This window comes from Nitrospira sp. ND1 (genome assembly GCF_900170025.1).
In the GTDB taxonomy this organism is placed as follows: domain Bacteria; phylum Nitrospirota; class Nitrospiria; order Nitrospirales; family Nitrospiraceae; genus Nitrospira_A.
The window spans coordinates 509,146-738,709 of the sequence record NZ_FWEX01000006.1; the positions used below are offsets into that span (position 1 = coordinate 509,146).

Annotated in this window: 241 protein-coding genes, 7 tRNA genes and 1 pseudogene (2 of these 249 running past the window's edge); 90 read left to right on the plus strand and 159 right to left on the minus strand. The window is 57.8% G+C overall.

The features are described from left to right. Positions 1-1,051 carry the 5' portion of an MFS transporter gene (locus NSND_RS06945; protein WP_159450674.1) on the minus strand. Its footprint begins 179 nt before the window's first position, so only the first 1,051 of its 1,230 coding nucleotides appear in the window; it begins with the start codon at positions 1,049-1,051; its stop codon lies beyond the left edge, outside the window. A gap of 215 nt (positions 1,052-1,266) precedes the next feature. Between NSND_RS06945 and NSND_RS06950 the strand changes: the two genes are divergently transcribed. The 4 genes from NSND_RS06950 to groL all read left to right on the plus strand — a co-directional run bounded on the left by NSND_RS06950 (position 1,267) and on the right by groL (position 6,142). Further along, a complete protein-coding gene (locus NSND_RS06950; protein ID WP_080878307.1) occupies positions 1,267-2,289 on the plus strand; it encodes a sigma-70 family RNA polymerase sigma factor in 1,023 nt (340 codons plus the stop codon). Position 2,290: 1 nt separating this feature from the next. Further along, on the plus strand, positions 2,291-3,829 hold the full coding sequence (locus NSND_RS06955; protein WP_235000190.1) for a N,N-dimethylformamidase beta subunit family domain-containing protein: 1,539 nt from the start codon (positions 2,291-2,293) through the stop codon (positions 3,827-3,829). Positions 3,830-4,139: 310 nt separating this feature from the next. Further along, entirely contained in the window at positions 4,140-4,442 is a 303-nt protein-coding gene (locus tag NSND_RS06960; RefSeq protein WP_013247954.1) for a co-chaperone GroES, read from the plus strand. A gap of 59 nt (positions 4,443-4,501) precedes the next feature. Then, positions 4,502-6,142 carry a chaperonin GroEL gene (gene groL / locus NSND_RS06965; RefSeq protein ID WP_080878309.1) on the plus strand — a complete coding sequence of 547 codons (1,641 nt, stop codon included), beginning with the start codon at positions 4,502-4,504 and terminating at the stop codon, positions 6,140-6,142. Here the strand turns inward: groL and NSND_RS06970 are convergent. Continuing rightward, positions 6,139-7,953, minus strand: coding sequence for a [protein-PII] uridylyltransferase family protein (locus tag NSND_RS06970; protein WP_080878310.1), 1,815 nt, complete (start codon positions 7,951-7,953; stop codon positions 6,139-6,141). The two genes, groL and NSND_RS06970, sit on opposite strands and share 4 nt — an antisense overlap. A gap of 306 nt (positions 7,954-8,259) precedes the next feature. Between NSND_RS06970 and NSND_RS06975 the strand changes: the two genes are divergently transcribed. Beyond that, positions 8,260-10,299, plus strand: a complete 2,040-nt coding sequence (locus tag NSND_RS06975) for a [protein-PII] uridylyltransferase family protein (RefSeq protein WP_159450675.1) — start codon at positions 8,260-8,262, stop codon at positions 10,297-10,299. A 252-nt stretch (positions 10,300-10,551) separates the two neighbouring features. On the opposite strand, the gene NSND_RS06980 is transcribed toward NSND_RS06975, so the two are convergent. Then, positions 10,552-11,238: a tetratricopeptide repeat protein gene (locus tag NSND_RS06980; RefSeq protein ID WP_200810510.1), complete on the minus strand. Its 687-nt coding sequence runs from the start codon at positions 11,236-11,238 to the stop codon at positions 10,552-10,554. Positions 11,239-11,502: 264 nt separating this feature from the next. Here NSND_RS06980 and NSND_RS06990 point away from each other — a divergent pair, with 264 nt between their 5' ends. The 3 genes from NSND_RS06990 (at position 11,503) to NSND_RS07000 (ending at position 14,413) form a co-directional block, all read left to right on the plus strand. Then, complete coding sequence (locus tag NSND_RS06990; RefSeq protein WP_080878313.1) at positions 11,503-12,477, plus strand: hypothetical protein; 975 nt, start codon at positions 11,503-11,505, stop codon at positions 12,475-12,477. 268 nt (positions 12,478-12,745) lie between these two features. Further along, a complete protein-coding gene (locus NSND_RS06995; protein WP_080878314.1) occupies positions 12,746-13,819 on the plus strand; it encodes an alkene reductase in 1,074 nt (357 codons plus the stop codon). A gap of 159 nt (positions 13,820-13,978) precedes the next feature. Further along, positions 13,979-14,413: a surface-adhesin E family protein gene (locus tag NSND_RS07000; RefSeq protein WP_143833449.1), complete on the plus strand. Its 435-nt coding sequence runs from the start codon at positions 13,979-13,981 to the stop codon at positions 14,411-14,413. 64 nt (positions 14,414-14,477) lie between these two features. Here the strand turns inward: NSND_RS07000 and NSND_RS07005 are convergent, their stop codons facing one another. The 12 genes from NSND_RS07005 to NSND_RS07060 all read right to left on the minus strand — a co-directional run bounded on the left by NSND_RS07005 (position 14,478) and on the right by NSND_RS07060 (position 29,313). Beyond that, a complete protein-coding gene (locus NSND_RS07005; RefSeq protein WP_080878316.1) occupies positions 14,478-15,662 on the minus strand; it encodes a glycoside hydrolase in 1,185 nt (394 codons plus the stop codon). A gap of 367 nt (positions 15,663-16,029) precedes the next feature. After that, entirely contained in the window at positions 16,030-16,806 is a 777-nt protein-coding gene (locus NSND_RS07010) for a CBS domain-containing protein (protein WP_080878317.1), read from the minus strand. 244 nt (positions 16,807-17,050) lie between these two features. Continuing rightward, a complete protein-coding gene (locus NSND_RS07015; RefSeq protein WP_080878318.1) occupies positions 17,051-18,646 on the minus strand; it encodes a ferredoxin--nitrite reductase in 1,596 nt (531 codons plus the stop codon). Beyond that, positions 18,646-18,840, minus strand: a complete 195-nt coding sequence (locus NSND_RS07020) for a hypothetical protein (protein ID WP_080878319.1) — start codon at positions 18,838-18,840, stop codon at positions 18,646-18,648. The genes NSND_RS07015 and NSND_RS07020 overlap by 1 nt, the downstream gene beginning before the upstream one ends. A 51-nt stretch (positions 18,841-18,891) precedes the next feature. Then, entirely contained in the window at positions 18,892-19,332 is a 441-nt protein-coding gene (gene cynS, locus NSND_RS07025; protein WP_013247940.1) for a cyanase, read from the minus strand. 53 nt (positions 19,333-19,385) lie between these two features. Continuing rightward, positions 19,386-20,216: a formate/nitrite transporter family protein gene (locus NSND_RS07030; protein WP_080878320.1), complete on the minus strand. Its 831-nt coding sequence runs from the start codon at positions 20,214-20,216 to the stop codon at positions 19,386-19,388. A 314-nt stretch (positions 20,217-20,530) separates the two neighbouring features. Continuing rightward, positions 20,531-21,940, minus strand: coding sequence for a type I glutamate--ammonia ligase (gene glnA, locus NSND_RS07035; RefSeq protein ID WP_013247938.1), 1,410 nt, complete (start codon positions 21,938-21,940; stop codon positions 20,531-20,533). A 50-nt stretch (positions 21,941-21,990) separates the two neighbouring features. Next, entirely contained in the window at positions 21,991-24,675 is a 2,685-nt protein-coding gene (gene glnD, locus NSND_RS07040) for a [protein-PII] uridylyltransferase (RefSeq protein WP_080878321.1), read from the minus strand. 2 nt (positions 24,676-24,677) lie between these two features. Continuing rightward, positions 24,678-25,016, minus strand: a complete 339-nt coding sequence (locus tag NSND_RS07045) for a P-II family nitrogen regulator (protein ID WP_013247936.1) — start codon at positions 25,014-25,016, stop codon at positions 24,678-24,680. Positions 25,017-25,123: 107 nt separating this feature from the next. Next, entirely contained in the window at positions 25,124-26,452 is a 1,329-nt protein-coding gene (locus NSND_RS07050) for an ammonium transporter (RefSeq protein WP_080878322.1), read from the minus strand. Positions 26,453-26,528: 76 nt separating this feature from the next. Continuing rightward, on the minus strand, positions 26,529-27,407 hold the full coding sequence (locus NSND_RS07055; RefSeq protein ID WP_080878323.1) for a DUF6733 family protein: 879 nt from the start codon (positions 27,405-27,407) through the stop codon (positions 26,529-26,531). A gap of 136 nt (positions 27,408-27,543) precedes the next feature. Continuing rightward, positions 27,544-29,313 (minus strand): NAD+ synthase, encoded by a 1,770-nt coding sequence (locus NSND_RS07060; protein WP_080878324.1) that lies wholly within the window; start codon positions 29,311-29,313, stop codon positions 27,544-27,546. A gap of 328 nt (positions 29,314-29,641) precedes the next feature. Here NSND_RS07060 and NSND_RS07065 point away from each other — a divergent pair, with 328 nt between their 5' ends. Then, entirely contained in the window at positions 29,642-30,544 is a 903-nt protein-coding gene (locus tag NSND_RS07065) for a hypothetical protein (RefSeq protein ID WP_143833450.1), read from the plus strand. 6 nt (positions 30,545-30,550) lie between these two features. Here the strand turns inward: NSND_RS07065 and NSND_RS07070 are convergent, their stop codons facing one another. The 13 genes from NSND_RS07070 to NSND_RS07130 form a co-directional block, all read right to left on the minus strand. Beyond that, positions 30,551-31,273: an urease accessory protein UreD gene (locus NSND_RS07070; protein ID WP_080878326.1), complete on the minus strand. Its 723-nt coding sequence runs from the start codon at positions 31,271-31,273 to the stop codon at positions 30,551-30,553. A 155-nt stretch (positions 31,274-31,428) separates the two neighbouring features. Next, complete coding sequence (gene ureG / locus NSND_RS07075; protein ID WP_080878328.1) at positions 31,429-32,100, minus strand: urease accessory protein UreG; 672 nt, start codon at positions 32,098-32,100, stop codon at positions 31,429-31,431. Positions 32,101-32,168: 68 nt separating this feature from the next. Further along, entirely contained in the window at positions 32,169-32,855 is a 687-nt protein-coding gene (locus tag NSND_RS07080) for an urease accessory protein UreF (RefSeq protein WP_080878329.1), read from the minus strand. Between the two features lie 155 nt (positions 32,856-33,010). Next, positions 33,011-34,738, minus strand: a complete 1,728-nt coding sequence (locus tag NSND_RS07085; protein WP_080878330.1) for an urease subunit alpha — start codon at positions 34,736-34,738, stop codon at positions 33,011-33,013. Positions 34,739-34,778: 40 nt separating this feature from the next. Beyond that, entirely contained in the window at positions 34,779-35,162 is a 384-nt protein-coding gene (locus tag NSND_RS07090; RefSeq protein ID WP_080878331.1) for an urease subunit beta, read from the minus strand. 86 nt (positions 35,163-35,248) lie between these two features. Further along, complete coding sequence (locus tag NSND_RS07095; RefSeq protein ID WP_080878332.1) at positions 35,249-35,551, minus strand: urease subunit gamma; 303 nt, start codon at positions 35,549-35,551, stop codon at positions 35,249-35,251. Between the two features lie 34 nt (positions 35,552-35,585). Further along, on the minus strand, positions 35,586-35,927 hold the full coding sequence (locus NSND_RS07100; protein ID WP_235000191.1) for a CC0125/CC1285 family lipoprotein: 342 nt from the start codon (positions 35,925-35,927) through the stop codon (positions 35,586-35,588). 267 nt (positions 35,928-36,194) lie between these two features. Continuing rightward, entirely contained in the window at positions 36,195-36,905 is a 711-nt protein-coding gene (gene urtE, locus NSND_RS07105; RefSeq protein ID WP_080878334.1) for an urea ABC transporter ATP-binding subunit UrtE, read from the minus strand. 144 nt (positions 36,906-37,049) lie between these two features. Beyond that, positions 37,050-37,817 carry an urea ABC transporter ATP-binding protein UrtD gene (gene urtD, locus NSND_RS07110; protein WP_080878335.1) on the minus strand — a complete coding sequence of 256 codons (768 nt, stop codon included), beginning with the start codon at positions 37,815-37,817 and terminating at the stop codon, positions 37,050-37,052. After that, the gene (gene urtC, locus NSND_RS07115) at positions 37,814-38,947 is read right to left on the minus strand and encodes an urea ABC transporter permease subunit UrtC (protein ID WP_200810511.1); all 1,134 of its coding nucleotides are present in this window, start codon (positions 38,945-38,947) and stop codon (positions 37,814-37,816) included. The genes urtD and urtC overlap by 4 nt, the downstream gene beginning before the upstream one ends. 26 nt (positions 38,948-38,973) lie before the next feature. Next, entirely contained in the window at positions 38,974-40,515 is a 1,542-nt protein-coding gene (gene urtB, locus NSND_RS07120; protein WP_080878337.1) for an urea ABC transporter permease subunit UrtB, read from the minus strand. A gap of 49 nt (positions 40,516-40,564) precedes the next feature. After that, the gene (gene urtA / locus NSND_RS07125; protein WP_080880828.1) at positions 40,565-41,881 is read right to left on the minus strand and encodes an urea ABC transporter substrate-binding protein; all 1,317 of its coding nucleotides are present in this window, start codon (positions 41,879-41,881) and stop codon (positions 40,565-40,567) included. Between the two features lie 77 nt (positions 41,882-41,958). After that, positions 41,959-43,329 carry a hypothetical protein gene (locus NSND_RS07130; protein ID WP_080878338.1) on the minus strand — a complete coding sequence of 457 codons (1,371 nt, stop codon included), beginning with the start codon at positions 43,327-43,329 and terminating at the stop codon, positions 41,959-41,961. Positions 43,330-43,636: 307 nt separating this feature from the next. On the opposite strand from NSND_RS07130, the gene NSND_RS07135 reads away from it, so the two are divergent. Next, positions 43,637-44,557 (plus strand): hypothetical protein, encoded by a 921-nt coding sequence (locus NSND_RS07135; protein WP_080878339.1) that lies wholly within the window; start codon positions 43,637-43,639, stop codon positions 44,555-44,557. Positions 44,558-44,597: 40 nt separating this feature from the next. Here NSND_RS07135 and NSND_RS07140 read toward each other — a convergent pair whose 3' ends face one another. The 65 genes and pseudogenes from NSND_RS07140 to NSND_RS07450 form a co-directional block, all read right to left on the minus strand. Beyond that, a complete protein-coding gene (locus tag NSND_RS07140; RefSeq protein WP_080878340.1) occupies positions 44,598-45,857 on the minus strand; it encodes a GAF and ANTAR domain-containing protein in 1,260 nt (419 codons plus the stop codon). A gap of 7 nt (positions 45,858-45,864) precedes the next feature. After that, on the minus strand, positions 45,865-47,022 hold the full coding sequence (gene aroB / locus NSND_RS07145; protein ID WP_080878341.1) for a 3-dehydroquinate synthase: 1,158 nt from the start codon (positions 47,020-47,022) through the stop codon (positions 45,865-45,867). A 272-nt stretch (positions 47,023-47,294) separates the two neighbouring features. Next, on the minus strand, positions 47,295-49,289 hold the full coding sequence (gene pilQ, locus NSND_RS07150) for a type IV pilus secretin PilQ (RefSeq protein ID WP_080878343.1): 1,995 nt from the start codon (positions 49,287-49,289) through the stop codon (positions 47,295-47,297). Further along, a complete protein-coding gene (locus tag NSND_RS07155) occupies positions 49,286-49,891 on the minus strand; it encodes a pilus assembly protein PilP (RefSeq protein WP_159450678.1) in 606 nt (201 codons plus the stop codon). Before NSND_RS07155 ends, pilQ begins: the two co-directional genes overlap by 4 nt. Positions 49,892-49,932: 41 nt before the next feature. Beyond that, positions 49,933-50,556 carry a type IV pilus inner membrane component PilO gene (locus NSND_RS07160; protein ID WP_013247925.1) on the minus strand — a complete coding sequence of 208 codons (624 nt, stop codon included), beginning with the start codon at positions 50,554-50,556 and terminating at the stop codon, positions 49,933-49,935. A 1-nt stretch (position 50,557) separates the two neighbouring features. Then, positions 50,558-51,112, minus strand: a complete 555-nt coding sequence (locus NSND_RS07165; RefSeq protein ID WP_080878345.1) for a PilN domain-containing protein — start codon at positions 51,110-51,112, stop codon at positions 50,558-50,560. Further along, entirely contained in the window at positions 51,109-52,206 is a 1,098-nt protein-coding gene (pilM, locus tag NSND_RS07170; RefSeq protein WP_159450679.1) for a type IV pilus assembly protein PilM, read from the minus strand. Before pilM ends, NSND_RS07165 begins: the two co-directional genes overlap by 4 nt. A 13-nt stretch (positions 52,207-52,219) precedes the next feature. After that, positions 52,220-52,435 carry a MerR family transcriptional regulator gene (locus NSND_RS07175; protein ID WP_041186436.1) on the minus strand — a complete coding sequence of 72 codons (216 nt, stop codon included), beginning with the start codon at positions 52,433-52,435 and terminating at the stop codon, positions 52,220-52,222. 135 nt (positions 52,436-52,570) lie between these two features. Next, positions 52,571-53,437 (minus strand): RNase adapter RapZ, encoded by an 867-nt coding sequence (gene rapZ, locus NSND_RS07180; RefSeq protein WP_080880829.1) that lies wholly within the window; start codon positions 53,435-53,437, stop codon positions 52,571-52,573. Then, on the minus strand, positions 53,424-53,975 hold the full coding sequence (gene hpf, locus NSND_RS07185; RefSeq protein ID WP_080878347.1) for a ribosome hibernation-promoting factor, HPF/YfiA family: 552 nt from the start codon (positions 53,973-53,975) through the stop codon (positions 53,424-53,426). Before hpf ends, rapZ begins: the two co-directional genes overlap by 14 nt. Positions 53,976-54,081: 106 nt before the next feature. Then, positions 54,082-55,599, minus strand: coding sequence for an RNA polymerase factor sigma-54 (rpoN, locus tag NSND_RS07190; protein WP_080878348.1), 1,518 nt, complete (start codon positions 55,597-55,599; stop codon positions 54,082-54,084). A gap of 20 nt (positions 55,600-55,619) precedes the next feature. Continuing rightward, entirely contained in the window at positions 55,620-56,345 is a 726-nt protein-coding gene (gene lptB, locus NSND_RS07195) for an LPS export ABC transporter ATP-binding protein (RefSeq protein ID WP_080880830.1), read from the minus strand. A gap of 56 nt (positions 56,346-56,401) precedes the next feature. Next, entirely contained in the window at positions 56,402-56,995 is a 594-nt protein-coding gene (locus NSND_RS07200; protein ID WP_159450680.1) for an LptA/OstA family protein, read from the minus strand. Next, positions 56,976-57,548, minus strand: a complete 573-nt coding sequence (gene lptC / locus NSND_RS07205) for an LPS export ABC transporter periplasmic protein LptC (protein ID WP_080878350.1) — start codon at positions 57,546-57,548, stop codon at positions 56,976-56,978. Before lptC ends, NSND_RS07200 begins: the two co-directional genes overlap by 20 nt. Positions 57,549-57,736: 188 nt before the next feature. After that, positions 57,737-58,183 (minus strand): 50S ribosomal protein L17, encoded by a 447-nt coding sequence (rplQ, locus tag NSND_RS07210; protein ID WP_080878351.1) that lies wholly within the window; start codon positions 58,181-58,183, stop codon positions 57,737-57,739. Between the two features lie 18 nt (positions 58,184-58,201). After that, the gene (locus NSND_RS07215; RefSeq protein WP_013247914.1) at positions 58,202-59,203 is read right to left on the minus strand and encodes a DNA-directed RNA polymerase subunit alpha; all 1,002 of its coding nucleotides are present in this window, start codon (positions 59,201-59,203) and stop codon (positions 58,202-58,204) included. Between the two features lie 83 nt (positions 59,204-59,286). Then, the gene (rpsD, locus tag NSND_RS07220) at positions 59,287-59,913 is read right to left on the minus strand and encodes a 30S ribosomal protein S4 (RefSeq protein WP_080878352.1); all 627 of its coding nucleotides are present in this window, start codon (positions 59,911-59,913) and stop codon (positions 59,287-59,289) included. Positions 59,914-59,994: 81 nt separating this feature from the next. Next, entirely contained in the window at positions 59,995-60,378 is a 384-nt protein-coding gene (rpsK, locus tag NSND_RS07225; RefSeq protein ID WP_013247912.1) for a 30S ribosomal protein S11, read from the minus strand. Positions 60,379-60,419: 41 nt separating this feature from the next. After that, positions 60,420-60,809, minus strand: coding sequence for a 30S ribosomal protein S13 (gene rpsM / locus NSND_RS07230; protein ID WP_080878353.1), 390 nt, complete (start codon positions 60,807-60,809; stop codon positions 60,420-60,422). A 133-nt stretch (positions 60,810-60,942) separates the two neighbouring features. After that, positions 60,943-61,056: a 50S ribosomal protein L36 gene (gene rpmJ, locus NSND_RS07235; protein ID WP_080878354.1), complete on the minus strand. Its 114-nt coding sequence runs from the start codon at positions 61,054-61,056 to the stop codon at positions 60,943-60,945. An 18-nt stretch (positions 61,057-61,074) separates the two neighbouring features. Beyond that, positions 61,075-61,293, minus strand: a complete 219-nt coding sequence (gene infA / locus NSND_RS20910) for a translation initiation factor IF-1 (RefSeq protein ID WP_013247909.1) — start codon at positions 61,291-61,293, stop codon at positions 61,075-61,077. Positions 61,294-61,314: 21 nt separating this feature from the next. Further along, positions 61,315-62,070, minus strand: a complete 756-nt coding sequence (gene map / locus NSND_RS07240; protein WP_143833454.1) for a type I methionyl aminopeptidase — start codon at positions 62,068-62,070, stop codon at positions 61,315-61,317. Continuing rightward, a complete protein-coding gene (locus NSND_RS07245) occupies positions 62,067-62,723 on the minus strand; it encodes an adenylate kinase (protein ID WP_080878355.1) in 657 nt (218 codons plus the stop codon). The genes map and NSND_RS07245 overlap by 4 nt, the downstream gene beginning before the upstream one ends. A 9-nt stretch (positions 62,724-62,732) precedes the next feature. Beyond that, on the minus strand, positions 62,733-64,046 hold the full coding sequence (gene secY / locus NSND_RS07250) for a preprotein translocase subunit SecY (protein ID WP_143833455.1): 1,314 nt from the start codon (positions 64,044-64,046) through the stop codon (positions 62,733-62,735). Continuing rightward, positions 64,039-64,488, minus strand: a complete 450-nt coding sequence (rplO, locus tag NSND_RS07255; RefSeq protein WP_013247905.1) for a 50S ribosomal protein L15 — start codon at positions 64,486-64,488, stop codon at positions 64,039-64,041. Before rplO ends, secY begins: the two co-directional genes overlap by 8 nt. Then, on the minus strand, positions 64,485-64,694 hold the full coding sequence (rpmD, locus tag NSND_RS21900) for a 50S ribosomal protein L30 (RefSeq protein WP_080878356.1): 210 nt from the start codon (positions 64,692-64,694) through the stop codon (positions 64,485-64,487). Before rpmD ends, rplO begins: the two co-directional genes overlap by 4 nt. Further along, a complete protein-coding gene (gene rpsE, locus NSND_RS07265) occupies positions 64,694-65,197 on the minus strand; it encodes a 30S ribosomal protein S5 (protein WP_013247903.1) in 504 nt (167 codons plus the stop codon). Before rpsE ends, rpmD begins: the two co-directional genes overlap by 1 nt. Positions 65,198-65,271: 74 nt before the next feature. After that, positions 65,272-65,637, minus strand: a complete 366-nt coding sequence (gene rplR, locus NSND_RS07270; RefSeq protein ID WP_080878357.1) for a 50S ribosomal protein L18 — start codon at positions 65,635-65,637, stop codon at positions 65,272-65,274. A gap of 9 nt (positions 65,638-65,646) precedes the next feature. Further along, entirely contained in the window at positions 65,647-66,183 is a 537-nt protein-coding gene (rplF, locus tag NSND_RS07275; RefSeq protein ID WP_080878358.1) for a 50S ribosomal protein L6, read from the minus strand. A gap of 56 nt (positions 66,184-66,239) precedes the next feature. Then, positions 66,240-66,635 carry a 30S ribosomal protein S8 gene (rpsH, locus tag NSND_RS07280; RefSeq protein ID WP_080878359.1) on the minus strand — a complete coding sequence of 132 codons (396 nt, stop codon included), beginning with the start codon at positions 66,633-66,635 and terminating at the stop codon, positions 66,240-66,242. A 45-nt stretch (positions 66,636-66,680) separates the two neighbouring features. After that, a complete protein-coding gene (locus NSND_RS07285; RefSeq protein ID WP_080878360.1) occupies positions 66,681-66,866 on the minus strand; it encodes a type Z 30S ribosomal protein S14 in 186 nt (61 codons plus the stop codon). Between the two features lie 57 nt (positions 66,867-66,923). After that, positions 66,924-67,577 carry a 50S ribosomal protein L5 gene (gene rplE, locus NSND_RS07290; RefSeq protein WP_255373852.1) on the minus strand — a complete coding sequence of 218 codons (654 nt, stop codon included), beginning with the start codon at positions 67,575-67,577 and terminating at the stop codon, positions 66,924-66,926. A gap of 20 nt (positions 67,578-67,597) precedes the next feature. Further along, entirely contained in the window at positions 67,598-67,924 is a 327-nt protein-coding gene (rplX, locus tag NSND_RS07295) for a 50S ribosomal protein L24 (RefSeq protein WP_080878361.1), read from the minus strand. Between the two features lie 26 nt (positions 67,925-67,950). Continuing rightward, complete coding sequence (rplN, locus tag NSND_RS07300) at positions 67,951-68,319, minus strand: 50S ribosomal protein L14 (protein ID WP_013247896.1); 369 nt, start codon at positions 68,317-68,319, stop codon at positions 67,951-67,953. A 60-nt stretch (positions 68,320-68,379) separates the two neighbouring features. Beyond that, entirely contained in the window at positions 68,380-68,649 is a 270-nt protein-coding gene (rpsQ, locus tag NSND_RS07305) for a 30S ribosomal protein S17 (protein ID WP_013247895.1), read from the minus strand. Between the two features lie 14 nt (positions 68,650-68,663). Beyond that, a complete protein-coding gene (rpmC, locus tag NSND_RS07310) occupies positions 68,664-68,885 on the minus strand; it encodes a 50S ribosomal protein L29 (RefSeq protein WP_080878362.1) in 222 nt (73 codons plus the stop codon). A gap of 28 nt (positions 68,886-68,913) precedes the next feature. After that, positions 68,914-69,330, minus strand: coding sequence for a 50S ribosomal protein L16 (gene rplP, locus NSND_RS07315; RefSeq protein WP_080878363.1), 417 nt, complete (start codon positions 69,328-69,330; stop codon positions 68,914-68,916). Positions 69,331-69,358: 28 nt separating this feature from the next. Beyond that, positions 69,359-70,027, minus strand: coding sequence for a 30S ribosomal protein S3 (gene rpsC, locus NSND_RS07320; RefSeq protein ID WP_080878364.1), 669 nt, complete (start codon positions 70,025-70,027; stop codon positions 69,359-69,361). Between the two features lie 32 nt (positions 70,028-70,059). Next, positions 70,060-70,413 carry a 50S ribosomal protein L22 gene (gene rplV / locus NSND_RS07325; protein WP_013247891.1) on the minus strand — a complete coding sequence of 118 codons (354 nt, stop codon included), beginning with the start codon at positions 70,411-70,413 and terminating at the stop codon, positions 70,060-70,062. Between the two features lie 44 nt (positions 70,414-70,457). After that, entirely contained in the window at positions 70,458-70,745 is a 288-nt protein-coding gene (gene rpsS / locus NSND_RS07330) for a 30S ribosomal protein S19 (RefSeq protein WP_013247890.1), read from the minus strand. An 11-nt stretch (positions 70,746-70,756) separates the two neighbouring features. Continuing rightward, on the minus strand, positions 70,757-71,584 hold the full coding sequence (gene rplB, locus NSND_RS07335) for a 50S ribosomal protein L2 (RefSeq protein WP_080878365.1): 828 nt from the start codon (positions 71,582-71,584) through the stop codon (positions 70,757-70,759). 33 nt (positions 71,585-71,617) lie between these two features. Further along, positions 71,618-71,911: a 50S ribosomal protein L23 gene (locus NSND_RS07340; RefSeq protein ID WP_080878366.1), complete on the minus strand. Its 294-nt coding sequence runs from the start codon at positions 71,909-71,911 to the stop codon at positions 71,618-71,620. Further along, entirely contained in the window at positions 71,908-72,531 is a 624-nt protein-coding gene (rplD, locus tag NSND_RS07345) for a 50S ribosomal protein L4 (RefSeq protein WP_080878367.1), read from the minus strand. Before rplD ends, NSND_RS07340 begins: the two co-directional genes overlap by 4 nt. Before the next feature lie 3 nt (positions 72,532-72,534). Beyond that, a complete protein-coding gene (gene rplC / locus NSND_RS07350) occupies positions 72,535-73,155 on the minus strand; it encodes a 50S ribosomal protein L3 (RefSeq protein ID WP_080878368.1) in 621 nt (206 codons plus the stop codon). 42 nt (positions 73,156-73,197) lie between these two features. Continuing rightward, positions 73,198-73,509 carry a 30S ribosomal protein S10 gene (gene rpsJ, locus NSND_RS07355; RefSeq protein ID WP_013247885.1) on the minus strand — a complete coding sequence of 104 codons (312 nt, stop codon included), beginning with the start codon at positions 73,507-73,509 and terminating at the stop codon, positions 73,198-73,200. A gap of 40 nt (positions 73,510-73,549) precedes the next feature. Then, positions 73,550-74,755, minus strand: coding sequence for an elongation factor Tu (gene tuf / locus NSND_RS07360; protein WP_080878369.1), 1,206 nt, complete (start codon positions 74,753-74,755; stop codon positions 73,550-73,552). Between the two features lie 35 nt (positions 74,756-74,790). Next, positions 74,791-76,872, minus strand: a complete 2,082-nt coding sequence (fusA, locus tag NSND_RS07365; protein WP_080878370.1) for an elongation factor G — start codon at positions 76,870-76,872, stop codon at positions 74,791-74,793. Between the two features lie 113 nt (positions 76,873-76,985). Next, the gene (rpsG, locus tag NSND_RS07370) at positions 76,986-77,459 is read right to left on the minus strand and encodes a 30S ribosomal protein S7 (protein ID WP_013247883.1); all 474 of its coding nucleotides are present in this window, start codon (positions 77,457-77,459) and stop codon (positions 76,986-76,988) included. Positions 77,460-77,520: 61 nt separating this feature from the next. Further along, entirely contained in the window at positions 77,521-77,892 is a 372-nt protein-coding gene (rpsL, locus tag NSND_RS07375; protein ID WP_013247882.1) for a 30S ribosomal protein S12, read from the minus strand. Between the two features lie 109 nt (positions 77,893-78,001). Continuing rightward, a complete protein-coding gene (rpoC, locus tag NSND_RS07380) occupies positions 78,002-82,192 on the minus strand; it encodes a DNA-directed RNA polymerase subunit beta' (RefSeq protein WP_080878371.1) in 4,191 nt (1,396 codons plus the stop codon). A gap of 84 nt (positions 82,193-82,276) precedes the next feature. Then, on the minus strand, positions 82,277-86,236 hold the full coding sequence (gene rpoB / locus NSND_RS07385) for a DNA-directed RNA polymerase subunit beta (protein ID WP_080878372.1): 3,960 nt from the start codon (positions 86,234-86,236) through the stop codon (positions 82,277-82,279). Between the two features lie 81 nt (positions 86,237-86,317). After that, a complete protein-coding gene (rplL, locus tag NSND_RS21640; RefSeq protein ID WP_235000332.1) occupies positions 86,318-86,716 on the minus strand; it encodes a 50S ribosomal protein L7/L12 in 399 nt (132 codons plus the stop codon). A gap of 27 nt (positions 86,717-86,743) precedes the next feature. Further along, a pseudogene (gene rplJ / locus NSND_RS21645) lies at positions 86,744-87,250 on the minus strand (50S ribosomal protein L10); the annotation flags it as partial. Positions 87,251-87,281: 31 nt separating this feature from the next. Beyond that, positions 87,282-87,974, minus strand: coding sequence for a 50S ribosomal protein L1 (gene rplA / locus NSND_RS07395; RefSeq protein WP_080878374.1), 693 nt, complete (start codon positions 87,972-87,974; stop codon positions 87,282-87,284). A gap of 44 nt (positions 87,975-88,018) precedes the next feature. Beyond that, complete coding sequence (rplK, locus tag NSND_RS07400; RefSeq protein WP_013247876.1) at positions 88,019-88,441, minus strand: 50S ribosomal protein L11; 423 nt, start codon at positions 88,439-88,441, stop codon at positions 88,019-88,021. Positions 88,442-88,519: 78 nt separating this feature from the next. Then, entirely contained in the window at positions 88,520-89,059 is a 540-nt protein-coding gene (gene nusG, locus NSND_RS07405; protein WP_013247875.1) for a transcription termination/antitermination protein NusG, read from the minus strand. A 73-nt stretch (positions 89,060-89,132) separates the two neighbouring features. Continuing rightward, entirely contained in the window at positions 89,133-89,327 is a 195-nt protein-coding gene (secE, locus tag NSND_RS07410) for a preprotein translocase subunit SecE (RefSeq protein ID WP_080878375.1), read from the minus strand. An 89-nt stretch (positions 89,328-89,416) separates the two neighbouring features. Continuing rightward, positions 89,417-89,491 (minus strand) — tRNA-Trp (locus NSND_RS07415). A 58-nt stretch (positions 89,492-89,549) separates the two neighbouring features. Then, complete coding sequence (rpmG, locus tag NSND_RS07420; protein ID WP_013247873.1) at positions 89,550-89,699, minus strand: 50S ribosomal protein L33; 150 nt, start codon at positions 89,697-89,699, stop codon at positions 89,550-89,552. Positions 89,700-89,777: 78 nt separating this feature from the next. After that, positions 89,778-90,983, minus strand: a complete 1,206-nt coding sequence (gene tuf / locus NSND_RS07425) for an elongation factor Tu (RefSeq protein WP_080878369.1) — start codon at positions 90,981-90,983, stop codon at positions 89,778-89,780. A gap of 88 nt (positions 90,984-91,071) precedes the next feature. Further along, positions 91,072-91,147: transfer RNA gene (locus tag NSND_RS07430), tRNA-Thr, on the minus strand. A 67-nt stretch (positions 91,148-91,214) separates the two neighbouring features. After that, positions 91,215-91,289 (minus strand) — tRNA-Gly (locus tag NSND_RS07435). Positions 91,290-91,432: 143 nt separating this feature from the next. After that, positions 91,433-91,518 (minus strand) — tRNA-Tyr (locus tag NSND_RS07440). Positions 91,519-91,755: 237 nt separating this feature from the next. Beyond that, positions 91,756-92,691 (minus strand): hypothetical protein, encoded by a 936-nt coding sequence (locus NSND_RS07445; protein ID WP_080878376.1) that lies wholly within the window; start codon positions 92,689-92,691, stop codon positions 91,756-91,758. 66 nt (positions 92,692-92,757) lie between these two features. Continuing rightward, positions 92,758-94,842: an ATP-dependent helicase gene (locus NSND_RS07450; RefSeq protein ID WP_235000195.1), complete on the minus strand. Its 2,085-nt coding sequence runs from the start codon at positions 94,840-94,842 to the stop codon at positions 92,758-92,760. Between the two features lie 121 nt (positions 94,843-94,963). Between NSND_RS07450 and NSND_RS07455 the strand changes: the two genes are divergently transcribed. From NSND_RS07455 to NSND_RS07470, 4 genes are all read left to right on the plus strand, one after another. After that, on the plus strand, positions 94,964-95,800 hold the full coding sequence (locus NSND_RS07455) for a hypothetical protein (RefSeq protein WP_143833457.1): 837 nt from the start codon (positions 94,964-94,966) through the stop codon (positions 95,798-95,800). Between the two features lie 69 nt (positions 95,801-95,869). Further along, positions 95,870-98,029 carry an alpha-glucan family phosphorylase gene (glgP, locus tag NSND_RS07460; RefSeq protein WP_080878378.1) on the plus strand — a complete coding sequence of 720 codons (2,160 nt, stop codon included), beginning with the start codon at positions 95,870-95,872 and terminating at the stop codon, positions 98,027-98,029. Positions 98,030-98,060: 31 nt separating this feature from the next. Continuing rightward, the gene (locus NSND_RS07465; RefSeq protein WP_159450681.1) at positions 98,061-99,437 is read left to right on the plus strand and encodes a HEAT repeat domain-containing protein; all 1,377 of its coding nucleotides are present in this window, start codon (positions 98,061-98,063) and stop codon (positions 99,435-99,437) included. A gap of 15 nt (positions 99,438-99,452) precedes the next feature. Further along, positions 99,453-99,887, plus strand: a complete 435-nt coding sequence (locus NSND_RS07470; protein WP_080878380.1) for a hypothetical protein — start codon at positions 99,453-99,455, stop codon at positions 99,885-99,887. Positions 99,888-99,895: 8 nt separating this feature from the next. On the opposite strand, the gene NSND_RS07475 is transcribed toward NSND_RS07470, so the two are convergent. The 5 genes from NSND_RS07475 to NSND_RS07490 form a co-directional block, all read right to left on the minus strand. Further along, positions 99,896-100,726 (minus strand): HEAT repeat domain-containing protein, encoded by an 831-nt coding sequence (locus NSND_RS07475; RefSeq protein WP_080878381.1) that lies wholly within the window; start codon positions 100,724-100,726, stop codon positions 99,896-99,898. Positions 100,727-100,790: 64 nt separating this feature from the next. Then, positions 100,791-100,994 carry a hypothetical protein gene (locus NSND_RS20915; protein ID WP_143833458.1) on the minus strand — a complete coding sequence of 68 codons (204 nt, stop codon included), beginning with the start codon at positions 100,992-100,994 and terminating at the stop codon, positions 100,791-100,793. Between the two features lie 127 nt (positions 100,995-101,121). Further along, the gene (locus tag NSND_RS07480; protein WP_200810512.1) at positions 101,122-101,640 is read right to left on the minus strand and encodes a septal ring lytic transglycosylase RlpA family protein; all 519 of its coding nucleotides are present in this window, start codon (positions 101,638-101,640) and stop codon (positions 101,122-101,124) included. 493 nt (positions 101,641-102,133) lie between these two features. Next, the gene (locus tag NSND_RS07485; RefSeq protein WP_080878383.1) at positions 102,134-102,793 is read right to left on the minus strand and encodes a hypothetical protein; all 660 of its coding nucleotides are present in this window, start codon (positions 102,791-102,793) and stop codon (positions 102,134-102,136) included. Positions 102,794-102,849: 56 nt separating this feature from the next. Continuing rightward, positions 102,850-103,227, minus strand: a complete 378-nt coding sequence (locus NSND_RS07490; protein ID WP_080878384.1) for a hypothetical protein — start codon at positions 103,225-103,227, stop codon at positions 102,850-102,852. Positions 103,228-103,475: 248 nt separating this feature from the next. On the opposite strand from NSND_RS07490, the gene NSND_RS07495 reads away from it, so the two are divergent. From NSND_RS07495 to NSND_RS07520, 6 genes are all read left to right on the plus strand, one after another. Continuing rightward, positions 103,476-104,444 (plus strand): ABC transporter ATP-binding protein, encoded by a 969-nt coding sequence (locus NSND_RS07495; RefSeq protein WP_080878385.1) that lies wholly within the window; start codon positions 103,476-103,478, stop codon positions 104,442-104,444. 4 nt (positions 104,445-104,448) lie between these two features. Beyond that, positions 104,449-105,219, plus strand: coding sequence for an ABC transporter permease (locus NSND_RS07500; RefSeq protein ID WP_159450682.1), 771 nt, complete (start codon positions 104,449-104,451; stop codon positions 105,217-105,219). Then, on the plus strand, positions 105,210-106,739 hold the full coding sequence (locus NSND_RS07505; protein WP_080878387.1) for a GldG family protein: 1,530 nt from the start codon (positions 105,210-105,212) through the stop codon (positions 106,737-106,739). Before NSND_RS07500 ends, NSND_RS07505 begins: the two co-directional genes overlap by 10 nt. A gap of 4 nt (positions 106,740-106,743) precedes the next feature. Beyond that, positions 106,744-108,114, plus strand: a complete 1,371-nt coding sequence (locus NSND_RS07510; RefSeq protein WP_080878388.1) for a DUF4340 domain-containing protein — start codon at positions 106,744-106,746, stop codon at positions 108,112-108,114. 81 nt (positions 108,115-108,195) lie between these two features. Then, on the plus strand, positions 108,196-108,606 hold the full coding sequence (locus NSND_RS07515) for a hypothetical protein (RefSeq protein WP_080878389.1): 411 nt from the start codon (positions 108,196-108,198) through the stop codon (positions 108,604-108,606). A gap of 110 nt (positions 108,607-108,716) precedes the next feature. Continuing rightward, positions 108,717-108,793 (plus strand) — tRNA-Arg (locus NSND_RS07520). A gap of 5 nt (positions 108,794-108,798) precedes the next feature. Here NSND_RS07520 and NSND_RS07525 read toward each other — a convergent pair. From NSND_RS07525 to NSND_RS07540, 4 genes are all read right to left on the minus strand, one after another. Next, entirely contained in the window at positions 108,799-109,863 is a 1,065-nt protein-coding gene (locus NSND_RS07525) for a tyrosine-type recombinase/integrase (protein WP_080878390.1), read from the minus strand. Continuing rightward, positions 109,850-110,158 (minus strand): helix-turn-helix domain-containing protein, encoded by a 309-nt coding sequence (locus NSND_RS07530; RefSeq protein ID WP_143833459.1) that lies wholly within the window; start codon positions 110,156-110,158, stop codon positions 109,850-109,852. The genes NSND_RS07525 and NSND_RS07530 overlap by 14 nt, the downstream gene beginning before the upstream one ends. A 42-nt stretch (positions 110,159-110,200) precedes the next feature. Further along, positions 110,201-111,205, minus strand: a complete 1,005-nt coding sequence (locus NSND_RS07535) for a replication initiation factor domain-containing protein (RefSeq protein WP_080878392.1) — start codon at positions 111,203-111,205, stop codon at positions 110,201-110,203. 144 nt (positions 111,206-111,349) lie between these two features. Then, complete coding sequence (locus NSND_RS07540) at positions 111,350-111,598, minus strand: plasmid mobilization protein (RefSeq protein WP_080878393.1); 249 nt, start codon at positions 111,596-111,598, stop codon at positions 111,350-111,352. 345 nt (positions 111,599-111,943) lie between these two features. Here NSND_RS07540 and NSND_RS07545 point away from each other — a divergent pair, with 345 nt between their 5' ends. Further along, positions 111,944-112,315 (plus strand): hypothetical protein, encoded by a 372-nt coding sequence (locus NSND_RS07545; protein ID WP_080878394.1) that lies wholly within the window; start codon positions 111,944-111,946, stop codon positions 112,313-112,315. Positions 112,316-112,337: 22 nt separating this feature from the next. Beyond that, positions 112,338-112,940, plus strand: a complete 603-nt coding sequence (locus NSND_RS07550) for a hypothetical protein (protein ID WP_143833460.1) — start codon at positions 112,338-112,340, stop codon at positions 112,938-112,940. A gap of 191 nt (positions 112,941-113,131) precedes the next feature. Here the strand turns inward: NSND_RS07550 and NSND_RS07555 are convergent, their stop codons facing one another. Both NSND_RS07555 and NSND_RS07560 read right to left on the minus strand, forming a co-directional pair. Next, positions 113,132-113,548: a type II toxin-antitoxin system VapC family toxin gene (locus tag NSND_RS07555; RefSeq protein ID WP_080878396.1), complete on the minus strand. Its 417-nt coding sequence runs from the start codon at positions 113,546-113,548 to the stop codon at positions 113,132-113,134. Next, positions 113,548-113,784: an antitoxin family protein gene (locus NSND_RS07560; protein ID WP_159450683.1), complete on the minus strand. Its 237-nt coding sequence runs from the start codon at positions 113,782-113,784 to the stop codon at positions 113,548-113,550. The genes NSND_RS07555 and NSND_RS07560 overlap by 1 nt, the downstream gene beginning before the upstream one ends. 803 nt (positions 113,785-114,587) lie before the next feature. On the opposite strand from NSND_RS07560, the gene NSND_RS21820 reads away from it, so the two are divergent. The 7 genes from NSND_RS21820 to NSND_RS07595 all read left to right on the plus strand — a co-directional run bounded on the left by NSND_RS21820 (position 114,588) and on the right by NSND_RS07595 (position 119,902). After that, positions 114,588-114,719 (plus strand): hypothetical protein, encoded by a 132-nt coding sequence (locus NSND_RS21820; RefSeq protein WP_255373854.1) that lies wholly within the window; start codon positions 114,588-114,590, stop codon positions 114,717-114,719. Between the two features lie 310 nt (positions 114,720-115,029). Continuing rightward, positions 115,030-115,719, plus strand: coding sequence for a hypothetical protein (locus tag NSND_RS07565; RefSeq protein WP_080878398.1), 690 nt, complete (start codon positions 115,030-115,032; stop codon positions 115,717-115,719). Positions 115,720-115,922: 203 nt separating this feature from the next. After that, the gene (locus tag NSND_RS07570; RefSeq protein ID WP_080878399.1) at positions 115,923-116,726 is read left to right on the plus strand and encodes a hypothetical protein; all 804 of its coding nucleotides are present in this window, start codon (positions 115,923-115,925) and stop codon (positions 116,724-116,726) included. A 37-nt stretch (positions 116,727-116,763) separates the two neighbouring features. After that, complete coding sequence (locus NSND_RS07575; RefSeq protein ID WP_080878400.1) at positions 116,764-117,258, plus strand: response regulator; 495 nt, start codon at positions 116,764-116,766, stop codon at positions 117,256-117,258. Between the two features lie 107 nt (positions 117,259-117,365). Further along, positions 117,366-119,078, plus strand: a complete 1,713-nt coding sequence (locus NSND_RS20920) for a PD-(D/E)XK nuclease domain-containing protein (RefSeq protein WP_143833461.1) — start codon at positions 117,366-117,368, stop codon at positions 119,076-119,078. Between the two features lie 126 nt (positions 119,079-119,204). After that, a complete protein-coding gene (locus tag NSND_RS07590; protein WP_013247840.1) occupies positions 119,205-119,459 on the plus strand; it encodes an Lrp/AsnC ligand binding domain-containing protein in 255 nt (84 codons plus the stop codon). Next, positions 119,456-119,902, plus strand: a complete 447-nt coding sequence (locus tag NSND_RS07595) for a hypothetical protein (protein WP_080878403.1) — start codon at positions 119,456-119,458, stop codon at positions 119,900-119,902. Before NSND_RS07590 ends, NSND_RS07595 begins: the two co-directional genes overlap by 4 nt. 7 nt (positions 119,903-119,909) lie before the next feature. Here NSND_RS07595 and NSND_RS07600 read toward each other — a convergent pair whose 3' ends face one another. The 3 genes from NSND_RS07600 to malQ are packed head-to-tail and all read right to left on the minus strand — an operon-like array spanning position 119,910 to position 124,780. Next, positions 119,910-121,304, minus strand: a complete 1,395-nt coding sequence (locus NSND_RS07600; protein ID WP_080878404.1) for a sigma-54-dependent transcriptional regulator — start codon at positions 121,302-121,304, stop codon at positions 119,910-119,912. A gap of 29 nt (positions 121,305-121,333) precedes the next feature. Further along, positions 121,334-122,485: a sensor histidine kinase gene (locus NSND_RS07605; RefSeq protein ID WP_080878405.1), complete on the minus strand. Its 1,152-nt coding sequence runs from the start codon at positions 122,483-122,485 to the stop codon at positions 121,334-121,336. Positions 122,486-122,515: 30 nt separating this feature from the next. Beyond that, a complete protein-coding gene (gene malQ, locus NSND_RS07610; RefSeq protein WP_080878406.1) occupies positions 122,516-124,780 on the minus strand; it encodes a 4-alpha-glucanotransferase in 2,265 nt (754 codons plus the stop codon). Positions 124,781-125,078: 298 nt separating this feature from the next. On the opposite strand from malQ, the gene NSND_RS07615 reads away from it, so the two are divergent. Next, positions 125,079-125,810 (plus strand): hypothetical protein, encoded by a 732-nt coding sequence (locus NSND_RS07615; protein ID WP_080878407.1) that lies wholly within the window; start codon positions 125,079-125,081, stop codon positions 125,808-125,810. Positions 125,811-125,895: 85 nt separating this feature from the next. Here the strand turns inward: NSND_RS07615 and NSND_RS07620 are convergent, their stop codons facing one another. The 10 genes from NSND_RS07620 to ald form a co-directional block, all read right to left on the minus strand. Next, positions 125,896-126,723, minus strand: a complete 828-nt coding sequence (locus NSND_RS07620; protein WP_080878408.1) for an SPFH domain-containing protein — start codon at positions 126,721-126,723, stop codon at positions 125,896-125,898. Between the two features lie 189 nt (positions 126,724-126,912). Beyond that, positions 126,913-127,305 carry a c-type cytochrome gene (locus tag NSND_RS07625; RefSeq protein WP_080878409.1) on the minus strand — a complete coding sequence of 131 codons (393 nt, stop codon included), beginning with the start codon at positions 127,303-127,305 and terminating at the stop codon, positions 126,913-126,915. A 26-nt stretch (positions 127,306-127,331) separates the two neighbouring features. Further along, positions 127,332-127,508 carry a hypothetical protein gene (locus tag NSND_RS21220; protein ID WP_159450684.1) on the minus strand — a complete coding sequence of 59 codons (177 nt, stop codon included), beginning with the start codon at positions 127,506-127,508 and terminating at the stop codon, positions 127,332-127,334. Positions 127,509-127,604: 96 nt separating this feature from the next. Continuing rightward, positions 127,605-128,303 carry a 7-cyano-7-deazaguanine synthase QueC gene (queC, locus tag NSND_RS07630; protein WP_080878410.1) on the minus strand — a complete coding sequence of 233 codons (699 nt, stop codon included), beginning with the start codon at positions 128,301-128,303 and terminating at the stop codon, positions 127,605-127,607. 120 nt (positions 128,304-128,423) lie between these two features. Continuing rightward, on the minus strand, positions 128,424-128,999 hold the full coding sequence (locus NSND_RS07635; protein ID WP_235000196.1) for a TraR/DksA family transcriptional regulator: 576 nt from the start codon (positions 128,997-128,999) through the stop codon (positions 128,424-128,426). Between the two features lie 105 nt (positions 129,000-129,104). Continuing rightward, positions 129,105-129,620 (minus strand): adenine phosphoribosyltransferase, encoded by a 516-nt coding sequence (locus NSND_RS07640; protein WP_080878411.1) that lies wholly within the window; start codon positions 129,618-129,620, stop codon positions 129,105-129,107. Positions 129,621-129,644: 24 nt separating this feature from the next. Further along, the gene (locus NSND_RS07645; RefSeq protein WP_080878412.1) at positions 129,645-130,643 is read right to left on the minus strand and encodes a sigma-70 family RNA polymerase sigma factor; all 999 of its coding nucleotides are present in this window, start codon (positions 130,641-130,643) and stop codon (positions 129,645-129,647) included. A 14-nt stretch (positions 130,644-130,657) separates the two neighbouring features. Beyond that, a complete protein-coding gene (locus tag NSND_RS07650; RefSeq protein WP_235000197.1) occupies positions 130,658-131,005 on the minus strand; it encodes an acylphosphatase in 348 nt (115 codons plus the stop codon). A gap of 313 nt (positions 131,006-131,318) precedes the next feature. Then, positions 131,319-131,395: transfer RNA gene (locus NSND_RS07655), tRNA-Pro, on the minus strand. A gap of 35 nt (positions 131,396-131,430) precedes the next feature. Continuing rightward, a complete protein-coding gene (gene ald / locus NSND_RS07660) occupies positions 131,431-132,534 on the minus strand; it encodes an alanine dehydrogenase (protein ID WP_080878413.1) in 1,104 nt (367 codons plus the stop codon). A gap of 162 nt (positions 132,535-132,696) precedes the next feature. Here ald and NSND_RS07665 point away from each other — a divergent pair, with 162 nt between their 5' ends. From NSND_RS07665 to NSND_RS07680, 4 genes are all read left to right on the plus strand, one after another. After that, positions 132,697-133,065: a hypothetical protein gene (locus NSND_RS07665; protein ID WP_080878414.1), complete on the plus strand. Its 369-nt coding sequence runs from the start codon at positions 132,697-132,699 to the stop codon at positions 133,063-133,065. Positions 133,066-133,103: 38 nt separating this feature from the next. After that, the gene (locus NSND_RS07670; RefSeq protein WP_080878415.1) at positions 133,104-133,454 is read left to right on the plus strand and encodes a (2Fe-2S) ferredoxin domain-containing protein; all 351 of its coding nucleotides are present in this window, start codon (positions 133,104-133,106) and stop codon (positions 133,452-133,454) included. A gap of 63 nt (positions 133,455-133,517) precedes the next feature. After that, complete coding sequence (locus NSND_RS07675) at positions 133,518-133,901, plus strand: hypothetical protein (RefSeq protein ID WP_143833462.1); 384 nt, start codon at positions 133,518-133,520, stop codon at positions 133,899-133,901. After that, positions 133,898-134,194 (plus strand): ATP-binding protein, encoded by a 297-nt coding sequence (locus NSND_RS07680; RefSeq protein ID WP_080878417.1) that lies wholly within the window; start codon positions 133,898-133,900, stop codon positions 134,192-134,194. Before NSND_RS07675 ends, NSND_RS07680 begins: the two co-directional genes overlap by 4 nt. 132 nt (positions 134,195-134,326) lie before the next feature. Here the strand turns inward: NSND_RS07680 and NSND_RS07685 are convergent, their stop codons facing one another. From NSND_RS07685 to NSND_RS07695, 3 genes are all read right to left on the minus strand, one after another. Continuing rightward, positions 134,327-134,698, minus strand: a complete 372-nt coding sequence (locus tag NSND_RS07685) for a hypothetical protein (protein ID WP_080878418.1) — start codon at positions 134,696-134,698, stop codon at positions 134,327-134,329. Positions 134,699-134,768: 70 nt separating this feature from the next. After that, positions 134,769-135,803, minus strand: coding sequence for a phytoene/squalene synthase family protein (locus NSND_RS07690; RefSeq protein WP_369974242.1), 1,035 nt, complete (start codon positions 135,801-135,803; stop codon positions 134,769-134,771). Positions 135,804-135,821: 18 nt separating this feature from the next. Next, positions 135,822-136,268 carry a cupredoxin domain-containing protein gene (locus tag NSND_RS07695; protein ID WP_080878420.1) on the minus strand — a complete coding sequence of 149 codons (447 nt, stop codon included), beginning with the start codon at positions 136,266-136,268 and terminating at the stop codon, positions 135,822-135,824. Between the two features lie 215 nt (positions 136,269-136,483). On the opposite strand from NSND_RS07695, the gene htpX reads away from it, so the two are divergent. Then, positions 136,484-137,401, plus strand: coding sequence for a protease HtpX (gene htpX, locus NSND_RS07700; RefSeq protein ID WP_080878421.1), 918 nt, complete (start codon positions 136,484-136,486; stop codon positions 137,399-137,401). Positions 137,402-137,416: 15 nt separating this feature from the next. Beyond that, a complete protein-coding gene (locus NSND_RS07705) occupies positions 137,417-138,040 on the plus strand; it encodes a glutathione peroxidase (protein ID WP_235000199.1) in 624 nt (207 codons plus the stop codon). A gap of 4 nt (positions 138,041-138,044) precedes the next feature. Here NSND_RS07705 and NSND_RS07710 read toward each other — a convergent pair whose 3' ends face one another. Then, entirely contained in the window at positions 138,045-138,320 is a 276-nt protein-coding gene (locus tag NSND_RS07710) for a hypothetical protein (protein ID WP_080878422.1), read from the minus strand. A 79-nt stretch (positions 138,321-138,399) separates the two neighbouring features. Beyond that, complete coding sequence (locus tag NSND_RS07715) at positions 138,400-139,047, minus strand: hypothetical protein (protein ID WP_080878423.1); 648 nt, start codon at positions 139,045-139,047, stop codon at positions 138,400-138,402. Positions 139,048-139,238: 191 nt separating this feature from the next. Between NSND_RS07715 and NSND_RS07720 the strand changes: the two genes are divergently transcribed. Then, positions 139,239-140,669 (plus strand): MFS transporter, encoded by a 1,431-nt coding sequence (locus tag NSND_RS07720; protein WP_159450686.1) that lies wholly within the window; start codon positions 139,239-139,241, stop codon positions 140,667-140,669. Positions 140,670-140,696: 27 nt separating this feature from the next. Here the strand turns inward: NSND_RS07720 and NSND_RS07725 are convergent, their stop codons facing one another. Further along, a complete protein-coding gene (locus NSND_RS07725) occupies positions 140,697-140,909 on the minus strand; it encodes a hypothetical protein (RefSeq protein WP_143833463.1) in 213 nt (70 codons plus the stop codon). Between the two features lie 173 nt (positions 140,910-141,082). Here NSND_RS07725 and NSND_RS07730 point away from each other — a divergent pair, with 173 nt between their 5' ends. The 5 genes from NSND_RS07730 to NSND_RS07750 all read left to right on the plus strand — a co-directional run bounded on the left by NSND_RS07730 (position 141,083) and on the right by NSND_RS07750 (position 145,575). Continuing rightward, complete coding sequence (locus tag NSND_RS07730; protein ID WP_080878426.1) at positions 141,083-141,532, plus strand: GatB/YqeY domain-containing protein; 450 nt, start codon at positions 141,083-141,085, stop codon at positions 141,530-141,532. 168 nt (positions 141,533-141,700) lie between these two features. Beyond that, entirely contained in the window at positions 141,701-142,348 is a 648-nt protein-coding gene (locus tag NSND_RS07735) for a response regulator (protein WP_159450687.1), read from the plus strand. Between the two features lie 44 nt (positions 142,349-142,392). Further along, positions 142,393-143,397, plus strand: coding sequence for a GGDEF domain-containing response regulator (locus NSND_RS07740; RefSeq protein ID WP_080878428.1), 1,005 nt, complete (start codon positions 142,393-142,395; stop codon positions 143,395-143,397). Between the two features lie 82 nt (positions 143,398-143,479). After that, on the plus strand, positions 143,480-145,249 hold the full coding sequence (locus NSND_RS07745) for a response regulator (protein WP_080878429.1): 1,770 nt from the start codon (positions 143,480-143,482) through the stop codon (positions 145,247-145,249). Continuing rightward, complete coding sequence (locus tag NSND_RS07750; protein WP_143833464.1) at positions 145,246-145,575, plus strand: Hpt domain-containing protein; 330 nt, start codon at positions 145,246-145,248, stop codon at positions 145,573-145,575. The genes NSND_RS07745 and NSND_RS07750 overlap by 4 nt, the downstream gene beginning before the upstream one ends. A gap of 129 nt (positions 145,576-145,704) precedes the next feature. Here NSND_RS07750 and NSND_RS07760 read toward each other — a convergent pair. The 3 genes from NSND_RS07760 to NSND_RS07765 form a co-directional block, all read right to left on the minus strand. Further along, positions 145,705-146,831, minus strand: a protein-coding gene (locus tag NSND_RS07760; RefSeq protein ID WP_369974229.1) for an IS3 family transposase whose coding sequence is annotated in 2 segments (ribosomal slippage) — positions 145,705-146,573 and positions 146,573-146,831 — 1,128 coding nt in all. Because the reading frame shifts where the segments join, the coding sequence is not laid out codon by codon here. 571 nt (positions 146,832-147,402) lie between these two features. Next, positions 147,403-147,591, minus strand: coding sequence for a hypothetical protein (locus tag NSND_RS22085; RefSeq protein WP_369974238.1), 189 nt, complete (start codon positions 147,589-147,591; stop codon positions 147,403-147,405). Between the two features lie 34 nt (positions 147,592-147,625). Then, complete coding sequence (locus NSND_RS07765) at positions 147,626-148,183, minus strand: ankyrin repeat domain-containing protein (RefSeq protein WP_080878432.1); 558 nt, start codon at positions 148,181-148,183, stop codon at positions 147,626-147,628. A gap of 454 nt (positions 148,184-148,637) precedes the next feature. On the opposite strand from NSND_RS07765, the gene NSND_RS07775 reads away from it, so the two are divergent. Both NSND_RS07775 and NSND_RS07780 read left to right on the plus strand, forming a co-directional pair. Next, positions 148,638-148,919 (plus strand): type II toxin-antitoxin system RelE/ParE family toxin, encoded by a 282-nt coding sequence (locus tag NSND_RS07775; RefSeq protein WP_080878434.1) that lies wholly within the window; start codon positions 148,638-148,640, stop codon positions 148,917-148,919. 13 nt (positions 148,920-148,932) lie between these two features. Then, positions 148,933-149,247, plus strand: coding sequence for a HigA family addiction module antitoxin (locus NSND_RS07780; RefSeq protein WP_080878435.1), 315 nt, complete (start codon positions 148,933-148,935; stop codon positions 149,245-149,247). Between the two features lie 366 nt (positions 149,248-149,613). Here NSND_RS07780 and NSND_RS07785 read toward each other — a convergent pair whose 3' ends face one another. Both NSND_RS07785 and NSND_RS07795 read right to left on the minus strand, forming a co-directional pair. Then, positions 149,614-150,093, minus strand: a complete 480-nt coding sequence (locus tag NSND_RS07785; RefSeq protein WP_080878436.1) for a hypothetical protein — start codon at positions 150,091-150,093, stop codon at positions 149,614-149,616. Positions 150,094-150,742: 649 nt separating this feature from the next. Continuing rightward, the gene (locus NSND_RS07795; protein WP_080878438.1) at positions 150,743-151,240 is read right to left on the minus strand and encodes a thermonuclease family protein; all 498 of its coding nucleotides are present in this window, start codon (positions 151,238-151,240) and stop codon (positions 150,743-150,745) included. A 64-nt stretch (positions 151,241-151,304) separates the two neighbouring features. Between NSND_RS07795 and NSND_RS07800 the strand changes: the two genes are divergently transcribed. Continuing rightward, positions 151,305-151,631 carry a hypothetical protein gene (locus tag NSND_RS07800; protein WP_080878439.1) on the plus strand — a complete coding sequence of 109 codons (327 nt, stop codon included), beginning with the start codon at positions 151,305-151,307 and terminating at the stop codon, positions 151,629-151,631. Next, the gene (locus NSND_RS07805; protein WP_080878440.1) at positions 151,624-152,556 is read left to right on the plus strand and encodes a DUF72 domain-containing protein; all 933 of its coding nucleotides are present in this window, start codon (positions 151,624-151,626) and stop codon (positions 152,554-152,556) included. The genes NSND_RS07800 and NSND_RS07805 overlap by 8 nt, the downstream gene beginning before the upstream one ends. Here the strand turns inward: NSND_RS07805 and NSND_RS07810 are convergent. The 6 genes from NSND_RS07810 to NSND_RS07840 form a co-directional block, all read right to left on the minus strand. Beyond that, a complete protein-coding gene (locus NSND_RS07810) occupies positions 152,553-153,035 on the minus strand; it encodes an AP2/ERF family transcription factor (protein WP_159450689.1) in 483 nt (160 codons plus the stop codon). The two genes, NSND_RS07805 and NSND_RS07810, sit on opposite strands and share 4 nt — an antisense overlap. A 121-nt stretch (positions 153,036-153,156) precedes the next feature. Then, the gene (locus NSND_RS07815; RefSeq protein WP_159450690.1) at positions 153,157-153,735 is read right to left on the minus strand and encodes a TonB family protein; all 579 of its coding nucleotides are present in this window, start codon (positions 153,733-153,735) and stop codon (positions 153,157-153,159) included. A 1,005-nt stretch (positions 153,736-154,740) separates the two neighbouring features. Then, entirely contained in the window at positions 154,741-155,976 is a 1,236-nt protein-coding gene (locus NSND_RS07825) for a hypothetical protein (protein ID WP_080878444.1), read from the minus strand. 96 nt (positions 155,977-156,072) lie between these two features. Beyond that, positions 156,073-156,747: a hypothetical protein gene (locus NSND_RS07830; RefSeq protein WP_080878445.1), complete on the minus strand. Its 675-nt coding sequence runs from the start codon at positions 156,745-156,747 to the stop codon at positions 156,073-156,075. A gap of 363 nt (positions 156,748-157,110) precedes the next feature. Continuing rightward, positions 157,111-158,577 (minus strand): HEAT repeat domain-containing protein, encoded by a 1,467-nt coding sequence (locus NSND_RS07835; protein WP_080878446.1) that lies wholly within the window; start codon positions 158,575-158,577, stop codon positions 157,111-157,113. Then, positions 158,577-158,828, minus strand: a complete 252-nt coding sequence (locus tag NSND_RS07840) for a helix-turn-helix domain-containing protein (protein WP_080878447.1) — start codon at positions 158,826-158,828, stop codon at positions 158,577-158,579. Before NSND_RS07840 ends, NSND_RS07835 begins: the two co-directional genes overlap by 1 nt. Before the next feature lie 70 nt (positions 158,829-158,898). Here NSND_RS07840 and NSND_RS07845 point away from each other — a divergent pair, with 70 nt between their 5' ends. The 12 genes from NSND_RS07845 to NSND_RS21825 all read left to right on the plus strand — a co-directional run bounded on the left by NSND_RS07845 (position 158,899) and on the right by NSND_RS21825 (position 168,394). Next, positions 158,899-160,686, plus strand: coding sequence for a DNA methyltransferase (locus NSND_RS07845; RefSeq protein WP_235000200.1), 1,788 nt, complete (start codon positions 158,899-158,901; stop codon positions 160,684-160,686). 62 nt (positions 160,687-160,748) lie between these two features. Then, a complete protein-coding gene (locus NSND_RS07850; RefSeq protein ID WP_080878450.1) occupies positions 160,749-161,579 on the plus strand; it encodes a ParA family protein in 831 nt (276 codons plus the stop codon). A 32-nt stretch (positions 161,580-161,611) separates the two neighbouring features. Then, positions 161,612-162,031: a hypothetical protein gene (locus NSND_RS07855; protein ID WP_143833465.1), complete on the plus strand. Its 420-nt coding sequence runs from the start codon at positions 161,612-161,614 to the stop codon at positions 162,029-162,031. Positions 162,032-162,037: 6 nt separating this feature from the next. Then, a complete protein-coding gene (locus NSND_RS07860) occupies positions 162,038-162,778 on the plus strand; it encodes a hypothetical protein (protein ID WP_080878452.1) in 741 nt (246 codons plus the stop codon). A gap of 527 nt (positions 162,779-163,305) precedes the next feature. Continuing rightward, positions 163,306-163,617, plus strand: coding sequence for a helix-turn-helix domain-containing protein (locus tag NSND_RS07865; RefSeq protein WP_080878453.1), 312 nt, complete (start codon positions 163,306-163,308; stop codon positions 163,615-163,617). Further along, positions 163,614-164,618: a replication initiation factor domain-containing protein gene (locus NSND_RS07870; RefSeq protein WP_080878455.1), complete on the plus strand. Its 1,005-nt coding sequence runs from the start codon at positions 163,614-163,616 to the stop codon at positions 164,616-164,618. Before NSND_RS07865 ends, NSND_RS07870 begins: the two co-directional genes overlap by 4 nt. Positions 164,619-164,818: 200 nt before the next feature. Continuing rightward, a complete protein-coding gene (locus NSND_RS07875) occupies positions 164,819-165,082 on the plus strand; it encodes a hypothetical protein (RefSeq protein ID WP_080878456.1) in 264 nt (87 codons plus the stop codon). Between the two features lie 90 nt (positions 165,083-165,172). Continuing rightward, positions 165,173-166,441, plus strand: coding sequence for a hypothetical protein (locus tag NSND_RS07880; RefSeq protein WP_080878457.1), 1,269 nt, complete (start codon positions 165,173-165,175; stop codon positions 166,439-166,441). After that, positions 166,438-166,713, plus strand: coding sequence for a DUF2523 family protein (locus tag NSND_RS07885; protein ID WP_080878458.1), 276 nt, complete (start codon positions 166,438-166,440; stop codon positions 166,711-166,713). The genes NSND_RS07880 and NSND_RS07885 overlap by 4 nt, the downstream gene beginning before the upstream one ends. Before the next feature lie 79 nt (positions 166,714-166,792). Further along, positions 166,793-167,800, plus strand: a complete 1,008-nt coding sequence (locus NSND_RS07890; RefSeq protein WP_080878459.1) for a zonular occludens toxin domain-containing protein — start codon at positions 166,793-166,795, stop codon at positions 167,798-167,800. A 160-nt stretch (positions 167,801-167,960) separates the two neighbouring features. Then, positions 167,961-168,173, plus strand: a complete 213-nt coding sequence (locus NSND_RS07895; RefSeq protein WP_080877055.1) for a hypothetical protein — start codon at positions 167,961-167,963, stop codon at positions 168,171-168,173. A gap of 92 nt (positions 168,174-168,265) precedes the next feature. After that, positions 168,266-168,394, plus strand: a complete 129-nt coding sequence (locus NSND_RS21825) for a hypothetical protein (RefSeq protein WP_255373855.1) — start codon at positions 168,266-168,268, stop codon at positions 168,392-168,394. On the opposite strand, the gene NSND_RS07900 is transcribed toward NSND_RS21825, so the two are convergent. Beyond that, positions 168,391-168,894: a JAB domain-containing protein gene (locus tag NSND_RS07900; protein ID WP_080878460.1), complete on the minus strand. Its 504-nt coding sequence runs from the start codon at positions 168,892-168,894 to the stop codon at positions 168,391-168,393. The genes NSND_RS21825 and NSND_RS07900 overlap by 4 nt on opposite strands. A 578-nt stretch (positions 168,895-169,472) precedes the next feature. Between NSND_RS07900 and NSND_RS07905 the strand changes: the two genes are divergently transcribed. Continuing rightward, positions 169,473-171,158: a recombinase family protein gene (locus NSND_RS07905; protein WP_159450692.1), complete on the plus strand. Its 1,686-nt coding sequence runs from the start codon at positions 169,473-169,475 to the stop codon at positions 171,156-171,158. Here the strand turns inward: NSND_RS07905 and NSND_RS07910 are convergent. The 6 genes from NSND_RS07910 to NSND_RS07935 form a co-directional block, all read right to left on the minus strand. Next, positions 171,137-171,212, minus strand: a tRNA-Ala gene (locus tag NSND_RS07910). The genes NSND_RS07905 and NSND_RS07910 overlap by 22 nt on opposite strands. 72 nt (positions 171,213-171,284) lie before the next feature. Further along, positions 171,285-171,959 (minus strand): phosphoribosylglycinamide formyltransferase, encoded by a 675-nt coding sequence (gene purN / locus NSND_RS07915; protein WP_080878462.1) that lies wholly within the window; start codon positions 171,957-171,959, stop codon positions 171,285-171,287. Further along, on the minus strand, positions 171,949-172,986 hold the full coding sequence (gene purM, locus NSND_RS07920; RefSeq protein ID WP_080878463.1) for a phosphoribosylformylglycinamidine cyclo-ligase: 1,038 nt from the start codon (positions 172,984-172,986) through the stop codon (positions 171,949-171,951). The genes purN and purM overlap by 11 nt, the downstream gene beginning before the upstream one ends. Positions 172,987-173,205: 219 nt before the next feature. Next, complete coding sequence (locus tag NSND_RS07925) at positions 173,206-174,606, minus strand: sigma-54-dependent transcriptional regulator (RefSeq protein ID WP_080878464.1); 1,401 nt, start codon at positions 174,604-174,606, stop codon at positions 173,206-173,208. Positions 174,607-174,638: 32 nt separating this feature from the next. Further along, positions 174,639-176,936 carry a sensor histidine kinase gene (locus NSND_RS07930; RefSeq protein WP_080878465.1) on the minus strand — a complete coding sequence of 766 codons (2,298 nt, stop codon included), beginning with the start codon at positions 176,934-176,936 and terminating at the stop codon, positions 174,639-174,641. Between the two features lie 204 nt (positions 176,937-177,140). Next, entirely contained in the window at positions 177,141-177,569 is a 429-nt protein-coding gene (locus NSND_RS07935) for a DUF1844 domain-containing protein (RefSeq protein ID WP_080878467.1), read from the minus strand. Positions 177,570-177,701: 132 nt separating this feature from the next. On the opposite strand from NSND_RS07935, the gene mazG reads away from it, so the two are divergent. Next, entirely contained in the window at positions 177,702-178,607 is a 906-nt protein-coding gene (gene mazG, locus NSND_RS07940; RefSeq protein WP_080878468.1) for a nucleoside triphosphate pyrophosphohydrolase, read from the plus strand. Next, on the plus strand, positions 178,604-179,218 hold the full coding sequence (locus NSND_RS07945; protein WP_080878470.1) for a hypothetical protein: 615 nt from the start codon (positions 178,604-178,606) through the stop codon (positions 179,216-179,218). The genes mazG and NSND_RS07945 overlap by 4 nt, the downstream gene beginning before the upstream one ends. Positions 179,219-179,599: 381 nt before the next feature. Here NSND_RS07945 and NSND_RS07950 read toward each other — a convergent pair whose 3' ends face one another. From NSND_RS07950 to hemE, 4 genes are read right to left on the minus strand one after another with little or no spacing between them, the layout of a single operon-like run. Then, positions 179,600-180,031 (minus strand): hypothetical protein, encoded by a 432-nt coding sequence (locus NSND_RS07950; RefSeq protein WP_080878471.1) that lies wholly within the window; start codon positions 180,029-180,031, stop codon positions 179,600-179,602. A gap of 42 nt (positions 180,032-180,073) precedes the next feature. Continuing rightward, positions 180,074-181,528, minus strand: coding sequence for a protoporphyrinogen oxidase (gene hemG, locus NSND_RS07955; RefSeq protein ID WP_159450693.1), 1,455 nt, complete (start codon positions 181,526-181,528; stop codon positions 180,074-180,076). Between the two features lie 11 nt (positions 181,529-181,539). After that, complete coding sequence (gene hemH / locus NSND_RS07960; protein WP_235000333.1) at positions 181,540-182,484, minus strand: ferrochelatase; 945 nt, start codon at positions 182,482-182,484, stop codon at positions 181,540-181,542. A gap of 2 nt (positions 182,485-182,486) precedes the next feature. Further along, entirely contained in the window at positions 182,487-183,512 is a 1,026-nt protein-coding gene (hemE, locus tag NSND_RS07965; RefSeq protein ID WP_080878475.1) for a uroporphyrinogen decarboxylase, read from the minus strand. A 364-nt stretch (positions 183,513-183,876) separates the two neighbouring features. Between hemE and NSND_RS07975 the strand changes: the two genes are divergently transcribed. Next, on the plus strand, positions 183,877-184,893 hold the full coding sequence (locus NSND_RS07975; protein ID WP_143833466.1) for an acyl-CoA desaturase: 1,017 nt from the start codon (positions 183,877-183,879) through the stop codon (positions 184,891-184,893). 46 nt (positions 184,894-184,939) lie between these two features. Here the strand turns inward: NSND_RS07975 and NSND_RS07980 are convergent, their stop codons facing one another. The 4 genes from NSND_RS07980 to NSND_RS21500 form a co-directional block, all read right to left on the minus strand. Then, on the minus strand, positions 184,940-185,410 hold the full coding sequence (locus NSND_RS07980; RefSeq protein WP_080878478.1) for a hypothetical protein: 471 nt from the start codon (positions 185,408-185,410) through the stop codon (positions 184,940-184,942). A 1-nt stretch (position 185,411) separates the two neighbouring features. After that, on the minus strand, positions 185,412-186,290 hold the full coding sequence (locus NSND_RS07985; protein WP_080878479.1) for a DMT family transporter: 879 nt from the start codon (positions 186,288-186,290) through the stop codon (positions 185,412-185,414). Positions 186,291-186,396: 106 nt separating this feature from the next. Then, the gene (locus NSND_RS07990; protein WP_013247793.1) at positions 186,397-186,600 is read right to left on the minus strand and encodes a hypothetical protein; all 204 of its coding nucleotides are present in this window, start codon (positions 186,598-186,600) and stop codon (positions 186,397-186,399) included. Positions 186,601-186,749: 149 nt separating this feature from the next. Beyond that, entirely contained in the window at positions 186,750-186,926 is a 177-nt protein-coding gene (locus NSND_RS21500) for a hypothetical protein (RefSeq protein ID WP_200810513.1), read from the minus strand. A gap of 158 nt (positions 186,927-187,084) precedes the next feature. Between NSND_RS21500 and NSND_RS07995 the strand changes: the two genes are divergently transcribed. From NSND_RS07995 to NSND_RS08040, 10 genes are all read left to right on the plus strand, one after another. Continuing rightward, positions 187,085-187,402 carry an FmdB family zinc ribbon protein gene (locus tag NSND_RS07995; RefSeq protein ID WP_080878480.1) on the plus strand — a complete coding sequence of 106 codons (318 nt, stop codon included), beginning with the start codon at positions 187,085-187,087 and terminating at the stop codon, positions 187,400-187,402. Between the two features lie 97 nt (positions 187,403-187,499). Further along, positions 187,500-188,324, plus strand: coding sequence for a substrate-binding domain-containing protein (locus NSND_RS08000; protein WP_080878481.1), 825 nt, complete (start codon positions 187,500-187,502; stop codon positions 188,322-188,324). Between the two features lie 12 nt (positions 188,325-188,336). After that, positions 188,337-188,792 carry an IPT/TIG domain-containing protein gene (locus NSND_RS08005; protein ID WP_080878482.1) on the plus strand — a complete coding sequence of 152 codons (456 nt, stop codon included), beginning with the start codon at positions 188,337-188,339 and terminating at the stop codon, positions 188,790-188,792. Between the two features lie 173 nt (positions 188,793-188,965). Next, entirely contained in the window at positions 188,966-190,384 is a 1,419-nt protein-coding gene (accC, locus tag NSND_RS08010) for an acetyl-CoA carboxylase biotin carboxylase subunit (protein WP_080878483.1), read from the plus strand. Positions 190,385-190,617: 233 nt separating this feature from the next. Beyond that, the gene (gene oadA, locus NSND_RS08015) at positions 190,618-192,444 is read left to right on the plus strand and encodes a sodium-extruding oxaloacetate decarboxylase subunit alpha (RefSeq protein WP_080880838.1); all 1,827 of its coding nucleotides are present in this window, start codon (positions 190,618-190,620) and stop codon (positions 192,442-192,444) included. Between the two features lie 83 nt (positions 192,445-192,527). Further along, on the plus strand, positions 192,528-193,412 hold the full coding sequence (locus tag NSND_RS08020; RefSeq protein ID WP_143833467.1) for an alpha/beta fold hydrolase: 885 nt from the start codon (positions 192,528-192,530) through the stop codon (positions 193,410-193,412). 70 nt (positions 193,413-193,482) lie between these two features. Further along, entirely contained in the window at positions 193,483-194,169 is a 687-nt protein-coding gene (gene tpx, locus NSND_RS08025) for a thiol peroxidase (RefSeq protein WP_080878485.1), read from the plus strand. Positions 194,170-194,340: 171 nt separating this feature from the next. Further along, on the plus strand, positions 194,341-195,744 hold the full coding sequence (gene sthA / locus NSND_RS08030) for a Si-specific NAD(P)(+) transhydrogenase (protein ID WP_080878486.1): 1,404 nt from the start codon (positions 194,341-194,343) through the stop codon (positions 195,742-195,744). A 124-nt stretch (positions 195,745-195,868) separates the two neighbouring features. Next, a complete protein-coding gene (tenA, locus tag NSND_RS08035) occupies positions 195,869-196,537 on the plus strand; it encodes a thiaminase II (RefSeq protein ID WP_013247783.1) in 669 nt (222 codons plus the stop codon). 252 nt (positions 196,538-196,789) lie between these two features. Further along, the gene (locus NSND_RS08040; protein WP_080878487.1) at positions 196,790-197,722 is read left to right on the plus strand and encodes a HEPN domain-containing protein; all 933 of its coding nucleotides are present in this window, start codon (positions 196,790-196,792) and stop codon (positions 197,720-197,722) included. A gap of 216 nt (positions 197,723-197,938) precedes the next feature. Here NSND_RS08040 and NSND_RS21225 read toward each other — a convergent pair whose 3' ends face one another. Then, entirely contained in the window at positions 197,939-198,106 is a 168-nt protein-coding gene (locus NSND_RS21225) for a hypothetical protein (protein WP_159450694.1), read from the minus strand. 168 nt (positions 198,107-198,274) lie between these two features. Here NSND_RS21225 and NSND_RS08045 point away from each other — a divergent pair, with 168 nt between their 5' ends. From NSND_RS08045 to NSND_RS22090, 8 genes are all read left to right on the plus strand, one after another. Next, the gene (locus NSND_RS08045) at positions 198,275-199,102 is read left to right on the plus strand and encodes a hypothetical protein (RefSeq protein WP_080878489.1); all 828 of its coding nucleotides are present in this window, start codon (positions 198,275-198,277) and stop codon (positions 199,100-199,102) included. A gap of 142 nt (positions 199,103-199,244) precedes the next feature. Then, positions 199,245-200,291 carry a HEAT repeat domain-containing protein gene (locus NSND_RS08050; protein ID WP_080878492.1) on the plus strand — a complete coding sequence of 349 codons (1,047 nt, stop codon included), beginning with the start codon at positions 199,245-199,247 and terminating at the stop codon, positions 200,289-200,291. Further along, complete coding sequence (locus tag NSND_RS08055; RefSeq protein WP_080878495.1) at positions 200,288-200,788, plus strand: hypothetical protein; 501 nt, start codon at positions 200,288-200,290, stop codon at positions 200,786-200,788. The genes NSND_RS08050 and NSND_RS08055 overlap by 4 nt, the downstream gene beginning before the upstream one ends. A 75-nt stretch (positions 200,789-200,863) precedes the next feature. Further along, complete coding sequence (locus NSND_RS08060; protein ID WP_080878496.1) at positions 200,864-201,841, plus strand: FlgO family outer membrane protein; 978 nt, start codon at positions 200,864-200,866, stop codon at positions 201,839-201,841. A 39-nt stretch (positions 201,842-201,880) separates the two neighbouring features. Further along, entirely contained in the window at positions 201,881-202,672 is a 792-nt protein-coding gene (thiD, locus tag NSND_RS08065; protein ID WP_369974243.1) for a bifunctional hydroxymethylpyrimidine kinase/phosphomethylpyrimidine kinase, read from the plus strand. 4 nt (positions 202,673-202,676) lie between these two features. Next, entirely contained in the window at positions 202,677-203,969 is a 1,293-nt protein-coding gene (locus NSND_RS21230; protein WP_159450695.1) for a hypothetical protein, read from the plus strand. 20 nt (positions 203,970-203,989) lie between these two features. Further along, positions 203,990-204,808 (plus strand): alpha/beta hydrolase, encoded by an 819-nt coding sequence (locus NSND_RS08080; protein WP_159450696.1) that lies wholly within the window; start codon positions 203,990-203,992, stop codon positions 204,806-204,808. A 275-nt stretch (positions 204,809-205,083) separates the two neighbouring features. Continuing rightward, positions 205,084-206,343 (plus strand): fibronectin type III domain-containing protein, encoded by a 1,260-nt coding sequence (locus tag NSND_RS22090; protein ID WP_080878503.1) that lies wholly within the window; start codon positions 205,084-205,086, stop codon positions 206,341-206,343. 59 nt (positions 206,344-206,402) lie between these two features. Here NSND_RS22090 and NSND_RS08090 read toward each other — a convergent pair whose 3' ends face one another. The 4 genes from NSND_RS08090 to NSND_RS08105 form a co-directional block, all read right to left on the minus strand. Beyond that, on the minus strand, positions 206,403-207,239 hold the full coding sequence (locus NSND_RS08090) for a formylglycine-generating enzyme family protein (RefSeq protein WP_080880839.1): 837 nt from the start codon (positions 207,237-207,239) through the stop codon (positions 206,403-206,405). 129 nt (positions 207,240-207,368) lie between these two features. Next, positions 207,369-208,028, minus strand: a complete 660-nt coding sequence (locus tag NSND_RS08095) for a class I SAM-dependent methyltransferase (protein ID WP_080878504.1) — start codon at positions 208,026-208,028, stop codon at positions 207,369-207,371. Beyond that, on the minus strand, positions 208,025-208,528 hold the full coding sequence (locus tag NSND_RS08100) for an MOSC domain-containing protein (RefSeq protein WP_080878506.1): 504 nt from the start codon (positions 208,526-208,528) through the stop codon (positions 208,025-208,027). Before NSND_RS08100 ends, NSND_RS08095 begins: the two co-directional genes overlap by 4 nt. Before the next feature lie 7 nt (positions 208,529-208,535). Beyond that, entirely contained in the window at positions 208,536-209,471 is a 936-nt protein-coding gene (locus NSND_RS08105) for a 50S ribosomal protein L11 methyltransferase (RefSeq protein ID WP_080880840.1), read from the minus strand. 29 nt (positions 209,472-209,500) lie between these two features. On the opposite strand from NSND_RS08105, the gene NSND_RS08110 reads away from it, so the two are divergent. The 5 genes from NSND_RS08110 (at position 209,501) to NSND_RS08130 (ending at position 217,822) form a co-directional block, all read left to right on the plus strand. Beyond that, positions 209,501-211,393 carry a MutS family DNA mismatch repair protein gene (locus NSND_RS08110; protein ID WP_159450697.1) on the plus strand — a complete coding sequence of 631 codons (1,893 nt, stop codon included), beginning with the start codon at positions 209,501-209,503 and terminating at the stop codon, positions 211,391-211,393. 122 nt (positions 211,394-211,515) lie between these two features. Then, a complete protein-coding gene (locus NSND_RS08115; RefSeq protein ID WP_080878509.1) occupies positions 211,516-214,920 on the plus strand; it encodes an acyl-[ACP]--phospholipid O-acyltransferase in 3,405 nt (1,134 codons plus the stop codon). After that, entirely contained in the window at positions 214,920-215,960 is a 1,041-nt protein-coding gene (locus tag NSND_RS08120) for an amidohydrolase family protein (protein ID WP_080878511.1), read from the plus strand. Before NSND_RS08115 ends, NSND_RS08120 begins: the two co-directional genes overlap by 1 nt. An 11-nt stretch (positions 215,961-215,971) precedes the next feature. Then, a complete protein-coding gene (locus NSND_RS08125; RefSeq protein WP_080878513.1) occupies positions 215,972-216,469 on the plus strand; it encodes an RNA polymerase sigma factor in 498 nt (165 codons plus the stop codon). Positions 216,470-216,523: 54 nt separating this feature from the next. Then, the gene (locus NSND_RS08130; RefSeq protein ID WP_080878514.1) at positions 216,524-217,822 is read left to right on the plus strand and encodes a hypothetical protein; all 1,299 of its coding nucleotides are present in this window, start codon (positions 216,524-216,526) and stop codon (positions 217,820-217,822) included. Positions 217,823-217,857: 35 nt separating this feature from the next. Here the strand turns inward: NSND_RS08130 and NSND_RS08135 are convergent, their stop codons facing one another. The 3 genes from NSND_RS08135 to NSND_RS08145 form a co-directional block, all read right to left on the minus strand. Continuing rightward, the gene (locus tag NSND_RS08135) at positions 217,858-218,220 is read right to left on the minus strand and encodes a hypothetical protein (protein ID WP_080878516.1); all 363 of its coding nucleotides are present in this window, start codon (positions 218,218-218,220) and stop codon (positions 217,858-217,860) included. 41 nt (positions 218,221-218,261) lie between these two features. Beyond that, positions 218,262-219,257: an alpha/beta hydrolase gene (locus tag NSND_RS08140; RefSeq protein ID WP_080878517.1), complete on the minus strand. Its 996-nt coding sequence runs from the start codon at positions 219,255-219,257 to the stop codon at positions 218,262-218,264. A gap of 258 nt (positions 219,258-219,515) precedes the next feature. After that, positions 219,516-220,766: an IS256 family transposase gene (locus tag NSND_RS08145; protein WP_080877471.1), complete on the minus strand. Its 1,251-nt coding sequence runs from the start codon at positions 220,764-220,766 to the stop codon at positions 219,516-219,518. Between the two features lie 156 nt (positions 220,767-220,922). On the opposite strand from NSND_RS08145, the gene NSND_RS08150 reads away from it, so the two are divergent. From NSND_RS08150 to NSND_RS08160, 3 genes are all read left to right on the plus strand, one after another. Beyond that, positions 220,923-221,342, plus strand: a complete 420-nt coding sequence (locus NSND_RS08150; RefSeq protein WP_080878519.1) for a type VII toxin-antitoxin system MntA family adenylyltransferase antitoxin — start codon at positions 220,923-220,925, stop codon at positions 221,340-221,342. Beyond that, positions 221,327-221,746, plus strand: coding sequence for a type VII toxin-antitoxin system HepT family RNase toxin (locus NSND_RS08155; protein WP_080878520.1), 420 nt, complete (start codon positions 221,327-221,329; stop codon positions 221,744-221,746). Before NSND_RS08150 ends, NSND_RS08155 begins: the two co-directional genes overlap by 16 nt. A 354-nt stretch (positions 221,747-222,100) precedes the next feature. After that, positions 222,101-224,380, plus strand: a complete 2,280-nt coding sequence (locus NSND_RS08160) for a DUF2330 domain-containing protein (RefSeq protein ID WP_080878522.1) — start codon at positions 222,101-222,103, stop codon at positions 224,378-224,380. An 88-nt stretch (positions 224,381-224,468) separates the two neighbouring features. Here the strand turns inward: NSND_RS08160 and NSND_RS08165 are convergent, their stop codons facing one another. Further along, complete coding sequence (locus NSND_RS08165) at positions 224,469-224,909, minus strand: DUF3617 domain-containing protein (protein ID WP_080878524.1); 441 nt, start codon at positions 224,907-224,909, stop codon at positions 224,469-224,471. 252 nt (positions 224,910-225,161) lie between these two features. Here NSND_RS08165 and NSND_RS08170 point away from each other — a divergent pair, with 252 nt between their 5' ends. After that, positions 225,162-225,557 (plus strand): DUF3015 family protein, encoded by a 396-nt coding sequence (locus NSND_RS08170; protein ID WP_080878525.1) that lies wholly within the window; start codon positions 225,162-225,164, stop codon positions 225,555-225,557. Between the two features lie 68 nt (positions 225,558-225,625). After that, positions 225,626-226,480, plus strand: a complete 855-nt coding sequence (locus NSND_RS08175) for a universal stress protein (RefSeq protein ID WP_080878527.1) — start codon at positions 225,626-225,628, stop codon at positions 226,478-226,480. Between the two features lie 29 nt (positions 226,481-226,509). On the opposite strand, the gene NSND_RS08180 is transcribed toward NSND_RS08175, so the two are convergent. After that, positions 226,510-229,564, minus strand: the 3' portion of a protein-coding gene (locus NSND_RS08180; RefSeq protein WP_080878529.1) for a DEAD/DEAH box helicase. It continues 1,382 nt past the right edge of the window; only the last 3,055 of its 4,437 coding nucleotides appear in the window; the start codon falls outside the window, past its right edge; its stop codon occupies positions 226,510-226,512.

Genomic DNA, 229,564 nt, shown 5'->3' on the forward strand with positions numbered 1-229,564 from the left:
CGATCCCGCCGGCAGCGCCCACCAGGCCGGAGGCCAGACCGATGTCCTTTGGAAACCACTCGGAGACGATTTGAAAAATCACCCCATTCCCGAACCCCATCACGGCAATCGTCACCACCAGCAATCCTACGGCCCAGGGTAAGGCCGGAAGCGACCCCGCCAGCACCGTCATCAAAGCGAGTGCAATAAACACCCCGACCAGCACCGGCAGCCCGCCCCATCGATCCGCCACATATCCGCCGACCGGACGAATCAGACTTCCCGTGAATCCGCAGAGCGCGGCGATGGAACCACCGACGATCGGATCGCTCCCATACTGATCGTGCAACAACACCGGGAGAAAACTCGTCAGCCCGACGAATCCGCCGAACGTGACGCCGTAAATCATACAAAGCCAATACACCGACGGCACCCGCGCCATCGCCCAGGCCGCCTGCCACCAGGCCCCCTCTCCTGCCGTGCGCACAGTCGGCTCGCTCTGCACCACCGTGGTAAAGAGACCGATCGCGATCAGAATGGGGACGGCCATGATTCCGCACGCCCAGTGCCATCCGAGTGCCGTTTCCCATCGCGGAGCGAGCAGCAGCACCAACACGGTTCCGATATTTCCCGAGGCCACCAGGCCCAACACCAGACCTTGATGGGTCGCGGGATAGGCCCGGCTGGCCACCGGCATCGCCACCGCAAAACTCGCCCCTCCGGCACCAAGCAGGAGCGCAATGCCGAGGAGCTCCACATAACTCCGCCCTCCGAGCGCCGCCCAGATGACCGCGAGCAGTTGAAGACCCAGCACCAGCAGACCGGTCCGCTTCCCCCCATACCAGTCACAAGCCCAGCCGGCGGTAATTCGCAATGCCGCGCCGCCCAGCAACGGCAGTGCCACAAGTACACTCTGCTGGGTCGCGGTCAGCCCGAGTTCCTGTCCGATCGCCACGGCCAAGGCCCCGAACAACAGCCACACCATGAAACTCACGGTGAGATGCAACCAGGCGCCGGCCAGGGTCGGCCAATGCCCGCTGCGCAAGGCTACCCCCAACGTGCTGAGGCTCATCAACGACTTCATTCCGCGCCGGCTGTGTCCATGCCATCCGTGTGGTTTTTCAGCATCATCCACGCACTATACGAGGCGCGATTTCAGAGACGCAAGGGACCCGCGGACGAGCCGGCCTATCACGTTGTTGCCTGGTACCCGACATCTGGTATAGTCAGCCCTTGCTCGGAATTCATGATGCGCGTCCTGGCTGGTAGCCCACAGTTTCAACCCCTATGACACAGCGCAAACACACGCACAACTCGGATTCTCACGCAGACCTGGACGAAGACACCGACGCCATCGAACCCGAGGCCCTTGAGCCGACGGACGAAGAGGTCACGGAGGAACATGACGCAGCCGGCCACCAGCCGTCGAAGGAACCGCAGGAGGCCCCGCTCTCAACCTCCCTGGTCCCGGTCACCACGCTCCAGCAATACCTGACAGAAATCCGTCGTTATCCCTACCTGAGCAAAGAAGAAGAACTCCGGCTCTTCGAGGAATATCAGCTCAGGGGCAGTCGCGATGCGGCCATGAAGCTCATCCTGGCCAACCTGCGGGTCTCCGTCTCTATTGCGTCGGAGTACCTCCATACCGGCGCCGACCACATGGATTTGATTCAGGAAGGCAACGTCGGCCTGCTCCAGGCGATCAAAAAATTCGACCCCACGAAGAACGTCCGCTTTTATGCCTACGCGGCCTGGTGGGCAAGGGCCTACATTCTCCGGTACCTGCTGAATACCTACCGATTGATCAAAGTCGGCACGACTCAGGACCAGCGCAAGCTCTTCTACAATCTGAAAAAGGAAAAGGCCAAGCTCGAACGGGAAGGCTTCGCGCCGGACAGCAAACTCCTGGCGGATCGCCTCAACGTGCGCGAACGCGATGTCATCGAAATGGATCAACGGCTGGGCAGCTGGGAACTGTCGCTCGACCAGCCCATCGGCCAGGAAAACGATGGAACGCTCATGGATATCCTGCCGGCGCATGAGCAGCCGGCAGACGAACGACTGGCCGATACCCAACTCAAAGCGCTCTTCCGGCGGAAGCTGGCCGAATTTACGAAGACCCTCGATGAACGGGAAGAAGACATCCTGCGTAACCGCATCCTCTCCGAGACACCGTTGACCCTGGAAGACATGGGCGCCAAATACGGCATCACCAAGGAACGCACCCGGCAGTTGGAGGCGCGAATCATCAAACGCCTCCGCGACTACATCAAGAAGGATGTAAAGGACTTTGACCGCCTTCGGATGTAGGATGGCGACCTTCTTCAGGATCGCCATCGCCGGCTTCCTACTGGCGGTGGTCGGCGAAACCGTTTCACCCGTCCGCTCACTCGCCGACTCTCCCATTACCCGGGAAAATACCCGACCGGGCGGTACCGACTGGATCCTCACCGACCCAGCCGGCCATGAGGTCGAAGGGTATGCCTCAGCCACCAGCATCCAGCGCGGGGACAAGCTCCACTTCTACATCCACAGCACCGACCCACGTATCACCGTCGCCATCTATCGGATGGGTTGGTATGCGGGCGCCGGAGCCCGGTTGGTCCAAGGCGGCATTTCGCTGCCGGGAGTGCGACAGCCGATGCCGTCGGCAGACCCGGTGACCGGACTGATCGAATGCGATTGGCAGGTGTCGTACACGCTGAACACGGCAACGGACGACCCGGGTGAATGGCTGAGCGGCGTCTACCTCGCCAAGTTGACCGGCACGAGCAGCGGCAAACAAAGCTACATTATCTTCGTCGTCAGGGAAGACGACCGGCCGGCCGACTTTCTGTTTCAGTCCAGCGTCACAACATTCCAGGCCTACAACAACTGGGGCGGCAAATCGACTTACCCCTCGAACAGCCGCGATGAACAATGGGCGCGGAAAGTCTCGTTCAACCGTCCCTATGCCGCCAGCCAACACCCGCGGGGCGCCAGCGGAACCGGAGCGGGAGAGTTCCTGACCGCCATGTCGATCCACCCGACCCGCTCCCTCTCGACCGCCGGGTGGGAATACAACATGGTCCGTTGGCTGGAGCGCAATGGCTACGACGTCACCTACAGCACCGATATCGACACCCATAGCCGACCAGATTTCTGGAAGGGCCACAAGGCCTGGCTGTCGGTCGGCCACGATGAATACTGGTCCGATGAAATGCGACGCCATGTGGAGGCGGCCCGCGACCAGGGCCTGGGACTCGGCTTCCTTTCCGCCAATACCTGTTACTGGCAAATCCGGCTCGAACCCAGCCCCCTCACGACTGAACCCAATCGGACCATGGTGTCCTACAAGGAGGTGGCTCTGACGGAGGATCCCTATGCCTTGGATGGCGATCCGTCCAACGACCACCTGATCACCGTTCAATGGCGCGACCAGCCGCTGAACCGACCCGAACACAAGCTACTCGGCGTGATGTTCGAGACCGTCCCGGTGGACGGAGATCTCGTCATCACCCGCCCCTCTCATCCGCTGTTCAGTGGCATCCCTTTGCCCCCGGACCATCGCCTGCCCGGCCTGTTGGGATACGAGATCGACCGGGCATTCCCCGACGGGCCGGCGAAGCTGGAGATCCTTGCCCATTCTCCCCACCAGCGGGATGGACAGGTCGTGTATGGCGATATGACCCTCTACCAAGCCCCGAGCGGGGCCCACGTGTTTGCGACAGGAACCATCCAGTGGAGTTGGGGCCTGGACGATTACAATGCGCCGGCACTGCGAACCGCCCGTACCAGTGAGGCCGCCCAACAGATCACCCGCAATATCCTGGAGCTGCTGGCTCGGAAGACCCTCTCGGCTGCCCAATAATCGGGATTTCGCCTTCCTTCTGACTCCGACTTGAGCCCTTGGCGCAACCTTGCGGCGAGCTTTTCCCAAATATAGTGAGAAGACTCAGAAGCATGCTCTAGAGAATCAACAGCTTAGGGGCCATTATCCCATTGCATCTCACTGTAGAATAATTTTATAGTCCATCCATTGACTTGCCTCTTGCTAGCGCTATCTATGTCTCGGGTTTACTGCAGGTAGCCCTTGCGGTAACACGTCAAAGCTGATTTACCAGCTTTCACACAACTGTACATTAGGGCCTCGACGCTCATCACCAGAAGGAGGATTCGGTATGGCTACGGAAGCGAAAGACAAGAAGTCCACGGCTGCGAAGAATTTTCAGCCGCTCGGTGACCGTTTGTTCGTCACCTACACTGAGGAAATGGAACGGACCTCCGGCGGGATCTATGTCCCTGACTCTGCCAAGGAAAAGCCGCAGCGGGGTATCGTGCAGGCCATCGGGAAGAAGGTCGAGAACATCAAGGTCGGCGACCAGGTATTGTTCGACAAGTATTCCGGCAGCAAGCTTCGGATCGAAGACGAAGAGTGCCTCATCCTCAAGGAAGAAGACATTCTCGGTATCTTCACCAACTAATTCAGTCTGACCCCCAAACACCTGATAAACGACTACTAGACGATTAACGGAGGACGATTATGGCAAAGCAATTACTGTATAGCGAAGCGGCACGGGCGGCCATCCTGCGCGGGGTGAACCAGCTCGCCGATGCCGTCAAGGCGACGCTCGGTCCCAAGGGCCGGAACGCGATTTTGGATAAGAAGTTCGGCGCCCCGACGATCACCAAGGACGGCGTGACCGTGGCGAAGGAAGTCGAACTGAAGAACCCGTACGAGAACATGGGCGCCCAGCTGGTTCGCGAAGTCGCGAGCAAGACGAGCGATACGGCCGGCGACGGAACCACCACCGCCACCGTGTTGGCCCAGGCCATCTACCGGGAAGGCGTCAAGAACATCACCGCTGGTGCCAACCCGATGGAAATCCAGCGCGGCATCAACAAGGCCGTGGAAGTCGTGATCGGCGAGCTGAAGAAGCTCAGCAAGCCTTGCCAGAACAAGACCGAAATCTCCCAAGTCGGTACCATTTCCGCCAACAACGACAAGACCATCGGCGACCTCATCGCGGAAGCGATGGAAAAGGTCGGCAAGGATGGCGTGATCACGGTCGAAGAAGCCAAGTCGATGACCACGTCGCTGGACGTCGTCGAGGGCATGCAGTTCGATCGCGGGTACATCTCCCCCTACTTCGTGACCAACGCCGAGCGGATGGAAGCCGTCATGGACGAGCCGCTCATCCTGATCAACGAAAAGAAAGTCAGCAGCATGAAGGACCTCCTCCCGGTCCTCGAGCAGGTTGCCAAGCTCGGCAAGCCGCTCATCATCATTGCTGAAGAAGTCGAAGGCGAAGCGCTCGCCACCTTGGTGGTCAACAAGCTCCGCGGCACCCTCAATGTGTCGGCGGTGAAGGCCCCGGGCTTCGGCGATCGCCGCAAGGCCATGCTGGAGGACATCGCGATCCTGACCGGCGGCCAGGTTATCTCTGAAGACCTCGGCTTGAAGCTCGAGAACGTCAAGCTGACGGATCTCGGCCGCGCCAAACGCGTCACGATCGACAAGGACAACACCACGATCGTCGAAGGTCATGGCGATCCCAAGAAGATCGACGGCCGCGTGAAGCAGATCAAGGCCCAGATCGAAGAGACCACCTCGGACTACGATCGCGAGAAGCTGCAGGAGCGGCTGGCGAAGATCGTCGGCGGTGTGGCAGTGATCAACGTGGGTGCAGCCACCGAGACCGAAATGAAGGAAAAGAAGGCGCGCGTGGAAGACGCGTTGCACGCCACCAAGGCAGCCGTCGAGGAAGGCATCGTTCCTGGCGGAGGCACGGCCTACCTGCGCTGTCTCAAGGGATTGGATTCCCTCAAGGATCTGCCCTTGGAGCAGAAAGTCGGTGTGGATATCGTCAAGCGGGCGCTCGAAGAGCCGGTCCGTCAGATCGCAGCCAACGCCGGAGCCGAAGGCTCAGTGGTGGTCGGTCGGGTCCGTGAAGACAAGAATCCGAACGGCGGGTACAATGCTGCTGCCGACGAATACGTGGACATGATCAAGCTGGGCATCATCGATCCGACGAAGGTGTCGCGTTGTGCCTTGCAGAACGCCGCCAGCGTCGCGGGCTTGATGCTCACGACCGAAGTCATGATCACGGAATTGCCGGAAGAGAAGAAAGAAGCTGCCGGTGGCCATGCTGGTCACAATCACGGCATGGAAGGTATGTACTAAGGTTTCCGTTTCTTCTTCGCTGTCGAAGACCGGTCCGGCGGTGGCCCCGCCGGGCCGGTCTCTTTTTCGAGCCGAGACGCGCTGCGGCGGGAGTGGCCTTCCGCCGCAGCCACCACGGCGGCAAACAGGGCGGAAGTCTCCGGGTGGTAGAAGAGAGACCGGAACGTCTGATGTACGATTGCCGTGTGCCGCTGCCGGTCCGCTAGAAACTTGGCCAACGCCCCCTCGCGCGACTCCGCGCTATATCCCATCCGAATCGCACAACGTTGCAGTTCCTCATCGCTGTCAGGCAACGCGTGCGTCTGCAAATCATGCATCATCTGCAACTTATGTTCGACATCCCGTAAGAACCAATAGGCCTCGGTCAGTCGACGCTGATCGTCTGCATCCACGAACCGGTGTTGGCAAAACCGGTGCAGGGCACCCACCGTTCTGCGATCCAAAATCTCGGGAACCGCCTTGCCGATGAGCACCTGAATCGTTTGGACGAGGAATTCCAGTTCTCGAATCCCCCCCGTGCCCAACTTCACATTCCGATGCTGATGCCCGCGTCCCGCGATCTTTTCATCGATCATCTCCTTGACTGAACGGACATCGCGGATGATCGCCAACGCCCGCTCCCTGGAGAGAGGCTGCAGATCAGCCTGAAAGACAAATCCTTCGACCATCTGCACGAACGCCTGGCCGACCGCGGGAGACCCGGCGATAGGCCAGGCCTTCAGCAACGCCAGCCGCTCCCACACCTGACCACGCTGGGCATAGTACTTCTCGTAGGCCTCGACCGATCGTGCGAGCTGGCCGACCGACCCCTCTGCACGCAGCCGCAAATCGACGCGAAACACCGCACCTTCCCGGGTTTGCTCGGCCAGGGCCTTCGTTAGTGAACGCGCCAGCAGCTCAAAATATTCTTCGTTGGACAGACCATGATTGTTCGACTGGCGCCCGCCCTTTCCTTTTCTCGTCTCACCTTCCGCAGATGCGTACACATAAATCAGATCCACGTCCGAGCTGTAATTGAGCTCATGCGCGCCGAGTTTGCCCATCCCGATGACGACAAACTCCGTCTCCATCCAGGCACCGTTCGCGTCTCGATGCATCGGCGTTCCATGGACCGCCTTGAGATCCTGATCGACGATTTCATACGCCGCATGAATGAGGACCGAGGCCAGATCGGACAATGAGCCGGTCGTGTCCTCGACCGTGGCCAGATGCAGAAGATCCCGTACTCCGATGCGCAACATTTCCCGTCGACGCACCCGTCGCAGGACATCCAACTTCAATTCGATCACCTTGAGCGAACCCAGGCTTTGACGAAGGGCCGCCACCATTCCGTCCCGGGTCGGAGCGGTCGTCAAGACATCTTCCTCCGCCAACCAGTACACGAGCATGGGGTCGCGAATGAGAGCAAAGGCAAGAGAATCGCTATTTCCGAAAATCGTACAGAGCAGCCCCAACATCTTCGGCGAGGCTTGCAGATACTGCAGGAGCGAGGAGCGATTGACACTCCCTGAAAGCAGTCGTTCCCAATGATTCAGAGCTTGATCAGGATCGGCCGTGCGGGCAATCTCCGTCAGAAGACCGGGCAACACCGTAGCCAGAATCCGGCGTGTATGCGGATCTCCGGCCATACTCTGGATATTCGTATCCGCCTCGGCCGGATGGGTGATCCCGTAGGGACTCAGAATCTTGACTACCTGCTCGGGCTCAAGACGGGACGCCACCAACAAGGAGGATGGATCGGGGAAGACCCGGGAGGAAACGGAATCCCGTCGCTGGGCAGGCGGGTCGTGCTGCGGTGAACGTCTGGTCATGGGGCCGCATTATACTGGCGCAATTCTTCCGGTACAACGAGACCGCCTTCGGGTATACTCCACCGACACATGCTGCACGCGAACGTAGACCGCGACCAGCTCCTTGCCACCCTGACTCCGCTTTGTCAGGGCATCGACCGCGACATCCTGCAAGACTTCGTCACGCGGATGGACCCGGACTATTTTTCTGCGTTTTCCCCGAACACACTCGCCGCGCACATCAAGCAAGCCGCCACCCTCACACCGGACCATCCATGCGATGTGTCCATTGAGGAAACCGCAGGAGGCCACTTCCTCATCACCATCGTGGCCTACGATTACTTCTCGGAGTTCGCCACGATCTGCGGGCTCCTGTCTGCCTTCGGTCTCAACATCGAGGAAGGACGCATCTTTACTTCGGCAGAAAGTGAACAACCCAACCGCAACCGATCGGCCGATCCGTACCCGATCCGGACAAGGCCGCAAGGTCGCCCTGGGCTGACCAGGAAGAAGATCGTGGACGTGTTCACGGTGAGCCCCATCGAGGGGCAGACATTCGCTGCCGCAAATCGCAAACGCCTGACCGACCAACTTACCCGAATGATCATGCTGCTCGACGAAGGACAACTGGACGAGGCCCGGCAGCAGGTCAACCGCCAATTGGTCGAACACCTGGGCAAACGCCGAAGTTCCTTCAGCGGTCTCCTCCACACCGTCCAGATCACTTTCGACAACAGCCAGTCGGCGACCGATACGATCATGGACATCCGGTCCGACGACACGCCGGCGTTTCTCTACGCGTTCGCGAACGCGCTCGCGATGCGCAACGTCTACATCAGCAAGGCGCTGTTCGCGATCGAAGACGGCAAGCTGCACGACCGCTTTTACATCCGCAACCGCTTCGGACAGAAGCTGCTTGATCCGGGCGACCTGGAGCAGTTGCGCCTCACCGCCGTGCTCATCAAACAGTTCACACATGCCCTCACCTGGGCGCCCGATCCGGCGAAGGCACTGGAAGCCTTCGACCAGTTCCTGGACCTCGTGCTCGAAGGCTCGCGCCAGGCCGGACGAAAACAGGCCTGGGCCTTCGTGAAAGACAAGAACACGTTTCCGCTCTTGGCACGGCTGCTCGGGGCGAGCGATTTTCTGTGGGAAGACTTCCTCCGGCGGCAACACGTCAACCTGCTGCCGTTGCTGAAAGATTATCGCGATGCGCCGCTCATCAAATCCCAGGCGACGCTACGCAAGGAATTGAACCGCGCCATCGTCAAGGCGAAGACCGACGAGGCACGGAAGGAAGCCCTCAACCGATTCAAGGATCAGGAACTCTTCCGCATCGATATGAAACATATCGTCGAACCGGGGACGAGCCTGCCCGACTTCTCGCTCGCCATCTCAGAACTGGCTGAAGTGATCGTCGAACGCAGCCTCGTGGACTGCCAGGCCAAACTGACGAAGCTCTATGGCAGCCCCCGTTTGCCCAACAGAAAGCCCTGTCCCTTTGCGATCCTGGGCGCGGGGAAATTCGGCGGCAAGGAAATGGGCTACGCCTCCGACATCGAGGTGCTCTTCGTCTACGGCGGGCCCGGACGCACAAGCGGCAAACAGGGGATTGAGAACAGCGAATACTTCGAACGCCTCGCGCAGGAATTTTTGCAATGGATCGAAGCCAAGCAGGAAGGCATTTTTCACATCGACGTCCGACTGCGGCCCCACGGCGGCAAGGGGTCCCTCGCCAACGCGTTCGATGAGGTCTGCAAGTATTACAGCGCCGAAGGTCAGGCTGCTCCGTTCGAGCGGCAGGCGCTCATCAAGCTGCGCCATATCGCGGGAGACGCCGCGCTCGGCAAGAAGGTCGAGAGTCATCGCGACAGTTTCGTTTACAGCGGCGCGCCCTGGGATCTGACGGTGGCGCTCGACCTGCGGCGGCAACAGGTCAAACAACTCGTCGAGCCGGGCCAGATCAACCTCAAGCACAGCCACGGCGGCATCGTCACGCTGGAATACGCCATCCAGTACCTGCAGGTCATGCACGGCCACCGGCACCCGAGCCTGCGCACGCCGAACACCCTCCGGGCCTTAGCCGCCCTGATCGACGTAGGGCTCATTCCCCGCGCCACTGGCGAGAACCTGCGTAAGTCCTATCTCTTCATCCGCATGCTGATCGACGGCTTGCGCATGGTGCGAGGCAACACCAAAGACCTCGTCATCCCGCCGCCCGACTCCGACGAATTCATCTTCCTCGCCCGCCGCGTCGGCTACCAAACCGAAGATTGGCAGGCCGGGGCAAGACATCTCCAGACAGATATCGAAGAGCACATGAAGCAAAACAGACAGTTCTTCGAGAAGATGTTTGGGAAGGTGTGAGCGAGAGTGGGTGGGTAGTCTGGTGTCTCCCTGCTCGCGGCACGCGCACGCTCAGAAGTAGATGAGCGGGCCGGTTAGATAATCTCCTGTGCTCGTGCAACGCGCGATCCCGGACGCCCCTCGCTGGACACGCGCAGTGGGAGACCATCTACCCCGCCCTCAAGGGAGAAGATAGAAGAGCTTTTCGCTGCGGTGAGAAAAGACTCCCGACCATTTAATTTGTCCTAAGGCGACCTTTTCAAGAATAAGGATCTATTTCACTTTCGCCTTCCACTCTCGCGCAAGTCGCTGAGCCTCGGCAATCTGCGCAGCCGTCATGTGCCTGGCCGCGTACTCGAGGAACTTTGCCGCATCTTTTTCGCCCCCCGCTGCCGCAAGGTTGAACCACATATGAGCCTGAACATAATCTTGCGGAACAGCTTCACCGAGAAAGTACATTGCACCGACTTTGCCTTGAGCTTCGGGTAAACCTTGATCGGCTGCTAACCGACGCCATTTCATCCCTTCGACATAGTCCCTGGGGATGCCCTCGCCATTGCTATACATATTTCCTAAATTTAACTGGGCTGCAGGAAGACCTTGTGTAGCGGCCAAACGATACCACTTCAGCGCCTCGGTATAATCTTGTGGGACACCCTCGCCAGTTGCATACATCGACGCGAGTTTCCCTTGGGCAAGGGAATTGCCTTGGGAAGCAGCAAGAAGAAACCACTTGCGTGCCTCGACATAATCTTGTTTCACCCCTTTACCATGAAAAAAAAGATTGCCATAGTTTACTTGAGCGGCAGACAATCCCTGCTCAGCTAGAGGTCGCCATTGCTGTAGGGCTGAGGCGTAGTCGCCACGCAAATCTGCTTTAAGGCCTTCTTCAAAGCCTGCCTGAACGCAAACTGTCCAAAGCATCACGCTCAAAAATGAGACCACGCAGGCTTTGCTCATGAGGACCTCCTCGTAAAAGATGGCCAGAACGATACCCTGACACTTGTATAATGGCAAGTGATCGAGAAAGTGTCTCGTGATTATCATGTCTCTCTGTCGGAAGGAGAAACGCCGAGATCAGAGCCGAGGGTGCGACAGAGGGCTTTCAGCCGCACAGACCTGTTTCCGATCATCATCAAGCGGGTGTGTCCTTGAACCGACAAGTGCGGGTATCCATCTCCTTCCTCTCTATCCACCGATCGATAATCTTGGTAAAGCACGAACATGAGGCTTGAATACTCCTACCCGATAGATCAGTGCGATATTCACGATAAGTCGAAAGTCGAAGAATTTCGTAAACAGCGGATCAAGTGGATCTCATGGCTGATCGGTTCTGATCCACATGCCATCTCCCGCCAGATCTCTTCTATGCTTTGGGGTTATGCGGTCTTCTCCGTCGTGAACGAATTGAGAAGGATCGGCACCTTAGAGGCAGACAAGGGGGTGGGTTTCAATGGCCCCGTAATGCGTTTGTTCGATGCGGGGTTCGTTTCAACCCAGGCCACAGCCATCAGACGCCTTATTGAAGAGCCTAAAAGCAGCCCTAAGTTGGCCGTGATCTCACTGCGCAGCATTCTCGAAGATATAAAGAAGAACGCTGGCCTGTTTACTCGAGAGAACTATGTATGTCATGACGGATTGCCGTATGACCACGAAACGGTGCACCATCACTGGCTATCGGAATTGCCAATCGATACCGAAGTCTATAGCTGCTCACTTCCCGTAAGTGGTCCAACGGCATGGGCCACATCGGCACGAAACCATAACACGTTTGATGAGCTTTCCGGCGTGTCACCTTCAAATCGAAAAAGACACGACACAATCAATGCTGAAATATTCGAGGATCTGGCAAGCCGAATCGAAAGCTGTGAAGACATTAAGAAGTACGTTGATAAATTTCTTGCTCATGCTGCAGCCCCAGAAACCAGGGAGGAACTAACAGATAAACAACGAGGAGTTACTCTCGAAAGACTGAAGGCTCACCACAAAACTATCTATCAAGTTGCCGAGTTCATTTCGACGAGGATTCTTTATGGAACCAGTCTTGGTGGTGTGCCTGTACCTCAGTTCGATCATCTAGAAAATCTTGATAAGTGCTGGAGCACTAGCGACAATCTTGACCGTGCACGAAAGACATGGGACGAGTATTCCGAGGAGGTTGCCAAATGGAACTTAACACCGATATTGAACCCGGGATGAACGAAACAGCAGAGCGGCCTGCAGTCTTCTCTAATCGCTCAGCGTAAGGAGTTCACCAACCTAAATTCCTAGTATTCAACAGCCTGCCTTCTGCCGTTGAGCTCGTAAACCTCATTCTCTCTCTCGACTCACTGCACGGCGACCACCGGCCCGTGACCGACCGGCTTCGACGCAAAACTCGAGAATAGCACTACGCCGGTTGACTCCGCCGCCATCTCCCTCATAAGTTCTTTCACCGAACATCCACCCACTGCTCAAAGGAACACCTATGCCTACATTATTTACCCCGCTTCAAGTTGGAAATATCCGATTACCCAACCGCATTGTCATGTCACCCCTTACCCGCGCGCGGGCCGGAACCACACACATTCCCAACGACATGATGGTGGATTACTACTCCCAACGCGCCTCGAGCGGGCTCATGATGACGGAATGCACCATGGTCGATGCCCATGCCTGCGCCTTTATCGGTGAAGGCGGCATTTACAGCTCCGCGCATGTGGCAGGCTGGAAACGAGTGACTGATGCCGTGCACACCAAGCGGGGCCGCATCTTTATGCAGATCTGGCACCCCGGCCGTGCCGCACACTCCTCGCTGAACGACGGCGAACAACCGGTCTCCAGCAGTGCCAAGCCTATCCGAAATGACGTAACCAAGACGCCGGAGGGGGCGAAACCCTATGAAGTGCCCCGCCCGCTTCGCACCGAAGAAATGCCGCGGTATGTGGAAATGTTCCGGCTCGCCGCACGGAACGCCAGACAGGCCGGCTTCGACGGGGTACAAATCCATGGCGCCCACGGCTATTTGATCGATAACTTTCTGCGCGACGGCGTCAATGCACGCACGGATGCCTATGGCGGTTCTATCCCTAATCGTACTCGGTTTCTGCTGGAAGTCACCGATGCCGCCATCGGCGTCTGGGGAGCCGGACGTGTGGCGGTGCGGATCTCGCCCCTGGTCCCGTTTAACGACATGGTCGACAGCCAACCCGAGGCGCTGGTGACCTATGTCGCGCAGGAGTTGAGCCGGAGAGCGATTGCGTTCCTGGAAATCCGGCACGAGAACCATGCCTTGCCTGAGGAGCAAGCTATTCTGAAGGTCGCCCGCGGACATTTCCCGGGTGTGCTGATGAGCAACGGGAGCTACACACGCGAAAGCGGTGAATCGATAGTGGCAGGCGGAGCAGCCGATGCAATCGTCTACGGACGTCCCTATATCGCCAATCCGGACCTCGTCGAGCGCTTCGCGAAGCAGGCTCCGCTCAACCAGGTCAATTACGATCGGCTTTATGGCGGGGGGCCGGACGGCTACAGCGACTATCCCGCCTTGGCCGCAGGCTGATCCCAAACAGAACCGATCACTCGATCGGATGACGTTCAGACCCACCTCTCCGGAAGCGGGAACCACACTGGGTTCTCTTTATGTCTACGTAGCGCATTGCCCCGCGTCGAGATTCGGCAAAACCATGTTACAGTGGGAACTGCGGAGTGATTGGAGGGGATGATGCTACGACGACTATCTGTGGTCCTGCTTTGCTGCGCGGGTCTGGCTGCATGCGGAGAAAGCGGTGACAGCACCGGCTCCGTCCTCAAGCCGGTGGGAGAATGGGCGAAGATCGGCGAGACGGACAACTACGTGTATTACGCCGACTACGCCAGCATCAAGAAGGCCGATGAGACCGTCGTGATGCTGGACCTGTTCGATTACAAGAGCGTACAGACCGAAGGTGGAAACGCCCCCGCTCTTTCCAAAGCCACACAACGCGAATACGACTGCCAAAACAAGAAAAGCCAGTCGCTCAAGTCGAGCTGGTTTTCAGGACAAATGGGAGCCGGAAACGTCGTGCGCTCCGCCGGCACGTCGAACCAATGGTCCGTGGCCACGCAGGGCACCGCCACCGGCGGGCTCTTGAAGGCCGCCTGCGGGAGTTCGTAGCCCCCACTATCGGACGCGGCACTCCAACACGATCTCCACCGACGCCTCTAATCGAGTGGCCTTGCTACTGTCCGCCTGCCCCTACTCCACACAGGACGCGTAGACCTTGGGGGCAGGTCGGATTGAGCCCGCGCGCCGGGCCATCCGCCGCAGGCAGCCCATTCATAAATTCCAGCACCTTGGGGGAGTAGTTCTGGGCACGGGTCCAAAAAATATAGTTCGCCCGCAGTCGTTCCCTCGCGAACGAGAACAATTCGGGAATGGTCGGCACTCTTCCCTTCCCGTCGTGTTGCGTATTCTCATAGTTGGACTGCATCACCGACGGCGTCAGCGGCACGACTCCGGACAGCGGCGCATAAAAATGATAGACCCCCTTGGGTTTGTGCGGATGGTCGTAGTTCAATCCAGGATCGTCGATGAACACATCGGGCCCGCCCAATGCCGTCCCGATCGTGCGCATCTGGCCCACGAACGACGGCAAAATCTCGCGCGGATAATTCACAAGCTGATACGTCATCGTGTTCGGAAACGCCCCGCGCATGGCCCGTTGCACGCTGAGTAGATGGTCATACTGTCGCTCGAGGTCACGCGTGGACACCGGGACGAGCGGTTGTCCCATCGCAGTTTCCGGAAGACCGATACCCTCGAAATACACATGGCCATTGAAGCGCTGTCCCAACTCACGAATGAGCGCAACGAGACGATCACGAACCGCCGGGTTCCAGAGTTTGAGATTATTCCCGCGTGGCACGTCCTTGCCGAAACTACTGAACGGGAAAGCCCCTCCCTCATATTTCTCGGTTGCCATGTAGGATGGCACGGGTAACACCTGAGGCTTGAAGGATTTCAGTTCCAACAGCATAATCAGCCGCTTGTTCTGCGGTGCCAATTCAGCTAACACCCGCTCGATTGCCGTGAAGTCATACCGGCCCTCTTCCGGCTCCAATTCAGGCCACTCATAACGAACCTGCAACCCGCGCAAGGCAGGTGTTGCTTTGAGTTCGCGATACACCTGCGCCATGATTCTCGGGTTGGTCCTCATGAAATTCATCAGCGCATAATAGTGGCCGGGGTGCCACTTCACCGCACCCGGAACCGACGATCCAGCAAGGCCACTCGTTTCTGCCCACCCGCCCATACAGACCGCGCCGAACATCACAATCGCGAGGCCCATGGCGATGCCATGCCGCCGAATGGTCACCGGATATCCGAAGCGACATTTCCAGGCTTGCTGTCCGCCATCGTTCATCGCAACTCCTTCTCTCAAACATTGCACAGCCCGCTGACATCGGAAACGACCAACATGTGGGTGGCCTCTGACGAGGACCGATTCTGGCAGGAAGGCCGTGATGCCGCCATACCAGGCAGCACGGCTTTGACGTAGTGGAAATGAGGAGGGTCGTGTAACGGTCCTACAAGGGATCGGAATCAAATTTGACTTCGCGCGTCCACGACGAGGCTATAGATGAACCAGTAGAAGAGATGAGACGTTGCAATATATATACGGTGGCCGCGACGACGAGGTGAGAGCCGACGCGGAGGCGACACGTACCCTGTGAGGTATGGTCAGCCTCCGCGTGAAGAGAGCATGGACTGTGGAGACTTCCTGCGTAGGCCTACAGCTCCAGCACTTTTTGATAGGCCCTGAGCAAATCGCCCACGGACAACACCCCGATGATCGTGCCGTCTTCCGTGACCGGCAGGTGGCGGATGCCCTCTTTCTTCATCAATCTAAGTGCTTCCATCAGCGGTTCACTGTCCTCGATGGTGACCACGGATTTGCTCATGCAGGAGAGCACCACGGTTGTGTTCGGATCCAATCCCTTGGCCACGGCCTTCCGGCTGAGATCCGTATCCGTGATGATACCGATGTAACGTGACCCGTCATCGACCAGCAGTGAGCCGATCCGCCACTTCTGCAGCAACCGTCCCGCCTCTTTGATCGACGCGCTTTTATGCACACTCCGGACTTCCGCGGACATGAACTCCGCCACCGTGCGGCCGTCGATCCGTTCACCGACGGTCCTCCGCCAATCCCGACCGGCCCTGGTAGCCTTTCTCAACTCAAGCTGCGCCAGACAACTTTCCAGCACCTGCTTGCGTTGGTGGAGGCTTTCACGGTCCACGTTGTGCGTCCCGGCCTCTTGAGCCTCCTCCGGCAAGATCGCAGCTTCGCCGAGCTTGGCGTAGTGATAGGCTTCGAGCTCCTCGGAGGCTCCCCCGAAGGTTTCACTCAGCACCTCTTCCGTCTGCTCATCGAATCCGTCCAGCGAGGCGGTAGCCTTACGTCGGGATAAGAATGGCTGGATCGCCACCAACGTCGCTTGAATCTGCTCTATGTGCCGGCTGAGAAGATCCGCCGGTTCCTGACTCGATTTCACTCTCTTGGCCATGCTGCCTCCTTGTTGAGGGCAAGAGAATAACGCAACTATGGCATCGGCTCAAGCCTTCCCGGCAAGATGCTGAAAATGTCCGCCCGCTTTGTTCTCGCGTCGCTCAAAGCCTCAACGTACCTCAAAGGGTACGCCTCGCCTTCTCGCATCGCTGCGGCCGCGCGGGACAGACATTTTGAGCATCCTGCTGGGAGCACTCCCTACTGCCATCTCCGTGCTTACGTTCTGCAGCTTCCAAAACTGTCTAGGCAGGAAGCGGTTGGGGTGTGAGCCCCGTCGTCTCGTTGCCGGATGCCGTCGACTTTGAGGCTCCCGTGCCTTTTGGCACGGCCTTCCCGCGCACACGATGCATTTTTTCGCGCGTGTGGTAGGGCATGATCATTTCCAACACCGCTGGAAGCCGATCGCAGGGCACATCCTCCATGATTTTGGTGGCGAGCTTGGGATCGGGGCCCGAGCGCCCGCCCACGAACACATCCACGGCATCGACGACCTTGCCGCCCACCTTCGCCTTCTTGCCCAAGAGTCCGATATCCGCCACGAGATGGTTTCCACACCCGGCCGGACAACCGGACCAATGCAAGGTGATCGGCTTGAGGGTATCGCCCAGCTTCCGCTCCAGCACCCGCGCCGTTTCGACGGCCCGGCTTTTGGTTTCAATGACGGCCAGATTGCAGTAGTCGCTTCCCACACAACTGACCAGTCCCTTGTAGAGGGCGGACGGGTTGTAGGCGAATTGCTTGACCAGCGGCTCTTCCGCCAGTTCACCCACCAGCCGGTCGCTGATATGAGGGATCACGAAGGCTTGCGCCGGCGAGAGACGTACTTCTCCATTGCCGTACCGAACCGCCAACGCAGCGATGCTCCGGAGATCAGCCGCCTTCACCCGACCGACCAGCACCTTCAGCCCGACATAGTTCATGCCCCGTTGTTTTTGACGGAAGATGCCGATGTGGTCGCGCTCCGCCGCTCCCCTCGCATCCACCCCCGCCGTGGGCAGGGTTCTCCCGACCAGCCGTTCGACTTCGTGCCGCAACCGAGCTTCGCCCCAGGCCTCCACGAGAAATGCGAGGCGCGCTTGGGTGCGATTCTCCCGCGGTCCATGATCGCGATAGATGTGCAGCAGCGTCCGGCAAACCTCGAAGGCTTCCGCCGGATTCACGAACATGTCCAGGGAGCCAGCAATGCGATAGCCGCCGGACCCCAACTTGCCCCCGACCAGCACGTTGTACCCGTAACACTTGTCATGCCCCAGGTCGTGATAGGCCGGGACCAACGCGATGTCTTGCGTCTCCGTGTGGAGGCAATTGTCCGGACAACCGGTGACCGCAATATTGCACTTGCGCGGCAGATTCGTATAGGCCGGATTACCCAGCACTTCGTGATTGATCGCGCGCACGATGTCCGTCCCGTCGAGCAACTCGTTGGGATTCAGACCTGCCACGGGGCAGGTCATGATGTTCCGTACCGTGTCCATTCCGGTTTGCAGTGACGTCAGGCCCGCCTCCTCCAACTTACTAAACACCGACGGCACATGGGCAATCGTCAGATGCCGGAGTTGGACTTGTTGCCTGGTGGTAACATCGACCACCCCGTTGCCGTATTGCAGCGCGATGTCGGCCAACGTCTCGAGTTGAGCCGACGTGGTTTGACCACCCGGCAGGCGTACCCGCAACATGAAGTGGCCCGGAGTCGGATTTCGCAAAAATAACCCGTACCACTTCAACCGTTGAATATCGTCTTCCGGAATAGCCTCCCATCCCGCTTGCGCATAGTGTGCGATCATGTCCCGCACCGTCAGCCCGTCCCGCTCCGACTTGATGACCTCGATCTTATTCATCACCTGCCTCCCAATGCGACGGAATAGTCCGGTCCGGATTTCCTCAATACCACCGCTCCTGCCCGACTCAACTGATCCACGACCAGCAGCACCTGTGACGCGCTCAAACCGGAGAGGGTCATCAGTTGCTCGAATGTCTGAGGAGCCTGATGCTCCAGGACTGTCAGTACGGCAGTTTCTGCATTCGTGCTCATGATGTCCTCCTTTCGGTTGATCGTGATCCACGCATCAGGGACCGATTCCTCTTAAAACGTTTTGTACTCAAGCCACTTGCCGTTCAGCGTGATCTTGCACCGGGCCTCGCCCTGACTGCCGGTGACCTTTTCCATATCCAGCGTAAAGTCGATGGCGCTCATGATCCCGTCGCCGAACATTTCATTCGCCATCTCCCGCATCGAATCGCCGTAGACACCGATGACTTCCAACAGGCGATACTTAAACGGATCCGTCGCATTCGGGAAATCGGCCCGGACGGGAAACGCGCTCAGGGAGCTGATTTGTTCTTTATCCAAATCCAGCAGCTTCCCCACTTTGCCCGCTTCCTCCGGTGACAGGCGGTGATTCCCGTTTAACGCTGCGGCGACGAACGTCGGATTCTTCCCGACCGTCTTCGCCACCTCTGCAATCGTGACCTTCTTGTTCAACCGTTGTGCCTTGATCGCCTTGCGTACTGCTGCTTTTTCCATTGTGATCTCCCTTTAGTGACTCGCCCGTGAATACACTCCCGCACCGCGCTTCATTACGATCCTGCCACCGCCGACACCACCGGTTGAGCTACCGGGGCCGCCGTCGCTTCCGTTACGCGATAGGGGCTCACCATCCAATAGAGCCCCCCGACAAACAACCCGCCGCCCACCAGGTTCCCCAGCACGACGAACAGCTGGTTGTACCAAAAGGCCCCCCAACTCACAGCCGCGTCATGCGGCAGAAACAACGCCATGCCCAACAACGATTGATTGGCGATGCTATGCTCGAACCCGGTGCCGATGAAGGCGAACAGGCACCAGAAGATCAGGAGAATCTTCGCCGTATCGTTGCTCGTTCGCCCCGTCATCCAGACCGCCAGACAGATCAGCCAATTGCAGAGAATGCCCCGCACGAACAGCTCCCAGGCAGGCAGCGACATCTTTACCGAGGCCACTTTCTCGATCAGTTCCGTCGTCGGCCCTTTGGCGAACACGCCCGATTGGACAATGAGCCAGGCCAACCCCAACGAGCCCGCCAGATTGCCGAGCCAGGACCAGGCATTGAGTTGCATGACTTGCGCCCAGGTGAGACTTCTCGTCAGGCCACCGATGGTGCCGATGAGGTTATTGCCGGTGAACAACTCAGACCCCGCGAAAATCACGAGCGTCAATGCAATCCCGAACGACACCCCCATCACGAGTTTGACCACCGGAGACCCGGCCGCGGCCAATGGTCCCCCCACACTGAAGATCAACGCAATCCCAAACCCGAGATAGATCCCGGCCAAGGCCGAGAGGATGAGATATCCGCCCGGTGACCGTTCGAAAAATGACCACTTCTTTGCTGCTACCCCTGCGATCCGCTCGTGATCCGCTGTATGCATGAGGCTCTCCTTTCGGTGGTCACTATGTCCGCACAACTCAAAAAAAAACGTCCTCATCCCGCATTCGGGAAGAGGACGTCGTTGTCCTGCTTGGCAAGGTCGCTACGACCTCGCCCGGTGCTGTGTGCCGACTTCAGCGTCGACAGCAATAAAAAAGGCGCCCGCCACTCTTGGAAGAATGACGGACGCCTTTGTCCGTTTACCGTATTTCATGCGGGTGTGATTTCAGGCGTCGTTGCCTGCTCTCACCCAACCCCTGCATGTATACCATCGCCTCGTGGATTCGTCAAGCGCTCTCGACGAGGAAACCCTCACTACACGTCATAATACAGGAAGAACTCGTACGGATGCGGTCGCAACCGCATAGTATCCACTTCCTTGGTACGCTTGTACCCGATCCAGGCCTCAATGAGGTCCTCGCTGAACACCCCGCCCTTGAGCAGGAATTGATGGTCCTTCTCCAGGTGATTGAGGGCCTCGTCCAGACTCCCCGGCATCGTGCGAATCTTCGCGGCTTCCTTGGCTTCGAGATCGTACAGATCCTTCTCGGCCGGCTCTCCCGGATTGATCTTGTTTTCGATACCGTCCAATCCGGCCATCAACATGGCCGCAAACGCGAGATAGGGGTTGGCTGCGGGGTCCGGAAAGCGCACCTCAATTCGCTTCGCCTTCGGGCTCGGAGAATACATGGGAATGCGAATACCGGCCGACCGGTTCCGGCTCGAATAGGCCAGCAACACCGGCGCTTCAAAGCCAGGGGTCAACCGCTTATAGGAGTTCGTCGAGGGGTTGGTGAAGGCCGCCAGGGCCGGTGCATGCTTCAGAATTCCACCGATGTAGTGCAGGCACATCTGCGACACGCCGGCATATTCCTTCCCTGCGAACAGAGGCTTTCCGTCTTTCCAGATGCTCTGGTGGGTGTGCATGCCCGATCCGTTGTCGCCGAAAATCGGCTTCGGCATGAAGGTGACCGTCTTGCCGTGCCGTCGCGCCACGTTCTTGACGATGTATTTGAACATCATCATCTTGTCCGCAGTTCTCAGCAGGCTGTCGAAGCGGATATCGATTTCAGCCTGGCCTGCCGTGGCCACTTCGTGGTGATGTTTCTCGGTGGCGATGCCCGCCTTCTCCATCTCGAGAATCATTTCCGTGCGGATGTCCTGCTGCGTATCGGTCGGCGGAACCGGGAAGTACCCTTCCTTGTGGCGGATCTTGCCGCCCAGGTTGACGCCCTCCTGCCCCATATTCCACACGCCCTCGTCGGAATCGATGTGGTAGTAGGCGCTGTGGTTCGTCTGGTCGTACCGCGCATGATCGAAAATGAAAAACTCGGCTTCCGGTCCCCAATAGGAGGTGTCGCCGATCTTGGTGCTCTGGAGATATTTCTCCGCCTTCTGGGCGATGAACCGCGGATCGCGATCGTACATTTCACGCGTGATCGGATCGACGACATTGCCGATGAGGCTCAGGGTGGGCACCGAACAAAACGGATCCATGCAAGCGGTTGCCGGGTCCGGCACGAGCAGCATGTCGCTGTTGTTGATCGCCCTCCAGCCTCGAATCGACGATCCGTCGAGCCCGGACCCGTCCTTGAACAGGCCTTCCGTCAGTTCGCTGACTGGAATCGTAAAATGCTGCCAGGTGCCGATCAGATCCACGAACTTCATGTCCACGACCTGGACCTTATTCTTCTTTGCAAAATCTAACACCTCACGAACGTTCATCCCCTCCTCCTTTCAACCGCCGATAAAATAACCGCACCACACGCTGTCGTTTACGCCGCATGAGCCCCGAGAAACAGTTCTATCTCATTGAGAATCGACGCCCGAATCGATTCCAGACGACCGGCCTCCTCCACCTTCTTCCCGTCCATACCCGTTACATAAAACACGTCGGCCACCTGATCGAGCCGGGTGGAGATCCGGGACGCATGCACCGACAACCCCAACTGAAAAATCGCGTTCGTGATAATGTACAACAATCCCTGCCGATCATCCGCAAAAACATCCAGAATGGTAAAGCGGTCGGACGTCTCATTGTCGATCCGCACCTCAGACGGCTGCCGGTGGGCAGGCAACGATCGCCCCATGTTCAGCCTGGTCCCGCGACGCATCAGCGTCTCAATGGCCTGACGCCCCGTCAACACCTCCGTGATCGTGCCGGCAATCGATTCACACCGGTCAGCAGGCGGAGCCCCCTGGTAGTCCGGATCAGCCACCTGGAAGGTATCGACGACCACGCCGTCCTTTCGCGTCACGATCTGGGCATCCAGAATCTGCAATCCGCCGGCCGCCATCACCCCGGCGATCTTCGAGAACAACCCGGGGATCAGATCGTCGTGCGCAATCACGGCATATTCGCAGGTTCCCAATGGGGCATTGAATTCCGTCTCCACCACCACCCCACCGACTTGCAACCGGCGAATGGCGCCAAGATGCGCGGCGATGCGTCGGGGAGAGGTTCCATAGACGTATCGCAGGGGAAACTGTTCCAGCTCCGACCGGATCCATGCCTTGTCGGACAGGAGATCCCGATCGGCTCCCTGCTGTGAAGCCACGTCGTCGGCAATACGCGCGAGGCGCTGCGGTTCATCCGCCGTCTCACGCTCGCCGGACACTTCCTGCATGGCCCGCAGGTATAACTCGATCAGCAGGGACTCTTTCCACTTGGTCAGGACATCCGGCCCGACTGCAGCGATATCTGCAGCCGTCAGGGCCAGCAACTTGCGCAACACTTCCGGCGTGCCCACTTCGCGTGCAAACGGCAGCAACACTTTTTCATCGTAAGGATCACGACGAAAGGCCGTATGGGCCATCAGCAAATGGCGATGCACCAACATGACCAACGTCCGCGAATCCCGCTCATCAAACCCCAATCGCGCGGCCGTTTCTTCCGCCAACCGCTTACCGACTTCGCTGTGGTCTTCTTCGTGGCCCTTTCCCAGATCGTGAAGCAGCAACGCCAGATGCAGCAAATCCTTCCGTTTGATCTCCCGGTAGACTTCACCGAGCACACCGGTATGCTCAGCCAAGGCTTCGGCCTTCGCCACTGCCAACAGACTATGCTCGTCGACCGTGTACTTGTGGTACTGATTGAATTGCATCAACCCGCGCACGCGCGAAAAGGCCGGCACCAGTTTCTCCAGGAGATGCGCTCGATGCATCGCCTCCAGTGTCCGCGCCGTGCCGGGCCCCGCGAGAATCGACAAGAACGTACGGCCGGTCTCCGGGGTATGAAATTGCTCAGCCGACAGCGTCTCCGCCTGACGATGAATGTCTTCGAGGAGTGACGGATCGATATTCAATCGGCGCGATCGCGCCAGATCGAACAGCGTCAGGAGCGATGCCGGCCGATCCAACACCTGAGAACGCAATTCAACCGGCACCGTCAGCGCCTCGCCGTCGACGACAAAGTACTGATCGATCCGGGGAGACGGCAACCATCGCACCACGCGCTGCCACAAGGAACGACGGCGACACCGCTCGACAAATCGCATCAACGCCGCGTGCAGCCCCATCGTGTGTCGATAGTATTGCTGCATGAATTGCTCGACGGCGAGCAGATGCGGCCGGTCGGTGAAGCCCAGATGTGTGGCCAGCCAGACCTGCTCATCGAACGTGAGAATTTCCTGCGCCATGCCGGCCCGAGTGTGGAGGAACGAGCGGACGCGCAGCAAAAATTCTTTCGCCTCCTTGATCGCCCGATAATCGGCTTGCGAGAGAATCCCGCGATCGGACAATTCACGAATCGTCGCGGTATGGAAGCGCGCAGCCCCGATCCACTGCAGGAGATGGAGATCCCGCAACCCGCCTTTGCTTTTTTTGACGTTCGGCTCCAGAAGGTAGACTGTTTCACCGAACTTCTGGTACTCACGCTGCCGCTCGGCCACCTTCTGGTCGAGGTAGGTATCGAATCCGTGCGCCACGACTTTCCGGACATACCGCGCATGAAACTGCTGGAACAGGTCGGCGCTGCCGGCCAGGAAGCGGGCCTCCATCATCGACGTCCGGACCGTCAGATCGGCGAGGCCCAAATCCACACAGTCTTGAATAGTCCGTACGCTATGGCCGACCTGGAATCCGCTGTCCCACAACGGGTGGAGCACCTGCTTGACCAGCTCAGGCATCACCTTCGCGGCATCCGGGTGAAACAGAAACATCAGGTCGATATCGGAGTACGGCGCCAATTCCCGCCGGCCATACCCGCCGATCGCCACCAGGCAACAATGTTGAAAGCCAGCCGTCGTGAGCGCCTCGCCGCCGGTTCTCGCCGCAGTCCGGTAGCGGCCGACGATCAATCCATCGACCATGTCGGTGGTCGCCGTGACCACCTCGTCGCCCGAGGCGCCCGCGAGCAGCCGTTGCCGGATCGCCCGTCGTTGCTCGACCAGCAGCTGGGATACCGACGCGGGGGCCGCGTCCTGGGCTGTATGAGAATCCGCATTCACAGCGTGCGACATACCTAGAGGGCGCTTTCCCCCGTCTCGCCCGTACGAATCCTGACGGCGGAGGTGAGTTCCCGCACAAAGATTTTCCCGTCGCCGATGCTGCCGGTTTTGGCGGCACGCGTAATCGTTTCGAGCACACGCTGCACCTGGCTGTCATTCACGGCGACCTCGATCTTCACCTTCGGCACGAACTCGATGGTGTATTCCTGGCCGCGATACGTTTCTTTATGGCCCTTCTGGCGGCCGAAGCCCTTAACCTCCGTGACCGTCATGCCCTGAATGCCGATTTCCAGCAGGGCGTCCTTCACCTCGTCGAGCTTGAATGGTTTGACGATGGCTTCGATTAATTTCATCCTTGCCTCCAGGGAGTAGCTCTCAGCCGTCAGCAGTCAGCTCTCAGGCGAGGAAAGAGTCCTGACAATCTTGCTGACGACTGATGGCCGATTGCGCTGAGCTGGCTTCACGAATACGCCCGCTCGTTATGTTGGCTCAAGTCCAAACCGGTCGCTTCTTCCTCAGACGACACCCGTAGCCCGGTCATAGAATCCACCAGCTTGAGAATGACAAACGTGCCGATGATCGAGAAAATCGTCGTGACGGCCGCGACCAGGAGTTGGATGCCGAAGAGGCCGGGGTTACCGAAGAACAATCCATCGGCGCCGCCCGGATTGACGACCTTGCTGGCGAACAGTCCCGTCGCCAGAATCCCGATCACCCCCCCGACTCCGTGGATTCCCACGACGTCAAGCGAGTCATCATAGCCGAATCGCCCTTTCCAGACAATCGCGGCGTAGCACGTCATGCCGGCGACCAAACCGATGGCAATGGCCGACATGGGTGCGATATAGCCGGCCGCCGGGGTCACGGTCGCCAATCCTGCCACCGCGCCGCTGGCGACTCCGAGTACCGTGGGTTTGCCGCGATGCGCCCATTCGGCGCCGCACCAGGCAATGGCCCCCATTGCCGCCGCTGCATGAGTCGCGATAATCGCTGAGACGGCGATCCCGTTGGCGCCGAGCGCGCTGCCTCCATTGAACCCAAACCAGCCGAACCAGAGGAATCCGGTTCCGAGCAATGTCATCGGCAGATTGTGGGGTGCCATATAATCCGTCCCGTACCCTCGCCGCTTCCCCAGCACAATGGCGCAGACCAGAGCCGCCGCCCCGGAGCTGATATGGATCACCGCGCCCCCGGCGAAATCCAAGGCACCCAGCTTGGCCAGCCAGCCTCCGCCCCAGATCCAGTGCGCCAGGGGCACATAGACGAACACCGACCACAAGGCCGCAAACAAGACGACCGAGGTAAACCGCTTTCTCTCAGCAAACGCGCCGGTGATCAACGCCGGTGCGATGGCGGCGAACATCAATTGGAACAACATGAAGGCCTGGTGCGGAATCGTCGGTCCATAGACCGGATGGGGCTCACTACCCACCCCGCTGAGCCCGACCCATTCCAAACCACCGATCAACCCGCCCTTATCCGGCCCGAACGCCAGGCTATACCCGAACAGGATCCACAGCAGGCTCACCACGCTCAGGATCATGACACTTTGCATGATCGTGCCGAGTACGTTCTTGGTCCGTACCAGGCCCCCATAAAACAGCGCCAATCCCGGCATGAGCATCGCCAGTACAAAAGCCGAGGACACCAGCACCCATGCCGTATCACCGGTATCGACCTTCAGCGGCGTATTCTGTGCCCAGACCTGAGTCCCCCATGACTCCGCAAGGAGGATCAACACCCCTGCCATGCCCACGACGACCGTTTTCCGCTGTGCCGATCTCTTCACTATGTCCTCCTTCGGCTGCGCCGCTGACCGATCGGCCTCCTCCCTGACTCAGCAGAGGAGGAGGCCAGGCCAGAGACTAAAACGTCTTCGTGAACTTCAATTTATAGAAATCCTGATTGTCTGTCAGGTCCTTACCCGCCGTAAATCGGAAGGCCATGTTCCCCGGCAATTTCATTTCAACGTACGGTCCGATCCAGCGATAGTAGTCCTGAGCCGCCCCGGGGGCGCTGCTGTCTCTCGTCGTCAACAAATGCTCGTAGTGGGCCCCGAGGGACCACATGCTGTTCACGCGCATTCCGGCACTCACCCAATAATGCAAGAAATCCCAGGTCCCTCGGCCACCGGTTTGACTGGTGCCCAAGCAATTCGTGTCGACGAGTCCGGTGCAACCGGTCGCACCGCCTCCTCCGCTGCCCCCTTCACTCCGGATAGCCTTGTAGTAGCCCAGATAGAACTCGCCTTCGAAGCGATCGTCCGTATAATTCGCGATAATATTGGGAACGACGCCTTCAAATGCCGTCGTTCGCTCGTTCACACTCCCACCACCGTTGGGAAAGAAGCCGCCGCGAGAAGAGAGCAATTGCCCGTGCACGAACCCAATCATAGGAGTGACCGATAACCGCTTGTCCAGGAAGGTAAAATTCAAGCCCATATCAGTTTCAAGCCAGGGCGCGTTGTCGTGCACACCCACGCCGTTGATCATAGTCCAATAGGTGAAGTTGAAGGCCAGGGCGATGTTGTCGGTCAGTCCATAGGTCCCGTAGATGGAGGGATTAAACCCGAAGAAACTGTCGGCTTGCATCGCCATGGTCACCGACACGGGGTGTTTGGTCGTATCCATCAGGTCGTCTGTCGTCCCGGCTTGCGCCTCGCCGAGCGCCCCACCTCCGCCCCCCGCAAGTAATGCCAACCCCAACACCCATGTCCGTACCTTTCGGCCAACCAGCATATTCATGACGCCTCCAAAGAGAGAAGAAGTAAAAGTGCCCGCTCAGAAGACCGTCGTACAGAACGGTCTATGAGCCCCGTCTCTCTGGCGCCATTGCCAGTGTTGCCGACCGACGTCGTTGTCGGTCCTGATGCAGCCCGTACTACCGATACCCGTTAGTGATCGGCATCCGCCGATCCTTCCCGAACGCTCGATGCGTAATCTTGATTCCCAGCGGCGCCTGCCGCCGCTTGTACTCACTCCGGTCCACCAGCACGATCACCCGCGCGACCGTCTCCCGATCGAACCCCATCGCTGTAATGTCTTCCAACGCACGGTCTTCTTCGACATAGGCCTTGAGAATCGGATCGAGGATGGCGTAAGGCGGCAAACTGTCTTCGTCTTTTTGATCGGGGCGCAATTCCGCGGTCGGAGCCCGCTCGAGCACTCGCTTTGGAATCGCCGGGGCCGGCCCGACCTGATTGCGCATGTGCGACAACTCATACACCATGGTCTTCGGCACATCCTTGATCACCGCAAACCCTCCGGCCATATCGCCGTACAGCGTCGCGTATCCGACGCTCATTTCACTCTTATTGCCGGTGGTCAGCACCAGATGACCGAACTTATTTGAATAGGCCATCAGCAGATTGCCCCTGATCCGGGCCTGTAGATTCTCTTCGGTCGTGTCCGGGCGCCGTCCCTTGAAGGATCGGCTGAGGGCGCGCAGGTAACTCTTAAACGTCGCCGTAATGGACAGGGTATCGACCTGAATGTGCAGCCGGCTGGCCAGATCGGCGACATCTTCGCGGCTGGCTCTGGACGTATAGGGCGAGGGCATGAACACCCCGAGCACATTCTCAGCGCCCAAGGCGTCTACCGCGATGACCGCTGTGATGGCCGAGTCCACCCCGCCGCTCAATCCGATGACGACGCGCTTGAACCCGTTCTTGCGGACATAGTCCTGCACCCCGAGGACCAAGGCGCGATAGGCCTCGTCGAGGCGACCCAGCGGAGGCTCCAGATCCGGCACCACGACCGATTGCAACTTTCTCGCAGGCAGGCGCACATCGACCCGATCAATGAGGGCCGCCACACGCGGCGGCAGGGGTCTCTTGCGTCCCTGGGTCAGTCGTGCCCGCCCCACGGCCGCGACGTCGAGATCCGCCACGATGAGATCCTGCTCAAACGCCTTCCCCCGCCCCACGATCTCGCCAGCCTGGTCCACAATCATGCTGCAGCCGTCGAACACCAGTTCGTCCTGCCCGCCGACCGTGTTGGTGTACGTCACGATCACGCGATTTTCGCGGGCCCTGGTCGCCAGCACCTGTTCGCGCATCCGTCCCTTCCCGACATGGAACGGGGATGCGTTGATATTGACGATGACCTCGGCCCCCGCTGCAGCCTGCGCACGGGTGGGACCGTCAGAAAACCAGATGTCTTCGCAAATATTGACGCCGATCGTGACGCCGTTCAGGACCAGCAGAGGCAGACGGGAGCCGGGGTGGAAATACCGGCTCTCGTCGAACACGCCGTAGTTCGGCAGATGCCGTTTCCGGTAGGTGGCCAGAATCCGCCGATCGGACAGCACCGCCGCCTCGTTGTACAACTCGTGCCGGCCAGCCAGCGGGAACGAAGGAGCATCCGACGTCAAAACAGCCGTGGCCCCCTGCCCTACATACCCGACGACCACGACCACCCCGCGCGCTTCCGCCGCGACCGCCCTCAATGCACGATGCGTGTCCTCGATGAAACGGGGCTTGAACAACAGATCCTCCGGCGGATAGCCGGTGATGGCCAGTTCCGGGAAGGCCACGAGGTCGGCCTTGGCTTGGCGCGCTTCCTTGATCCACGTCTGGATCAAGCGCGTGTTGCCGACAATATCCCCGACGGTCGGATTGATCTGGGCCATGGCAATTCGGAGCGACCGCATATCTAAAGCCTGTAAGCCCTCAGCGTTCAGCTATCAGCCTGAACACGAGTCATCGGAACTTTAAGATCCTGAGCTGACGGGATTCATCAGCATGCTGATAAAAAAAACGTCCTCAGACCCACCTCGGTGGATCGGAGGACGTCGTTGTCCTGCTTCCAATGTATCGTTCGGAACGAATTACTCGTCGGAGACGCCATTGTCCCCGGAAATTATCCCGTGTGTATACCACCGGCCTAAACAGGCTGTCAACCAATTGAATCGCACTTTTCCAGGGAAAACCAGGCGGTTCCGCGGTCAGCCTGTGGTACAATCGGCCGCCATGCGGTTCATGATTCGCCCTCCCACCCCAACACAATCACGACTCAGCAGTTTCCGGCTCGCCTGGCAGCTGGCGCTTCCCTGCCTCCTCCTCTGCGCCTGCAGCCTCGGGACGAACCTGACTCCTGTCGGACAGGGCCCCCTGGGAGCCGTCGCTCTTGAACGCCAGACCAGCCGTGGTACGACCGCTAAATACGGCACCCCGCAGACTTTTCAGGCGTCGCATCCTGCCCATCTGACGGCCTCGCTGACGGGACGCCTGCTCACCGGCCTGTCCGTTTCAGGACTCGATCGGCCGGGAAGCAGCATGGCGCAGGAGAGTTATCCGCTGTTCTCTCACGAGGAAGTGGAGTTTCTGGCCCCGCTCATCGTCGGCGCACTCGCACAGGCCCAACCTGACCAGCGGGTTCGCTTCACCATGCAGGATGACGGTCTCACGACCCAAGGCACACTCTACATGCACAAGACCACCCTGCGAGTGAACCTGTCTCACTACCGATCGGGGTCCGCGGATGGACAGACCAGACCCGCAACACTCAGGCTCTCCTTCAGGCCCCCACAAGCCCTCGTGCGAGCCGATGTCCCTCAACCCTGGATGATCGTCGAGCCTGAACAGCCGCGTATCGCTGTCTCCCTTGAGGCGCTGAGCCAGCTTCCTGCGCCATCCCCTGTCGAAGCCGACCACAACACAACTGCCGAGGCAGCGCAGACACAAACCTCGCCCCTTGCCGACCAGAGCCGCTTGCAGCAGGAACTGCAATCCACGAAGGATGTGGTGGTCAAACAGGCGGAGGAACTCCAGAAGCTCAAGGCAGAGTTGGAATCGGTACGACGTCAGTTAGCTGAGAAAGACGCCGCTGGCTCAAAGGCGAAGCCGAAAGCGGCGCCCCGCAAGCCGACGACGGCACCATAACTCCGGTTAGTACCGACGCAGGGCCGGCCTCGTGAGACCAAGCAACTCCCGACGTACTACGTCCCACAACAATTCCTGTACCGTAACCAACACCTCCGCCGAGCGGGCCACCAATTTGACGGCCAACCCTGGAACGGTCGGCTCCGTCACCCCGCCCAATACTTCATCACCCATCGAGTCCAGAATATCCGCCACGATTCCACGTAAGGGCGGCCACTTCATCGGATCGATGCCGTCGCTCACCACAAAGAGGGAAGCGACGTAATCATACCGGGACACCAACCCGACCTGTCCCTGTTCAGGCTTCACCTCATACCGTTCCAATAGCTGGGCTCCGGATGCGGCCATGACTCGAATCTCGTTCCGTAACGAAGTGAAGGCCCAGCGTTCCCCGCGAGCAACACGCCCGGAGACCAGGCTATCCCAGATCATCGCAGTGGCGCCCTTCGCGAGTTGCACGTCCATCGTTTGAGTGAAACGCGAACCGGCGAACGGAATCGTCACCTCGGGGAACCATTCGAGAATCGCACCTGCTGCCACAGAAAGATCGACCGTCTGTCTGGCTTCTTCACCCAATGAGCGATACACACGATTCGCCGAGGGAGTCGAGAGTACGGCATGCGCATCACGTTCCAGCGACGCATGAATCGAGAGGTGATCACCTGCCACGAACCCACCCGATGGATTGACGAGGGAGGTGAACGCGCAGCCAGAAGAGTCCAGATACATCGGCGGAAACAGATGCCAGGGGCTGGAACATCGGGACGTGGCCAGGATAGTCCTTTGGCCCTGCCGCTTATACTGCAAGTCAAGCCGGCCGACACGACCGACATCCGATATGGCCGACTGGTGTGAGCGCAGGGTTGACAGGGACACCTGACAGCCTAATGTTGGTGGGTGTGTAACGGCAATGCCTGTTCAATCCACTCGATGACGCGGTCCAAACCTTCGCCCGTATGCAGGTTGGTGAAGATGAATGGCAGCTCGCCACGCATGCGTCGGCTGTCGCGATCCATCACCTCGAGATCCGCTCCGACGTGCGGGGCCAGGTCGATCTTGTTGATTACCAACAGATCCGAACGCGTAATCCCAGGCCCGCCCTTGCGAGGAATCTTATCTCCTGCTGCCACATCGATCACGTAGATGACCTTGTCGACCAACTCGGGACTAAAAGTGGCCGCCAGATTGTCGCCGCCGCTTTCCACGAACATCAGTTCAACCTCGGAATGGCGTTTCAGCAAATCGTCCAGCGCCGCCTGATTGTGAGACGCGTCTTCGCGAATCGCCGTGTGCGGGCACCCGCCCGTTTCCACACCAAGAATGCGGTCCTGCGGCAGCGCCCCTCGTTTCGTCAGAAACTCCGCATCTTCCTTCGTGAAAATATCGTTGGTTACCACCGCCAAACTATACCGATCCCGCAATTTTAAGCAGAGCGCTTCAACAAGGGCCGTCTTGCCCGATCCGACCGGCCCTCCGATGCCGATGACGGGAATACCTTTCGCTCGCGCGTCAGTCGGACGACCGCTCCCACAGAAATGTTCATCCTCACGATGCATGGTCTTCGTCCCTCGTCGTTCGTATGTCCGGAAGCGCCGCGATCAAGGATGCTTCAGGCGTCCCCCTGCTACGACCTGAATAGTTTCGATTCCAAGCGGCCGTGGCGCATGGCGTAAATAGCCTGTACCGGCGACCAGGCGGTCATGGTGGTCAACTGAGCGGCCTCTCGCACGCATTCGCCGATTGTCGGCGTCCATCGTTCAAGCAGATGCTGGCTTTCACGTTGCCCGATCGGTAACAGTTTCAATCCGGCAGATACAAACCCGACGGCAGTCTGATAGCAAAACGCGGCAATGGTCTCCGCTTTCTCCCAGCCGGCATCCGCCAACGCTAGTGCCAGGGTGACCGGGAAATGGCCCGGCGTCCGACCGGCCTCCATGGCCGCATGAAAGCCCAACACAACGGCATGCGCCGCAGGCTGCTCCACCGCAATCTTCACCACCTGTCTCGCCATCTGTTGGCTCGCCAACCGCGATTCCCGGCCGAGCTTCAACGCATGCAACTCGTGATCGATCGATAACGCCGACTGAACGTCGTTGCTGAACAAGGCGTTGTGGGCCACACCGACCGCCACAGCCTCGCGATGCGCGATCTCATGCCGAAACATGTCTTCCACATACAAAAACAAGTCGTCCCCGGAACGCACCGCTAGAGCCTGCACCGCCGCTTCCAACCCCGATGAGTAGGCGTATCCGCCGGAAGGAAAAAAACTATCGATAAACCGGAGGCCATTGATCAGGGACACGGTATTCATATTGGCACTCACCGACTACTGGCTCCGATAGTCAGGCTGCTCAAAGCGCTTCCCAGCAAGACCGCAGACGGCGAACGCACCGGAGGCGCACCCTTGGGGTACGTGGAGGATGCTTTCGAGCTGAGCACGTCGCCCGGCGGCGTGTTCAGCAGCCGTCAGAAGAGGAAGTACCGCTGCGCCATGGGAAGAACCGAAACCGGCTCACATCTGAGCAGTTCCCCATTCGCGCGGACTTCGTACGTTTCCGAATCGACTTCGATCCGCGGCAAAGCATCGTTCAACTTCAAATCGCGTTTGCCGATGTTGCGGCACCCCTTCACCGCCGCCACGCGCTTCTGCAGTCCCAACTGTTTCGGCACCTCTCGTTCCATTGCTGCCTGCGAGAGAAACGTCAGGCTCGTGGAGAAGGGGGTACGACCGAAGCTTCCGAACATAGGCCGCGTCAGCACCGGTTGCGGGGTCGGGATCGAAGCATTGGGATCACCCATGGCCGCCGACATCGGAAAGCCCCCCTTGATCACGATCTCCGGCTTTACACCGAAGAACGCCGGCTTCCACAACACCAAATCCGCCAGCTTGCCGACTTCGACCGACCCCACCTTGTGGGCCACTCCATGCGCAATGGCGGGATTGATCGTGTATTTCGCCACATAGCGTCGCGCGCGCCAGTTATCATGTTGGCCATCCTGCTTCTCAACGCCGTGCTCCGACAAGTGGCCGCGCTGCACTTTCATTTTGTGCGCCGTCTGCCAGGTGCGGATGATGACTTCGCCCACGCGTCCCATCGCTTGTGAGTCGGACGACATGATACTGATCGCGCCCATGTCGTGGAGAATGTCCTCGGCCGCAATGGTCTCACGACGAATACGTGATTCGGCGAAGGCGATATCTTCCGGCACTCGCGGATTCAGATGGTGGCACACCATCAGCATATCGAGATGTTCGTCCATCGTATTGATGGTGAACGGCATGGTGGGATTCGTCGAGGAGGGCAACACGTTCGGCTCGCCACACACCTTGATGATGTCCGGCGCATGGCCGCCGCCGGCGCCTTCAGTATGGAACGAGTGGATCGTCCGGCCCTTGAAGGCTTTGATCGTGTCTTCGACGAACCCGGCCTCATTGATCGTATCAGTGTGGATCGCCACCTGCACGTCATAACGTTCTGCCACACTCAGGCAGGTATCGATCGTAGCCGGTGTCGTCCCCCAGTCTTCATGCAACTTCAGGCCGATCGCACCCGCCTCAACCTGTTCGTTTAATCCTTCAGGCAGCGACGAGTTCCCCTTGCCCAAAAAACCGAGATTGATCGGAAAACCATCCGCCGCCTCCAACATGCGATGAATGTTCCAGGGCCCCGGCGTACAGGTAGTGGCATTCGTGCCTGTCGCCGGCCCGGTGCCGCCGCCGATGAGCGTGGTCAATCCATTGGCCAAGGCTTCGGTGATGATCTGCGGACAAATAAAGTGGATATGCGTATCGATCCCGCCGGCCGTGACGATCTTGCCTTCCGCAGACAACACCTCCGTGCAAGGCCCGATCTCCATGCCCTTCGTGACACCATCCATCAGATCGGGATTGCCGGCTTTGCCGAGGCTCACGATTCGCCCGTCGCGAACACCGATGTCGGCCTTCACCACGCCCCACCAATCGATGATAACGGCATTCGTAATGACGAGATCCAGCCCGCCCTTCGCCCTGGTGGCAGTCGGCGACTGCCCCATGCCGTCGCGAATAACCTTGCCGCCGCCGAACTTCGCCTCTTCGCCGGGCATGGTCAGATCGCGCATGATTTCGACAACCAGATCTGTATCGGCCAGGCGAATGCGATCTCCGGTCGTGGGGCCGTAAAGGTCGGCGTATTGGCGTCGTGGAATTTTCATATGGTCCTCGTGAAGGGTCGTTCGTGAAACGTATCTCGTGTCAGCGCTTAGCGACAAAGCCACGTTCCACGGCTCGTTCCAGCGCAGCCGCCTTCACCTGCGCATCATCCAGCTTGCCGTTCACCAAACCATTGATGCCATAGGCCACACGGTTGCCGCCGAGTGCGACGAGCGTCACTCGCTTAGACTCGCCAGGCTCGAACCGCACCGCCGTTCCGGCCGGCACTTGCAGACGAAACCCATAGCTCTTTTCACGATCAAATGTGAGCGCTCGATTGGCCTCGAAAAAATGGCAATGGGAGCCAACCTGGATCGGCCGATCACCGGTATTGGACACGGTCAGGTCGAGCGTCTGTCGGCCATGCAGGGCGATGATGTCGCCTTCACCGAGAATGACTTCTCCGGGGATGACGGGTGCAGGCATTGCAAGGCTGCGCTGGCTCTTTGCGCGAGACGACATTGATCGTGGCTTCTTCTCGGCTATCTTAGATTTCCTCTTCATTCAATCACCTACCGGATCGGCTCATGCACGGTCACCAGTTTCGTGCCATCAGGGAACGTGCCCTCGACCTGAAGTTCGGGAATCATTTCCGGCACACCGGACATCACATCTTTTCGACTAAGCAGCGTGGCGCCGTAACTCATCAATTCCGACACCGACTTGCCGTCGCGAATTCCCTCAAGGATTTCTGCCGTGATGAAGGCGACGGCTTCCGGGTGGTTGAGCTTCAGCCCGCGCCCCTTGCGCTCTTTCGCCAAATTCGCCGCCACATAGATCAATAACTTTTCCTGCTCACGCGGTGTCAGATGCATTCCAAACCCTCATTCAATTGTCATGCGGAAGCCGTTAATCGTGCGTCAGCGAGATCGCCGGCACAGCCAGGACTTCCTTCGCATCGAAGACATCGTCTGCGCCAACCGGCTTCATCCCCTTATACATCGTCACCGTCATCGAGGTGCGCCGTGAGAGCGCCAACACATCAGCCCGCTGAGCGAGGTGGAAGAAATCGTAGCCCTCGCGCAATGTCAGCTCGGCGCAACGCCGCCTCAAATAAGCATCCAACTGCTCCTGCGAGGTGAACGAACTGACCCGATACTCGACACGGAAGACGTTCTCCTTGAGTTGCTCGACCTCATCCTTATCAGCCCCTGCAAGCGGAGTATAATTACCGGTTGTACAAGCTGCCAAAGTAAGGAGACACGCCACAAACGGCATCTTAAAAGATGTCTTAAGAACCATTCCCCCTCAGGTAGGAAAAAGAACAGCCAACACGGCATGCGGCACACATACTAGCCAGGGAAGCCCATCAGATCAACCGTATCCTTTCGCTATCCTGGCCCGAGGTATAGCTCTCCGCAGAGCGGCACAGGTAGCCCAGATGCGATTGTCGAACCAGGGCCTTCTGAGGCCGCGCGTTGCGCGAGCAGGAGACGACCCCCAGCTCCTCTGTCCTGATCACACCGTCAAGTGCTGTTTCACCATCTCAGCGCTGAGCTCATCTTTTTTCCCCGCGGCCATCACCGTTCCCTTCGCCATCACGACATAACTGTCCGCCAGTCGCGCGGCGAAGTGCAGGCCCTGCTCAACCAGAACAATCGCAAACCGGCGCGCCGTTTTAAACCCGATGATGACGTCTTCGATCTGGTCGACGATCGACGGCTGAATGCCTTCGGTGGGTTCGTCCAATAACAGCACCTTCGGGCTCGACAGGATAGCGCGCCCGATTGCGAGCTGTTGTTGTTCCCCGCCGCTCAAGACCCCGCCCGGCCTCTCCAGAATTTGCGTGAGCTTCGGAAACAGCGTGAACACCTCGTCGAACGCGGCTTTCTCCGACGTGCCATTCGCCGAAGTCCCACGCGCCCAAAATCCCAATTGCAGATTTTCGCGTACGCTGAGATGCGGAATAATCTCTCGCCCCTGAGGCACATAGGCAAGGCCGCGCTTGGCCCGCCGGTCGGTCGACGCCTTGGTGATATCGCTTCCATCGAAAAAAACGCTTCCGCTACGGACGGGCAACAGGCCCATGATGGCCTTGAGGGTCGTGGACTTGCCGACGCCGTTACGCCCCATCACGCAGGCGACCTGCCCCGCCTCGATGTCAAACGAGACGTTCCGCAGGATATGGCTTTCACCGTAATAGACGTTAACCTTTTCAAGTCGTAGCATCGTATTTCTTGATTACCACTTCAGGATGTTCAAAAGAGTGTCCAGCACGGCCGCAGGTGAGACAAAACCGGAGGCGTATCCTTGCGGTACGTTGAGAAGCGTGCCGAGCCGAGAACGCCGCTGGAAGCACGTTTCAACATCCTACTACCCCTGCGCCACCTTCTGGCGCCCCAGATAAATCTCTCTTACCCGGTCATCTGCCTGCACTTTTTCCACCGACCCTTCGCAGATCACGGTTCCCTCATGCAGCACGGTCACGGTCCGCGCGATCTGCCGGACAAACTCCATGTCATGCTCGATGACAACGATGGCATGCCTCTTCGCCAGTGACTGAAGCAGCAGGCCTGTCTGCGCGGTCTCTTCATCCGTCATGCCGGCTACCGGCTCATCCACCAGCAGCAACTCAGGGTCCTGTAAAATGACCATGCCGATTTCGAGCCATTGCTTCTGGCCATGAGAAAGGGACCCGGCGCGCAGCGACGCCTGCCCCGTGAGACCGATCGTCTCCAAGGCCTCGTCGATTTGCTGCCGCTCTGCTTGGGTGGACTGGCCCCTCAACGTCGACAACACGCCCTTGCTGGGACGGCTCAACGACAGATCCAGATTGTCCCACACGGTGAGGTTGCCATAGATGGAGGGGGCCTGGAATTTGCGCCCGATTCCCAGCTGCGTAATCTCATACTCCCGCATGCCGATCAGGTCCATGTCTTTGCCGAAGATCACACGCCCGGCCACCGGTTTGGTCTTGCCCGAAATGACATCGAGCAACGTCGTCTTGCCGGCTCCGTTCGGGCCGATCACCACCCGCAGTTCGCGATGGTTGACGATGAAATTTAGATTGTTCAACGCTTTGAACCCGTCATAATCGACGACAACGCCTTCCAAATAGATAATGGAACCGTGTTCCGTCATGCCTGTTCCTCCTCGACCGCAGGGGGCTTTCGCAATCGGGCGCTCCACTCCAAAGCCTTCTCACGCACCTGCGTGCTGATCCCCATAACCCCGTCGGGAAACAACAGCACCACCACAACAAACAGTCCCCCCAGGAAAAACGGCCACAGTTCCGGAAAGTGATTCGTGAGAATGCTGCGGCCTAGATTGACGCCGACGGCGCCGACAATGGCACCGACAAGCGTCGCGCGGCCTCCCACTGCTACCCAAATAACCATTTCAAGCGAGGGCAATACCCCCATCTGCGCCGGAGTAATGATCCCGACTTGCGGGACATACAGAATTCCGGCTAGGCCCGCCAGCGCTGCGGAGACCACAAAAACAAACAATTTGTAATTGGCCGGCGCGTAACCAGAAAACAGGACGCGTTGCTCGCTGTCGCGAATGGCGATCAGCACCCGGCCGGCCCGCGACGCAATGATCCAGCGGCACAGCACATAGGATCCGCCCAGACACAACACCGTCACAACATAGAGGGCCAGTTGTGTTCCAGGTTCAGATAGGCGAAAGCCTAAAATGGTTTTAAAGTCCGTTAGACCGTTGGTCCCGCCAAGGTTCGTTTCATTCCGATTGAACACGAGCCAGGCCATGAGGGCCAAGGCCTGCGTGATGATCGCGAAATACACGCCACGAATCCGGCTGCGAAAGGCAAGAAAGCCGAATAGCAACGCAAAGCCCGCCGGCACCAGCAGGCCGGCCAGGACGGCAGCCGTGAAGCTGTAGAAGGGCCTCCAGAATAACGGCAACTCCGTCACCTGATTCCAGACCATGAAGTCCGGCAGGGCGCTGCCGTAGACACTCTCGTTCCCGATCGTGAGCATGAGGTGCATCCCGATGCAGTAGGCACCCACACCAAAGAACACCCCCTGCCCCAAACTGAGGATGCCTGCGTACCCCCAGATGAGATCGAGGCCGAGCGCAAGGATGGCAAACGCCAGAAACTTTCCAAAGCGGTTCAAGGCAAAATCGGACACATGCAACCAGGAATCCTCGGCCGGCAACACGTTGAGAATCGGCAGCACAAAGAGAAGTATAAACCCGATGCCCCAAAGGATGGGGCCTTCGTTTCGTGTGTTCGACTGTGACGCCAATGATTCTCCCATTCTTCCGGAAATGCCTATCCTTCTGCGTGACGCCCCTTGACCGCAAACAGTCCGGCCGGCCGTCGCTGGAGGAAGAGAATCACCAGCACAAGGATCAAGACCTTGCCGTAGACCGCTCCAAGACTGGGCTCCATCACTTTGTTCAACCCGCCGATCCCCAACGAGGCAATGATGGTGCCGGCAAGTTTCCCGACACCGCCTGTCACCACCACCATGAATGAATCCACGATGTAGTTTTGCCCGAGTCCCGGCTCCACATTCCCGACCAGCGTTAAGGCCCAGCCCGCGATCCCGGCCAAGCCGGACCCGAAGGCAAACGTGTACGCATCGACCTTCCTGGTGGGGATACCCAGGCAGGCGCTCATGTTGCGGTTCTGCGTCACGGCTCGCACTCGTAACCCTAAGCTCGACCGAAACAGAAATGCGTAAATCCCGGTCACACAGAGGATGGAGAGGCCGATGATGAACAGGCGATTAAACGGCAAAAACACCCCCACCATGGCCTGCGTCCCGCCGTTTAGCCAGGCAGGAGCCGCGACCGCCGTCAAATCCCCGAAATAGATCCGTGCCCCCTGAATCAGAATCAGGCTCACGCCCCAGGTCGCCAGCATCGTCTCTAAAGGACGTCCGTAGAGGAAGCGAATCACCGTCGCTTCCAGGATAAATCCGAGCAAGCCGGCAGCGAGAAACGAGGCCGGCAATGCCGCAAGGTAGTATGAATCAAGCCAGGCTGGAGGGGCATAGAGCTTGAAGCATTCCTGCATCACAAACGTGGCATAGGCGCCGATCATCATCAGTTCGCCGTGCGCCATATTGATGACGCCCATCAACCCAAAGACAATCGCGAGTCCCACGGACATGATGAGAAGGATGGAACTCAGACTGATGCCGCGAAACACCGTTTCGATCACCGTCGACCAGACGTTCCAGGTTTCAATCTGCTCGATGGCAAGAGTCGCCACCGGCGCAAGCGTTTTCTGCTGCTCGGTACTGTTCGGGTCACTGGCGGCGTGCACCAGTTCCTTCAATGCCGGGACTGCGTTCTGACTACGCATCTCCCCCAATTTCGCCGCAGCCTGCGCCTTCACGTTCGGATCGTTAGAAGCGAGCTTCAGCAACTGTGTGGACTCGTCCATCGCATACCGAGCCCACCGGTGGGTCTCACCGCTCGCCGCCGCTTCCAACCAGGGAATGGCCATGACTCGCCCGCCCGTCCCCAGGTCGGTCGCAGCCGAGCGCCGCGTGTCGGCATCCAGGCTGGCCAGGTTGGCGCGGTGTCTCCAGGCATCGGCCACCGGCTTGATCGCCATGCGCAGACTTCTATCCGCGTTGGCCCGCAACTCCTCCAACCGTGGCAACCAGGTGATGTCCCCCTGTTCGATCAACAGACCAATCGCCCGTTCTCGCACCGATTCTTCGTCACTCGACAACTCTTTCAACACCTGCTCAAGTTGATCCGGCGCGGAGGCACCGGGACGTGCCTCCGCCCCAGACCCGTCCGTCACGCCCAATGTCACCGCGCACCAGACCAACAGGATCCCCACGAGGAAATTCATTCGCAGTGTGCTTTCATGCGTGTGTGAGTCACTCCGTGCTCTGCTCACATCAGGCTTTCTTATAGGTGCCTTGATGATTTACCCAATCGCATCCCTTTTCCGGATTCGTATACTCGCTCCACGGTTCCGGTTTGACCAAACCTTTCGATCGCCAGACGACTTTGAACTGGCCGTCCTTGAGAATTTCGCCGATCAGCACGGGTTTGTTCGTATGGTGGTTAGCTTCGTCCATCACGATCTCTCCGCCCGGCGCGAGGAACTTCTGGCCGTACACGGCCTTGCGAACCACGTCCACCTCGATGCTGCCTGCCTTCTCAACCGCTTGTTTCCACACGTGCACACCAAAATAGGCGGCTTCCATCGGATCGTCGGTGACACGTTTGTCACTGTCCGGCAGATTGTTCTTCTTGCAGTAAGCTTTGAAGCTCGCCACGAACTGCTTGTTCTGCGGCGTGTCGACGCTTTGATAGTAATTCCATGCCGCCAAATGCCCAACCAGTGCCGTCTTGTCCATTCCACGCAGCTCGTCTTCCGCCACGCTGAAGGCCATAATCGGCGCGTCTTCGGCACGTAGACCTTGATTGGCAAACTCCTTATAGAAGGGGACATTGCTGTCGCCGTTGATCGTGCTGATGACACAGGCACCGCCCCCGGCCGAGAATTTCTTAATCTTCCCGACGATCGTCTGATAGTCTTGATGATGGAACGGCGTGTACTCCTCCATGATGTTGGCCGCGGGCACTTTCTTGGCCAGCAACATGGCACGAAGAATCTTGTTCGTCGTCCGTGGGTAGACGTAATCCGTTCCCAACAGATAGAACTTTTTAAACCCGCCCCCTTCCTTGCTCATCAGATATTCCACGGCCGGCACCGCCTGCTGGTTGACCGCCGCCCCGGTGTAGAAGACATTCTTGGAACACTCTTCCCCTTCATACTGCACGGGATAGAAGAGCAAGCCATTATTCTTTTCAAACACCGGCAAAACAGACTTCCGACTGACCGACGTCCAGCATCCAAAGACCACCGCAACCTTGTCTTGCACCAATAGTTGTTTGGCCTTCTCCGAGAACAAATCCCAATTCGAAGCCGGATCGACGACGACCAGTTTCAGCTGGCGCCCCAGCAGCCCGCCTTTCGCATTAATTTCTTCGACCGCCATCGAGACGACGTCCTTCAACGACACCTCGCTGATCGCCATCGTGCCGCTGAGCGAGTGCAACACCCCGACCTTGATCGGTTCCTTGTCGGCCCCATAGGAGAGCGCCCAGTTCCCGAGGTTTCCCAACAACGCGGCAATCCCGATCCCGACCGCGGTTCGAGAACTCCGCACCAAAAATTCACGCCGCGAGGAGGACTCCTCAGGCATCGAACCGGATGTCACGTCATCTATCCCCTGTCGTTTCTGAGTGCTCATCGTTCGACTCCTTTCACCGTCATCGCTGGCTAGAAGTTGTACCAAGTTGAGAGCATGAAATTATCGCCGGCAAAATGCTCCCCAGTTGACCATTCGCTCATGAGATGATTCCATTCCAACGACGCATACAAGTCGCCCCAGATATGGCGGACGGCCGTCAGGTACGTCCGATGATTGAGCACATATTGCGTGTCTACTCCCGCGCTGGTCCCGCGCAGATCGGAATTGAGCGGGTTGTCGAATCCATACCCGGCAATGAGGGTGAGCCGCCGGTCATAGGCGTAGTCAAACTCTCCCCAGCCGATCACGGTGCGGATCGGTTTTCCTGTCCCCAGATTTCGCTCTTGGCCGTAACGGAAGAACTCCACTCCCAATGCCTGGCCGTAGGCAATCTCGCCGGTGAATTTCAAGCGGCTGGTCAGGGGCGCGGCAAACTCTGCGCCGACGAGGTACGAATTGATATCGTTGCCGGCCGGAATACCACCGGCCGTGGGCGCAGACCGGTAATGCCGGAAAGCAGCGTTCAGGGCCACCATGTAGCCTGCCTGATCGCCCGTTCCCATGTATGCGAACCGAGTTCCAACATAGGGCATCTGCACCGGGTCGTTGAACGCGTTTTCGGAACAAGCAAATCCGCTGTTCCCGCAACTGCCTGGTGCCGCCGCGGCAGCGCCGGCGCCCTGAAAGGTTCGCCGCTGTGTTTGTGGTTGAATGGCCGACAGACCGCGCTCGAATCGCATGACGGTCAAGAGGCCGTTGACGTTCTCGTTAAATTGATGTTTCACGGTGATCTGCGGAAGACGCTGCCACAGATTCCCGTTGTACCCCATGATAGAGAAATCGATCAGGTTCGGATGGGACGACATGATCGGCGTCCAATCCATACCGGCCGTAATGGTCGTCCGGCTGTTATTCGGCGAGTATTTAACGTTCGCCAACCGCAGGCGGGGCGAGATATTGCCCGCATTGTCGGTCTGGCTGTAGAAATCCGCCTCGACGACGCCGGTGAGCGAATGGGTTCCATCCGTTCGGTCGGCACGTAACCCGAAGACGCTGTATCGAGGGTTTAACGTCGAGGAAGCGTTGCTGCTCTTGCCGGCGGCTGTCGCATAGCCGTTAAACTGACCGGGATCGAGCGGGTTGGTATTTCGGTTACTATAGATCCCATCCAACTCGATGCGACCGTAGGGAACGATGCTCCCCTTGCCTTCACCGGCAAAGGTGGGGGTTACACACCCTCCACAGATCACGGCCGGCGGGGCTTCCACGTCTCGCAATCGTTGACCGGCCCCTGCTGCCTCTCCGGCACTCTGCTCCTCCGCGCCGACCGTCGTCGCAACCACAGCGACCATCATCACGATCGCGCAGAGTGTGTAGACTCCTGTCCTTCGTACCTGCATGCTATGTTGCCCTCCTGGCTCGAAACGATTCGACTCACGCCAGACCGGAGGGCTCACGCGCAAAAAAAAACGCCCTTCCGGTCCAACCATCGGACCAAAAGGACGCCGTTGTCCTCTGCGCACTTGCTGCCTACAACAAGTCAGGACCACGTTGTCCTGACTTTATCCTCGCACAGGTTGGGTGTATACGCCTCTGAGCTCTCGATTGTCAAGCAAGGCTATACGTTGTTCTTCCCACTCTTACGATTTTCCCTGTGGTACACTACCTCGCGCGGAGGCAATTCGATCACGAAACAGGAAGCACTCCATGTACTGGCGTCAAACAGGCTTCGTATTATTGACTCTGCTGATGTCAGGCTGCATGAGCGGCCTGCAAGTGGACGTGATCGTGCAGGAATCCGCGCAGGGCCAGGTCTACCTGGATCGTATTCCCGATCGCCAATTCCAGGCGACCCACCCCATTCGACTCGACCAGGGCCTCATCGCGAGCAGCCTGCAAGGCATCAGGGTGCATGAAGAGACGGGCCTCCTGCGAGCCATGGGCATGACTCAAACATCGACGGTCCCGGCTTTCTCCTGGCAGGACATTGCCTTTCTCGCTCCCGCGATCACAGACGCCTTGCGGCGAGCGGCGGCAGATCAACAGATTGGATTTCGTCTGATACAGCGGGGAGAACGTGGATATGGAGAACGGGCCGGCGCCGCTGTCGGTTCATCCGAGCCTCCGCTCCGGCTCTCGCCGGAAGAAACCACAACCGGCTCCGTCTTCGCGTACGGACATTCTCTCTTCATCACGCTGACTGAGTACCGACAACGCCGCGACAATCCCGATACGGTCAACATGCCGAATCGCCGTCTTCCGCAGCCGAGCGGACAGCTGAATCGCCAGCTAACATTTGCTCCGGCCGAGGCATTGCGTTCGAACCAGTTCGCACCGGCCTTTCTCGACGACCCGACCAACGTCCTCATCATCGATTATGAGGCCTTGGCGAAACTCCCCCTCCCCTCAGCACCGTCGGCACTCTCCCATCGCGCGACGGAGAGTCTCCAGCCGTCACCGACAACACAACCAGCCGGGTCGGGTGCTGCGGACAGCGAACTTCACACCATCAAAGAGGAGATGAAGAAACGAGATTCCGAGGTGGAAGAACTCAAGAAAGAACTTCAGGACATCAAACGGCAACTAGGGAGTCGACAGAACAATCGAGGCGCCACGCCTTTCAAATAACCCCATCCGACACCATCATCGGCTCACAGGCGGTTCGGAACTAGTCTCGACGCTTATCGGCCCGTTCTTCGATTTCTCCGGCCAGGAGAATGGCTTCTGCGATCTCTCGCATGGATTTGCGAAGATCCATGCTCTGGCGTTGAATCAATTTGAATGCGTCTTCTTCCGACAGCCGCTTCGACCGCATGAGATACCCCTTAGCCCGGTCGAGCAACTTCCGGACCTGCAAGGCTTCCTGCATTTCAAACGATTTCTCAAGCAACGTGGTGTGCTCAATGGAAATCGCGGCCTGATTGGCAATCGCCTGCATCAATTTGACATCTTCCGCCGTGAAGGTATGCGGCTTGGACGTATACGTATTGATCACGCCGATGGCCTTCTCACGCACCAGCATCGGCACGCACAGGAGCGAGCAGAGGCCCTCCTTCGCAGCCATGTCCGGATACATGTAGGTGCCTTCTTTAGTGACATCCGGCACGATGATCGGCCGACGATCCTGAACGGCACGCCCGCTGATGCTTTGCCCGATCTTCACGTTGGGCTTGCGCCGATACTGCTCGCTCAGACTTTGCGTGGCGGCGATCCGAAGTTCACCGGTCGGCTGATCCAGAAGAATGATGGAGCAAATCTTCGATCCCATCATTTGAGCCGTCATCGTCACAATCAACTGCAGCACGTCCTCTATCAATCGGTTCGACGACACGGTCTCCGAGACCTGGGACAGCGTATCCAGTTGTAGCGCCTTCCGCGTCATCTGATCGTACAGGCGGGCGTTCTCAATGGCCCCTCCGACCTGCGTGGCAATGGTCGAGAGCAACGCCAGTTCGTCGGGCCGGTATCGGCGCGACCGCTTGTGCTGCACATTGATGACGCCGACGACCTCCTGCTTGGTCGTAATCGGCACGGAGACAAATGCCTGGTAGCGGTCTTCCGGCAGATTGTGAAAGAACTTAAACCGTGTGTCATCGCTAGCGCTGTTGGGAATGACGACACGCGTCCGCTCCCGCGCCACCCATCCGGTGATACCCTCGCCCATGCCGATGGTGATTCGCCCGATCAGCTTCGGATGCGGATTCTTGGAGGCCCTCAGGATCAGCTCGTCCCTTTTATCCGACAACAAATACAGCAAGCAGGCGTCGGCCTTGGTCACTTCCACGACCATATCCACGATATGCCGGAGCACGGCCTCCAAGTCGAGCGTGTTGCTGATCGACTCGCTGATGCGATGGAGGACATCCACCTCACGCGTCTTTTCACGCAAGGCTTGCTCGACTTGAGTCAGCGTTCGTTTAGTCGCCATTCCACTCCTAACGTGCCCGTCCGACGGGCCTTGCACGCTTCAATTCGGCTGCCTCTCTGGTGTGGACATCCTGAAACCAGGCGCGCGTCGTGGCCTTCTCCAATGGAACAATGCGCACGGCCCCGATCTGCTCCGGCACCACACAAAAAATCGTTCCGGCAGACACTTTCTTGTCCTGCTGCATGGCACCCCACAACGCATTGAACGCGACCTTCGGCAACCGGTCCGGCAAACCCGCGGCCTTCACCAGTGCGCGCAATCGAGCAACCACCTCTGCGCCACAATAGCCGAGGTGCCTGGCCAGGTCGGCCTCATAAACCATCCCGACCGCAACGGCCTCCCCATGGATGAAGCCCCGATACCCGCCGAGGGATTCCAACGCATGCCCAATCGTATGGCCGAAGTTCAAAATGCGGCGTCGGTCGGCCTCACGCTCATCTTCCGACACCACCTGTGCCTTGATCTCACAGGACCGCTTCACGATGTGCGCAACGGCGTCATCGGTCAACTTCTGGATCGATGCCATGTTCTGTTCCAGATACTCAAAGAAGGCCGCGTCCGCAATCACACCATATTTGATGACCTCAGCCAGACCAGCCACCCACTCGCGCAGCGGCAGAGTCGCCAGCATCGCAGGATCGATGAACACCGCGCGCGGCTGGTTGAAGGCCCCGATCAAATTCTTCCCCTTGGGGTGATCGACACCCGTCTTCCCGCCGACACTTGAATCGACCTGGGCCACCAGACTCGTCGGCACTTGCACGAACGGGATGCCACGCTGATAGATTGCGGCGGCAAATCCCGTGATGTCGCCGATGACACCCCCACCCAAGGCCAGCAACGTCGAGGAACGCTCAAATCTGGCATTCACGAGGGCATCCATGACCGTCCCGATGGAGCGAAGGGTTTTTGTCCGCTCCCCGGGAGGCAGCACGATGGGAACGACCGTAAACCCGGCGGCCTTCAGCCTGCGAGTCACCTGCGTGAGATAGTGCTTGGCAAGATTGCGATCGGTCACGACCCCTACCTTGCCCACGCATTTGAGACGCTTCAGCTCCTCCCCGATCTCCCGAAGAAGATCGCGGCGAATGACGATGGCGTAACTTCGCGCACCGAGTTCGACATGAATGGAGTGGGACGGCCTATCAATAGAAGAACGTGTCATCAGGTATCACGCAGCGTGTGGACGCAGGGCTGAGTCTCAAGTCCATGATGGCGGCATGGCCCGGGAAGCGAGCCACGCGAACAATCCAGATACCCCGATAGGCCATGAGGCGAAGGAGACTGGATCGTAACCTGCGATATCTAGAGGAAGAAGACACCCGGAAGGAGCGCTATCAGATAGGGGGAGAAGACACGTTCCGCAGGATTCGCCCCCATTGAGATAGCGTACCATCTTCAATGGGGGCGATTATTAACTTGCCGCGCTGGGACCTGTCAAGTTGTCGAGCGCACGATCGTCGGCGTCAGGAAGATCAGCAACTCTTGCTTGGAGACGTTCTCGGTCTTGTTCTTGAACAACCAGCCCAGGACCGGGATACGTGACAGATAGGGAATTCCTGCCACGTTGTTCGACTGAGTATCGACGAAGACACCGCCGATGACCATGGTTTCCCCGTCACGCACCAGCACCTGGGTCGTCGCTTCACGACGATCGATGCTCGGACCGGCCGGGTTGCTCCGGGCGCCGACGGCGTTCCGGGTGGCCCGCACCTTCATGAGAATCTGCTTGCCGATCTCTTTCGGGTCGCGAGAGGTAATTTGCGGCGTCACGTTCAACTCCAGGTTTGCATCCACGAAGGTCGTCTGGGTTCCCTGCAAGGACGTGGTCTGGAACGGGATCGATTCACCCTGGGCAATCTTGGCGTCCCGCTTGTCCAGCGTCGTGATCTTCGGCGCCGCAATCACTTTGGTCAAGCCCAGCAATTCACCGGCCGACAACCGCACATCCAACATCGCCCCGTCGGTTTTCCCGATCGAGAATCCGGCACCCGGCACCGACGGCAATCCGGGGTTAGCCGGCAAGTTGATCAGGAAGTCCGAGACTTGGGCGCCGAATGCCCCGGTAGTTCCGGTCTTGAAGGCAGACGTTCCGCTGGAGCTTCCCAGCTGGTTGACGTTCTGGATACCCCACTGCACACCGAGTGAGCGGGTATAGGTCGTGTCGGCTTGAACGATGCGGGCCTCAATCTGCACTTGCGGTACTTCGAGATCGACGCCGTCCAGCAACTGCCGCAGGACTTCCAGCTTGGACTCCGTGTCGCTGATGATGAGGGCATTGCTCGCAGCGCTGACCGTCATGGTCCCGCGCGGACTCAAGTTCTGGCGTAACGACGTTTGCACTTCCGTGGCGTTGAGATTCCGGATATAGAATACCCGGGTGACGATCGGCTCTGCCTTCGCCTTCGAGTCCTTTGCCCGCGCTTCTTCATCCTGCTGCTTGGCAATATTCTGCAGGGTATCCACCCACACGATGTTGCCCTGGCGAATCATCCCCAACGCATTCATTTTCAGCAGCATCTCGAGGGCCTGATCCCACGGCACATTCGCCAGCTTCATCGTGACTTTGCTTTTGACACCCTCCCCGACCACAATGTTGAAGCCGCTGACCTCCGCAATCAACCGCAACACATTGCTGATATCGGCTTGCTGAAAATCGAGGGAGATACGCCGGCCGACGAATCGGGATGCGCCGTTCACCACCTCATTACTCTCAGGCTTCCGGTCTTCTTTCTGAACCGACTCCGCCGTCAACTGGATCGGCTGGATACGAAACAGGGCTTTCGGTGATTTATGCGTCACTAACGTGGGGTGGGACGTCGGCTGCTTCGGTTCCAGCGAACCCGTCTGTTCCGCCGACGCTTCAACATGGGCCAAGGCGCCACCGTCCACAGTTTTCGTTTCAACGACGGACGCCGCCGCCTTCGGCTCCAGAGTCAGGACCAGGCGGCCGTCGGTTGAATCGATGGTATGTTCGACGGACTGCGTCAAATCCAGCACTAACCGCACCTTGTCCGCGTGATACCCGAATCGGACTCTCGACAACAAGGCATGACCGACCATCAGCTGTGACTGGTGGCCGTCCGACTGAATGTGCGGCATATCGACGACCATCCGGCGATCCCCGATCATCTTCACCGTATGCGTAAAGACGCCGTTCCCGCTGAGAATCAACGCCATCCGGCTCCCATCAGGCTTCACTTCCACCTTTGTCAGCATCGTCGCAGCCGGGGCGGCGGCAACTGCACGCTCGGGGACGGGTGCGGCGCTCTCCACGGACAGGGCCGCACTCTGGTCAGTGGCCTGCGTGAATCCGGTCAGTCCGGTCGTCTCGCCTGGCGCCGCGGCTTGCACATATCCGGCAAGCCCCAACACTCCGGCCATCACAGTGACACTCAGCAGCGGATGTACACCAACCTGTGCATGTTTCATTCTGTACCCTCTTTCGGGTGCAGGAGCTTGACGTATTCCCGCTCCTGTTTATTCCCGTACACGTCCGTGAACCGCTCTTGAACGATGATGCCTCGTTCGGTGATTGAACTGACCACACCATTGTTGGGCCCGATTCGTGTCCCGCGGCGGATGCTGTACCCTTTGCCGTCCGGCGTCTGAACCATGGCCGTGTAACCGTAATTGCCCCAGAGCACCCCGATCAAACTCAGTTCCGTGAGGCCGACGCGCTGCAGCGGGGGAAGAGTCACATCCTGCTCTGTCTGCTGGCCCAGCTGGATCATAGGCAGGAAGGGATCCCGACGACCCGACGGATCGTACGAGGTTCCTGAAAATTCCGTCGACAATGAATCCCCCGATGCTGAGACCGCCGCTTCGGAACGCGAGGCCGGAGCTTCAACAGCCGGCTCAGACCGCTTCCCCTCGGGCAACGGCATGACCTTCAAGGAATCGGCCGGCCGCATGGACGCCACTTGGCGCAAGTGAGGCAGTGTTTTCGCCTCAACAGGCGACACCGCGCCTCCACTCACCAGCAGGACCGCTGCAACGGCCATCGACCCGCGCCACCAGATTCGTCTCTTCACGGTGCGTCCCCTCGCGTTGGGCATAAGCTAGGCTCCAATCCTCACTTTGGCTTCGCCGCAGGAACGGGCGCGGCGGCCTTTTTCTCTCCCGGGGCAGCATAGGCCACCAGATCGAACACCGTCTGCGTGACCACACGTCCTTGATCGACACGAGCCGCGCCAATCCGCACATCCTGAACCGTCACGATACGGGACAGCTTGCTGATACGATCGAAGAAGATGGCGGCTGTATGGTATCCGCCGGCCACTTCCACGTTGATTGGCATCCGAATGAAGAGCTTCGACGGATCCTCAGCTTGCGTCCCCGGCTTCCAGAGACGGACATCCAACCCCAGTCGCATGCCAAGATCGGACACTTGCTTGAGCAGCATCACCGCCTCTTCTTCCGGCGGGAGGCGTTCCTTCTTCGCGGCCAATTCGATTTCCAGCTGCTTGCTCGCCGCCACCAATTCATCCAGATGTTTGACCTTCAAGGTCAGATTCTGAATCTCGGTATCCAACTGGGCGACCTGACCCTGAACCGCTTCCAGCTCCATGGTCTTGGGATCGACCACGTAGAAATAGAACCCTACCAAAATCGCCGCCACCAACAGTCCGAGCAGCGCGACTTTCTGACCTGTCGGAATGCTGCGGAGGCCGTCTAAGCTGATTGCATTCAGACTCATGTTAGCCTTTCATCGACAGGTCGAGTTTGAATTGATAGGTGTTCATCTTGTTGTCCAGTCCCGCCCGGCTCTCCATCAACTTGATGGCGCCGAATTGATCGGTCCGCCGCAGGTTGTTCACGAATTCCACCACATCATCGTTCGTCAGCGCGCGACCTTCGAGCTCGACGTTGTTGCCCTTGAGATTCAGCCGCACGAGCCAGACCTTCAGGGGATTCAGACTCTGACTGACGTGGTCCAACACCTTGACCGGTCCCGTCCGGCTCTTTTCGAGCTGGTCGATGATGCGATTCTTCGCTTCAAGCTGCTTCTTTTTCTCTTCAAAGTCCTGCACGGCCTTGACTTGCTCTTTCAACTGAGCAACCTGCTTGTCCTTGACCTGCTTCTCGCTCTGCTTGGCCTGGATGTCCTCATCAAGGGAAGCGGCGTAATACCAACACCCCGTCAAGGTGACCAGCAACACCCCGATGCCGATCAAGGCCTCAGCACGTACATCCCACTGCGGTTTGGCTTTCCTGGACCGGGGTCCAGTTGCGAGCAAGTTGATTCTAATCATCGGTCCCCCACCGTCCGGAGCGCGAGGCCTACCCCCACCGCCGCAAGCGGCCCCATTTCGGTCAACTGATCGGGATCGACGTCGCACTGCGAAGTGTCGATCTCATTAAAGGGATTCGCGATTTCCACCTCGACGTGCATGCGATCGCGAAGCTGTTGAGCCAGGCCCTTGACCTTAGCTCCCCCGCCGAACAGCAAGACCCGCGCAATTTCGCTCTCCGAAGAGGTCGTCTTGAAGTAATCGATCGTGCGGGCGATCTCCGACGCCACTTCCGCATTCACACTCTCCATGACCGATGCTAGTGTATGATCGTCGTCTCGGTCGCTTTTCTTGAGTTGCTCCGCCTCTTCGAACGAGACGCCCATCTCCCGCTGCACGGCCTCGGAATACCGGTTCCCTCCCAAGGGAATATCGCGAGTAAAGAGGGAGACTCCCCCTCCCACGATATTCACGTTCATCACGCTGGCCCCGATGTTCACCAGAATCGTGGTGTCGTCTTGCGTGGCGGGCGAGGTCACGCCATACATGTTCTCCACCGCAAATGCGTCGACATCCATCACGACCGGACTCAGTCCGGCCGCCTTCACCAGTTCGGTCAATTCGTTGATCTTGTCCTTTTTCGCCGCGACCAGCACAATCGACATTTCGCTCTGCTCGTCCGGATTCTCCGACGGGGGTAAGACATGAAAGTCCAGGTTCACTTCATTGATGTCGAAGGGAATGTACTGTTCGGCAGACAGTTTCACCTGTGCATCGAGCTCCTCATCGGGCATCGGCGGTAGGGAAATTTTCTTCACAATGACCGCATGGCCGGAGATGGAGATGGCGACCTGCTTCAATTTGATATTCTGTTCGGCCAACAATTCCTTGATGGCCGACACGACACGCCCTTCGTCCATGACCGTGCCGTCCACGATCACTTCAGGCTCCAATTCCTTGACGGCAAACTTCTGCAACGTATACCGGCCCCGGTGTTCCTTGATCTGCACCAGTTTGATGCTGCTCGAACCGATGTCGAGCCCCAGCAACTGCCGCTGCGGAGAAAACATCGAGAGAAATTCCATATCCGCCAGATTTTTCAGTGAAGCCAGCATGTTCATGCCCTCTCTACGCGACCTCTTTTCGTCCACCACCCATCACGTGCCTGATTTGTTCGACATTTTCGGCGGTATACAGACGCCAATTTCGCCAGTCGCGGGGTGGTCCGGTGATCAATCCTTCACGCTCCCAGCGAAATAACGTCGCGCGCGAGATGTCGAACATCTCGCAGACCTCGTTGGTCTTATACAATTTCTTTTTTGGGACATCGCTGACTTTCTTCACGAACCGCCTCAAACGCCGCTATTCATCGCATGTTTCGAGCCCACGGAATTAAGTATAGTTGATATAGTCCACCTGTCAAGAAAGTGGGCTCTCCAGGGGCTTCTCGGGAAGAAACGGCGAAACAGCGCTCAGGAACTAGGGTTTTTGCATGTCGCGGTGGGTAACGGACACATCATAACCGAGGGCGGCAAATTGTTCCCGGAGGTGCACCGCCATGGTCACAGACCGATGACGCCCTCCGGTACAACCGATGCCGATGCTGAGGTAGCTGCGCTGATCCCGCTCATAGAGCGGGATCAGAAAGCCGAACAAGCCTTGCAGATGTTCGAGAAATTGACCGGCCGCGGGATCTCCCAATACATACTGCTGTACGCGAGCATCCTCCCCGGTCAATGCTTTGAGCTCAGGCACGAAGAACGGATTGCGAATGAAACGCACGTCGAAGAGCAGGTCGATGTCATAGGGCACGCCGAACTTGTACCCGAATGTGACCAGTGAGATGGTCATGCGGCGAGCGGCCGTTTCCTGGCGGAACTGCCGGATCAGCAACTCGCGCAATTCATGCACCGTAATGTTGGAGGTGTCGATAACCCGGTCGGCATGCTTCCGCAATTCGCTGAGGCGCTCACGCTCGAACCGCACGCCTTCCACGACTGGCATGTGCGGCAACAAGGGATGCGGACGGCGACTCTCGGAAAACCGGCGAACCAGCACTTCCTCTCGGGCTTCCAGAAACACGAGTTGCAGCGCATGTCCCTGCGCTTTTAGCTCGCCCAGGACCTTCGCCAAATCCCCGAAAAAGACTCGCTCGCGAATATCGATGCCCAGGGCGACATTCTTAATCTCCCCGCCCTGCTGATGGCATAACTCGACAAAGGTGGGAAGAAGGGCCGGCGGAAGATTGTCGACGCAGAAATACCCCGCGTCTTCGAAGGCTTTCAAGGCATGGCTCTTTCCAGATCCGGAAAGGCCGCTGATCACGACGAGATTAAGCGCGGCCATGAGCAGTGCGAGCACGGTCGCTCGTGGGATCGATCAGAGACACTCGTCCATTCGGCAAGCGCTGGAGAACCTGAACCGTGCCGGACAGCGCATTCACAAAGACCAGTACCGCGAGCTTCGCAGAATTGAGCGCCTCAACGGCCTCTTCCACCGTCAACACTTCGAGCGTCGGTCGAACCACTTCGACCTCATTGCGCGCAGCCCGTGGAGCCTTCCGTGCGACTGCCCGCACACGTGGTTGATCGCCGAATTTGTGGTTGACCTTGCGCTCTTTCAATTTCCGCAACTGGGCGCCGAGTTTATCGACGACTTCATCGATCGAGGCATACATTTCCTCGGTCGACGTCTTCGCTTGCAAACGCCGGCTCTGCACGACACCCACCACTTCGGCCACATGATGAAACTTTTCCACGCTGAGCAGAATCTGCAAGGTCCCGAGCTTCAGTCCGTAGCGGTCTAACCGTTCCATGCGTGTTTCGATATACTCCCGTAGAGCAGGAGTGACTGCCACATGCCGACCCGTGATCATCAATCGCATTCCATCCTCGTTTCTCAGGCTGCCCGCACCACCGTACGTTCATGCCCGTTGCGACGATTGTTGTACCCCCAGGGGAACTTCCTCCCTGGTGCCAGACCCGACCAGCTTAGAAAAACTTCCTGCGTTGGGTGGCGGAGGGAATGTTGTCCTCCGCACGATACTTCGCAACGGTACGACGGGCGATCAGCACTTGCTGCGTCCGCAGCCGCGCGGCGATCTCCTCATCTTTGAGAGGCTTACGCGCGTCTTCCGCCGCAACCATTTGCCGGATCATTTCGCGTACCGTGAGGGACGACAGCATGTCCGTCGGCTGATCCGCGCGCTGAAGCCCGGCGTTAAAGAAAAATTTCAACTCCAACATCCCCTGCGGACAATACATATATTTATTGGCCGTCACCCGGCTGATCGTCGATTCGTGCATCCCGATATCCTCGGCAACTTGCTTGAGAACCAACGGTTTCAAATGCTGGATCCCGCGCTCGAAAAAGCCTTCTTGAAACTTCACGATACTCGACACGACCTTCACAATGGTCTTGTTGCGCTGTTCGATGCTCCGAATCACCCACTGCGCCGCCCGCAACTTGTCGTCCAGATAGGCCTTGGTCTCCGCCGACCCCGATTGCCCTGACGACATCAACTGCTTGTAGTACGGACTGATCCGCATGCGCGGCAGGCCGTCGTCATTGAGTAATACTTCCCACACCCCTTCGTTCTTGACGACAAAGACATCCGGGACGATGGCGTAATTCTGCGTATTGGAGAAGGGGCGTCCAGGCTTCGGTTCCAACCCTTCGATAATCCGGGTCGCTTCAAAAACGTCGTCCATCGAAATATTCAGCGCCTTCGCGATGCGGTTGTACTGTTTCTTCTCCAGATCCTTCAGATGGTGGAGCACGATGGATTCCAACACCGTCCCCTTCAGCACTCCCGGGCGCGACCCTAAGGAGCCAATCTGGCTCCGGCCCAAAAACTTCAGTTGAAGCAACAGACATTCGGATAAGTCCCGTGCCGCCACACCATTTGGATCGAATCCCTGAACATCTTTCAACACCGACTCAGCGTCCGCCACCGAATAGCTCGTGCCGGCGACCAGCTCATCCAAGCTGATCCGGAGATACCCGTCGTCGTCCAGATTTCCGATGATCAGGCGTCCGATCGCTTTTTCTCGATCCGAAAGGCCCGATAACGACAACTGCCAGACAAGGTGATCTTCCAACGATGTCGACTTCGCCACGGTTTGTTCATAGGAGGGGAACTCTTCCTTCGAAGAAGAGCTGTACTCGGTTTCACCGCGACGCATATCCGTATCGAAGTAATCTTCCCAGCTGGAGGCCGAAAATTCCTCGGCGTTTTCCCCGCTTTCGGCAGGCTTATCGTCGCCCTCTCCTCGCACTTCACTGGATACGGTGGTCGACGTATCGGGCTGTTCTCGCTCCGCCGTCGCCGTCTCCTCACTTTCTTCCGTCTCCGTCGCCAATTCATCCAACAACGGATTTTCCATGAGGTGCTGCTGCAGACTTTGCTGAAGCTCCAAACGAGACAGTTGCAGCAATTTGATCGCCTGCTGCAATTGCGGCGTCATAATCAGTTTTTGACTGAGCCTGAGATCCAGTCGCAGCTTCATCGCACACTCACTCCCTGCCGCTACAGGCGGAATCCTTCGCCCAAATACACGGCCCTGGCCATTTCACTTTTCTCGATTACCCCGGGCGGGCCCGCTTCCAGGATCGTGCCTTCATTGATGATGTAGGCTCGATCGGTAATCGACAACGTCTCCCGGACATTGTGGTCCGTAATCAACACGCCGATATTCCGTTGCTTCAACCGGATAATGATTTGCTGGATATCGGCCACCGCAATGGGATCGATACCGGCAAAAGGCTCATCCAGCAGCATGAATGAGGGGCTGGTCGCTAATGCTCGCGTGATCTCCAGACGTCGACGTTCTCCACCCGACAAGGCATAGGCCTTACTTTTGCGAATATGCACCAGATCCAGTTCCTTGAGCAATGTCTCGACCCGCTCCATGCGCTCACTTCTCGAATAGCCCAGCATCTCCAGAATCGCAAGGATATTGTGTTCCACTGACAGCCGGCGAAACACCGACGACTCCTGCGGCAAATACCCGATGCCCCTCCGGGCCCGTTTATACATGGGCAAATCGGTTATTTCTTGGCCGCTTAAGGCAATCGTGCCTTCATCCGGCTGACACAGTCCCACCATCATGTCGAAAATGGTCGTTTTTCCTGCTCCATTGGGCCCGAGAAGACCGACGACTTCGCCGGCCTGCACATCGAGCGACACACCCTTGACCACTTTTCGTCCGCGAAAACTCTTCACCAGGCCGTTGGCAGCCAGGCGATCCGGCATGCCCGTTGATGTCGCACCCTGGGCGACCGATGTCTGGGCGTCGGAAGACATCGGGATCACCGCTTGCCACCGCTTTCGCCCTCGATGACCACCTGAGAGTCCCCCTCCACCACACTGCGATCCTCGTCCAGGAACATAATGATCCGCTTGCCGGATACGCGCGTCCCCTTCTGCCAAGCCACCGGATCACCTGTCAGAATGATTTTCTTTTCATCTTCGTAGTACACGGCCTTCTGGCAGGTCGCGCGCCCATCTTCTTTCTCAATTCTCACTCGGCCCGTCGCTTCGACCATCCGAATACTGCGCTCCGAGACCGCGGGTGCCGCATCCTGCCCTTGTGGTTCCGGCTTGTTCGCACTCGAATTGTTCTTCGGCTTGGTTGTACCGTTAGCATTCTTGCTGTCGGCCCCATTGCGGTTGGGATGAAACGAGACCACCATATGATCCGAATGCACCACCAGCAGGCCACGAGTCAAGACAACCGCCCCGTCAAAAATCGCGGTATTTGCCTGATTACTGACCGTCATGGTGCGAGACGTAATCGTCGTCGGTGCAGGATGGGAAGTCGACTCTTTCGCAACGCTTGGCTCTGCCCCATGCGCCCAGGGAAGGGTCTGCAGCGCAACGCCGCTAAGAAGCAGGCACCACATCGACGCGCACGTCGTCCAACACCTGAAACTCTTCTGTGTCCATTTTTCCCAGCAATCCCCTGCCGGTGACTTGCAACCCATGTCCGTTAATCGTGACATGGTCTGGAGTTTGAATTTCATGCCGCGCATCAGTCCACACAAGATGATTTGTCTGAATGGTATAGCCACTTTGAGTTTCAACCACAATCGGCGTGGTCCTGTTGGAAAGTTGAAAGTTCTTGGTCTGTGTATCAAGCGTGCCCTCATCCCCGGACAAGGTCAGTTCCTTTCCCTGAGCCCCGTACATGGTAATTTGGACATTATTCAGTATTGCCCGGCTCTCCTTTTCAAACAGACGCGCCTGTTCAGCTTGAACTTTCCACTGAACAAGATCGCCTTTTGTCTGGGTGAAGGTAAAGTCTTGAATTCTGGCGTCGGCCGATTCGGTGTCAACCGGCACGACCGAACGCGACGAAGATCCAGGATTGGAGCGTGTGACGAGCAAATACCCAAGGAAGGCAGCAAGCACCACACTCAGAGCTAGAAGGCCTCGTCGAATCCAACGTTCCCACATGGCAAAAAGCCCCTAATTTAAAGAGCTTCCCAGGTCACAGTCGGTGGCATGATAGTAGCATTCCACCCTGGCCAAGTAAACCTACAGCCGGCGCATGGCCTGAGAAAATGATCGGAGATAACGATGCAGAGTGAGGTAGGGAGAGAACAAGGCCACGACGCCCCTGAGGTCGTCGTGGCTCTCGATGTTTAGCTTTCTGCTTGGGCTGAAGTCTTTTCTGTCGTATCTTTCTTCTCAGCGACCGCGACGTCCGTCGATGGCACGGCCTTCGGCTTCTCCGGCCTGGTCACCAATTCAATGGCCACCATCTCCGCGGCATCACCGATCCGCCGACGGGTACGGATGATACGCGTGTAGCCTCCGGGGCGCTCACGAAAGCGCGATGCAACATCGCTGAACAGCTTCGCCACCACCGCCTTGCTTCGCAAGAAGCTCAGAGCACGGCGACGGGCAGGAAGCCCCCCCTCTTTCCCAAGAGTAATCATGCGATCGGTAAAGCCACGAACTTCCTTGGCCTTGGCTTCCGTCGTTTCGATTCGCTCATGTTCGAGTAACGAAGTCACCAGACTCCGGAACAGAGCCCATCGGTGTTTAGTTTGACGTCCGAGCTGTCGACCCTTCTTTTTGTGGCGCACGGTAGTCCTGTTCCTTTCTTACTCTGAACGTACGCCCGCGTCGCCTGACGGCAAGGCGTCGACTTTCATTCCAAGGCTCAGTCCCATTTCGGTCAGGATTTCCTTGATTTCGTTGAGGGATTTTTTTCCGAAATTCTTGGTCTTCAACATTTCTGCTTCTGTTTTTTGCACCAAGTCGGCAATCGTCTTGATATTGGCATTCTTCAGGCAATTGGCTGCCCGAACGGACAATTCCAACTCATTCACGCTGCGATAAAGATTCTTATTCACTTCATCCGACAAATCTTCACTGCCCGCAGCCGGTTTCGCATCAGAGCGCTCTTCAGGATTAATGAAGATATCCAAATGTTCGCGGAGGATGCCTGCCGCGTTGGACAACGCGTCACGCGGAGAAATCGTGCCGTCCGTCCAAATTTCAAGCGTCAGCTTGTCATAGTCGGTCATACGACCCACACGCGCGTTCTCGACATGGAAATTCACCCGCTTGATCGGGGAGAAAATCGAGTCCACGGCGATCACCCCGATGGGCAATCCTTCTTCTTTATTTCGTTCAGCCGGCACAAATCCACGGCCATGCTTGATCGTCATTTCCAAATCTAGCGAGGCATCTTTATCCAGAGTCGCAATATGCAGATCAGGAGTGAGAATCGTGACATCCCCATCGTGCGTAATATCAGAGCCCTTCGCTTCCCCAGGCCCTTTTTTCTTGAGCCGGATGGTCTTTGGCTTGTCGCCCTGCAACGCCAACCGCAGGCTTTTCACATTCAAAATAATGGATGTGACATCTTCTGTCACGCCAGGAATCGTGGAGAATTCGTGCAACACTCCTTCGATCTTGACGGTGGTTACCGCAGCCCCCGTCAAAGAAGACAGCAACACACGACGCAGGGAGTTCCCCACCGTGGTGCCAAATCCTCGCTCAAATGCCTCGGTCGTAAATCTGCCGAATGTCGGGGAAAGAGTGTCCTTGTCGACTTCCACCCGCATGGGGATCTGAAAGTCTTTCATCGCTTTAATCATGACTCCCCCTTCATTAACTCGTGTGTGCCCATCTATCGTTCAGCCATGACTGGATGAGCAAGCCGCCATCCAGCCACGTATTCTTAGCGCGAGTACAATTCCACGACCATCTGTTCGTTGACCGGGAGCACGATGTGCTCCTTGGTCGGCAACGAACGAATGGTGCCCTTGCAGGCTGCACGGTCCAATTCAAGCCACTCCGGAATACCCCGGCCATCCACGGCCGCCAGTGCTCCTTGAATGGGGAGGAGTTCACGGCTCTTCTGCCGGACTTCCACGGAATCCCCCGCTTTGACAAGGGCACCGGGCGCCTTCACTTTTCGACCGTTGATCATCAAGTGACCATGATTGACCAACTGCCGAGCCTCTTTCCGAGAGGCTCCAAAGCCGAGCCGATACACCACGTTATCCAAGCGGCATTCCAGGAGGCGCAGCAATGTATCGCCAGTGACGCCGGCTTGCCGTTCCGCCCGCTCAAAAATGCCACGGAATTGGCACTCTTGAAGTCCGTAAATCCTCTTGAGCTTCTGCTTTTCACGCAACTGCAGACTATAATCCGACGTCCGCTGACGAGCCTGACCATGCTGCCCAGGGGGATAGCTCCGGCGCTCAATCGCGCACTTCTCGGTCATGCAACGAGACCCTTTTAAAAAGAGCTTCTCGCCCTCTCTCCGACACAAGCGGCAGACAGGTCCACTATATTTTGCCACGCTACTACCCCTCCTCTACCTCAACGACTCAAGTACGACTAAGTCAGCGATTACCTTGTTCTGATGACGTCGGGACCACAACTAGACACGTCGGCGCTTCGGAGGCCGGCATCCGTTGTGGGGGATTGGCGTCACGTCGCGAATCAGATTGATGCGCAACCCGGCGCTTTGCAATGAACGAATGGCGGACTCGCGGCCCGCCCCCGGCCCGTTGACATACACATCAACCTGCCGCATGCCGTTCTCCATGGCCTTTCTCGCCGCCGCCTCTCCCGCTCGCTGCGCCGCAAACGGCGTGCTTTTACGGGAGCCTTTAAACCCTTGATTCCCTGAGCTGGCCCACACCACGGTGTTCCCGCTCATATCCGTAATAGTCACAATCGTGTTATTGAACGACGCTTGAACGTGAGCGACTCCGCTCTGAACAATCTTCCGTTCTTTCTTCTTGCCCTTCTTCACACTCATAGAATCTCCCTCAGCGCATGGCGCCTGCTCGGTCTAATCTCTTATGCTCTTGAACCAGCGGGCTTCTGCGGTTTGCTTCCTACACCGGAGCGGCGCCCCTTGCGGGTACGCGCATTGGTCTTGGTCCGCTGTCCACGAACAGGCAACCCCTTGCGATGCCGGAGCCCACGAAATGTTCCGGTATCCACCAGTCGCTTGATGTTCATCGACACTTCTTTACGCAAATCGCCTTCCACGCGATAGTCACGTTCGATGACTTCTCGAATTTTGACGATTTTGTCTTCACTGACATCCTTCACGCGAATGGATCCGTCGACTCCGGCCTTTTTCAAAATCGCCTGAGCGGCAACACGGCCAATCCCGTACACATAGGTCAGACCGATATCGATCCGTTTGTCTTTTGGCAAATCCACGCCTGCAATACGCGCCATAATTACCCCCTAATTCCTTCCCTTGATTGCACCGTGAGCTGGCTTGAAGGACCTTCGCAACACCGTTCCGATGTCGCCATGACCAGCCTCTTGCAGGCTCGACATACCCCTGCCAAGGCAACCCACATTCCGGTCAACCCTGTCGCTGCTTGTGACGCGGATTAGCGCATAACACCCGAACGACACCACGCCGGCGGACCACTTTACATTTCGCACAAATCGGCTTGACTGACGACTTGACCTTCATAGCAATTCCATTTCTCCACTACTTGAAGCGATAGGTAATCCGGCCCCTGGTTAGATCATAGGGCGACAATTGCACAGTCACCTTATCGCCAGGAAGAATACGGATGAAGTGCATCCGCATTTTTCCAGAGATGTGCGCTAAAATTCTGTGCCCATGTTCCAGTTCTACGCGAAACATCGCATTCGGGAGTGTTTCAGCCACCGTGCCGGTCACTTCTATGACATCTTCTTTTGGCACGTATCGGTACGCCTCCCAGTCTTAATGTGATAACTGTGACAGAATTCTGGCCGGGCCATTCGGCTGAATGGCGATCGTGTGCTCGAAATGAGCGGACCAACGCCCGTCATGAGTCACAGCCGTCCATCGATCTTCCAAAATACGAATCGCACTGCTGCCCATATTCACCATGGGTTCAATCGCCAACACCATCCCAACTTGAAGACGCGGCCCCTGCCCTGGCCGTCCATAATTTGGAACCTGAGGTTCTTCATGGAGCTGCCGTCCTATACCATGACCGACGAATTCAGTCACCACGGTAAAGCCAGCCTCCTCAACATGAGTTTGCACCGCGTGTGACACATCAGAAAGCCGATTACCGACCACGGCTTTCGCGATGCCACGGTACATCGACTCTTCGGTCACCTGAATCAGCCGTAGAGCCTCGCTGCTTGCCACACCAACCGGCACCGTCACAGCGGAGTCACCATAGAAGCCTGAAACGATCGCTCCCAAATCAAGGCCGATAATATCACCTTCCTTGAGGCGACGCTTGGATGGAATTCCGTGAACAACCTGCTCGTTGACCGATGCACACAACGTCTTGGGGTAGTTCCGATATCCTTTGAAGGCGGGAATGGCACCACGAACTCGAATCGCCTCTTCAGCCATACGATCCAAATCATCAGTTGTAATGCCCGGTGCCACCTTCTCCTTTAACAACTCCAACACTTCTGCCACCACATGAGAAGCCTGCGCCATTAACGAGACTTCGTCCGGCGTCTTGAACACGATCATTTAGCGCCAAGCCCAGCGAGCACCCTCGATAACCTATCGTAAACGTGAGTCATATCGCCAGACCCATCAAGGTCACTCAGGACTTTCTTCTTTTCATAGTAGGCAATTAACGGCGCAGTCTGCTCATCATAAACTTTCAAACGGGCTTCAATGGTCTCCGGCTTGTCATCGCTTCGTTGAACCAGCGAAGCGCCACAGCGGTCACATTGACCCTCAATTTTCGGCGCGGCGAAATTTATATGAAACACGCTCTGGCACTTTGGACAACTTCGGCGACCACTCAGGCGTCTAATCACATCTTCACGAGAGACCCGGAAATTAACGACGCGATCAAGGCTTACACCTCGCTCGGCCAGAATTCCACTCAACTCTTCGGCCTGGGGAACAGTCCGTGGGAATCCATCTAAGATGAAACCATTCTGACAAATCGGTTCAGCCACTTTGGCACGAACCATACCGATAACGACATTGTCAGGAACAAGTTTCCCGGCATCCATACTCTTTTTCGCCTCGATCCCTAAAGCGGTCTGGTTCCTCACGGCCTCTCTCAAGAGGTCTCCGGTAGAAATCTTGGGCCAACCAAACTGAGCGGTCACCCGATCAGCCTGAGTTCCTTTTCCCACCCCTGGTGCACCGAGAAACACGAGACGCATTGAATTTCCTTACGTCGTCCGGCCCCGAAGTTTACCCTTCTGAAGAAATCCATCGTAATTGCGATTCAGTAGATGCGACTCGATTTGCTGAGCCGTATCAAGCCCGACCCCGATCACGATCAGTAGAGAGGTACCCCCGAAATAGAAAGGCATATTCAGTTTGTAGATAAGAAACTCCGGAATCACGCAGACGATGGCGAGATAAATCGCGCCGGCAAAAGTAATTTTCGTCAATACCGAATAAATATAGTCGGAGGTACGTTGCCCCGGCCTGATTCCAGGAACGAACCCACCGTATTTTTTCAAATTATCTGCCATATCAACGGGGTTCATCACCACCGCAGTATAAAAGAAGCAGAAGAAGACGATCAGGCCGACATACATCAAGGTATACAGCAGCGATCCTGGGGCTAACTGTGAGCCAATAGCCTTAATCCACGGCGTTTCAAAAAACCCGGCAATGGTGGCGGGAAAGGCAATAATCGACGAAGCGAAAATGGGAGGAATGACTCCTGCCGTGTTGATCTTGAGGGGAATATGTGTACTTTGCCCACCGTAAACCCGTCGACCAATAACTCTTTTTGCATATTGAACCGGCACTTTTCTTCGCCCGCTCTCCAAAAAGACGATGGCAGCTACCACCCCAAACATGATGAGCGTCAATACGACCAAGAGCGGAAAACTCAGTTGGCCGACCTTATACAGATCGAACGTTTGAGCAACGGCGGCAGGGAGCCTGGCCACAATTCCTGCAAAAATAATGAGCGAAATACCGTTCCCGATACCACGCTCTGTAATTTGCTCGCCCAGCCACATCAGAAAGCCGGTTCCGGCGCAGAGCGTAATAACGGTCATGAATCGGAAACCCCAGCCTGGGCTGAGCACGAACGCTCCTTGGTTCATTTGCTCAAGGCCGACGGCAATGCCGAATCCCTGAATCAAAGCGATGACGATCGTACCGAATCGTGTGTATTGAATAATTTTCTTCCGGCCTCGTTCGCCCTCTTTCGCTAATTTTGAGAGGTGAGGAATGACCACCGTCAACAGCTGAAGAATAATCGATGCGCTGATGTAGGGCATGATCCCCAGCGCAAAGATTGTCAGTCGTGAGAGGGAGCCACCGGAAAAAATATCCAGGAAGCCTAGAAGCGCACCACCTTGCTTCTGCAGGAACTCAGAAAGAGCCTCTCCATTGATACCAGGCGTGGGAATGTGAGCGCCGACACGATAGACGATAAGCATCCCCAGCGTAAACAACACGCGGGTACGGAGCTCAGGGATCTTGAAGATGTTTTGAAAACTAGTCAGCAGACGCTCAAACACAGGGAATGACCTCGGCCCTCCCCCCGGCTGCCTGAATCTTTGCCTCTGCTGACTTGCTGAACTTATGAGCCTGAACCACTAGAGGCTTCGTGAGCTCTCCCTGGGCAAGGATCTTAATCAGCTCTCCCTTTCGTCGCACAAGGCCTTCATTCATCAAGAGTTGGGGCGTAATGGCTTCTGTCGTCTCCAGATCAGCCAGACTTTTCAAATTAATGATCGTATACTCAGTTCGAAATTGATTCGTGAAGCCATACTTCGGGACCCGACGAATCAAGGGCATTTGGCCACCCTCAAACCCAGGGCGCTTCCCCCCGCCTGAGCGAGCCTTAAGACCCTTGTGACCCTTAGTCGCGGTCTTTCCATGACCGGACCCTGGACCGCGCCCGATTCGCTTCCGCTTGTGTTTCGCTCCTCGGGAAGGAGCAAGATCATGCAGCTTCATTGGGGACTCACTTCCAGTAAATAGCCTACCTTTGCAATCATGCCCTTAACCTGATCGCTGGCAGGACGCAACACAGTGGCATTGAGTTTCCGAAGCCCCAATCCCCTCAGCACCAATCGATGCTTATGCGGTGTCCCGATAGGGCTCCGCTTCAGGGTGATACGAAGGCTCGCCTGAGCAATTGTTGATTTCTTTTCAGTAGCCATTAGACATGTACCTGCGCTTCGCTTCCAGCACTGCGGCGTAGCCTCATCATTTCTTGAGGATCACACAACTGCTGAAGCCCGTGAAGAGTAGCTCTGACGGCATTGAATGGATTGCCGCGACCCAATGTTTTAGCAATGATGTTATGCGCTCCTGCGAGTTCGACCACAGCCCGCACAGCACCTCCGGCGATGATTCCGGTTCCATCCGCAGCAGGCTTAAGCAGCACATGCTCAGCACCAAAGAGTCCGTGTACTTCGTGCGGGATAGTACCACCCTTGATTGGAACTCGCACCAGATGCTTTTTCGCTTGCTCAACAGCCTTTGAAATTGCGACGGGGACCTCTGCCGCTTTGCCCTTCCCTACACCAACGTACCCCTGCCCATCTCCTACCACAACCAAAGCACAGAAGTTAAAACGCTTTCCGCCCTTGACTACTTTGGCAACGCGGTTGATAAATACCACCTTGTCCTTGAGGCTCAATTCTTCGGGATTGACTCGCACAACGTCATTCTCCTTTAAGTCGTCTCATTTGGCTCGTCACGAGCAGAAGATGGTTAATCTGCACGATTCCTTGCCTAAAACTGTAGGCCGCCTTCGCGCGACGCATCAGCCAAGGCCTTCACTCGACCATGATACTGCCGCCCTCCGCGATCAAAGACCACCATTGAGACCTTGGCAGCCTTAGCACGCTCGGCGATAAGCTTTCCAACCGCCTTCGCACCCTCAATACTTCCGGTTGACTTCACGGATTTCCGCAACGACTCGTCCAACGTGGAAGCTGCCGCAACCGTATGCCCGCGAAGGTCATCGATAATTTGGGCGTAAATGTGAGCACGACTGCGAAACACATTTAAGCGTGGCCGCTCACTCGTTCCGATGACTGACTTCCGAACACGTTGTTTACGGCGCGCTAATTTTCTGTTTTTTTCTTGGGTATTCATCAGATGCCTCTACTTGCCGGTCTTGCCCGCCTTCTTCCTCAAGACTTCCCCGGCGTATCGAATTCCTTTTTGCTTATACACATCAGGTGGCTTAATCGAGCGAATGTTCGCTGCGACCTGACCGACTAGCCGCTTATCAACGCCCTTAATGGAGATGAGAGTTTGCTTGTCCACCTTGACATCAATGCCCGCGGGAACAGTATACGTCACGGGATTAATGTACCCGACATTGAAACTCATCTCGCGTCCCTGAAGCTGTGCCTTGTAACCGACGCCAGTAATCTCAAGCGCTTTCTCATAACCCTTCGTGACGCCCTGGATGATATTACTGAGCTCCGCACGAACCAACCCGTGCATTGCGCGTATCTGGCGCGCATCACCAGAACGGTTGACAACTAGCTGCCCGTCATTTACAGCAACGCTCAATCCATCGGTCAGCTTCCAATCAAGTTTCCCAATCGGGCCCTTGACTGAAACAACACGACCGGCAACCTTAATGTCCACACCAGCTGGAACTGAAATTGGTTTCCGCCCTATCCGCGACATACGAACCCCGTTACGTTACAGCGACCCCAGTTATTACCGCGCCTCAGCCGACACTTTTACCAGACGGAACAAAGAACTTCACCACCTAATCCGGACCGCCTGGAATCACTGTCGGTCATAAGACCTTTCGAGGTAGAGATGACCGCCACACCAATCCCATTCCTTACCTTAGGCACGTCATCCCGACCGACATACACCCGACGCCCAGGCTTGCTGATTCGACGCATACCCGTGATCATCGGTCGCGCCTCCTCAACATAGCGAAGCTGGACGGAGAAGTAGGGATGACCATCTTCTTGAAATTCGCCGTAACCAAGAATGAATCCCTCCTTGCCAAGGATGTTCAGAATCTGCCGCTTTACCTTGGAAACTGGGACCTTCACCACATCTTGACGCCGACGAGCAGCGTTCCCTAATCTCACTAACAGATCAGCAATTGGATCAGTAATCATGCATTCCTCTTCTACGCTTGCAGCGGCAAGCTTCCAGCAGGCCGACTACCAGCTTGACTTTCGCACTCCGGGAATTTCACCCTTGAGGCTCAGAAATCGAAAACAAATACGGCACATCCGAAAACGTCGCAAAAATCCACGGACGCGACCACAGAGCCCGCATCGGTGATAGTCACGACAGGCGAACTTTGACTTTGCGGCGGCCTTATTCTTGAGCGCTAATCTAGACACTGAATCCCCCTTACTCGTACTTGCCTACAACGCCACACCTACCGAACTAAATGTGCACTAGGCCCGAAACGGCATTCCCAAGTGCTTGAGCAACGCCTTGCCCTCGTCATTCGTTCTCGCGGTAGTGACAATGGTGATATCCATACCGTGGATGGAGGCGACACTATCGTACTCAATCTCTGGGAAAATCAATTGCTCTTTTAAGCCGAGCGTATAGTTGCCACGGCCATCAAATGCCTTGGGGGATATGCCACGAAAGTCACGGATTCGTGGGAGCGCGAGAGAAATTAAACGGTCGAGGAACTCCCACATGCGTCGGCTTCTGAGCGTAACCTTCGCACCGATGGGCATGCCTTGCCTCAACTTAAAACCGGCGATCGCCTTTTTCGCTCTTGTAGTGACAGGCTTTTGACCGGTGATGATCCCGAGCTCATTCGACGCACTCTCAAGTAACTTGACGTTCTGAATCGCCTCACCCATACCCACGTTCAAGACAATTCTTTCAAGCCTTGGAACCTGCATCAAATTTCCGTAGCTGAACTCTTTCATGAGAGCCGGAACCACCTGTTCCCGATAAGTCTCCCTGAGTCGCGGCGCGAACTGATGCTCATTGCCGGAGTCCTGAGAGATCTCAGGAACGGCCGCTTCCTTCTTTGCTGGCGACTTTGGAGTAGCTCCTTTGCCGCTTTTACCCTTCTCTACTTTTGCCATGAACGTCTTTCCTGTTCCGACTATTCGACGATTTCTTTTGATTTCTTACTCAGCCGGGCCCGCCGACCATCTTCCTGGCGCTTGACCCCCAACCGAGTTGGCTTCTTCGCAACTGGACACAAAAACATCACATTGGAAATGGCAAGCGGGGCCTCGCGCTCAAGAATCCCACCTTGACGAAGTTTTTGATTCGGCTTGGTGTGACGCTTGATCATGTTCAATTTTTCAACCAAGACCTTGCCGTTTATAGTGTCCACAGACAAGACCTTGCCTGACTTGCCACGCTCACGCCCGGTCACCACCACGACGGTGTCGCCCTTGCGAATTTTCGTTTTGATTCGTGCCATCCCTACCAGAACCTTTCTTCCTTCAACTACAAGACTTCCGGCGCAAGCGAGATAATTTTCATAAACTTCTTCCAGCGAAGCTCACGAGCGACTGGGCCGAAAATACGGGTACCAACAGGCTCCCCTTGCGCGTTGATCAACACACAGGCATTGCGGTCAAACTTGATGTAAGACCCGTCGTCACGGCGCACTTCCTTCGTAGTACGGACGATGACTGCGCGACTCACATCACCCTTCTTCACACCGGCCTGAGGAATCGCTTCCTTGACGGCCACGACAACAATGTCGCCTAACGATCCGTACCGACGCCTGGTCCCACCAAGCACATGAAAACACATGACTTGCTTCGCGCCTGAATTATCGGCCACATCCATGTATGTGTAATTCTGAATCATGCCCTGCCCTACTCACTGCCAAGGATCAAATCACCTCAGCGGTTCAAGTGTGTTCCGTAGTTACTTTTCAGGTTGCCCCTTGACCATGACGCGTACCACACGCCAATGCTTATCTTTGCTGATGGGACGTGTCTCACTGAGCTGTACCCGATCCCCTACTTTGCACACGTTACCTTCATCGTGCGCCTTAAGCTTTGTCACCCGGCGAAGAACCTTCTTGTAGATGGGATGAATTACCGAGCGCTCCACGGCAACGACCACCGTCTTATTCATCTTGTTGCTGACGACGTTGCCATACCATTCACGTCGATGTTGTTGGCCTTCCTTCATACGACCCTTCTCTCCTACTTACCAACCGGTTGGTCGGCTTGTGTCTGCAGCAATTCCAGTTGGCGCCTGACCGTTTTGAGCCGAGCAATATCTCGCTTCGTACTCCGCACTTGCATCGGGTTCTCCAACCGCCCGATCCCAAGCTGGAATCGGAAATTAAACAGTTCATGACGCAACTGCTTTTCTTTTTCGGCCAACTCATCAATTGAGAGACCGCTCAGATCTTTCACATCCATCACATCACCACTCAACACGCGCTACAGGTTACTGAAACTCACCGCGGACAACGAATTTGGTTGCGATAGGAAGCTTGTAAGCAGCCAACTTCAGTGCCTGCTTAGCGACATCGGGAGCCACGCCACCCATTTCATACATGATCCGACCTGGCTTGACTACGGCCACCCAATACTCAGGGTTCCCCTTACCTTTACCCATGCGAGTCTCTGCTGGCTTCTTGGTAATTGGTTTATCAGGGAAAATCCTTGTCCACACCTGACCACCACGCTTGACGAAACGAGTGATAGCAATACGCGCTGCCTCAATTTGGCGGCTAGTGACCCAACCGGGCTCCAATGCCTTCAAGCCAAACTCACCAAGCGTGATAGCTCCTCCGCGGTAGGCCTTCCCCCGCATCCGTCCCTTTTGCATTTTTCTGAACTTAACTTTCTTTGGCGCTAACACAAACCCACCTTTTCCTTATCGAGGCTTCTCAGCCAAGCCGGCCTAGCGCCGAGTCTGGTTTCAGTTGAAGGGCAGGCAACAGTTCACCCTTGTAGATCCAGGTCTTCACACCAATCTGCCCCATCGTGGTATGCGCCTCGGCGAAACCATAGTCCACCTCGGCACGCAAGGTATGAAGGGGTACACGCCCTTCTCGATACCACTCGGTTCGAGCGATTTCTGCACCGCCCAAACGTCCCGCTACCATGATCTTGATTCCTTGGGCCCCCAGACGAAGAGCAGACTGCACACTGCGCTTCATCGCGCGACGAAATGCAACGCGCTTCTCCAATTGGGTCGCCACATTCTCGCTAACCAATTGCGCATCCAATTCAGGCTTCTTAATTTCTTTGACCGTGATGTACGCCTGACCAGAGTATTCCCTCTCCAGAGCGGCCTTGAGCTTGTCAACCTCGGCGCCTTTGCGCCCAATGATAATGCCTGGACGAGCCGTATGGATGATCACCCTCGTCTGGTCGCCTGAGCGCTCAATTTCCACTTTGGCGACTCCAGCATGGTACAACTTGGCTTTCACCATCTTTCGGATCTTAATGTCTTGATGCAAAAGCCTGGCATAGTCCTTATCCGCGTACCAGCGGGAGCTCCACGTGTAGTTATACCCGATGCGATACCCAATTGGATGTGTCTTCTGACCCATGAAGAATAACCCTCAGTCTAAGTGTAAAAGCTCTAGCTATTCACCGCGGCGCCAGGAGCAGCAACCGCAATTGTGATATGGCTGGTGCGCTTCTGAATTGAATTGGCCCGGCCCATCGATCGCGCACGAAAACGCTTATAAATTGGGCCGCAGTTCACCACGGCTTGAGACACCCACATTTCGTCACTATCCCCCAATTCCTTCTGCTCCGCATTGGCGACGGCGGAACGAAGGAGCTTCTCAATGACACGTGCGGCATGCTTCGGAGTGTGCCGGAGCATAGCCAACGCCATCGGGACCTGCTGCCCGCGAATCATGTCGATGACAATGCGCGCCTTCCTAGGCGTCACTCTCACAAAACGTAATATTGCTTTTGCTTCTGCCATAGCTGACCCCACCCAAACCTTCCGATCCTTCAGCAAACCAGCGATTACTTAAGAGCCACTGCTTTTTCGGTCTTTGCCTGCCCATGCCCTTTAAAAAACCGGGTAGGAGCAAATTCACCGAGCTTATGGCCAACCATGTTTTCTGTGACGAAGACGGGAATAAACTTCTTCCCATTGTGCACGGCAAACGTGTGCCCAATCATATCCGGCACAACCGTAGAACGACGCGACCAGGTTTTAATCAGCTTCCGATCCTTCGTCTGATTCATCTGCTCAACTTTTTTCATCAGATGATCGTCAACGAATGGACCCTTGGTAATTGAACGAGGCATTCTCGGCTCTCCTACTTCTTCCTACGCGAGATGATGAACTTATCGGTCGCCTTGTTCTTGCGGGTCTTATAGCCCTTAGCTGGCGTACCCCAGGGAGACACAGGGTGAGGATTGCCCTGCCCTGACTTTCCTTCTCCACCACCATGCGGGTGGTCGACAGGGTTCATAACCACACCTCGAACGTGGGGACGCTTACCCTTCCACCGTGCACGACCAGCCTTACCGACAACAACGTTTTCATGATCAACGTTACCGACCTGACCAACCGTAGCCATGCAAGTCGACAGGACCTTGCGCATCTCGCCGGACTTCAGACGAATCTGAACGTAGGCCCCATCACGCCCCATAACTTGAGCAGATCCCCCGGCGCTGCGGATCAACTGACCACCCTTGCCAGGCTTCAGTTCAATGTTGTGAATCGTAGTACCAAGGGGAATATTCACGAGCGGCAACGCATTCCCCGGCCGAACCTCGGCGCCGACACCGGACTGCACCTCATCATTGACGGACAATCCTACGGGAGCAAGAATGTAACGCTTCTCACCATCCGCATAGTGCAGCAAGGCAATTCTTGATGATCGATTGGGATCGTATTCAATAGACGCGACCTTAGCTGGAATACCTGCCTTATCCCGACGAAAATCGATCTGACGATAAAGTCGCTTATGCCCACCCCCACGAAATCGAATGGTTTGGCGTCCGTCATTGTTACGCCCGCCCGTCCGGAGATGGAAGCCGGTCAATGACTTCTCAGGCTTCTTCTTAGTCAGCTTCTCTCCCTGGATAGCGGTCATGCCACGCCGACCAGGTGTCGTCGGTTTATAAACTTTTAATGCCATAGCTGATTCTCACTCTATCGAGAGGCCCACCGGCTAAACGCTTTCGAATAGCTCCAGCTTCTCGCCTTCTTTCAACGTGACAAATGCTTTCTTCCAATCAGAGCGCTTTCCAACAAATCGACCGAGTCGCTTCACCTTGCCGCGAATATTGACCACGTTCACGCGGGAGACCTTGACCTTTAAAAGCGATTCAACGGCCTGCCTGATCTGAATCTTATTCGCATCAGGATGCACCAGAAACCCAACCGTATTACCTTGCTCACGCAAGGCCGTAATCTTTTCAGTCAACAACGGCTGTATTAATACTTGATGGAGGTCGCCCTTCATGACCACACCTCCTTAACCCGATTTACTTCACTTTGCGGTATGACCAGGGAGTGGCATCGGAGGACGTCGTACACATTCAGCTCTTCAGGCCTTAAGACCGTGACATTCGAAAGGTTCTTTCCTGCCTGGACGAGATGCGAATTGGCGTCACCAACAACAAGCAATGCCGTGCCTGAAATGCCGAGTTGCGACAGCGCGTTGGCGAGCAACTTCGTCTTGGCTTGATTGATGGCTAAATCAGACACTACAAGAACATTCCCTTCCAGCACTTTTGCCGACAAGGCGCTCTGCAGCGCTGCACGGTATTTCTTTCTTGGCATGCCAAACGCGTAGCTTCTCGGCTTCGGACCGAAAACGGTCCCTCCATGCCTCCAGACAGGGGAGCGCAAAGACCCAGCACGAGCCCGTCCGGTATGCTTTTGCTTCCACGGCTTCTTACCAGAACCACTCACCTCGCCCCTGCGCAAAGTTGAAGCGGTTCCCTGACGATCACAAGCACGCTGCATCACAACGGCTTCATGCACCAACGGGACATGCGGCTTGCAGCCGAATACTTCGCTTGGCAAGTCAACTGTACCGACTTTTTTCTTCTTCGAGTCAACAACATCAACGATCGGCATGGCTCAACTCTTTTTCGATTTCCGCACAATAAGCAATCCATTCACACCACCAGGGACTGCTCCGCGGACGAACAACAGGTTTTCATCTGGACGGGCGTCGACCACCTTTAGTCGCTGAACCGTGACGCGCTCATCCCCCATATGCCCAGGCAGGGCCTTATTTTTCCAAACACGGGACGGATACGAACTGGCGCCGATGGATCCTGGCGCGCGGTGGAACATAGAACCGTGCGTTTCAGGGCCACCCGCATAGTTGTGGCGCCGAACCACCCCCTGGAATCCCTTACCTTTAGAGACACCGACCACATCAACCCAATCACCTTTTTTAAACATATCGACCTTAATCGTCTGGCCGACAGTCGCATCCCCGACTTTCGGAAACTCGCGCAACCAACGACTCGGAGGAGCTTGATGCTTTTTCAGATGACCGAGCTCGCCCTGCGACAACCTCTGCTCCTTGACTTCGCCGAAAGACAGCTGCACAGCCTCGTAGCCGTCACGCTCTTTCGTCTTAACTGAAACGACGCGGCAAGGGCCTGCCTCGATCACCGTGACCGGAGCCAACACACTCTCGTCATAAACTTGGGTCATCCCCAACTTTTTTCCCAATAATCCGTTTGTCATCGTCTTCCTGTCAGCTCAAATGAGATTGGCTGAACCCAATCGTCAGAGCTTAATCTCCACGTCAACACCGGCCGCCAAATTCAACTTCATGAGCGAGTCCATCGTTTCCGGCGTCGGCTCCATAATATCTAACAGCCGCTTGTGAGTGCGGATCTCAAATTGCTCACGAGACTTCTTATCAACGTGAGTCGAGCGCTGCACTGTAAACTTTTCAATTCGAGTCGGCAAGGGAATGGGCCCGACTACCCGAGCACCACTACGCCTCACAGTCTCAACGATCTCGACTACCGATTGATCAAGCACGCGATAATCAAAACCGCGCAACCTGATTCGAATTCTTTGATCGACTTTCACGCTCAACTCCTCACATGCCGGCCAATGGACCGGGACAACACTATGCTAAAATTTCCGTGACGACGCCCGAGCCGACGGTCTTGCCGCCCTCTCGAACCGCAAACCGCAATCCCTGATCCATGGCGATCGGGCTGATCAACTCGCCCGTGACCGTCACATTGTCTCCCGGCATCACCATCTCCACGCCCGGCGTTAACGTCACGATCCCCGTCACGTCGGTCGTCCGGAAGTAGAACTGCGGCCGGTAGCCGTTGAAGAACGGCGTATGACGTCCGCCCTCTTCCTTGGTCAACACATAGATCTCGGCCTTGAATTTCGTGTGCGGCGTGATGCTCTTCGGCTTGGCCAACACCATGCCCCGCTCCACATCCTCTTTCTTCGTGCCGCGCAACAAGACGCCGATGTTATCGCCCGCTTGCCCCTCATCGAGCACCTTGCGGAACATTTCCACGCCCGTCACGATGGTCGTCTGCGTGGGCCGCAAGCCGACGATTTCGATTTCGTCGCCGACCTTCACGATCCCCTTCTCGCACCGGCCCGTCACCACCGTGCCGCGCCCACTGATCGTAAACACGTCCTCGATCGGCATCAGGAACGGCTTATCAATGGCCCGGGTCGGCGTCGGAATGTAGGTATCGACGGCTTCGAGCAACTTCAGAATGGACGGCACGCCCAACGGCCCCTGATCCCCCTCGACCGCCTTCAGCGCCGACCCCTGCACGATCGGAATCTTATCGCCCGGGAAGTCGTACTTCGTCAGCAGCTCCCGCACTTCGAGCTCGACCAATTCCAACAATTCCTTGTCGTCGACCTTGTCCGCCTTGTTCAGAAACACCACGATGTAGGGGACGCCGACTTGGCGCGCCAACAAAATGTGCTCCCGCGTCTGCGGCATGGGACCGTCGGCGGCACTCACCACCAGGATCGCCCCGTCCATCTGCGCGGCGCCGGTGATCATGTTCTTCACATAATCCGCGTGGCCCGGGCAGTCAACGTGCGCATAGTGCCGGTTGTCCGTCTCGTACTCGACGTGGCTGATCGCGATCGTCATGATCTTGCTGGCATCCCGACGCCCCTGACTCTCGCTCGCCTTCGCCACTTCGTCATAGCTGATGAATTTCGCCATCCCGCGATCCGCGCAGATCTTGGTCAGCGCACTCGTCAGCGTCGTCTTGCCATGGTCCACGTGCCCGATCGTCCCGATGTTCACGTGGGGCTTTCGTCGCTCAAACTTCGCCTTCGCCATCCCCTATCCTCCCCTAATTCACAAAACGAAACACTTTACTCACCCCGATGCTTTGCGGTAATTGCTTCCGCAATTTGACGCGGCACCTGGTCGTAGCGGTCGAATTCCATGCTGTATGTTGCGCGCCCCTGCGTTCTGGAACGCAAATCGGTCGCATAGCCGAACATTTCCATGAGCGGCACGGTTGCCTCGATAGCCTGAGCACCGGCGCGCACTTTCATGCCCTGAACCTTCCCTCTGCGACCGTTCAAGTTACCAATGACATCACCCATGAAATCTTGAGGCACGAGCACCTCAACTTTCATGATCGGCTCAAGCAAGACTGGATCAGCCTTTTTGCAGGCGTCAGCAAATCCCATCGAGGCGGCGATCTTAAACGCCATTTCATTCGAGTCGACATCGTGATAGGAGCCATCAATGACGGTGACCTTGACATCGCGCAACGGGAACCCAGCCACGACGCCGGTCTCCATGCGCTCCTTGACACCTTTTTCAATGGCGGGAATATATTCCTTCGGAATGGACCCACCAACAGTCTTATTAATAAACTCCAGCCCCTTACCGGACTCCGAAGGCTCTACGGTCATAACCACGTGACCGTACTGGCCACGACCACCAGTCTGCTTGATGTACTTTGACTCCGCCTCAGCCTTTCGACGGATGGTTTCCCGAAACGCGACTTCAGGCTTGCCGACATTGGCCTCAACCTTAAATTCACGCATCAGCCGATCAACAATGATCTCGAGATGCAACTCACCCATACCGGCGATAATCGTCTGGGCAGTCTCCTCATCGGTCCGCACCCGGAACGAAGGATCTTCCTGCGCCAACTTCTGCAAGGCGAACCCCATCTTTTCCTGGTCCGGCTTGGTTTTTGGCTCAATCGCCATAGCAATAACCGGCTCAGGGAACTTCATAATTTCGAGCAGCACAGGCTGCTTCTCATCGGCCAGCGTATCACCGGTAGTAGCATTCTTAAGACCAACCGCAGCGGCAATATCACCGGCGTAGACGATATCGATCTCTTCACGCTTGTTGGCGTGCATCTTCAACAGACGACCAACACGATCCTTTGTTCCTTTGGTCACATTCAGGACCGGCGTACCGGTCTTCAACGTGCCCGAGTAGACACGGAAAAATGTGAGCTGACCAGCGAACGGATCCGTCATGATCTTGAAGGCCAAAGCCGAAAACGGCTCGGAATCAGAGGGACGCCTTTCGACTTCCTTCGAAGTATTGGGATCGACGCCAATCACAGGAGGAATATCCACCGGAGAGGGAAGGAAATCAACGACGCCATCCAGAAGTTGCTGAACGCCCTTATTCTTAAATGCGGATCCGCACAAGACAGGCACCACCTTCATGGCGATAGTCCCGGCGCGAACGACCCGCCGCACCTCCTCCTCGCTCAAGGGCTGACCGTTGATATACTTCTCCATCACTTGATCGTCGAACTCAGCCACTGCATCGAGCATCTTCTGACGATACTCATTGGCCTGATCGACCATATCAGCAGGAATCTCACCGATCTTATACTTGGCGCCCAGCGTCTCGTCGTCGTAAAAATAGCCCTTCATCGAAATGAGATCGACAGACCCGCGAAACTCAGCTTCCCGCCCAATCGGAATCTGAATGGGCACGGGATTGGCACCCAGCCGATCGATAATCGACTGAACACTGGCATAAAAGTCCGCGCCAATTCGATCCATCTTATTCATGAAAGCGATACGCGGGACTTCGTACTTATCAGCTTGACGCCAGACGGTTTCAGACTGAGGCTCGACACCCTGAACGGAGTCAAAAGCGGCGACCGCACCATCCAGTACACGCAGGGACCGCTCGACCTCGATCGTAAAGTCTACGTGACCAGGCGTATCGATAATATTGATACGGTGTTCACGCCAGAAACACGTCGTAGCAGCAGCCGTGATCGTAATACCACGCTCACGCTCCTGCTCCATCCAATCCATGGTGGCGGCGCCCTCATGAACCTCGCCCATCTTATGCGTCATTCCCGTATAGTAGAGAATTCGCTCTGTAGTCGTAGTCTTGCCGGCATCAATGTGCGCCATGATGCCGATATTTCTTGTTCGCTCTAACGGTGTCTGCCTAGCCACAACTCCCCCAGAAAAAACGAACGTGCTGCCTTCCGAGCCGCAAACCTTCCACCGCAATGCCGAATCTTATCCGGCCACATTGCAGCCCGGCTCATCAGCAGCACGACACAACACTACCAACGATAATGAGCAAAAGCCTTATTGGCTTCGGCCATCCGATGAACATCCTCGCGCTTCTTCACTGACGCACCGGTATTATTGGAGGCATCCAACAATTCAGCGGCAAGCCGATCCTGCATACTTTTCCCGCCACGCGAACGGGAGTATTCGGTAATCCATCGCAGAGCCAGCGAAACACGACGAGACGGGCGTATCTCAACAGGAACCTGATAAGAAGCACCACCAACCCGACGCGACTTCACCTCAACTACCGGCTTCACGTTATCAATGGCAGACTTGAAAATCTTCATCGGATCACCACCATTGGTTTTCTCCTGAATCAAATCAAACGCCCCATAACAGATCCGCTCAGCAGTGCTCTTCTTTCCACCGCCCATCAGGACATTCAAAAACTTCCCGACAAGCTTATCGCGATACTTAGAGTCCGGCTGCGCCTCTCGATGACCAAAAAATTGTCCGCGTGGCATCGTTATCCTATTAAATAAAATCGGTTTTCACTGCGCAATCACGCAATGACACAATCAATTACTACTTGGGCCGCTTCGCCCCATACTTCGAACGCGCCTGCTTCCGATCGGCAACACCGACGGCATCCAAGGAGCCACGAACGATGTGATAACGCACACCTGGCAAGTCCTTTACGCGACCACCACGAACCAGCACAATCGAGTGCTCCTGGAGGTTGTGTCCGACACCAGGAATATAAGTCGTAACTTCCATCCCGTTCGTCAGACGGACGCGAGCCACTTTCCGAAGCGCGGAGTTAGGCTTCTTCGGAGTGGTAGTATAGACACGGAGACAGACGCCGCGCTTTTGCGGGCAGCGCTTGAGCGCCGGACTTTTCGTCTTTGACTTTACGAGCGTCCGACCTTTTCGCACCAGCTGATTAATCGTTGGCATGCACTATACTCTTTCTTGAAAAACAGACAGTTGCTCAAAAATGCTCGTGAGCGAAGCCGTCGGATTATAGAGATGTGTACTACTTATGTCAAGAACGTTCTTTTTCTTTTCATCCATTATTTTCTGGATCAGCGCCGGCGGAACCGGCTGCATGCTGACCCACGGCAACCGGCTGCGGTTGACCACCGGACAACTCCCCAGGGGCCTTGGCACTGGCCACGAACGTTTCCCGATACTCCTCAAATCCGCTTCCGGCAGGTATGAGGCGGCCCACGATCACGTTTTCCTTCAAGCCGAGGAGATTATCCTCGCGGCCATTGATCGCGGCCTCGGTCAGCACGCGAGTCGTCTCTTGGAACGACGCCGCAGAAATGAAGCTATCCGTGGTCAGGGCTGCCTTGGTGATGCCCAGCAAGACCGGCTTACCGAGAGCCGGCTTCCCGTCTTTCTCCAAGACTCGCTGATTTTCTACATCGAAGAGCCCCTTGCTCACCTGACTGCCTGGCAAGAACGAGGTATCCCCTGGGTCCTCAATCCTGACCTTGCGCAGCATCTGCCGCACGATGATCTCAATATGCTTGTCGTTGATCGACACACCTTGCAAGCGATAGACATCTTGCACTTCATCCACCAGGTATTTCTGCAGCTCCTTTGGCCCGAGCACGTCAAGGATGTCGTGGGGATTGGCTGAACCGTCCATCAACGGCTCACCGGCCCGAACCCAATCGCCCTCATGGACGTTGACGTGCTTACCCTTGGGAATGAAATACTCCTTGACGTCGCCCATTTTATTGTCGACCAGCACCTTCCGCATACCCTTCACAAAGCCGCCATACGACACTTCGCCGTCGATCTCACTGATCACCGCCTGCTCCTTAGGCTTGCGTGCCTCAAAGAGTTCGGCAACGCGCGGGAGACCTCCGGTGATGTCCTTGGTCTTGGTCGTTTCACGCGGAATCTTGGCCAGAACGTCGCCGGGATGCACCATCGCACCCTTCTCGACGAAAATGTGAGCGCCGACCGGTAAGAGATAGCGTGCAACCGGCGCTCCTCCAGAGCCGGACACTTTGGCCGTCTTTCCGCTATCATCCTTGATCGAGACGCGCGGTCGAAGCGTGGCCCCGCTCTGCTCGATGATGACCTTGCGTGACAGTCCGGTCACTTCGTCGAATTCTTCCTTCATGGTGACGCCTTCGAGAATGTCGCCATAGGCGACCTTTCCGCCAGTCTCGGTCAGGATGGTCAACGAATAAGGATCCCATTCGACCAATTTCTGACCAACGTCAACCCGATCGCCATCCTTCACCTTGATCTTGGCGCCATAGACAACCGGATATTTTTCGCGTTCGCGACCGCTGTCGTCAACGATCGCGATTTTGGCGTTGCGGTTCATGACAACCCATTCGCCCTCTTTGTTCCGAACCGCAATGCCCGCATTGTGCACATCGGCATTTTTCTTCGCATCCAGGCTCATGTATTTCAAATGACCCGCGTGCTTGGCCTCCAACACCGTCTGTTCGACCACTTTACTGGCCGTACCACCGATATGGAATGTACGCATCGTCAACTGAGTACCAGGCTCGCCGATGGATTGCGCCGCAATGACTCCAACAGGCTCGCCTTTTTCAACAAGACGTCCGCGGGAGAGATCACGTCCGTAGCAGAGTCGGCAGACGCCACGAGCAGATTGGCAGGTCAGCACTGATCGGATTTTGACCCGATCGACGCCGGCTTCCACCACCGCCTTCGCCTGCTCTTCGTCGATTTCTTCGTTGAAGGAAACGATGATCTCACCCGTCACCGGATCGCGAATGTCCTCGCCGGCAAGCCGGCCAAGGAGGCGCTCTTCCAAGGGCTGAATGATTTCTCCGCCTTCGAGGAGGGCACTCACCAAGATACCATCCGTCGTGCCGCAATCCTCCTCGGTCACGATGACGTCCTGGGCGATGTCGACCAATCGACGCGTCAGATAACCTGAATTGGCCGTCTTGAGCGCCGTGTCCGCCAAACCTTTTCGGGCACCGTGCGTGGAGATAAAGTATTGCAACACCGTCAACCCTTCACGGAAGTTCGCCGTGATCGGGGTTTCGATGATTTCACCGGATGGTTTGGCCATCAGTCCGCGCATACCGCCGAGCTGACGAATCTGCTGCGAACTACCCCTCGCACCAGAATCGGCCATCATGAAGATCGGATTGAAGGACTCGATCTTCGCCGGATCGCCTCCGGCGCCCAATTCCTTCATCATCTCATTGGCCACCTGCTCGGTGACGTGCGCCCAAATGTCGATGACTTTGTTGTATCGCTCACCGTTGGTGATCAAACCTTCGGAATACTGTTTTTCGATTTCGTTGACTTCATGCTGGGCCTTCCCGATCAGGTCTTCCTTACGGGATGGAATATGCATGTTATCGATACAGATGGACATCCCCGCCCGGGTTGCATAGTGGAACCCGAGATCCTTGATCTTATCCAGGAATGTCACCGTCTCGCGATGCCCCGCCTGCCGATAGACCGCGTCGATCAGCTTCGACATTTCCTTCTTAGTCATCAGCTTATTGGCGTCCGCGAACGGCATCATCGGAGGCAGAATTTCGGCCAGGATGACGCGGCCGGCGGTCGTCTGCACCATCGTTCCGTTGACGCGGACCTTAATCCGCGCATGCTCGTCCAGCGCTCCGGCATCGTACGCAATCCGCGCTTCTTCAGGTGAGCCGAACAACTTACCTTCACCCTTCGCGCCGACCCGCTCCTTGGTCAACCAGTAACAACCAAGCACCATGTCTTGCGAGGGAACGGCAATCGGTTTCCCGTTGGCCGGAGAGAGAATGTTGTTGATCGACATCATCAGCACGCGAGCTTCGACCTGCGCCTCCACGGACAACGGCACGTGGACCGCCATTTGGTCTCCGTCGAAGTCGGCGTTGAATGCCGCGCAAACCAACGGGTGAAGCCGGATCGCCTTGCCCTCAACCAGGACCGGATCAAAGGCCTGAATACCCAATCGGTGCAGGGTTGGAGCGCGATTGAGTAACACCGGGTGCTCCCGGATGACTTCATCCAACACATCCCACACTTCAGGTCGCTCTTTTTCAACCAGCCGCTTGGCACTCTTAATGGTCGTGGCCGCGCCACGCTCTTCCAGCTTGTGGAAGATAAACGGCTTGAACAATTCCAGGGCCATTTTTTTAGGTAATCCACACTGGTGCAGACGCAACTCCGGCCCAACGACGATAACGGTTCGGCCCGAGTAGTCCACTCGCTTTCCTAGCAAATTCTGCCGGAAACGCCCTTGCTTGCCCTTGAGCATGTCGCTCAACGACTTCAATGGACGCTTGTTTGGCCCGCGAATCGCCCGACCGCGCCGGCCGTTATCGAACAGCGCGTCCACTGCCTCTTGTAACATCCGCATTTCATTGCGGATGATGACACCTGGCGCCTTCAATTCGATCAAACGCTTCAAGCGATTATTCCGGTTAATCACTCGACGATAGAGGTCATTGAGGTCTGACGTCGCAAAACGGCCCCCGTCCAACGGGACGAGCGGGCGCAATTCCGGCGGCAGCACCGGGATGACATCCATAATCATCCACTCCGGCTTATTGCCGGAACGGCGGAACGCCTCCAAAACCTTCAAACGCTTGGCATACTTTTTCTTGAGCGCAGCGGAGGCAGAGGCCTTCGCCTTCACATGCAATTCATCCCACTGCGTGTTGATGTCGACTTTCCTGAGGAGTTCGCGAATAGCCTCAGCGCCGATGCCGACCTTGAACGCACCGCTCCCGTACTCCGACTGCAAGGACCGCAACTGCTCTTCCGAGACCAACTCCTGCTCGCTCATACTGGTAGAGCCGGGATCGACCATGACGTAGCTCTCGAAATAGAGAATCTTTTCGAGCTGCTTGAGGCTCATATCGAGCAACGTTCCGATTCGGCTCGGCACACCCTTCAGGAACCAGATATGCGCAACCGGAGCGGCGAGTTCGATGTGCCCCATCCGTTCACGGCGCACCTTCGATTGAATGACTTCGACACCGCACTTGTCGCAGACGATGCCGCGGTGTTTCATCCGCTTGTACTTGCCGCAATTGCACTCCCAATCCTTGATCGGACCGAAAATCTTGGCGCAGAACAACCCGTCCTTCTCAGGCTTGAACGATCGATAATTGATCGTTTCTGGCTTCTTGACTTCGCCATATGACCACGACCGGATTTTTTCCGGCGACGCAATGCGAATCCGCATCGAGTCGAACGACACCGAGTCGCGCGGCTTTTCGAATAATGTGTATACACCTTCCAAGGTTGATCCCTCCTTAACGGCCGCCTGAGCGCAGTTCTGAGTGGTGAGCTATCCGGCTTCCGATCTCAAGACTCAGCACTAGAATCAGTCCTTTGATTTAACCAGCTCGACATCGAGCCCAAGACTTTGCAGCTCTTTGACTAACACGTTGAACGATTCCGGCAATCCAGGCTCCAGGAACGGTTCGCCCTTCACAATTGCCTCATACATGCGGGACCGGCCTGGCACGTCGTCGGATTTCACAGTCAGGAATTCCTGGAGAATGGACGCGGCCCCGTAGGCCTGAAGTGCCCAGACTTCCATCTCTCCCAAACGCTGACCACCGAACTGCGCCTTTCCTCCGAGTGGCTGTTGCGTCACGAGGGAGTATGGGCCGATCGACCGGGCGTGAATTTTATCGTCCACCAGGTGGTGGAGCTTCAAGACATACATATATCCGACCGTGACGGGACTGCTGAAGGATTCACCGGTACGCCCGTCCATCAACATCGTTTGTCCGCTTGGAGACAACTTCGCCTTCTTGAGCAGTTCTTTGATCTCTTTCTCGGAAGCCCCGTCGAACACCGGGCTCGCCACCTTGATCCCCAACGCTCGGGCGGCCCATCCCAAGTGCGTCTCCAGGATTTGCCCAACGTTCATACGGGACGGTACGCCCAACGGATTCAGAACGATTTCCACTGGAGTTCCGTCCGGCAAATAGGGCATATCCTCTTCCGGCAGCACGCGTGAGACGACGCCCTTGTTCCCGTGTCGTCCCGCCATCTTGTCGCCAACCTGGATCTTCCGCTTCATCGCGATGTAGACCTTGACCAGCTTGATCACACCGGGCGGAAGTTCATCGCCTCGTCTCAATCGACCGACTTTTTCGTCGTACAGGGTCTGCAGGATTTCAATCTGCTCCTTGGCACGGCGCTCGACATCCTCCAGCTCCTTCTGCTCGTCTGGATCGCTCAGAATGATGTGTCGCACCATGTCGTCCGGCAACCGCTTCAAAATTTCCGCAGTGAGCTTGCCCTTCTTCTTCAGAATGACATCGCCCGTCTCAGGATCCATCAGATCCCGTCCGACCACCTTACCGAGTAACAGCTTGCGGACCTTCTTGGTCTTTTCATCTTCAATGATCCGCAGCTCTTCCTGGTGGTCGCGCTGCAACTTCATGTGATCTTCGCTCTCGATACTCTTGGAGCGTTCATCCTTATCCAAGCCTTTGCGGGAGAAGATCTTCACATCGACGACGATGCCTTCCACGCCGGGCGGCACCGTGAGGGACGTATCCTTGACGTCCCCGGCCTTCTCACCGAAAATTGCGCGCAACAGTTTCTCTTCCGGCGTTAGTTGAGTCTCACCCTTCGGAGTCACCTTCCCGACGAGGATGTCGCCAGGCTTCACTTCCGCGCCGATCCGGATAATTCCGCTCTCATCGAGATCCCGAAGCGCTTCTTCACCGACATTCGGAATGTCGCGGGTAATATCTTCCTTGCCCAACTTGGTGTCGCGGGCTTCGACTTCGAACTCCTCAATATGGATGGAGGTGAAGGCATCTTCCCGCACCAGCTTTTCGCTCAACAGAATCGCGTCTTCGAAGTTATACCCGCCCCACGGCATGAACGCGACGAGCACATTCTTTCCGAGCGCGAGCTCCCCATGATCGATAGCGGGACCATCGGCCAGCACCTGCCCTCTCTTGACCGGCTCACCGATCCGGACCACCGGGGTCTGGGTGATACAGGTGTTCTGGTTGGAGCGTTGGAACTTGATCATTTCATACACATCAAGGCCGGAATCGTTGCGCTTGCGGCCCTCTTTGGCATCAGCCCGCACCACAATTCTGGTAGCATCGACACTTTCCACGACGCCTTCGCGCTTGGCCTGAACAACATAGCCTGAGTCACGCGCAACTACGGCTTCCATGCCGGTGCCGACCAGCGGCGATTCAGCCTTCAACAGAGGCACCGCCTGGCGCTGCATGTTCGATCCCATCAAGGCGCGGTTCGCGTCGTCGTGCTCAAGAAACGGCACCAACGCCGTAGCGACGCTGACGACCTGCTTCGGAGACACGTCCATGTATTCGATCTTGTCAGGGGTCGCAGTAATGAAGTCCCCGGCTGAACGTGCCGACACCGTCTCGGACACCAGTCGACCTGAGGTGTCAACCTTCGAATTGGCTTGGGCGATAATGTATTTGTCTCCCTCGATCGCCGAGAGATACTCCAACTCGTCACTGACCCGACCTTTCACAACCTTCCGATAGGGCGCCTCGATAAATCCGAATTCATTGATGCGCGCGTAGGTAGCCAGGGACGTAATCAAGCCGATGTTCGGACCTTCCGGCGTCTCAATCGGACAAATGCGGCTGTAGTGAGAAGGATGGACGTCACGCACTTCGAAGCCCGCGCGCTCACGAGTCAATCCGCCCGGCCCGAGGGCCGAGAGTCGACGCTTGTGCGTAATCTCGGCGAGGGGATTCGTTTGGTCCATGAACTGGGAGAGCTGACTGCTGCTGAAAAACTCCTTCACGGCTGCCACGACCGGCTTGGCGTTGATCAAGTCGTGCGGCAACACGGTCTCCATATCCAGGAGATTCATGCGCTCTTTGATGCTCCGCTCCATACGCACAAGTCCGAGCCGGAACTGGTTCTCCAACAGCTCGCCGACAGACCGCACACGGCGGTTCCCCAAGTGGTCGATGTCGTCGATCTCACCGCGACCGATCTTGAGATTCACCAGATAGCGCACCACCTCGACAATGTCCTGCGCCGTAAGGGTCCGCTGCTCAAGGGCGAAATCAAGGCCCAGCTTCTTATTGAGCTTGAGCCGTCCGACCGGCGACAGATCGTACCGTTTCGGACTTAAGAACAAATTATCGAATAGGGCTCGAGCAGTTTCGACAGAGGGGGTCTCACCCGGCCTGAGACGGCGATAGATCTCGACCATCGCCTCTTCCTTCGACCCGGTGCGCTCCATGTCGAGCGTATCGAGGATGACCAGCGTGGCATTGGTCGTATCCAGATAAATGACCTTGAATTCCTCGATATCGCTATCAAGGATCTTCTCCAGAATCTCTTCGGTCAGACGCTGATTTTTCTCCGCCAGCGACTGCTTCTTGCCGCTGTCGACCAACTCCGTCAGCACCGCGCGCCCCACCAACTCGGCGGGGGTGACAGGAATCTCCTTGATGCCCGCCGCCTTCAGCTTGGCGATCAGAACCTTCGTCAGCTTCGCTCCTTCGCGAACGAGCGGGTCCTTACCGCCTTTCTCCATCACTTCCGTCGAACACTTCAAGCCGTGATGGATTTCAGGATCGAGCTTCCGGTAGAGCTTCCCCTTGGAGACACGAATCTCCTCCACGGGGTAATACATCCGCAACAGGTCGTCGGTGCTATACCCGAACGCCTTCAACAGGATCGTGGCGGGCATTTTCCGACGGCGATCGATGCGAACGTAAAGAATGTCCCGTGCGTCGAATTCGAAATCGAGCCAGGAACCGCGATAGGGAATAATCCGGGCAGAGTACAATACCTTGCCGCTGGCATGGGTCCGCCCCTTATCGTGCGTGAACGACGCGCCGGGCGAGCGGTGCAACTGGCTGACCACCACTCGCTCGGTCCCGTTGATGAGGAACGTACCACGCTCGGTCATGAGCGGAAGTTCGCCGACATAGACTTCCTGCTCCCGAACGTCGAGCACCTTCTTCTTCGGCCCCTTGTCCTCTTTATCGAAGACAATCAAGCGCACACGCAGCTTCAAAGGAACGGCAAACGTCATGCCCTGCTCAAGACATTCCCGTTCGTCGTACTTCGGGGTCCCCAACGAATAATTGGAGAACTCCAAGGCCGCCGTGTTGTTGTAGTCGGTAATGGGAAAGACGCTAGCTAACGCCGCCTGCAAACCCTGATCCTTGCGACGGTCCGGCTCGACTTCCATCTGGAGGAACTCTTCGTAGGACCGCTTCTGGATTTCGATGAGATCGGGAATATCGATGCTCGTGCGAATCCGAGAAAAATCCTTACGTTCGACAAACTCCGAAAGAGTCGATTCCGACATTCGTTAGCCCTCCAAGCTCATAAGGAGATGAACGCCCTGCGCCATCCCAACGGACAACTCACACTGCCGCCCAACAAATCGTTACTTAACTTCGACCTTGGCTCCGCTCTCCTCGAGCTTCTTCTTCATCGTGTCGGCTTCTTCCTTCGTGGCACCGGCCTTGATGGGCTTCGGAGCGCCCTCGACCAGGTCCTTCGCTTCCTTGAGTCCGAGGCTGGTGAGCTCACGCACCACCTTGATGACCTGGATCTTCTTGTCTGCCGGAGCACTGACCAGGATCACGTCAAAGGAGGTCTTCTCTTCCGCCGGCGCGGCTGCCGCCCCGCCACCACCCACAGCCGCCACGGCCACAGGCGCCGCCGCCGTCACGCCAAAGCGCGTTTCCAGTCCCTTGACCAGATCGGCCAATTCCAACACGCTCATGCCCTCGATTGCCTTGATCAATTCATCTTGTGACAACTTGGTTCCTGCTGCTGACATGTCGCCCTCCCCTTTCTTTTTATCCTGAATGGCTGCAATGACTCGCACAAACTTGCTTAACACTCCGCTCAACGCGTACACCACACCGCGAATCGGCCCCTGCATGGCCGATAGCAGCATCGCAATCAACACTTCTTTTTTCGGCAGCTGCGCAATGGCGTTCAGATCCGCAGCCTGCACTAGCCGGCCTTCCAGCACTCCGACTGTGACCTTGATTTTTTCGGAGCGCTTTTCAGCCTGAATGAAATCACGCAAGATTTTCGCCGGAAGAACCGGATCGTCATATCCGATCACCAGGCCGGTCGGCCCCTTGAAATGGTCTTTCGCGTCCGCGAGAATCGTGCCGGTCGAGGCGCGCACGGCCAGGGTATTCTTGATGACGCAATACTCCGCCTTCGCGCCGCGCAACTGTCTGCGCAACTCGGTCATCTGATTGACGGGCATCCCGGCGCACTCCGTCAGAATCGCCAAGCGGGCGCGACCGAATTTTTCCGTCAACTCTGCGATCGCTGTTGCCTTCTCTTCTTTCTTCATGCCTCTCCCCTTACTGAGAACCTGCCTGTTCTCAACTCCACAACTTCGACAGCGCCACAGGATCCAGCTTCACGCCGGGCCCCATGGTGCTCGACATCGTCACACTCTTGATGTATCGGCCCTTGCAGGAGGAGGGCTTCGCTTTTACCACAGACTCCAGCACGGCCTGCGCATTGTCATACAGCTTCTGAACGTCAAACGAGACCTTACCGACAGGCACTTGCACGATTCCGGCTTTCTCGACCTTGAACTCGACACGGCCCTTGCGAATTTCACTGACGGCCTTGCCGACCTCAAACGTGACCGTGCCGGTCTTCGGATTGGGCATCAGCCCGCGGGGACCGAGCACCTTTCCAAGCTTACCGACAGAGGCCATCAGATCAGGCGTGGAGATCGCGCAATCAAACTCCATCCACCCGCCCTTGATCTTTTCCATCAGGTCATCCGAGCCCACGTGATCAGCGCCCGCCTGGCGAGCCTCCTGCTCTTTTTCGCCCTTGGCAAATACGAGCACACGGAGCTTCTTACCCGTCCCATGCGGCAACGCCGTGGTCCCGCGCACCATCTGATCCGACCGCTTGGGATCAATCCCCAGACGAATCGCCAGATCGACGGACTCATCGTACTTGGCAAAGGCCGCCTGCTTGACAGCCTCGACTGCCTCTTTCAATCCATAAAACCTGGGCTCGATCTTTTCTTGAGCCGCGGTCAATTTCTTTCCCATACTACTGCTCCTTCACATCCGCCGGAGGTTCACTCTGCAGAAACTTACTGGACGGTGATACCCATGCTACGCGCAGTCCCCTGGATAATCTTGATGGCGCCCTCAAGATCGGCCGCATTCAGGTCGGACAACTTCTTCTGCGCGATTTCACGGACCTGGGCCTGACTCACTTTCCCCACCTTGTCCTTATGCGGCACGCCCGATCCCTTAATGATCCCGGCGGCCTTCTTCAGTAGGTCCGATGCCGGAGGCGTCTTCATGATGAAGGTAAAGCTCCGGTCCTTATAGACCGTAATGATCACCGGGATGATGCTATCCCCGTCCTTCTGCGTTTTGGCGTTAAACTGCTTGCAGAACTCCATAATGTTCACGCCGTGCTGACCCAATGACGGACCAACGGGCGGAGCAGGATTGGCCTTGCCGGCCGGAATCTGCAATTTAATCTGCGCTGATACTTCCTTGGCCATGAGTTACTCCCTGAGAACTGCGGACTGAGCACGAGGGCTGAGAACGGCTCTCAGTCCACCATCTCGAATCCAGTGACCTCAAATACGTTCGACCTGCAAGAAACCAAGCTCGACCGGCGTAGACCGGCCAAAAATACTCACAAAAACTTTTACCCGGCTATGATCGGCATCCACGTCATCGACCGCGCCATTAAAGCCGAGGAACGGACCATCCACAATGCGAACATTGTCGCCCTTGATAAACCGGACCTGCTCGCGCGGTCCCGCCGCACCGGCATCCACCTGCTTCAGCAAGGAATCGACCTCTTCGGAAGACAGCGGAGTGGGCTGAGCCCCCCCACCGACGAACCCAGTCACCTTGGGAGTCTCCTTGATCATCTGCAAGGTTTCGTCAGCGAGCGGCGCTTCCAGCTCGATCAAGACATACCCCGGGAAAAATTTTCTCCGGGACGTACGTCGCTTTCCATCCTTGATCTCGATCACATCTTCCGTGGGAACCAAGACCTGCCCAAGTCGCTCGGTGAGCCCCATTTGACTTGCGCGCTCAAGGAGACTGGTCTTCACGCGACCCTCAAACCCCGCATAGGTATGGATGACGTACCAGTTCTTATTGCTCATCATCTCCTCTCAGCTGAACATCCAGCATCGTATCGTCCGGGCAACGCCGGACCTGTCCAGCCGCACCACGCAACTAAATGACCTTGCGCATCAGCCAGCCCAGCACGGAATCCATCATCGACAGATAAAGGGACATGAGGATACAGAACACGATCACGACCGTGGTGGCGCCGACCGTTTCCGCTCTCGTCGGGAAAGAGACCTTCTTGAGCTCACCGCGCACACCGTCGATGAATTCTCGAATAGAGGCGATCAATCGCTGAAACACGGTTACAATCCTCTCTTAGAACTTCACGGGCACTTGATTGACCAGAACCAGCCGGCACCGGTCTACGCACTCATTCACTTACAAGGGCTTGGCAGGGGCACTAGGATTTGAACCTAGACTCTCGGTTTTGGAGACCGATGTGCTGCCGTTGACACCATGCCCCTCCACCCGGAACATGAGCGCTGCCGAGCCAAGGGCCATGCCCAACCCAGCAGAAAAAGCCTACTTCACTTCCTTATGAGCGATGTGCTTCCGGCAGAACTTACAGAACTTGTTCCGCTCCAATCGATCCGGATCGTTCTTCTTGTTCTTGCGGGTCGTATAATTTCGCTGCTTACAGACCGTACAGGCCAAATCGATAATATCTCGCATTTGCCATCCCCTGAGCCGTCAACTCTCAGCCATCAGCCCTAACTCGCGAGCTGACCACTGATCGCCGATCGCGCATTCTTACGCTAAAATTTCCGTGACGACGCCCGAGCCGACGGTCTTGCCGCCCTCTCGAACCGCAAACCGCAATCCCTGATCCATGGCGATCGGGCTGATCAACTCGCCCGTGACCGTCACATTGTCTCCCGGCATCACCATCTCCACGCCCGGCGTTAACGTCACGATCCCCGTCACGTCGGTCGTCCGGAAGTAGAACTGCGGCCGGTAGCCGTTGAAGAACGGCGTATGACGTCCGCCCTCTTCCTTGGTCAACACATAGATCTCGGCCTTGAATTTCGTGTGCGGCGTGATGCTCTTCGGCTTGGCCAACACCATGCCCCGCTCCACATCCTCTTTCTTCGTGCCGCGCAACAAGACGCCGATGTTATCGCCCGCTTGCCCCTCATCGAGCACCTTGCGGAACATTTCCACGCCCGTCACGATGGTCGTCTGCGTGGGCCGCAAGCCGACGATTTCGATTTCGTCGCCGACCTTCACGATCCCCTTCTCGCACCGGCCCGTCACCACCGTGCCGCGCCCACTGATCGTAAACACGTCCTCGATCGGCATCAGGAACGGCTTATCAATGGCCCGGGTCGGCGTCGGAATGTAGGTATCGACGGCTTCGAGCAACTTCAGAATGGACGGCACGCCCAACGGCCCCTGATCCCCCTCGACCGCCTTCAGCGCCGACCCCTGCACGATCGGAATCTTATCGCCCGGGAAGTCGTACTTCGTCAGCAGCTCCCGCACTTCGAGCTCGACCAATTCCAACAATTCCTTGTCGTCGACCTTGTCCGCCTTGTTCAGAAACACCACGATGTAGGGGACGCCGACTTGGCGCGCCAACAAAATGTGCTCCCGCGTCTGCGGCATGGGACCGTCGGCGGCACTCACCACCAGGATCGCCCCGTCCATCTGCGCGGCGCCGGTGATCATGTTCTTCACATAATCCGCGTGGCCCGGGCAGTCAACGTGCGCATAGTGCCGGTTGTCCGTCTCGTACTCGACGTGGCTGATCGCGATCGTCATGATCTTGCTGGCATCCCGACGCCCCTGACTCTCGCTCGCCTTCGCCACTTCGTCATAGCTGATGAATTTCGCCATCCCGCGATCCGCGCAGATCTTGGTCAGCGCACTCGTCAGCGTCGTCTTGCCATGGTCCACGTGCCCGATCGTCCCGATGTTCACGTGGGGCTTTCGTCGCTCAAACTTCGCCTTCGCCATGATTCACTCCTTTTCTCAGAAAACACTCAAGGTTTTATCCGGTCGCCTCGAACCACCCTCAGGGCTCCCGGTCGGGTCAAGCATGGTATGGAGCCCACGACGCGAATCGAACGCGTGACCTCGTCCTTACCAAGGACGTGCTCTGCCAACTGAGCTACGTGGGCCCTGAACTCACAGTCTTAGTCCGCCCTCACACGCTCTGTCCGCACCCGCGGTCGAGCACGCTGGATTTGGAGCGGGCGATGGGATTTGAACCCACGACAGCCAGCTTGGAAGGCTGGAACTCTACCACTGAGCTACGCCCGCCCACAGTGACCCGACCAACACTCCAACGATCCGACGGCGACACGCTCGGCCACACAATGCTGCGCACCGCCAGATCGCGCTCATTATCATTGTCCAACCGGACGCACACGTTTCACGTGAGATTCGGTCGAATACGCTCAGTTTGGTGGGCAGGCAAGGATTCGAACCTTGGAAGCCATAAGGCAGCAGATTTACAGTCTGCCCCCTTTGTCCACTTGGGTACCTGCCCGCTAGGCACACGTTCCCAAACTCAAGCGAATATTATTTATTTCAAATAAATCCCGAACCAGAGCCACTTCATTCCCTGAAGAGAAGAATGAAAGTAAGCCCCACCATGCACAGCTCCCCAGCAAAACAACAGGGCTGGAGCGCTGATGAAATGAGGATTGACCTGGCTTCGAAAGCAGCCGATTTTATTTGCGACGCGTTCCATTGTCAAGGGGGTATGTTCTATGCAGGAACAAATCTACGATGCGGCAGGAGCCTCACAGGCTCCACGGGAGGCAGGAACAACCCTCCCGCGCGTCAATACCTGATCAGCCTGGCGAGTCATGTCCGCTGGACTACCCAAAACTTCCTTCATGAGTAACAAGAGTTCCGGAGCAGACAGGCGAAAGTCCGGCGCCAGAAATCGCTTGCGTGCCATCGCCTTTTCACTTGGATCCTCCGGCTCGTAATATCCTCTCAGGCTTGCGTCCTGCTCCGCCTGACTGAGCCGGGCAATCCAAGCCGGCACGTTCAGCGACCGACCGGATGATCGAAGCTCACGCGCTCCCTTCCTCTCCACTTCCAGTTGGGTCCAGATCGCCCATCCCACAAACACCGCCCAGGTTTCATTCAACGCTTCCCACGACTCCGCCTCGCTGAGAAAGCGCTCCTCTTTCAAATCTTTCTTTTGGAGCACCGGCGTGATGAGGACCTGCTGATAGCGACACCGTTGCTGCTCGCGGGCGAACGCCATAAACGACGCGTGGGCGGCTGACGGCGCACGCTCCTGCTCGAGAAAATCCATGTAGGCATGAAACAGTTCGTGATAGAGCGTTTCCAACTCCTTGTGCGTCAACCGCGCCAATGGACGCAGAGCCCTCCCCGCCGCATTCAGGGAGAGCGATCGATCCAACACCATTCGATGCTCGACCGGGTGATACTCCGCGGCAAACGCGTGCAGATCCTCAAACTCAAACGCCACAAACTGCGCTGGAATTTGTTCCAGGAACCGAGTAGGAAGATGGAGGGCTTTCGCTTCCGCCATCAATGCGCCCCAGAGGCGCGAAGAGTCCGAAGATGGCGCGGCCGTCTCTGCGCTGGCCTGGCCGAAGATCAGAAGTCCCAGCACCAGCCCCGCGGCCATCGTGGGCAGCACAGCTCGGAACCAACCGTTATAGACGAGCACCGGACGCATGATGATCTTGAATCGTAGAATGGAGTACGGCAACCCAACCAGAGTTATACGGTGGGAACGATCGACCTAGACGTACCGGTCATGCTCGTGCCCCCACTCGTGCCCATGGCCCTCTTCGACCAGAGCCAACGTTTCAAACAGACGGGGCGACACGTGATCCAGGAATCGCGATGGCTTGGATAACAACATGCCGGAACTCCGGTCATACACATTGATCGGATAGGTCAAAAACAGGTAGCGCTTCGCCCGAGTCACCGCGACATACAATAACCGCCGCTCCTCGTCCAACTCTTCATCCGTATTGAATGCGAAGACCGAGGGGAACTTCCCATCCACCACCCATAACAAAAATACGCACTGCCACTCCAGCCCCTTCGCCGAATGAATCGTCGACAGCACCACCTGCTCGTCGTCGCGCCCCGCAGGTTCCACACCCACCGCACTGCCATCCGGCGGGGCCAGCGCTAAATCAGAGAGGAACTCTGTCAGGCTGGGGTAACTCTCCGCGATGGTATGCAAATGGTCCAGATCCCGGATCCGCTTGGGATAGTCATCATGATGATCTTTCAGGATCGGCAGATAATACTCATAGACCCGGTTGACCTGCTCGGTCGGGCTCAGATCATCACTCTTCGACAGGTTGTCGAGCACCAGCGCCAGCTCCTTCAACCCCTTGCCCGAGCGGCCGCTACTGTCCCACAGCACCTGATACGGATCGTTCACCCTCACCATGGCCGCCACCAGATCCTGCGCCTTCTTGGGACCGACCCCTTCGACCAGCATGAGCACGCGATGCCAACTGACCGCATCCTGAGGATTCACGACCACCCGCAAATGGGCCAGGAGATCCTTCACATGTGCCGCCTCAATGAACTTGATTCCTCCCCGCTTCACGAACGGCAAGCCGCAGCGCGACAGCTCAATTTCCAGATCGAAGGAGTGAAAGCTGGAGCGAAAGAGCACGGCAATCTCACTGAGCGGCACGCCTTCTTCGCGCAGTTCCAGGATTTTTTGCGCCACAAATCGAGACTGCGCATTCTCCCCGGCCGCCTCCACCAGCGCCGGCAGAGGCCCGTCCAACTTACGCGTGAACAGATGTTTCGTATATTTCTCAGGGGCTTCCTGAATGATCTCGTTGGCCAGGCTGAGAATCGGTTGCGTGCTGCGGTAATTTTCCTCCAGTTTATAGATCTTGGCGCCGGGGAACCAGGAGGGAAACTCCATGATGTTGCGGAACGTCGCACCGCGGAACGCATAGATGGACTGTGAATCGTCACCCACGACCATGACGTTGTCGTGAGTAGCCGCCAGCTTTCGAATGAGTTCCGCCTGCAGCCGATTCGTGTCCTGATACTCATCCACTAGGATGTAGCGGAATTGTTGCGAGACGGTCCGCCGGATGGGTTCGTCCTTGGTCAACAAGTCCCGCAACAGCACCAGGAGATCGTCATAATCAAGCAACTGGCGCTGGCGCTTCGCAGCCTGATAGGCACGCTGGAGCTTCCCCAGCGCCTCCAGATGGTCCGCAAAGTGGGAAAACTCGTCGAGGACAATCTCTTCCAATCCTCGCAACGTGTTCTCACACTTGCTGTAAATCTCCGCAATGGTTCCCTTGCGAGGGAATCGCTTATCTTTTTCGTTCAGGCCCAATTGGGCGCGCAAGAGGGCGATCAGATCTTCGGCATCGCCGCGATCCATAATCGTAAAGCCCGGTTCGATCCCGAGGACTCGCCCATGGCGCCGCAGCAGCATGTTGGCGACCGAGTGAAAGGTACCGCCACAGACTCGCTGGCTACGCGATCCGATCAAAGCGCCGACTCGCTCCAGCATCTCCTCAGAAGACTTCCTAGTGAAGGTCAGCAGCAAAATGTGCGAGGGATCCACCCCGGAATCGATCAGATAGGCGACGCGATGCACGAGCGTCCGCGTTTTGCCGCTTCCGGCACCGGCAATGACCAGCGCAGGGCCATCGGCCGCCGTCACGGCCGCATACTGCTGCGCGTTCAACTCCTTGGCATAATCCAACGAGAACTTCCGGACGTGGTCTTGATCCGGAGTCCGTTTCAGAATGTAGGGCTTACTCTCTCGGTCCATGTTGGCATCCGACTGGGCAGTGAGGCTCATGACGGGAGCGGTCGCGCTGTATAACATACCACCGGAGACCTTGCAACGACACAGTTCGTGAGTCGCTTGCTCCGATCGCGTCCATCGAGATCAACACTTGGACCTTCAAATTGAGTTGTATATAATGCCGGACCAGCAGGGGACTTTTATGACGACCAGACCGCATTCGTTCGCTCAACAGATCCAAACCGTGGCGGAGCTCATGCTCGCGGTCGCGGGAGAGTCCGTCTCCGTGATCAAACGGGCGGCTCCGGAACAGGCCTTAAAGCTCAAACACCAGGATGAGTGGACCATTTACCTTGAATTCCTGCGCGTCATGTTTAACCTGACCGACCGCGTGTCAGCGCTCCACATCCCGCTCAAGGAGCAACCGCAATTCATGGACGAGTTGACCGACACGGTCATCGACCAACTCAAGAAAGCCCTGGAACCGGCCTTCGGTGCCGGCAGCGACCAGACGGAAATCGTACTGACCATCGGAACGGCCGTGGCCGAAAGCCGACAGACCTATGAGCGCTACCGGTTTCTCGTGACGGAAGACAGCCCGGCGAAGAACGACATGTACCGGGATTTCAGTGATCGCGTCGCCCGTGCGGTCGGAGTTCCACGCAGTCCGGGTGTGACCGCCGCGGCCACGCTCTGTGTCAGCGCCGTCATTCCGGCCCTCATCGGGATTTTCGAAGGGCAAGCGCCGCCCGTCGCCGCCGATGCGGCAGCCAACCCGGCCACGGCTGGGGGAAGCAGCGCGCCTCGGGGAGCCACCGGCGCCGATATTAAGCTGGTGAGTGTCATGTCGAGCATCAAAGGCGAGGAGGTCGAGACGCGATGGGGGCTCCATCCGCGTTTCCGCCAGGACCTGACGCAAGAGGAGGCGAAACAACTGACGACGACCATGAATCGAGTCGCCAAAATTCTCGGAGAGCGCTACGCCACCGTCGCCTTTTCTGACCAATGGGCATCCTGGCACAAAGCCGGACACGCCTGACGCAGCATTCAGGAAACGGGACAACACAGTCCCCTTCCTCACCCATCGATCACATTCCACGGAGGCGTCGTGCAAGCACCCGACCACATACAACCCCCTCAAGATACGGTTCCCCAAAGCCTGCATCGACTCGGTGAACTGGCCCGCAATCTCTGGTGGAGTTGGAATCAACCGGCACGTCAGCTGTTTGAGTCCATCGACCCTACACTCTGGTTCCTCACCCATCACAACCCGGTCCAGCTGCTCTCCGGCGTGAAACCTGAACGCTTTGTAACCTTGGCCGGCGATCCGAATTTCGTCCGGCAATACTCCGCGGTGTTACGCGCCTTCGACGAATATCTGAGTAATAAGAACACCTGGGCGGCGACGGAGTTCTCCGCACTCCAGAATTCTCCCATCGCCTACTTTTCGGCCGAGTTCGGACTCCACATTTCTATTCCAATCTATAGCGGCGGACTCGGCATTCTTGCCGGAGACCATTGCAAAGAAGCCAGCGACTTGGGCATTCCTCTCGTCGGCATCGGCTTCATGTACCCGCAAGGATATTTCAAGCAGCGTATCAACCCGGAAGGATGGCAGGAAGCCACCTACGCCCCCTTCAATCGATACGATTCGCCGATTCACCAGGCGATGACGCCGACGGGGATCCCCTGCTCCATCAAGGTCGAGATCGGCCACCGCCAGGTTACGGTGCTGGTGTGGCAAGTACGTAACGGACGAATGTCCCTCTATCTCATCGATACCGATGTGCCGGAAAACACGCCCGAAGATCGCGCCCTCTCCGCGAGGCTCTACGGTGGAGACCAGGAAATCAGGCTCTGTCAGGAGTTTCTGCTCGGGATCGGCGGCGTGCGGATCTTGCGCGCCCTGGGCATCAATCCCGCGGTCTGGCATTGCAATGAAGGCCATTCGGCCTTCCTGACCGTAGAACGCATCCGGGAATTCGTCACCACCGGACACAGTCATGCTGAAGCGAGTGACCTGGTTCGACAGAGCACCGTCTTCACCACCCACACCCCCGTTCCGGCCGGGCACGATATTTTTCCGTTTCACCTGATGGATCGCTACTTCAGCAATTATTGGGGCCAACTCGGACTCTCCAGAGAAGAGTTCCTACGCCTGGGCGAAACGCCGGAAAACGCAGGACACGGCTTCAACATGACCGCCCTTGCGATGCGGCTGTCGGCCCACGTCAACGGCGTGAGCCGCGAGCACGGGCGAGTCTCTCGACAAATGTGGCAACACTTGTGGCCTGGCCTGGCGCAGGACCTCGTCCCTATCCGCAGCCTCACCAACGGCATCCACGCGCCCACCTGGATCTCCCCGGAGTCGAACTCCCTCTATGCCAAATATCTCAGCCCTGACTGGGCGGAACGGGTCGATGACCCCACCATTTGGCAACGGGTCACGGACCTGCCGGATGACGCTCTTTGGGCCGTTCGACAAACAACGCGACGCAAACTGATGCGGTTTATTCGCGAGCGCGCGCGGGACGGCTGGATTCGCGGCCATCTCCAGCCCATGCAAGCGATCGCCAGGGGAACGCTGCTGGACCCGGAAGCCCTCACGATCGGATTTGCCAGACGGTTCGCGACCTACAAACGTGCGACACTCCTCTTCCGCGATCTCGACCGACTCAAACAGTTGCTCCACAATCGGTGGCGGCCCGTCCAGATCGTGTTTGCAGGCAAAGCGCACCCGGCCGACGAACCTGGGCGCTACTTCATTCACGAGGTGCTGAGTTTCTGCAACGATCACAAACTCGGTGGTCACGTCGCTTTCCTCGAAGACTATGACATGCATATGGCAAAGTACCTGGTGCAAGGCGTCGATATCTGGCTGAACACTCCGAGAGCCCCACTCGAGGCGAGCGGGACCAGCGGCCAAAAGGCCGCGCTCAACGGCGTGATTAACCTCAGTGTCCTCGATGGTTGGTGGCAGGAGGGGTACAACGGCGCCAACGGATGGGGCATTCAACCCCTGCCTGAGGGATCGGACACCCAGGCGCAGGACGCTCACGATGCGGAGCAATTGTTCCGGTTGTTGGAACAGGAGGTCGTACCGCTGTTCTACCAACGCGACTTGGATGGCATTCCACGCGGATGGCTCCAGATTGTTAAGGAGAGCATCAAAACCGTCGCCCCCCGCTTCTGCACCAAACGGATGGTCAAGGAATACATGAGGCAGCTGTATGCACCGGCCACCGCGCGCACCCCGAACAAGTGGTAGCATGACCGGGCCTGGGCCGGAGCTCGCTCGAGTGCGCCGACACACGACCTGGGTACTGCCAGTTGGGCTTGCGCTGCTTGCCTGGGCCATCCCGCATTCCGCAACGGCAGTCCCATCAGCGACCAAGCCCGCCGTCACCCCCGTCGAACGACAAGCCATGACGCTCTACCAGGCGGCTGAATACAGCCGCGTGCTGGAGCTACTCCAGCAGATACCCGCTGGCCAGCAACCAGCGTTGGAACTCCTGCGTTATGGCATTCTGAGTCATCTCAAACTTGGTAAGCCTGAGGAAGCGTGGAAGCTCTACACCAAACTCGTTGCGGACAATCGTCCAGACGAACCAGCCGTATTGCGGGACATTGCACGAAGCTTTATTGTGACTCGTGTCCGTGATACTCAGGAACATATCCGCATTGCTGCCTATACGGCGCTGGCGGAAATGGGCGAAAGCGACACGTTACCGATACTCGAAGACGGCCTGTTGGATTCATCGGCGCTCGTCCGCGCTCGCGCAGCCGAAGCCATTGGACGAGCCGGCCTGGCCGGACGCTCCTCTGCGCTCAAACGAGCGCTGCGCGACGAGGCGCCCGGAGTTCGCATTGCGGCAATCAATGCCCTCAGTGATGCCAAAGTCGCCGGCATAACGGATCAACTGACTGAAATCGCCCGCGTCGATGAGGGTCCGGAATCCATCTTTGCCTTCGCAGGATTGTACAAGCTTGGACGAACGGACGTCCTGACCGACATCTCCAATGCCGTCACGCTCCCCGACCCTGAGGTGCGCATGGCAGCACTGGGTGTGCTCGGACGATTGCGTCGACCTGCCAGCCTGTCGATCTTGAGCCAAGCCGTCTACGATCCCCATCCTGCCGTCCGTGCCTTCGCAGCGGGGGCTCTAGGAGAATTCGGTAGCACCGACGGGATCGCTCCACTGACACACGCTCTGAGTGATGAGAATCCGCGCGTCCGCAGTGTCGCCGCTTCCAGTATCGGTCGACTTGGCGCCACTGAAACTCGTAGCGTTGTCCAACCGCTATTGCGAGACCCCGATGAGCATGTTCGTATCAGCGCCGTCGAAGCTCTCCTCCGACTCGGTGATGCCAGTGCAGTTCTGAATGCCGCAGACCTCGCCCGACATCCCGATCCCTCCGTACGTGGGGGTGCTGCGCATGCCCTGGCGGCCGCCACCACCCCCAATGCCCTGACCGTGCTCGAAAGCTTACTTCGAGACCAGCAGCCGCTCCCACGACTCATGGCCGCACGGGCGCTGGGCAAACTGCAACAGAAATCCCTCATCTCTCCACTTAAAACCGGCCTCCAAGATTCGGATCCCACGGTTCGGATAGCTTCAGCAGGAAGCCTTATCCACATATTGTCTCGAAAAGACAAACAAGGGAGCGCCCGCTAGGGGCTGAGAATCAGTATGCTCAGATTCATAGGGCTATTGATGCTACTAGCCCTCTCGTTCGGATTCGGATACCTCTGGGGCAAACAGCCGGCGAACAATCTTGAGCAAACGGTGCGGGATTTCTCGCGGAATGTCGTGGATACCACCCTGGGAGTAGAACGGGATCTGCATCGCCGCCAAAGCCTCATCGACGCAAAATCCAAAGTAGTGCAAGCGAAGGCTGAACTTTACGACAAAAATACAACCAATGCTGCAAAGGAACTGGCAGCGGCTATCGACTCACTCGAGCTAGCCACCCGTGGGGGGAAACAAGTAGATCCTAATGCTCAGGTCAAAGAGCTGGCAGGAAAAATCAGAGAACTTCGCTTGGAACTATCCCTCGGAAAGAAGGTTTCTGCTACGAAGCTCGACGACGTCCAAAAAGAACTAGACCTCCTGCTCCGCAAGTGAAGCTGTCGTTAAACAGCGGCCGGTTGCTTCTTCCACTTTGCAAGAATACGCTCAACTCGCATCTTAACCACCATATCACTGTCTTTCAGCAATGGCTTGATCGCTTCGCGACCACGCTCATCGCCGATAGCTTCAAGTGCCGCGGCAGCTGTCAGCCGAGTGAACCAGTCCTTATTCTGCAACATTTCAATCAGCGGATCGATGGCTTCGGGAGACTTAATCCGCCCCAACGCAATCACCGCTTGCTTCCGCACTAACTCTTCTTTGTCTTTCAACGCCTTGATCAAACCAGGCAGAGCCGGCTCACCAAGATTAACCAAGGCATCGGTGGCATCCTCCATGAACTCATCATTTCGGAGCTGTTGCATCAGAGGCTCAAGCACCCGTTCATCACGAATTTTCCCCAGAGCCATGATTGCGGACTTCCGCACATCCCAATCTCTGAGCAACTTAAGCAACACCTCGACGGCAGGAGAACCGATCTGCCCGATCCCCTCAATCGCAACTTCCCGCACCTGCCAGTCACCATCGCGAAGAGCCGCAGCAAGCGGTTCGACGCAACGCTCATCGCCCATTTCTCCCAGCGTGATTGCAGCTTCTCGCCTGACCACCCAATCAGGATCCTTGAGAAGATCGATTTGAATATCGATCTCGTCCTTGACCTGCTCCTCCTCAAGAACCACTTCCTGCAATGGATCAGTGAGGTCCTGGGCGCCTGCCGAAGAATCCAAGGAAGCAGCCAGTTGATCTGAGACCTGATCTGTCAAAGTCTCATCCTCAACCTGACTAATGGGGGAAACAGCCTGGGCCTGTTCTTCTTTTTCACCAGTGTGTTCCATATCAATGTTCCTTGTTCCGCAGAGGGGTGGGCGTGGCGATCAAATCCGTCAATCCCGCAACCGCTTAGGACTTCGCTTCAGTCTGATTTCCAGCAGCATGCTTTTTTCTCAACGCAAGCGCACGCCGTTTGCGCTGCACTCGCTTGAGCCGTTTGTGTAAAGAGCGGGCAGCCGGATCACCTGAAAGTTTTGCTTCTTTTGTTACTCGTACCGCAATTTTTTTCTTGAGTCGGACCTCGTCTGATTCACCAACTGGTTTCTTTGCCATTCAGCTTTCAACCTCCAACAATTAAGATCAACAAACATAAGAAATGACGGCGCAATCAGGCATCACTCCAGAGGAGGCAGTCTAATCAAGTACGGGCGGAAGTGTCAACTAACGGAGTACCGCCCACTTAGGATAGGATGAGGACGGGGACGGTATTGTGAGCTGTGTGGTCGGCTGCCAACATACTGCCGATACGGCGCTCACGCCTCACATAGAGCGCTTCTTGTGGCATCATTCTTACAGGAACGGCAGGTCTTTCAACTCCCTCCTCCGGGCGACGATGTTGCCTCACTGCTCGCATATCCGTATTCAATACCATACCGGACACAGCAGGAATCTTCGTCGAGGGAATCTGCGCGACCGGACGATGATCTCCAATCACCTCAATCTGCACCGCCGTGGTACCGGCTTCAACCATGCCTAACTCTCGAGCCGCCGCATGCGAAAGATCCAGCATACGCCCTGCAACGTAAGGCCCCCGATCGTTGATTCGAACTTGAACGGTTTTCCCATTGGTCAAATTGACCACACGAACCACACTACCTAACGGCAGTTTGCGATGAGCAGCAGTGTAGGCCGTCATATCGAAGGCCTCCCCATTCGCTGCGAGCTTTCCATGAAACTCCTTGCCATACCATGAGGCCACTCCCCGATCTTTAATACCGAGGTCCAATGTAAGCTCGCCTTTCGGCAACGCAGAACAAGCACTCAAGAGAAGCCAGCCAGCCAGAGGAATCACAGCGTAACCGGCCTTACGACGGAAAGGGTTCCGGGAGTTCATGTCCATAGAAGCACCTCGTGTGAAAGCCTACACCTCACCGCCTGTCAGACAACTCTCCTACTCAGTGAGGTCAGGCTACGCAAGATTGCCCTTGGCGACAATACCGTCTGGGTAGCAGACGCCCCCTACAAATAGGCAGACAATTCAACGCTCAACGAAGAAGAAGTCTATGATTTTGCTGAACAGAGCCGAACAACGACACAAATGAATTTCTTCCGCTCACTGATACGCAGGATGCCTCAACGCTTGGAACTGCTGATAGTTCCAGAGTGAACACAAGCCCAAATTGTCGGGCTCTCGGATCAACCGTATGAAATCAGGCCAGCCCGACAGTTCGATTTCCCACTGGCAACACGATCTAACGAAATCGAATACCCCGGTCTTCAAATTTGGTGTTTACTACGAACCGCTCGAAATTCTTCTCCAACACTTCTGACAGGATACTTTCCCCATCCTGCGGCTCGAACCACAACACATTGTCATGGCTACCTGAATGAGCGTCGGTTCGTACGAGTGCGCTGTTATCTTCTCGGTTGCTCGCCTGAATGACCAGTTTGGTTCGGGCTTCAATATCGGTGAGAAATACCCCGCGCCGGGCATCGACCGCCAGTTCGAGAATCTTCCCGGAAAGCACAACATCGGGACCGGCTTCTGATGCTGCCGGGGCAGTCTTGGCGTACTGCGCTTGCCATCCTTTGCGCTTGAGATAATCGGCAAAAGCCTGGGCGGTTTCCTCGCCAGCACTACCGCTCGACACGTTAAAGTATGTGTCGCCTCCCCACATCGAACTCCGACTCCCAACCTTGGTTCGATCGGGCCGCCCATCTTCAAACGGAATGACCATCACTCGAGGCCCCGCCATAGGCTTCACCACCTGAACCGCACTAGTGGTATCCGTTTGCATTTTGGGGGTCAGGTTCATCGGAATAATGTCGCCTTTTCCGGAGCAGCCCAACAGGAGCAGCAACCCGACGGCCACCGGCGCAGATGTCCCCCGCACCACATGCTGTCGAATCATAAAATCTCTCTACCTCCTTGTGAGTAACAAATCCATAACTGGTGACTAATCATTGCCTAATTGCGGTGGAGCACAATTGATCGAACGGCGAGGCCGTCACGAGTTTTGACATACTTCAGCGTCACTTTGTCTCCCGCATGAATTTGATCGAGTCCGATCCGCTTTTTCCCGCGCACGATGGTGGCACCCTGCTTGAGCACCGCACCGACCACCGTGGCTTCATTTGCTCCGTGCTGCCCCCTGACCACGATGACCGGAGGGTCATCTGCTAGGTTGACGGCTTCAACCGTTCCTTTGATCTCGTGCACCGTGTTACTGGCAGCATAGACCGAGGTCAGAAAACTTCCGAGGCCGGCAAGGGCGACACAGAGTGCGGCGCCGATCACTAACACACCGAGCAAGCTCGGTCTCGGCTGATTGATATCACTCCTCATCCCAGACGAACCTCTTTTCATTCATTGTGCGGAGCAACTTGATGGATAAAGTCGCGGAACTTTAGCAGTTACACATCACGCTGTAAAGACGGACGAGGGCTTTTCCTGCCGTCCCGGAAAGCCAGGAGCCACATCCGTCTCTTGACTGCACCGAAGGCGGTCGGTAATATCCAGATCGATTTGCCACACCACGTGCCGTATCAACGAACAGCAGGAATCACACCCATCCAGCCGTCTCTCTCGACTGCATGATCGAAGTTCGCAACATCACAAAACGGTATGGCAACCTGACGGCGATCGACCGCGTCACCTTTCGTGTGGACAAAGGTGAGGTGCTGGCATTCCTCGGCCCGAATGGCGCTGGAAAAACCACGACCATGCGAATCCTAACCTCTTTCATTCCGGCAACGGAAGGGACAGCGCAGGTCGCAGGGTTCGATTGTGCAGAGCAACCGGATGAGGTGAAAAAGCGAATCGGCTATTTACCCGAGACGCCGCCGGTGTATCAAGAACTCACTGTCTCCGAATACCTCGCCTTCGTTGGACAACTCCGCGGACTCAGTGGCGCAGAGCTGACGGCCGGCATGGACCGTGTCATGGAACGGCTTTCCTTAGGATCTGTCCGCCAGCGACTCATCGCCAATCTGTCACGCGGGTACCGCCAGCGAGTCGGCCTGGCCCAAGCGCTGATTCACGATCCCCCGGTTCTGATCCTGGACGAACCCACGGTAGGTCTCGACCCAAAACAAATCATCGAAATTAGAGAATTGATCAAGAGCCTGGCCGGCTCTCACTCAGTGATTTTGAGCACCCACATTCTCCCTGAAGCCACGGCCGTCTGTCAGCGTGTCGTGATCATCAACGGCGGCCGGATCGTCGCCGAAGACACGCCCGACCAACTGTCCGCCAGGCTCCGACGATCGGAAAAAATAAGCGTGACCCTCAAAGCTCCACCGGCAGATGTCCTCGAGCGATTTCGCGAGGTCGCCGGGGTCGAGCATGCGCTGACGACATCTGAGCCCCACACCGTTCTCATCGAGTGCGCCCTCGGCAGAGATATACGAGAAGAAGTCGCACGGTTTGCAGTGGGCCAGCATTGGGGATTGCTTGAGATGAAATCGGTCTCTATGACCTTGGAAGACGTCTTCCTGAAACTGACTCAGCGGGAAGACGGTCTGCCGAAAGCGGACGATGCAAGCGAAAGCGAACTACACTAGCCCGATGCCACCAGTTCAAGCCATTATCGCGAAAGAACTGCGATCCTATTTCGTCTCCCCGATCGTCTATGTCGTCGGCGCCGTCTTCCTGCTCACCTTTGGCTTCCTCGCTTACCTCTATATTGTGTTTACCGGAGCTCAAGCCATTCAGTTGATGCAGATGCAGGGCGGCACCGCGCAGATCAATCTGAACGATCTGGTCTTCCGCAATCTCTTTGCCAGCATGCGCTTCGTGTTGCTGTTGATCCTCCCTATTCTCACCATGCGACTCCTGGCCGAGGAACGAAAACTGCGGACCTTCGAATTTTTGATGACCGCCCCCGTGCGGGTCAGTGAGATTATTGTCGGGAAATTCATCAGCGTGTACCTTGTGTTCCTCGGAATGCTGCTCCTGACCACCCTGGTTCCGCTCACACTGGCCCTCTTCAGCGATTTCGATTGGTATCCCGTCCTGACCGGCTACCTGGGCATGACACTCCTCGGAGGGTTCTTTCTGGCCGTCGGCCTCTTTGCCTCATCCATCACAGAGAATCAAATCGTGGCCGCCTTTACCAGCTTCGGCCTGCTCTTGATGTGTTGGCTGTTGGCGGGCCTCGGCTCGCTGCTAGGTGACACGCCGGCCGGCCACGTGGTCTCCTATCTCTCGTTCATGGAACACTTCGATCATTTGGTTCGTGGCTTGGTCGACACAAAAGATCTGGTTTATTACGTCAGTGGTACCGTTTTAATGCTATTCCTCGCGCACCGAGTGGTGGATTCGTCACGATGGAAATAACTCGTCGCCCCCTTCCTATCGGCGCCATCGGAACCGGGCTGGCCATTGCCGGAGTGATCACCTACACCCTGGTACCGGACAAACTGTGGCTCGTGACGCTACTGGAAGGGCTGGCCCTGGTCTCGCTCATTTGGGCCTTTGCCATCCACTTCGAACGGCTCAAGACCTTTACCTCCCAACGATCGACCCGCATGGGCGCCAACAGTGTGCTCATGGTGGCGCTGTTTCTCGGCATCCTCGCCATCGTCAACTTCCTCGCGGCGCGACATTCGATCCGCTGGGACTTCTCCGAGAATCAGAACTATACGCTCGCGCCGGAAACCTATCGTGTCCTTCGCAACCTCACGCGGGATATCAGCATCACAGTGTTCACGCGGGAGAAGGACCCAGGGTACCAGGCGTACAAGGAACGCTTCGACAGTTATCGGCAGGCCAGTTCCAAGCTGACCGTCCAATTCATCGACCCCGAGCGTCAGCCGAAAGTCGCACAAAACTATGGCATCACCAGAACCGATATCGCGATCTTTGAAAGCGGCCCGCAATCGGTTCGCATTACGTCCCCGGCCGAGGTAGAAATTACCGGCGCGCTCGTTCGGGTGTCCAAAGATACCAAGAAGCGGGTTGTGTTTCTGGAAGGGCATGGCGAGCGGAGCCTGGACGATACCGATCGCGGCGGGCTGACGCTGACCAAAGAAGTGCTGCAAAAGCAGGGATATGACATCGGCACCCTCACCTTGCTGCAGGAATCCGCAGTGCCTGAGAACACCGATGTCCTGATCATTGCCGGCCCACGGCGAGCGCTGACCAAAGAGGAGAAGGAACGCATCCAGGCCTACGTGGTGAAGGGGGGACACGTCCTGGTGATGGTCGATCCCGATACCCAGTCGAATATGGACGACCTGCTCAAAACCTGGGGACTTGAACTAGGGCCGGGGGTCCTGGTCGATCTACAGGACCGACTGGCGCAGGGAGACCTGACCGCCCTCTTGGTCCGCACGTTTACCGACCACGAAATCACCCATGAATTGACGGCGGCCGTGCTGTTTCCCCTGGCTCGCCATCTCACGTTCCAGGAGGAATCAGGCAAAGAGTGGGACTATGTTCCTCTCGCGCGCACCTCGCCGCGCAGCTGGGCCGAAACCGATATGAAAGGACGCGTCGTCAGCTACACCGAAAAGGAAGACGTCCAAGGCCCCCTCGCGCTGGCTGCAGCCTTGACCCCCAAGCAAGCGCCCGAAGAAGGCAAACCGCGCCCCGCCGTAGTCGTCGTCGGCAACTCCGCATTTGCCAGCAACGGGTTTATCAACTTCGTCGGCAACAGCGATTTCTTTCAACGCACGGTGGGATGGCTCTCGGAAGAACGGGATCTCATCTCCCTCACGCCCAAAGACCCTGCTGTGCGTCCCTTTACCCCCAACCCGCTCCAGGAACGCATTCTGCTCTACGTTCAGGTTATTCTGCTCCCGGCGATGACTATCCTGTGCGGCCTCCTAGTGTGGCGGAAGCGGCGTCGTTTGTAAGACCATGGCGCGCTACTGGTCGACGCTCATACTGGCAGGCGTGTTGGCAGGGCTTGGACTGTACCTCTACCTCGTCGAACTCCCCGACCAACGTACCGAAGTGGCAACCGCCACCCAAGCCAAACAAATTCTGCCGTTCACCGAGGCACAGATCACATCGCTGACGGTTCGCAGCCAATCCGGCGAGGTGGTATTGACTCACTCACCTGGCCAACCCTGGACCATTACCGCACCCCTTCAAACCGACGCCGACCAGCGGCAGGTGCAGGCCTTGATCCGCGCGTTGATCATGGGCAAGGTCTCGCGCCTTGTCGAAACACATCCAGCCTCATTGGCTCCGTTCGGCCTCGACCACCCTTCAACAGTCGTCACCCTGACCGCAGGAGACAAGCAGGAAACGCTCTCGATCGGCGATGCCGGCCCCCTGTTCTCCACCCTCTATGTGCTGAGAACGTCCGACGAGGCCGTACTTTTGACGGACCTGGCCCCCAAAGACTTTCTGAACCGAACCCTGCTCTCATTCCGCCGCAAGGAATTGTTGCAGTTCAATCAGCAGGAGACGGAGCGACTGCGCCTCACCTATCCCACAACAGAAATCGTGCTCTACGCGTTGGACGAAAAGCCGAAAAAGAAATGGAAAATCCGCTATCCCATTGAAGCTGAGGGGGACCGCACCGAGATCCTAGCCCTCCTCTTCCGATTGGAAGATCTTAAAGCGCTCTCGATCGTCGATCAGGGGCCTGAGCGGGAAAAGCTCGCACCCATGCTGACCAAACCCAAAATAAAAGTCACCTTGAGTGCGGCCGGGGTGGACCACGTGGTCCGCCTCTATCAGCCCGACCCGGCAAGTGGAGAAGCCTATGCCCAAACCACCCCGGACGGCCCGATATACAAAATCAGCCCCTCGGCGATCAAGGACCTGACCAAAGACCTCTTTACCCTCCAGGATAAGCGACTGCTCGGAGTGGATACCGGCGACATCGCCATGCTCTCGATCAAGACACGCGAAGAGCAGTACGTGCTCATTCATGACCGGAACGAATGGATCCTCGAGGATCAGCCGACAGAGAAGCTTCGTCAGGACGTCGCGGACCTGCTCGTCAGCCGTATCGTCAATCTGCCGGCGGAAGAACGTGTCCTGAAACAAGCCGGCCCGCTGGCGCCCTATGGCCTCGTGGCTCCCGTGGTTGAATTCGTCGCTACCGGGAAGGACGGGCGCGTCGCCGGACGCCTCGCAATGGGCAATCAAGTCGGCGGACTCGTGTATGCCATCGGCCATCGAATTCCAGGGATATTCCAGGTACGCCCCGACCTGCTGAAACAAATTCCCTCCCGACTCGCACTCCTGGGCCAGGGTCCGGGGCCACCCCCCTAAACGACCTTCCGGAGGTGTTTCCAGATAGAGAAGGTTTATGCTACTGTGCGCCCATCGCTCTTGATCAAGGAGGATCCTTCAATGACGAACTCGCGTTCTCACGGTGCTGTAGTTCTGTCCTTATCTCTGTTGTTACTCAGTGCCTGTGCTACGGAAGAAACCATGACCGGCGGCGGATCGACACCATCTTCGAGCGCTGCCATGAAAGCCTCCGCGCAGGCCTATGACTCACTGCAATCCTGCCTGGCACGCATCCAATCCGGCGGCACGGCGGGCACGCGTCAGCTCGCCGAAGAAGGCTGTCAGAGGGATGAGGCGCTTCGTCAGTCGATCGCCGGGAATGCCACTGCAAAGAGTGGAAACAGGGCGGCGGCCGGTGCTGCAGGTGATAGCCTTGAAGCCTGCATGGCACGCATTCCCAAAGACGGCTCAGTCGGGCAACGGATGTTGGCCGAAGAGAGCTGCCAGCGCGACCAAGCCAATCGACGCTAGCACCCTCTCGCTTCTCGAGACCGACTCACCTCCGAAGGTGGCAGCCGCCCCTTCGGAGGCGCGTCACTTAAGGTAGACAATCCTCCTCGCTTTCAGTATCGTATCCCCACGCCCCCGTAGCTCAGTTGGATAGAGCAGCGGTTTCCTAAACCGCGGGTCGCACGTTCAATTCGTGTCGGGGGCACCAATTTTTCAACAAGTTAGCGAAACCTGCTCTGGCCGAATCGCCGCTTGTGCTAAATTTGTGCTAAACGCCCTTCCCGCATCGAAAATCGCCACTCCATCCCGCAAACTTTCCGGATAATGATGCGCATACCGCTGCGTCATCATCGGCGATTTATGCCCGAGAATCCGCTGAACCTTGTACAAGTCCACACCAGCCTGCACCATGCGTGTCGCACAGGTATGGCGCAGGTCATGGAACCGGAAATCAGACACCTGTCCGTGCTTGAGCGCTAATCGGAAACTCCGTCGTAGATTGGGAGCGTCCAAGGGTGTGCCTGCCGCGCTCGTAAACACTAACTCCGAATCAACACGCCGGCCACGAGCTTGAAGAGCCTGCACCAGCGTATGACTGAGCGGAATTGTCCGCCGCTCCCCGTTCTTCGATTTAAACACCGTGGCGGTTCGTCGATTGAGGTCCACACCGGCCCATGTGAGGTTGAGAATTTCCCCACATCGCATCCCCGTATGAATCGCGAAGACGATCACGTCCTGTAACCACGGTGCTGCAGCCGCAAGGAGTCGTCGCTCTTCCTCACACGTCAGCCATCGATCCCTCGTATTGTTCTCTCGTTCCATGGACACCCGGCACACCGGATTCTCCTTGGTCCATTCCCATTCGCGACAAGCCAAATTGAAGGCCTTCTTCATGAGCGCCAATTCGCGATTGATCGTGGCCGGTCTTACCCCATCCGCATACCGCTTATTCTTAAAGGCCACGATCGTTTTCGGCATCACTTGCTCCAACTTGGGATTCCCAAAATGCGCATTAAGATTCGTCACCATGTTCACATATCGACGGTAGTGCGACCGTCGGCTGGCATGCTCGCGCAAATAACGATCCATCAACTCTCGGAATGTCCTGGCTTCCTCTTTCGGCTTGTCGAAGTACTTTCCTTCCACAATCTGCACTCTGACTTTACTGAGAATGGCTTCGGCCAACTTTTTGTCCGAGGTTTCCGTCGATCGCCGCACTTGCCGCCCTTGAAACGTAAATGACATCCACCAGATATTGTTCCGTTTAACGAGCCCCATGCTGCTCCTCCTTCGTGCGTGGGCTCGGTGTGATAGTTTCCCCGTGGCGAGTATAGACCTCGGATTTGGCCGCTTCAATGAGTCGGTCGAGGTCGCTGGTCTCGTCGTGAGTCGGCAGTGGGAGCGGCTTGTCGAGACTGGTTTCAAAGCTTTTCAGCCAGGCCTGGATCGCCTCAGGTTCAAAGCGGACAAGACCATGAATACGACGGCAAGGAATCTTGCTCTTGGAAACCCAGAGATAGAGTGTGGATTCTTTGATATTGAGCCAAGCCGAGAGCTCTTTGACGGTAAGCATGTGCAGATACACCGGGGGAGTCTGCCGACACCCCCAGTCCCCCTAACATGGGCTGCCCGCGTGGCCGCCGGCAGTCCGGTGAAACCGAGTGGGTTGCTTGAGCAAGCTCCGGTGTCGGTCCTTCCACCTGGAGATGCCCCTGACAATTTCGTTCAGTAGCCATTCTTCCCCTCCAGGGGTGGCACAAATGACCGCCAACATCGGCGTCAGGGTGTCACTCACCCATCGTTTCACGTTTTGCAGGGTCTGCACCTGCTTCTCCTGGGCCAATCGCCCCTTCTGAAATCCCTCCGTCAGGAGGGCGTACCACTCCAACACTGGAGCCCGGTACCGTTCTTCATCCTCGGCATCCTTCGGAATCTGCCGGAAATCCACATACGATCTCAGTAAGCCAACTACCAACTCCTTCCAATCGGCTTCATCTAAACTGGCTAATGCTCTCGCGCATTGTTCGGCGCGATCCTTCTTGAGTTCTAATTCCCACCGTGTCCCGTAGTCCTGCCAGTTCTCATGTCCTTTGCTCTGAAGTTCGAGCCGCTTGTCATAAATCCGCAAGAGGGTCTGACTCTGCGGACTTCCAAAGTACATCGTCTCACCGGTCGTCGCCCCGGTGCCGTGGGTCAGGTTCGAGACGATATGCCGGACCTGAGCTGCCCTTGTGACGCATTGGCCTGCCGAGACCGCTTCTCGGATGGTTGCCACTGGCACCGTTCCCCCTCGGTCATCCAGCGCACAATCAATCCGTGTCACGTGCCCTTGCTGCTTGTGCACCCACTTGAGGAGGGTTCGGATCTGATCCAGTGTCAGGGCGGACGCCAGGCCGCCCGACAAATCCACATGGATTTCATTCGGACGACGAGGCGCATTCGTGCCCAGTTTTCCGACGCCGCGTAGCCCGTCTGCCCGCATCCAGGACAAGGGATAGCCTCGAAATCCACCTTTGGCCTTGCTCCAATCGCCACCGAGGACCTTCATGGTTTCTTGGGGATTGGTGGCCAGGACCGTAAAGGCGAGCCAATCAATGGTGAGGGTGAAGCTCGAATCCATAGAATCTATCGAACTCCTGTACGGAGCGCTGTGGGTAGCGCCCCCGTGTTACCAAGACGGGGGCCATTCCGCTCCGCCCCGCAGCCTTCCGGCATGCGGCGCGGACCGGCATCACCTCTTGATGGTAGGCCGGATAGCACGTTCCTAGCGTCCCTCCGTGGTCGGTCGGACAAGCTTCTGTCTGACTACGCCAAAGGCTTTTTCTCCGACCTCTCGCGCCACGATTTTGATCGCCTCGGCCTTGCCATCCATCACCATGCTCATGAGGACCGCACCACGGACGTACTTGGACACGGTCGTGCCTTCGTCCTGAGCACACCGCTCGATCAGTTTGCGTTCTTGGTCGGTGACCTTGAACTGTAGTGTTTCGGTCTTTGCGTCATCGGTCCGCATAGCTTCTCCCTATTAAATATATTATATCGTATATTATATCCACGGCAATATCAAGTTGCCTATTTTGACATGGACTCACCATACACGGCGTTTCGGTCTTTTGTCGTATGCGGCAACCACATACACCTAAGATTGCTGGACGTCATAACATCGGTAGGAATTCACCCTACCCCATATGATACGAGCCTTCCCCCCTGAAGCTCAGTAGCTGGCTCACAACCCGCCCTGTAGATTCACACGCAGCATTCGATATTTCGTGAGATAACGCACATTCAGTCGTTCGAATAATAAGACGAATGAGCCAATTAACTCTCAGCTCATCGGTAATTACAAAGGAGAAACAGAATGAATAAGCTGTCTCGTTGGTCCACTCTGGCTCTAATGAGCTGTGTAATCCTGACCGGGTGTAGTTCCACCGGAAATCTCGGAATTGTGACAAAACCTTCTGCCGATAACGCCGAGCGTCTCCGCTCAGGCGTGAAGTTCGAAGAACTCGGTCCAGTAGAAGGTTCATCCTGCCGGCATTTTGTGCTCGCCGTGATCCCTTTCGGAGATGGCAGCTTCTCTAAAGCAGTGGAGGATGCGCTGTCCGCTCGAGGCGGAGATGCATTAATCAATGTCACGGTGACGAACAGCCTCTATGGCTTCATTCCGATCTATAACGTCTACACCTTCACCTGTACGTCAGTCAGCGGCATTGCGGTTAAATATAAATGACCTTGAAGCGCGGGAGTGGCCGATGAGATTGATAAAAATAGGTCTTCAGGTAACTGTGTTGTCGTTGTCGTGCCTGGCCACAGGCTGCATGATGGTACGAGGTGACCAACTTCAACCACCCACGCAATGGCCACCTGACAAGCCTCTACAAATGAAATCGATAGCCCTTGCGGTGAAAAGTCAGTTTGAATCCAGCGGCCAATCGAAGCAAAACGAAGCAGCCATGCATCTCATTGAAGGGCAGGCGCAGAAGGCATATGCGGATTCGGCGCTTTTCTCTCATGTCTCGGTGGCGAAGGAACGCGCGGATCTGTTTGCCGAGATTCAAATTACGGAAGATGGAAATAAGGGTCTAGCAGGGATCTCCGGCTTTATAAGCGGGTTTACCATGGGAATCATTCCAGGTTACGCCCATGCGACACTGACAAGTCAGACGGTCTTCCGAAACAACGCCGGTGAGGAAATTGGGACAATCAAGAAATCAGAATCCATATCATTTTGGATTCAACTCTTTCTGGTGGCTGCCATGCCGTTCCGAGATGAACCGAAGGTGGTCGTGCGGGACGTGTATTATGATCTGAACCGCGCAACTTTAGCCGAGGCTCGATCCAAGGGATACTTCTGATCAGACAATGGAGGCCTTCCCAGGAGCACTCTCCATCATCGCTCCGCCTATGCGTGAGCAGACCGACTCCTTCCGGAGGAGGTGTTGGTGCCTCCACTAGGAACCGGATACTCAGGAGATGCCGGGAAATCAACGCTGCATGGTGGCTTGTGTGATCGTTGTGAAGAGACAGTCTCGATGTGGGGATGCGGTTAGGCTGACCGTTTCCAGTTTTCGACGCTGAGGCCAGCGATGCGCTGGAAGTGAGCGAGATTGTTCGTGATCAAGGGTCGCTGCGTTTCCAAGGCGGTGGCAGCAATGAGGAGGTCCGCATCGGGCAGCAAGGCTCCCTGTCGATGGAGGTCACCGTATAATGTCGCCGCACGTTCCACGACTTGGTCGGTGATCGGGAGAATGAGACTCGCCTGGCATAGCAACGTGAAGGCCGCCTCTTGAGTCCGCGCCTGTTTCGCCTTCAGTCCCCGCAGGAGTTCATAACGCGTGATGATCGAGAAGGCAAGCCGCTGGTGCTCCGCCAGACAATTCCGCACCCGCTGCACGACGAGAGGATGTTGCTTGAGGAGTTCTGAGAGAATATCGGTATCGAGCAGAACGGCGGGTTGCGGCATTAGGCAGCCGGTTCACGGAAGAAGTGCTGTCGATCTAATGCGATGGACTCAACCTGCGTGATCTCGTCAGCACTCAGCCCTTGATAAACCTGTGCGGCACGCCGCAGAATTTCGTCCGTACCGAGCGCAAGGTCGGTATCGACCGTCACTTGTACTTCCGCGTCATCGTTCAGCGCGAGAGGTTCCAACGGCTGTAACACTCCGTCATGATAACGAGCTTTGATCGTTTGTCGCATCGGAAAACCCTCCCATGCATTCACCTGTATGCGGCACTGCATTGGTAGACCCCATTCTACTCAAACCGCGCCCAAATCTCACCACTTGCCGCAAGATTGCACATCATTCTGTCAAGAGAGTTCGGGCTATCGCTGTCTCTAACTAACCGTCTCAGTGAAGGGGGTCGCCCCAAAACACTGTGCTAAATTTGTGCTAAAAATTTCCAAAATCGACCAATACCCTTCGAATCTATCGAACCAGTGGAACGCGCACAAGTATCTATTTTGGCGACAAAAAATGGGGAAACCATTGATACACCGAGCGTTTCAAATTCTGTCCTGGCCTGTTTCCTAAACCGCGGGTCGCACGTTCAATTCGTGTCGGGGGCACCATTCCATCCCACTTCAACTTGCACTGCTCGGTCACCCGCTCGCCCACGCGGTCGCCCATTCTTTCGCGATTGCTCCAAGTCATGGAGCTATCACCCTCCTGTCCTACCTGTACCTCACGCCTGGCGCGCAGGGACTTCCGGCAGGGCCCGCTTTCGCCCCCCATTTCGTTATGAACCCTGCTCGTTGTTTTCTATCCGAATTGGGAGCGCTTGCCCGACCGGCGTCTACCTTTTGGACGGCTACCCTTAGGCCTTCCGGCTCAGCGCAAAATGTTCTCATTGCACAGTTCTCTACATCGATTCTTGCGTTGCATCAGCTTAGCTTATTAGGAAGGCGCTTCTGAGCGCTATAGGAATCAACGTGTTAGGGCCAGAGCAGAGCACGGTATCGAGATTGCACTGGATGCTCCACATAACAAAGGAGTTTCCACCATGATTGAGTTCCCGTTGATCCTGATCGGTTATGCACTTCTCCCGCTGATTGCCATCCAACTCATGATCATGGCTGACCGGCCCCAGAAGACAGGCGAGCAAAACGCCTTTCCGCAGGTCGAGATCCTGTGAGACTGCGGCGGTTCTGTCAGCCATGAGCAGAACCGCCGCTTTTCCAGGCACGTTCCGCATCCCTGCCGCCTGCCTCGGCACTCGTTCCAGCCGCTCTAGCCCCTCGACCGGTGCGCCGAACGATCTTTCGCAATTCGCGTAAGTAGGTGAGGGTAGAGGACCTCGCCCTGCTTCGAGAGCGGAGTCCGCTCGACGAATAGAGCAGACGTAGGTAGAATTGTTCATGTATAATACCGTCGTCCGAACGGTCTCTTGATTACAATCCTGGGCTCCCGACGTGCTCGCAGCACATGCTCTTCCGAAGAGACCCATGAAACCGGCGAATCTGTTCATCTGCCTATCGCTCCTCTTCTTGGCAACAGCGGGTTGCCATGGATACGCGTTCATCGAAACCCCGACGACGGATGGCTTCCACTCCAAACTCCCCTCCCCATACACCAGGGCGGTCGTCTGGGGCGGACGTCCGGACACGGTTCAGAGTGCGAGTACATGGTTGCTCAAAAAAGGCGTTCTCGTCGTGGACCAGACGAAGGTGTTGCAGGCGGCGGCCGACCAGAAGGTAAGCCTCACCGGCTACCAGTATCTGGAAACGGATGTGCTGCGAATGGCCAAACTCGTCGGCGCTCGGCTGGTGGTCTTCAGCAATGCCGAGGTGGGTTCCTGGGAAGCACTGGATTGGAGTAGCGGCTTTCCTCACAGCCAGCGCGTCTATTCAGCCACCGTTGCCCTCAGGGCCGTGGATGTAAATACCGGCGAAATCGAATGGAGCGGCAAGGCTCAATCGACCGAACGCTTCAGCAATATCGAGGAAGGGGTCAGCCTCCTCACCTGTCATGCCCTCGCAACGGCCTGGGGTCTGCGCAATCCTGGCGCTGTCGCGCCGGAGAGCATTTGCCCGCCTGGGTCCGGCCTCATGAGCACCGAAATGAGCCCGCCGAAGGCCCACGCCGCCCCCGCCTCGTCGGGCAGGGAGAATTTGACTCCCTCCATGAATTACTAGCTATTGCCCCGCTGCCTGGCTCTACAGTCCAGCCCCCGGACCCGACTCACAATCTCTGTCCGACAATCCCTGGACGTGCATAATCGCTCTTTTGTCGTATTTTTTGCCTCACGCGATATACTGCAAGGGTGCCGTTCCGCAACGTCCTTGCTCCGGCCGCGCATATGGCTCACTACCTTCTCCTCACATTATTGAGTCTTGCGGTGACCTCCACGACACATGCTGCGGAGAATCGTCCGTTTTGGACCGAGCAAGCGCTCTTTCATTTCGGGGATGACGTGTTCTTCACAGGGCGAGCTTCATGCGCTCCTAACATAGAAGACGGGCGCCAACGCGCATACGTCGCCGCCGTCCAAGAGGTCAAAAATTTCACTCGTACTCAGGAAGTCGGCGGCTTTCCTATCGATACGCAAATGATTTTCGAAGACCTGCATCCGGCTGACTGCGCGCCGGGGCTTATCACGGTGTGGCGATTGCTGCGCGTGCCGCGCACCGCGCTGGAATCACTCTCGAGACACAGCAGCCCCGGGAAGCAGAAAGACATTTCTCCGATACAGGCGCAGATCACGGCGATCCGGAATCTCACTCCACGGGTGGGCATGCTGCGTGACGAGATCTGGAATCGATACGGTCTGCCTCGCTCCATCTGGGCGCGCCCGGAGCAGGGAGAACTGATCTGGGACTACTCCCAGTTCGGCTTGATCATTGTGTTCAATCAGGACGATGTGTTGACACGCTGGCGGTTGAACGGACCCCACCCTAGATCCAGTGAAGATGAACCGATTCTATCACGCCAGGACAATCCGACGGGCAAAGATCTTCCAGCCATCGACCTCACCGTTCGACTTCAGCAACTCGAAGAACAACAAGACCTCGACCGGAGACGCCAGGCCCAACGCTATTGCACCATCCGTTTCGCGGATGTCCCTGAATCCCTGCGCCCCAAGCATGGCAGTTGCGAACAACGCGAATACGAACGATTGAAGGAGCAACACCCTCCATTCTGAGGCCTCGGGATACAGACACCGAACAGAGGAGTCCAGCATGGCCCCCGGTCAAAAACAGCCCTCGACGATCTTAATAGTCGACGACGACCCCAGCGCCCTTCTTGTCAGTACCAAACCCTTGCGGGATGCCGGCTACACGGTGCTTCAGGCACCGGGCAGTGCCGAAGCGCTCAAACTCTATGCAGAACACCCCAGCCCGATCCACCTCGTGATCGCCGATGTCTTTCTGCCTCCACCGGGCTTTCAACTTTCCGTCGACAGGAACCCCTATCCCCGCGTGAACGGTCTCGACATGGTTGAGCGGCTCCTGCAAGACAAGCGCGAGATCCGCGTCCTGCTCGTGTCCAGCAGCCCGAGTTCTGAGTTGCAGAATCGCGGCCTCGTGCGAGCGGGATTACCCTTTCTCAAGAAACCCTTTACAAGCGAAACGCTGTTGTCGCTGGTCCGAGAGGTCTTAGCCGGTCCTCCCGCCGCTCCCGATCAGAAAAATGCGACACGGCCCGGCAACGGCGATGTCGAGTGGGTTGACTAACCGCCTGCCCCGCCCGTTCCCGCCTCCGGACTCACGGATGGAAACAGGGATTTCTTGCCAGATATCACCTGCTTGGATAGACTTTTCTCAATAGAGGGACAGGACACATGGCACGAGCGAGAGCTAGCGAACCGCAACGCAGCCGATCGAAACAGAACGCCGTCGAAGAACTCAACCGTGGCATCACCACGTTGCGTGAACTGAGCTCACAGATCGATGACCTGAGCAGAGATGGATTCCCGTATCGTGACGCAGTCCGCGCCAGAACCGAACTTTCCCTCCGGGAATCGATCCGGCGACTATTCGGTGAAAAGTCGCCGGAATACCAGGCCCACAAGAATCACAAGCTCCGAATCGGCAATCGCACGGAGTCGGCACAGAGCACCACTCTGCTCAAAGAATTGATCGTCCAGCTGGAGAATCAGAAGGCAGAGCTTTTGGGCCTCACACCGGCAGAAACCGCGCCACCTCCACCGACAGCCCCTGAACGCCCCACACTGACGGCAGTTCCTGCGACTCAACCCGCTATTCCAGTCGTGCCACCCCAGGCTCCGAGCACCGCCCCCCTCGCGACCGTCAGTATGATCAACGCTCCGGCAACCGTCTCAGTAGCGACGACAAGCATCAGCCAACCCGCTCAGCCCATCGCTCCGATCGTTATGACAACACCCGTCTCGTCTACTTCCGCCTCCCCGCCGGTCACCCAGGGGACCGCATCACAACCGATTCGCGATACATCGATACAACGCCTGCCCCCGCAACCACCATCACCCCCGCTGCACTCCGCCACATCTGAAGCCTCCGGGATCCCGGCTGAGAAAACTGCGCCGGCATCCCTGCCCGCTTCACCATCACTGCCCGCAGAACCTGTTGTCGCTGCGCCATCAACGAATAGCGCAACGCCCTCGGAGCAGACAGTGCGCGGCGAGGCCGCCCCGACACCACTACCGCCAATGGCGCCGGCGCGGTCCACGATTCCATCGGGAACCATTCCCCCCATTCCACGAATGAACTCCGTCCCGGCACCTGTGCCGACTGCTCCTATCGAGCCCCCTCCGACACCGCAGCAGGCCTCCAAGCCAACGGACATCCCGGCACAAAAACCGGCTCCAGCCCCCGTCGCGGTGATTCCGGCAAGCCAAGCCACAACCGAGATAGCCGCCGAAAAACAAGCGCGCGATCCTCGACCGCCCGTTCCCCAAGTTCGAACCGAGATATCGCTCCCACCAGCCATGCCCGCGCTCGCATCAGTTCTCGAGTCCAAACCGGAACCGCCGGTCATATCTCCCGTCAAACCGCCAGAGACACCAACGGTACTCACAACGCCGCTGGATACGAATAGGAACAATCATCAATCGGAGGGCGCAACGCTCGATACACTCCGCCGAATGTGTGCGCGCTTCCACCTGGTCGCTCGACAACTGCGGCTGCGAAAAGAATACCGGCCTACACTGGAGATCACGGACGAGTACGATCTGCAGGACCTGTTTTACGCACTTCTCCGGTTACAATTCGATGAGGTGGGCACGGAAGAATGGACCCCGCCTTATGCCGACGGTGCTCGCCGGACGAGCTATCTCCTCGACTGGGAAAAAACGGTGGTGGTGGTCAAACAGACTCGCTCAGGATTGACGAGCAGAGACATCGCCGAGCAGATCGCCACAGACAAAGCCCATTACTCCGGGCGTCCGAACGGAGCCACGTTGTTGTGCTTCATCTACGATCCTGACGGGCGAGTGGGCAACCCCCGAGGGTTGGAGGCAGATCTTTCGACAGTCGGCGACACGTACAGAGTAGAAGTCATCGTGGCTCCCAAGTAACGCCGCGCGACGCCGGCTATCCTGCCCGAGCCGAGGGCGTTCTGTTGACTTCATCCGGAGCAATCCGCTAGGTTTCGATTCGTTGGCAGGCGTTGACGCCCCACCACCTCACGGGAGATTTACTCCATGCCGGACCGAGCCTACGTATTGATCAACGTGCATCCCGGCCAAACCGCTGATGTCGTCAAAGCCCTTGGGGATATTAAGGAAATCAAACAAATCGACCCCTGTTGGGGAAAGCCCGACATCTTCACCATCGTTGAAATTCCCCACCAGGACGCACTGACCCAACTCGTGCTCGCGAAAATTCACGCCATCCCCGGTGTCGATCAGACAGATACGCACATGGTCTATCGCCTTCAGGAGGGCAAGCCAAAGTGAGAACTCGTGTCTCTGGCATTGCGGCGTTCGTGCTCGTCTCGGCGCTCGCCGGATGTGCGGGTGGCCCACCCGCCCCGGAGCCCGATGTGATGGAGGTAATACTTCCGGTTCCTGCCGAGCAGGTGAAAACGGCACTGTCCGATGTCCTGACCCAAGGGGGCTATACGGTCGACCAAGATGACACCGGCAACATCACGACCGGAATGCGGCAGGAGATCAGAAGCCCTTGGAACGGACTATTGCGCTGGAGATTCGGCGTAGGAAAGACTCGGGTCGAGGCGCGGGTCGTCCCGCAGGACGACAGCACCACACGATTACGACTGCAAGTGTTCCATCGCGGAAAAGACGGGATATTCGATTCGTGGGAGGATGCAGAAACACCGCTGCCGCAAAGTGCCGCGAACGAAATTCGCCTGCTCAAGAACGCGCTTCGACTATTGTAGGGTCATCCTACTTCTCCTCGGCCTCATCGCCGAAATCCAATCCAAATCGCTCCGCCATTCGATATAACGTCCGCCGATCAATCCCCAGAATCTTCGCCGCCTTGACCTTGTTACCCCGCGTTTCTTTGAGTACACGCGCCAGATGCCGCTTCTCAACCTCATCTAAGGTCAACAGCGCGTCTTGATCCCCCTCGGCGGGTTGCCCCTTGAGCAGCTCACCCGAATCCGGCTCAGCCCTGATCGATTCGGGAAGATCTTCGGGCAACAGCAGCGGACCATGACTGAGCGAGACCGCCCGTTCCACCGCATTCTCCAGTTCGCGCACATTCCCCGGCCAGTGATAGCGCTTCAAGAGCGCCATCGTTTCCGGCAAAAATCCCCTCACATGTAACGACTGCTTGGCGTATTTTTGCAGAAAGTGATGCGCGAGCATCGTGATATCCTCGCGCCGCTCGGCCAGCGACGGCAGGACAATCCGCACCACATTGAGACGATAGTATAAGTCGTCGCGAAACTTGCCTTCCTTCACGAGCGTGGCCAAGTCCCGATTGGTCGCGGCAATGATACGCACGTCGACTTTCACCGATGCCGTACTGCCCACACGCCGCACCTCCTGCTCCTGCATCACCCGCAGGAGCTTGACCTGAAGCGCCTGGCCGAGATCGCCGATCTCATCGAGAAACAGCGTGCCGCTATCGGCGGCCTCGAACAGCCCGGCTTTGGCTCCGACGGCTCCCGTAAACGCCCCCTTCTCATAGCCGAACATTTCCGACTCCAGGAGATGATCGGGCAAGGCGCCGCAATTGACTGGAATGAACGGTTTGTCGCGACGCGGACTGTTCAAATGGACAGCCCGCGCAATCAGTTCTTTCCCGGTTCCACTTTCTCCTTCGATGAGCACCGTGCTCCGCCCCTCGGAAACACGGGCCACCAGCTTGTACACCTCCAGCATCGCCGGGCTGCTGCCGACCAACTGCGACCAGGGTTCGCGTGCGCGCGCATCTTCACGAAAACGGGCGTTTTCCCGCACCAGGCGGCAATGCTCCAGACTGCGCTGGACGACGAGACGGATCTCGTCCCTCTTAAACGGCTTTGCCAAGTAGTCGTAGGCCCCTTGCTTGATCGCTTCGATCGCGCCCTCCAGAGATCCGAACGCGGTCAGCAATACGATCGAGGTGTCCGGGCTGAACTTCTTGAACTCCTTCAACACGAGAAATCCGTCGCCTTGTTCCATCCGGATATCGGTCAGGACGACATCGGCCCGCGATTGTTTGCCGCGCTCCACCGCAGCCTGGCCGCTGGAGAAGGCCTCAACCTCGTAGCCCTCCTTCACCAGCGCTTCCGCCAACAAGGTTCGGGCGGCCTCGTCGTCATCCACTACGAATAACTTCGCCTGACTCATGACTCTCCCTCTCCTATACCGCTAAACCGCTAAACCGCAGCCGAGTCGGACGGCAAACCAGGCAGCACCACAGTCACCGTCGTGCCCTTGTCGATCTCACTCTCGAGTGTCAACCGGCCGCCGTGAGCAGACACAGCCTCCCGGCTCAGAAATAAGCCTAACCCGGTGCCCTTACCCACCGCCTTCGTCGTGAAGAATGGTTGGAAGGCTCGCTCGACATCCTCCCGAGGCATTCCACAGCCTGAATCACTCACCACCAGTGTGACCACCGTACTGAGATTGGACCGGCCTGTGCAAGACGCGCTCTCCATCTCCTCCGAGGAAGCCTGACGAATGGTCACGGCGACCGTGACCTGGCCCCCCGCCCCGGTGGCCGCGAGTGCATTGCTCAGGAGATTGACCAACACTTGGTGGATCTTTTCGGCATCGGCCCACACCACCAGAGCCGGCGCCACTTCTGTGTGAAGCGTCACACCCTTGGCATGGTATCCCGGTTCCATCAGCGCTACGACCGGCTCGATCAGGCGTTCCGCCGGATACCATGTCGGCTCAGGCTTGCGTTGCCGGGTGGACGATAAGAGATCTTGAATAATCCGCACCACGCGATTCAACTGCTCATCGATAATACCAATTCGTTTCTGCATCGCAGGGGTGACACCGGGCTCCTCCGCCAACGCTTCCACATGCCAGGCAATCGAATGTAACGGTGTGCCGACCTCATGCGCCACCGACGCCACCAACTGGCCCACGGCAGCCAGCCGTTCGGATCGCGCCAACTTGTCTTTAATCTCGACCAGCTGCGTATTCGCCAGCAACAGGTGCTCGGTTTGCGTCGCCAGCGCGGCCTTGGCGGCTTCTTCGCGGGCTTTCCGCTCCTCCCATGTCACGCCGATATAGGCCACCCCGGTCAACACACAGGCCACCATAATGCGATTAAACACGACGGCGGTGAACCGTTCCCGCTTCTTGCCCGGCTGGAAGAGTCCCACAAATGTCACCAGGATGCACAGCGCCAGCGTCACGATCATGAGCCGCCGGTTTCTGACGGTGGCCACCAGTAAGATCGGGAGCACGAAACCGAATGCGCCGACGACATTCAGCGGGAACATCCATTCCATCACCATGACGATGAGGAAGAGGATTGCGGCGATGACCAGGACCACGTGATTCCGGCTCTTCATCACGATGTCCTGCCGCGCAGGAAGGACAGTTTAGGCAGTTGCGGCCGGAGGGCGGAGAGTACACACGGCTGCGGCGAGTGCTTGTACGCGTTCATCCCGTTGGAGCTCCTCCAGAGACAGCGACAGTTTGCGCGACCAGTTCGGATAGGCGTCCACGGTGCCCGGGAGATTCATTTGTGTCACTTCACCGATCACATCGTCAAGGTTGGCCATGACGACCCAGGCCGGCGACGTCGCAAGATAGACATGAATCGCACGGCACAGAGCGGACGTCATCACCGGAACGGAATCAGGCTGATCGCTCACCCCGGAGGGCAACAACCCCGCCCCGTTTAAGACGCGAAGGATGTGCCCCCGGTCGCGCGTGCGCTCCTCGAATGCTTGCTGTACGGCCTGTTCGTTCGCATACATGCCGAGCCTGGCCCGCAATCGGATATCTTCTCCCGTCCAATAACCGGTCAGCGTCGGAAGGTCGTGTGTCGTGACGACCGCGAGCGATTGCTCGGGATAGGCCGACGGAGACTTGCAGGACCCATCCCAGTTCCGTTCGAAATAAAAGACTCGGTAGGAGAGAATCTTATACCGCGCCAGTTGTTCCCGCACATAGTCCGGCACCGTCCCCAGATCCTCTCCGATCACCAGGGTCTGCGCTCGCAGGCTTTCCAGCGCGAGAATCCGCAGCAGGTCTTCGGCCGGATACTGCACATAGGCTCCCGCCTCTGCGCTCATCCCGCGCGGCACCCAGAACAGCCGGAACAGCGTCATGACATGGTCGATGCGGATCGCCCCGCCTTGCCGGAGCGTTTTCCTGAGCAACTCGATGAACGAGCGATAGCCCGTGGACTTGAGGCGCAGCGGATGAAACGGAGCGAATCCCCAATTTTGCCCTTGCGGCGCAAACGCGTCCGGGGGCGCGCCGCAGTCCGCACCGAGCGCAAGCACGTCCTGCAGCATCCACGCCTCCGCCCCGTTGCGATCGCTCCCCAGTGCAAGATCGGGATACAAGCCGACCGTCATGTGCACCTGAGCTGCCCGGGTGTTAGCCGCTCGCAACTGATCCGCCGCCACCCACTGCATATATTGAAAAAACCGGACCCGTTTACGATGCCGTCTGGAAAATTCACGCAGCGCCGGCGAACCGGGAGCCCGGTACTGTGCCGGCCACTCGGGCCAAAGCTTGGGCGACTGTTCGATCAGACACCGTTCCTCTTCCAGCACCTGAAATAACGCAAACCGCTCCAGCGACTCCCCTTCGTCCCGGATAAATCGATGCAACAACCAACCACGCGCGGTGGTCGGCTCCAGCGACGGTTCGATCCCCGTATAGTTATCCTTCAGAAACTGACGGTAGGCGAGATCCAGCATCATGCGCTTCGCCTTGATTACGGATTCGGAATCCACCAGATCGGCGGCGCGTGCCTGGTCCAGCTCCTTTTGAAACTCTGCACTGTTCCGCAGCCGTTGCGCATCCGGCGACGCGTGATACTCCGGGAGCCGATCGAGGTCGATATAGAGCTCGTTCAAAAATAGCCGGCTGGTCGGGGAATAAGGGCTGAGATGGTGGGGACGCGAATTTTTCAGCGCATGCAATGGATTCAGCCCGATGATGCCGGCGCCCAGCTCCTTGCCTGCCCATTCGACCAACCGAGACAAATCCGTAAAATCGCCCACGCCCCAATTGGTCTGCGACCGTAGCGAATAGAGCTGCGTCGCCAAGCCCCACACTCTTCCACCCCGGGCCAGCCCCTCCGGCACAAAACAATGCGGCGGGGCCACGACCACGCGGAGCGTACCCCTGGTCACCACCTTGCTGCTGCCCATGGTGCCGACCGACAAATCGTAATAGCCGAGTCCCAGGTTCTGAACCAACGGCAGTTCAACGCGCACCATGCGCCGCCCGGCCAGCGAACGGACCTCGCATGGATTCAGGCCGGGGCTGGTTTCTTCGCGATGAACGATGGTCCCTTTTTCATCCGTGAGACTCCAGGCTACCGCGACGTGTTGCTCCTCCCCTTCCTCCAGCGCGGGGCGGAATGTCCACTGCGTGGGGCCATACCCTTGCTGGAGAATGAGAATCGTATCGCAGGGTTGTTGCCAGGGCGCCTCGTCCAAGGCGGTCAGTTCCTGTGACAGTACCGCGCCCGACCCGACTTGAAAACCCATGGCGGACAGAATGGCTCGACGCGTTTCGTCACTGGTCACGTGGAGCGTACCGGCGATGTCGTGATATTCGGGTGAAATACCGGCCCGTGAGGCGAGGAGACGAAGCAGGTCTTGCTCGGTGCCATCATACATAGTGTCGTGCACGAGTGTGAGTGAAGACCTCCATCAAGTCAAGGCATCCTATGCTTTTCCGCAGAGTTGCGACATGACTCATGCCGGTCGAGTTCGCGACTGAGCATCGATCCGCCGCATTACCCTTCACGCGACGAGGCTCATGACCGATTGATAGCGGTTCCGTTCCGGGCACGAGTGCCGCGCGGCGTCGCATTGCTGCGCCCCCTCACGCGTGGTAGCATAACCTTAGCGTCGAGAGGCGACGACTGTCTTTGCTCATCAGGTGGAACCGGGCACGGAAAGGGAGGTGGCTCGTATGACCCCGCAGCTGTCGCGTTCAGGAAGCGGTACCTTGCTCGCAATCGCCGCTCAATGTCTCGTGTTTGCCGCAACGGCCCAGGCCTTGCCCGAACACTCGCGGGTCGATGTCACCGGGGATTATCGGTACGCCTATCGCGAGCCTGAAACCGCATCAGAAGCGAGGCAACATGCCTGCACCGAAGCGCTCTATCAGGCAATCAGCACCTCAGCGGCGGTGCGAGAGCAGACCGCCTCGATTGTCGACTCGAAATTATTCCGCAATCTGGTGCATACCCTCGCCTCGAAGCATGTGACCGATCAACAGATCATTCAGCAGAGCGAAACGGGACGCACGGTGTACTGTAAGGTGAAGGCCGTCTTCCACGCAGATGCGGTGGAACGGGTGCTGATCGCACAGACAACGGGCGGAACCGAACCCGGCTTGGATCAGAATCGGGCGCTGAAGATCGTCAGCGCGCGCGAAGAGGCTGATGGCACACTCGTCATCGTGTACCAGGCGCTCAAGCGTCTCGATTGGCTGGGAACCGCCTACCAAGGCAGCTTGCGCGAATCAGCGGATGTGATGGTGGACTTCTATGACGATCAAGGCGTCCTGGTACGGAGCAGTCGTCATCCGGCCAGGAAGACCGCGACCGGTGACGATGTCATGAATCCAGGCGAGGTGGGCACTCTGCGAATCGCGAAACCGATCAATGCGAAAACCTACCGTGTCTGGGTGGTGAAGTAATCCACCAAGGCTCCGGGGACAGGACCGGATGTCTTCCGCTCCTGTCCCCGTCCCGATACTCCCAACACATTTGCATCCGTGAGTCTTACCGATCGCTCGCCAGGGGCGGCATGTTAATGCCGACACGTTCCAATCCCATGATGACCGTCAAGGCCGACGGCGAGTGCTGCACGATTTCCTTCTGCACTTCGATACGGCGCAGATCGACGAATTCCGGCGCCGTCAGTCCCAACGATTCCCGATAGGCGCGATCGGCGATCCCGCGCTGCTTTTCGGCTTTTTCACGCGCCTCTTCCGCCTTTTGGAACTCGACCATCGTGATCTTGCGCTGCTCCTGAACAATGGTTTGAGTCGTCTGCTCGACGACGCCCTTCGGCGGCAGAATGCTACCGACGACGACTCGATTGAGCCGGATCGGCAGGTTTTGCTTGTCGATGAGTTTGGTCTGCACTTCACGCGCAATGGCATCCTGCAGTTTCGTCCTAGTCGTCGGATCGGTCGTCAACTGAAACAGCGGGTACTTTTGCACTTCTTCCCGAACGAACGTGCGGAAAGCTTCCTTCACGTTGTTTTGGTACCAGTTGGTGCCGTAGCGACCGACGATCTCCGGCGAGCGCCCTTCGACCACATTGGCGATCATAAACGCATCGAAGGAGACCGGAGCGTTTTCAGCCGAAATAATGTCGAAATGTTCCGAATACTGTAATGGCCGGACATCCACTTCGATCACCTTCGTCGTCGGCGCAACCCAGACCCGGCCCGTCTTGGAGGGAGCCGGATCAACGCCTCCGTGGCCGAAGAAGAACGGTTGTTCGACCATCACCCCCTCATGGCCGGCCTCGATGGCCACGCAACCCGACGTCAGCAGCAATACCCCCACAGCCCCCAGCATGAAGCAGGCTCCGTGTCTCATAGGTTCCTCCTGTGAAAAGGTCTGACCAACGAGGCCCACCTGGCGACGTACTGCGGGCTTCGACGGCCTCGTGATGGCATGCAAATACCTTACGAACCGCACGCGGACATTGTCAAACGAAGGGGTGTTGAGGGAAAGTGGTCGACGGTAAACACACAGCCTGACGGGGAATACGAACCGGCAGTGACGTTAATAAATCCCGGCCTCCCGCTGCAACCATCGCACATATCGAATGATATGCTCCACGTCTCCGGACGTCACGCCTTCGATCTTCGGCATGTTGCCGAACTCCCAGTGGTGAGCGCGGACGCCGTTCTCTGCGGCCCGCTGAAACGCCATGTCGGCGTGATGATTCGGTTCATAAATCTTATGCACGAGCGGCGGACCTTGCTTGGTCCCGACACCGCGCACACCATGACAGGCGGCACAAGTGGCAGTGAATTTCGCCTCGCCGACCTGCATCTCCGCCGGGGTCGTACCTCCAGCCGGCTTTGCGGCGTCTTGGTTGGTCGCATTGGATTCACAAGCCGCCAGAGCTGCAACCATCACCGCAAGCCCGACTCCTATCACCCAGACCTTCATCTGAATACTCCTGACTCTGATTCGTTTCATCGCGGGGGCTCAGAAGGCGGGGTTGTCGTCCGGGGTCCCTGTGATTGCTTCAACTGATCCCGAAGCATTTGCGTCGTGCGATTCAAGGTCAACCGGCGGTAGAGCCGCGCACCGATCGGCGCAATGATCACGAGGGCGATGATCAAGTACATAAAGAATTCTTCAGGCGTCATAGGCACAGCTCTCCAGATTCTTGTGTGATCGCAGGCGGAAATACGAACCGGGCTCACGTCACCGCGCGACCGTCACCTCAGTCGCCTCGATGGCCGTTAGAGTATCGCATAGGGGACAGGATCCACAACTCCCGCCAGGCGGAAGCCTTCACGCCGAATCCGGCAACTGTCGCACCGGCCGCAGGCCACGCCATCAGCGCCGGGGTCATAGCAACTATGCGTGAGTTCCAAGGGAGCCCGGAGTTCCTGCCCGCGTTGCACGATTTCGGCTTTTGACAGCATCAGGAGGGGCGCACGCACTTCGATAGACCGCCCCTCAATCCCCATCTTGGTTCCAAGCCTGGCGACCGCTTCAAACGCGCGGATAAAATCCGGTCGGCAGTCCGGATAACCGGAATAGTCCAGCACATTGGCCCCGAAGTAAATTCTCTGTGCCTCAAGCGTTTCGGCGTACGCCAGAGCCAAAGACAAAAAAATGGTGTTGCGAGCCGGCACGTACGTGACGGGAACCCCGCCCGCCCGTTCCTCTTGGGTGCGGTCCTTGGGCACGCTCACATCGTCCGTGAGAGCGGATCCTCCGAACGCCCGCAGATCCACGTCCACCACCACATGAGCGGCGGCACTCAAGGCCTGGGCAACGGCCCTCGCCCGCTCGACTTCGACACGATGGCGCTGGCCGTAGGAGATAGTCAGACAATAGAGCCGGTAGCCATCCTGCTTGGCAATGGCAGCCGTGACGGTAGAGTCCAACCCACCACTGAGCAGGATCACCGCCTTCGAATCGACGTGAGTCATAGGGAACAGGAGAGGGCCGGGCAGACTACCGAGGTTTGGAAACTCGACCGCCAGTCACGGGCTGAGGCGCGTCACAAGTTGAAGAGGGACGGTGAAATGGATGCGGCTAGCTCCTGCGAGCTAGTCGCGATCCTCTTCCTTCTCGATTTTCTCGAGCAATTCCTGTCGAGACTGGCATTGGACACAGAGCTTGGCGAACGGCACCGCCTCCAACCGCTTTTCGCTGACCTCGATGCCGCATTCCGCGCAAATCCCGTATGTGCCCTCGCTGAGTCGAGTCAACGCCTCATCGATGGCCTGGCGCTTCCGGTTCCGCATTTCCATCAACGAAATGCCGAGTTCGCGATCCAAGTCCATGAGGGCCTGATCCCCCACGTCCCTGGCCGATTCCAAGCGGCGCTGCTGATCTTCGGTCAACGACTGGCCGAGGTTCCCCTCGATCTCGCGCATGATTTCCTGGCGTTTACTCAGGAGCATTCGCTGCAGGACTTCACGCCGGCGCTGACGCTCTTCTCGTTCCTTGGGTGTTTCTTTCAGCGTAAGCGCTGCCACAACACGCGCGGCAACACTGTCTTCGTCTTTTTCAGTCATAGCAGTAACCGGAGCCGGCCGCTCTTTTTTCACAGGCTTCTCAGGAGCGGGGGCTTTTGCTTTCGTCGTTGGTGTTTTTTTCTTCGCGTGGACTTTCGTCGCCATAGAGTCTCATGCCCTTTCGTGATGAGTGCAAGGCGAAAAAGTTTGGCAGGTATATCACGCTATAGATCGTTTGACAAGTACCTAGCTCCCCAAGATCTTGGGGATTTACGGATAGATGATCATCGAATGCACGTCGTAACCCGCCAGCCGATCACGTCCGTTGAGGCCTTTCAGCTCGATCAGGAAGTCCAACCCAGCAATCTCCCCGCCGAGTTGCCGCACCAAGTCGATCGTGGCCGCTGCCGTGCCGCCTGTGGCCAGCAGGTCATCCACGATCAACACTCGCTCCCCGGGTGACACGGCGTCCCGATGAATCGCCAACACGCTGGATCCGTACTCCAGGTTGTATTCGACCTCATAAATATCGGCGGGCAGCTTCCCCGGCTTGCGCACCGGAACGAACCCGGCACCGAGACGGGCAGCCAACGTCCCACCCATGATGAAGCCTCGCGACTCGATCCCGATGATCTTTGCGATACGCTGTCCTTCGTAACGAGCGGCAAGCTCATCTGCGATGGAGCGGAAGGCCTGCGCATTCTTGAGAAGGGTCGTAATGTCGTAGAAGAGGATACCGGGCTTAGGAAAGTCTGGAACTTCTCGAATGAGGGCTTTGTAATTCATACGTGCAAGCGAATCGGGACGTTCTCATAAGAGATCCGCCCGCTTCATGGTTTTCCGTTCAATAATGCCGCGGAGCCTGGCCAGTGCAGCCGTCTCAATCTGGCGAACCCGCTCACGGGTCAGCCCCATCTCTTGGCCGATCTCTTCTAACGTCCGCGACTCGGCCCCGTCAAGTCCAAACCGCGCCAAGATCACGGTGCGTTCCTTTTCAGGCAGCTCTTTCACCCAGGCCATGAGTTCAGCCCGCCGCATCACGCCTTCGGTCGTCTCCGCCGGCGTCAGGCAGAGCGGATCTTCGATCACATCGCGCAGAAACGTATCCTGCCGGTCACTGATCGGGCTGTCGAGGGAGCAAGTGGTGCGGACCAGCTGCTTCAAGTCATCGACTTCCGCAACGCTGGTTTTCAGCTTGGCGGCGACTTCGTCGGCCCTTGGTTCCCGTCCCAGCTCATGCACCAGCTGCTCAACCTTGCCCAGATACCGGTTCAACCGTTCGACGACATGGACCGGCAACCGGACGAGCTTTCCCTGATTGATGATGGCCCGTTCGATAAACTGACGAATCCACCAGGAGGCGTAGGTGCTGAAGCGGAACCCCCGCTTGTAATTGAACTTCTCTACCGCTTTGATCAGGCCAAGATTGCCCTCTTCGACGATATCCGCAAAGGGAAACCCTCGATTCATGTACCGCTTGCCGATACTGATCACCAGGCGGAGATTCGCCTCGATCATCTCCAGGCGCGCCGCTTCGTCTCCCTCCATGACCCGCTTGCCCAATGCCTGTTCCTGTTTAAAATTGAGCAGGGTCGACTTGCGTACCTCGCGCAGATAACTCTTAATCGTGTCGAGGCCCTCGGCCCGCCCGGATTCCGCCGGACGATTGTCCGCTCCGGACTCTTCGGCCTCGGCGTGACTCCCCGACTCCGCATCCTCGTCCTCATCCCCCCGCGCCACGCGTGGGCGGCGAGCCGAGACGGGTGAATTCACCGCGTTGTCCTGTCGCACTGCTGCACGTCGAGCCATAATTCCGTTACCTACTACTTAATCGTAAAGTCCTGAGATCGGCCCGTGGCGCGACTCCACTCCACCTGCACCTGCGTCACGCGCGACCCGACGGGGCCCTTCTTGAGATCCGACAGGAACTCCTCAAGGACGCCCCGGTTTCCTTCAGCATCTACCGCCACCTGCCCGCTATCGAGATTCTCGACGTGACCCGTCAATCCACGCGCAACCGCCATCCGACAGGTAAAGGCCCGGTACCCAACCCCCTGCACACGCCCGCTGACAAGCATTCTCGCGCGCACTGATTCGCCGGTGTCGGTCATCGCCGCGCAGCCCTCCCACTGGTCGAACACCAAGCGCAGAGCGAGTACCACGCCTGGCATTGGATACTCTCACAGCTCCCAGAGAGCGTCACGCGATTTGCAAGTTTACGCGGCATCACCAGACTCATACGCCTACCTTATCGGCAGGTACCTGGCGAAGCATGAGCGGGGGCGCAAGAGGCCAATCCGATACGTGGCAGGAGCAGGAGAGTCACAGTGAAGAAAGACACCTAGAGACGAGCGCTGACGTAGGATGCCCACCCTTGCCGGTAAAGGAGAACCAGCTCCGAATCAAGCAGGCTGTGTCTGGATGGTGCCGGGAGGACAGATATCCCGCACATATTCAAGGTGCGGGGTCGCACGAAGTGCGGTTTGGTCGGGGCGAGAGGATTTGAACCTCCGACCCCTGCGTCCCGAACGCAGTGCGCTACCGGGCTGCGCTACGCCCCGACCGGGCAGAACCGAAAACGGGAAGCCGGATTGTCTTACATCACGGGGGTAAAACGCAAGCCGTATGCATCGGCCACACCTTGGCAGGTAATTCTGCCGTTCATCACGTTCACACCCTTGGCAAGACCGGGGTCTGATCGAATCGCTTTCTCGACTCCCTCCGATGCGAGCCGGACTATATAAGGGAGCGTCGTGTTGGTCAAGGCTAGAGTTGAGGTATGGGGCACGATGCCGGGCATGTTCGTGACGCAGTAATGCAAGACGCCATCCACCACATAGACCGGATCCGAGTGCGTGGTCGGCCTGGTGGTTTCACAACAGCCCCCCTGATCGACCGCCACATCCACAATCACGGAACCCGGCTTCATTTTCTTTACTAGTGCTCTCGAAACGACCTTCGGCGCGCGTGCCCCGGGGACTAACACCGCACCAATGACCAGATCGGCGTCGACGACCGCGCGTTCAATGGCTGATTCCGTCGCTGCGCATGTCGCGATTCGTCCGCCGTACAGATCGTCGAGAAACCGGAGCCGATCAAGATCCAGATTGATAACGGTCACCCGCGCTCCCATGCCCACGGCGATTCTGACGGCCGACGTTCCCACCACGCCGGCGCCCAACACCACGACATGAGCAGGCGGTACCCCAGGCACGCCGGCCAGCAGGAGACCGCGCCCTCCCTGTACCGTCCCGAGATAATGGGCCCCGATCTGCACAGCCAGACGCCCGGCAATCTCACTCATCGGCCGCAACATCGGCAAGCTGTGATCTCTGGCCTCGACGGTCTCGTAGGCAATGGCCGTGATATCGGCCGCGACCAACGCCTTGGTCAAATCCGGCAACGACGCCAGATGCAAATAGGTAAACAGCACCTGCCCGGGTCGAAAGAGTACGCACTCGGACAGCTGCGGCTCCTTCACCTTCACGATCAGGTCCGCCTGCTGAAACACCTCGGCTTTGGAGCCGGCCACCTGAACGCCGGCCTGTCGATACGCGTCGTCCGAAAATCCGCTCCCCTGTCCCGCCGACGGCTCTACCACAACCCGATGCCCCGCCTGCAGCAGCACACGAGCGCCGTCAGGCGTCAGACTCACACGATACTCGTAGTCCTTAATTTCCTTCGGAACCCCGATGATCATAGCCGCCTCCCTGCACGCCACACCGCTTCGCCCTGATACCCCGCATTATACATGGCCGAGCGTGGCTACCGTCAGGAACCTGCGCACCTTGCTACGCGAAAGATCAGTGCGGTAAGATTCGCAGACTATCGACCATTTCCGCTTAAGAGGAGCACCTCACGCATGGACGCCGGATCCTGTAATGCCTGCAGCGCCGCGGGCGCACCATTGATGAAGTTTTCGCTGGGAAAAGATTTCTTCGGGCGGACCTATGACCGGCTGTCGCCCGCTTCGGATCAAAGTCCGAAATGGTATTGTGAACCCTGCTCCATGATGAAGAATCTGCAACGTGATTTCCGAGATATCCGCGCTGAATTCGACAAACTCGCCAAGGGGCAGGCCTCCGCCCTGTCGGAACCTGAAGCCAAACAACGGGCGCAGTTGCGCCTCAATGAAATTGCCGCCATCGCAGGCACCCAGGCCGCCGGCTCATCGCTCCTCAGCTTGACGGACGTGAAGCAGTTGATCGAGCAATTTCATGCCCGCGTCTAATCCCTCACATCGCACCCTGGAACCTCGGACTTGCTGACATGACCGGCTATCAGCGACACATTTTTGTCTGCACCAACAAGCGCGAACCGGATGACGCGCGCGGCAGCTGCTCCAAGCTCGGCTCCGATGCACTCCACGCCTGCTTCAAGCAGGAGGCAAAACGACTCAACCTGAAAGGCGTCGTCCGTGCCAACAAAGCCGGCTGTCTCGATTATTGCGCACAGGGTCCGACCGTGGTGGTCTATCCCGAAGGAATCTGGTATCGCGTGACGTCCGAGGCGGACGTGAAGGAAATCATGGAGCGGCACATCGTTAAGGGAGAAGTGGTCGAACGACTCTTGATGGCCGACCAGGCCCCGCTCCCGCTTCTCTCTCCGTTGAAAGCCTAAACTCATCACCCTGCTGACTCACGCGAGATCTCAATGCCAGCCGACGAGAAATGGAAGGCCAACATGGAAAAGGTGGCCTTTATGAAAGCCTTCCCCGGACTGCTCCGTCACTGGGAAGCACTCGCCGGGAAAACTGTCGAAGCGGTCACCCCGCTCAAGAGCAAAGCCGGCGCAGCCGCACTGATCTGCACAGACGGTTCGTTTGTGGTGCTTCCGCCGCTGACGACGGAGCCTTATGAGTTGGGTGAAGCCCTGCAAGCAGCCCGTAGCTACCTCGAACCAAAACACCCCGAAGCCTATCTCGGATACGATCAGCTTCTGAAGAAAGACAAGGATGCACAACGCACCGCCCGCCTGGAAAATATACTCGGGGCGATTCGCAACAATATGGAACAGATTCCAGAGTTGAAAGACCGGCTCAAAGACCTGGTCAAGGAGTGGAAGTGAGCAGTCTCCCGCAGAAAAACATGTTCGAGATCTTCTCCCAAGGTCTCTTCGAAGGAGTGAAACCCATGCTGGTTATTCGCGATCACCTGGTTCGCCATCCCGACCGGTGCACCCATCAAGCCATTTGCGTCCCCATCTGCCCGACCAGCGCCTGGCTCTCCACACCGCCCTACAAATTCGATCCTTCCCGCTGCCTGGAAAGCTGCCGGCTCTGCCTGGACGCCTGCCCGTCACAAGCGATCTATGCGGTATTCAAGAAAGGCGAAAAATTGCTGGAGCCGCAGAAGAAGTAGAGGACGTCTGCATGACGGACGGCGCACCACGAACTGGACGACATGAGCGCCGATCCCGATGGGGTGGAACCGCAACCGCATGATCCATGGCTTGTGCCGAGCATCTGTCCGATTCAGCCCTGCCTCCGCCCCCTAGAATGTCGCACTTCTAACCGCGGGCAGCAGCAGGAGTACAGCCAGCAGCACCAACGCAAGCGGTACCGTGGCCTGGAACGAAAGACTGCCTCCGCTCTCAAGGGCGTGCCTGCTGAGCACTCCTGCCCAAACCAGATTGTAGGCGCAAGCCACCCCAAGACCCCACCTCCGTAGACGCCATAACCCCACAGACGCAAGCGTAGCGCATCCGAATTGAAACGACACGGTTGCGACCTCAACGAGCAGGTGTCTTAGTCCTATCACGCGAGGATTCAACAGAAGGCCGAGCAGCGCAAGGACCGCCAGAACCATGGCCGGAGCGAACCATGTGGCAACCACTCCATACATCACCCCGAGCAGTCGGATCATCCAGGGCTCCGCAATACATTTCACGGCAACGGCTGACCTCCAGAATGTCGGCAGGTAGACGGTTCCCCGATCAGACGATCTGCTTCCGCAAGCGCCCCCAGTAGGCCGTCCCTACGTATCCGCAACCGCCCGTGAAGGTGGTCAACGCCATGACGCGATAGACGACGGAGCGCGGCGCTTTGACGTTGACCGACGGGTCGAGGAGATCCGGCGCAGCGGCCACACGTTTCAGCGTTTCACCCGCCAACAGAATCGGCCACATACATGCCAATCGCTGGCGAATTTCAAGGCGTGGCAGGGCCATGGTGTACATCCAGCCCTGATCCAAGTGTTCGATGGCCATTTTGATCAGCCGCATCAACACCGGCCTGAACTTCGGCAGGTTCTCTCGATTCAGCAAATCAACCGGCGTCAGGCCCGCCTCACGGAGAAGCGGTTCCGGCACATAACAGCGGCCACGGTGGAGATCCCGGGCAAGATCCTTCACGATATTCGTCAGCTGCAACCCCTTGCCGAATCGCACCCCGAGGGCCGACATTTTCTTCACATCCCAGCCTGATATCGACGGACAGTGCGCGCAGACCATCCTGGTCCAGAATTCGCCGACACAACCGGCGACGTAGTACGTGTACTGATCCAATTCGTCCAGGGTCTGAAACGCCGTCAGGTCCTGAGCCGAATCGCCCTGAAAATGCGTAAGATCCATCGTCATCCCGTCCGGCAACACCCCCATCAACCATCGAATCCGCTCTTGGTCGGCTGGATCGAATTGATCATACAGCGTCAAACAGTCTTCCAGCCGCTGGAGCAACACCCGTTCTGCGGAGTCGGCTTGATGAGGAATCAGTGCGGCTAGGATCGCATGCACGTCCCTCCGCGCTATAGGGCCGGAACTGAACTGCGTTCGAAACTGGGTGAGGTAGCGGAGTCGCTGCTCGCGGCCGATCAGGTCGGTATCGGCAATCGTGTCGGCGGCACGCGCGAAGAGATAGGCCAGCCCCATCTGGTCGCGTACCGTCGCCGGCAGCACGTTGAGGGTCAGATAAAACGACCGGGAAACCTGCTTGAGGATACCGTGGAGCAGTTCGTGTCTTGCGGAATCGATAGCCGTGGGGCAACCTTCTTATCTAACTTCCAGCACACCTTCCATGCCCTTCTCCCGATGACTCGGAAAGAACAGGAGCTTCTTGTCGCAATAGAAGGGATAGAGACCGGGCTTCCTCACGGTAAACTGCACCGTGACCGTCCGGCCCGAGGACACATCTCGTTCAATCGATAGTCCCGCCGCTTCGTTCTTGAGGAGAAAATTGTGCGGAGTAATGCTGGTGATGCTGGTCAGGAGCAATTCGACCGGTTTCCCTGCCTGGACGATCAAATGACTGGGCGTATAGGAGTAACTGTCGAGGATGACCGTGGCTCGCTGAATGCCGTCGAGTTGATCGACCGGCACCTGAAGCGGCGGAACCTGAGGTGCTTGCTCGGCAGCATGCACAAGCGCAGGGGCGATGACCGTGCCGCACATCAGCACACAGACAAACCCGAGCTGCGGAAAACCAGAGACCCTGCTCATGATGATCGGTTCTAGCAGAAGGCCGCGGAGTCGGTCAACCGAGCCGGCGACTTGACTGACCGGAAACCTGGTATTATCTCTTCACATCGAGACGCAAGAAATCCCCTTGCCCAGGGGCCAATAATCAACTCAGGATCCGGTATAATAACATCCAAGGTTCGTTCCTCTCCGTAGAACAAGGGAGCGAGGAGAACGGGCCTCCAAGGAGGAGAGATATGAAGTCGATGAAGGGGATCGGGCTGCTTCTCATTTCGAACATTCTCATTTATCTCACCCTGTCGATTACGGTCAGGGTGCTGGTTAACGTCGTCCTGCCGGCCTTCGGCATCGATGTCCGAGGAGCCTTCAGCCAGGAACTGCTGGTCTGGTCGCTGGTGATCGGTTTCGGCGGCGCGTTCATCAGCTTGCTCTTTTCCAAACAAATGGCCCGCGCCATGCTGGATTGCGTTCAAATTACCCAGCCACGCACAACCGCGGAACAGGTGATTTACGGGTCCGTGCGGGAGATTGCCGAACGGCTCCATATCACCATGCCCGAAGTCTGGGTATATGAATCGCCTGACCCCAATGCCTTTGCCACGGGACCGAGCAAGAATAACGCCATGGTCGCGGTCTCGACCGGGTTGCTGGCCAACCTGCGGGAAGACGAAGTCAAGGCTGTGCTCGCCCACGAGATGGGGCATGTCTTCAACGGCGATATGTTTTCCACGACGGTGCTCGCCGGCTTGATGAACACCTTCGTCCATTACATCAGCAACTTTGTGTATCAAATGGTCGCCCAGCCACAGGGCGGTGATCGAGAAGAGGGCCAGAGCGGCAGCCCGATCCTGGGCTTCGTGGTCTACATCTTCTTGCAGGTGGTCCTGTCCGTGCTGGCCATGATGGTCGTCAGCTGGCATTCCCGCCACCGGGAATATGCCGCCGATGCCTTCTCGGCAAAGGTCTATGGGAAAGAGTCGATGATCAAGGCCTTGCAGGCCATCGATCGCTGGGTGAACCGAGCCCAGTTCGAATATTCGACGCAAGATACCTTGGCCACGATGAAGATTTCAGGCAACACCTCCGGATTTCTGCACTTGCTGGCGACTCATCCTCCAATCGAGGAACGTGTCGCGGCGCTGGAACGTCTCTAACCAAGGAGTCTTCATATGCCGATCTCTCGACCGACTTGTTCATGGAAGGTACTGGTCCTCGGGCTCGCAGTGGGTCTCGGGCTCGGCGCCCTTGAAATGGGCCTTGGTTCGGTCGATGCGGCGGAACAAGGAGCGACACGCATGGCAGCTAAAGCGTCTACGGTCTATGACTTCACGTTGAACGATATCGACGGGAAACCTGTCTCGTTAGGTCAATACAAGGGAAAGGTCATCATGCTGGTCAACACCGCCAGCTTCTGCGGCAACACGCCGCAATACTCCGACCTTGAAAAGATGTACGAGACTTACAAGGACAAGGGCTTTGAGATTCTGGCCTTCCCTGCGAATAACTTCGGCCAGCAAGAACCGGGGACGAACGAGGAGATCAAGGGATTTTGCCTGACCAAGTACAGTGTCGGCTTCCCGCTCTTCAGCAAGATCAGCGTGAAGGGGAGCGACAAACATCCCCTCTACCGCTATCTCACCGAGCAGAGCCCATTCCCCGGTGAAGTGGAATGGAACTTCCAGAAATATCTCGTCGATCGCTCAGGCAACGTCGTCGCGCGCTACCACCATCGAACCAAACCGGTGGCTGACGAAGTGGTGAAAGACGTGGAGCGGTTTCTCGCGAAGAACTAACCGGTTACGCCTTCTTCACAAAAGTGACATGGGTTCGATACTCTTGGATGGCCGCACTCAGTGCGGCCTTCCCAAGAGGAATATTGGCCTCCAAGGCATCTTCCACCGCCTGATCGTCAATGATCACGTCATACTTGTCTTGCAGATTGGTTCGAACCGCGGTCCCGTCCTTGAACGTCCGCGGCATATAGATTTCAGTCCACACTTCCTTCTCAACCAGGCAGACATCACAGAACCGCTCGTGCAACAGCGCCAGTTTCTCCGCATCGGTCTCTTTCATGCACCTACTCCCGGGTAAAACAATCGCACCGCGCCCTCAAGAGGCGGTGAGTGAAGGTAGACCAAGCGACGGGGGATATTCAACGGGTGGTGGAATCGGACGGCGCAGGCGCGGGCGGCTGGTCGGTCACGGTAAAACGCATGGTCCCGACCTGATTGACGGCATGAAAGGGCTGCTGCCCCAACGATGTAATGTAAATCTTGACCAGATACTTTCCTTGCGGCCATTGTTCAGACGGTTTCTTCAACTCCAGAAAACCATACCGTTCGTGGCCCGGCACCTCGAGACTATCGGTCACGATTGCACGAGCACCGGTCTTCCCGTCTGCGCCCACGGGAAACACCTGGGCGGCAAACTGCGCCGGGTCCTCAAGCGGAGCCACCTCAAAGACGATGTAGACGGCCGGAGTATCCGGAGAGAACAGCGTGGTTCCTGGAGCGATGGGCTTCAAGCGGGGATCCTGGGTGTACCATCCCTTTCTCCCAAACGTGTCCCACTCCACCTCGTAACCGCGTGCCATCTTGATCCACGTGAACAGCGATTGGGGAACGCCTTTCTCTTGGATATCCATCGAAGGGGTTTCCGTCGGCTCAAACTCCGTGGTGGCCTGCTCCTTCGGAACCATCAAGTCCCGTCCCTCCACGACCGCAACGGAGAATCCCACTCCAGCCATCACACCTACCATGACGGCCAAGCGGCAGATGACCCACCTTCCGTTCATTTTCATGGCTGGTTCGCTGCAGGCGGCTGATGATATTGGGAGATCCATAGGATCATCGTACTCACTGCAGAGAAGGGGGTCAACCGGCCTGCAGGGATTCATTCCAAACCCCGGCCATGTCGACTGGCTCTGATATAATGCGAAAAGCCATCACGTATCATAGTGCTCATCATACTTCTGTTTCCATCCACAGCCTCATGAACCAACCCGCCCCCCAGCAACAGACATCTCTCCCCCTTCACCCCCTTGAGCCTTCAGGCGATCTTACGCATTCGTCCGATCAAAATGCCAAGGCTGAGAGCCGCCGGTATGGTGTCCGCGATGCGGCCTTTCAAGCGGCCGCGCAGGGTGGCGGGGAAAACTATTTCTCGGCCTTTGCCCTGTTTCTGCATGCCTCTCCATTCCACATCGGCATCTTGTCCGCGCTGCCCCAATTGGTCGGTGTGGTGGCACAGCTCCTGTCCGTGAAACTGCTCCAATATCTCCGCATGCCTGCGCAACTCCTGATCGGCGGCGGCTGGGCCCAGGCCCTCTGCTGGCTGCCGATCCTCTCGCTCCCGCTGCTCCTGCCCGAGCATGGTCCCTGGCTCCTGATCGGCTGCGCCATGCTGTACTTTGCCTTCGGACATGCCACGGCCCCGGTGTGGAATAGCCTGTTGGTCGATGTCGTGGAGACGAGCAGCCGGGGCGCCTACTTTGCCCAGCGAGCCCGCGTGACGGCGTTGACGAGTTTTGTGGCCTTGGGCATTGCCGGAACGGTCCTGACGTTGGGACAGAAATGGGAACTCAGCTGGATCGGGTTCCTCTTCATTTTTCTGGGTGCGGCCGCCGCGCGAGTGGGAGCGACCCGCTGCCAAACCAGGATCTCCAAACTGGTGCCGGTCCACCATATCGACGCTCCGCATGGATTCAGGCATTTCCTTGCTCAGCGCGCCACGCCGGATTTCCGGCACTTCCTGCTGTTCTCCGGACTCATGCATTTCTCGGTATTGATCTCCGGCCCGTTCTTTGTCGTCTATCTGTTGCGAGATTTACACTGGTCTTACCTGCAATATGCAGGCTGGATGGCCAGCAGTATCTCGGCGCAATTCTTCACCCTCGCGCCATGGGGACAGATCGGCGATCGGTACGGGAACAAGACCCTGCTCATGGTCACAGGCTTGGCGGTCCCGCTCCTACCGATGGGTTACCTGTTGAGCGAACACTATCTGTTTCTGCTGAGCCTGAATTTTTTCGGCGGGGTGATTTGGGCGGGACTGTCGCTCGGACTCCAAAACTATGTGTTTGACTCGCTCCGTCCGCAGGAGCGCACACGAGGCGTAGCCTTGGCCAATGCCACGAACGCGATCGGCTGGGGCATCGGAGCGTTGACCGGCAGCTGGCTGGCCACCATCCTCCCGGCTCAGGTCTCGCTCGGCTCCTGGGCACTGACCCCGGCATCCAACCTGCCGTTCCTGTTCTGCCTCTCCGGAGCGCTACGATTGCTGATTGCCCTCAGCCTGCTGAGAACCTTCGGCGAGCCACGAGAGATCGGGACGCCGCCGCAACGGCACCTGATGTGGGAGTTGCCGTTGGTGAAACCGCTCGTGGCGCTGCTCCCCTGGCGAAATTCCCGCGTCGCCCCCTAACCGGCTCTCACGCCTTGCGCCAGCCGATTACATGCCCGCCGGCTTATGTTCCCGCTCCTCCTGCTTGAGCTTGTCGAACCCCCGATCCGCATTGCCCTTCACCTGCTCCAACGAGGGTTGGGCCATCGGTTTCGGCTTCTCACTCGCACAGCCGGCCACGAGCACCCCAGCCGCCATCAATCCTCCCAACAGGCCGATCACGCGCATTCCCGCACCGACTCTGCCGCTCCTGTACTCCATGCCGCGCCCCCTTTCGATGAATCTATCCGCTGACGCACAGCCCCGACAAAGCATTATGGGATAGTGCTGCGCTGCGCTCAACATGAAAACGCGTCCGGCCCACGCACGTTGACTGCCTCGGGCAAAGACGCTATCCTCCGCGATAAGCACCGACGCCTCCTGAAAGGAACCCGATGTCGTTACATGACCGTTTGACCGAAGATCTCAAATCAGCGATGAAGTCGCGAGACCAACTACGCATGGACGTCATCCGCATGATCAAAGCCGCCGTGCAATACAAGGAAGTCGAGCTGAAACAAGATCTGGACGATGCCGCGATGAGCCGGATCATGACCACGCTCATCAAGCAACGCAAGGAAGCCGCCGAGCAATTCGAAAAGGGCAACCGGCAGGACCTGGCGACGAAAGAACGGCAGGAGATCAGCATCATCGAGGGGTATCTCCCCGCCGCGCTCTCCTCCGATGAACTGGCCCGGATCGTCGACGCCGCGGTGAAGGAATCCGGCGCTACGGCCCTCAAAGACATGGGCCAGGTGATGAAAGCCGTCATGGCCCGCTTGGCCGGCCAATCCGTAGACGGCAAAGTCGTCAGCGATCTGGTCAAAGCCGCTCTTCAACGTTAAATGTGCCGGCTCCGGCACCACCACTCTTAATCTCTTCCTCGATTCTGCCGATACGGCTCCTGACGGATGGCATTACGCCGATGCCATCCCGGGTATGTCTCACATTCAACATGCCCGATCGGCAGGCATCGCACCTGCTCACACGCCACCAAGCGAACGAGGCTGCTCATGGGCATCCTGATCGTTGACGATTCTCCCGACCAACAGCTGCTGCTGAAAGCCGTGCTGAACAAAGCCGGTCATCAGGACCTGCTCATCGCGGACTCGGCCGCTTCAGCCTACGACCACCTTGGCATCAATCAGCCCCAGCCGAACGGGCAGGCACCCGCCATTGATTTGATCCTGATGGACTTTCTTATGCCGGGCATCGACGGGGTGGCCGCCACACAGCGTATCAAGAGCCTGGAAAACCTGCGGGATATCCCTGTGATCGTCGTCACGGCGAAGACCGCCCTGGGGGATCTTCAGGCGGCTTTCGCGGCCGGCGCGATGGACTTCATCACGAAGCCGGTCAATAGTGTGGAACTGCTCGCCCGGGTGAATTCCGCGCTGATGCTCAAGAAAGAAATGGACTGTCGCAAAACCCGTGAAATGGAGCTTCGCCGCAGCAATGCCGAACTCCAACAGGCGTTGCGCGAAGTAAAAGTGCTGAAAGGCCTGGTGCCGATCTGTGCCTCCTGCAAGAAAATCCGGAACGATCAGGGGTTCTGGCAACAATTGGAAGAGTATATCCAGCAACATTCGGAAGCCGAATTCAGTCACGGCCTCTGCACCCCCTGCATTAAAAAGCATTACCCTGGCGTTTACCCCGACTAGCTGCTAGCATCGTCCTACGACACACTTTCAGGGAGACACTGACCATGGGTATCCTGATCGTCGACGACTCGACGGACGATCGTCTGTTGATTCAATCCATCCTCGCCAATGCCGGTTACGAAGAAACCTTTGGGGCGGAGTCCGCCGCCGCGGCATTCCGGTTGCTCGGGCTCGACGGCCCGCGGCAAATGACGGGCCGAGTGGATCTGATCCTGATGGATATCGTCATGCCTGCCACCAACGGGATCGAGGCCTGCCGGCAGATCAAAGCCGTCGAACGCTATCGCGACATCCCGATCATCATGGTCACCGTAAAAACGGATCCGGTCGATCTGCAGTTGGCCTTTGCGGCCGGCGCCATCGACTATGTCGCCAAGCCCATCAGCAAGATCGAGCTCCTGACCCGCGTCCGGTGCGTGCTCCGCCTCGTGCATGAAATCGAACGGCGCCGCGCGCGCGAGCAGGAACTCCTGGAGGTGATGCGCCAGTTGCAGGAAGCCAACCAGATGCTGTTGCGTCTCTCGTGCCTCGACGGGCTCACCGGGATCACCAATCGACGCCAATTCGACGACTTTCTGGACCAGGAATGGCGCCGGGCCGCGCGCGAATCGACCCCGCTGTCGCTGATCATGCTCGATATCGACTACTTCAAGACATACAACGACAGCCATGGGCACCAGGCCGGGGATGAATGTCTTCGCCAGGTGGCCCAGCTCATCTCCAGCCACGTCAATCGCCCCGGTGACTTGGTCGCCCGTTACGGAGGCGACGAGTTCGTCATCGTGCTGCCCGGCACCACGGTAGACGGCGCGGCGCAGGTCGCCGATACGCTCCGGCGCAAAGTCTGTGAAGCGGAGATGAAACATCCGAACGGCGATCCCGTCACCATCAGTCTCGGCTTCGCCTGCACCGTGCCAAGCCGTGTGGCCGCGCCGACCGATCTCATCAGGGCGGCCGACCAGGCCCTGTACCAGGCCAAGCAGGACGGGCGCAATCGGGCCAAGCAAGCCGGAGTCCTGACGCTCGTGCACCACACGCATAAAGATTGATGACCTCCCGCCGTCGCGACCATCGTGTCACCCACTCGCGAGACGGAGCGGTCATGCTGGACTGAGACGACCGGACCACGCCATGGCGAAACGCATCACGCAGACCAGACGAACCACCTCAACCTCTGCCGCACGCCTTCCCCGCACCGCTTCCCGACCGTCCACCGCGCTGCAACGCGAGCAGGCCGCACGCCTGCGTGCCGAGCGGGCGCTCCAACGCGTCTCCAAAGAGTTGCAACGCCGCGTCGAAGAACTGCAACGGGCCAAAGATGCCGCCGATGTGGCCAACCGTGCCAAGAGCGAGTTCCTGGCCAGCATGAGCCACGAGATCCGCACCCCGATGAATGCCATCATCGGCATGGCCGACCTCTTATGGGAAACCACCCTCACTCCGGAACAACGGAAATATTTGCGCATCTTTCGCCGCGCCGGAGCCAGTCTGCTGAGCCTGATCAACGACATCCTCGATCTCTCGAAAGTCGAATCAGGCCGCCTGGACCTGGACTCGATCGACTTCGACCTGTCCGAGCTGATCGACAAAACCAGTGAGATGCTGGCCTTGCGTGCCAACGAGAAAGGCCTCGAACTCGTCTGCCACCTCGCCAACGATGTCCCCTGCCATCTCATCGGCGATCCCAACCGCCTCTACCAGATCCTGCTCAATCTGCTGGGAAACGCGATCAAATTCACGGAGAAGGGCTCGGTGGTCATGAGTATCACCAACGATCCCGAGCTTCGAACGCCGGGCGCGATTCGATTCTCGATCAGCGATACGGGCATCGGCGTCCCGCACGACAAAATTAAAGCCATCTTCGACACATTCACGCAAGCGCATAGCACGATTGCGCGCCAGTACGGCGGCACGGGGTTGGGCCTGTCGATCTCGCAACAGCTGGCAGCCCTCATGGGCGGCCGGATCTGGGTGGAAAGCACCCTCGGCGAAGGCAGCACGTTCCACTGCGTGGTCCAGCTTGGCGTGCAAACAGCCCCGCCGCCATCGAAAGTGTCGGGCACTATGAACCTGGCCGGACTCCGCTGCCTGGTCGTGGACGATTACCCGACCAATCGGCTGATCCTGCGCGAAACCCTGTTCGGGTGGGGTGCTACCGTGGTGGAAGCCGACAGCGGCGAACAGGCCATGGAGGCCCTGGAAGTCTCGCTGAACTCCGACGCCCCGTTCACCCTGCTCCTGCTCGATTGCCGAATGCCCGGAATGGACGGGTTTGAGGTCATCGAACGCATCCATGCCGATCCGAGGCTGAGCAACCTCACGATCATCATGCTTGCCTCCGACCGGTGGGCCGACGACATCGCCAAGACCTACGACCTCGGCCTGGGCGGCTACCTGGTCAAACCGATCCGGCGCTCCGATCTTCAACAAACCATCAGCATCGCATTGGGCCGTAGCAAAAGTGGCTTCTCGCCTTCGCCTCAAGGCACCGCTCTCCCGGCCACACCCCAAGGACGATCCCTGCGGATCTTGCTGGTGGAGGATTCACCGGACAATCAGGTGTTGATCCAGTCCTATCTGAAGCACACCATCCATCGAGTGGATCTGGCCGATAACGGGCAGATCGGCGTCGCGAAATTCCAAAACGGACACTATGACCTCATCCTCATGGATATGCAGATGCCGGTCATGGACGGCATCACCGCGACACGAACCATTCGACGTTGGGAGCAGGAACAGGGCCTTCCCGCAGTTCAAATCATTGCCCTCACAGCCTTGGCTCTGAAAGAAGAATCGGCGAGGATCTTCGAAGCCGGGTGCAATGCCCATATGACAAAGCCGCTGAAACGAACCACGCTGCTGGAATTACTCCTGGCCTATGAAAAGACGCGAGCGCAATGATGCACCATCATGCTGAACCAGGCCCCGACAAGATCCCCGTCCGTATCGATTCCAGCCTTGAAGCCATCATCCCCGGGTTCCTCGCCAACCGGCAGCGGGATCTCACCACGATCGAGTCCTGCCTGAAGCAGGGCGATCTCAACACGATTCGCATGCTTGGCCATCGCATGAAAGGCGACGGCGGCGGGTACGGTTTCGATCAGATCAGCGTGATCGGCGACCAGCTTGAGCGGGCCGCCATGGCACACAATCTCTCGGCGCTACACCATCAGCTCAACGGTTTGAAGGACTTCCTGGCTCGCGTCGAGATTGTGTACGTCCACTGAGTTCAGTGCCCTCACCCGTCGCTCCCCTTTCCTCCATTTGCGCGACCTGCTCTCGTCCGGACTGAGAGGTGGCTCCGGTTGGTTGGACAGTGTCGGCCCATTCTTAAGTGGCGCCTGGCGGATTGTTGACTACGCGGCGGTCTGCCGTGTCGTCAGATGGTCATAGTACACCTGGTCTGGTGTCTGACCGTCAAGGGCCTGATGCGGCCGGGTCTGATTATAGAACGTCAGATAGCGCGCCACCCCCTGATGCGCGGCCTCGACGGTGTCGTACGCGTGTAGATAGACCTCTTCGTATTTAATGCTCTTCCAGAGTCGTTCCACGAACACGTTGTCCCGCCAGCACCCTTTCCCGTCCATGCTGATCTGAATGCCGTGGTGGGTCAGCAGCCCCGTGAACTCCTGGCTCGTGAATTGGCACCCTTGATCGGTGTTGAAGATCTCGGGGCAGCCATACTGCGTAATCGCCTCCTGTACGGCCTCGAGACAGAAGTCCGTCGTCAACGTATTGGACAGCCGCCACGCCAAGACCCGACGACTCGCCCAGTCCAGCACCGCAAAGAGATACAGGAAGCCACGACGCATGGGAATATAGGTGATATCCGCCGCCCAGGCCTGATTCGGACGCGAGATGGTGAGATCCCGCAAGAGATAGGGGTAAATCTGATGGGCTGGATGCCGCCGGCTGAGCGACGGTTTGCGATACAGGGCCTCAATGCCCATGCGGCGCATCAGAGTGGCCACCTGGCGTCGGCCAATGGCGCGGCCCTCGCGTCGCAAGAGATCGCGCAGCATGCGCGCACCGGCAAAGGGATACTGGAGATGCAGCTCGTCAATCCGACGCATCAGCGCCAGCGTCGTCTCTGAAACCGGCATCGGCTGGTAGTACGCGGTCGAGCGGGCCAGCTTCAGCAGCTGGCATTGCCGCACAACCGGGAGGGGATGGGTTCGATCGATCATGGCTTTGCGCTCCGCAAGCCCGCCTTGGTGAGCGCCCCGGCTAAAAAATCATTCTCCAGGGCCAGCTGGCCGATCTTGGCGTGCAGGGTCTTGAGATCGGGCGTCTCTGCTGGCGGGTTCGCTCCGCCAAACACGTCCGCCGCCCGCGCCAGCAATTGCTGCTTCCATTCGGTGATCTGGGTGGGGTGAACCTGAAACTGCTCCGCTAAGTCGGCCAGGGTTTTGTCGCCTTTGACCGCCGCCAAGGCCACCTGCGCCTTAAACGTGGCCCCGTGATTCCGTCTCGTTCTCTTCATCGCCTCGCTCCTTTGTGTCGCCACCTCGCGGGGGCCTCGGTGAAGCCAGGCTACCACTTAGCACACTGTCCGAATTTCCGGAGCCCCTTCTCTGCTCGACCCGCTAAATTGTAGACGACACAAGCCAAACATATCCGGCGACAATGCAGGCTCACTGGGGCAGTTTCGAGGAATGAGCGCTGTGGAAGATATGTGCGGAAACCCACGAGAGACGGAGACCGAAGGTTGCAGCCGAGCACGAGCAGGAGGATTGGTTACGAGAACTGGGGCGAGAAAGAAGGCGATGCGGGGTCACCCACAAAGATCTGCTGGGTTTGATCAGGACGGGAGGAACTACCCTACTAGCTTCGGGTTGCACAGATGAGGTTTGGTGGAGGGCAACCGCTACGCCCATCGTTGGCAAAAGCTATTTCGTTTAAAATTGCGGGCGTTGCATTTGCTGCTTAGCTCTATGGGCTGTATTTGAGCGCCAAGTCCATGAGCCACTGTGACTACAACTGTGAAGACTTCGCAGCCTCGGGACGGTCTGAATCGTTGGAAAGGAAACCTCTTTCGCTACCTAGCCGTATTTCTATTCCACAGCACCTGCTGCTATGAGAATTTGCTCAATATCCGAATGGTAATTCCGCCGAGCAACTTTCAGCGAAGTGTCACCGGTTTTAAAAGCCTTGTCCTGTCCAGCAATGACTCGTGAGTTTACTGCGGCTCCATAATTGAGTAACACTTGCACCATTTCACGATTCCCGAGGCTTGATGCCACGATGAGGGAGTAATGCCTTTGCTCCCCTTATAATTCACATCCGCACTCCAGCAAGGAGTGTCCGCACAATGGCAGTGTGACCTTTAGCAAGAGCGACGATCAAAGGAGGATATCCTTCCGCAACCTCTTTGTTGGGATCGGAACCAGCTGCAAGTAGGGGCTGGATGCTGTCATTGCAGCCTTGCACGACTGCCGTCGCCAGAGCTGTCCAGCCATGCTGATACAGCATGTTGCAGTCAGCTCCATGAGCCAGAAGTATCTCGGCACTCTTCGCATGGCATCCATACGATGCTGCGATCAATGGAGTCTCACCGTCTTGGGCTTGCTGGTTGACATCAGCCCCCTTGCTAAGTAGATACTCTATCGCCTCTCCTTCTCCGTAACGAGCTGCATAGATCAATGCGGTATTCCCGCTCTCGTCGACTCCATTCACATCGGCGCCCTGACTCAAGACAGCCTGCATATGCACCACTGATCCGCCTCTAGCGTAGTGATGGAGGGGCGGTGCTCGATGACAGGAATACAGCGTCAATAGAAGAAAAGGAACCAGGCAATACCCCCAGGTAACTCTTTGAGACATGGTGGGGGTCATCGGTCATTACTCCGTATTGGTTGATTCCGCTGCACCCGTGCCAGAAATTACTCCTGGCACATCACACATGCTTGATCTTCTTACCCGGAATAAGCACAACAGGCAATACACATGATCGACCCGCGTCCAGAGTCTGCAGGATGGAGAGGTAGAGAGAGCAGCACGAACGGTCTATATGGCAAAAAGAATGACGAGGCTCGGGCCGAACCGCCGCGGTACCCGCGGTGTCATATGCTGACTTGCTTCAGGCAGTGAAGATCCCCGTGCGCTCGAAAGCGCCCAGATGCGCGACCACGTACAAGAACAGAAGGAGACAAATGCCTCGGGCCTTTTTCTTGACGACCGTATGATACCTTCGGAGTGGGCCAAGGCGTTGGGTGAAATAGGGCGCTTTCCTTTCCGGCCCCTGTGATTTGCCGTTGACAGGTGTCACGCACCACATTACACTTCTCTCGTGATCAAAACCTTTGCTGACAAGCATACGAGGGAGCTGTTCGAGGAAGGTAGATCGAAGCGGTTTCCGCCTGGAGTCTGGGAGCGAGCGTTGAGGAAGCTGGAATATCTGGATCTCGCGACGAGCGTGACGGACTTGAAAGTTCCCCCGAGCAACCGGCTTCATAGGCTCGAGCGAGAGAGGGCTGGTCAATATTCGATTTCCGTCAACGATCAGTGGCGGATCTGCTTTCGGTTCGACGGCGGTGATGCGTACGACGTTGAGATGACGGATTATCACTGATGCGAGGTGTGCAATGAGTATCCCCAATAAGCGAGCGCGCACAGTCCGGCCTACTCATCCAGGCGTGATGCTGCGCGAGGATTTCTTGCCTGAGTATGGCTTGACGGTCTCCGGGTTTGCAAAAGCGTTGAAGGTATCGCGCCAGACGGTGAACGAGTTGCTGCAGGAGCGCCGAGCCCTCAGTCCGGAGATGGCACTACGACTCTCTCGGTTATTCGGAAACAGCCCGGAGTTCTGGTTGAATGCTCAGCGAGCCGTCGATCTCTGGGAGGCGGCGAAAAATATCAAGGGCAAGATCAACCACATTTCCCCCCTGACCGCTGCCTAACCCGGACTATTCATGACCGCCCGCTCCGTCGTCCGATCCTCTCACCCGGCGGGGCTGTTCTCGCTCGGCTGCCCGGCCGCCTCACCGGCTCGGCGGCGCGCACAGACGTGGCGCTCTTTCGTCATCGCGCCGCGCGCCCTCCACGGACTGCCCGTACGCCTGCGTCGGCCTCACGTGCGAGCAACCTCGGCGGGCTTCGGTCGCACACGCCTCACGAGGGCCTGTACTTCGCGTCGCCCCATGGATGAGGAACATTACTCTGTTGGCATCTAAATATGTGCCAACACTGATCAGAACCGCATTGAGTGGGCCGGGCAGGCCGGGATGTATGGTATCGATACCATTTGGTCTACATCGCGGAGCGAGTCACTTGGGTTCCTGCATAAGCCGACACTTGCTGATTTCCTCCAACGCGACTGCTTCCGGCACTTCTTCCAGAGTTAATGTCCCACTTGGAGTTAGCATCCAAGCAAGAGGAACGTAATCCACTTTTAGGAAATACGCTCGGTTCGGTTCCAATTTCACGTCAATGCGGCGTTTCAATTCGTCATGCTGCATGGTGAAGCTCTTCCTGCCTGGAGCGGTGACATAAGGATAGTATTCTGTTCCGTGGAGTGTGGTGAGGCTGACTCCATCGACAAATACTTCCCGCGGAAAAACATTCCATCCAAACCATGGATAGTACAGATAGACGATCGATTGCTCGGGGGCCACTTCTATTGAACGCTGAAAGAGTGGGCCTGTTGCCTTGGGAAAGCAACCTACAAGCACCGTAAGGTGAAGTAGGATGATCAAGATTCCTAGCCTCAGGTTCTGTACTCTTCTGAGTGGCCAATTTAATGCCATAAAACACAGTGCTCCCGTAATTCGCATACCATTTCCGTCTTCTCTATACTTACCCTACAGAATTCTAGGTTCACTGCTTTCTTAACTGTTGCCGAAGTCTATCATTCCCGAGTTCGCCCCATTGTGGAGCATTCCCTCCGAACACCCTGACAAAATTGCCAGCGCTGACCGCCATAGACTTTGTGACCGTGAATTGAAGGAACTGAACAGAGTTAGGTCTTGCAATCGTAGATCCGTCCTGAGCCTCCGTCCTCAGTGTGGAGCGACTGCATCCGCTCCGGGTTAGGCACGTGATGGACACGAAAATGGATGCCCCAGTTCGAGGGCACCGGCCAATGACCAGCGCTCCTCCAGACTCGGAAGAGCGGCGTGGCCTCATGAGACGCGCCGGCGCGGATGCGTAAGAAAATGAAACCACGGGAGATATGATCCGGCGCCGCAAGGAAGAAGGCTAGCGCCGATGAGGCACCGGTAAGAGGAAGTGAGGTTTGGTGGAGGGCAAGCGATCCACCCATCGTTGGTAGCCGGGTTTTCCTTCAAAATTGAGGGAGTCGCAGTAGCTGCGTGATGTTCACACTCCAAACCGGCTCTGAGCAGAGAATGCCAGTGGAAACAGGTGATGTTAGTGTGGCCTTCAATGAGACGGAAGTTAATGAGCTTTCATGCGAGTTCGCCACTCCCAAGGAGGCACAGGATGCGGCTCTGCCCATAACCCCAGCTTCGCATTCCGTGCCTGACGCTCCAACTCGCCCAACCGCAGATCCTTCGAGTACTTCCGAAACCACCACGCCAAACCAGCTCTGAGAAGTGCTTGATTCAGGCTGCGACCATCCGGCAAGAGGACTTCTGCCAGTGTCCGGCCATAGCGATCACGGCTGTCCCCATAGACGGTGACCTCTTGCCCAAAGGCCAGCTCTGATGTGTATTCTTTGGCCCGTGTGCCGAAGGGCTGACGCTTCTCCGGGCAGTCCACTCCAATCAACCGAATCTGTTCGGCCTTGCCCTCATGCATGACGCGAATGGAATCGCCATCGATCACGCCAACCACCTTCCCGACGAACTCGGCATGCGCTACGATAGGGAGCAGCAGGCAAACGAGCAGCAAGGCAGTCGTGCGGAATCTGGCCTTATCGACGAGAGGTCCCATTGGGACGGGAGTCTACACCCGAACGGGATTCCACGATAGACCAATACACCGGGATGCTGAACTGATGACGCGGGAACAGGTTACAGTCGGTGTAAGGCTTCGGGTCATTGCGCCGCGATGGGACGAACCGATCGGCGCCGTCGGTAGGGTCTCGGCGATGGGGTTCCTGTTCAATGACGACACATGGTGGTTCACCGTCGAGTGGTTAATGTGTCACCCGAAGCGATCTCCTCACAGCCTGAGGATGTGGGAGGAGGACCTTCCGACATTCGAGCTCTTCACCGGCCCCATCGTGGTAGTGGCGCCCACGACGCAGACGACACGCGGCCAGGCGCGTTCGCCCTTCCCTACACAAACCATCTTGCCCTTTATGGAATCTGACGATGACTGAGACGGCCGTGCCCCCGCTCGTCCGTTTCGGCACGTCCACGTGGACTTACGAAGGTTGGCAGGGTCAAGTCTATCAGCGGCAATACACCAAGACGAGCTTTACCCGCGAATGCCTCGGGGAATTCTGTCAGTATCTCTACAATGGTCAGCCGCTCTTCCGCACAGTGGGGAATGACTCAACCTTCTACCGGCCACCATCCGCAAACCAGCTCACTCGCTACTTGACGCAGATCCCCGAAGACTTTGAAATGTGTTTCAAGGTGTGGGAGGAGCTCACCATCCCAACCTATGCGAAGCATGCACGCTATGGCGTTCGGGCCGGACAAGCGAATCCGAACTTTCTGAACGCTTCGGCCTTCAACAAGCTCGTGCTGCAGCCCTATCGGGATGCCCAGTTCGGTCCGCACACCGGTCCATTTCTGTTTGAGTTCCAGCGCCATGGCATGGCAGCAGAGGAATTCTACGCGCGGTTGGACGCATTCTTCGCTCTGCTCCCACGAGACTTCCGCTATGCCGTGGAGATTCGAAACGCGGGTCTACTGGGCCCCGCCTACCATGAACTGCTGTGTCGGCATGGTGTCGCCCACGTCTACAACCACTGGTCCTACATGCCCTCCCTGGCCGAGCAGCACCAACGCATGGAAACCTTTACCGCCCCGTTCGCCGTATTGCGGCTCTTGACCCCGCTCAAGATGACCTATGAGGCGGCGAAGAAGCGAGCCGAACCCTATAACAAGATTGTTGGGGAGTTGCCAGAGATGCGCCGGGACACCGTGCGACTCGTCCAGCAAGCCAGCGGCCAGAACCGAACCACCTATGTCTTGGTCAACAATCGGGCAGAAGGAAATGCGCCACTGACGATTCAGGCGCTGGTGGAAGGACTGCAAACCGATCCGATGGACGGAGCTGGCAGACTCCGGGATTAGGCAGCCTGATCATCCCGAGAGACCCGTGACTCGAAGGGTGAAAATGTCTGGGACGCGAGAGCCTGAAGCGCGGTTTCCCTGGCTGCAAGCGCCATCTGATACGCCCCCTCCTCTCCATACTTGGGGATCGAAAACTTCCGATGCTTGGCTTTACAGTTTTCAATGGGCCACTGGACTTCCCAGTAGAGCCGTCGTGCCCGTTTCCCTTTGGACATCTCGCACCGATCCACTCTCGTCAGACCGGAGATGCCCGACCGGTTGGTCTTCTTCAGAATCGCACAATAGGCCGGCTTACTCAGAGGGGGATGCGCCTGGATAAGCGTGTTCCGATACACTTGGGCGGCCTGGAGGGCTTGTTCCCGGCCTCCGTAGGGCCCGTCGCTGAAGTCGCGCAGGAAGACCTGCTTCCGGCGCTGCACCCTCACCCGCCAGCAGTGCGTAGACGATGCCTTGTGATCAACCCGTCGGATATTCAGCATACGCATCTCCGCAACGTAATTTCGAAGAAGTACCAGGACTGGGGTCTCAGATGCCAACAGGTTCACCGGCTTGTGATGGAACTCACGGCCACAACCCCAGGCTCTTCTCGCCACTAGAAGCTCACGGACTTGTATGGTCAAAACGATAGGCCACGGGGATCAACAAAAGCACAGGACTATCGAACTCCCAGGCAAGCATGGAGAAGGGAGCAGATCGTTCCAAGAGGGTCTTTCCGGCATCGTCGAGAATCCCCGATCCAGAGGATTGATAAACCTCAATATGCTGCAATGAACCATCTGGGCCCACCGTTGCACCAGCAACAATATTGCCCTCCAGCTTCGACGCTATCGCCTCGACGGGATACTCCCGGTGCTTAAGAACCTCCTCCTTCACGGCTTGGATGAGGGCACGTTGGCGAGGGGATAAGGGCATCAGGTCGTATGTAATGGGGATTTGAGCCGTGAGTTGCGTCCAGGTCTCACTGGAAGGAATATCAGTGATCTGTACGGAACGCACCAAGCGGACGGCCTCGTTGTCCAAGAAGGCATTTCCAGAACTCGTCTCAACCGTCACCCTTGAGAACGTTCCGTCGCGTTCCAAGACTAAACACAGTTGCACCGTTCCCTGCCATCCATACTGGCGAGCCAGCATCGGATACGTACTATTCTTGACAATTTCCTGGTGAACCCGTTCTGCCATATTTCTCGCCACAGTTGGGCTGAAGATCGGGAATAGTGGAGGGCTGCCGTTGCCCATGAAACAGCGTGAGGGGGTGTGGGGAAAAACCGCCGAATGTGGACCATTCACCGTGATGAGACTCACTGGAAGAACGGGCGGAGAGCTCGTACATCCGTTTGAGAGACAGGCCACTACTAACAGGAAACTGGACCACCACTGGCGCGAGCGCATAAGAGATGCCTTTCCCGAAAAAAGGAGTCTGAAGTGCGTTTGCCCACGTCAATGCGCGTGGTTGTTGAACAATTCAAACAGACGCTGAGACTCAGCCGGTTGTACGCGCTCAATCGCTATGCCAAACTCATTCCGCCCGGCCCACGTTACGAGCGCTTCCTCTATGCGAATGGCTTGATCTGTTCCAGGGCAGATGACGAAGAGGGAAATTGTCATGCCGGGGGAAACCGACACCGGGCATTCAATGTGAAAGTGCCTCGGCGAGCACCCCCAAATTGTGGCCGCAACGTGCCAGTCCTGTTCGGGAAAGCTAACCATGCACGGTATCGAGAAGGATGGAGACCCGACATGCGAGGAAGCCAAGTGCATGGACCAGAGTCTACGGGAGGACTGTGGATTCGCCCATTCCCCGTTGGTCGGGAATTGTGCCCCCTCTCTAGCGGGAGTTTTGTCTAGCGATACCACAACTCGGCCGATGCGATCAGCCAAGCAGGTCAAGAAGTGGTGGCATGAATTCTGATCATGCCTTTGTCGTATGGGCCCTTGGTTGATAGACAAGGAGGATCGCGGTATGTGTCATGTGCTTCCTTCGCCTTAAAAGAGCCCCAGGGGACCAATAAAATCAATATCTTACATAATGAAACTTTCCAATCTGATACATGGTTTTACAATGGCTTACAAATAGGCTGTCCGATATAGGACGCGGACTGCACAGCCGCTGTGAGGGCAGCTAATGACCGTGTCTGCAACTGGTGCCCGGAGTGATGTACCAAGAACACATCGAGGCACAACATATTAAGATGATCGAAATCTGAGTGCCTTGAGTATTAAGCGTTTCCTTGCGACCAACGATTCACGATCCAGCGGCAGGTCTAGAAAAGCTTTGATCTGTTCAATACTGGGGAATTTATAACCTTCGAAAATTAGAAATTCTAGAAGAGCTTCAACGTACCTCTTGAGTTGATAGACTAGTGTTTCCCCTCTTCCACCAAACTCGTCTTGATGCACCGATGAGTTTCTGGATTCCTTTAAATGGTAGAGGACCTGACGGTGAAATGTATTGTCCTTCCAAAGAAAGACCGCTCGCCTTATGGTCACATCGGAATTTTCCTTACTAGTCTGAGTCAGATGCTCAAGCACACTCCAGAGCTTAAGAAAAATTGATTCATAATCACGCCCATCCAGCGCTCGCACATAACGCAGAAGTCCTCTCACTATAAACGCCTCGCAAGAACTGGACTTCATTTTGGCCATGGCCTTTTTCTCGTATTTCCTAAGTTTATCCCAATTCTCGGTAACGTCATAAGCTCTGATGGGCTCTTGGTAATTAGGATCATGCCACCATTTATGATCAATGATATCCAGGTCCGCCTTAAATAAAGTCTGTAGTGACCCAAGTACTATCTGATTAACGGGAGATATTGTACCGGAAGACATGCGCAGCATCTTTTTCGAGTTAAGACTTAGGTTCCATAGCGCTCTAGAGCAATCTAGAGCGTCTAAAGCCGACCATCCAGCTTCGGTTTCTGATTTCCCCGCAGTGGATACGATACATCGCAAGTAGTCGCGTGGGAATTCCCGCGTTATAGCCTGCATAAATATAGTTTTATATTGGAGCTCCTTTTCTAAAACCTTCATTGGGACGTCTTGACCAAATCGAATCACATGACCGGACACTTTTATTTGCGGTAATCTCTTTCTTGATCTGATCGAAATGCTACCGGCCATAAAAAATTTTTCGGCTGGTTTTTGCGTGTATTCGTGCTCCCTAGCGGAGATATGACTAATTAACCACTTGGAATTAAGCTTGTTTGCCTTTGCAGCAGCCATTACACCTTGTTGCGTGATTCCATGCGCGATCTCCTCCGGCAGCTCGGAAGAGAATTCAACTGATGAGATCAGCAATTGCATGTAGTCCTCAAACCAATGTCCTGGAAATTCTACATGGCCTGCGGCATTTGTTCGTTTCTCTTTCTCAAACCAGGCTAGAGGAACAGCGGGGTCATAGCCTTTTTTCCATTGCGCGCACATAGTGTCCTTCTTGGTTCGGCAGGGATTACATCTTGCACCGTTTCTCCAGGTCGATAGTGTCTGCTCCGAGCCGGACATTACCAAGGAACCTACAATTCACGACGTTGAAACTTCCTCGGAGAACAATCCTCCTAGCCCGCGATCTGCTATATATGCTGATAACAAAAGCTCAAGGAACTCATCTAGCTGAGCCTGCAACTTGATTACTCGATTCAGGAAGATTCCAACCTTCTTTGTAGTATTGCTGATGTCGTCTGGAGTCTTTAGGTCGAATACGATTAGCTCTCTTAGGACATCGGCGAGCAGGTAGGTCGTCTTTCCTTCACAAAAAATAAACTTCGATATCGCTTCGTCGCGTTCTTTGAAAACGGATACATGTCTCGCCAGCGCCTCGGCAAATTGATCGTAATCATAATGGAAAATCGCAGTATTTCTACTATCAGCCAACTGTGTCCTTAGATCATCACCGGTTGTATTTATATCTCTCAAAGTGGTCACTGCTTCTGGTGGGAGGCTTTCCCGTAGTACTTTGAACTCACTAGAACTCTGTAACGAGCCGAGGACCACCATGGCTTCATGAAGAGTTCCGAGATAAAGCCGGTAGGCGAATCCCAGACTAGCGCGCCGCATATCCCCGAATCCTGTGAGAGATGTCATAAAGGCGACGATCTGTTGCAGGTCGTTATACGCAGCCATCATACGCAGTATATTGACGCTGAGCGGGTCTGACGGCGGAAATACTTTGGCAATAGGAAAGTTTATGACACGCATTTATGACTTTCTCAGGGCCAAATGGAGCACACCGCTGGACTGGTAAACGAGCTCATTCTGTCGCACTGATCTGGGCAAGCCCCAGGGTCAGTCTCAATACCGAACTTTTTGGGCGAGTTGATGCTTCATCCCTCCATCTGCTTGCCAATTGAAGACTTCCTTTGCTTCTTTAATACAGTTTCCTAATACCCTCAGCATCCTGCCCCCTGACATCCGGCTTGCCTGTTAATAGCCACCGGAGTAATTCGTGAAGCGGGTGCCAGTGCTGCCGCTGTTTGGCTTCACGAATCTCCTGAACACTCGGAATGTTCTGAAGTGGCAAATTTTCTCTATGCAGCTACCGTGTAAGAGCGAGAATGGAAGTTAGGACAGATTCTGCTTAATGAGAAATGCGAGATCTATAACGTGTTCCTCACGAGCCAGCCAGTTTTCACACTCGTTGAGTAGGAGTAAAGGGGCCAATTGTGCCATGAGTTCGGAGCTGCTCACGATATTCGTCACCAACTGAGGCGGCATACGGCCCAGGGTTGCTAATACCCAATCCCCGCCTGCGGAAGTAGCTTCAACAAGTACCCTCACTGTCGTCTCATTTCCTATTAGCCGTAGAGCCTCTGATGCTGCAGCAGCCACTCGCGGATCGCCAGACGTGAGCTTCTGAACCAGCTTTCTGATTACAGGCTCCTGGGTGTCCGGACCAAATGCTGCTATTGCATGAAGTGCAACGTTTTCATCAGCATCTGCTATGAACGGTAATATTGCTTCGTAGTCCTTCAGACCCGCCTTGCCGAGACCCCAGACAGCCGCCTGGCGTATCTCGTCCCCTTCAAGCTGCCGACTCTGAGCAATACGTACCAGTTCGTTTTTGGAAAATTGACTACCGAGTTCCGTGAGTATCAGTACAGCCTCCATCCGAAGATCCTTGCGTCCGTCACCCCACAACACGGCTTCAATCCTCTCCTGCCCAAGGGAGGACCCTAGGGATGCTGATGAACCAGCCGCCTCCAGAGAAACGCGCTCGTCTTGTTCTGATCTAAGAAGACTTTCCAATGCAGGGATTGCCTGAGGTCGTAAATCTTCCCGATGCGCAATAGCTTTTACTGCCGCATAACGATCGAGTGGATTTTGCTTTAGAAGGTCGTCCAGAGGATTGTATTCTCGACTTAGAAGAGATGTAACCTCCGCCATCTCAGATGGAGCTCCAGCAAGGATTGAGAGGCCCTTTTTAAATCTATCACCCGGACGAACATAAACGTGTTTCCCATTTAATGTATATGTCTGCCTACGCTGCCTCCCGCCGTCACCTGTCATCGTTACGACAAGCTTCGTTCTGGTGACTGACTCTACAATCCCGTTATCGGAAGGAACAATTGCTGGCCAGGTCCTGTCACGTTCCGCCCCCTCAGAAGCAGACTTAGGAGGTCCAAGAGTAGATTTGTCAATGGAACCGCGTAGTGATTCGGTTGAAAAAAACATGGCCTCATCAGCCGGTCCTGGATCGCCTTGCTCTTGACGAATACCAATGAAAGCAATTATGTCCTCATTGCGTAGGCCGAAGTCCCAAGTACGGTCCGGATTTCTTGGCGCGTCACTCACTTTGATTTTCAGGTCCGACTTGGCGCGAACTTCGAATCGAATCCCAGTGCGAACACAAAGCAGATCTGGCAGCCTAAGGCGCTTCACCTTCGTCATCCATATTTTGTTGCAAGTGCAATATCTCTCCAGCTCTATAGGTCTAAAGCCTATAGCATGAAGCTGGCTCATAGTCTGGCGCACACCCATCGCGCCCAAGCTAAGGAAGTGCAGGAAACTGGTATCTGTTTTAAATCCCATTAGGCAGTACCTTTGCGGACAATGGGATTCAAGAGATCGCGAGGTGAGATTTCTAGAGCTGCAGCAATAGCAAAAATGTTTTCAAGAGAAACATTCCGCTTTCCTCGTTCAACTGAACTGATATAGGTTCTATGAAGTTTGGCCCGATAACCGAGTTCTTCTTGCGAGAGGCCAGCTTGACGCCGAATTTCTCTTACGTTGTAGCCGAAGAGTTCCTTCGCATTATTTTTTGAGCTTCCGCGCGCCTTCATGTTCTGCGCGCAAGCTAAAAAAATGTTAACAATAAGTCTACAGACTTTACGTCACGCATCTGGTATATTCTTGACCGGACTAAAGTCTGAGGTAATCGTGTTGAAACCTAATTTCGAGCGGCTGGCGGAGACTGTAACGGTCCCGCGGACTGATCCGATATATAACTGCCATGGCTACCTTACGAAGGTCCCAATAGCGGCAATAGAGCCCTTTATTGAGACATTTACCCAGGTGGGAGATATTGTCGCTGATTTCTTCGCTGGCTCGGGCATGACAGGCCTGGCAGCACTGAGGCTCGGGCGGAAACCTTGGCTCAGTGATATTTCGGTGCTGGGCCATCACATAGCCGAAGGGTACTCCACCCGCATTAAGGCCGAATCTTTCAAGGCAGCGGCCCAAAAAGTCATCGGCGATGCACGCACAGCAATTGGAGATCTCTACGCTACCCGCCGTTCGACTGATAATGTGACTGTCGAGATGGTTCGCACCGTTTGGTCGTTCACCTATAAGTGCCCCTCCTGCGAGTATCGTCTTGTTTACTTTGAGCATCTCTCACCGAAAGGTAAGGCTCCCAAGAAATGTCCTGCGTGTCTCGCCCCCTTCGTTCGCCGCAGATGGTCACGAGATCTCGACGTGCCAGTTGAGGTCGTGGTTCGAACTCCGCAAGGCCGTTTGATTCAGCAGCAGATCTCTGACTTCGATTACGCCATGATCAAAAAAGCAGCCAGCAATCCACGCCAGGCAGAGATCCCCTCACTGAAAATCACCGAGGACCGGGAAATGTTCAGCCGTTCTGGACTCGGTAAAGCAGGCCTGGTTAACACCAGGGATTTTTTTTCTCCTCGCAATGCAATCGCCTTGCTTGAATTGTGGCGAGCGATAAATGGGGTGAAGGACTATCACGCGCGTCAAAAACTCCTTTTTGCCTTCACGGCAATCCTGCCCCGCGCATCTCGCCGCTACCAATGGAGCGCACAGCGACCGCTGAACGCGCAGAATCAAACCTACTACATCTCCCCTATATACTATGAATGGAATGTATTCGAATTATTCGGGCGGAAAGTTAACGCAGCAATTCGGTCAGACTTGGAGCTTTTCTACCGTGAGCCGCTGCTCAGAAGCCAGGAGCATGCTTTACACTACATTGTTGCCTCGGCAGACCGGCTTAATCATCTTGAGACCGCATCTGTCGATTATGTATTCACAGATCCCCCTTTTGGCAGCAACATTTTTTATAGCGATATGAGCCTGTTTCACGAAGCCTGGCTCGGTAAGGTTACAGATCCCACTTCAGAAGCTGTTGTTCATACGACAGGGAAACGAAAGAATGGATCATCAGAACGCTACGAATGCCTACTGCGTTCTGCGTTCGCTGAGGCATACCGCATCCTAAAGCCAGGGCGGTACATGTCTGTCGTTTTTGGAAACAGCAGTGGTCGTATCTGGGGGTTAGTTCAGAGGGCGATGCGGGATGCAGGCTTCAAAGCGCCCGCTCATGTATCTATTCTCGACAAAGGCCAGAGATCAGTGAAAGGCTTAAATTCTGGATCAGAGAGTGTAGTTACCGTTGATCTCATCCTGACGGTGCAAAAGCCGATTCAGGTTGATAAACAGGAGAGCAGCCATGAACTGCGCAAGGGAGACACGGAAGCCATGATCGCCCAAACAATTAATGAACTCTCTGGCACTGTCACCAACGCTAGTCATGTATACGCTAGGATTCTACGGAAAGCGATTCAGAACCACTACGCCCTTGATCAGTTACATCTAACAGATGTGCTTCTCGCTTTACGTAAAAACGGCTATACGATTCATCCTAAAACCGGTATACTTTCGGTTTCAAAATCATTAGATTGACTAACTATAACCTCTGATTAAACAAATCAAGTTCCTAATCACTATCGTCCCTATAAAAAACTATGACCACGACACCAAAATTCAAGCCCAAAGTTATTTCATTCGTCAATCTAAAAGGTGGCGTGGGCAAAACTACTCTCGCGGTGAGTTATGCCTCCTACCTTGGAAATGTCCACAAAAAACGGGTTCTATTGGTCGACCTAGATCCCCAAACGAATGCTTCCTTCTGGGTTATGGGCTTCAAGGACTGGAAGAGACATGAAAAAAATAAAGGGACAGTCGCGGACCTAATGGGAGCAACCGCGCACAGTCGCCTTGGGAGCAATCTCAGAACAGTAGACAACATCGTGTACAAATCACCTGTGTTCGGCTTTGACCTTATTCCTTCGAACCTGTCCCTTTATACAATGGATTTGGACCTGGCGTCGGTGCCTATGAAAGAGGTTAAACTTAAGCGAGCAATCGAGGCATGTAAGAACCCCTATGATTATATTATTTGCGATTGTCCTCCCAATCTCACGATTCCAACCCAGAACGCGCTTGCATTGAGTACACATTACGTAGTGCCGATTGCTCTGGATTACTTTTCGTCGATTGGCATAAGTCTCCTCAAAAGCAGGATTGCCAAGCTAGGGAACGATTTGGACAATCACCCTAAGCTTGCTGGTATTGTCATTACGCGTGCAGGAAGCCGCCCGGGGTGGCACAAGGCGGAAACTGAGGGAGGTCTTCGCAAGACATTCGGCGCCGAACTCTTAAACTCCAAGATCAAAGATCGTCAAGATGTCGTAGTTTCAACTCAAGACAAAACTCCGGTATTTAATTCCGGCAACCAGTCTGTCATACAAGAATTCACTGGAGTGTGCCAGGAATTGTACGGTCGTATCCAATGAGGAGAGACAAAATTAAGGCCTGGTTGACTGAAGTGGCAAAACAGGCCAAACAGGCTCCTACTTCTCTGCCCGAAGGCACAGAACTGGTTGTGCGATCTCTGATCAACATGCTCGGGGTAGCGTCTGGGGACGAGCTGACGAATCTTAAGCTTAGTACCCCCAAGGAGAATATCGGCTCCCTAGTGATTAAACTGGCCGAGGTTTCGAAATTCCCTAAACGAGAGTGGATCGACCTTATTAATTTCTACGGTCTGTCATTAGATTTGAACCCGCGAGATTCAGCTCGCGACGTAATGGGCAAGCTAGCGCGCCATCTACGTGAGAATCCTGCAGCACTTGCGCTGGTAGCCTCCAAAAAGCCGGGGGTTCATGCCAAGAGGCGTACTCTCAAGAAAAGGCGGCCGCTCGCAGAGAATCTGCAAGACACTTTAACGCGACTACTCAACGAATAATCTTATATGAGTTATTTGCGAGACCTATCCAGATCGCAAAAGAATTCATTCTTAAATGCATTTGAATTCTTTTCCGATCGGGCCCACCAGAAAACATATGAAGATTTAATTGCCTCGATTTCCTCTCTCCAAAGCTGGTTGGAGTACTATGTCACAACTGCTAATTTCGAATCCAAAGTGAGCGATTTTTTTTCCGAAGCGGTGAATGACGCCATTTTGGCATATTCTTTTGCACGCGTGGGAACGTGGCGGCCAGCACTTCAAAGCCTCCGGAGCACTTTGGAGAACTCTCTTTATTTCTTATACTATAAAGATCATCCAATTGAGCTACTGCTCTGGGAAAAACAAAAGCATCGTCTCGGCTTCACCGACTTGAACTTATATTTTAAGGGGCATCCCCTCCTTTGCGGACACAACCATCAGATTGAAACTGGAATAGATGCGATTGAAAAATCGTACGCTGAGTTATCTAAAGCCGTTCACGGATCAGTCGCTTACTTTCGCATGGTGGGAAAATCGTCATTCGAATACCTGCCATCAATTCATGTGAAGGATGCGGTTGAACTCTCGCGGTTTAGGTCAATTGTAAGGAGACTTATCGAAGGTATTAATCAACTCCTTGTTGCAATGTTCAGGGAGTCTTTACAAGGTGCTGCTTTGCCGTCATTGCGCCAGGGGATTGCAGGCGCAGTCTCAGCAGCTAAACGTGCGGCAATAAAGAAATCGTTCAATATCATGCTTCACTGAAGTCTAACTTAACTTTTACAGTATCTCTGAAAGACTATTGTTTCCTCCCATCAATATTGAAGCCTCGTTAACCTACTCACGCAGTTGATGCCTCTCCAAATGTCGTTTTCTGAATGTCCTTGGCCGATGAATAGGGCCATCTGGCCCTAGTGGCTGTTTTATGGCCCTAGAGCAACTTTTTGTATTATTTCGCCATATTTTTGATTCCGGCGGCATGCCCATTCGACTCACCGCGGTTCCATTCGCCCTATCTCATCTTCGTCGCTGATTTTAACTAACGTGTGAATAACCGCTCCCAGAGCTACGTTTGATCACGTCCCCTTTGCAACTTTCAGTTTAGACAACGTTTTTGCATACCCGTCTCTCTCTTCTCTTCGTTTGCTCAGGAACGCTCTGTTTGGGATGCCGTAGTGTCCCTTAGTGTCCCCTATTGTCCCCTAGTGTCCCCGAATCGGCATCTTTCACCACCGCACGCCGATGCGTATGGTTCGTCCATACATCGTGCGCCGCAACGCAAAGGAGATCTGATGGAACAAACATGGTTGACCGTCGATGAGTTGGCCGCCGTCCTCAAAGTCAGCCCGAAGTCAATCCGCCGGGCCTACCGCAAGGGTGAGATTCCTGTCGATCGATTCTGCCGTTTTGTCCGCTTCGACCTGGAACGAGTGAAAGAGGCCCTTAAGGCCAAGGGGCATAGACCGTCCTTTGTGGAATCCAAGAGCAAGGGGGGACGGCGCAGCGCGACCGGCGGCGCCAGCCGGCGGCGCGCGCAGCCGACCAGCCCCCGACTTGGTAAGACGGGGGCGTCTATCGCACAGACCCCAAGGAGGAAGAAATGACGGGTTCCGGAGGGTTCACCCAGACCATCGATTGGCTGGCCTTCACCCTGCCGAAGGCTGAGGTGGCGGACGTGATCAAGCTGATTGGTGGCGACTGGTTCCAGAGTGAGACCGGCTTTCGCGGCTATCCCGTGGCGCAGCTTATGACGGAAGGCAAAACGGGCGTCGGGAAACTGGGGACTGGTGCTCCTCGCAACCCGAAGGAGGTGCATGTGGATCTCTCGGCAGGCATCATCTCCCAGTGGGACGAACTCAAGCTGAAGACGGTTCTCGCCTGGATCTTCGCTCAAAAAGGCCATGTCACCCGCATTGATGTGGCCCTGGATGACCGGGAGGCCACTGTCGCAGTCGAAACCGTCCGCCAAGCCGTGGAGGCCGGACAGCTCGTGAGTCGGTCCAAGCAGTTCAAAGTCATTCAAGCCTCGAATCATCGTGAGGGCGTTCGGACCGGAGAGACGCTCTACTTTGGGAGTCGAGAAAGCCAGACCATGCTGCGGGTCTATGACAAGCGCTTGGAACTGAAAAGTCGTGGCCGGGAAGACGCGGAATCCTACGGAGTCCGGTGGGAAATGGAATTCAAACAGGACCGGGCGCAAGCCTGCGCCAAAGCGCTGCTTACCCTCGATGCCGAAGATTGGCGGGCCTTCTTGGTGGGTGTGCTGCGCTCCTATGTGGATTTTCGAGAGACCACGCGAGAGGCCGAATCCTATGAGAAGTACCGGGCGCCATTGCTGAGCTGGTGGGAGGGCTTAACTGAAGGCTTTAGGCGCTGTCGGCTCGTGGTCGAACGCATTCAACAGCGGCTGGATGATGTCGTCGCGTGGTTCGCCAACGCCCTCAGCCCCATGCTCGCCGTGGTCGTGGCCTGTCGCGGTGATCAGTTTCTGACGGAGATGATTTATGCGGGCACGAAACGATGGAACCAGAAGCACTATGCCCTGCTGAAGCAACGCAAGAAGGTGGTGACGCCCTATGTGCTTCATCTCAAACCTCGTCCATGACTACGTGTATATCCGCGCCTGTCCGGAGTGTAAGGCCGCCGGAGCCTGGGGTGAGTTTCGGAAGGGAAAGTTGTTTGTGATCTGCAGCAGCTGTCGGTGCGAATTCCAATGTCTGCCAAAAGTCCGGCTTGCGGGCCGGGGCGTGTGGGTCAGGCGCAGAGCTGATCCGAGAATCTTTTCACAACAAGGAGGGTTGAACGATGCAAGTCAAAGCGGAGGGGGCAGTGCAGGGGTATGTGGAGCGGAGGAGTCGGGAGGGCAAGGTGTTTCGATCGGTGGATCTCTATGTGAAGGGCAAAGATCCGGGAGTGTTGCGATTGGGGATTCCGGAGGATCAGATGCCGTTGATTGAGGCGTGCAAGCAGGCCGAGGGGAAACAGGCTCGCGCCTCCATCGAAGTGCGGAAATTCGAACAGACGGGTCGCGTGTTCTTCGATTTGTCTGCCTTGGAAGTGCTGAAGTAACGGCAAGGGAGGAAGGCCGGTGGATCTTACGATTATTTTGGTCGCGATCTTATTACTGGCCTTCCTCACCGGCCTCGGAGTCGGACGATTGTGAAACTCTTCACGTTAACCAGTTATCTCTCGCTCATCTGGGGCCTTCTGGTCTCGTTCTGTGTTGCGCCGGGCGAATCCCTTGCGCAAACCGCCACGCAGTATTCGAGGGTGGTGGCTCAGGCCGAACGCATCGCGTACCTGGCCGCTCAACGGTCCGCTTTGGCGAACCAAGTGGCGACTGCCGCGCTCGCACCTTCGGCCACCTCGATGGCCGTTCGCATGGTGGCGGGCCCGGTCGGCTGGGCGGCGCTTGGAGTGAGTGCAGGTCTGGTTTTGGCCCAGATGTATTACTCGCAAGCTGATCTCTCGGCGGTCAAAACCGCCGCCTCGACGCCAGGCGGCTGGCAGATCGCCAGCACGAATGCGGGCGTGCAGACGTTCCCCGGTTTTGGCACGAACACGCCAGGCAATCCAGCCTATCCGAATGCGACGATTCAGTTCAGCGCGACCAATGTCCCGCTCTGCGCGGTCGATACCGAGTATCAGCATGATTGGGTGGTCGGGCCGTTTCAGAGCCTGAGCACAGCCGTCTTCTTTACCGGCAATTTCTTCGTCAATGGTCCTGCGGTCGGCGGCTACAGCCTGTATGTCTGCCATCGAACAGGCATTCCCGGTTCACCAACACCGTTGCAAGATGGCCTCATCGCACCGACTCCGCAGCAAGTGACGAATTATGTGACCAGTTTGCCACCAAGTGACCCGAAGTCCGTCGAAGCCCATACCAATCCAGTGGGGACTACTGGCACCACGCAGCCGGCCGATACCACCATCTCCCAAGCGGTGACGCCGACTGAGATGCCCACGACGGTGAAACCCAAGCCGGTGCCAGCCGGAGATATCGTTGTGGTAGACAACGTGCCTCCTCCGGCCAGTACGCCACAGCAGAATACCCAGCAGCAGACGACGACCACGACGACGACCACGACGCAGAACCCGGACGGCTCGACCACCCAACAGGAAGAGACCCAAGCGACGACCTCCTGTGCCGTGGGATCTCATGAGGCCCAGACCTTCGGGACGGTCCTGCAAGCGCATCAGACCATCTGGGCCAGTAGTGGCCTGCTCGGCACGCTGAATCTCTTGAAGTCGCTCACGTGGCCCTCGACCTTACCGGTGATTGCGCTGCCTTCGGCCTTCTTCGGCAGCCAGCAGGTCGATTTCAATCAATGGGCCTGGTTCTTCACCGTGCTCCGGACCCTCGTCATTGCGACGGCCTCCATTGCCGCCTACCGCATTATCTTTGTGGGAGGAGGCCAGACAACATGACGGCCATTCTGACCCTCATCTATTGCTGGCTGCAGGAGTTCTTTTTCTCCCTCACCGATTGGGGTCTTGGGATTTGGGATTCCTTGCTCTCGGTGGCGGACAGCACGCTCGCCACCATTGGGACGGCCGGGCTCACCCTGCCGGTGATTCCCGATCAGTACGCGTGGGTGCTGGGCGCGACGGGTATGAGTCAGGCGCTGGCCATCGTGGCGAGCGCCATGGGGACGCGGTTCATCCTGCAAACGATTCCATTTGTGCGGTGGGGCTCATGAATCAGATGGTGATGGGCTGGGCCTACGCGTGGACCGTCGTCTTAGCCCTGTGGATCTGGGTGTACATCAGGAGTCTGCGATGATCGAACTGTATGAAGGCGTCCCAGGATCGGGCAAGTCCTATCATGCGATCTGCGAGAAGTTCCTGCCCTGGGTGAAGCAAGGCCGACGGCTCTATATCGCCGTGGATGGCATCTATCTGGACCGGTTGTCGCTCTTCACCGGCATCGACCTCGACACCCTCGAACAGCAGATCACGCTCTGGAAGGACTCCGTCGAAGTCCTCCAGGCCTTTCCCCATGTTGAGCCCGGCTCAGCGGTGATTATCGACGAAGCCCAGACCGTCTTTCGGTCCATGCAGAAGGTCGAACCGGGGCTCCTCCGCTGGCTCGAAACCCATCGGCACTATGGCGTGGATATTCTGCTCATGAGCCAGGATTTTCGCCAGATGTCCCAAGGCGTCACACGACTCATCGAAGCGACGGTGAAGTTTCGGAAGCTGGCCTTTGTCGGTCTATCCAAGAAGTATCAGGGCAAGGTGCGCGGGAACCCCGAAGACAATGAGGTCATCCGGGCCTTTGTCGGGACCTACTCGCCCGCCATCTATGCCTACTACTCCAGTTATGCCTCGGCGGCGATTCGAGAAGAGAAACGCAGCCATACGGTCTTCAAATCGGCACGGGTGGCCATTGGCATCGCTGCGGGCTTGTTTGCCATTGGCCTCATGTTCTGGCGTCCGTGGTCGTCGCTGAGCAGCACCAAAGGAATGCCGGCAGCTGTCGTGAGTGGCGCTCCGAGCTTGCCTCCGCTTCCATCTCCATCGGCGCCGGGCAGTCTGCTGAATCCGTTTGGTGCGTCTGTCTCATCGACAGCGAGCCCACAACCTCCTAAGCGCACCGTGCGCATCCTCGGAGGGGCCGGAATGAGTCAGAACCGTCAAGGCTGGCGCTATCTCTTGGACAGCGGCGAGATCCTGACGGCCGCGCAGATTACTGGACGGTATGGGGTCTCGGTCTCGGAAGTCTATGAGGACGGCTCGATGCGGCTCATCGGTGAAGGAGTGTTCTATGGACCTGCCGGCGATTGAGGCGATGACCTACTTCACGGCCATTTTCTGGCTCGGCGGCTTTGCCGTTGGGCTGATCATCAAACTGATTCTGCCTCAGAGCCACTGAGGCGCTCGACCGTCGGCGAGTGTTCCGGCGGCGTAGGTGGACGGAACCACCACCAGCACAAGGAGGTGCCGTATGAAGGGATGGGGTTGGGTGAAAGGGCTCGGAGGGCTGCTCATGGCGTTTGTCTTCGCCTTGGGCGTCCCGGCGCTGTCGCAGGCGCAGCTGTTTCCGGTCTCGGCGGATGTGGCCACGGTGCGGGCCGATCTGCTCTTGTGGGCCACGGCCTTGATTGGCGTGGCGTTGGCGATCTACGCTTTTAAGCGCGTTCGCGCAATTGTGGGCTAAGAGAGAGCCCATCGAGGCAGGCTGGCAGCAGCCTGCCTCCTTTTTCGCATCATATGACAGCATGAACAGGGTGACGACAAAGGAATGCAAGGATGACGGCGCAACAAATTCAAACGATCGGCAATGCGCTGGCTGCCGACCTGGTCGCCTGGGGAACGGCGGCGATTGGCCTCGCCCTGGTGGCGGCCGGAGCCGCCTGGGTGTTGCGGCTACTGCGCTAAGCGCCGAGCCACCCCTGGTCGGCGAAGCTGTAGTAGCGTTCTTCGGCGAGGATGAGATGGTCCAGCAGCGGAATGCCGAACAACTCGGCAGCCTCCCGCAGCCGTTTGGTCAGGACACGATCTTCCGGGCTGGGCGAGCTATCGCCAGAGGGGTGATTATGCGCGCATATCCAGGCCCCGGCATTCATGAGGATCAGCGGCTTGAAGACTTCACGGGGATGGACAATGGTCAGGTTCAGCGAACCGGTGGAGACCACATTAATTCCGATGAGCCGATGCTTCGCATCGAGACCGCAGATCAAGAACTGCTCCCGGTCCAGATGCGCAAACAACGGCCGGAGGATCGCGGCGGCGCCTTCCGACGTATGGACCAATTCCGCTGCCGGAATGGCACGGCCCTCGCGCACGAGGGTCACGCGGTACCGAGGGACCCCGTATTTCCGAACTGGGCTCAGTGGCCGTCCACCGTTCGAGGAACCGAGAGTACTGTCAACGGACATGTCCGCCTCCTTCTGAAATTATGTTCTAGCCCCACCCTTCACAAACCAAGGGTGGGGCGTAACAGAGGAGGCGGCACGGGGCTCTCGCAGCGGGCAGGCCTGGAGGGGCGGAGACCGGCACGGAGGGGACCGGGAAGGCCTGCTCCGCTGCTCCCCGGCCCCGAGTCGTATCCATTGGGGGCTCAATCTTCGTCCTAAGCCGGCGGAACGGCGGGCGCTTCAGTCGGGGGGATGGGGGTGTCGTGAGACTCCCCCTGGTGCGACAAGATCAGGAGTAACAGTTCAGTTGGAACCCACAAGCCCAAAACTGCTCATCAATACAAGGGAAAGCGTAGGCCAGTCAGATTCTGGCAATTCCCCCCTCTCCCCTCGCCTACGCAACGAAATATCTGCAATTCTTGCGGAGGCACTTCTCGCTGATCTTCAATCACTTAGCCGATTTACGGTTAGTTCCCCTCCCCAAACCAACCGTAAATTGAAGTTGACTTCATCAGACAGAAACGAATAATCCCTGAGCTCTGGAATAGTCACCTAGTCGGTATGAACCTCAAGGTGAGCGGGTGATGAAGGAGGCTGAGATGATTGCGGCAATCTACGCCAGGAAATCCACGGAACAGGTCGGATTTAACGATGAGGAGAAATCGGTTACTCGGCAGATTGAGCACGCAACGGAGTTTGCCGTCCGAAAGGGTTGGACGGTTGCGCAGGAACATATCTATTCTGATGACGGCATATCCGGCGCAGAATTCCTCAAGCGGCAGGGCTTCCTACGATTGATGAATGCGCTTAAGCCTCGTCCAGCGTTCCAAGTGCTGATCATGAGCGAAGAGTCTCGATTGGGCCGTGAGGCTATCCAATCGAGCTATGCCTTCAAGCAAATCATCGATAGCGGCGTGCGGATATTCTTCTATCTTACTGACCAGGAGCGAAAGCTTGATAATGCCCTCGACAAGGTGATGCTTAGCCTGACGAACTTCTCGGCAGAAATGGAGCGAGAAAAAGCGAGCCAGCGTACCTATGATGCCATGCTCCGAAAAGCCAAAGCTCTCCACGTCACGGGCAACAAGGTTTTCGGCTACGATAACGTCCCCGTCTACAGCAGCCAAGCGAACAACGATGGTACCCCGCACCGACAGCACGTTGTTAGAAGGATCAATACCGAACAAGCTAAAACAGTCGTGCGAATATTCGAAATGTACGCATCAGGCTTTGGTCTGGCAAGCATCGCTAAGGCGTTAAACGAGGATCGCGTCCCGCCTCCTCACGGTGGGAATCTGGGCTGGTGCCCAACAGCTCTTCGGGACATCCTCCAACGTGACCTTTATCGAGGTATGGTCCTTTGGAATAGGACCCAAGCAATTCAACTCGGCGGAACGCGGAAGCAACGAAAGCGTCCTCAATCGGAATGGCTTCGTATCGACGCACCAGAATTGAGGATCATCTCCTCCATGCTGTGGGAGCAGGTTGAACAGCGTAGAACACAAAATAGGAATGCCTATCTGCGCGGGGAAGGTGGTCGCCTCATTTCACGACCTACGGGCGAAGATCACCGGTCTTCCTATCTACTCAGCAGCATTGCAAAATGCGTCGTATGTGGTGGTTCGATCGTGGCAATAAAGCGAACTGCGAAACAACGTTATGACCGCACCGTGTATCGTTGTGCCTACCACCACAAACGAGGTCATACCGTCTGCAGTAACAACGTGGAAGTCCGCCAAGATATTCTCGACTCAGCCATCCTGCACGCTATAAACAACATGCTAGACGATCAGGTCCTGGAAGCCTCTGTTGCGGAGGCCTTGGAGCGGATTAGAAAAGAACAAAAAAACCTACCTGACGAGCGCATCATTGTTGAACGGGAACTTTCTTTGATTGAAACACGGCTGCATCACCTAGTCGAACATATAGCGAATGGCAAGGCAACAGATGCCATTGACGCATCACTCCGCCAGGAGGAGGCTAGGAAGAAGACGTTGTTAGGGGAATTGACGAGGCTGGACCAGCTTGCTCAAATGGCGTATGTGAACGAGAAACAGCTCGTCAAGGAATTGAGAACCCGCTTAGGAGATATCCCTGGTTTGCTCACCCGACAGGTTCCGCTCGCCCGCCAGATGCTCAGGAAACTGCTTGACGGTCACATTTCATGCGAGCCCGTCGAGGAGGGTGGGAAGCGAGGCTATCGATTCACTGCCACGGGAACATTCGACCGTTTACTGACTGGCGTGAAGGTTATCAATCAAAGTGGTGGAGGGCAGGGGAGTTGAACCCCCGACCCCTACGTTGCGAACGTAGTGCTCTCCCAACTGAGCTAGCCCCCCACAACTCTCACGCGGCATTATACACAACCGGAGCCCGGGTCTCTATACGAAGTTACAGATCTGCGCAAGACTTTATCCGGGGTTGTAAAATCCCGTCACCACTGGTCCTGCGTCCGCCACCGATACCCGCCGTCCCTCCACCCGCAGCTTATCTTCCGCGTAGAGTTGAATCGCGCGAGGATAGATCCGGTGTTCCTGCTCCAGTATGCGGGCAGCCAGGGTATCCGGCGTATCTCCTTCCAGGATCGGCACGGCCGCCTGGATGATGATCGGACCTTCGTCGACCCCTTCGGTCACAAAGTGCACGGTGCAACCGGCGATTTTGCACCCGTGGTCGATGGCTTTTTTCTGCACATCCAGACCAGGGAACGACGGAAGCAGGGACGGATGAATGTTCATCATCCGATTCTCATAGGCCGAGACCAGCACCGCCGTCACGATTTTCATGTACCCGGCCAGGAGCACGAGATCCACTTCGTGCTTCTGCAGCACCTCAAGGACCGCCTTATCGAAAGCCTCGCGACTGTCCGGACGGCCTGCATACGGCTTCGGATCCAGCCACACGGCGGGCGCGCCATGCTTTCGCGCCCGCTCCAGCCCGCCGGCATTCTGCTTATTGCTGAGCACGACCGCGACCTCGGCCGACAACGTCCCCGCCTCAATCGCGTCGATGATCGCTTGAAGATTCGAACCTCGGCCGGAAACCAATACGCCGAGGCGCACCAGGCGCGGTGATTTACCCGACATACTCGACCACACCTTCGTCTGTGGACTGCGCCACCATTTCGCCGATGTGATAGGCCCGGTCGCCCGCTTCTACCGCTTTGGCCATCACGCGATCGACATGTTCCGGCGCCACGACCAGAATCAAACCGATGCCCATATTGAAGACGCGGTACATCTCGCTCAGTTCCACTCCCCCGCGGTCCTGAATCGTCTGAAAAATCGGCAGCACCGGCCAGGACCCGCGACGAATGCGCGCCCCGCAGCGGGCCGGAAAGACCCGTGGCAGATTCTCGGTGATTCCACCGCCGGTGATGTGCGCGATCCCCTTGATCGGGCAAGCCTCGGCCAACGAAAGCACCTGCTTGGCATAAATCCGCGTCGGCGTCAGCAGGGTCTCACCCAGCGCACCACCGAGTTCCGGCATCACACTCTCGACCGTCAGTCGGCTTTTCTCAAACAACACCTTGCGCACCAGCGAAAAGCCGTTGCTGTGGACACCAGTCGAGGCCAACCCGATCACGGCATCCCCGGGAACAATCTGCCGGCCGTCGATCATCTTCGGGCGATCGACCACGCCCACAGCAAAACCGGCCAGGTCGTACTCGCCCTCCGCATAGAACGAGGGCATCTCGGCGGTTTCTCCACCGATGAGAGCGCAACCGGCCTGACGACACCCGTCGGAAATCCCGCGGACCACGGCCTCGGCCGTCTTTAAGGAGAGTTTCCCGGTCGCAAAGTAATCGAGGAAGAAGAGCGGCTCTGCGCCGCTGACGGCAATATCGTTGACACACATCGCCACCAGGTCGATCCCGACCGTGTCGTGTTTGTCCATGAGGAACGCGATTTTGAGTTTGGTTCCGACGCCGTCGGTCCCCGACACGAGCACCGGATCCTGGTAGCGATTCGCCTGGAATCGGAACAGGCCTCCGAATCCGCCCAGATCGGTCATCACTTCCGGGCGAAAGGTCGCCCGCACATGCGGCTTGATCCGCTCGACGAATTCATCGCCGGCATCGATATCGACTCCGGCATCACGATAGGTAGTCATTGGGGCCGCATCTTAACGAGCTGACTGATAGCGGGTCAACAATTAGTCTCACGCGTTCACACCCTTCGTGTGACTCTCAACGGTCAAACTACAGGGGCTGCTCAAACAGGTCATCCAACAAGGCCGCAGGCGAGAAAGAGCCGGAGGCGTACCCTCTCGGGTACGTTGAGGATCGATTCGAGCCGAGAACGATGTTGGGGACCTGTTTCAGCAGCCCGGCTACATCTCGGGGCGCATTTCGACATCCAACAACTTAATCTTGCGATGCAAGTGGCTGCGCTCGATTTGCAGGTCTTCGGCCGTGCGAGAAATGTTCCAATGATGTTCACGCAGCTTGCGGGCGATAAATTCCTTTTCGAACGCATTGCGGGCATCGCGGAGCGAGTCGTAATGCCTCGTCAAAAGGGAATTGGGCGTCTGCGCCCCGGCGGCCTGTTGCGTAGCGGACAGCTGAGGACGCACCTGCAACGCCACCGACGCATGCGAAGCTTCGATCACAGGCCCCGGCACCATGATCATGAGCCGCTCGATCAGGTTACGCAGTTCGCGAATGTTGCCCGGCCATTCATACTGGATGAACACGTCCATGGCCTCCGGCGAGACTTGCTTGATCTTCAAGCCTTGCTCCTCGGCATGTACATGGAGGAAATGTTTCACCAGCAGCGGGATATCCTCACGGCGATCCCGCAACGTCGGCACCACGATCGGTACCACGTTGAGCCGGTAAAACAGGTCCTCCCGGAACGTGCCCTTCTCGATTTCCTTCAGCAAATCCTTGTTGGAGGCCGCCAGGACCCGCACATCGACCTTGATCAGTTTGGTCCCGCCGACCCGCGTAAATTGCTGCTCTTGAAGGGCGCGCAAGACCTTGGCCTGGGTGCTCAGACTCATATCCGCAATTTCATCCAGGAACAGGGTCCCGCCGTCGGCCTGTTCGAACTGGCCCCGCTTCATCGTTGTGGCGCCGCTGAAGGACCCGCGCTCGTGCCCGAACAATTCGCTCTCGATCAAGGTTTCAGGGATGGCGGCGCAGTTCACCGCCACAAACGGACGGTTCGCCCTGGGGCTCTGTTGATGGATGGCCCTGGCGACGAGTTCTTTGCCGGTACCGTTCTCGCCGCCGATCAAGACCCGGCTGTTCGTAGGCCCCGCCGTTTCAATAATCTGCTTGAGCTGCCGCATCGCCAGCGACTGCCCGATCAACTCGAACTTCCGCTCTACCTTCGTGCGCAGCGTCCGATTCTCCTGCTCAAGCCGGTGCTGATCCAAGGCATGTTTGACCCGTAGCGTCACGTTTTCGAGCGAGAGCGGTTTCTCAATGTAATCGTAGGCCCCGAGCTTGATGGCCTTCACCGCCGTCTCGATCGATCCATGCCCGGACATCATCATGACTTGCGTCTGAGGCACCAGCTCACGCAAGCGCCGGAGCGTCTCCAACCCATCCATGTCGGGCATCCAGATATCCAGCATCATCAGTTCGGGAGGACTCACGGCACATAACTTGAGCGCCTCGATGCCGCTCTTGGCCACGCTGACCTCATATCCCTCATCCTCCAAGATGCTGCTCAAGGAGTTCAGGATGGAGACTTCATCATCGACAATCAGAATCGAAGCAGACATGTCTTCTCCACACTACGCGTCGCGGGAACCGTTCACACCGGCAACTCGAACGTGAACAAGGCCCCTTTGGGCTGATGGTTTCCGGCGTGAATCTGGCCGTCGTGATCGGTCACAATCCGCCGCACGATCGCCAGCCCCAGCCCGGTACCCGTTTTCTTCCGTGAAAAATAGGGCACGAACAATTTCTCTTGATCCTCCGGCGCAATACCCGTCCCTTCATCCGCCACCGTGACGACTGCGCGACGCTGTTTCGTGTCGTACCGGGTCGTGATCCACAGATGTCCCTTGTGGTTCATCGCGTGGATCCCGTTATCGCACAGATTGACCAGGACACGCTTGACCTGTTCCCGGTCGAAATTGAACGGAGGCAGATCCGCATCGAGCGTCACCACGCATTCCACTTCGCGATGCGCGCTGTCATACAGCGCCACCACTTCCTTCACTACATCATCCAGCGAGTTCATGGTCATGTGCGGAGCCGGCATCCGCGCGAACTTCGAGAACTCGTCCAGCATTTGCTTGAGGCTGCCGACCTCATTAATGATCACTTGCGTGGACTCGTCGCAAATCCGGTCGAAATCCGGAGCCTTATCCTGAAACTTTTTTCGCAGCCGTTGCGCCGAGAGCTGAATGGGCGTCAGCGGATTTTTGATCTCATGAGCGATCCGCTGCGCGACCTCCCGCCAGGCCGCCGCCTTCTGCGCCTTGATCAATTCCGAGAGGTCTTCGAAAATCAGCACGAACCCGAGGTCCTTGTTCGACTCATCCTTCATGCGGGAGCAATGCACGCCGATGGTCAGAAACCGACCCTGCAAATCCAGTTGTCCTTCGAGCGCAATATTGTCTCGCTGATCGACCAGCATCCGATCGTAGACGGACTGAAACAAATCCAGCTTGTACTCCTTGAACACCTCGTTGGCAGACCGGCCCCGAAACCGATCGGCCCACAATCCCAGCATACGCTCCGCAGAGGGATTGAAGGTGGTAATGATCCCCTGCCGGTCGATGGAGAGCAGTCCCGCGGCGATCGTATCCACCACTGTTTCAATGTAAGCGCGCCGACGATCCAGCTCGAGGTTGGATTGCCGAAGCGAGACGTTCGCTTCCTCCACTTTCGTTTTGCTGCTCTGCAGATCGGCGGTCATGCGATTGAAGGATTCGACCAGGGTGCCGATCTCATCCGTCGCCTTGGCTTCGATGCGCACGGACAGATCCCCTTGAGCGATCGCCTCCGTCGCCTCGGCCAACCGTTGAATCGGCACGGTAATGCCGCGCGCCACATAAAACCCGAACCAGGTCGCACTGAACAGAATCATGACCGTGATGACCGCCACCAGCAGATACGCTCCCGCTTTGATGGGATTCTTCATCGCCTTCATCTGTTTGTATTCGGTATATTGACGCCCGATGCTCTCCATCTTGCCGAGCAACGATTCCGGCACATAGGCATCGACCACCACCACCCCGTCGATTTCTCCACGGCGGATGCTGGAGGCGATCGGTACACCGGCCCTCACGAGCCGTCCCGTCTGTGCTTCCTGGACGGACGTGAGTTCCTGCTTGCCGTTGATCACCTGTAGCACCAGTTGGCCGATCGGCAGATCGAGCACCGCCACCGGCACCTCTGGATCCAGCGACTTGGTCAACGTTTCCATCTTCGAGGAAAACACCTCGATCCCGGCCGTGGCATATTCCGCGCGTTTCCGGGCGATCGCCGCAACCAGCAAATCCCGCTGCTCGGGCAAGAGCAACTCCTCGCGAAAAATCTCGTGGCTGATGGCGCGTGCACTGTTGATCGCCAGGGACACATGACCGGCATGGTGCATGCGCGCGACCTCGTAAGAATCCTTCATCACGTGCTCGATCTGGTCGTTGAACCAGACATCGACCGCCTTGTTGACCAGGCCGCTGGCCACCAGGGCCAGGAGCACGGTGGGAATCAGGGAAAAGCCGATAAAGGCGGCGACCAACTTCGCGCGGAACCCCGACCCAACGAGCCGATGTCGCCGTTCGAAATAGGCTTTGATGAGATTGCGCGAGAGGAGTAGCGTAAGGACGACAAAGCCGATCAAATCGAGATTGACCAGCAGCAGCACGAAGGCATACCCGGTGCTGGGAAGAAAGGAGTCCGACTCCTCCCCGACCGGCACCGCCATTTGAGCGTAGTAAAAAGTGAGGGCGAGGCAGGGCAGGAGCAGGACCAGCACGATCCACACTGGCCGGACATGACGCTTCCGCCGCTCGCTCTCGATGGAAGCAGGCGTCGACGGCTTTTTCTCGCGCAGCCCCCCCGGGGGGATGAGCTTCGTCATATCCGTCGATTCAGGCATTCTCGATACTCCGACTCACGCCCGGCCCATTCGATCCTGCCTCACTATAACCAATTCCAGGTGGAGTCTCAAAAGAGGGCGCGCAGAACCCACCCCTTGCTTCATCGAGAAACGACCGGAAGCAGGGCATTGAAGAACACAGTGTCACCCGAAGGAAGGACCGACACCGCAAAGCAGGACGGCGCACTGAAGCAACTCACGAGATTACGGGGTATGAAGCGTCGATTTCCCGGAGGTCAAACTGACGAATTTCATCCTCAAGGCGTAGAGCATGTCCTTCATCACGACTTGCTCGTCCGGGGTGAGGTTGCCCTTCGTTTTTTCTTCCAGCATGGAGAGTAGATCGATGATTTCTTTGGCTTGAGGAAGGTTCAGTGGCATGGATGGCTGCTGAGGATCGAGTTGCTCCCCCATCAGCATCAGAGCTGAACTCCCCATGGAGATCACAAAGGAGGAAAAGTTGACCGGCAAATGCCCTGAGTGCGTATGCGAATCGGCATCATGGTCGTGGTGAGGCGCGGCGGCAGAGGGCTCTGCTGCGGGAGGCGTCGCCGCCTGGGCCGGTGGGGGGGCATCTTCACCCCGTCCTCGACGATCGCGGATGACGAATCCTTGGTCCTTGTCATCACCCATAAAAAAGCCTCCGATCAACCAATGGAAAATGCAGGGCCGTACCCTACCACAGGGCTTGAAGAGGCGCAAGACGAGAGGCCCCGTTGAAGGTGCTGAAGAACTCAGTTAGAGTGGCGCGACGGAGGGGTTCGCATGTCAGCACGTTTCGATAACGTCGTGGCCATCATGGCCCGGCTTCGGGCACCGGGCGGATGCCCCTGGGATCGCAAGCAGACCCACGAATCCCTCAAGCCCTATTTGATCGAAGAAACCTATGAAGCCCTCGATACGATCGACCGGCAGGATTTCGCCAAGCTAAAGGAAGAATTGGGCGACGTGCTTCTGCAGGTGTTGTTTCACAGCCAGATCGGCACTGAAGCAGGCACGTTCACCATCGACGACGTCTTGGAACAGTTGAGCGACAAGCTCGTACGCCGCCATCCTCACGTGTTCGGTGACGGGGCGACCAGCCAGTCCTCACTTAATTCCGACCAGGTCGTCCATCGGTGGGAGGATATCAAACGGGCCGAACGCAAGAACGCCGGCAAACCGGATTCGGTCCTGCATGACATTCCCCAGGCCCTTCCGGCCCTGCTCCGCGCCTATCAGACGCAGGTCCGCGCGGCGCGGGTTGGGTTCGACTGGCCGGACAGCCCGCAGGGCCTGGCGGCCGTGCTGGCTAAAGTCGAGGAAGAAATCGGGGAACTCAAGCACGCTCTCACCGACGCGGCTACGCGTCGCTCCGTGGCCGAACCCAAGCCGGATCCGACCCCGGAAATGGCCGCGGAGATGGGCGACCTGCTGTTTTCCCTGGTCAACGTCGCCCGGCACATCAAGGTGAATCCGGAAGAGTCGCTCCGTCTTGCCACGAACCGATTCACTGCACGATTCCAATTCATTGAGCGCGAGGCGGCTCGAAGCGGACGGAGCGTCAACGACCTCTCCACGGTGGAAATGGATCACTACTGGGAAGCCGCGAAGCTGGTGGAATCGACAGCACCCGCGGGCACCGTCTCTCCCCTCGGCCCTTCGACGGAGCCGACCAGGACTCATCCATGAGCACAGAGCAGGATCCATACGAAGAAGGCAAGCGAGCCGGGCTTCATCCGCTCATCGTCTTGTTCGGGGCCATTCTGGTGATGTGGCTGCTGATCAACCTGGCCGTTCCCAGCGGCAAACAAAAGCAGGCCGCCGGTCCGGAGATTTCGCAGGTGACGACCGAAGATCCGGATGCGGCCCCGGTCATGTATAAAGTCCAGTCGACGTTGACGGAGTTTAATGCCGTCAGTATCGTGGTGCCGGCGCAGGCGACGACCAGTCAGGTGGTGGGCCTCCTCAAACAATTCAAGCAGGCCCGGCTGGCTCAGAGTCTCCCCTCCATGTTGCCGGCCACCAGCCCAGGGCACAAACTCGGGGACCAGGCCGTGGCCGATCTGTACATTTTTTCAGACCCCAAATATGCAACTCCGGAAGCGGTCGGCACCCTGGCTCGCGGCGCCCACGCCCCGGGCAACCTCTACCCGCAGGCCATCCCCTTCGAAGAAGCGATGGAACACGTCCTTGGGCACTATCGCATCGACCTGAACGATACCAGCAATCCCGACACCGGATCGCTGGGATTTGCCGACGATTCCGGAGTCCATAGCAAACAATATCGACGCATTTTTTGAACCGCTGCCGCGAAACTCCAGGCCCAGACTGCCTTCGCTATCCCCAGGTCCGCATGCAGCAAGCATAATCTTCCTAAGGGTTTTCATCCCATACAGCATCTAGTGGTCCGGATAGAGACCACCCCAATGCCTAAAACTTGTGCAGGCCGCTCAAGGGCCGCTCTACTGAGGGGCTTGGGCGAGGAGGCGGCTGATATTCACACGCTTATCCACAGATTCTGTGCGTTGGGGAAATCGCGACAGAACGATCAACTGACAAGTACCGGAACGCTCATCGGCTAGGCGCAGAAATGGCTTGCGGCACGTCACAGGAGGCTGGCTTCGGAGTAACAGATGAAATCTGGACGAGCAGTGGACCGAAGGTCACAGAGGGCGCAATCGTCAGACGGCCGGAGGACTGGCCACCAGGCCGACCAGGTTCTTGATCTCCACCCGCAATGTATCCTGCTCCGCTTGGACCCAGGCCTCAAGTTGCGGGAAGTAATGAGCGAGCGAACCGGTGAAGGGGGCCACCAACACATCACCGCGTTCTTTCAACCACCCTTCGGCCTCGGCAATACGAACCTTCTGGTCACCGATCTTGCGGGACAGAAATTTGTTCAGCATCAACTGTTGGCCGGGGCTTCCAGTGACAGTGCCCAGCAACTTCTCCTTCACATAGTCCAACTCCTCCGCCTGGGCAATCTTCACTCGAACGGCATGGGTTGCCGCCCAGGTCGCCCGTTGAATCGAGTAGTCGTAGGACAACACCGGCTCCCGCGGCTCGCGAAAGGGACCGGTCACATCGGAGATCACCAATTGGTCGTTCAGCATCTGGGTATTCCTTCTCTTCCCGCTCCCATCGTCATTGAAACCTTAGACCGGCGCCGCCTGTAAATACCGGAGCAGCTTCGCCGCCGTCTCAGCGCCGTCTCGAATACAATCGGGAAGGCCCACACCGCGATAGCCTGCGCCGGTGACAGCCAGGCCACCGAATCGCGAGAGCGCCGCCTCCAGCTGCGCGAGCCGATCGAGGTGTCCGAGGGTATATTGAGGCATGGCCCGATTCCACCGATTCACCTCGACATAGTGCGGTGTCGCCAGCAGCCCCACAATGGAGGCCAATTCCTCGCGCACACACTGGACCAAGGCCTCATCGTCCCGCTGCAAGATGGCTTCTCGCCCGACCCCGCCGAGATAACATCGCACCGACACATCCTCCGGCGGTGCTCGATGGGGCCACTTGAGGGAGGTCCAGGTCGCGGCAATCAGATCACGGCCCTCGATTCGTGGAACCACGAAGCCGAAGCCTTGGAGCCGGTTCCCCACTGCTTCGGCAGGATAGATGAGAGAGATCGTGGCTGTCGAGGCATAGGGAATCATGTCCATCAAGCCGGCCGCCATCGGCGTTAACGGCCGAACGAGTTCAGCGCTGACATAGGCCGGTGTCGCCAAGACCAGCGCTTCGGCCGAAAGCGCCGTCCCGTCGGTGCAAATCACATCGTACATCCAGCGACCGGCCTGGTGCGAACGCACCCGCAACGCCTCCGCTTGAACGCCGGCTTTCAGCCCCCCGCCGGCCTGCTGGATCTGCGCCGTCAGCCCAGCCACCAAATCGGCCAGGCCGTTTTTCAGCGTCACAAACATCGTGTGTCGGGGGCCTCCGCCGGGAGCTTTTTGCGCCCGTGCACGGCGGGCCGCCATCATGCCGCGAATCACACTGCCGTGCGCCTGCTCCAACTCGTAGAAACGCGGAAACGTCGCCCGAAGACTCATCTGCTCCGCATCGCCCGCATAGATACCGGCCATCAGCGGCTCCATGACCCGTTCGCAGGCATGCGGTCCGAACCGGCGACGAAAAAACGACGCCAGCGATTCGTCGTCGGTGGACCGACGCGGCGGAATCAGCACATCGCAGCCCATACGGGCAAGATCGACCCAGGATAACAACCCGCTGCGAAAAAACGGCCCCAGCTGAGTCGGCGTGAATGTCACGAGCCCTTCCGGCAACTCGTGCAACCGCCCGCCTCTTAAGACACTCGCTTTCTTCTCAACCGGGTTGGTGTTGATGAGTTGATCGGCTAGCCCAAGACGTCGACACAGCTCCATGCCCCAGGGCTTTTGCGAGAGGAACGAGTCGGGCCCCGCTTCCATGACCAACTGCCCGACCCGATGCGTGAGAATTTTTCCGCCCCAGACCGGCGCCGCATCGAGGATGGTGCAGGTGAGGGGCATATCAGCCGCGGCCGCCTGCTCCTGGAGAGCAAACGCCGTGGAGAGGCCTGAGATACCTCCGCCGATAATGACAACTGACCGTGGAGTGCGCGCCACAGGTGGTGCCGCTAATGAACGAGCGAGGACTCGTGTGCCTCCACCACCGACATCAGAATGTCGATCAATGGAGCCGAGGCGTTCAACATGGGAATACGTTCCAGCTGGAGCCCCTTCGTCAGAGCCAGCTGCTTGAGCTCAATATCGATATCGAACAGAGTTTCCACATGGTCGCAGATGAAGCCGATCGGCGCCACCAGGACATGACGATGACCTTCCTGCGCCAATTCACCCAACGTCTCTTCAACCGATGGACCGAGCCACTTCTCCCCGGAGCGTCCCTGGCTTTGATAGGCAAAACGCGTCGGCTGAGTCCCGAGTTGCACGCAGACCGCCTGGGCGGTTCCCTGTACTTCCTCAGGATACGGATCCTTCATGGCCACCACGCGCTCGGGCAAACTGTGGGCGGTAAACAAGACCGGCACCTGTGCACGCACCTCGGCCGGGAATCGCTCCAACGTCCGACGAATATTCTCGACGATGGCGGCGATCAGCAGTGGATGGCGATGCCAACTCGTCACGAAGCTGATCGGAGTCTCACTGGCGAGTTCAGCCCGCGCCTCCTCGACCTTTTTCATGTAGGCGCCGATGCTGAGCGAAGAATACTGCGGGGCCATGCACAACCCGATGATGCGTTCCGGTAAGGCGTCGAGCAATTCCGCGTAAGTTTCCTTGATAAACGGATGCCAGTGCCGCAACCCCACATAACAGCGGTACCGCGCGTCGCCCGACCGATTCAGCCGCTGTTCCAATGCCCGCGCCACTTCGCGCGCGATATCGAGCACCGGAGATTTCCCGCCGGTCACACGATAGCGCTCGCGGATTTCCTCAACCAGTTCAGGAGAAGTCGGCCGTCCGCCTCGAACGTCCTGAAGATACGGCTCCACATTCTCCAGACAATCGGGGCCGCCCATAGCCATCAGCAAGACGGCAACCGGTTGTGGCGTCACAGACATGCTCACCGCGTACTCAGTTTATGCACCAGATCGATCGTGGCGGCGACATTCTCCACGGGAGTATTCGGAAGAATCCCATGGCCCAGATTGAAAATGTGACCCGGACGCCCTGCGGCCCGGCGGAGAATGTCTGTCACGCGCCGCTCGATCTCGGAGATCGGCCCGAACAACGTCACCGGATCGAGGTTCCCCTGCACGGCACGATCGTAGCCCACCATGGCCCAGGCCTCGTCGATCGGGATGCGCCAATCGATACCGATCACGTCGCCACCTGCCTGGCGCATGGCCTTGAGAATGGCCGTGGTGCCGGTGCCGAAATGGATCAGCGGGACGCCTTCGTGCTTGAGTCCCTCAAAAATCAGCTGCACATGCGGCATGACGTATTCGGCATAGTCTCCGGCCGACAGACACCCAACCCAGCTATCGAACAGTTGCACAGCCTGAGCACCGGCCTTGATCTGACGACGAAGATAGCCGGTAATCACGCGCGCGAATTTATCCATCAAGCGATGCCAGGTTTCCGGCTCGCGATACATCATCTGCTTCGTATGGATATAGTTTCTGGAACTTCCGCCCTCAATCGCGTAACTGGCCAGCGTAAAGGGCGCCCCGGCAAAGCCGATCAGGGGCACGCGGCCCGCCAGCATCTTGCGGGTCAGACTGATGGCATCCATCACGTACTGTAGTTCGGTGTCATCGATGACCTTGAGCCGGTCTACCGCAGCCCGATCCCGCACAGGATTGTGAATGATCGGCCCCTCGCCCTCCGCGAACTCCAAGCTGAGCCCCATCGGCTCGAGCGGAAGCAGAATATCGGCAAAAATAATCGCGGCGTCCAGCGCAAACCGGTCGATCGGCTGCAACGTGACCTGGGCCGCCAATTCCGGCGTCTTGCACAGCTCGAGAATGGAATGCTTTTCCCGTAACCGGCGATATTCGACCATGTAACGGCCCGCCTGGCGCATGAACCAGACCGGCGTGCAATCAACCGGTTCGCGCCGGCACGCTTTCAAAAATCGATCATTCATAATGGGGCGCATTTTAGAGGGGCGGTCCGAACAGAGTCAAACAATCTTGCGCCGAACCGGCTTGCCGGATGAGATCATCCTGACACCGGAAGGACGGCGGCTCCGGTTCTGCCGCTCGTTCGACAAAAAAACATGGCGGTCATGCGGAAAAATTCTCAGGACATTTCCCCAGGAATCTGTGTATAATGGCAGCACGTGTCTTTGAGCCTGAGTATCCTCACTCACTGATCGACACAATTCAGAGCATTCAGCGGCCTGCCTATTCGTATCACTCGCAAGCGCCGCGACGTTTTAGTCACGCTAGTGGAACCGCGGCGCGACCCCTCGGTACCGTATCCTTGATTCGCCCAACTGTGGAGGTGGCATGAGTAGTGATCTGCAACCACTCACCTTACCCGAAAATGGTGAGCTCTCTAAAACCAGTGACCAACCACGTGAACAACCCGCGAGCGATGGACCGTGGATCACCATCATACGCTGGTTTGACTCATGGGCGGGCATTGAAAAAATGCAAACGGATACCGCCCCGCCTACCGTCGACTGGCTGCGGGCCATCCCGCTCATCATCGTGCACCTGCTCTGCCTGGGCGTGTTCATCGTTGGATGGAGTTGGGTCGCCGTAGGGGTCGCAGCGGGGTTCTACTTTATACGCATGTTCGCCATCACGGGATGGTACCATCGCTATTTTTCGCACCGCACCTTCAAGACCTCCCGGGCCTGTCAGTTCGCCTTTGCCCTGCTCGGGGCGTCCTGCGCGCAACGCGGCCCACTTTGGTGGGGCGGACACCATCGACACCACCACATTTACTCCGACAAGCCGGAAGACACGCATTCGGTGCGCCAGGGCGGATTCCTCTGGGCCCACATCGGCTGGATCAGTTCCAAGAAGTTTTTCCCGCCGCGTCTGAAGAGCATCGGCGATTTCGCCAAGTTTCCGGAACTGGTCTTCCTGGATCGATTCGATACCCTCGTCCCGACCATCTGCGGCTTCGGGATGTTCGGCCTAGGCAAGCTCCTGGAAGCCTATGCCCCGAGCCTCGGCACGAATGGCCCGCAAATGCTCATTTGGGGCTTCTTCGTGTCCACCGTCGCGCTGCTCCACGGCACCTGCACGATCAACTCGCTGTCCCACGTGTATGGTTCCCAGCGCTACAAGACGGGGGATGACAGCAAGAACAATTTCATCCTCGCCATGATTACCCTCGGCGAAGGCTGGCACAATAACCACCACTACTATGCCGCCTCAACCCGCCAAGGATTCTATTGGTGGGAAATCGACATCACCTACTACATGCTGAGGGGCCTGCAAGCGCTGGGACTGATCTGGGATATTCGGGAAGTGCCCGCACACGTGCGGGAAGGTAAGAATAAACTCGCCTGACTGAGACCGGGGGCGGCCGTTCACGGCCCGCCCCCTTCACTCCGATCTACACCCATTCCGATTCATCTGCCGATGCCGTCTTACGCCCGTACTGCGGCGCCAGGCGATCTCGAATCTCCAGGCTGACAGGGTCGATCGCCGCCAGTTCTTCTTCCGTCGCAATCCAGGCATCCTCCGGCACCAATTCGATACGGTAGTGATTCTTCCGCATGGAAAACCACTCGATATACGGGTGCGGGACCAAATGCGGATGCGGATCGAAGGAGATAAGACTCGCGTCGCCGATTTGCGGAATCTCCACGTCCCCCAGCACCTGTCCCGCGAGGTCCTCATCCACGAAGCGGCTGTTCTTGAACCGGATCACCTTCCCGGCGATTTCTCCCCGACAATCGCCGACCAGATAAAAATCGACCGCGCCCAACACCGCAAACGTCATGCGCCCGACGACGGTACCCGGCCGACGGTTGTCGAGAAACCCCTCTTGCACCCACCGATTGTTGCCGAATTTCTGAGCCACCTCACCCTCCTTCTGAACGCGCAGTCACAGATTCCTGCTGCGCCGGCGACGACTCACCTGTCACCCAAGACCCGAGCAGGACGCCACCGAGAATCATCGCACTACCGAACCACCCTTGCGCGTCCAGATGTTCGCCCAGGAAATACCACGCCAGCCAGGCCGCCACGGCCGGTTCCGCGGCAAACAACAAGGCGACTTGCTGCGCAGGCAGGAGCCGCTGCGCCCACATCTGGACCGCAAACGCCCCGGTCGCCAGAATACCGGTGACCACAAGCCCGACGGCCAGGACGCGGCTGGGCTCAAACATCGCGAGCGTCGGCTGTTCCCACCACATGACTCCCGACATGGCCACGGTCATCAGTACCAATTGCCACGCGAACAACGAAACCGGATCCGCCACGCGGGTATATCGTTCCAGGCATACCATATGGGCGGCAAACGCCGCAGCGCTCCCCAGAGTCAGCAGATCCCCAAGGTTGGCGGAGGCCGTCGGCCTGACCAGCAGCCAGAGACCGGCCAATGCAATCCCATTGGAGACCCAGGTGTGGAGGCCCAAACGGAGCAGGTACAACGGCACAAACACCACATACAGCACCGTGATAAAGGCCGAATTCGATGCCGTCGTGAAGCGAAGTCCCACGGTCTGCAACACATAGCCGATGAACAGCCAGGCGGTCGCAATCAGACTGGCCCGCATCATGGAGGTGTCGCGAATCAAAGGGCGGCGGAAGAACAGCAACACCGCAAAGACGACGGTCATGCCGAGAAGGAATCGCAGGAAAAGAAACGAGAGCGGGGAGATTTGCTCGAGCGCGGCCTTCGTGGCTGGAAACGTCGCCCCCCACACAAAGGTCGTGAGAAGCAGGGCGAATTGAGGCATGGCAAACAGAAATCACGAACGGTGAATGCTGTACGTGGGATCGGAGGAACCGCCTCCGGAAATCACGCCGTCATCATTCAACATTCATGGTTCATCATTCCTGGCGTTATGGTTTGCACAACGCGCATTTACGCTCTTCGCTGGTGCCCGCCTGTTCCATCGCGGCGAGCGCCCGCTCCTTATCGGGGTAGTCGAACCATCCCCCTTGCCAGTAGTCGCTGCTCGACACGCCGGAAGGGACTTCGGAGCACCGGTCCCGATGGAGCGTCACGCGATCGATCGCCCGTGCAATATGAAGCCAATACACCATAATACCCCGTCCAATTAATACGTCATGACCGTCACGGCTCAACCTACCACGTGCCCCGATAGGAGAGCAATGCGCAGCAGGCACCGAGCCGAGCCGAGTCTCGTGACGGCGTGGAACATTCGATTATGGGATGAAACCGGGAGGTCGCGCTAGGGCAGGAGCTGCCACTCGTCCTTCTCGATCACGGTCTTGACGCCGGTTCCCAGCTTCTTGACGTCTTTCTCTTCGAAGAGACGCATGTAGCGTTCAATCCGGTCCGGATCGTCGATACGCTCTTCCTGCATCACACCACCGCTGCCTTTGTACTTCCGAATTAACAGGGGCATTTCAACCAATCCTCCAATTGTGTCTCGCGTTTCGGCACAAAGTTTCGGTACAATAGTGCAAAGCTACGCACAGGGTCAAGCGTTTCCAACGGGAGAATCGCTTTATCCAGCCTTGCCCCTCAGGGCGAGGCCAGGAGGCGCCATCCAAGGAGTCGGCTATGCCGGTCTACGAATATCGCTGCGAACAATGTACCCATCAGTTCGAGGCAACCCAGTCCGTCCACGCACGACCGGAAGACACCGTCTGTCCCCAGTGCAACAAAATCGGCGCCACCAGAATGCTCTCGGCGTTTGCTTCGAAGGTCAAAGGCTCCCACAAGCCGGGCTTCGAGGAAATAAAAGCCTATGACATGTTGAACGAGCGTATGGATCGGTTTTCCAAGCTCCCGCCCGCCATGGGCAAACGGATCGAGGCCTCACCGGACTTCATGGCCGGCGCCGGGGGCCCTGCTCCAACTGAAGGGCACGACTCGTAGGCGAAGCCGTGTTACCGGGCGGGCGCAACAGGCCCGCGTAGAACACCGCCGGAGAGAGCCGATCAGCGGCTCAAGACTGACAGGAGACTCGTTCAGCATGCACACCCGTATCAGCGGATTTGTCTGTGCCGCTCTTCTCTGTCTCACGGGCCTCCCGGCTTCAGCCGAGGTGGCCGGATCGATGGCCATCGCCGGCCACGGGCCCGAACAGCGGGTCATCGAATCGCTGGCCCATGCGTTTGAAAAAGCCAATCCCCGCGCCTACATCGACGTCGTCTGGGACGACAATTCGAAGCCGCTCGATCTGGTGAAGACCAAACAGGCCAAAATTGCGGTGACCGGAACCGCGGAGGACGGCCTGCGCTCGTTCCAGATCGCCTGGGACGGCATCGCCATCATGGTGCACCGGTCGAACTTCACCAAAGAGGTCACAAAACAGGAAGTCGCGGAGCTGTTTTCCGGAAAGTACAAAGTATGGGCCGATCTCGGCGGACCGGATACGAAGGTCCTGCTGATCGACCGGCCGCGCAATGAAAATAATCGCGACGCGTTCGAGCAACAGCTCGGCATCGCCGGCAAAATTCCCGAGGGCGCAAAGGTCATCGCCAAAGACGAAAAAGTGATCAAGACGATAGCCGGCACCCTCCCGCCCCACTCGGCCGTCGCCTTTGTATCTCTCGGCCAGGCCCTGGAGGCAGTGGCATCCGGTGTGCCCGTCAAGCTGCTGCCGGTCGATAAGATCGAACCGGAAACGCCTACCGTCAAGGATGGCCGGTACACCCTGCGCCGCCCGGTCCTATTGCTGTCGCACAATGAGCCCGATCCGCTCGTTGAGGCCTTCGAACAATTTGCCCTGTCGGAGGACGGACAAAAAATCATCAGCGAATCTTATACACCGCTCCCGAAGACATCATCTCCATAAGAGGAGGCTTATATGCGCACTATTGTCACCTGCATGCTCGGCTGCACCCTTCTGCTCGGAACCACGTTCGTTACCGTCCCCGCTGGGCATGCCCAGGAAGGAGCGATGGTCGAGGGCGCCGGGTATACGATGTTCAATACCGAGTCGATCAAGGGATCGGACACCTCCAAACTGGAGAGCGACCCGGTCTGTGACCGTTCCAAACGTCCTTCCATTGCGAAAGTTGAACCGGATGAAGCGAAACCCGGTGAAAAAATCACCATCAAGGGTGAAAATTTCGGGAGCAAGGAATGCTTCCATGGCGTGACCTTCAGCGCCGCCTCCAAGGAAAAGATCGACTACCGTTTCGTGAACGAGACTACGATCGAGGCCGTAGTGCCTGAGGCGAAAGCCGGCATGTCCTTTATCATCGTGGTGGCCGGCGGAGGCAGCGCCCAATCGAAGCCCCTCCTCATTCAACCCAAGTAAGAGACTCATCAGGCAGGAGGTGCCTCACCTCCTGCCCGTTTCCGCCCCTCCCACGGTCCATCCTTTCGTCCCGGTTCGTCTCGACAACTCTCTTGACCCTATGCTAGGTTACGCGATCTTTTTGGAGGCGGATCAGAGGTGAGCTACGGCTCCAAGCCTCTCGCAATCCCATCATGTTTCGGAAGATCCTTATTGCCAACCGTGGCGAAATCGCCATGCGCATCATCCGTGGCTGTCGTGAGCTCAATATCGCGACAGCGGCGATCTATTCTGAAGCCGATTCCTCCGGGATTTACGTCAAAAAAGCCGACGAGTCCTACCTCGTAGGCCCGGGCCCCGTCAAAGGTTTCCTGGACGGAAAGCAGATCGTGGAAATCGCCAAGCGCATCGGCGCCGACGCAATCCATCCCGGATACGGATTCCTCTCTGAAAACACCAAATTCGCCCGGCTCTGCCAAACCTCCGGCATCACCTTTATCGGTCCGTCTCCCGAGACGATCGACCTCATGGGCAGCAAAGTAAAGGCGCGACAGATCGCCCAACAGGCAGGCGTCCCGATCGTCCCCGGCACCGAAGGCGGAGTCACCAGCGTCGACGAAGCCCTGGCCTTCGCCCATCAGATCAACTACCCGGTCATGATCAAGGCCAGCGCCGGCGGCGGGGGACGAGGCCTGCGTGTGGTTCGCTCCGATCAGGAATTGCGGGAAAACATTGACGTCGCGTCGCGAGAAGCGCAAGCCGCGTTCGGCGACGGCAGCATCTTCATCGAGAAATACATCGAGCGTCCGCACCATATCGAATTTCAAATCCTGGGCGACAAACACGGCAACATCATCCACCTGGGCGAGCGGGATTGTTCCATTCAGCGTCGGCACCAGAAACTGATCGAAATCGCCCCGTCATTGATCCTGACACCCAAACTGCGCGCCCAAATGGGCGAGGCCGCCATTGCCATCGCGAAAGCGGTGCACTACGACAATGCCGGCACCGTCGAGTTTCTCCTCGACCATGAGGGTCATTTCTATTTCATGGAAATGAATCCCCGCCTCCAGGTGGAACATACCGTCACGGAACAGATCACGGCCATCGACATCGTCCGGAATCAAATTTCCATTGCGGCGGGGAAGCCGTTGGAGATCCGGCAAAAGGATGTGACCCTGCAGGGCCATGCGATTCAGTGCCGCATCAATGCCGAAGACCCCCGCAACAACTTCATGCCCTGTACGGGCACCATCACCGCCTACTTGTCACCCGGCGGGATCGGGGTCCGCATCGACGGCGCGGTTTATCGGGATTATACGATTCCTCCCTACTACGATGCGCTGCTGGCGAAACTCACCGTCCGCGGGCGCACATGGGAAGAGGCCGTCAGCCGCATGCGGCGCTCGCTGGAAGAATATGTCCTGCGCGGGGTGAAGACGACCATTCCGTTCATGAAGAACGTGATGATGGAACAGGATTTTCAAGCCGGACGATTCGATACGTCCTACCTGGAAACCCATCCGGACCTGTATCAATACGAAGAATCCGAGGAGCCTGAAGACCTGGTGCTGGCGATCTCCGCAGCGATCGCCGCGTACGAAGGACTCTGACCTCCCCAGCCACTCGGCACCAACACCTCAACCCTGTTACGCGAGCGGATTCGCCGCCGAAGGCCGCCAGTATGGCAACGAAAAAGACCAAGAAAACCGCCCCGAAGAAAAGCCCCGCGAAGAAGAACGTGCCTGCAAAACCCAGCCGGCCCGCGGCCTCACGCGCCGTCCAGGTTACGCAGCCGGCGAGCCCTGAGTTCCGCGTGACCCCGGCGCCGGGGAAGAAGCTGTTGATGACCGAGGTCGCGTTGCGCGACGGGCATCAATGCCTGCTCGCGACCAGGATGCGCACCGAGGACATGTTGCCCATCGCCCAAAAGCTGGACGCCGTGGGATTCTGGTCGTTGGAGGTCTGGGGCGGCGCGACCTTCGATACCTGCCTCCGGTTCCTCAAAGAAGATCCGTGGGAACGTCTGCGCGCCCTCCGCGCGGCGATGCCGAAGACGAAACTGCAAATGTTGTTGCGCGGCCAGAACCTGGTCGGGTATCGCCACTACGCCGACGACGTGCTGGAGAAGTTTATCGAGCGCTCGGCATTTAACGGCATCGATGTCTTCCGCATCTTCGACGCCCTCAACGACGTCCGCAATCTGGAGCGGGCCATCCGTGAAGTCAAAGCCTGCGAAAAGCATGTGGAAGCGGCCATCTCCTACACCACCAGCCCGGTCCACCGGCTGGATGGGTTCGTCACGATGGGCAAACGGTTGGAAGACCTGGGCGCGGATACCATCTGCATCAAAGACATGGCCGGGCTACTGGCGCCTGCCGATGCCTACCGTCTGGTCAAGAGCCTCAAAGCGGCGGTTCGCGTGCCCATCCACCTACACTCCCACTACACGTCGGGCATGGGAACCATGTCGGCCCTGATGGCGGTCATGGCCGGACTCGATCTCCTGGACACCTCGATTTCTCCGCTTGCCGGAGGCGCCTCGCATCCCCCCACCGAGTCCATGGTGGCTGCGTTACGGGGCACGCCCTATGACAGCGGATTGGACCTGGAAGATCTGCAGCCCATTGCAGAGCATTTCCGAAACGTGCGCCGGAAGTACCGGCAGTTTGAAAGCGACTTCACCGGTGTGGACGCTGAAATTCTGACGTCCCAGATTCCCGGCGGCATGCTCTCCAATCTCGCTGCGCAATTGGCCGAACAAAACGCCTTGGACCGAATGAAAGAAGTGATGGACGAAATCCCCCGTGTCCGCAAAGACATGGGGTATCCGCCGCTCGTCACGCCGACCAGCCAGATCGTCGGCACGCAGGCCACCCTCAACGTGCTCACGGGTGAACAGGGCGAGCGGTACAAGGTCATCACCACGGAAACCAAGAATTATTTCCTCGGTCTCTACGGTCGGGCTCCCGGTCCCCTCGATAAAGAAATCATGGCACGGGCCATCGGGGACGAAGAGCCCGTGAAGGGCCGACCGGCCGACCGGCTTGAATCGGAATTTGAAAAACTCAAGAAGGACATGCCCGAGTCCGCCACGACGCTGGAAGACCAACTGTCGTTCGCCCTCTTCCCCGCGATTGCCAGGGATTTCTTCGAAGCACGCGAACGGGGCGACCTGCGGGCAGAGCCGCTGGAACCGACGGAAACGAAGGGTCCTGCCGTGGCCCACGATCTCCACCTCGCGCCGGCTGAATTCAACATCACCGTGCACGGCGAGAATTATCATGTCGTGGTCTCGGGCTCAGGCCGCACCACCGACGGCCGCAAGCCTTACTACATTCGGGTCAACGACCGGCTGCAGGAAGTCTCACTGGAACCGCTGCAGGAAGTGCTGGCCGGTGTGCCAGAATCCCCCGGAGCCGGCAGCACGAGCAAGCCGAAACGTCCCCGGCCGACCAAACCCGGCGATGTCGCCCCGCCCATGCCGGGTCGTGTCGTGAAAGTTCTGGTGACGGACGGCGCCCAGGTGAAGACCGGTGATCCGCTCCTGATCATTGAGGCCATGAAAATGGAAAGCCAAGTCCCGGCGCCGATGGACGGGCGAGTCACGGCCATTCTGGTCGTCGAGGGAGACAGCGTCAAAATCGACGAAACCGTCATTCAACTGGAGTAGCCGTGAGGCTCCCGGCGTGGCAGGTGCGGTGTACCGCCGTCGCGTCGTCACACGTCCTAACCTTGTGTCTCGCGGCGGTCCTCATGAGTGGTTGTGCGGCGCCTCCAGAGATTCCCCGCTGGTTCGACGGCTTCCAACGATTTCCCATCCGCACCGCCTCGGTCAACGGTCACCGCATCGCCTATCTCGACGAAGGCCAGGGCCCGCCGCTCATCCTGCTCCACGGGTATGGCGGTTCGATGTGGCAGTGGGAATATCAGCAGCTTCCCCTCTCCCGACAGTTCCGCGTCATCACGCCCGACCTGATCGGGTCAGGCCTCTCGGACAAACCCCCTCTCGACTATCGGCCTGAAGAGTTGATCGAATCGATCCGCGGCCTCATGGATGCGCTCGGACTTCCGACCGCCACCTTAATCGGCAACTCCATGGGAGGCGGCGTGGCCATCGGCATGGCCCTGACCCATCCTGATCGGGTGTCCCGCCTGGTGTTGATCGACAGTTTGCCCGATCATGTTCGCGAACGACTGGTCAGTCCGCTGATGCAACGCGCCCTGAACACCAGCGTCCCCGCATGGCTGGCCCGCTTCGGAGCCCTGTTCGTGGGCAACCGCACCATGGAGGCCGTGCTGAAAGAAATCATTTACGACCATACGTTGGTGACACCGGCGGTATTGGACCGCTCCAATCGGAACCGGCAACGGGAGGATATGATTACGCCCCTCATGTCGCTCCGGGACAGCCTGCCCCTCTGGGAGCAGCACTTTGCGCCCAAGCTCAAGGAGATCCGGCATCCCACCCTGATCCTCTGGGGCGAACAGGATCGCCTTTTCCCCCCGCAGGTCGGCCGCGACCTCCAGACCACGATTCCGCAGGCCCGGCTCATCATGATCCCCGAAGCCGGCCATATCCCGCAGTGGGAACAACCGCAGGTGGTAAACCGGCACATTACGGAATTCCTGCAACCTTGACAGCCCAACGAACCGGCCATACAGTGACAGAGCACACTGAGACGACAGTCCTCTTCGATGGAGATATTCTATGGCATTGCCCTGTACCCGCATGATCCCCGGCGCTTCGACGTCTCACTTTCTAGCGGCCCTGCTGTGCCTGGGCCTCAGCGGCTGCGGAACCTTGCCCAGCTCCGGCCACTCTGAATTTTCATACAAGAATATGCCGGTCGCCGACGGCAGTGCAGTCGCCGGAGAAGGCAACAACGTCCTGTTTCAGGGCAAGCCATTGATGCTCTCGGGGATGGGAATCAAAGTCGGCGACAAGCTGCGCGACGTGAAGCTCACCCAGACCGATTTATCGATGGTGCCGATCAACGACACGAAAGGGAAGGGCAAGGTCCGTATTATCAGTATCGTGCCGTCCCTCGACACCAAGGTCTGCGAACAACAGACCCACTACCTGAGCGAGAAGAACATGGGCCTCGATCGAATGGTCGAACTGATCACCATCAGCATCGATACGCCCTTTGCGCAAAAACGTTTCGCCGAGGAAGCGAAGATCGCCAATGTGACCTTCCTCTCTGATTTCCGCGCCGCCGATTTCGGCAAGGCGCACGGACTTCTGCTCAAAGACCCTCATCTGCTGAGTCGCGCCCTGCTCGTCGTGGACAAGGACAACAAGGTTCGGTATCTCCAAATCACCCCCGAACTCGCGCAGCTGCCGGACCTTGAGGAAGCATTCCGGTTCGCGCGTAAACTGGTCACGGCCAGCTGAGGACAGCGTCCACCGTGAAGCGTCGCCCCTCTCTCGCGAATGCAGAGAAGAGCGTATGGCGAATGGCTGATAGCGCGGAAGGACAGGGAATCTTCTCTATGAGTGCGAGATTTCGTTTACCGGCGAGTTGCACTTCACGCTTCCCGAAGCACGGATACTAATCAAGACACCATGGCTCACTACGATCTGCTGGTCATCGGAACCGGCCCGGCAGGGCAGAAAGCTGCCATCCAGGCTGCCAAGCTGGGGAAAAAAGTCGGCATCGTCGAACGCAAACGGGTCGTCGGCGGCGTCTGCACCAACACCGGCACCATCCCCAGCAAATCTCTCCGCGAGGCCGCACTCTATCTGTCGGGTTTCCATCAGCGCAGCCTGTATGGCGCCAGTTATCGCGTCAAACAGGACATCACGATGGAAGATCTCACCTTCCGCGCCAACCACGTCATCAACCGGGAAATCGAGATCATCCAGAACCAGATGACGCGCAACAATGTCGACCTCTGGTTCGGCACCGCCAGTTTCATCGATCCGCACCGCCTGCGCATCGAACGCGCCGACGACCTCGTGGAGCACACGGCCGACTTCGTGGTCGTCGCCTGCGGGACGGTTCCGGCCCGGCCCTCACATATTCCCTTCGACGATCACAGCATCATCGACACCGACGGCTTGCTGACCCTGAAAACACTCCCCAAGTCGATTACTATCATCGGCGGCGGGGTGATCGGCGCGGAATATGCCTCGATCCTGGCGACCATGGGCATTCACGTCACCCTCATCGAACGCCGTCCGCGCCTGCTGGAGTTTGTCGATCAGGAAACGATCGAGGCCCTCCAGTACCACATGCGCAGCATCGGCGTGACCCTCCGGTTCAACGAAGAAGTCGTGTCCGTCGAGCGGCAGCCGCAGGAGCAGGTCATCGTCCGCCTGAAAAGCGGCAAAGAAATCGCCGCCACCACGGTGCTCTATTCGGTCGGCCGCACCGGCGCCAGCGCCACCCTCAACCTGGAGGCGATCGGACTCACAGCGGACGACCGTGGACGACTGAAGGTCAACGAGCACTATCAGACGACGGTGCCGCACATCTATGCCGCGGGCGACATCATCGGCTTTCCCGCGCTCGCCTCGACATCCATGCAGCAAGGACGCCATGCCGCCTGCCATGCCTTCGGCATTCCCTGCCAGACCCAGTCCGAGCTGATGCCATACGGCATTTATTCGATCCCGGAAATTTCCATGGTCGGCCGCAACGAGGATGACTTGACCAAAAACGGCGTCCCCTATGCCGTCGGCATCGCCCACTACAGAGAGATCGCCCGTGGACAGATCATCGGCGACGAACTCGGTATGCTGAAACTGCTCTTTCACAACAAAACCCGACAACTGCTCGGCGTGCATGCGATCGGCGACGGCGCCACGGAACTCATCCACATCGGCCAGACCGTCATGGCCTATCAGGGCCAAATCGATTATTTCATCGAGGCGGTGTTCAACTACCCGACACTCGCGGAGTGTTACCGCGTCGCGGCCCTCGACGGCATCAATCAGCTACCCAGACCCTGGCCACCGAGAGTCTGACGCGTCGTTCGTGAAACGTGAAGCAGACAATGAATGAACCGGCAGGAGTCTGTATCGGGAATAGCCCGCGAGATACGCTTCACGATCGACGAGGTACGCGTGACGGCGACAAAGGAGGAACCGGATGTCGTTTTCGAATCATCTTCGTAAATTGGCCCAGCCCGTCTGGGATGCCCAGCTGACACACCCGTTCGTCGTGGCCCTTGGAAAGGGCACGCTGGCGGAGCGGAAGTTCCGCTACTATATCCTGCAGGATGCCCGCTTTCTCGCGGATCTGGCCCGCGTATTTGCCGCCGGATCTTTGCGGGCACCCGACTCGGAGTCGGCCCTGCGCTTCGCCAAGCTGGCGGAAGAAACCATCACCGTGGAACGCAGCCTCCACGAGAACTACGGCAAGCGCTGGAAACTCTCCCCCCACGATATGCTGAACGAACCGATGGCTCCCACCAACTATGCCTATACCCGCCACATGCTCGCCGTCGCTCAAGGTGGGACGGCCACCGAGATCGCTGTCGTGGCGCTGCCCTGCGCCTGGATCTACTGCGTGGTCGGCAAACATTTCCTCAAGAACGGACCGCCGCCTGCCAAACATCCCTACCGGGACTGGCTGATGCTCTATGCCTCACCGGAATTCGAGGCCGTCCAGGAATGGATGCGGGCCCGGGTGGATACCTGGGCGCGCACGGCGGGCCACGAGGAAAAGAAACGCATGGAGCAGGCGTTTCTGATCAGCTCGAAGTACGAGTGGATGTTTTGGGAGATGGCCTGGAACGAGGAGAAGTGGCCGGTGTGAGGGGGCGAGGGAGGAGCCTAGCTCTTGCGCTCATTAGCGTACCACCGGCGGGCGCTCCCAGAGTCGACCTTGGCGTCTGAACTTGCTGCGTCTCGCAGCTTCGAACAGCAGACGCCACCTGCGATGCAGGCCGGCTAGCCTCCGGCAGCGCAAAGACTTCGCCGATGCAGTGAACACGCTCAGAACCTGCCCATCTCCCTCGCCAGTCACATGTCCACGTAGGAGAAGATGGCGGGAATATGACGGGTAGCGATGGCAGATCTCTTCGCGCCTGAGACCAAAGCTTCGGCCGCGGTGAATACTGCGCGGGCTTTGGTGCCTCAACTTGTTCGTTCCGCACTTCAGAAACGCGACACTAGCCGTTCTGGACAAATTACCTTGAGCCCACAAACTAGAAGCAACACCGATCCTTTGCTCGATAGTTTTGCGATACGCACATTTCGAGATATGGCCGACGGTGATTACATCATGGCCAGATCCGCGTATAAAAACAGACTTGTGCCTCAATTCTTGACGGCCAGCCATCAAGCCATCGAGAAATACATCAAATGCATTCTCCTCATAAATAGAATTAAATCTCGGAACATAGGTCACAGCCTGGCCCGCGGCCTACAAAAAATGAGCGAGATTAAATCGTTTGAGGTGAACCTGTCCAAACGCTCCCGAGACTTTATCGGATATTTGGATCGACACGAAAAAATCCGGTACTTTGAATATTCATACTATGTTTTCGGTCCAGCCCTAATTGACCTAGACCGAACAGTCTGGGAAGTACGACAATACTGCCATAGGTTAGATTATAGTCTTCGAACTTTAGACGGGAGAGAAATTCCGATGCTCCAGAAAGAACTTGCACGTATAGCGCAGTTCCAACGAAACCCTCATAAATATCGTTTGCAGGGTGGCTCATTGGAAAAGATTATTGACGATTCGGCGAACCCCGCCCGAAAGACTCTGATTTGGAAGAATGCTTTCTTCGGTGATCGGACAAAAAGAAACCTCAAGTTGTTATGCCTCTCTTACTCAGGAAATTCTCCCCTCTATCTTCATCCTGAGATTCTGCCGGAGATTAGCGAGTACGTTTTCATTCCGCCGGAGGTCAAGAAAAGTTACGAAGAGTACCTAATCCTGTCAAAGAAAAAAGAGCCGTCGGAAGGCAGAGAACTACCAGGAGTAAAAAGATAGCACCTCCCAGATACTACTTTTGAGAATCATTTCGCCGACAGGCTGAGCACTACTCGTTCATACTACATTTCCTTCGACGAGGAATCTTCCGCCACAACGCCCCAGCTTTTTCTCGCCCGAGCGGTGCCGGTAGAAGTGGTCATCCGCTCGTGGGCTGTCACGCAGCTCTAATGATCGCCTGACGCCAGCGGCTTCACCGCGCTTCTCTTGCCCTGCTCAACTTGCTTTGCGATATTCCTGCTGCTGTTCGTGCGTCTGCGCGTCCCAATCTGATGGCGGAATTGAGTCCACCGGCGTGGATTCGTCCTCTTCTTCTGCAACCGTCGCGTAGACTGCAATCACGAGGATGAGGATTGTGAGGCCGATGAGGAAGTAGATGGGCATGGTGACCTCCTGTGTTGCTGGTGGTCCTACTGTCATGCTAGCCCTGCTGTCGGCCGTGGACTACGAGGGAAATCCCCAGGTCGTGCGTGGAATATCCCCGTAGTAGGAACATGGACCGCCGGCCACCGCAGCTAATCTCCAGCGCCCCCGTGCTAGACTTCCTTCAGCATGCAATCGTTCCCCGCCAGGCTTCACGTGCTGCTCGCCAGGGAAGCGCCGGTTGGAGTGGTCATCCGCCGGGGGCCGTCGCGGCAGGTGTGTACCCTGCTGTGGGATCGCCGGACTGATCGTTTCACGCTTGGGCAATGGTTCAAGGGCCGGATCTATGAGCGGCGGTGCGATCTCTCACCGGATGGTACCCACTTCATCTACTTTGCAATGGACGGCAAGTGGAGTGGCTTGTCGAAGGGATCCTGGTCGGCTATTTCACGGGCACCGTACCTGAAAGCCTCAGCCTTCTTTCCTAAAGGCGATTGTTGGAACGGCGGCGGGCTCTTCATTGATAATGATCGATATTGGCTGAACGGCGACGGTTGCCATCTGCCAGGGCGCGACTCGACAAGACTGCATCGTGATCAGGTCTATCGCCATCCAGGTGGCCGGGGCGGGGAATGTCTAGGCGTATACTACCCCCGCCTGCTGCGGGATGGCTGGATGCTGATCAATCACCTCTCGGCCGGCAGCACGGATCAATGCGACATCTTTGAGAAACCGCTCGTGAACGGATGGATCTTGCGGAAATATGCCCATGCGCAAATCGGCAGTTCTCCAGGCAAAGGCTGCTACTGGGATGAGCATGAGTTGATTCAAGCCCAATCCAACTTCTGTCTAAAACAGCCGGGATGGGAGTGGGCAGATCTGGATGGTACCAGATTGGTCTGGGCAGAGTCCGGGTGCCTCTGGACCGCCTCGCTCACCGACTCCGGCCTGGCCGAACCCCGCCTGCTGCACGACTTCAACCACATGACCTTCGAACGCCGCACGGCCCCCTACTGATCCCGCGTCCCCTTCCGCAACCATCCGTTCTCCACCTTCCTGTGCAGCGCTGAATGCCGGCGCTCACTTGCCCCCTCAGCTTCACCCTCCATTGTGATAGGCTGATCTCGGCACCTTGCACTTCACGATATTGGCCGTCCGCATGACCGGCAACGCTTCGTCGCCCACCGTCCTGACCCCGCGCGAGATTACGCTGCACCTGCTTGGGCTCGTTCTCTTCCTCGGCCTGCTGGGTCTGTGGTATTGGCTTTCCACCGGCGCACGAGCGGTGCCGACATGGATCGAGATGCTCCAGGACGACGATCCATCCACACGCATCGTCGCGGCGGAACAGCTTGGACAGGTCGGGCCCGCCGCGCAGGCGGCAATTCCTCGATTGCTGGCCCAAGCCACGCGGGATGGCAGTCAGCACGCGAACACCACCGCTGCCGCGGCGCTGAAATCGATCGATCTGACGGCGGCCCGGCAGGTCATGACCCACTTTATTCCGCGCCTGCTGGACCAGGATGCACAACAGCGCCGCACCGCCTGCGCAGTACTCGGGAGCCTGGGCCCGGTGGCCAAGCCGGCAGTGCCGGCCCTTCTGGCGGTGGGGCACGATCCCGATGAACTCGTGCGGCGCAATGCGCTGATGGCCCTGGCGAGCATCGGCATTCCATCCCCACCGATCGTGGCTGCCTTGCTGGAGGGACTGCGCGATTCCTCCTCACTGGTTCGCCAGACAGCCGTCACCCAATTTGCCTTTACGGTTCCCCTGACACAGCCCGTGATCGCTGCGCTGACACCGCTGCTGTCCGATTCGGACAGATCGATGGCCACGCTGGCCCGCAGTGCGCTGGATAAGGCAAAGCCGGACGATGCAGCACAGCTCGAATCATTGGGCATGATGGTCCAACATTCAGCCGCGCGCGACTATGCCTTGCATCAGTTGGCCCAGCTGGGTCCGGCGGCAGGCGATGCCCTATTCCCGATCCTGCCGCTGCTCCAGGATGACCGGCCGCTCGTTCGGTACCTCGCGGCAGAAGCAATCGGCCCGATGGGAGTTTCCGCCAAGCAAGCGCTCCAGCCTCTTCAACAGCGGCAGCAGGACCTCGATCCGGTGGTACGGGAAGCCGTCGCCGAGGCCATCGCCGGGATTGAGGCCGCAATGGCACCGGCGGCATCCTCCGAAAAGGCGACTCGTCCATGATCGCGACGACACACGAAACCTCCTCGAGACTTCGCCTCCTGACTCGCCTGGGTTTCTGGGGAAGTGTGATCGGCGGGCTGCTGTTCCCCTGGGCCATCATGCTGGCGGTGGAGGTCGTAGTGCACCAGGTCCCCGTTGCACGGGCCTGGCGATCGTTTACCCTGCACCTCTTCGCTCCCGGCTATAATTTCTTCCTTATCGGCCTGTTGACGGCCGTTCCCTTCGTGATCCTCGCGGTGCTGATGCTGCTGCACCTGGGAGCCGCTCCTGCTCAGGAGCCGCTGATTGCGCGTCGACGGACATTGGGGCTCGCCGGCGCAGGACTCGGCATGCTGGTCCTTGCGGGTTGGACCCATCTTGAGGTGTTGATCCATCCGGATGCGCAGGGGGCGCTTGCCTATCTCTATCTGCCGGTCATCCTGCTGGCCAGTATGCCGATCGGGTACGGGTTGGGACGCGTCATCGCCAGAATGCTCCTGCCGAGGCCTTCCTCTTGAATGACACGGGCTGGACAGTCTCGACGACGTGAGTATAATGTGGGCCATGCGTGATTATGCCGTGAGTGCCTCCCGATGATCCGTCTCCTCTGGTCCCTCGTTCTGCTCATCCTCTGGCACTCCGCCGTCTTGGCTGCGTCGAAGTATGAAGACAGCGTGAAGGAATTGGCCGAAGGGGTGGCGGCAGAAGCCATTAAAATGAAAAAGTCCCGGCTTGCGCTGTTGGATTTCGTGGACAGCACGGGCGAGGTGACGCCCATCGGTCAATTCCTCGCCGAAGAACTGGCGACCCATCTGCTGGTGGCCGGAGAGCTGAAAGTCGTCGATCGCAAGCTCCTGGTCGCCACCATGGAGAAACACCAGCTCACCCATCTCGACACGTCGCAGGCCAAAGCCGCCAAGAAGGTCGCGAAGGCATTACGCGCCGATCTCTACGTCACCGGCGCCTATCTTGAAATTCCCGAAGGCGTGCAAGTCACCGCCAAATTGATCGGCCCCTACACCGTGTTTCCGGTGGGCGCCGCCCGGGCGATCATACCCAAAGCCGGCCCGCTCGCCGCGCTGCTCAAGCAGGCGAATGCCCCTAAACCGCCCGCACCGGCGACCCCACCGGAACCGACCACCCCGGTCTTGAACGCCCATGAGAATGAGTTGTACAAAGTCAGTGTGATGACCATCTCCAGGCAGGATGACCAGATCGAGATCGACCTGCTGTTCGTCAATCGCAGTACCCATCCGGTCAAGATCGGGTGCCAACTTCTGGACACGTACCTGGTGGATGAGCAGGGCGAACAGTGGCGGCAGGATGTCGCCCAGAATCGCGAAGGCCTCTGTACGCGCGGCATGGAACTGAACCCCAGACGGCAGCAGCATGCGAGCCTCTCCTTCATCGCGACGAACAAACCGCCCACGGGACCCGTGACGCTGCATTACCACGAGACCTCGCCGAGGCCCGACCGTGTCGTCACCCTGGATGGACTGAAACTCGAAGCCGCGCCGGCCGCCGAGGCAGAAGCGCCGGCCCCGCAGGCAGCAGACACCCCCACACCATAAGTGATTATCTCCGGAATATAGGCACAGGAAACCTTCATGATTAAACAAGTCTTGACGATAGCGGGTTCGGACTCGGGCGGCGGAGCAGGGATTCAGGCGGACCTGAAGGCCATGTCGGCCAACGGGGTGTATGCGATGTCGGTCATCACCGCCATCACGGCCCAGAACACGGAAGAGGTGGCCGACGTGTTTGAGTTGCCCACCTCGATCATTGCCGCCCAACTCGACGCGATCTTCGACGATTTCGACGTCGCGGCGGTCAAAACCGGCATGCTCTCCTCCACCGACATCGTCAAGACCGTCGTGAAACTCCTCAAACCGCAGCAGGTGAAGAACCTGGTGGTAGACCCCGTGATGATCGCCAAGGGCGGTCAGGCCCTCCTGAAGCCCGACGCCATCGACACGATCAAGAAGGAACTGTTTCCACTCGCCCTGCTGGTGACGCCGAACGTGCACGAAGCCCAACAGCTCTCAGGCATCGAAATCACCTCGCTCGCCGATGCCCGCCGGGCCGCCAAGATCATTCACCAGTTCGGCTGCGCCAACGTCCTCATCAAAGGAGGACACTTAGCCAGCGACCGCGCCACCGACCTGCTGTATGACGGCCGCTTCTTCAATATCTACAAGGGTGAGTTCATCGATACGCCGCATACCCACGGCACCGGCTGCACCTTTGCGTCAGCCATCGCGGCGCATATCGCCCGGGGGAAAACCGTCCCCGATGCCGTTCAAACCGCCAAGACCTATCTCACCGAGGCCATCCGCCACAGCCTGGCCATCGGACACGGCAAGGGTCCCACCAACCATTTCTATTTCTTGAATCAGGGTTAGCGCTATGAGTCGAGGGCCCGGATCCCCATCGTCCTTTCTGCTGACCGGATGGAGCTGGCTGCTGCTGACGTCACTGCTCGGACTCGCGACCTTTCTCGGCATCGTGCGCGGCTCCCCGCTCCCTCCCGGGCTGCGCCTATTGCACGTCCACGGGGCGCTTATCGGCGGCCTCCTCCAGATCATGACCGGCCTGGCGCTCACCGCAGTCGCCCTCGCCGGCCACGATACCAAAGGGCAGAGACACCGCCTGCTGTTCGTCAGTATGAATCTCTCGGCCCTCGGGCTAGCCGCCGGGGCCTGGTTGCGTGACTCCACCCTGACCATAGGGGCCGGGCTGTTGCTGGCCGCGCTGTTTGTTCCCATGGTACGCCACCTGATGCTGGGACTTCGGACCAGTTCCGGCTGGACTCCCTTGTCGACCTTCTACTTTGGAATCAGCCTCACCGGACTGTTCGGCACCCTGGCCCTGGGCGAGTTCCTGGCCGGCGCCTGGTTCCCCACCTGGCATGGCATCCTGCGTCTGGGCCATCTGCACGCGGGGCTTTTGCTCTTCCTCACACTGGGGGTCGTCGGAGCGATACAAACGACGATGCCCGGACTGATGAATCGCCCGCTGCGCAGCGTCGCCCTCGGACAGCTGGTCCTGCTCCTTCTGCCGGCTTGCGCCGCGGGACTGATCACAGGATTTTTATTGTCCTCCGTTCACATTCAACTGGTCGCCGGCGGTGGCTTCCTGGTGACGCTGGCGCTCGGCAGCGTCAATCTCCTCCGCACCTGGAACCAGGCCGGCCAGCCGGGATCCGCCGCCACCGACCACCTTATGATCGCCCTGTGTCTGCTGCTCATCATGACCTGTATCGGCATGGCGGTCGGGATCAATGTCCTGTGGACCCCGCCGGTGATGCCTTACGGGACGCTTCACCTGGTCGCCTATACCCACACGGCGTTCCTGGGATTTTTCCTACAAGCGACCGTCGCCGGACTGTCTTATGCGTTGCCTGCGCTGCTGGCAGCGCAACGGGTCACCAGTCACAAAAAGCGGGTCGCCTATCAGGACACCCTTGCGCAAATCGCGAACCGATGGCGGGCGCTGCAGGTGTCCACGCTCAGCTTTGGAACCTTGGGGCTTGTCCTCGTCGCCTCGCTGACCTGGAATCTCCCGCTTTCTTCGATCTGGATCCAGGCAGGAACCTGGGGAAGTCTGGGACTTCTCTTGCTCCACCTGACGATGGTGACGATGAAGATCACGCAGATGGTAGGAACGATGCCGACCGGCGACCGCGCCGCAACACATTAACCAGACTCGAATCACCGGTTATGCCAACGATTCAGCCCAGGGAAGAAACAGTCTTTTTCCACGACAGGCTCGGCCACCGTATCGCAGCCGTCCTGGCCAGGCCTGAACAAACGACGGATCAGGTCGCGGTCCTTTGTCACGGGTTTCTCTCCCATAAAAACAGTTCGAGCAACCAGGCTCTGACCGAGCTCTTAATCGGCCGGGGGATTGCCACGTTCCGGTTCGATTGCTTCGGGCATGGCGACAGCGATGGACCCTTCGCCAAATTGACGACCACCATCGGAGTCGGCCAGGCGCTCGCAGCCTTGCACTACCTCCTGACCCGGGGGTACCACCGACTCGGACTCGTGGGCTCCAGCTTCGGTGGTCTCCTGTCGATTCTCGCCGCCGCTGACTGGACAAGAATGCACACCTCGAAACCGGCATCCATTCCGCCACTGGCATGCCTCGCGCTGAAATGTCCTGTGGTCGACTTCGGAGAAGAGCTTCGACTCGAGTTGGGAGAAGACGGCATTCAAGAATGGAAACAAACCGACACGATACCCGATCTTCACGGAGGAGTCACTCGCCTTCCCCTCGACTATGCCTTCTACCAGGACTGCCTCAACCGGATTGCGTATGAACCAGCCCGAACCATCGCCGTTCCCACGTTGATCGTCCAGGGCGATCATGATGAGTACGTGCCCCTCCACCAGAGTCAGCGACTCTTCGAGGCCCTACCGGGGCCGAAACGATTGGACATTCTTCCGGGTGCCGATCACCGCTTCACGAAACCACCGGATTTCCAACGGATGTTAACGCTCCTCACCGAGTGGGTCTCCCGACATCCCAAGGCCTGACACCGGCCGGTTCACACTTCGCCCACTGAACGACGACGACTCCTGAGACTCGTTCACAATCCCGGTTGCTCATCGATGTTGCCACACCGCGTCCCGCCGGAGGCTTTCTCCTGCAGCCACTGCTCCATCTTGCACAGCAAAAAATAACGACTAGAAACCCGCAGCTCGATTGCCCGCAAAATGGCTCGTGACGGGGCTTTCTGGCGATCGCACCACTTCGACGCCTGGCACACTGGTTGCTCATCCAGCGTCTCGATTTTCCCGGAGGAACTACGATGAAGACGTCAACGAGCGTGCTTGTGATGGGTGCTGTCGGTTGTTTGTCTTCCGCCCTGCTCCAGGCAGGGGGGTCTTCATATGCGGTGGCCGCGGACAGCTCCACCACGATGAGCCTGCTGCAACAACCATCCCTTGCGGCGGCTGTCACGAAAGCCCAGGGCAGCGGAACCGCACCCATCCTGCCCAACCCGACCGCGCTGGTCCTGACGGCTCAGAAAGGCAACACTGCCGTCGGGAGGCTCACGCTCAAGAAGTCCAGCACGGATCAACACACCTACTATCTCAGCACGAATCAATCGTGGATCTGGATGAACCCGCCCTACGGCAGCACCCAGTCCATTACCTCCGAAACCGATCAATTGGTCATCACGGCGCAAACCGCCAACCTGCCGGCCGGAACACATTCGGCCGTGGTCTATGTCGTCGACTCGGGCCCCAATAACTTCACCAATATGCTGCGGATCCCGGTCACGCTCACGGTGACGGCTTCGCCGGTTGCGACACCGCCGCCCCCGCCGCCCGCAGCGCCACCGGCCGTGACCCCTCCGACGCCTAAACCCNNCTCCCCGGTTGCCACCGGGCCGATCCAGGCCAATCCCGCTTCGCTGGCACTCACCAGCGCCAGCGCAGCCGGCACCTTGAGCCTGCGCAAAACAGGAACGGACCAGCATATCTATTCGCTCAGCACCAGCCAGCCCTGGGTGTGGCTCAACCCACCGTATGGAAGCACTCAGACGATCTCCAGTGAAACAGATCAGATTGTCGTGACAGCCAAGTCCACCGGCCTTGCAGCAGGAACCTACTCAGCGGTGGTGTATATCGTCGAGTCCGGCCCGAACAACTTCTCCAACACACTGCGCATCCCGGTGACGTTTACGGTTGCCGCAGGCCAGACGGCCGCTGCAGCACCGTCGGCGCCGACTCAATCGGCGGTCACCGCACCGCCTCCTCCGCCCCCCACTCCGCCGTCGCCGCTCCCGGTGGCGACCACGCCTTCGTCGACGGCACCCAAGACTGCGAGTGCCACGGTCAGCTGGAATGCGAATACCGAGTCGGATCTGGCAGGGTATCGGATCTACGTCGGGACGCGATCGGGCAGTTATGGATTTGCGGGGCCCTTCGAAGTCACCAACCGCACCAACTTCACGATCCAGAATCTACCGGTCGGTGCGACCTATTTCTTTGCCGTATCGGCCTTCGACAAGTCTGGGAACGAAAGTGCCAAGTCTGCGGAGGTCAGCAAGAGCCTGTTCTAAGCGAACGCGAAATAGAGAAGAGCGAGAGACCGTGAGCTGGCGCGCAGCAGGCGCCCAGCTTACGGGGAAGTGATCGGAAGGACCGCCCTGGCGCAGCGAAATCCCGTATAGCTATTGCGAGTCTCCGGCGGCAACTTCGACCGACCGTAGGTCAGCAAGTACTTCGGCAAGTCCGACCAGGACCCGCCACGCACGACACGAAACGCTCCCCGTTCCGGTCCGGCTGGATTCTTCGAAGCGCTGGTTTCGTAGTAATTGGCCCCGTACCAATCGGCAACCCATTCCCCGACATTCCCCGCCATCTGATGCAGCCCATAGGGGCTGCGACCGGTATCGTACCGTTGAACTGGCGCAAGCACCTGGCTGTAGCTGAATCGGGCGCCAAGCCCGAAGTTCGCCACCTCATCAGTCGGAGTCCGATTGCCCCAGGGAAACAATCGCCCATCACTCCCCCTTGCGGCCTTCTCCCACTCGGCTTCAGTCGGGAGCCGTGCACCCCGCCAGCGACAATAGGCCTCCGCATCGAACCAACTAACGCCGATGACCGGGCGATCATGATGCCGGGCCGGATCCACCGCCTCCCATTGCCAGGGCTCAGCCCGGCTCGTCACCGAGAGAAATTCGGCATACCTCCGGGTCGTGACTTCGTACCGGTCGATCTCGAACCGGTCGACCCATACCCGGTGTTGCGGCCGCTCATCCTCCAGCGCATCCGTTCCGTCGGCCCCCATGAGAAAGTCTCCTTCAGGAATCGAGACCATGGGCGGGTCGGGAAGCGGCGCAGCTTCAACCTCTTTGTTTTTCCGCAGCCGCTCAAGCTGTGCGTACGCTGAATCGCCGGTTGCCAAACCGGTAATCGAGAGAGACAGGATGAGGAGACTCACAAGCAATCGCATGCCGGGAAGCATACACAAACAGCCCCCCAGGCGCGAGCGCTCTGCGAGAACCCTGAACGAGTCATGAGAAGAGCAGGGTGGTCAAAACGAGGTGAGAACGCCGTTGGAGCTCGTTTTCACCATGGCTGATTAAAGAAGGATTCCACCGACGACCCAATGCCGGTCATCCGGCACGTCGATGAGGAGCCGGGAGAGGTTCATCTCGGCCAATTGCGCCGCGACATCATCCTCGGTGAATGCGGCCAACAGCGAGTTGTAAAAATCGCGCTTCAAGATCGGATCTTCTTTGCCTGCATATTGATCCACTAGGGCCTGAGCCGCCTCAGGAGAGTCCGGCCGCAAAAGATCCATCACCAGAACACAAGCGCCGGGCTTAGCCAATTGCTTCAGGCGAAACCAGAACTGCAGCGGATTCGGGACATGGTGCAGGAGACTGTTCGACAACAGAGCATCGGCCTGTTCCGGCAGGTTGAGCGATTGAAACCGCTCACAACAGAGGGTGATGCGATTCGCCAGTCCCGAACGGGCGATCGCCTCCGCCGCCAAATCCAGCATGGGACGGCTGGCATCCACGGCCGTCACTCGGGCGTCCGGGAAAGAGCGGAGAAAACGAATGGGAATATCTCCCGGTCCGCATCCCAGATCGACGACATGACCGCCGGCCCAATCGGGAAAGTATTCGCGAAAACGATCGACGAAACCCTGATTCTCCTCAGCGAAATCCGCCTTCGCATAGGCACGGGCCTGCGCCGCATCGTCCATCAGCTCCGGTTCCAGCACGCGCTTCATCGATCACCCCACCCGCTTAGGTCGTCCGATTCCAGCACAACAGGATCTCCCGGCCGCACCGTCCCTTCGTGAAGAACCCGCGCATAGAGCCGGCTCCATCCGGGATGCGTCTCCTGGGCAATTCGTTCATAGTCCCCGTCCTTGAACCACTGCGCATTGTATCGACAGGGCGTCGTATAACTCGTCATCTCCAGCCGCACCTGCTCACCGATTCGAAGTCGATCACCGGGCCGGATGAGTGACCAGTCGAGCCCCGCCAGAGTGAGATTCTCCCCGGACGAACCAGGACCGATCGAATGACCTTCAGCCCGAAGGGCGTCGATCACCTCCAGGGAAAAGAGGCAGACCGCCCGATCCGGACCGCCGTGATATTTCCGGTTGCGCTGACGATCCCCGACCAATCCGTCACGCGTCACCTGCGCAGACAGTACCGCCGACTTCGGCACCCCGCCGTCAGACAGGCTCACCTGATGCACCTGTGGAATGACCGGTTGTGCCATCTCGGTATCAGGAGCAGAGCCCGCCGTCACAGGATTCCATGCCGGTGGCCTCCAGGGCGACCCATCCGTCACGTTCTCTCGATGCCCTCACGTAGACTCCATGCCCGGCATAGGCGGCTTCGACCTCCGCCCGCTGATCGACCAGCAGACCGGACAGCAGCAGGCGCGCGCCGCCCGCCGCATATCCACAGAGCGTCTTCGCAGCGTTCAACAGGGTCTGCCGATCCAAATTCGCGAGGACCAGAGTGGGCTCGAATCCGTGGTGAGATTGCTGCGTCTGAGCATATTCCACCGCCAATGTCAGCCGCGCATCGAACTTGTTGACCTGAGCGTAGTCCCGCGCGCACTCAATCGCCACCGGATCGAAATCCTCCCCGACTGCCTCCGAGGCCCCGAGCCGCAACGCCACCATCGCCAACACACCGCTCCCGGTTCCTACATCCAGCACGCGATCGGTGGGCGTCACCACCTCTTGCAGCCATTCGATCAACAGCTGGGTGGTCGCATGGTGGCCGGTGCCGAACGCCTGCTTGGGATCGATGAGCAATTCGATGTCATCGGGATTCAGCGCCACCGCTTTCCAACTTGGCCTGATGACCACCCGCCCCACCCTGATCGGCTCCACCAGACGCGACCACTGGGCGTTCCAGTCACGGTCCGCCAGGCGGTTGATGGTAATCGCGCCGGCCGGGTCAGGATGATCAAGTCGGCTCAACGCAGACCTCAGGCCCTGCCACGTATCCGGTCCGCAACGGGCCGCGGGCCAGTAGAGATGGATACAGTCCTGTTCCTGCCAGGCTCCCGTCACATCCGGCTCGTTCAGCACCCCCAGGAGTTCACCGGCATCGAGCGATGTCTGCACATCGACTTGAATCCAGTCGCCCGGACCGGGCGTGTCGGACACATCAGCGGTACAATCATCTGTCTTCGAGGTTGACGCCATCTCAGACTCCCAGTATCGTCAGCGGTACGATGAAACCTGATACAGAATTGACACCATCACGAAGGTCGCCCGCGCGGGAACACAGTCTGGTGCGAATGCTGCGCCGCGTGGCACAGCTGGAGACGAATGCCCGCCGGGCCAGCGCAAGGTTTACAACCTGGCGGCTCGCAATCTTTGCCGTCGGACTTTTCGGCTCTATCATTCCGCATAAACTGGGATGGACCCTGCTCGGCAACGCCACCCTCGCGTTCAGCTTCATGCTGTTCCTCATTGTGGCCTGGCATCATAACAGGCTCGAAGATCGCTTGCACCGGCTCCGCCGCTGGCAGGGCATCAAGCAGGTGCACCTCGCGCGCATGCGTCTGGGCTGGGCCGACATTCCGTTTCGCCCGGTACCCGTGCCTGAACGACACGGGTACGCGACCGACCTCGACCTCGCCGGGCCCCATTCACTCCTGCACCTCATCAACAACACCGTCTCGTCGCAGGGCCAGGAACGGCTCGCTTCGTGGCTGTTCGATCAACCGCCCGAACCCGCGCAGTGGGCCGTCCGGCAGGCTCTCATCAGGGAATTGACGCCGCTTTCCCTGCTCAGGGACCGATTATCATTGGAAGCGCAGGCGGTTGAAGACGCCGATATCGACGGCCGGCGGCTCCTCGCAGTGCTGCAGAAGCGGGTCGACAGTCCCAGCTTCATGCCCATGCTACTGACCGAAACCTTCCTCGCCCTTGCCACGGCTGGGCTCATGCTGACGGATCTCGTGTACGGAATCGGCAACTATTGGATGTTGTCGTTCGGTCTCTATGCATTCCTGTTTCTCTCCGTCCGCAGCCGCTCGGAAGAAATCTTCGACCATGCCCAATCACTGCACCGGCAACTGGAGCGGCTCAGCGCCGTCATAGGTTATCTGGAACGACGATCGTACCGTGCCGCCCCCCGGTTGGCGGAACTCTGTCGGCCGCTCCTGCAACAGGACACCAGCCCCTCCACCTCACTGAAACAGGCCGCCTCCGTGATGAACCGGCTCAGCGTTCGGGCCCATCCGCTGGTGCATTACCTCATCAACGCCTTCGGTCCCTGGGACCTCTACCACACCTATCGCCTCCAGCACCTACAAGATAGGATTGCCGCCGTCGCGCCGCAATGGTTCGAGCTGCTGGCCGAATTGGACGCCGCCGCCTCTCTGGCGACGTTCGCCTACCTGCACCCGGACTACCCCTGGCCCTCGCTGCAGCAGCCGGATGACGCCGCCCATCTCAACGGTGCCGGACCGATCCTCGATGCGCAGGGACTGGCGCACCCGCTCATCCCCGCGAAGGCCCGCGTGGCCAATCACATTGTGTTTCAGGAACGCGGGCGCATGTTCCTGGTGACCGGCTCCAACATGTCCGGCAAGAGCACCTTTCTCCGCACCATCGGCATCAACACCTGCCTTGCGCAGGCCGGGGGCCCGGTCTGTGCCGCCTCGTTCCGCTGGTCGCTGGTGCGCATCGGCAGCTGTATTCGGGTGGACGATTCCCTCGACGGCGGCCTCTCCTTTTTTTATGCCGAGGTGAAACGGCTCAAGAAAATTCTCGACAGCACCAGGGACATGAACAGACCACCTGTGCTCTGGTTGATCGATGAAGTCTTCAAAGGCACCAACAACCGGGAGCGGCTCATCGGAGGACGCGCCATCATTGCGGCCCTAGCAGGAGGAAACGGATTTGGCCTCGTCACCACCCATGACCTAGAACTGGCTGATTTGGAGCGCCAACTCCCTACCGTCACCAACGTGCATTTTCAGGAAACCGTGGCGGAAGGCGCACTGCACTTCGATTATCGATTGAAACCTGGTCCCTGCCCCACCACCAATGCGCTGCGGATCATGGCACTCGAAGGGCTGCCGGTGGAAAGTCCACCCTCGACGACATCACGATAGCGCATTGCATCAGTTCAATAATTTCGGCAGACTGATCCTCGATTCCGGACACGAACGGCGGCACATAGACACAGGAGGCACCCATCGACCCCCAGCCCGACTCCTCATCGACCCGACTTCCCTTGCGCGGACTCCTGATCGCACAGTTCTGCGGCGCCTTCAACGACAACGCCTGGAAATTCATGGTCGCGCTTCTGGGCATCCGGGCAGCCACAGCCGCACTCGCGCCGGGCCAGGATCTGGAAACCGCATCTCAGACCCAGACGACCCTCGCCATGGTCGTGTTCACCCTGCCGCTGGTCCTAACGTCATTCGTGGCCGGATTTTTTGCCGACCGTATCAGCAAACGCACCGTCATCATCACGATGAAGGCGGTGGAGGTGCTGCTGATGGCCGCCGCAACCCTCGCGCTGCTGTCGAACCCGACCGGAGGGCTCTGGGCACTCGTCGTGCTCGCCTGTATGGGCGTCCACAGCGCGATCTTCAGTCCGGCTAAATACGGCATTCTTCCCGAACTGCTCCCGCACGAACAACTCGCGCGAGGCAACAGTATCCTGGAGCTGTTCACCTTCCTGGCGATCCTCACCGGCACCACCGCCGGAGGTTTCTTACTGGCCGGGGCAGGAACACAACCCTGGCTGGCCCCCCTCGCGTTGACCCTGCTGGCCTTGGGCGGATTCGCGGCAGCCTGGGCCGTACCGCCGGTGGCGCCGGCACGCGATGCGGGCGGATTGTTCGACACCTTGCGCGGAGCCTTGTCGGCATTGCAGGCGGACCGGCTGCTGCGTCTCGCCATTACCGGCGCGGTCTTCTTCTGGACCATCGCCAGCCTCGTCGTCCAGAACGTATTGGTGTATGCGAAAGCGGTGCTGGGCCTCTCGGATGCCTTGGCGACCGTCCCCTCCGCCTTGATCTCGGTGGGTATCGGACTGGGCGCGCTCGTGGTCGGCCGCCTCTCCCGTTCCCGCGTGGAATACGGACTGGTGCCCCTGGGAGCGGCCGGCGTCGCCACTTTCCTCCTGATCCTCGGATGGTGGACGCCCCCGTTCGGCGGCACGCTGGCGCTCATGATCGCGCTGGGTATGTCGAGTGCGCTCATCTTCATCCCCATCAATGCCCTGGTACAGTGGCGCGCACCCCACGACCGGCGGGGATCGGTCATCGCCCTCGAAAACATTTGTGTCTTCACCGGTATCCTGCTGGGGTCGTTGAGTGGCGGTATCCTGGCCAACGTAGGCCTTTCGACCGTCGGCATTTTCCTCGCGGCAGCCCTCGTCACGACCATTGGAACAGCCTGGGCCATGTGGCTCATGCCGGAAACCTTTCTGCGATTGGTTCTCGTGCTGCTGACCAATACCATCTACCGGTTGCGCATCGTCGGACAGCAGCAGGTGCCGGTGACGGGCGGCGCCCTTCTGGTCCCCAATCACATCTCCTTCATCGACGGCTTTCTGCTGATCGCGAGCCTGGATCGTCCCATCCGGTTCGTTGTGGATGCCCAGTACGTCAATCACCGGCTCTTCAAGCCGTTCATGCGGGCGTTGCAGGTCATCCCGATTTCATCGGCTGGCGGTCCCCGCGTGATTCTCCGCGCCCTGCGCGAGGCGGGTCATGCGCTTGATGCCGGTGACCTTGTCTGCATTTTCCCTGAAGGCCAAATTACCCGCACCGGAAACCTCCTCCCGTTTCGCCGCGGATTCGAACGGATCGTCAAAGGACGGGCGGTTCCGGTCCTACCGGTTCACCTGGATCGCGTCTGGGGCAGCATTTTCAGTTTTGTCGGGGGGCGATTCGTCACCAAATGGCCGGAGCGTGTTCCTTATCCGGTCACCGTTTCGTTCGGGACTCCGGTTCCCGCCGAGACGCCGGCGCACGAACTCCGTCGCCTCGTCCGCGAACTCGGTGAAGCTGCCTGGCAGTTACGGAAACCGACCCGGCGCCCCTTGCACCAGGCCTTCATCAGCACCATGCGGCGGCATCCCTTCCGCCTCGCAATGGCCGATGCGACGAAACCCCACGTGTCTTCGCTCCAGGCCTTGATCGGGGCGATCGCCCTGGCACGCGCCCTGAAAACCCACTGGCAGGGCCAACAGAATGTGGGCCTGCTGCTGCCGTCGACCGTGGCAGGAGCGCTGACGACAGTCGCCGCCACCCTCGCGGGCCGCACCTGCGTCAACCTCAACTACACCGTGGGCAAAGCCGGGCTGGAATCGGCCGTCCGCCAGGCGCACCTGCGCACTATCGTCACCAGCCGAAAGTTTATCGAGAAGGCCAAGCTCGAACTCCCGGAAGGCCCCACCATTCTCTGGCTGGAGGACATCGGCGCCACCATCGGCACGAGGGACAAACTCACCGCCGCAGCCCTCGCTGCACTGGCTCCGCTCCGTCTTCTGGAATCGGCCTGCGGACAGACCGGACGCGTCACCATGGATCACCTCGCCACCATCATCTTCAGCAGCGGCAGCACCGGCGAGCCGAAAGGCGTGATGTTGTCTCACTTCAGCATCGACGCGAATGTGCAGGCCGTCTCGCAGGTGCTCCCCCTTGCCGAGGATGATCGAATCCTGGGCATTCTTCCCCTCTTCCACTCGTTCGGCTACCTCGTGTTCTGGTACGTCACGCTCAACGGCGCTGCGACCGTGTTTCATCCTTCACCGCTCGATGTGACGGCGATCGGTGAACTCTGTGCCAAACACCGCCTCACATTTCTGGTCTGCACCCCCACCTTTCTGCAGCTCTATCAACGGCGCTGCACCCCGGAACAGTTCAGCACGCTACGTGTCGTTCTCACGGGGGCGGAAAAATTGCCGCTTCGCCTTTGCGAATCGTTCCAAGACCGCTTCGGTATCGGCCCGATCGAGGGCTATGGCGTGACCGAATGTGCGCCGGTCATCGCCGTGAACTGCCCGGATTTTCGCGCCGCAGGATTTTTCCAACCGGCCTCGCGGCGTGGCACCGTCGGCCAACCGCTGCCCGGTGTCTCCACCCGCATCGTTGATCCGGAGACCTTTGCGATCCTTCCCCCCGGCACGGCAGGCATGCTGCTCGTCAAAGGGCCGAACGTGATGAACGGGTACCTGGGCCGCGAGGATTTGACGGCTCAGGCCATGCGCGACGGATGGTATATTACCGGTGACATTGCGACGCTCGACGACGATGGGTTTTTGACCATCACCGATCGGCTCTCACGCTTTTCGAAGATCGGCGGTGAAATGGTGCCGCATCGACAGGTGGAAGAGGCGCTCCAACTGGCATCCGGCGAGGAACTGCAAATCTGCGCCGTCACCGGCGTACCGGATGAGCGTAAAGGTGAGCAGTTAGCTGTATTGCATACGCTTCCTGAAGAGAGGATCCCCCAGATCCTTGCCAAGGCCGCAGCCGGTGGCCTCCCAAATCTATTTCTGCCCTCCCGCACCCACTGCATTAAAGTCGAGGCACTCCCGATCCTGGGAACGGGCAAACTGGATCTCAGAGCCCTCAAGCGGATCGCGATGGAACGGCTGGGGGAGCGTGAAGGCTCATCGTGATGCACGAAGAACGAGAGACGAACGACGAACCACGAGATCCGCCCTCGAAGGCCACGCCGCAGGGAAAGACGCTGATCGACTGCCATGTCCATCTGGCCGCGCTGCCGGACAGCGACAACGGGTGCTATATTTCACCCAAGACGCTGAAGAGCCCGCTGTTCCGGTTTCTGCTGTGGAAACACGGTCTCTCACCGGATAAGCCACGCGAGGCGAATCAGAAATATCTTGCCGACCTCCTGACGGAGCTGAAGGCCTCACGCCACGTCCACAAGGCCGTGCTGCTCGGCATGGACGGCACCTATGACCACAACGGGCGCTACAATCAGGCACACACCGACTTTCTCATCGGCAACGACTATGTCCTCAAGACCGCGCAAGCCCATCCCACTGAATTCCTGGCGGGCGCCTCTATCAATCCGCAACGGCGGGATGCCATCGACGAAGTTCATCGTTGCGCCGACGCGGGCGCAATTCTGGTCAAAGTCCTGCCCAACGCGCAACAGTTCGACCCGGCCGATCGGAAATACACCCCCTTCTACCGCGCCCTGGCGGAGCGAAAGCTGCCGTTTCTCAGTCATGTCGGCTACGAATTCAGCCTCATCGGCAAGGACCAGTCCGTGGGCGAACCGGACCGGTTGCGCCTGGCGCTGGAGGAAGGCGCCACCGTCATCGCGGCCCACGCCTGCAGCTATGGCTTGATTCTCTACGAGAAATTTCTTCCGACCTTGCGCGACCTCGTGACGCGTTATCCGCATTTCTATGCGGATATTTCCGCCCTCACCTTGCCGAACCGAATGCGGATGCTTCTGCACTTGCGGCAGTATCCGGAGCTACATGAACGCCTGCTCTTCGGCACCGACTATCCGTTGTCGGTATTTCATATGGCAGCCTGGGGCCGGGTTGCACTCGGGACATTGCGCAAGATGATCGGAACCAAGAACCGCTTCGACCGGCAGGTCGAAGTCTGCAATGGCCTACAGCTCGGATTCCGCTCCCTCGGAGACCTACTTCCTCATTCATCAGGAATGGCGGGCCACTGAGTATTCTTGCCATGACGCGAGACGAGATACTCACCAGCCTGCGCGAAAGGATTCTGGCCTTCGCGACATCACGTGTATCGAAGGATCTCGCCGAAGATCTCACGCAGGAGGTGTTGGTCCTGTTGCATGAAAAGTATGCCCGCGTCACCGAACTGACCGAACTGGTCCCCCTGGCCTTTCAGGTGCTCCGGTTCAAAATGCTGGATGCCCATCGCAAGTCACTGCGCCGGGGCGAATACAATCAGGAATCGGTCGATGAGCTGCCGTTGGCTAATCCCGGTGACGATCCGGCGACACTATTGGATCAGAAGCAGCGTGTCGATCGACTGTTAGCCGCCGTGGCTCAGCTCGGGGATCGCTGCCGCGACCTCCTCACATTGAAATTGGAAGGACACAGTTTCCCGGAGATTCAAACGCGCATGGGACAGCATTCGATCAACACCATTTACACCTGGGATCTCCGCTGCCGAAAACAGTTGTTGAGTTTGATGGGCGGCACGTGGGAATGATGATGTCGGCCCTCATTTCACGTCTTACGTTTCACGTATTACGCAGTAACAGACATGCCTGAACACGATCTCGAAAAATTGCTCGGTGGATTCGCAGCGAATACGCTGACGCCGGAGGAGCGCTCGCAACTCTACACAGCCTCCCTGCAGGATCAGCAATTATTCAACGCCCTGGCGGATGAACAGGCGCTGAAAGAATTGCTGTCCGATCCCGCCGTGCGTCGGAAGCTGCTGGAGGCTCTGAAGCGGCCCAACACAGCCGAAGCCGGTGGATCGCTTCCCTGGTGGGCATGGTTCAAGCGACCGGCCGGGCTCGCCTTCGCGGGTGGTCTCGCCGCAGTGATCTTCGCGCTCGCATTCGGGACCAGAATCTATCAGGAGAGTCTCGATCGAGCCGCCCAATCGGTCACGACCGAAGACGCGAAGCAGGCCAGGCCGTCAGTCCAGGCTCCTCAATCGGCCGACTCACCCCAATCGCCCGATGCGAAATCACGGTTCAAAGCGAAAGCACCGGTCGAACCGACCAAGCGAGAACGATCCACGCCGACGACGGAGGAACAATACCCTGCCGCCAAAGCTGCACGCGACAATGCCGTGCCGCTACGCGAGCGAGATGAATCTCGGAAACAGGCCCACGCTCCCCTCACGGCAGCGGGCAAGATAGCGGAACCAGCGACCGCATTGGCGGACAAGAAACTCTCGACCGGAGTTCAGGCCCCGCCTGCTACTCCAGCCCCAGCGGTAGCGCCGGCTGCAAGTGTCGCCGCCCCGAAGAAAAGTGCCCGCGCCCTCTTCTATGGCGAACCGTCCCCCCGTGCCGATACAGGCAGTCTCGCGCAAGAGAGCAAACAGGCCAAACAGCTCGGCCAAGTGAAGCCGCTGGGGTTGCGCTACAGCTTTGTGACAAGGGGGCCCGACGGGCAAAGCCAGGAAGTGAATGCAGCAACCGCCGGCGCAAGCAAAGAGCCGATGCGCATCACGGTGGAGACCAGTCAGGATGCGTATCTGCAAATCCTTCAAAATCTCGGCTCTGCCGGTACCAGACTGTGGTGGCCACCACAGGAGACGGGCAAGATCTCTCTCAAGCTGCTGGCGGGGAAACGAAGCGAGATTCCATTGCCTCCCCCGGCGGAGAATGGCTTACTGGCGCTGACGATCCGTCTGTCACCGAAACCGTTCGGACCACTGACCATGCAGGAAGTCGGCATGCTGGACCGGTTCTCGGCGAACCTCATTATTGAATCGGTTTCTCCAGCCGACACGTCCGGTGCACAGGAGCAGGCGACCTACGTCGTGAACCCGGAAGCGTCACCCATGGCCCAGCTCGCCGTCGACATTCCGATTAGTCAGTAACCCGAAAGAGCCCTCACCTCGGCGAGCCACCGCTATCAGGGATAAAACCGGAGCACCAACAATCCTGAGATCGCCGCCACCCCTCCGGCAAGGCACAGAAAAAACCCTAGCGCACCCGCGATAAACCAGGGACGTACGCTCTGATATTCGTCAGGCGCCAGCAATGGATGCAACTCCACCGGCCTTCCCCACCAGCGACGCGGAAGCGCCATGCGTGCGGTCAATGTCCGGTAGAGCACGACGTGATACCACCAGCCGGTCGGGATACCGATGAAGAGCCCGGCAGCCAGCCCCCACAATCCCAGTTCGACCATGAGCGGTGGTGTCATCGCGACCGTCACCAGGCCGATCAGTGCGATGCCGATGACAGTCGCGAGGACAAGGAGCAACTCAAGCATGGGATGGATTATACGGCCGTCTCCCGGCCCAGGGATCCAGATCAGGCCTTGGACCTCGATCGGGGTAATTCCAAAATACTCGACTTCCTGGACTCATCGTTCGGAAACACTCGGCCGGTCAGGACCGTTTCAAAGATATGGTCGAACACCACGCCGGGCTGACCTTTTCTCCTTCCGGATCTGAAATACGAATGGCCTTTCGGGGGATCGTACACCGTGTTGACGTCATCGCAGTCGATGGCATAGACGTTCTTGGGTGTCAGATCCATGTCTTCCGGGCCGGTGTGCCCGAGACGGCGAGAGGCTTCGGCGTTCTTGAGATTCGAGACCTTGCTTGCCCGAAGCGCCAGGTCGTCCGAGGCGTAATAGACCACCACGTTGCGCGAGGCATGACTGATCGGCTCGCCAGCCTCGCCCTTGTGCAGAGACTCGTTCAAGATATCCGCGGCGATCAGAAAGGTATTTCGAAACAGGAGCGGCAATCCCCCCGGTTGATCGTACTTCTGCCAGAGGCTTAACGTCTGACGAAGTACGCGATTGCCCATGGAGTGCGCCAGGACATTGATCCGCTTGAGGCAGGGATCCTCGTCGGGATTCGCGTCGGATGAATTCCTCCACTCCATGAATTTCTGAAACATGCGGGCGAAGGCAAAGGCGCTTTGATCCGCCGCCTTCTGATCGTCCCAATAGTCTTTGACGAGGCCCAGATCGTTATCGCAAGGCCAGATGATGGGGACCACGAGCAACTCCCCGTTCTTCTCCTTGTTGCAAAGGGATTGAAACTCCTCTGCGTCGTTGAAGACATCCTCGGGAAGATTCGAGAAGCCGTGGATATAGATGATCACCTGACGATATTGGGACTCTTTGATGGCCGTCAAAAAATTCTTGCTGCCGATTTCTTCAATCGCGCCGTTCTTGTTCCTGTTGCAGCAGAAGAATCCACGACTCGACGAATTGTTTCGAAGATCGAAGACGAAGTTCGGATTCAGTTCAGGCTCGGTGTTGACCGTCGGCATTCGACTAGTGATGAAGAGCATGGTGAGGTCTCCTTGGTGAACGGTGATCGGCATAGCCTGATGCGCAAGCTACCGTCGGGCAGCCGCCGCTGATGTCGGCCTGCAGCATTCTGAGTAGTACAGTTCTATCGCCGGCAGCGCACGTTACAGATTGCGCCGCACATGGGAATCAAACCTGTCATCGGCGCGGGGATTCTAGCAGGACGGATGAAATAGGCAAGGCAGGGAAAACTCGGTAGATGGGCCTGTCAGATTTTCTGTGTGTGAGGCGGGTTAGTTTCACGCCACACTCGGATTGAACCGCTCTGCATACAGGATGGCGAATTGATTCATCGCCGCCTTCCAGTCCCGCGTCGCCCGGCTCCAGCCGGCCGTAATATTGCGCAGCGCCAGCCACAGCAATTTGGTCGCCGCTTCGTCGGTCGGGAAGTGACCGCGCGTCTTGATGATCTTGCGCAGCCGCATGTGCACCGACTCAATGGCATTGGTCGTGTAGAGGATCCGCCGCACCTCCGGGGGGAACGCAAAGAAGGGCGTCACGTGGTTCCAGGCCCGTCGCCACAGGCCGCGAATGGGCGCATACTTGGTCCCCCACGGACCGGCCTCGAACGCGTCCAGCGCGGCGTGAGCCGCCGCCTCGGTCGGCGCGGTGTAGATCGGCCGGATTGCGGCGGCCACCGCCTGGCGGTCCTTCCAGCTCACGTAGTCCAGTGAATTGCGGATCAGGTGCACGATGCAGGTTTGCACGGTGGTCTGTGGAAACACCGTGCCAATCGCCTCGGCGAGCCCCTTTAAACCATCCACCACCGCGATGAGCACGTCCATGACCCCACGGGTGCGCAGCTCGTTGAACACCTTCAGCCAGAACTTTGCCCCTTCGGTCTGCTCGATCCACAGCCCCAGGATCTCCCGCGTCCCATCGGCGCGCACGCCCAGCGCGAGATACACCGCCTTGTTCCGCACCACCGCGTCTTCACGGATCTTCACCCGCAACGCATCGAAGAACACGACGGGGTACAGCGGCTCCAGGGGCCGACTCTGCCAGGCCGTCACCTCGGCCAGCACGGCCTCGCTCACGGTGCTGATGAAGTCGGGCGAGACCTCCACCGCATACATCTCGGACAGGTAGCCCTGGATCTCCCGGACGGTCATCCCCCGAGCATACAAGGCGATGATCTTGTCATCAAAGCCCGTGAAGCGCCGCTCGTGTTTGCCGATTAACTGCGGCTCGAAGGTCCCGCTCCGATCCCGCGGCACCTCGAGCCGCACTGCCCCCTCGTCGGTGAGTACGGTCTTCGGCGTCGTGCCGTTGCGGTGGTTGCCACGGGGCGCGCCGGGGGCCTGCTCCGTCCCCAGGTGATGCGTCAGCTCCGCCCCCAGGGCACGCTCCAGCACCGCCTTCTTCAGGCCCCGGAACAGAGTCTCAAATTGTGCCGGCGTCAGCGGCCCAGGCACCAACTGGTCCAACAATTCCTGGCTTACCGGCAGCGCCGGGGCGAGGTCCTTCGTCGTGTTCGTCTTGCGAGGCATCGAGGCTCCTTTCAGCCACACTATGCCTCACACACAAAATTTCGGACAAGTCCCCCGCTATTCGTCAACCGTGGCCGCTGTGGCAGTGCCCAGGCCCGCCCTGTTCTTGCCACTTTGTCCCATTCGTGATACTCAAAGATGAGGAACGAACCAACCATGAAGTCTACTGAGCCACAACCATTGGGCGATATCGACCTGAAGCTGAAGGACATCTTGTCCAGGCATCCCTCCGTTGAAATGGCCTTCCTGTTTGGTTCGCTCGCAGCCGGGCAGGGACGAATGGGGAGCGACCTCGATCTCGCAGTAGCAACCGTCACTCCGCTCACCCCACAAACCAAAATTGAACTCATCGAAGATCTCGCCGTCGCAATCGGTCGTCCGGTCGATCTCATCGACCTCGCTCAGGCACACGGACCCTTGTTGCAACAGATTGTGACGAGGGGGCGCATGGTTCTGTGTAAGAACCGGACGCTCTATGCCGAACTGTTGCGGCGCGTGGCCTATGACGAGGCCGACGTCATGCCCTACTATCGCCGAATCCTCTCGGAGAGAAGGCAGGCATGGATCGGAATATAGTCGAGGCCAAACTCGAATCGCTGCGGCGTTGCGTTGACCGAATCGCCGAGAAAACGCCGGCGTCCGCCGACCAGTTGATCCACGATCCAGACTTGCAGGACATCATCGCGCTCAATCTTCAGCGCGCGGTTCAAACCTCTGTCGACCTAGCGGCCCACCTGATCGCCGAGTCCGACGCCCCTGCTCCCTCCACAATGGCGGAGCACTTTGAGATTCTCGACCATCTACAGATCATCAGCCCTGCCCTGGCCCAACGCCTCAAGAAAGCCGTTGGATTCAGAAACATCGCTGTGCATAGCTATCAGGCGATCGACTGGAGCATCGTGTTCCAAATTTCCCGACATCACCTCGACGACTTCAAGCAATTCGCTCAAGCAGTCGCCAAGCGCCTTTCTGCGTCATAGCCTCTCGATCTTTCCTCACTGAATCTCCGATCAACGCCCGCCCTCCCCAGCTTGCCTGGAAGAGATGGGCACGCAGCCAAACGGTCCCTGAAAAGGCTATTCGAGGTAGTGGCCAGGTGGCCCTGCACTGCGCGTTCTGCGAGCAAGAAAGACAGCAGACTGCTCCAATCCTTACGACCTTCCCCCAGCTCCCAGCTCCCGCGAGGTGGCGGGCCTAGGTCTACTGCGCGCGTCGAGCGAGGTCCTTCCTAGGGCGCGCGTTCCGCGAGCACAGAGCCTGGGTCCGCCGCCTCGCCCCTCCCCTCTGAAAGGATTCCTCCCTTCGCCCCATATCCTCCTGTGAAGGGAGGACACATGGAGCACACCGAAAGCAGATTCCAATCGAACCCATCGGCGAACCGGCGCGATCCCCGCCTCTATCACATCGCCAGTCTGGGAACGTTGCTGGCGTACGGTCTCTTCTGGCTCCACTTCGACCTGAGCCTCTGGCAGATCGCCGTCACGATCGGAACAGCGTTGCTCACTCAATATGCCGGGACGCGTTACGCCAAGCTTCCATGCTTTGATCCTAAGAGCGCCCTCATCTCTTCCCTGTCGCTCTGCATCCTCCTCCGCACCGATCACCTCGCGATCGCAGCATTGGCCTCAGTCGTAGCCATCGGCAGCAAGTTCGTGTTCCGCTGGAACGACAAACATCTGGTCAATCCGACCAACCTGGCGTTGGCCATCGCGCTCGCGAGCGGGATGGGCTGGATCTCACCTGGACAATGGGGCCAGGTCGCCTGGTTCGGTTTTCTCATCGCCTGCCTCGGCAGTCTCGTCGTGACCCGGGCGGCGCGGGCGGATGTGACCTTCGCCTTTCTCGCCGTCTACGTCAGTCTCCTCTTTGCACGGGCCCTGTGGCTCGGCGATCCACTCACGATTCCGTTTCACCAAATCGAAAGCGGCGCGCTGCTGATCTTTGCCTTCTTCATGATCTCCGATCCCAAAACCACACCCGACTCCCGCGCCGGGCGAATCGTCTATGCCCTCTGCGTTGCCCTCGCCACGCTTTACGTCCAGTTCGGATTGTTCCGCCCGAATGGGCCGCTGTGGGGGCTGATCGCCTGCACACCACTCGTCCCACTACTCGACCATCTGTTTCCCGGTGCTCGTTACGTTTGGACCAGGCCATCGACTGGTAGCGCGTCACCAAACTCGTCGTTACACATTAATGCCCAACCGCCAGCCGCTACTCGTCACCAGTCTGTTCCCGTGCCTCTCGTGTCACCAACCAAGGAGGTTCTTATGAGACGTACCATCGTGCCTTCATTGTTATTCGCCCTCGGCCTGCTCGCATGGAGCGGCGAGGCCTCGGCCTTTTGCGGTTTCTACGTCGGCAAGGCCGACACCAGCCTGTTCAACAAGGCCTCTGAAGTGGCCATCGCCCGCCACGACAACAAAACCGTGATCACCATGGCGAACGATTTCAAAGGAGATGTGAAGGAGTTTGCGCTGGTGGTTCCGGTGCCGACCATCCTGGAGAAGGAGCAGATCCATGTCGGCGATCCGGCGGTACTGAAACATCTGGCCGACTACTCGGCGCCGAGACTGGTCGAATACTTCGACGAGAACCCCTGCCTGCGTTATGAACTCATGGAGCGTAGGAGCATGGATGCGATGAAGAGCATGGCCCCGGCTGCAGCACCGGCCCGTGAGCGTGACAAGGCCTTAGGGGTCACGGTCGAAGCTCAATACACGGTCGGGGAGTACGACATCCTGATTCTCTCGGCCAAGGAGAGCAACGGGCTCGAAAGCTGGCTGACCGAGAACGGCTATCGCATCCCGAACGGAGCGTCGGCCGTCCTCAATAGCTATCTCAAACAGGGCATGAAATTTTTCGTCGCCAAGGTGAATCTGGGCGAGCAGACGAAGCTCGGCTTGACGCACCTCCGACCGCTTCAGATTGCATTCGAATCGCGGAAGTTCATGTTGCCGATCCGGCTCGGCACGGTGAACGCCGATGGCGCACAAGAGCTGTTTATCTATTTCCTGACGAAGCAGGGCCGGGTAGAGACGACGAACTACCGAACCGTGCGACTCCCTGAGGCACAGGAAATTCCGCTCTACGTGAAAGACAAGTTCGGCGACTTCTATCGCGACCTGTTCACGCAACAGGTCAAACGGGAAAACGAGCGCGGCCTGTTCATGGAGTATGCCTGGGATATGAACTGGTGCGACCCCTGCGCGGCCAATCCGCTCAGCGCCGATGAACTCCGCAGTGTGGGCGTCTTCTGGCAGGATGGACACGGGCGGATGGGCAAGGGCATACCGATGGCCCAGAACGTGTTCCTCACCCGGCTGCACGTGCGCTACGATGCCGCGCATTTCCCTGAAGACCTGATGTTCCAGGAGACCTCGGGTCACAGTAATTTTCAAGCGCGTTATATCCTGCGCCATCCCTGGACTGGAACCGATGAATGCGCCGCCGCCACGGCGTACCGGCATCAACTGCGGGAGCGATATGAGCGGGAGGCGCAAACGCTGGCGTCACTGACGGGTTGGAACATCGGTGACATTCGCAAAACGATGAACATCGCCTCGGTGCCTGCCGGCGAGGAGAAGAAATGGTATCAGCGCTTGTGGACGAACTAGCGGGAAGAGGCGAAACGCAGGAGGCCGGGACAACCCGGCCTCCGCATCGACAGGCATATCGTAGCTTCTACGCGCAACCTGAACGGCATCACTTGCCGGGACAATCCCCGGTTCGTTTCGCGTCGACTTTCATGGTCACCGACAGCGCATGATCGCCCTTGGGCGTCGCTTTGCGGACCACGGAAAACCCGGTGGGAGACACCGTCCCCTCCACGCGAGTGACCGCGTAGACGCCTTCGATATCGTAACTGACCTTCCCGCCGTGCATCGACACATTCACCACCTTGCTGGACGGGTTGGGCTGAAACCCGTTCAAGGCATAGTAATTAAAGACGGCATCCGGATTGGCGAGATGCTCCTCCCTCACACAGCGAGTGCGGGTGTCCGGTTTCCCTGCCTCGCCGTTGCTGGCATCCGTCACCGCCGTCACTTGATATTCGCCTGGCTTCATCGGAACCGACTCCGCCCGCACCGGCGCAACACCGAGGGTGACGCCGACAAGCCCATACAGCAACACGCGTGTCTTCATCTTCAAGCCTCCTCATCTTCCCGGGGTGCGCCGGCCCCTGAGTCCGCTGTTCCCCCCAGACCGCCTCGCCCGAAGTTCTGCCCCATCAAGGCCTTGACGATTGTGCTCATGCTCCGCGTTATTGTCAACGGTGACGGCCCGCGAACGATCCGGACTTGCACGAGCATACCCGATCTCTCACCTGCTCAATTTGGCCTCCACTATGATATAGTCGCGACACGATTCTGTTCGCCTCCCGAAAGGAGTCTACGCATGATTGCCAATCATCGCCCGATCGTCGCCGCATTCGGAGGGCTCGCTCTCGTCTTGCTGCTCTCGGCCTGCTCCTTCAAAGCCACCTTCAAGGAAACGACGGACACGACCTCGAACATTACCGGGACCACATCCGGACGCATCTGGTGGAACGAAGACGGCCTGCTGAAACCCGAACACAAGGTTGCGGCTTTCACCGCCTACAATGCGGACAATCTTCAATCCGACGCGGCCCGCGGACAGGGCGAGTACCTGGCCTCGCTGGACCGCCTCATGGGCGCCTCCGACGCCTCGGTATTTCAACCGTTCGCGCAAGACTCATTCAGCCGCTGGAGCCGAACCGGAAGCACCTCGACCACCGACTTGGTGAACGATCTGCAATCCGCGCTGCGCTAGCCGTTCCCGCCGGGCGGCGAGCCGGCAGCAGTGACGATCACAGCACCTCACTGGAGTTCGACATCGACATGAATGCGTTGCACCCCCCGTTCACGATTCATCGGATCTTCCACCCCACAGATTTTTCGCAGGACAGCCAGGTGGCCTTCGCCCATGCACTCAAGCTGGCGCTGGTGTTTCGTGCCGAGCTGACGATCATGCATGTGGACCCGGCCGTCTCTCCGGAGGGATTCGAAGACTTCCCCCGTATTCGCCCGACCCTGGCTCAGTGGGGACTGCTGCCGGAATCCAGCTCCAAGGGCGATGTGACCAAACTGGGCATCCGGATCAGGAAAGTGCGCGCCTTGGCCTCCGATGCCAAACAGGCTATCATTCATCATCTGACGGCATCGCCGACGGATCTGATGGTGCTGGCCACGCATCAGCACGAGGGATTCGCCCGGTGGGTGCATCACGCGCTCGCGGAACCGGTCTCCCGTGAAATGCAGGTGAAGACGCTGTTTGTCCCGTCACACGTGGAAGGATTTGTTTCCAGGGAGACAGGCCAGACCTCGCTCCAGCGCCTGCTCCTGCCCATTTCCATCCAGCCGCCTTCCCAGCCCGCCATCGATGCCGCAAGCGCGCTGATCTCGGAACTGAGCGCCCCACCCGTCACGCTGACCCTGGTTCATGCGGGGAAAGAACCGGACGTCAACGCGCTGGAACTGCCTCAAAAAGCAGACTGGTCCTGGAATCAGTTATTCGGCAAAGGCGATCCGGTGGAATGGATTCTGGCGGCAGGCGCGGAGTTCGACGTGGACTTGATTGTCATGGCGACAAAGGCACAGGACAGCCTCCTGGACATGCTGCGCGGCAGCACCACGGAACGCGTGCTCCGCGGCGCGCGCTGCCCGCTCCTGGCGATTCCGGCCAAGCTCATCTGATCCGGACCGCACGAAACAGGGTCTGCGTCCTATCCACCGACTCGACCGACCTCGACGACCGGCGACACCTGCCGGTCGTTCGTCTCGCGGCCCGTCACCGTACGAACGACCATCCCGTCTCGAAAGACCACGAAGTTCGACGGCACCGCGGCAATGCGGGGCCCCGGCAGAATGAGCCCCGCGAGGTTCAACGGATCGGCGGCGGAAATTTTGATGTCCTGCTGGGTCGCAGCACCAGGCCGCTTCTTGAGCGCCCGCAGCGCTTCCAATGCACCGGGCAACGCAAACTGTTCGCCTGTAAAGCCACTCACGAATCGCCCCCCGCGAATTTCCCCCATCAATTCGAGCCGCCGGTAACAGACCAACAGATCGCGCCAGGATGAAACCATCGACTCCCGCCCCAACAGATCCCGAAACACCACGCCATACCGCTGTAACAATTGCCGCGCCAGGTGCTCCGTAGCCGGTGCGGAGTTCGACTGCTGAGAGCTGTCGGATGATGGCTGATGGTTTTCCATCGGTCGCAGCAACGACCATCGTCCACCCACATGGCGCGGCCGGCGACTTCGATCCGACGCCTCCGCGCACCGCCGCTTCGGATCGATCAGCGAACGCAGATTGTCGAACCCGTCGGCGGTCACCAGGCCGGCCGCGACCAGTTCCCACAACCCGTTTTCCACTTCGGAGGCCAGCAACCGCGTCCCATGCAACAGCTCGCTGAAAAAACTCGCGCCCCGCGCCTGCAGGCAACCTCGAATGGCCTGTGCCGAGCCACTCAAACGGGCGGAAAGATCCAGACGCGCCAACTCCTCACCGGCGGCCGCCAGCAAGACCGGCCCATCTTCGCGCGCAAAGATGCCGACGGGTGCGACCCGGGTCGGAATCACGCGACGTCCCTGGACAGGATTCAGTTCCTGCATCAGGCGGGGATGCGGCGTCAGACGACCCCACATCAGCGCCCCACTCAAACAGAGCCGATCGAGCCACTCGGGCTGATACTTGGCCATGCGAACGCGCAGGATCTGTGATTCCCAGGCCGAGGCGGCTGCCTCGAATCCACCGAGTTGTTTGACGACTTCAAGAAGCCCGGCTTCTCCGTGCAGGCGCGCGCCGGGCGCCGCATGTTGCCACTGAAACAGGAAACGCATGAACTCGGCGGCCGTGACAGGCTCGATTTCTTTGCGCAACCGCCCGATCGTCAAGCGATGAATCCGGGCGAGCAGGCGGCGATGACAAAACTCGTGAGAAGTGAAGGGTGAAAGGTGAAACGATGGATCTTTCGTTTCAGATCTCGCACTCAGTGCCTGACGGAATTGGCCACGGAGCAGATGGCCCTGGGACTCGAGTTGCAGAAACGTGGACTGAACGTCCGACTCGGACAGATGCAGCGTCTGCGACAGTTCCCCGGCCGTCGTTGGCCCGATACTCTCCATCCATCCCAGCACCACCCGGTTCAAGACCTCTTCCTGCTCAACCTGTTCCGTCGGATCAACCGGGCCGGTCGCCGGATCGATCCGCGCATCGGGAAACAGCAACCCGGCGTAATGGCGATACTCCGCTGCCAGCCACCCCAGCTTCGTCTCACCCTGCCAGAGCGTGGCGACACGCCCTGCCGCCGCCAGCTTCGGCACCAGCACATCCCAGCCGGGCATGCGCGCACAGGGCACCCAGCCCAGCGACAACAGCGCATCGTGGAATTCCTCCGCGTCCCGCACCACCGGCCAGGACTCCTCACTGACCTGATCGATGGCCGATTGATCCAGCGCGCCCATGCCACCCGCCAGTTCAGGCGGCAAACTGCGCCGCATATCCACCGCACGGGCCCGGCGTTCCTCCAACGGCGCATCATCGAGGAAGGCATAAGGATTGGCGTTCAAAATTTCGTGGCAAAAGGCCGAGGGCATCGGGGTGTCGACCGCCAGACAGGCGATCGCGCCGCGCTCGATCTTCTCCAGCACGGCGATCAAGCCGTCGAGATCCATCGCTTCCGTCAGACAATCGCGGATCGTCTCCTGCGCCAACGGATGGTCCGGAATCTGCCGGATCGTTCGCGCACCCTGGAAATTATCCTGACAGGCAATCGCATCGGGAAACACCGCCGCAAGGAGATCTTCGGCGCGCATTCGCTGAATCTGCGGGGGCACCCGCTTCCCTCCGACAAACCGGAGCAAGGCCAGGGCCCGCGAAGCGTTCCACCGCCACCGTGTCATGAACATCGGCGCTTGCAGCACCGCCTGGGTGAGCACCTCCCGCAACGTGTTGACGTTCAGGAACGCAAACACCGTCTCGAGCGGAAAGCTGTGCTTCTCCCCCAACGACAGGACAATGCCTTCATCCGTGGCGGCGGCCTGCAACTCAAAGTCGAAGGTCACACAAAACCGCTTCCGCAAGGCCAATCCCCAGGCCCGATTGATCCGACCGCCGAACGGCGCATGGATGACCAGCTGCATCCCGCCGCTTTCATCGAAAAACCGCTCCGCCACGATGGTCTGCTGCGTCGGGACCGTCCCCAGCACCGCCTTGCCAGCCAGGATATATTCGACCGCCTGTTGCGCCCCCCGCTGGTCGAGACCACATTCCTGCCTGAGCCACTGCACGGGCGGTGCAGAAGCCATGGAGAGCGCCTGGTCGGTAGTCAGTCGATGATCGATGTCGGCCTTGAGACGCGCCACTTCCGCCGACAGTTCCGCCGTACGCGCCGGCGCCTCCCCGCGCCAGAACGGAATCGTCGGCGGAGCGCCCTGCGCATCCTCGACCCGCATCTTGCCGGTCCCCACGCCTTTGATCCGCCAGGACGTGTTACCCAGCAGGATGATGTCTCCGGCCAGACTCTCGACGGCGAAATCCTCGTCGACGGACCCCACCACCGTGCCGTCCGGCTCCGCAATCACGGCGTAGTTAGCCGTGTCGGAGATCGCACCGCCTGAGGTGATGGCCGCCAGGCGAGCGCCGCGACGGCCCCGAATGTGGTGATTGATGCGATCGTGATGGAGGTAGGCCCGCCCCCGGCCTCGACTGGTCACGTAACCATCGGCAAGCATCGTCACAACAGCATCGAAGGTCGACCGATCCAGATCGCGATAA

Coding starts and splice junctions, on each gene's coding strand:
- NSND_RS07710 (WP_080878422.1), bottom strand. CDS start 138,320: ATGAAAGAGACCGATGCGGAGAAACTGGCGCTGTTGCACGAGCGGTTC.
- NSND_RS07885 (WP_080878458.1), top strand. CDS start 166,438: ATGACGGCCATTCTGACCCTCATCTATTGCTGGCTGCAGGAGTTCTTT.
- NSND_RS07475 (WP_080878381.1), bottom strand. CDS start 100,726: ATGGAACACACTGGTGAAAAAGAAGAACAGGCCCAGGCTGTTTCCCCC.
- NSND_RS07620 (WP_080878408.1), bottom strand. CDS start 126,723: ATGAGACACGGAGCCTGCTTCATGCTGGGGGCTGTGGGGGTATTGCTG.
- rplD (WP_080878367.1), bottom strand. CDS start 72,531: ATGCCGATCGTTGATGTTGTTGACTCGAAGAAGAAAAAAGTCGGTACA.
- NSND_RS07685 (WP_080878418.1), bottom strand. CDS start 134,698: ATGATCCGACTGCTCGGGGTGATGTATGGAGTGGTTGCCACATGGTTC.
- NSND_RS07670 (WP_080878415.1), top strand. CDS start 133,104: ATGACCGGCTATCAGCGACACATTTTTGTCTGCACCAACAAGCGCGAA.
- rpsK (WP_013247912.1), bottom strand. CDS start 60,378: ATGAGTGTGAAGAAGGGCAAGAAGAAAGAACGGAAGATTGTTCAGAGC.
- NSND_RS08130 (WP_080878514.1), top strand. CDS start 216,524: ATGCCTGAACACGATCTCGAAAAATTGCTCGGTGGATTCGCAGCGAAT.
- NSND_RS07545 (WP_080878394.1), top strand. CDS start 111,944: ATGAATAAGCTGTCTCGTTGGTCCACTCTGGCTCTAATGAGCTGTGTA.
- NSND_RS07450 (WP_235000195.1), bottom strand. CDS start 94,842: ATGTTATACAGCGCGACCGCTCCCGTCATGAGCCTCACTGCCCAGTCG.
- groL (WP_080878309.1), top strand. CDS start 4,502: ATGGCAAAGCAATTACTGTATAGCGAAGCGGCACGGGCGGCCATCCTG.
- NSND_RS07740 (WP_080878428.1), top strand. CDS start 142,393: ATGGGTATCCTGATCGTCGACGACTCGACGGACGATCGTCTGTTGATT.
- rplK (WP_013247876.1), bottom strand. CDS start 88,441: ATGGCCAAGGAAGTATCAGCGCAGATTAAATTGCAGATTCCGGCCGGC.
- NSND_RS08020 (WP_143833467.1), top strand. CDS start 192,528: ATGAGTGGTTGTGCGGCGCCTCCAGAGATTCCCCGCTGGTTCGACGGC.
- NSND_RS07135 (WP_080878339.1), top strand. CDS start 43,637: ATGTACTGGCGTCAAACAGGCTTCGTATTATTGACTCTGCTGATGTCA.
- NSND_RS07625 (WP_080878409.1), bottom strand. CDS start 127,305: ATGAAGGTCTGGGTGATAGGAGTCGGGCTTGCGGTGATGGTTGCAGCT.
- NSND_RS21230 (WP_159450695.1), top strand. CDS start 202,677: ATGAGTCGAGGGCCCGGATCCCCATCGTCCTTTCTGCTGACCGGATGG.
- NSND_RS07835 (WP_080878446.1), bottom strand. CDS start 158,577: ATGGGATTTAAAACAGATACCAGTTTCCTGCACTTCCTTAGCTTGGGC.
- NSND_RS07870 (WP_080878455.1), top strand. CDS start 163,614: ATGACGGGTTCCGGAGGGTTCACCCAGACCATCGATTGGCTGGCCTTC.
- NSND_RS08135 (WP_080878516.1), bottom strand. CDS start 218,220: ATGCTTGAGTTGCTCCTTGTCCTCGCGACTGTCATCGGCATCGCACTG.
- NSND_RS07985 (WP_080878479.1), bottom strand. CDS start 186,290: ATGCCTCAATTCGCCCTGCTTCTCACGACCTTTGTGTGGGGGGCGACG.
- NSND_RS07245 (WP_080878355.1), bottom strand. CDS start 62,723: ATGCGTCTCGTGTTTCTCGGTGCACCAGGGGTGGGAAAAGGAACTCAG.
- NSND_RS08125 (WP_080878513.1), top strand. CDS start 215,972: ATGACGCGAGACGAGATACTCACCAGCCTGCGCGAAAGGATTCTGGCC.
- NSND_RS07090 (WP_080878331.1), bottom strand. CDS start 35,162: ATGCCTGCACCCGTCATCCCCGGAGAAGTCATTCTCGGTGAAGGCGAC.
- lptC (WP_080878350.1), bottom strand. CDS start 57,548: ATGTGGGAACGTTGGATTCGACGAGGCCTTCTAGCTCTGAGTGTGGTG.
- rpmG (WP_013247873.1), bottom strand. CDS start 89,699: ATGCGAGATATTATCGATTTGGCCTGTACGGTCTGTAAGCAGCGAAAT.
- rplR (WP_080878357.1), bottom strand. CDS start 65,637: ATGAATACCCAAGAAAAAAACAGAAAATTAGCGCGCCGTAAACAACGT.
- NSND_RS07590 (WP_013247840.1), top strand. CDS start 119,205: ATGCCGGACCGAGCCTACGTATTGATCAACGTGCATCCCGGCCAAACC.
- NSND_RS08045 (WP_080878489.1), top strand. CDS start 198,275: ATGCAATCGTTCCCCGCCAGGCTTCACGTGCTGCTCGCCAGGGAAGCG.
- pilM (WP_159450679.1), bottom strand. CDS start 52,206: ATGCTGGCTTCACTGAAAAATCTGGCGGATATGGAATTTCTCTCGATG.
- NSND_RS07555 (WP_080878396.1), bottom strand. CDS start 113,548: ATGCCGCAACCCGCCGTTCTGCTCGATACCGATATTCTCTCAGAACTC.
- NSND_RS07015 (WP_080878318.1), bottom strand. CDS start 18,646: ATGAATAAGATCGAGGTCATCAAGTCGGAGCGGGACGGGCTGACGGTG.
- NSND_RS06990 (WP_080878313.1), top strand. CDS start 11,503: ATGAGGCTTGAATACTCCTACCCGATAGATCAGTGCGATATTCACGAT.
- NSND_RS08060 (WP_080878496.1), top strand. CDS start 200,864: ATGATCCGTCTCCTCTGGTCCCTCGTTCTGCTCATCCTCTGGCACTCC.
- NSND_RS07455 (WP_143833457.1), top strand. CDS start 94,964: ATGACGACCAGACCGCATTCGTTCGCTCAACAGATCCAAACCGTGGCG.
- urtA (WP_080880828.1), bottom strand. CDS start 41,881: ATGCCTGAGGAGTCCTCCTCGCGGCGTGAATTTTTGGTGCGGAGTTCT.
- NSND_RS07930 (WP_080878465.1), bottom strand. CDS start 176,936: ATGCCTGAATCGACGGATATGACGAAGCTCATCCCCCCGGGGGGGCTG.
- NSND_RS07765 (WP_080878432.1), bottom strand. CDS start 148,183: ATGACCCCCACCATGTCTCAAAGAGTTACCTGGGGGTATTGCCTGGTT.
- cynS (WP_013247940.1), bottom strand. CDS start 19,332: ATGGAAAAAGCAGCAGTACGCAAGGCGATCAAGGCACAACGGTTGAAC.
- tuf (WP_080878369.1), bottom strand. CDS start 90,983: ATGGCGAAGGCGAAGTTTGAGCGACGAAAGCCCCACGTGAACATCGGG.
- NSND_RS07500 (WP_159450682.1), top strand. CDS start 104,449: ATGCCACCAGTTCAAGCCATTATCGCGAAAGAACTGCGATCCTATTTC.
- NSND_RS07530 (WP_143833459.1), bottom strand. CDS start 110,158: ATGCTTACCGTCAAAGAGCTCTCGGCTTGGCTCAATATCAAAGAATCC.
- NSND_RS21225 (WP_159450694.1), bottom strand. CDS start 198,106: ATGCCCATCTACTTCCTCATCGGCCTCACAATCCTCATCCTCGTGATT.
- rpoN (WP_080878348.1), bottom strand. CDS start 55,599: ATGAAGCTGCGACTGGATCTCAGGCTCAGTCAAAAACTGATTATGACG.
- glnA (WP_013247938.1), bottom strand. CDS start 21,940: ATGAACGTTCGTGAGGTGTTAGATTTTGCAAAGAAGAATAAGGTCCAG.
- rplX (WP_080878361.1), bottom strand. CDS start 67,924: ATGGCACGAATCAAAACGAAAATTCGCAAGGGCGACACCGTCGTGGTG.
- NSND_RS07070 (WP_080878326.1), bottom strand. CDS start 31,273: ATGTATCTGGACTCTTCTGGCTGCGCGTTCACCTCCCTCGTCAATCCA.
- NSND_RS06960 (WP_013247954.1), top strand. CDS start 4,140: ATGGCTACGGAAGCGAAAGACAAGAAGTCCACGGCTGCGAAGAATTTT.
- glnD (WP_080878321.1), bottom strand. CDS start 24,675: ATGTCGCACGCTGTGAATGCGGATTCTCATACAGCCCAGGACGCGGCC.
- NSND_RS07825 (WP_080878444.1), bottom strand. CDS start 155,976: ATGTGCGCGCAATGGAAAAAAGGCTATGACCCCGCTGTTCCTCTAGCC.
- rpsM (WP_080878353.1), bottom strand. CDS start 60,809: ATGGCGCGTATTGCAGGCGTGGATTTGCCAAAAGACAAACGGATCGAT.
- NSND_RS07675 (WP_143833462.1), top strand. CDS start 133,518: ATGGAAAAGGTGGCCTTTATGAAAGCCTTCCCCGGACTGCTCCGTCAC.
- rpsL (WP_013247882.1), bottom strand. CDS start 77,892: ATGCCAACGATTAATCAGCTGGTGCGAAAAGGTCGGACGCTCGTAAAG.
- NSND_RS07850 (WP_080878450.1), top strand. CDS start 160,749: ATGACCACGACACCAAAATTCAAGCCCAAAGTTATTTCATTCGTCAAT.
- NSND_RS07720 (WP_159450686.1), top strand. CDS start 139,239: ATGAACCAACCCGCCCCCCAGCAACAGACATCTCTCCCCCTTCACCCC.
- rplF (WP_080878358.1), bottom strand. CDS start 66,183: ATGTCGCGGATAGGGCGGAAACCAATTTCAGTTCCAGCTGGTGTGGAC.
- NSND_RS07010 (WP_080878317.1), bottom strand. CDS start 16,806: ATGGCCAAGAGAGTGAAATCGAGTCAGGAACCGGCGGATCTTCTCAGC.
- NSND_RS08055 (WP_080878495.1), top strand. CDS start 200,288: ATGATCGCGACGACACACGAAACCTCCTCGAGACTTCGCCTCCTGACT.
- NSND_RS07890 (WP_080878459.1), top strand. CDS start 166,793: ATGATCGAACTGTATGAAGGCGTCCCAGGATCGGGCAAGTCCTATCAT.
- htpX (WP_080878421.1), top strand. CDS start 136,484: ATGAAGTCGATGAAGGGGATCGGGCTGCTTCTCATTTCGAACATTCTC.
- accC (WP_080878483.1), top strand. CDS start 188,966: ATGTTTCGGAAGATCCTTATTGCCAACCGTGGCGAAATCGCCATGCGC.
- NSND_RS07990 (WP_013247793.1), bottom strand. CDS start 186,600: ATGGTGTATTGGCTTCATATTGCACGGGCGATCGATCGCGTGACGCTC.
- NSND_RS07510 (WP_080878388.1), top strand. CDS start 106,744: ATGGCGCGCTACTGGTCGACGCTCATACTGGCAGGCGTGTTGGCAGGG.
- NSND_RS07140 (WP_080878340.1), bottom strand. CDS start 45,857: ATGGCGACTAAACGAACGCTGACTCAAGTCGAGCAAGCCTTGCGTGAA.
- NSND_RS07160 (WP_013247925.1), bottom strand. CDS start 50,556: ATGAGTCTGAATGCAATCAGCTTAGACGGCCTCCGCAGCATTCCGACA.
- rapZ (WP_080880829.1), bottom strand. CDS start 53,437: ATGGCCGCGCTTAATCTCGTCGTGATCAGCGGCCTTTCCGGATCTGGA.
- NSND_RS07515 (WP_080878389.1), top strand. CDS start 108,196: ATGACGAACTCGCGTTCTCACGGTGCTGTAGTTCTGTCCTTATCTCTG.
- rpsH (WP_080878359.1), bottom strand. CDS start 66,635: ATGATTACTGATCCAATTGCTGATCTGTTAGTGAGATTAGGGAACGCT.
- purM (WP_080878463.1), bottom strand. CDS start 172,986: ATGACTACCTATCGTGATGCCGGAGTCGATATCGATGCCGGCGATGAA.
- NSND_RS07785 (WP_080878436.1), bottom strand. CDS start 150,093: ATGGCATTAAATTGGCCACTCAGAAGAGTACAGAACCTGAGGCTAGGA.
- NSND_RS08040 (WP_080878487.1), top strand. CDS start 196,790: ATGGCAGATCTCTTCGCGCCTGAGACCAAAGCTTCGGCCGCGGTGAAT.
- NSND_RS07810 (WP_159450689.1), bottom strand. CDS start 153,035: ATGCTGAATATCCGACGGGTTGATCACAAGGCATCGTCTACGCACTGC.
- NSND_RS07650 (WP_235000197.1), bottom strand. CDS start 131,005: ATGCCAGGCGTGGTACTCGCTCTGCGCTTGGTGTTCGACCAGTGGGAG.
- NSND_RS07080 (WP_080878329.1), bottom strand. CDS start 32,855: ATGAATACCGTGTCCCTGATCAATGGCCTCCGGTTTATCGATAGTTTT.
- NSND_RS07800 (WP_080878439.1), top strand. CDS start 151,305: ATGACGCGGGAACAGGTTACAGTCGGTGTAAGGCTTCGGGTCATTGCG.
- rpoB (WP_080878372.1), bottom strand. CDS start 86,236: ATGTCGGAATCGACTCTTTCGGAGTTTGTCGAACGTAAGGATTTTTCT.
- NSND_RS08105 (WP_080880840.1), bottom strand. CDS start 209,471: ATGGCGTCAACCTCGAAGACAGATGATTGTACCGCTGATGTGTCCGAC.
- NSND_RS08155 (WP_080878520.1), top strand. CDS start 221,327: ATGGATCGGAATATAGTCGAGGCCAAACTCGAATCGCTGCGGCGTTGC.
- NSND_RS07665 (WP_080878414.1), top strand. CDS start 132,697: ATGGACGCCGGATCCTGTAATGCCTGCAGCGCCGCGGGCGCACCATTG.
- NSND_RS07995 (WP_080878480.1), top strand. CDS start 187,085: ATGCCGGTCTACGAATATCGCTGCGAACAATGTACCCATCAGTTCGAG.
- NSND_RS06955 (WP_235000190.1), top strand. CDS start 2,291: ATGGCGACCTTCTTCAGGATCGCCATCGCCGGCTTCCTACTGGCGGTG.
- rpmC (WP_080878362.1), bottom strand. CDS start 68,885: ATGGATGTGAAAGATCTGAGCGGTCTCTCAATTGATGAGTTGGCCGAA.
- NSND_RS07505 (WP_080878387.1), top strand. CDS start 105,210: ATGGAAATAACTCGTCGCCCCCTTCCTATCGGCGCCATCGGAACCGGG.
- NSND_RS07860 (WP_080878452.1), top strand. CDS start 162,038: ATGAGTTATTTGCGAGACCTATCCAGATCGCAAAAGAATTCATTCTTA.
- NSND_RS08100 (WP_080878506.1), bottom strand. CDS start 208,528: ATGGCACAACCGGTCATTCCACAGGTGCATCAGGTGAGCCTGTCTGAC.
- NSND_RS08120 (WP_080878511.1), top strand. CDS start 214,920: ATGCACGAAGAACGAGAGACGAACGACGAACCACGAGATCCGCCCTCG.
- ald (WP_080878413.1), bottom strand. CDS start 132,534: ATGATCATCGGGGTTCCGAAGGAAATTAAGGACTACGAGTATCGTGTG.
- NSND_RS08005 (WP_080878482.1), top strand. CDS start 188,337: ATGCGCACTATTGTCACCTGCATGCTCGGCTGCACCCTTCTGCTCGGA.
- oadA (WP_080880838.1), top strand. CDS start 190,618: ATGACCGAGGTCGCGTTGCGCGACGGGCATCAATGCCTGCTCGCGACC.
- NSND_RS07905 (WP_159450692.1), top strand. CDS start 169,473: ATGATTGCGGCAATCTACGCCAGGAAATCCACGGAACAGGTCGGATTT.
- pilQ (WP_080878343.1), bottom strand. CDS start 49,289: ATGAAACATGCACAGGTTGGTGTACATCCGCTGCTGAGTGTCACTGTG.
- NSND_RS21500 (WP_200810513.1), bottom strand. CDS start 186,926: ATGCCCCTGTTAATTCGGAAGTACAAAGGCAGCGGTGGTGTGATGCAG.
- NSND_RS08165 (WP_080878524.1), bottom strand. CDS start 224,909: ATGAAGACACGCGTGTTGCTGTATGGGCTTGTCGGCGTCACCCTCGGT.
- NSND_RS07605 (WP_080878405.1), bottom strand. CDS start 122,485: ATGAAGAGCCGGAATCACGTGGTCCTGGTCATCGCCGCAATCCTCTTC.
- NSND_RS07945 (WP_080878470.1), top strand. CDS start 178,604: ATGAGCACAGAGCAGGATCCATACGAAGAAGGCAAGCGAGCCGGGCTT.
- lptB (WP_080880830.1), bottom strand. CDS start 56,345: ATGCCGGATCGCCTGGCTGCCAACGGCCTGGTGAAGAGTTTTCGCGGA.
- NSND_RS07130 (WP_080878338.1), bottom strand. CDS start 43,329: ATGCAGGTACGAAGGACAGGAGTCTACACACTCTGCGCGATCGTGATG.
- NSND_RS08000 (WP_080878481.1), top strand. CDS start 187,500: ATGCACACCCGTATCAGCGGATTTGTCTGTGCCGCTCTTCTCTGTCTC.
- NSND_RS07165 (WP_080878345.1), bottom strand. CDS start 51,112: ATGATTAGAATCAACTTGCTCGCAACTGGACCCCGGTCCAGGAAAGCC.
- NSND_RS07095 (WP_080878332.1), bottom strand. CDS start 35,551: ATGCATCTGACACCGCGTGAGCAGGAAAAGTTATTGATCTATGTGGCG.
- NSND_RS08150 (WP_080878519.1), top strand. CDS start 220,923: ATGAAGTCTACTGAGCCACAACCATTGGGCGATATCGACCTGAAGCTG.
- rplN (WP_013247896.1), bottom strand. CDS start 68,319: ATGATTCAGAATTACACATACATGGATGTGGCCGATAATTCAGGCGCG.
- NSND_RS07695 (WP_080878420.1), bottom strand. CDS start 136,268: ATGAGCAGGGTCTCTGGTTTTCCGCAGCTCGGGTTTGTCTGTGTGCTG.
- rplC (WP_080878368.1), bottom strand. CDS start 73,155: ATGACAAACGGATTATTGGGAAAAAAGTTGGGGATGACCCAAGTTTAT.
- NSND_RS08110 (WP_159450697.1), top strand. CDS start 209,501: ATGAAACCTGATACAGAATTGACACCATCACGAAGGTCGCCCGCGCGG.
- NSND_RS07730 (WP_080878426.1), top strand. CDS start 141,083: ATGTCGTTACATGACCGTTTGACCGAAGATCTCAAATCAGCGATGAAG.
- NSND_RS07560 (WP_159450683.1), bottom strand. CDS start 113,784: ATGCGACAAACGATCAAAGCTCGTTATCATGACGGAGTGTTACAGCCG.
- NSND_RS07575 (WP_080878400.1), top strand. CDS start 116,764: ATGGCCCCCGGTCAAAAACAGCCCTCGACGATCTTAATAGTCGACGAC.
- NSND_RS07485 (WP_080878383.1), bottom strand. CDS start 102,793: ATGATTCGACAGCATGTGGTGCGGGGGACATCTGCGCCGGTGGCCGTC.
- nusG (WP_013247875.1), bottom strand. CDS start 89,059: ATGAGCAATAAGAACTGGTACGTCATCCATACCTATGCGGGGTTTGAG.
- NSND_RS07000 (WP_143833449.1), top strand. CDS start 13,979: ATGATGCTACGACGACTATCTGTGGTCCTGCTTTGCTGCGCGGGTCTG.
- rplL (WP_235000332.1), bottom strand. CDS start 86,716: ATGTCAGCAGCAGGAACCAAGTTGTCACAAGATGAATTGATCAAGGCA.
- rpmJ (WP_080878354.1), bottom strand. CDS start 61,056: ATGAAGGTCAAGTCGTCAGTCAAGCCGATTTGTGCGAAATGTAAAGTG.
- rpsC (WP_080878364.1), bottom strand. CDS start 70,027: ATGGGTCAGAAGACACATCCAATTGGGTATCGCATCGGGTATAACTAC.
- NSND_RS08080 (WP_159450696.1), top strand. CDS start 203,990: ATGCCAACGATTCAGCCCAGGGAAGAAACAGTCTTTTTCCACGACAGG.
- NSND_RS07065 (WP_143833450.1), top strand. CDS start 29,642: ATGATTCGCCCTCCCACCCCAACACAATCACGACTCAGCAGTTTCCGG.
- NSND_RS07470 (WP_080878380.1), top strand. CDS start 99,453: ATGCTCAGATTCATAGGGCTATTGATGCTACTAGCCCTCTCGTTCGGA.
- NSND_RS07875 (WP_080878456.1), top strand. CDS start 164,819: ATGCAAGTCAAAGCGGAGGGGGCAGTGCAGGGGTATGTGGAGCGGAGG.
- NSND_RS07640 (WP_080878411.1), bottom strand. CDS start 129,620: ATGAATTACAAAGCCCTCATTCGAGAAGTTCCAGACTTTCCTAAGCCC.
- NSND_RS07840 (WP_080878447.1), bottom strand. CDS start 158,828: ATGAAGGCGCGCGGAAGCTCAAAAAATAATGCGAAGGAACTCTTCGGC.
- NSND_RS20920 (WP_143833461.1), top strand. CDS start 117,366: ATGGCACGAGCGAGAGCTAGCGAACCGCAACGCAGCCGATCGAAACAG.
- NSND_RS07525 (WP_080878390.1), bottom strand. CDS start 109,863: ATGGGGCTCGTTAAACGGAACAATATCTGGTGGATGTCATTTACGTTT.
- hemE (WP_080878475.1), bottom strand. CDS start 183,512: ATGAATGATCGATTTTTGAAAGCGTGCCGGCGCGAACCGGTTGATTGC.
- NSND_RS08140 (WP_080878517.1), bottom strand. CDS start 219,257: ATGCTCTTCATCACTAGTCGAATGCCGACGGTCAACACCGAGCCTGAA.
- NSND_RS08050 (WP_080878492.1), top strand. CDS start 199,245: ATGACCGGCAACGCTTCGTCGCCCACCGTCCTGACCCCGCGCGAGATT.
- NSND_RS07005 (WP_080878316.1), bottom strand. CDS start 15,662: ATGAACGATGGCGGACAGCAAGCCTGGAAATGTCGCTTCGGATATCCG.
- NSND_RS07200 (WP_159450680.1), bottom strand. CDS start 56,995: ATGTGGTGCCTGCTTCTTAGCGGCGTTGCGCTGCAGACCCTTCCCTGG.
- NSND_RS08170 (WP_080878525.1), top strand. CDS start 225,162: ATGATTGCCAATCATCGCCCGATCGTCGCCGCATTCGGAGGGCTCGCT.
- NSND_RS08095 (WP_080878504.1), bottom strand. CDS start 208,028: ATGAAGCGCGTGCTGGAACCGGAGCTGATGGACGATGCGGCGCAGGCC.
- NSND_RS07705 (WP_235000199.1), top strand. CDS start 137,417: ATGCCGATCTCTCGACCGACTTGTTCATGGAAGGTACTGGTCCTCGGG.
- NSND_RS07540 (WP_080878393.1), bottom strand. CDS start 111,598: ATGCGGACCGATGACGCAAAGACCGAAACACTACAGTTCAAGGTCACC.
- NSND_RS07060 (WP_080878324.1), bottom strand. CDS start 29,313: ATGCGGTCGCTCCGAATTGCCATGGCCCAGATCAATCCGACCGTCGGG.
- urtB (WP_080878337.1), bottom strand. CDS start 40,515: ATGAATTTCCTCGTGGGGATCCTGTTGGTCTGGTGCGCGGTGACATTG.
- NSND_RS07550 (WP_143833460.1), top strand. CDS start 112,338: ATGAGATTGATAAAAATAGGTCTTCAGGTAACTGTGTTGTCGTTGTCG.
- NSND_RS07535 (WP_080878392.1), bottom strand. CDS start 111,205: ATGGATTCGAGCTTCACCCTCACCATTGATTGGCTCGCCTTTACGGTC.
- NSND_RS07935 (WP_080878467.1), bottom strand. CDS start 177,569: ATGGGTGATGACAAGGACCAAGGATTCGTCATCCGCGATCGTCGAGGA.
- NSND_RS07565 (WP_080878398.1), top strand. CDS start 115,030: ATGAAACCGGCGAATCTGTTCATCTGCCTATCGCTCCTCTTCTTGGCA.
- NSND_RS07215 (WP_013247914.1), bottom strand. CDS start 59,203: ATGATTAAAGCGATGAAAGACTTTCAGATCCCCATGCGGGTGGAAGTC.
- NSND_RS08160 (WP_080878522.1), top strand. CDS start 222,101: ATGGAGCACACCGAAAGCAGATTCCAATCGAACCCATCGGCGAACCGG.
- NSND_RS07815 (WP_159450690.1), bottom strand. CDS start 153,735: ATGGCAGAACGGGTTCACCAGGAAATTGTCAAGAATAGTACGTATCCG.
- NSND_RS07735 (WP_159450687.1), top strand. CDS start 141,701: ATGGGCATCCTGATCGTTGACGATTCTCCCGACCAACAGCTGCTGCTG.
- NSND_RS21825 (WP_255373855.1), top strand. CDS start 168,266: ATGACGGCGCAACAAATTCAAACGATCGGCAATGCGCTGGCTGCCGAC.
- NSND_RS06970 (WP_080878310.1), bottom strand. CDS start 7,953: ATGACCAGACGTTCACCGCAGCACGACCCGCCTGCCCAGCGACGGGAT.
- NSND_RS07020 (WP_080878319.1), bottom strand. CDS start 18,840: ATGAGCACGAATGCAGAAACTGCCGTACTGACAGTCCTGGAGCATCAG.
- hpf (WP_080878347.1), bottom strand. CDS start 53,975: ATGCGATTGATGATCACGGGTCGGCATGTGGCAGTCACTCCTGCTCTA.
- NSND_RS20915 (WP_143833458.1), bottom strand. CDS start 100,994: ATGGCAAAGAAACCAGTTGGTGAATCAGACGAGGTCCGACTCAAGAAA.
- NSND_RS06995 (WP_080878314.1), top strand. CDS start 12,746: ATGCCTACATTATTTACCCCGCTTCAAGTTGGAAATATCCGATTACCC.
- NSND_RS07615 (WP_080878407.1), top strand. CDS start 125,079: ATGACCCCGCAGCTGTCGCGTTCAGGAAGCGGTACCTTGCTCGCAATC.
- NSND_RS06980 (WP_200810510.1), bottom strand. CDS start 11,238: ATGAGCAAAGCCTGCGTGGTCTCATTTTTGAGCGTGATGCTTTGGACA.
- NSND_RS07715 (WP_080878423.1), bottom strand. CDS start 139,047: ATGAAAATGAACGGAAGGTGGGTCATCTGCCGCTTGGCCGTCATGGTA.
- NSND_RS07635 (WP_235000196.1), bottom strand. CDS start 128,999: ATGGCGACGAAAGTCCACGCGAAGAAAAAAACACCAACGACGAAAGCA.
- NSND_RS08175 (WP_080878527.1), top strand. CDS start 225,626: ATGAATGCGTTGCACCCCCCGTTCACGATTCATCGGATCTTCCACCCC.
- aroB (WP_080878341.1), bottom strand. CDS start 47,022: ATGACACGTTCTTCTATTGATAGGCCGTCCCACTCCATTCATGTCGAA.
- NSND_RS21820 (WP_255373854.1), top strand. CDS start 114,588: ATGATTGAGTTCCCGTTGATCCTGATCGGTTATGCACTTCTCCCGCTG.
- NSND_RS07495 (WP_080878385.1), top strand. CDS start 103,476: ATGATCGAAGTTCGCAACATCACAAAACGGTATGGCAACCTGACGGCG.
- NSND_RS07030 (WP_080878320.1), bottom strand. CDS start 20,216: ATGCATACAGCGGATCACGAGCGGATCGCAGGGGTAGCAGCAAAGAAG.
- NSND_RS21220 (WP_159450684.1), bottom strand. CDS start 127,508: ATGACGCCTGAAGAATTCTTTATGTACTTGATCATCGCCCTCGTGATC.
- NSND_RS07725 (WP_143833463.1), bottom strand. CDS start 140,909: ATGGAGTACAGGAGCGGCAGAGTCGGTGCGGGAATGCGCGTGATCGGC.
- tpx (WP_080878485.1), top strand. CDS start 193,483: ATGGCATTGCCCTGTACCCGCATGATCCCCGGCGCTTCGACGTCTCAC.
- NSND_RS07490 (WP_080878384.1), bottom strand. CDS start 103,227: ATGAGGAGTGATATCAATCAGCCGAGACCGAGCTTGCTCGGTGTGTTA.
- NSND_RS07645 (WP_080878412.1), bottom strand. CDS start 130,643: ATGGCTCGACGTGCAGCAGTGCGACAGGACAACGCGGTGAATTCACCC.
- NSND_RS07745 (WP_080878429.1), top strand. CDS start 143,480: ATGGCGAAACGCATCACGCAGACCAGACGAACCACCTCAACCTCTGCC.
- NSND_RS07045 (WP_013247936.1), bottom strand. CDS start 25,016: ATGAAATTAATCGAAGCCATCGTCAAACCATTCAAGCTCGACGAGGTG.
- rplB (WP_080878365.1), bottom strand. CDS start 71,584: ATGGCATTAAAAGTTTATAAACCGACGACACCTGGTCGGCGTGGCATG.
- tuf (WP_080878369.1), bottom strand. CDS start 74,755: ATGGCGAAGGCGAAGTTTGAGCGACGAAAGCCCCACGTGAACATCGGG.
- rplV (WP_013247891.1), bottom strand. CDS start 70,413: ATGGCAGAAGCAAAAGCAATATTACGTTTTGTGAGAGTGACGCCTAGG.
- NSND_RS07055 (WP_080878323.1), bottom strand. CDS start 27,407: ATGAATATGCTGGTTGGCCGAAAGGTACGGACATGGGTGTTGGGGTTG.
- NSND_RS07950 (WP_080878471.1), bottom strand. CDS start 180,031: ATGCTGAACGACCAATTGGTGATCTCCGATGTGACCGGTCCCTTTCGC.
- sthA (WP_080878486.1), top strand. CDS start 194,341: ATGGCTCACTACGATCTGCTGGTCATCGGAACCGGCCCGGCAGGGCAG.
- urtD (WP_080878335.1), bottom strand. CDS start 37,817: ATGACGGAACACGGTTCCATTATCTATTTGGAAGGCGTTGTCGTCGAT.
- hemH (WP_235000333.1), bottom strand. CDS start 182,484: ATGTCTGTGACGCCACAACCGGTTGCCGTCTTGCTGATGGCTATGGGC.
- NSND_RS07600 (WP_080878404.1), bottom strand. CDS start 121,304: ATGAGTCAGGCGAAGTTATTCGTAGTGGATGACGACGAGGCCGCCCGA.
- NSND_RS07830 (WP_080878445.1), bottom strand. CDS start 156,747: ATGCGTGTCATAAACTTTCCTATTGCCAAAGTATTTCCGCCGTCAGAC.
- rpsG (WP_013247883.1), bottom strand. CDS start 77,459: ATGCCACGCGGACAATTTTTTGGTCATCGAGAGGCGCAGCCGGACTCT.
- NSND_RS07795 (WP_080878438.1), bottom strand. CDS start 151,240: ATGGGACCTCTCGTCGATAAGGCCAGATTCCGCACGACTGCCTTGCTG.
- map (WP_143833454.1), bottom strand. CDS start 62,070: ATGATCGTGTTCAAGACGCCGGACGAAGTCTCGTTAATGGCGCAGGCT.
- NSND_RS07085 (WP_080878330.1), bottom strand. CDS start 34,738: ATGAAAATTCCACGACGCCAATACGCCGACCTTTACGGCCCCACGACC.
- NSND_RS07900 (WP_080878460.1), bottom strand. CDS start 168,894: ATGTCCGTTGACAGTACTCTCGGTTCCTCGAACGGTGGACGGCCACTG.
- purN (WP_080878462.1), bottom strand. CDS start 171,959: ATGTCGGGTAAATCACCGCGCCTGGTGCGCCTCGGCGTATTGGTTTCC.
- NSND_RS06950 (WP_080878307.1), top strand. CDS start 1,267: ATGACACAGCGCAAACACACGCACAACTCGGATTCTCACGCAGACCTG.
- NSND_RS07780 (WP_080878435.1), top strand. CDS start 148,933: ATGAGTATCCCCAATAAGCGAGCGCGCACAGTCCGGCCTACTCATCCA.
- queC (WP_080878410.1), bottom strand. CDS start 128,303: ATGACTCACGTCGATTCGAAGGCGGTGATCCTGCTCAGTGGTGGGTTG.
- NSND_RS07340 (WP_080878366.1), bottom strand. CDS start 71,911: ATGAAGGGCGACCTCCATCAAGTATTAATACAGCCGTTGTTGACTGAA.
- ureG (WP_080878328.1), bottom strand. CDS start 32,100: ATGCATCGTGAGGATGAACATTTCTGTGGGAGCGGTCGTCCGACTGAC.
- rpmD (WP_080878356.1), bottom strand. CDS start 64,694: ATGGCTACTGAAAAGAAATCAACAATTGCTCAGGCGAGCCTTCGTATC.
- NSND_RS07865 (WP_080878453.1), top strand. CDS start 163,306: ATGGAACAAACATGGTTGACCGTCGATGAGTTGGCCGCCGTCCTCAAA.
- malQ (WP_080878406.1), bottom strand. CDS start 124,780: ATGTATGATGGCACCGAGCAAGACCTGCTTCGTCTCCTCGCCTCACGG.
- rpsQ (WP_013247895.1), bottom strand. CDS start 68,649: ATGAAGGAAGGCCAACAACATCGACGTGAATGGTATGGCAACGTCGTC.
- NSND_RS07805 (WP_080878440.1), top strand. CDS start 151,624: ATGACTGAGACGGCCGTGCCCCCGCTCGTCCGTTTCGGCACGTCCACG.
- NSND_RS07895 (WP_080877055.1), top strand. CDS start 167,961: ATGAAGGGATGGGGTTGGGTGAAAGGGCTCGGAGGGCTGCTCATGGCG.
- rpsS (WP_013247890.1), bottom strand. CDS start 70,745: ATGCCTCGTTCAATTACCAAGGGTCCATTCGTTGACGATCATCTGATG.
- NSND_RS08145 (WP_080877471.1), bottom strand. CDS start 220,766: ATGCCTCGCAAGACGAACACGACGAAGGACCTCGCCCCGGCGCTGCCG.
- rplO (WP_013247905.1), bottom strand. CDS start 64,488: ATGAAGCTGCATGATCTTGCTCCTTCCCGAGGAGCGAAACACAAGCGG.
- urtE (WP_080878334.1), bottom strand. CDS start 36,905: ATGCTACGACTTGAAAAGGTTAACGTCTATTACGGTGAAAGCCATATC.
- NSND_RS07750 (WP_143833464.1), top strand. CDS start 145,246: ATGATGCACCATCATGCTGAACCAGGCCCCGACAAGATCCCCGTCCGT.
- tenA (WP_013247783.1), top strand. CDS start 195,869: ATGTCGTTTTCGAATCATCTTCGTAAATTGGCCCAGCCCGTCTGGGAT.
- rplE (WP_255373852.1), bottom strand. CDS start 67,577: ATGGCAAAAGTAGAGAAGGGTAAAAGCGGCAAAGGAGCTACTCCAAAG.
- NSND_RS07975 (WP_143833466.1), top strand. CDS start 183,877: ATGAGTAGTGATCTGCAACCACTCACCTTACCCGAAAATGGTGAGCTC.
- rplA (WP_080878374.1), bottom strand. CDS start 87,974: ATGGGAAAGAAATTGACCGCGGCTCAAGAAAAGATCGAGCCCAGGTTT.
- NSND_RS07925 (WP_080878464.1), bottom strand. CDS start 174,606: ATGTCTGCTTCGATTCTGATTGTCGATGATGAAGTCTCCATCCTGAAC.
- NSND_RS07445 (WP_080878376.1), bottom strand. CDS start 92,691: ATGCGTCCGGTGCTCGTCTATAACGGTTGGTTCCGAGCTGTGCTGCCC.
- NSND_RS08090 (WP_080880839.1), bottom strand. CDS start 207,239: ATGCGATTGCTTGTGAGTCTCCTCATCCTGTCTCTCTCGATTACCGGT.
- mazG (WP_080878468.1), top strand. CDS start 177,702: ATGTCAGCACGTTTCGATAACGTCGTGGCCATCATGGCCCGGCTTCGG.